The following is a 223,808-nucleotide window of genomic DNA, read 5'->3' on the forward strand; positions in this document are numbered from 1 at the left end:
GAGCGCACGGGCCGACTCGGTCCAGCGTCCCCAGACGAACGGCACGGTGCGCAGCGTCAGTTCGTCGATCCGGTCGGCTGGGACGCCGCCCGCCGCCAGCTCCGCCTCGGCGGCGACGGCAGCCTCGTACCACGGCTCCCCGGCGCGCCCCGCCTTGATCTCGGCGAGCTCCGCCTCGTCCGCTTCGCGCGACACCCGGCCGACCGGGGTCACCAGGACAAGGCGGCGCACCCGGCCGGGAAACGCCGCCGCGTACTCCTGGGCGGTCAGCGCGGCAGCGGAGTGGCCGAGCAGGTCGAGCTCCTCGACCCCCAGGTGTTCGCGCAGCGCCTCCAGGTCGCGGGCCTGTGCGGTGTAGGCGCAGCGGGCGCGGTCCTGCGGTACCGGCGAGCGGCCGGTGGCGCGCTGGTCCGGCAGGATCAGCGCGCGGTGGGCGTCCAGGCCGCCGAGACCGCCCAGGTAGCGGACGTCCGCTCCTGGGCCTCCGGGCAGACAGACGAGCGGCGCGCCCGTTCCGCGGCTCAGGTAGCCGAGCTCGGCTCCGTCCTCGCCGGTGTAGGTCAGCGCAATGGCGGTGGGCTCTTCGGCTTGGGTGGTCGACACGACCCGTATCCTCACACGCCGTCAGCAGGCCACGCAGCCCCCGCATCCCGGGCGATACGCCGCAGCAGCGCCGGGACGCTGGTGCCGATCGGCTCCCTGACGACCTCGCTCGCCGCGTCGTCGTAGGGCGTGGGGTCGGCGTTGACGACGATGACCTGGGCGCCTCGGGCGAGGGCGATGTCGACGAGCCCGGCGGCCGGGTGGACCTGGAGGGTCGTGCCGACCGCCATCAGCACGTCGCAGGCGGCGGCGACCGCGCGCGCCTGGCCGAGGACCTCGGGGTCGAGGTGCTCGCCGAACAGGACGGTCGCGGGCTTGAGCACGCCACCGCAGTCGAGGCATGGCGGGTCCGCCTCGCCCGCCTCGACCCTGGCCAGGGCGTCGGCCATGTCGCCACGGACCTTGCAGCGCACGCACTGGACCATCCGCGCGGTGCCGTGCAGTTCGAGCACCTTGCGCGGACTGACCCCGCCGAGCTGGTGCAGGCCGTCGACGTTCTGGGTGAGCACCCTGATCGGCAGGCCGGTCCGCTCGTAGGCGGCCAGCGCGCGGTGCGCGACGTTGGGGCTCGCCCCGAGGACGCCGTGCTCCAGGCGGAGCCGCCAGGCGCGGCGGCGGACCTCGGGGTCGGCGAGGTAGTCGCCGATGGTGACCATGCGCTGCGCCGTCGGGTCGCTCCGCCACAGGCCCTGCGGGCCGCGGTAGTCGCGCAGGCCGGAGTCGGTGGACATCCCGGCGCCGCTGAGGACGGCGACGAGGGGGCGGGCGGAGGTGGCGTTCATGCCATCGAACCTAGTCACGCCGCGGCTCCCGCGGCGACCCGATTTCTCCGGCGCAGACCCTGTTGCGCGAAGGGTACTCGGCAGTATGTTGACAACATGTCTAATAAGCAGCCGGCCTGGGCGCCGGAGGATCTGAACCGCTTCCGCGCTGTTCAGCAGCTCGCCTACCGCTGCGCCGAGAGCGTCGCGGCGGCGCTCGAGCCGGGTGTGACCGAGAAGCAGGCCGCCCAGCGGATGCGCCGGTGGCTGGAGGCCAACGGGGCGGACGACTGGTTCCACGTGCCCTTCGCCTGGTTCGGGGACCGCACGGTGTTCCACCGCTTCCGGACGCCGCTGCAGTTCTTCCCCACCGACCGCCGACTGGAGGAGGGCATCCCGTTCATCCTCGACTGCGCCCCCGTCGCCGACGGCTACACCGCCGACATCGGCTACGCCGGCAGCCTGGGCGGCAACCGGGTGCAGCAGCAGATCCTCGACGACCTGCAGGAGTACCGGGCGCTGATCCTGGCCGAGGTGCGCGAGCGCAAGCCCCTCGACGAGATCTACCGCTCCGTCGACGGCCTGATCGCCAGGCACGGCTACGAGAACCGGCACCGCGTCTACCCGGGCCGGGTCCTGGCCCACCAGGTGACCCGGCTGAAGGCCCGCGGACCGCGCACCGTGGTGGCCGGCTTCGGCGTGCGCAGCCTCCAGACCCTGGGCCGCGAGCTGATCGGCGAGCGGATCCAGCACCGCTCGCCGCTGTGGGCCGACGGCAGGTCCTCCGCGCACACCCCGACGCCGGGCCTGTGGGCGGTCGAGCCGCACCTCGGACTGCGCCGCGTCGGCGCGAAGTTCGAGGAGCTGCTGGTCGTCACGGACGACGACGCCTACTGGCTCGACGACGACCTGCCGCACGTCAGGAACTGGTCCGCCGCGCCCCGCGCGGTGACCTCCGAAGTCCACGATGCCGAGCCCCAGGAGAGCGCCGCATGAGCACGGAGAGCCGGAAGAGCCGGAAGACCCGCGGCAGTGAGCAGGTGCGGGAGCGGCAGTCGTTCGTGACCGCGCCGGACGGCGTGCGGCTGGCGGTGTTCGAGTGGGGGGATCCCGACGCCGCGTCGACGGTCGTGCTGGTGCACGGCTACCCCGACACCCACGCCGTGTGGCGACCCATCGCCGAACAGCTCGCCGAGCGCCACCACGTCGTCGCCTACGACGTGCGCGGAGCCGGCGCCTCGGACGCGCCGCGCCGGATCAGGTCCTACACGCTGGCGACGCTGGAGGCGGACCTCGGCGCGGTGCTCCAGCACGCCTCCCCCGACCGGCCGGTCCACCTGGTCGGCCACGACTGGGGTTCGATCCAGTCCTGGGAGTCCGTCACCGGCACCGCACTGGCCGGGCGGATCGCCTCCTTCAGCTCGATCTCCGGGCCCTGCCTGGACCACGTCGGGCAGTGGATGCGCGACAAGCTGCGCCACCCGAGTCCGCGGGGGCTCGCCCAGGCCGCCTGGCAGGGCGTGCACTCCTGGTACATCGGTTACTTCCACCTGCCGCTGCTGCCGCCGCTGCTGTGGCGCACCGCCATGGTGAAGGCCTGGCCCGCGCTGCTGCGCGCGATCGAGGGGGTCCCGCACGGCAGCGGCGCGCCCACCTTCCCCACCGACGCCGTGCGAGGCCTCGCGCTCTACCGGGCGAACATGATCCCCCGGCTGGCCCGTCCCCGGCAGCGGCCCACCGACATCCCGGTGCAGCTGGTGCTGCCGCAGAAGGACCTCTTCGTCACTCCGTCGATGGCCGGGCAGGCGCCGCAGCCCTACGTCGACCGGCTCTGGCGCCGGCCGCTGCGGGCAGGGCACTGGGCTCCGCTGACGCACGAGACCGTGCTCGCCCGCTGGATCGACGAGTTCGTCACGCATGTCGAGGGCGGCCCCGCCTCGCCGGGTCTGGAGCGCGCGCAGGTCGGCGACGCGGCGGAGCCGGGGGCGCGCAAGGGCGCGGGAGCGGAGCCGCGCTCCCCGCACGCCGGACAGCTGGTCGTGGTGACCGGCGCGGGCAGCGGCATCGGGCGTGCGACCGCCCTCGCCTTCGCCGAGGCCGGGGCCTCGGTGGTGGCGGCCGACCTCAACCCCGAGTCGGCCGCCCGTACCGCGCAGCTCGCCGGCCTGCTGGGCGCGCCGCGGACCGGCTCCTACGCGGTCGACGTCTCCGACGTGACGGCGATGGAGGCCTTCGCCAAGTCGGTGCAGGCCGAGCACGGCGTCCCCGACGTCGTGGTCAACAACGCCGGCATCGGTCTGGGCGGCGCGTTCCTCGACACCGCGGCCTCCGACTGGGACTCGGTGCTCGGCGTCAACCTGATGGGCGTGGTGCACGGCTGCCGCCTCTTCGGCGCGATGATGAAGGAGCGCGGAGAGGGCGGACACATCGTCAACATCGCCTCGGCCGCGGCGTTCCTGCCCTCGCGCACCCTGGCCGCCTACGCCACCAGCAAGGCGGCGGTGCTGATGCTGAGCGAGTGCCTGCGCGCGGAACTGGCGGACGAGGGGATCGGCGTCAGCGCGGTCTGCCCCGGCTTCGTGAACACCGCGATCGCCAGGTCCACCCGTTACGTCGGCGTCAGCGACGGCGAGCAGGACCGGCTGCGGCGCAACGCCGACCGGCTGTACCGGCTGCGCAACCTGCCGCCGGAGCGGATCGCGGAGGCGGTGCTGCGCGCGGTGCGGGAGAACCGTCCGGTCGTGCCGGTGGCCGCCGAGGCGCGCATCGGCCAGGCGCTGAGCCGGTTCGCCCCGGGCGCGCTGCGCTTCGTCGCCCGCAGGGACCTCACCCCGCGCTGAGCACCCGTCGTCCCTCCCCGCCTCCTCCCTTCCGCACCGCCGTTCTTGTCCGACAAGGAGCCGAGTACCGTGACCGACCTCGCCGTCAGCACCGAGCACGCGCCGCTGCAGGCGCGCCGAGTCACCTTCGACTGGGCCGGGACCCCGATGCACTGGGTCCCCGACGACCCGTTCTCCACGCACATGATCAACGTGCTGCACCTGCTGCTGCCGGCCGGTGAGCGCTGGTTCGTCGACGTCTACAAGCAGACGCTGCCGCTGGTCCGCGACGCCCGGCTGCGGGAGGACATGATCGGGTTCATCGGCCAGGAGGCGGTGCACTCGCAGGCGCACTCCACCGTGCTGGACCACCTGACGGCGCAAGGGCTCGACCCCTCCCCGTACACCGCCCAGATGGACTGGTTCTTCGAGCACCTGCTCGGCGACCACACCGCGCCTCCCGCCGCGACGGCCTGGTGGCTCAAGGAGCGCGTCGCGTTCATCGCCGCGATCGAGCACTTCACGGCCGTGCTCGGCAAGTGGGTGCTGGAGGCGAAGGGCTTCGAGCGCTACGGCGCGGACCCGGTGATGGTGGATCTGCTGCGCTGGCACGGGGCGGAGGAGGTCGAGCACCGCTCGGTCGCCTTCGACGTCTTCCAGCACGTGGACGGCCGCTACGGGCGGCGGCTGCGGGCGATGACGACGGTGTTCCCGACGCTGTTCTGGCTGTGGGTCAGGGGCGTGAAGTTCTTCATCGCCAACGACCCCGAGCTGACGCCCGCGCAGCGCCGGGCGCTGGAGCCGAAGATCAAGGACTGGGTGCGGGCGGCCAAGGCCGACCTGGTGCCCGCGCCGAAGGACATCTTCACGGCGGTGCCGCGTTACATGCGCAGGCGCTACCACCCGACGCAGGAGGGCTCGACGGCCAAGGCGCTGGCCTATCTGGCGAGTTCACCCGCCGCGCGGGCCGCGGCCGAGGAGGCGGAGGCGGCGACGCGTCCGCTGCGGCTGGTCGTCGCGGACCGGAGCACGCCTGCCGAGGGCGTCGCGGAACTGCTGCTCACCTCGGCCGACGGCGGCGAGCTGCCGGCCTGGGAGCCGGGCGCGCACCTGGACCTGCTGCTGCCCTCGGGTCTGGTGCGGCAGTACTCGCTGTGCGGGGACCCGGCCGAGCGGGGCGCCTACCGGATCGGGGTGCGGCTGACCGAGGACAGCCGTGGCGGCTCCAAGGAGGTGCACGCGACCCTGACGGCGGGCGCCCCGGTGCAGGCGCACCGGCCGCGCAACCGCTTCCCGCTGGGCGCGGGGGCCGGGCCGCGGTACTTCGTCGCGGGCGGGATCGGCATCACGCCGATCCTGTCGATGGTGCGCGAGAGCGCTGCTCGCGGAAGTGACTGGCGAATGCTGTACGTCGGGCGCTCACGGACGAGCATGCCGTTCCTCGACGAGATCACCGCTCTCGCGGGCGAGGCCGACCCGTCGCGGGTCACCGTCGTCGAGACCGACACGGAGGGCCTTCCCGATCTCGCCGCCGCCCTGGAGTCGGCCCCGCACGGCGCGACGGTCCACGTCTGCGGCCCGCAGCCGTTGATGGACGCCGTCGTCGCCACGCTCGCCACGCTGCGCCCCGGCGTCGAGGCCCGCCTCGAACGCTTCCACCCGGCCGACGGCAGCGCCCACGGCGACACCGTCGAGGTCGAACTCCGCCGCACCGGCGCCACCGTGACGGTCCCTGCGGACCGCAGCGTCCTCGGCGCCGTCCGCGACCGTCTCCCCGACGTCGCCTACAGCTGCGAACAGGGCTTCTGCGGCACCTGCAAGGTCCGCGTCCTCGGCGGCACCCCGGACCACCGCGACGAGCTGCTGACCCTGGAGGAACGCGCCGACTCCATGCTCATCTGCGTCTCCCGCAGCCAGGACGGCAAGCTCGTCCTGGACCTCTGACCCGCGGCCCGGCCGGGCGCCCGGGTGGCCGACGCAATCGGATTGCCGTCGCCTCGTCGATGCGGCAGGGTCTGCCTCATGCTTGAACTGCGCATCCTGGAGGCCGACGACTGGCCGATCTGGCGGGAACTCCGGCAGGCGGCCCTGGCCGAGGCGCCCTCCGCGTTCGGGTCGACGCTCGCGGAGTGGCAGGGGCCGGGTGACCGCGAGGTCCGTTGGCGGGCCCGGCTGGAGATCCCCGGCGGCTTCAACGTCGTCGCGGTGGTCGACGGCCGTCCGGCGGGCATGGTCAGCGGCGTCCCGGACGAGGAGGCGGAGGACGCAGTCGAGCTGATCTCCATGTGGGTCAGCCCGGCCGCCCGAGGCCAGGGCGTCGGGGACGCCCTGATGCAGGCGGTCGAGCACTGGGCCACCGGGCGGGGCGCCGCGCACATCCGCCTGTCCGTGATGCCGGACAACCCCAGGGCCGCGGCGCTCTACGAACGCCACGGCTTCACCGACACGGGCGTCCCCGGCGACCCCCTGCCCGACGGCCGGGGGCACGAGCGCGTCCTGGCCAAGGACCTGCCGAGCCGTCAGCCCCGGACTCCGCGCGCGTGACCGCCGTGAACTCGCTGGTGCTTGCTGCCGCCGGCGGGGGAGCCTGACCCCCATGCCCCGACGCCTGATGTTCGTGCAGCTGAAATCCGGCTACGACACCGACCGCGGACCCTCCTGGATCGGCTGGGTGGACTTCTCCAGGACCTGGAGCACGGCACGTTTTCGCGGGCGGACGCTGCGCCGCGCAGGCGGCATGCACGGCGCCAACTTCTACGACACGCAGACCGACGAGGAGTTCTGGGTCTCCGGACCGAAACGGGACCGCACCGACACCCGTTACGGCCCCTCGGCCCCTCACGTCGAGCCGGACGCCGCAGGGACGTACCGCGCGTTCCTCGGGGGCGCACCCCTGCCCGGCCGACGGAACGGCTGAGTGCGCGGCTCACCAGAAGCGTGGCTGGCCGGGGACGGCCTCCAGGTCCGTCAGGACCAGTTCGCGGTCCTCGTCCTCGGCGATGTCCTCGGCGGCGGCCAGGGCCTGCTCGGTCCAGGCGCGGGCCTGGTCCTTGTCGCCGGCCACGGCGTGGGCGCGGGCCAGGGACTCGTAGGCGAAGGCCAGGTCGAAGTCCGCGATGCCGTGCGCCTGGCAGATCTCCAGTCCCCGTCGGGCGTGGTGCAGCGCGGGTTCGGCCCGTCCGAGGACGGAGTAGACCCGCGAGCACTGCCACTCGCCGCGGCTGAGGTTCACCGGGGCGCCGACCTCACCCCAGTGGTAGCGGGAGGCGTGCGCCATGTGCAGCATCCGGTCGTCGTCCTCGACGCTGCGGTCCTCCTTCTCCAGCAGTCGCCATACCCCGTTGAAGAGGTCGACGGCCGTTCGCCGCTCGTCGGCCTTCGGACCGCTCGGGTGCTGCTCGTCCTGGTCGGTCATCGCTGTGGTGACTCCGTCCTCGATGAGATGGTCGATGCGGTGCAGGTCGCCGCGGATCCGGTCCAGGCGTGCCTGGAGCCGGCGCCGGTGCTGGATCAGGACCTCCCTGACCGCGGCGTCGTCGCCCGGCCGGGCCAGGCACGCGCGCACCTGGTCGAGCGGCACGTCGACGGAGCGCAGGAGCCGCACCAGCCGCGCGAGCTCGACCTGTTGTGCGCTGTAGAGGCGGTAGCCGGTGTCCGGGTCGACCGCGGCGGGCGCCAGCAGTCCGACTCGGTCGTAGTGCCGCAGCGCCTTCGCGGTCAGGCCGACACGACGTGCCAGCTGACCGACCGTGATCAGCTCAGGTCCGTCCGCCATGCCCCGAACCTAGAACCTTCCCCCGGGGGAACCTCAAACGCAGCGCCGGGCGGGCGCGATTCCCGGAGCGCCCGGCCCGGGCGGACCCGCACCGTCGGCTACTCGAAGCGCAGCTTGCCCGTCCGCTCCCGCTTCAGCTCGAAGAAGTCCGGGTGTGCCGCGAGCGTCCGTACCGCGTCGAAGAGTCGGGCCGCTTCCGCGCCACGCGGAATGCTGTTGAGGACCGGGCCGAAGAAGGCGGTGCCGTCGATGTGCATCGTGGGCGTGCCGACGTAGCCGCCGGCGGTCGGGTCCTTGCCGAGGTCGTGGCTGCGGCTGAGGGCGGCGTCGTAGCGGGTGGAGCGGGCGGCGTCGGCGAGGCTCGCCGGGAGGTCGAGTTCGGCCAGGGCCTCGACGGCGACCGCGTCGAAGTCCTGGTCGCCCTTGGCGTGGATGCGGGTGCCGAGCGCGGTGTAGAGGTCCCGCAGGACGTCCTCGGAGTGGTGTTCGGCGGCGGCGACGGCGATGCGGACCAGGCCGAGGGATCGGTCGACGAGATCGCGGTACCAGTCGGGCAGCTCGTTGCCCTCGTTGTGCCGGTGGAGGCTCATGACGTGGAAGCGGACGTCGAGGTCGCGCAGCGGTTCCACCTCGAGGATCCAGCGTGAGGTGATCCAGGCGAAGGGGCAGGCGGGGTCGAAGTAGAAGTCGACGCGGGTCTGTGTCATGCCTCCAAGCTAGTGGCCAAGTGGCCCTCCCAGGAGGGCCACTCCTTTCCCTTCTGCTTGGGCCACTTCGCGTCGGACCACCTCGGCGACCGGATGAGCATGCCGGAACAACTGTTGCCTTGACAACATACGAACCGACGCCCACACTCGAGGCATGACGGATCAGGTAAGCGGTCTGCACGACCACCTCGGCTACTGGCTTCGCCGGCTGTCCGACGAGGTCCACGGCCGCTTCGAGAAGCAGCTCGCCGAGCACGGCGTGACCGTCGCCCAGTGGGCGGTGCTGATCACCGTGTACCGGGGCGACGCGACCACCACCCGCGAGGTGTCCCGCTACGTCGACATCGACGTCGGCGCGGTGTCGCGGCTGGTGGACCGGCTGATCGCCAAGGAGCTGATGTCCCGCGAGCCCGATCCCCGCTCCCGGCGGGTGCTTCGGCTGACCCTCACCGAGGAGGGGCGCCGGCTGGCGCCCCTGCTGGCCGAGATCGCCGACCGCAACGACGCCCACTTCTTCGCCGCGCTCGCCCCCGACCGCCGTCGCCGACTGGAGGCGTGGATCCGCGATCTGGTCGGCGCCCCGCACCCGCCGCACGAGCAAGAGCCCCAGCACGAACAACAGCACCAGCAGCAGCACGAAGGGAACGAGCCGTGAGCAGCACGCCCGCCACCGCCCGCTCGGTCACCAAGACCGTCACCATCGCCCGCCCCGTCGCCGAGGTCTACGCGTTCCTCGCCGATCCGGCCAACTGGCCCGCCTGGGCCGTCGTCAACGTCAAGGCCGTCGAGCCCACCGAGGACCCCGGCTGGTGGCTGATGACCACCCCGCGCGGGGCCGCGCGGCTGCGCATCCGGGGCGATGCGGCGCTCGGGCTGCTCGACCACGACTACGTCGAGGAGCAGGCCTCCTGGCAGGTGCCCGCGCGCGTCGTCGCCAACGGGGACGGCGCCGAGTTCATGATGACGTTCTTTCAGCCCCCGACGTTCGGCGACGCCTTCTTCGACGAGCAGATCGCGCTCGTGGACACCGAACTGGCCACCCTCAAGGGGATTCTCGAAGCCGGAGCGTGAGCACGACTCCCAGCGCCGCGACGGCTACAACGCCTCCCGCCGCTGCAGCCACAGGAACGCCGCCCAGCCGGGCAGCAACGGGAGCCAGAAGGTGCACAGCCGGTAGACCAGCACCACCGGCAGCCATGTCGCGGTCGGCGTGCCGGTGGTGACCCGGAGCGCGTAGGCGAGAGCCGCGTCGACGGAGCCGATGCCGCCCGGGGTGGGGATCACCGAGCCCACCGTGGAGCCGATCAACTGGGCGACGGTGACCTGGGCGAAGCCGGGGTACTGGCCGAAGGCGCGGGTGCAGCACCAGAGACAGGCGGCGGCCATCAGGGTCACGGCCAGCTGGCCGACGATGCCGACGGTCAGCTTGCCCGGCTGGCGCAGCAGCTGCGCGAAGCGCGGACGGGCCTCGCGCAGTCGCGCGGCCAGCCAGTGGCGCAGGCTCGGCACGCCCAGGGCGACGGCGACCGCGACCGCCATCGCGGCGCCGACGGCGAGCAGGGTCGCGCCGGGCGGCAGCGAGGCGGCGTAGTTCGCGCCGATGTACGTCCCGAAACCGACGAGCAGCAGCAGGTGCAGGACCAGGCCGATGATCTGGCCGAGCGCGACGCTGGCGAGCGCCTGGGTCTGCGGAATGCCGGAGCGGGCCAGGAACCGGGTGTTGACCGCCGCGCTGCCGAGCCCGCCCGGCGTCGCGAGGTTGACGAAGAACCCGGACAGCTGCGCCAGCAGGGCCCGCCCGAGCGGCACCTTCTCCGGGACGAATCCGACGAGCGCGGCCGTCGAGCCGAGCGATCCGCCCGCGGCGGCGAGCACCGCCGGCACCAGCCACCAACCGTTCGCCCGCTCCAGCACCGGCAGCGGGTTCGCGTCGTGGCGGACGATCTGCAGCAGGACGACGTAGGCCACGACGGCGCAGAGCGCGAGCGTGATCAGCCGCCGCATTCGGAGCCTCCGACGCGGCGCGGACTCCTGCTCCGCCGACGGCGCGGGTTCGGACGCGGCTTCGGACACGGGTGCGGGCGAGGACTCCGGCACGGATCCGGGCTCGGCGTCGGCCTCCGCGTCAGGGCGGTTCGAGGACATGACGCTGGATTCTCCGCTTCCGCGGGCCTTCGGCCGCAGCACCGGACGGACCGGGGGCACGGGCCGTGACATGCCCTTTCCGTTCCCGACGCGTCATCAGGCAAACATCAAACTTCTCGGTACGAACACCTGCACGCAACACTGGACGGGGAGACTGTCCCACAGACACACCGCCACGGAACGCCGCAGAACCGACACAGCAGGACCGACCACGCAAAGGGGATCGTACGGATGACGACCAGGCTCAGCCCGTTGGACACGGCCTTCTGGAGCCTGGAAACGCCCGACGCGCCCTTGCATATCGGCGCCCTCGCCACCTTCGAACCCGAGCCTGGCGCCACCGTCGATCCCGCGGCGCTGCTCGCCCTGCTGGCCGCCCGCGCCGGGACGGTCCCGCAGCTGAGGCGGCGCGTCGCCACCTCGTGGAACCCGCTCGAAGGACCTCACTGGCAGGACCGGCCCGACTTCGACGCGTCCGCCCACCTCACCCACCACGTCCTCGACGGGCTCCCCGACGCCTCCCTGGAGGAGACCGTCGCGGCCCTCATGGCCCGGCCGGTCCCGCGCGACGCGCCGCCATGGGAGATCCACCTGCTCGACGCCGGCCGCGGTGGCTTCTCGCTGCTGCTGAAGGTGCACCACGCCGCCGTCGACGGACTGCGCGCGCTGGAGGTCGGCATGCGCCTGTTCGACCAGTTCGCCGACGTTCCGCCACGCAGCGCCGCGGCACCGTCGGGCCCGGGCGGATCGGCCGGATCGGCCGCCACGTGGTCGTCCGGGCCGCTGGGGCTGCTCCGCTCGATACCGGTCGAGGCCCGGCGCACCCTCCGAGCCGCGGAGCTCGCCGGGGACGCGCTGCGCGCCTCGCTCGGCGGCCTGGAACGCACGCTGCTGCGGCCGTCCGAGCTGCGCCGCCCCGCCGCCGGACCGCCCGCGCTCGCCCTGCCGACCCTCGACCTGGACGAGATCCGCCTGATCCGCAAGGCCCACGGCGGGACCGTCAACGACGTCGTGCTGGCCCTGCTGGCCGGTGCGCTGCGCGCCTGGGGCGAGTCGGCCGACGTGCGGGTGCTGGTGCCGGTCAGCGACCGGGGCGGCCGACGTGCGGGCACGCCCGGCGGCGGCAACCGGCTGTCGGGCTACCTGGTGGACCTGCCCGTCGCCGAGCCCGACCCCGTGAGCGCCTGCGGCTGGTCCGCCAGGCCATGGACGCCCACAAGCAGCGCGGTCCCCGACGCGGCGCGGGAGCGGTCGCCCTGCTGGCCGACCTGCTGCCCGCCGCCGGGCACCGGTTCACCGCGCCGCTGCTGCGGCCCTCCGCACCGCTGCTCTTCGACGCGCTGGTGACCAACGTGCCACTGCCGGACTTCGGCTTCTCACTGGGCGGCCACCGGCTGGCCGGGCTGCATCCGCTGCCGCCGCTGGCGCAGGGGCAGGCGCTCGCGGTCGCGGTCAGCAGCTACCGCGGCCGGGTCCGTCTCGGCGTGCGCGGCCGCTTCGTCTCCCCCGCCCGCACGGCGGATCTGCGGGATGCACTGGACGCGTCCATGGCAGAACTGCTGGCGGTCTAAGCTGCCTCCCATGACCGCCGCCACCGGTTCGTCCGGCGCCGCCGCGCCGCGGCCGCGCCGCAGGCTCAGCGTCGAACAGCGGCGCGAGCAGCTGATCGCCGTCGCCCTCGAGTTCTTCGCGCACCACGCGCCGGAGGAGGTGTCCATCGACGACATCGCCGCCGCGGCCGGCGCCTCGCGACCGCTGGTGTACCACTACTTCCCCGGCAAGCAGGGGCTGTACGAGGAGGCGATCCGCAGAGCGGGCCGGCAGATGGCGGCCCTGTTCGAGGAGCCGCAGCAGGGACCGCTCTCGGAGCGGCTGCACCGGGTGATGGGCCGCTATCTGGACTTCGTCGACGCGCACGGCCCCGGCTTCGCCGCGCTGCTGCGCAACGGCTCGGCCGCCTCCACCCCGGGCACGGGCGCCGTGATCGACCAGGTCCGGCAGGCCGCGGAGGTGGCCGTCCTCTCCCACCTCGACCTCGGCGAACCCAGCCCCAGGGTGCGGCTCGCGGTGCGGACCTGGATCGGCAACGCGGAGATCACCGCGCTGGCCTGGCTCCAGGACCAGCAGCGCGACAAGCGTCTGCACCGGGACGCGCTGCAACTGAAGCTGGTGCAGGAGTTCGTCGTGCAGCTGCTGGTGGTGCGGGTCCACGAGCCCGAGCTGGGTCCGGCGATGCTGCGCTACCTCGCACTGGAGCGGCCGGAGGGACCGGCCGGGCAGCTGCTCGGCGGACTGCTGGCCCTGCTGGGGGACGGCGAGCAGGGCGACAGCGCGCTGGCGGGCGAGGCGATGCGGCTGGCCACCGGGCATCAGATATGAAGGATTGTTCATTCCTTCCGGTATAGTTCTTCTCGAGACCAGCCGACCGAGGAGCGACGGTGAGCCACGACACCACACACGGCCACGACACCGCGCATCCCCACGCCGGACCGCACGACCGCGAGCACGACCAGGACGACGCCCACGCTCACGCCCACGACGACGGGCACACCGCCCACGAGGGTCACGACCACCACCACGGCGGATCCGACAGCCACGCGGGCCACGGCGGCCATGCCGGCCACAGCCACGGCGTCTCCGCCGACGCCGACCGTCGCTACCTGCTCGGCGCACTCGGGCTGATCGCTGCGTTCATGGTCGCCGAGGTGATCGTCGGCTTCCTCGCCCACTCCCTCGCGCTGATCTCCGACGCTGGCCACATGCTCACCGACGCCGCGTCGATCGCCCTCGCCCTGATCGCCATGCGCCTGGCCGCACGGCCGGCCAAGGGCTCGCTCACCTTCGGCCTCAAACGCGCCGAGATCCTCTCGGCGCAGGCCAACGGCATCACCCTGCTCGCCCTCGCCGCGATCTTCCTCTACGAGGCGGTGCGGCGGCTGATCTCACCGCCGCCCGTCGAGGGCGGCGTGGTGCTGGTGACGGCACTGGTCGGCATCGTGATCAACGTGCTCGCGGCGTGGCTGATCTCCCGGGCCAACCGCACCAGCCTCAACGTGGAGGGCGCGTACCAGCACATCCTCAACGACGCCTGGGCGTTCATCGCCACGGCGATCTCCGGCCTGGTGGTCATGCTCACCGGCTTCGACCGGGCCGACGCGATCGCGACGCTCGTCGTCGCGGGGCTGATGCTCAGGGCCGGCTACGGCCTGGTGCGCGAGTCCGGGCGGATCTTCCTGGAGGCCGCCCCCGCCGGACTGGACCCGGACGCGGTGGGCGCGAGGCTCGCCGCCCTCCCCGGCGTGGTCGAGCTGCACGACCTGCACATCTGGACCATCACCTCGGGCTACCCCGCCCTCTCCGCGCACGTCCTGGTCCGCGACGAGCTGGACTGCCACGCGGTCCGCCTGACGATGGAGCGCGAGCTGCGCGAGCGCTACGCCATCGACCACACCACGCTCCAGGTCGACCACGCCTCGCCGGAGACCCTGCAGCTCGGCCGGGCCCGGGACGCCGGGCACTGCAGCGACCCGCACGGGAGCTCCCACCGCGCGGAAGGCTGACCACGCGCGAGGCCGACGGAGAGCAGCGCAGCGGCGCCGGTCGGTTTTGACCGGACGTTATCAAGCTGTGATCTGCTTATTTCGTACATATCTGAACATTCCTCGGGTCTGCCCCTCCCCTCCAAGGGTGGTCTTACGGAACGCTTAGCCGACCGCGCACTAACGTGACGGCGCGGGGACGCATCGCGGCCCCCACCAGCCGAGCAGCAACGAGGACCGATGACCCAGAACAAGCCGTCGCAGGCCGATCGCCGACGCATAGCCCAGGAGAAGATCGCCGCCCAGCGCGCGGCCGAGGCGCGGCGTCAGCGCAGGATGACCATCGCGATGACGGTCGGCGGCGTGGTCCTGATCGGCGGACTCGTCACCGCCGGCGTCTTCGTCATCGGCAAGGCGAACGGCGACAAGGTCAAGGCCGACGCCAGCGCGGCCGCGAGCGACCCGTCCATCGACAAGAGCGCCAGCCTGCTCGCCTCCACGGCCCACCAGGCGGACGGCGGCGACGTGGACGGCATCGTCAAGAGCAACTCGATGGAGCAGACGGTCTACCACATCCACTCGCACCTCCAGGTGTTCGTGGACGGCAAGCCGGCCACCATCCCCTACGGCATCGGCATCGTCCCGCCGTACGAGCTGCAGACCCAGCAGGACGGCACGCCGTTCGTCCAGGGCGGCAAGGAGTTCTACTTCCTGCACACCCACGACGAGAGCGGCGTCATCCACGTCGAGTCGCCGACCCAGAACACCTACACCCTCGGCAACCTCTTCGACCTGTGGAACCAGCCGCTGAACAGCGGCCAGGTCGCCGGCCACAAGGGCTCGGTCACGGTCTTCGTCGACGGCAAGCCGTACACCGGCGACGTGCGGAGCATCGTCTTCAAGAACCTGGAGAAGATCCAGATCGACGTGGGCACGGCCACGCCGTACAAGGACTGGACCTGGCCGTCGGGCTACACGAGCTGACGGACCCTGCCGTGACCCCCGAGGAGGAGCGGGCCGAGCTCGCCGAGCTGGAGGCCCTGGAGGCGGAGGCCGAGGCGCTGGAACGCGCCGCGGCCTCACGCGGCGGCCTCTCCCGCGCCCGCCGCGGCCTGCTGCTGCAGGGGCCGCTGGTGGCACTGCTCGCGCTCGCCCTCCTGCTGTGGGGCCGCGGCGGCGGCCCGGCCGCCGCCTCCGGCGCCGCATCCGCCGCGACGGCGCCGAAGCTGGCGATGTTCACCGCCTACCTCGACCGTCCCGCCGGCGCCTCGGGCCCGGTCGACGCCTACGTGACCATCCGCAACGGCGGCGGCTCCGACGACCGCCTGGTCAGCGTCAACACGCCCTGGGCGGCCTCCGTCGTCATCGTCGACGCCTCGGGCCACACCCTCCCCTGGGTGACCGTCCCCGCCGAGGGCTCCATCGCCCTGAAGCCGGGCGGCCTCCACCTCGAACTGCGGAACCTGCGCCGTGCGCCGAAGCCCCACGAGGTGATCCAGCTCGACCTGACCTTCGCCTCCACGGGCACCGTCCAGACCTGGTCCCCGCTCGGCCCGCCGGGAAGCATCACGGTCGAGGACGTCATGCACGCCATGAAGTGGATGGACCGGCTCCCGCCGGAGTAGACCTGCGCCGCTCAGGGGTGGTACGGCACGGGACCCGCCGTGGGTGATCCCGGAAGGCAGGGAGCGCTCACCGTCAGGCTCCCGTTGTCGTCGAGCTCCACCGTGTATAGGCCGTGACGGGAAGGGACCGGCTTCCGCCGGAGTGAGCGCGCGGTCAGGGCCAGTCGTCGGGGCCGCCGTCGCGCCAGATCACGCCTTCGAGGTCGTAGACGTCGTGCTCGGCCAGGAGGGTGACGAGGTCCTCCTTGGTGACGGCGGTGCCGATCTCCTCCGCGTCGACCTCGACCGTCCGGCCGGTCGGGACCCCTGGCCCGGTCTCGATACCCCAGACGATCACGTGATGCTCGTTCATGTCGGTCCCTCGTCCAGTTCTTCGCCGAGCTCCTCGCCCGGTCCGTGGCTCATGAACCAGGCGACGGCGGCCGGGGCCGCCTCGGCCGCGGCCGCCTGCTCGGCCACCGTGGTCCGCGGCAGGTCGAAGCACTCCTGCGAGCAGCGGCCCCACGGCGTCCACGGCGTGACCTGGCCGCAGCCCTCGCACACCATGATCCCGACGCCGGGCGGCCCGCTCACGTCGCCTTCCCCGCCACCGCGGACCTGACCGGCGCGGTGTGGACCGCCGCCCGCAGGCCTTCCGCGGCGTGCCGCGCCTCGGCCTCGGTGCGCAGACCGCCCAGGGTGAGCAGCAGTTCGTCGGTGTCCTCACGCCGCAGTGCCAGCGTCCACTCGTCGGGGCCGGCCTTGGTCACGGTGAACGCCAGCTTCATGGGGTACCTCGGTTCGCTCGCTGCTTACAGCTAACGCCAGACCATGCAGCCGCGCGCGGCGAGGCGGGCGAGCAGATCCGAATCGGGGTCGACCGGGTTCCAGCGCAGATCCAGGCGCTCCAGGGACGGCAGGTCGGCGATCCACCCGGGCAGCTCGGCGATCCGGTTGCTGCGCAGATCGAGGCGGCGCAGCAGGGGAAGCCCGGCGAGTGCGGGCGGCACGTCGGTGAAGACGTTCTCGCGGAGGTCGAGCGCGCGCAGCGCGGTGAGGCCGGTGGCGGGCTCGGGGAGGCGGTCGAGGGCGTTGCCGCGCAGCGAGAGCTCCCTGAGCGCGCCCAGTGCGCCGATCGAGTCGGGCAGCTCCGTGAGTTCCGCCTGCTGGGCGCGCAGCTCCACCAGGGCGCCGAGGGAGCCGAGGGATTCGGGCAGCCGCGCGAGAGGGTTCTCGCCCACGTTCAGGTAGCGCAGGCGGGTCAGCCCCCCGAGCGTCTCCGGCAGCCGGGTGAGGCGGTTGTCGTGGAGGTAGAGGCAGTCGCTCAGCGCCGTCAGCGCGCCGATCTCCTCGGGCAGCTCCGTGAGCTCGTTGTGGCCGAGGTCCAGGGTGCGCAGCGACCGGAGTTCCGCGATGCGCGGGGAGAGGGAGGTGAGGTGGTTGTCGGCCAGGATCAGCACCTCCAGATCGGCCCGGTCCCAGACCGCACCGGGCACCCGGCCCAGTCCCTGCTTCCAGAGATTCAGCGTCTCCACGGTCAGGCCGCCCTTCGCCCCGCGCTCTGCGAACGTTCCCACCGATCCCTGCGCAATATCTTGACGCACCGTCAGACCAGGCTCAGAATCCGTGAATCGGCTGTGAACGTTACCAAGGATTCGGGGAGGCGCCCGTTGTCCGAGCCGCTTCATGACACCGATCCTCCGCCCGTGACCGTGCCGCTGCTCGAGGCCCGCCGCGTGACCAAGCGCTTCGGGCACGTCCAGGCCCTCGACGGAGCGGACTTCACCGCGCACGCGGGCGAGGTGGTCGCACTCGTCGGCGACAACGGCGCGGGGAAGAGCAGTCTGGTCAAGGCGCTCTCCGGAACGCTGCGCCCCGACGGCGGGCAGATCCTCGTCGACGGCGCCCCCGTGCAACTCGCCACCCCGCTCGACGCCAGGCGTCACGGGATCGAGACGGTCTACCAGGACCTCTCCCTCGCCCCCGACCTCGACGCGGCGGCCAATCTGCACCTGGGCCGCGAGCTCTACCGCGGCGGGCTGCTCGGCCTGTTGCACGTGCTGGACCGGGCGGCGATGCGGACCGCGGCGATCACCGCCTTCGCCGAGCTGGGGGTGGACCTGCCGGACGTGGCGGTGCCCGTCGCGGCGCTGTCCGGCGGGCAGCGCCAGTCGGTGGCCGTGGCCCGCGCGGTGGCGTTCGCGAACCGGATCATCTTCATGGACGAGCCCACCGCCGCCCTCGGCGTGGTCCAGCGCGGCCGGGTGCTCGACACCATCCGCCGGGTCCGCGACCGGGGCATCGCCGTGGTCCTGATCAGCCACAACATGCCCGAGGTGCTGTCGGTGGCGGACCGGGTGGAGGTGCTGCGGCTCGGCCGCAGGGTCGCCCGTTTCACCGCCGCGCGCACCTCCGTCGAGGAGTTGGTGGGCGCCATGACCGGTGCGCTGGACGGCGGTGAGGCGCGATGACCGAGCTCCGCGCGAAGGACGTCCCGGTGCGCGGCCCCTCGGCCGCGCCGCTCGCGCTGCGCGTCCTGCGCCGGGTGGGCGCGGCGCAGGAGTCGTGGACCTTCGGGGTTCTGCTGCTGCTCGTCGCGTTCTTCACGATCGCGGCGCCGCACACCTTCCTGACCGCCTTCGACCTGACCCAGATCGCCACCAACGCCGCCATCTACCTCGTCCTCGGCGTCGGCATGACCTTCGTGGTCATCGTCGCCGGCATCGACCTCTCCGTCGGCTCGGTGCTGGTGCTCGCGGCGGTGCTCTCCGGCGAGTACACCCTCCACCACGGCGGCGCGACCTCCGGCTGGGCGACGATCGCCGTCAGCTCCCTGATCGCGTTGGGCACCGGGCTGGTCTGGGGGGCGCTGCAGGGCTGGCTGGTGGCGAAGGCGAAGGTGCCGCCGCTCATCGTGACGCTCGGCGGCTTCGGCGCCGCGCTCGGCATCGCCCAGATCATCACCGGCGGTCAGGACCCGGCGGGCACGGTCTCGGGGAAGCTCCAGCACGACATCGGCTTCGGCAAGCTGTTCGGTCAGATCCCCTGGCTGGTGGTCATCGCCTTCGTCACCACGCTGGTGTTCGGCCTGGTCCTGGCGTTCACCAGGTTCGGCCGCTACACCTACGCGATCGGCTCCAACCCCGAGGGTGCGCGCCGGGCCGGCGTCGCCGTGGACCGGCACCTGATCAAGGTCTACGCGCTGATCGGACTGCTCGCCGGGCTGGGCAGCATCATGTGGCTCGCCTACTTCGGGACCACCTCCATCGCCGGGCACGCAACCGACAACCTCAAGGTCATCACCGCGGTGGTGCTGGGCGGCGCGAGCCTCTTCGGCGGACGCGGCTCGGTGCTCGGCACGGTGATCGGGGTCTTCATCCCCGCCGTGCTCACCACCGGACTGATCATCATCGGCGTCCAGCAGTACTGGCAGGACGTCGCCATCGGGGCCGTCCTGGTCCTCGCCGTCTACCTCGACCAGATCCGCAGGCGCTCGGTCCAGAGAGGAAACCCATGATGCTTCCACGCGCCACGAACAGACGTCCCGTCACCACCGCCACCACCCTTGCCGCCCGCGCGATAGGGGGCTGCGCGGCGCTGGCCCTGCTGGCCGCAGCGGCCGGCTGCTCCAGCTCCGGCGGGAACGGCCCGTCGTCCGGCTCGGGCAAGAAGACCATCGAGCTCGTCACCGGCGTCAAGAGCGACCCCTTCTACATCACCATGTCCTGCGCCGCCCAGCAGGAGGCGACCAAGCTCGGGGTGAACCTGAAGGTCGACGGATCGGCCCAGTGGGACGTCGCCGTCCAGCGGCCCATCGTGGACTCGGTGGCCGCGACCCGCCCCGACGGCCTGCTCATCTCACCCGTCGACACCACCGCGCTCACCCCCTCGCTCCAGCAGATCCAGGGCGCGGGCACCAAGGTCGTGCTCGTCGACACCTCGGTGACCGACCCGAGCATCGGCGTCTCGCGGATCTCCTCCGACAACGAGGCGGGCGGACGCACGGCGGCGAAGGCGCTGGCGCAGTTGATGGGCGACAAGGGCTCGGCGATCGTCATCAGCGTCAAGCCCGGCGTCTCCACCACCGACGCGAGGATCAAGGGCTTCACCGAGGAGATGCAGGCCAACCATCCGCACATCACGCTTCTCCCTGTCCTCTACGACAACGACCTGCCAGCCACCGCCGCGCAGCAGATCCAGTCCACCCTCGCCGCCCACCCCGACCTGGCCGGGGTCTTCGCGGGGAACACCAACACCGCCCAGGGCGTCTCCACCGGCCTGCAGGCGGCCGGCAAGCAGGGCAAGGTCCAGGTCGCCGCGTTCGACGCGGAACCCGACGAGATCACCGCGCTGCGCAACGGCACGCTGGACGTGCTGGTCGCCCAGGACCCGGGCGGGATCGGCACGCAGGGCGTGGACCAGGCGCTGGCCGCGATCCAGGGCAAGCCGGTGACCGCGTCGATCGGCACCACCATGGTCGCCATCACCAAGGCGAACATGGACGACCCGAGCGTCAGCAAGTACTTCTACAAGTCCGCCTGCTGAGGCGCCCGAGCGATGGACGGCACGCGTGACGCGCCCGACTGACAAACGTCCCACCATGAAGGACGTCGCCCGCGCCGCGGGGGTGAGCCCGATGACGGTCTCCCGCGTGGTGTCGGGCGAGCCGGGCGTCTCCGCGGAGCGGGTGGCGCTGGTCGAGCAGGCCGTGCGCCGGCTCGGCTACCGGCGCGACGACAACGCGCGGCGGCTGCGGAAGAAGGACGTGCGCAGCTCCATCATCGGGCTGGTGGTGGACGACCTGGCCAACCCCTTCTACGCGCTGATGGCCCGTTCGGTCGAGGACGCCGCCCGCAGCCGTGGGTACCTGGTCCTGGTCGGCAGCACCAACGACGAGCCGCGGCGGGAGCGGGAGGTGATCGCGGCGTTCTGCGCCCGCCGGGTGGACGGCCTGGTCCTGGTGCCGACCAGCGGCGGACACGGCTTCCTGAAACGGGAGATGGCCGGCGGCACCAAGGTCGTGTGCGTGGACCGCCCCGCCCACGGCCTCGCGGTCGACACGGTCACCGTCGACAACCGGGCGGGCGCGCGGCGGGCCGTCGGCCACCTGCTGGACCTCGGCCACACCCGGATCGGCTACCTCGGCGACCGGCTTGACATCTGGACGCAGCGCGAGCGCCACTCCGGCTATCTCGATGCCCTCGCGGCGCGGGGCGTCACCGCCGCACCGGCCCTGGTCCGCCACGGCCTGCGCGGCCGCGCGGACGCGGCCGCGGCCGTCGCGGAACTGCGCGCCCTGGCCGCCCCGCCGACGGCCCTCTTCACCAGCAACGACCTCATCACCCTCGGCGCCCTGGACGGCCCGGGCCCACCCGAAGGCTGCGCGATCGTCGGCTTCGACGACGTCCCCCTCGCCGAACGCCTCGACCCGCCCCTCTCGGTGGTGAGCCAGGACCCAGCCGCCCTCGGCGGCACGGCCGCCGGCCTCCTCTTCTCCCGCATCGACGGCGACCACGCCGCCCCCCGCTCGGTCGTCCTCCTGACCCGCTTCATCCCTCGCGGCTCCGGCGTCCTGACGGGCTGACGGGCTGTGCCGAAGTCGCTCGGTGATGATCACGGTCGCCACTCTTCGCGGTAGTCGGCGCGATGGGCGTACCCGGATGCGATCAGGAGGACGGCGGTGTGCAGCCCGTCGCGGAGGGCTGCCGAAACGCCGCTGTCCCGCCTCGTCGAAACCTGGTCATCGTGAGCGAAGTTGATGACCACGAGGTCCGTCTCATCGAAGCGCGAGTGACCGGCAACAGCGTCCTTGAGACTCCCCGCAAGATCCTCATGTGTACTCTGCGGCAATGACACGAAGCGAGCGGCTCGCGGAGCAGTTGGACTGGCACTGGCGCAACAGCCTGCGGCCGCGGCTGGACGGTCTTGCCGACGAGGAGTACTTCTGGGAGCCGGTGCGGGGCTGCTGGAGCATCCATCCGCGTGGCACGTCGGCTGCACCGATGTCGGCAGGTTCGGGGGAATGGACGATGGACTACGCGTCCTCTGTCCCGGTGCCGGCGCCGGTGACCACGATTGCCTGGCGGCTGGCGCACATCACCGTGTCGTGCCTGGGCTATCGGGTCGGCTGGTACTTCGGCGGCCAGGACGTCGACTTCGAGACATTCCCCTACGCGGGGACCGCCGACGAGGCGCTCGAGCAGCTCGACGAGACGTATGAGCGATGGAACGCGGGGGTCCGCGAGCTCTCGGACGCCGACCTGGAGAATCCACCCGTGGTGGGTCCCGAGCGGTTTCCCATGGAGAACAGGATTCTGCACGTCAACAGGGAACTCATCCATCACGGCGCCGAGATCGCCCTGCTTCGCGACCTCTACCGCCGGCAGGACGGAGCCGTAGCGCGCCGGGTGTGACTCGTGCAGGACACCCGATCAGCGGGCGAGGGCGTCGGCCAGAGCGCGGAGTCGGAGCGGTGTTCGGCGCCTGGCCGGCTGATCCGAAGGGACGGATTCCGGCCAGTCGTGGATCCATGCGCGGGGACGCACCACTGCTGATCTTGAAATCGCGCGCGGGACCTTCCCGGGCCCTGGGTCCGCTGACGTTGCCTCCTGAGCGACCCGGCCGGTCGCATATTCGGTCTGGCGACCAAACGCCGCTCGGTCGCCATTCAGCGCGACGCCGTCCGCTGAAGGAGCTGCCGGGACGACTCGAAGCCCAGCCGTTCGTACACCGGCACTGCTGTCCGACCGGAGTGGACAGTCACGCGAGCGGCCCCGAGGCACGTCGCGTGCTCCGCAGCAGCCCCCACCAGTGCCGAGCCGATACCCTGGCCTCGCTTCTCAGGCGTGACGAAGACGCTCTGGATGTCTGCGGAGAGCCGGCTCGACGCTCCCGGTCTCGGCACGCGGGGGACGAGCGCGACCCAGGCCATGCCCACGATCTCCGGTCGAAGGAGTCGAGCCACGAACGCCAGGTGCGAGTGCCGATTTGCAGCCCACCACTGCGCGAGCTCCACCGCGAATGCGTCAACGGACCGCTGGTCCGGCTCCTCCTTGTGCGTGTCCAGCCACAGAAGCTGAGCCAAGTCCGCGACGTCGTCCACGTTCGCCTGACTGATGATCACAACGTGAGTCTACCGACGGTGTGGAGCCGACAGCGGTCGGCAGCCCATTGCCCAGGTGGGTGCCTCCGCAGGCTCATCACATCCGTGCAAGATGGGACCGTGATCGGCTATTGGAATCCGCTCCCCTCGGCTCAGCAGGGTCGTGTCCCTTGATGTGGTGTAGCCGATCAACCAGCGGTCGTGTTCGTGGTGTTGGGTAGCGCGGGGGCGCTATCAGGGAGCTCGGGGTAGAGCTGCTCCATGCTGCCCTCTGGCAGGTAGCGGCGGGGGAAGGCGATCCACTCGTCGTGCAGTTCGAAGAGCACGGCGGTGACCAGCCGCAGTAGCGCGTCGTCGTTGGGGAAGACCTGGACGACGTCGGTGCGGCGTTTGACCTCGCGGTTGATCCGTTCCAGCGGGTTGGTCGACTGAATCTTCTTCCAATGTCGTTCCGGGAAGGCAGCGAACGCGGTCAGGTCGTCCTTCGCGTCCAGCAGCATCTCCTTGACCTTCGGGAACTGCTTGCCGAGCATGTCGGCGACCGTGTCGAGCTGGGTGCGAACCGTCTCCGCGGTGGACTGGGCGAAGATGGTGCGGATCGTCGCGGCGACCATCTCGCCGGCTTCCTTGTTGATCACGGCGAAGGTGTTGCGCAGGAAGTGGACCCGGCAGCGCTGGTAGGCGGCGCCGAGCATGACCTTGCGGATGGCCTTGACCAGCCCGAGGTGGTGGTCGCCGATGACGAGCCGGACGCCGGTCAGGCCGCGTTCGCGCAGGTGACGGAGGAACTCGGTCCAGAACAGTTCGGTCTCGCTGTCGCCGACCATCACGCCGAGGACTTCGCGGCCGCCGTCCTCGGTGATGCCCGTGGCGATGACCACGGCCCGGGACACGATCTGGTGTTCGACTCTGGCCTTGCAGTAGGTCGCGTCCAGGTAGACGTAGGGGAAGCGGACGTGGTCCAGGGCCCGGGTGCGGAACGCGGTCAGCTGGCCGTCCAGGTCCTGGCAGATGCGGGAGACCTCGCTCTTGGAGATCCCGGTGTCGGCTCCGAGGGCCTTGACCAGGTCGTCGACCGAGCGGGTGGAGACGCCGTGGACGTAGGCCTCCATGATCACGGCGTAGAGGGCCTGGTCGATGCGGCGTCGCCGTTCCAGCAGCACAGGGAAGAAGCTCCCCGAGCGAAGCTTGGGGATCCCCAGCTCCAGGTCGCCGGCCTGGGTGCTGAGGGTCTTGTCGCGGTGGCCGTTGCGGAACGTGGTCCGGGTGTCGGTGTGCTCGTTCCACTCGGCGCCGATCCTCGCGGTGGCCTCGGCCTCGATCAGTTCCTGGAGCATCCGCTCGGCCACACCACGGACGAGTTCGAGACCGTCCGCCGAACGTAGTGACTCCAGCAGTCGCAGTAAGTCATGCTGGGACAGGGCCACCCTGCACCTCCTGAGTTGAACTGGCCGTTCACTTCGGAGAGTTGCATGGTGGCCCGCCCTGCGGGCAGGGAGCAGAGACCACGCAGGGTCACGCCCCGGCGTACGCCTGAGCCGTGATCGGCTACACCACTTCAAGGGACGCGATCCTCAGCAGATGGTCGAGAGCCTCGGGGAGCACGCGGAGCAACTCTTCACGGGCGCATGGGAACGACGGAACTGGCGCAACGTGCCTGGTCCTTTCTATGCCGGCGACACGGACAGCATGGCCACCGGGCGTCTGGACGCTCCGCATCACATCGCCTACGACGATGATCTCGGTGGCGGTTTCGGCTCGGAGTTCATCTATCGCCAACCCGTGAACGAGCACGAGACCGCGGCCGTGATCCACGGCTGTCGGATGGAGTTGTGCCGAGGCTACAACTGGGACGGTGACGACCACTGGACCGTGGAGGCAGTCCGCGACTGGTGGCGGGACCGAGCCCGTGTCCGGGAATGGGCGGTCGCCATCGCCGCCGACTGGGGTGCGGACGCCCATCCCCACTGGGGCTTCAACGCCGACCCTCGCTACCTCGGCCACTATCACGATGCAGCCCAGGGGCATCGTGACTTCATCGCGTACATGGACGACGGACTGGAGACGTACCTGCGCGGCTACCTCTTCTGGCTCGAACAGCGACGTGACTCGCGCGATGGCGAGGCCCTCCCCGGTCTCTAGGCGGGCACAGGTGGGATCGGAATTCACCCAGGGCCCGTGAGGACCGAGGTCGATCGGCTCCGGCCATGGTGCTGGTGGGACTCTAGGATGCGTCCGTGACCAGGTTCGACGACATCAAGGTGACGCTGTTCTCGGCTGAGCACTCGGATCTGGCTCAGTCGGCACTGACCGATGAGGTCGTCCAGGAGGCCGAGGGCATCCTCGGGGTGAGACTGCCAGCCGCGCTGGTCGAGATCCTGCGGTGGCAGAACGGGGGCCCTGTGTCGTCCCACTGGGACGCCTTCCCGACGGCAGCGCCGAACTCCTGGAGCGAGAGTCACGTACCGTTCGAAGAGGTGATGGGCATCGGGCACCGCACCGACAGGCTGTCGCTGTTCGATACCCCGTACTTGATCGGCGAGTGGGGCCTGCCGTCCCCGATCGTTCTCCTCTGCGGTGACGGGCACTGCTGGATCGCCCTCGACTACCGGGACTGCGGATGGGACGGGGAGCCGACGGTGACCTGGTTCGACACGGAATCGAACTCTGAACTCATCGTGGCGACGGACCTCAGGGCCTTCGTCGAAGGTCTGGCTCCGGCATCGAGATTCGACTCCGAGAGCCGACCGCCGACGGAAGATGCACATCCCCCACACGCGTCACAGGACCTCAGTTGACGTCAGCACAGATCGACATGGGGGCCTCGGCCCCAGCGTGACTCCCGCATCCACTTCCCTCCTCGCCTCCAACATCCTGCCTTCGGGTCATGACCGGAGGTCTGGGTGGATGAGTGGGCCCTACCAGGCCGGGCGTGGGTCCTGGCGCTCGGTGGAGAAGCCAGGCGGAATCGTCGTCTCCGTCCGCCACAGCAGGCCCGGGTCAGGTGGATACGCCTCAGTTGTCGGCGCCGGAGGGTACAGACGGCGATGGCCGGGAAGCGGGACCTCGGTCAGCACGCCGCGCTGGATCATCCACAGCCCGAAGCAGTCGTCCTCCTCGTCATGGATGAATACCTGCACACTCGCCGGTTCCGGCCACTCCAGGGACTCCAGGTGTCGAAACAGGCCGGATCGCGGGCGTACATGGTTGAACTCGATCACCCACCCTTCGACGAAAGGATGTAGCCGCTCGAAACGACCTTTCCAGCCACGCGAGTCATCCGGCCGCGTCAGGGGTTCCATCACCTCGTCCGCGTACCGTGCCAGCACGATGACCTCAGCGATTCTGCTCATGCGGAAGTATCTGCACGCTCCCTGGGCCGGCGGCAATCGGATTCCAAGGTGCACGCGAGGTCACGGCATCCTTCTGCCGATCACGTGCTGAGGGCAAGAGGGGCGCCGACGAGGCAGCAGTGAAGCGCTCCACAGCCTGAAGCCGTAACCGCTCCCGCGTGCCTCTCTCGGCGTCGGTGCAAGCCCCGCGCGACAGCGTGTCCGTGTGCCCAGGCGATCGGAATCCGGGTGATTGCAGGGCGCGAGGATGGCTAGGGTCAGCGGGATGAGTGATCTCCAGCCTGTCGTATGGCTTCTCACGGGCATGCCCGGCTCGGGTAAGACCACCTTCGCGAAGGCGTTGGCACAAGGCGCTGTCGTCCGTCTGTCAGTGGACGACGAGATGACGGCTCGGCATGGACGGATCGGCAAGGATCACGCCGAGCACGAACACCTCGCGCTTCAGGCTCCCGTGATTGAGGACGTTCAGCGACAGCTCGTCGAGCTCTTGAAGGAGGGCCGCTCTGTAGTGCTGGATCACGGCCTGGGCACCCGCGCGGTCAGGGACCACTACAAGCAATTGGTCACGGAGCATGGCGCCAGGTGGCGGCTCGTCCACTTCCAGGCTGATCACGACGAGCTGTTGCGGCGACTGGCCAAGCGAAACAACGAGCAGGAGCACGGCGTAATTTCGCCAGAGGCCCTGGCCTGGATTGCCGAGCACTCTGAAGCCCCTGCGGGTGAGGGTGAAGAGCCCCCGTACTTCCCACCTCAGCCTGACATGGACCCTGGCTGAGGTGGCTGTCCCCGCACACGTCCAGGTCGTGGTCGACAGCCAGGCCAGATCAGGTGTCCCGCTCCAGCGCCAGGCCGGCGCCGGCAAGGCGACCGTCGATGAGGTGCGGCCGGTACTGGATCTTCTTCAGGCCGCGCTTGGGGCGGGCGATGTCAGTCTCCGGAAGCTCCGAAGAATCCGACGTGGGAGGTCGCGTCGTCCGTGTGCAGGAGTACGTAGAAGCCGGTCCAGCGCATCTCGTGTTCCCCGAGCAGGCTGGTGTCCTCGTCGCCCGGTCGCCAGGCCTGCATGAAGGTGTAGGAGCGAGCGAGTGCATCCTCGAACTGCCGAACGGTAGGGCGATCCGTACCGAAGTGGACCACGAGCCGCGCAGGGGCCAGAGGCCGGACGGTGAAGTAGTCATACGGGTTCGACTCCTGTGGCAACGCCGTTGACTCCACGACGCGACGAACGTCCAGAATCGAGTGGGTTCCCTCCTCCGCCATGAACTCCTCATCGGCGTACAGCTCCGCGACCGAGCTGTACTCCTCGCCATCGCCGTACTCCTGCGCGAAGACCTCCTGCTGCAGTGCCTCCAGGCTCGCGACAACGGTCCTGCGGTACGGCGCGACATAACTCCACCCACTGGCGCCCATCGGTTGAACTCCTCGCTCCGTCGCCGAATCGTGCTCAACCTAGCCCGGGGCGCTGACAGAGCAGAGGCAACGTCGGGAGGGCGGCTGCGCACCCCGCGATCCTCGGTCGCCGGCAACGCCCTCCGGCGGCGACCGTCCGGACTCGGGGTTCCGACCTGCGCGCCTACGCTCGGGTCGTCGGGGCACGCCTCATCCGGGCTCGCCGCTCCACGACACCGGCTGGGCGGCGGGGCTGCCGGCCGAGTCGGTCAGGTGCTTGCGGAGGAAGGCGAGTTCCGCGGCGACGGCCTGTTCGTGGGCCTCCAGGAAGGGGGCGTAGTGGCGGCCGGTCAGGTGGACGATCTCGGAGTGCGGGACGGTGGCGGCCGCGTCGAGGGCCGGGCCGGGGAGGGCGCTGCGGTCCTGGTCGCAGACGACCATGAGGAGGGGGCAGCGGACGCGGGCGGCCTCGCGGGCGGGGCGGTAGTTGCCGATCCGGAGGGCGACGCGGGCGGCGACGGTCCGGTCCCAGTCAGCGTAGCGGCCGTCGGGGTCGAGGGCCAGGTCGCCGTCCATGGCGTCGGGCGTGGTCAGCGAGGCGACGTCGCCACGCGCACCGGCCGTGGGGATGAGCAGCGGCGCGCGGCCGAGCAGGCCGCCGAGGGCGTCGGCGACGCCCAGCGCGAGGAGCCTCAGCAGCGCCGAGGGCGTCATCGCGCGCAACGCGTTCGGCGTCACGGCCCGTCCGTCCACCAGCGGTGACTGGGCGATGACCGCGCCCACCCGCGGGTCGTCGGCGGCGGCCCGCAGGACGTGGCCGCCGGAGAGCGAGAAGCCCCACAGGGCGATCCGCCCGGGGTCGACGCCGGGCTGGCGCGCCGCGAAGGCGACGGCGGCGCGCCAGTCGGCGACCTGGTCGTCGAGCCGGACCACCTGGCGCGGCAGGCCGCCGCTCTCGCCGAAGCGCCGGTAGTCGAAGGCCAGCACCCCGAAGCCCGCGTCGGCGAAGCGGGCGCCGAAGCGGTCCGCGGCCGGTTCCTTGGTGACCGCGATGCCGCCCGCCATGATCACGCACGCGCCGTTGACTCCCGGGCGGTACCAGGCCGCGCAGTCGGCGTCACCGCTGGCGAAGCGCACGTTCTGCCGCTGGGTGGAGACGGGCATGGGAACCTCCGTGGTGGGTGTCCTGCGATCGACACCGTCCATCCTGCGAGCCCGGCTGCGGGCCCGGCCCGCGCGGACCGCCGCGGTGGTGGAAACTGGCTGTCATGGCACGCGTAGCGGCGGATTCCGAACTCAGCCTCCCGGACCAGCGGTTGGTCGCCGCGCTGCAGTGGGACGGCCGGATCGGCGCGGAGCGGGCGGCCCGGGTGCTCGGCCTCAGCCCCGCCACGGTGCGCCGTCGGCTGCACGCCCTCACCGGCGACGGCACCGCGCGGGTGGTGCTCTCCCCCACCGCGCGCACCGGGAACGGCGGCCCGGTCGGGGCGCTGTTCCTGCGCATCAGGGTGCTGCGGGGCAAACTCGACACCATCGTGGCGGCGCTGGCCGCCCGCGAGGACGTCCCCTTCATCGACATCACCACGGCGGGCGACGAGATCTTCGCCGTCGCCCGCACCGAGCCCGGTTCGCGCGATCCCCTGGTCTTCCGCCAGCTGCCCTCCACCCAGGCGGTCACCTCGGTCGAGAGCTCGACGCTGCTCAACGTCTTCCGGCTGACCTCGGAGTGGCGGCACCAGGTGCTGACGGCCGAGGAGTGCGCGGAGCTGGGCGGTGGCGCGTCGGGCGCCCCCGAGCCGGCGGCGTCCCCCGGCGACCCCGCTCAGGACCCGCTGGACCGGTCGCTCCTCGCCGCGCTGGCCCCCGACGCCCGCCTCCCGGTGGCCGCCCTGGCGGCCCGTACCGGGCATCCCGAGACCACCGTCCGCCGCCGCCTCGCCCGGCTGGCCGAGCAGGGTCTGCTGACCACCCAGGTCCTGGTGGACCACCGCCGCCTGGGACTGGCCATCGAGGCCAAGCTGCTGCTCCAGGTCACCCCCGACCACCTGGCCGCCGCCGGCCAGGCCCTGGCCGACCACCCTTCCGTGCACGGCGCCTTCGCCACCTCGGGCCCCTCGAACCTGCACGCGGCTGCCTACTTCCGCGACCTGGCCGCCCTCTACGGCTTCCTCTCCCGGGATCTGACCGGTCTGGGCATCACCCATCTGGAGACCGCCGTCGTCAGCCGCGCCGCCAAGCGGGCCGCCGCCCTGATCCCGGGCTGAGCCAGGGAAGGCGAAGGCGCGTCGCGTGTGACAGACCGGCGCGACGACCACTAACGTCTGACTCGCCCTGACGAGGTGGCGGAAACCCCTCGGCCAGGCCCATCGGCAGCGCTCGCTGCCCCAGTTGGGGGGACCCAGGTCATGACCAACCCTGTCCTCGTCGTCGGCGCCGGTCCGGTCGGCCTCGCTGTCGCGGGCGAACTGGCCCGCCGGGACGTTCCGGTGCGCATCGTCGACACGCTCGCAGCGCCCACCACCGAGTCGCGCGCGATCGTCGTCCACGCCCGCAGCCTCGAGATGCTCGAACGGGTCGGCGTGCTCGACGAGATCGTGGCCTCCGGCGTCAAGGCCACGGGCATCGAGATGCACGCCTCGGGGCGCACCATCGCCCGTGTCGAGCTCGACATCGTCGACAGCGCGTACCCCTTCTCGGTGCTCACCGCGCAGACCGAGACCGAGCGCATCCTGGCCGAGAACCTGGCCCGGCACGGGGTCGAGGTGGAGCGCGGCGTCTCGCTGGTCGCCCTGGAGCAGAGCGCCGACGGGGTCCGGGCGACCCTGCGGGACGCGCGCGGCGGCGAGGAGAGCGTCGACGCCTCCTGGCTGGTCGGCGCCGACGGGGCGCACAGCCAGGTGCGACGGGAGGTCGGCTCCGCACTGGAGGGCTCGTTCCACGGGGAGCGCTTCCTCATGGGCGACGTGCACGCCGAGCACGACTTCGATCCGCGCTCGATGTACACCTTCTTCTCCGCGCACGACGGCCCGTTGATGGTCTTTCCGATGAAGGGCGACCGGATGCGGCTGATCGCCCAGATCCCCACCGCCTCCACGGACGAGGCGAGCCAGGAGTGGCTGCAGCGCATCGCCAACGAGCGCGCCGCCGGACGGCTGCGGATCCACGACTCGCTCTGGCTGACCTGCTTCGAGATCCACCACGCGCAGGTGCCGCAGTACCGCTGCGGGCGGGTCTTCCTGGCCGGCGACGCGGCGCACGTGCACAGCCCGGCCGGCGGGCAGGGCATGAACACCGGCCTCCAGGACGCGTTCAACCTCGGCTGGAAGCTCGCCGCGGCGTACCGCGGCGAGGCGTCCGAGACGCTGCTGGACAGCTACCACGCCGAACGGCATCCGGTCGCCGCGCACGTCATCGAGTTCAGCACCAGGCTCACCCACCTGAGCACCCTGGCGAACCCGGTGGCCCAGACGCTGCGCAATGCCGCGCTGCACGTGGCCACCGGTCTCGGCCCGGCGCGCCAGGCCCTGGCCGACGCGACGGAGGAGACGACGCTGTCGTACCACGGCAGCCCGGCGGTTCTGGGGGCGGCGGCGGACGCGAAGGTCCGCAGCGGCGACCACCTGCTCGACGTGCCCGGCACGGAGCTGCGGGCGGCGCTCTCCGCGGAGACGGGCCACGTGCTGGTGACCGTCGGCGCGCTCCCGGCGCTGACCGGCCTGCCCGGCGTCCGCCAGGTCCTGCTCGCGGACACCGACGCCCCGGTCACCGGCTTCGACGCGGTGGTCGCGGACCCCGACGGGCACGCCGCGACCCGCTTCGGACTGCCCTCCGGCCGCCTCCTGGTCCGCCCGGACGGCTACGTCGGCGCGATCGCCGGCGGCACGGACGACGAGCCGATCCTGGCCTACGCGAAACTGACGGGCGCGGCCGGCTAACGAGCGTCGACGCCACGGGTGTTCCGGCACGGAACCTCAGCTTGAAATTTAACCTCGCAGGTCACCCGACCTGCTGGTTTGCGGTTCTTCCCGGGACAACGAGGGCGACCGTTCTCCACGCTTCGAGATGTCGAGTCATGAAGCACGAGAGAACGGCCGCCGCATATGAGTCTGCCCCTCGTTCCGTCCGCTGGTGACGCGTTGGGCCTGTTGTCCCGCTTTCGAGTTGAGTTCTACGACTGCTTGTACGCCCGTGCGGACTCGCTCTTCGAGCTCACCGACGCAGTGCTGTGCGTGGACAGTCCGGTGAAGACCCTGGTCGAGCTCAGCCTGGCGGTCGAGCACCGGCGCGGGCACGGCGCGTTGTACGCCGCGCTGGACCGGGGCTGGCTGGAGCCGACACGGCTGCGCCGCACCCTCGCGAACCTGCCGCTGCCGAGGGCGGCCGACGGGCGGATCGTGCTGGCTGTGGACGTGTCCAACTGGCTGCGGCCCGACGCCCCCACCAGCAGCGATCGGCTGTTCTGCCACTGCTACGGCCGGGGCGGCCGGGCCAGTGACCAGTTCGTGCCGGGCTGGCCCTACTCCTTCGTCGCAGCGGTGGAGCGCGGGCGGACCTCCTGGGTCGCCCTGCTGGACGCAGTGCGCCTGGGGCCTGCCGACGACGCCACCGCCGTCACTGCCACCCAACTACGCGACGTTGTCGAGCGGTTGATTGCCGCTGGCCACTGGAAGGAGACCGAAGGGGACATCTTGATCGTCATGGACGCCGGCTACGACGGCGCACGCCTGGCCCACGTGCTGGCGGATCTGCCGGTGGAGATCGTGGTGCGGCTGCGCTCGGACCGCGTCATGCTTCGCGATCCGGGCCCGCCCCGCTCCACCGCCCGCGGCGGGCGTCCGCGCCGCCACGGCGGCGTGCTCACCTTCGCCCGCCCCGAGACCTGGCACACTCCCGATGCCACCAGCCGGACCGAGACCACCCGCTACGGCAAGGCCGAGGCGCTGGCGTGGGATCACATGCACCCCCGGCTGCAGCGTCGCGGACCATGGTTGGAGTACACCGACGCCGAACTCCCCGTGCTGCACGGCACGTTGATCCGACTGCAGGTCGAGCGCCTGCCCGGTGAACGAGAGGCCAAGCCGCTGTGGCTGTGGTCCTCGGCAGCCGCCCTGACCAGCGCGGAGATGGATGTGCGGTGGCAGGCGTTCTTGCGCAGATTCGATCTTGAACACACCTTCCGCTTCCTGAAACAGACCTTGGGCTGGACCGCACCCAAGATCCGACACCCCGACGGCGCAGACCTGTGGACCTGGCTGGTCATCGTCGCCTACACCCAGCTCCGCCTGGCCCGCCCCCTCGCAGCCGACCTACGACGCCCCTGGGAGCGGCCGGCGCCGCCGAACAGGCTCACGCCAGCCCGGGTCCGACGCGGGTTCCGCCACATCCACGCGAAGACCGTCTCTCCGGCGGGTGTGCCGCAACCGACACGCCCCGGCCCGGGGCGCCCGCCGGGCTCAAAGAACCGCAGGCCAGCACCCCGCTACGACGTCGGGAAGACCGTAAAACGCGAACTCACGCTCGAGGCTCATCTCGCGAAACAAACGGCCGCCGGTTAAAGATCAAGCTCAGCCCGCGCCGGAACTCTCATGTGATCAGTGGCGGTAGGCGGCGGTCGCGATCTCGACGAAGGAGCGGATGAGCGGGTTGGTGTCCCCCTCGTTCCAGACCGCGACCACCCGGCTCGGCGGCATGTCCGTCAGCGGCACCACGGCCAGCTCCCCGGGCAGGTCGTGCCCGAGCGGGGCCAGGCCGACCGTGCCGTTCCACAGCACGGCCTGCAGGCACTCCTGAACGGCGCGGACCACGGGGCCCTCGCGTGGACGACCTCCGTTCCAGTACGACTGCCAGACGGGGTCGGTGCCCTGGGGGAACTGGAACCAGCGGCGGTCACCCAGATCGGCCAGCCGCAGCGCGTCACGGCGGGCCAGCGGATCGTCGGCGCGCAGGACCACGCCGACCGGATCGGTCCGCAGCGCACGCACCGTCAGGGCGGTCTCGTCGAACGGCGCTCGGGTCAGTGCCACGTCGACCAGCCCGGCGCGCAGCCCGCAGGTGGGATCGGTCAGATCGGTGTCACGGACCCGGATGTCGATGCCGGGGTGGCGTCGGCGGTAGGCGGCGGCCAGCCTGGCCGCTCCGGGGTCGGTGCCGTCGCCCAGGATGCCGATGGTGATCGTCGCGGCGCCGGCCGCGGCGCTGACGCGTGTCCGGACCCGGTCGGCGTGGGCGAGCAAGGCCCGCGCCTCAGCGAGCAGCACCGTGCCCACCGCGGTCAGCGCGACGCCCGAAGGCGAACGGGTGAACAGCTGGGCCCCGACCTCCGTCTCCAACTGTCTGATCGCACGGCTGAGCGGCGGTTGACTCATGTGCAGTCGGGCGGCGGCCCGGCCGAAGTGGAGTTCCTCGGCGACGGCCACGAAGTAACGCAAGGTCCGTAGCTCCACGCTGCCACGATACCCATGAGGTATCGGAGTCGCGGGATGGGTCTTGGACACCGGCAGGGCTCCGGCGGTGCACTCGTGGGCATGACCGGAGCCATGAACACCGCCTACTGGATCACCGCGGGTCTGCTCGCGCTCTTCTACCTCTACGCGGGCACGCTGAAGCTGATTCGCAGCCGCGAACAACTCCGCCCGATGATGGCCTGGGTCGACCGCATGCCTCTGCCCGCCGTCAGAGCGCTGGGAGCGGTCGAAGTACTCGGCGCGGCAGGCCTGATCCTGCCGCCGCTGACCGGCATCGCCCCCGCGCTGGCGACGGCCGCGGCCGTCGGCTTCGTCCTGCTGCAGGCGGGCGCGATCGCCGTCCACCTGACCGGCGGGGACCGCCGGGTCGCACTCAACGCCCTGCTCGTCGCCCTCGCTGCCGTGACCGTCCGGCTCAGCGTTTGAGCGCCACTCCGCCGTACATCCCGATCCGGTCGTCACCGGGAAGGACGTGCTCGTCCGGCCGCCACCGCGAGAGCAGCACCAGGCCGGGGTCGACCGGCTCCAGGCCGTGGAAGAACGCGGCGATCTCCTTGCCGCTGCGCACGGCGGTCCTCACCGACGACCGGTCGTAGGCCCTCGCCGTCGCGCGCATTCCCTCCGGGTCCAGGTCGGAGGTCACCTGTGAGAGCACCAGCACGCTGCCCGGAGCGACGGCGTCCATCAGGGTGCGCACGGCGCCGTACGGGTCGTCCTCGTCGGTGACGAAGTGCATCACGGCGACCAGCAGCACGGCGACGGGCCGGTCCAGATCCAGGCGGCCGCGTACCTCCGGATGCGCGAGGATCTCCGCCGGACGGCGGACGTCCCCGGCGACGATCCTCGCGCCCGACGGCGCGGGGTCCTCGCCGTGGGCGCGGGCGAGCGCCAGGACCGTCGGGTCGTTGTCGACGCCGACGATCCGCGCGTCCGGCCGCACCGCGAGCGCGGTCTCCGCCGTGCTGCCCGGCGCGGGGAGGCCGATGCCGACATCCAGGAACTGATCCAGGCCGTTCTCGGCCAGGTACCGGACCGCGCGGGTCAGAAAGGCGCGGTTGACACGGGCGAAGTCCCTGACCGGCATCGTCTCCAGGGCCTTCTCCGCGGCCGCGCGATCGGCCGGGAAGTGGTCCGTGCCGCCGAGCAGATAGGAGTAGATCCGCGCCGGCGTGGCCACGGTCGGGTCGATCATGTCGCCGCCCGACGGCTCCGAGTCCGGCATGTCGCCCTCCACCCCGTCATCCTTCCTCCGACGACCCGAGCGTAGCGCGGGTCGTCGACGACGCCGTCCCGGCCCCCGGGATCCCCGCCTACGTCAACCAACTGTGGAGACAGGGGCGTTGGCAGCGGCATCGACCGCCGGTGCGGGCGGGCCCGCCTTCTTGAGTGGGACCTCGACGACGAGGAGGGCGGCGAGGAAGGCGAGCGCGCAGAGGGCGGCGGCGGCCAGGAAGATGTGGCCCGTGCCGGTCGTGACCGCCTGGAGGTGGGCGGCCTCGGGACCGCCGCTCGGTGCGTGCTGGACGGCGCGGGTGAACAGGGAGCCGAAGACGGCGACGCCGAGGGAACCCCCGAGCGTGCGGAAGAGGTTGACGGAGCTCATCGCGGCGCCCATGTCGCGCAGGGTCACGCTGTTCTGCGCGATGGTCCCGGACATCTGCAGGGTGAAGCCCAGGCCGATGCCGACCAGGACCATGTACAGACCGGTGAGCAACTGCGAGGTGCCGGTGCCCATGGTCGCGAGCAACCCGAGCCCGGCCGTGAGGAACAGCGTGCCGAGGATCGGGAAGATCCTGTACCGGCCGGTGGCCGACATGACCTTGCCCGCGACGGTCGAGACGATCACGACGGGGACCATCATGGGCAGCATCAGCAGCCCCGAGTTCGTGGCGGACGCGCCTTGCACGGTCTGCTGGAACAACGGCAGGTACAGGCCCGCGCCGAACATCACCACCCCGGCGACCAGGATCAGCGCCATCGCGAGCGGGACGTTGCGGTGGTTCGTGAACACGCTCAGCGGCAGCAGCGGCTCGCGGACCCGCCGCTGGACGGCCACGAAGGCCGTCAGGCCGCCCGCGGCCGCCGCGCCGAGCGCGAGGATCTGCCAGGAGCCCCAGGCGTAGGTGGTCCCCGCCCAGGTGGCGGCCAGCACGATCGCGGTGACGGACACGGTCAGCAGGCCGATGCCCGCCCAGTCGATCTTCGCGTGGATGCGTCGGGCGGGCAGGCGCAGCGTCAGCGCCAGCCAGAGCAGTGCCACCAGGCCGAGCGGCAGGTTGACGTAGAAGGCCCAGCGCCAGTCGAGGTGGCCGGTGACGAACCCGCCCAGCAGCGGGCCGCCGATCGTGCCGATCGCCATCACCGACGCGGTCATGCCCTGGTACCGGCCCCGCTCACGCGGCGGCACGAGCGCACCGATCAGCGCGAAGGCGCCGGCGCCGATCCCGCCGGCCCCGACGCCCTGCACGGCACGGAAGGCGATCAGCTCGGTCATCGACTGCGCGGCCCCGCACAGCGCGGATCCGACCACGAAGACGGCGATCGACGCCAGGTACGTCGGCTTGCGCCCGAACAGGTCGCCGAGCTTTCCCCAGACCGGGGTCGTGACGGCGGTGACCAGGGTGTACGCGGTGACGACCCAGGAGATGTGCCCCAGGCCGCCGAGGTCGCCGACGATCGTCGGCATCGCGGTGCTGACGACCATGTTGTCGAGCATGGACAGGAGCATCGCGAGCATCACGCCGAGCAGAACCCAGCGCATGTTGACGTTCTTGGAGGTGGACATGCCGCCAGAAAAACACAACGGTTCAATAAGTGCAACGGTTCAACTTTTATAGCTGAGCAACCGTACGCGGTAGAGTGTGGGCATGAGCGTCACCGACCCCGACCCCGACACCGCGACGCCGGTCGCGCCGCTCGGACGCCGCGAGCGCAAGAAGGCCGCCACCCGCCAGGCCATCGCGGACGCCGCGCTGCGGCTGTTCCTCAAACGCGGCTACGACGACGTGGGCATCCGGGAGATCGCGGAGGCCGCGGACGTCTCCACCACGACGCTGTTCAAGCACTTCCCGGTCAAGGAGGCCCTCGTCTTCGACGAGGACGCCGACCAGGAGGCGCTCCTGCTCGCGGCGGTACGCGAACGCCCCGAGGGCCAGTCCATCCCGGCCGCGCTGCGGGAGCACGCGTTGCGGTACCGCGCGGCCGCCGTGAACGGCGACCCCCGGTTCACGGCCTTCTTCGAGCTGATCAACAGCACCCCGGCCCTGCGGGACTACGTCCAGGCCATGTGGCTACGCCACGCCTCGGCGCTGGCTGCGGTGATCGCGGAGGAGAGCGGCCTGCCGCCGGACGACCCCGCGTGCGCCGCCCTGGCCCACTTCGCCCTCGAAGCCCCACGCGCCGCCCGCGGCGCCGAGGACGCGGCCCGGGCCGTCACCCGCGCCTTCGACCTGCTCGAACAGGGTTGGGTCGCCCTCGGCGGATGAGCAGCCCAAAAGCCAGGGGCCAGTTGCACTCTCCTCCGGGCGCGAGGCTCTGCTTGATTCCCTGCGCGCGCGAGAAGCCACCCATGAGCGGCGGCTCCTCAACGCGCAGGGCCATCCGCACAGGCTGGTTTCTCGCGCACGCAGTTGATCAAGCAGAACCTCGCGCCCCTGAGGTAAGGGCAACGCGCCCCTGTGCCAGGCAGACGCGCTACGCGCTCGGGAGGGCCTGTTCGGCCCAGATGGTCTTGCCGGAGGGGCCGTGGCGGGTGCCCCAGCGGGTGGAGCACTGGGCGACGAGCATCAGGCCGCGGCCGCCCTCCTCGAAGCTGCGGGCGCGGCGCAGGTGGGGGGCGGTGCCGCTGGCGTCGGAGACCTCGCAGGTGAGCGCCGAGTCGCGGATCAGCCGCAGGCGCATCGGGGTGCGGCCGTAGCGGATCGCGTTGGTGACCAGTTCGCTGACCACCAGTTCGGTGACGAAGACCAGCTCGTCCAGTCCCCATACGGTCAGCTGGCGGGAAGCCAGCCTGCGGGCCTCCGAGACGAAGGCCGGATCGGGCGGGACCTCCCAGTCGGCGACCTGGTCCGCACCCAGGGCGCGGGTCCGCGCCAGCAGCAGGGCGACGTCGTCCTCGGGCCGCTGTGTGGTCAGCGCGGCGAGCATCTGGTCGCAGGCGTCGTGGAGGCTGGGCCCGGCTCCGGCGAGCGAGCGGCGCAGGGCCTCCAGACCCTGGTCGATGTCCCGGTAACGCGACTCGACCAGGCCGTCCGTATAGAGCGCGAGCAGGCTGCCGACCGGCAGTTCCACCTCGACGGTCTCGAAGGCCAGGCCGCCGAGCCCCAGCGGTGGGCCGGCCGGCACGTCGAGGAACTCCACCTCGCCGTCGGGCGTCCGCAGCGCGGGGACCGGGTGTCCGGCGCGGGCGAGTGCGCAGATGCGGGAGATCGGGTCGTAGACCGCGTACAGGCAGGTGGCCCCGATGTCGCCCGCGCCGTCGGCCCCGCCGGCCTCCCCCGGCTCCTCCCGCTCCCCCGCCGCCGCGTTCGCCTCGGCGGCCGCGTGCGCCTCCGCGTTCAGGCTGATGACCAGGTCGTCCAGGTGCGAGAGCAGCTCGTCGGGGGGCAGGTCCACGTCGGCGAGGGTCCGCACGGCGGTGCGCAGGCGGCCCATCGTGACGCTCGCGTGCAGTCCGTGGCCGGTGACGTCGCCGACCACGAGCGCGATCCTGGTCCCGGAGAGCGGGATCACGTCGAACCAGTCCCCGCCGATGCCCGCCTGCGCACTCGCGGGCAGGTAGCGGGTGGCGACCTCGGCGGCGGCCTGGCTGGGGGCGCGCTGCTGGAGCAGGCTGTGCTGGAGGGTGAGCGCGGTGGTCCGCTCGCGCGTGTAGCGGCGGGCGTTGTCGAGACAGGAGGCGGCGCGGGCGACGATCTCCTCCGCCGTCTCCAGCTCGTCCGGGCTGAACGGCTCGGCTGCCGCCGAGAGGCGGCTGAAGACGGCGACGCCCAGCGTCGTCTCCCGGGAGACGATCGGGACGGCCAGCAGCGAGACGAGTTCGTGGTCGCGGGCCCAGACCGCCCGCGCCTCGTCCTGCGCGAACCACTCGACCAGCTCCCGGTCCTCGGCCCGGTAGACGGCCGAGCGCCCGTTCGCCAGGCACAGCGCGGGCGGCGAACCGGCCGGGTAGGTGCCGCGCTCGCCCACCTGGACGACACCCATCCGGTCCGCGTCGGCTCGTCCGGCGCGTGACCCCGGCGCGCCGTTGGCCCCGGTCCAGGCCTGGGCCGCCCGCCGCAGCAGGACCGCGCCGGTCAGCGGCCCCGCCGCGGGTTCGTCGCCGTGGAAGACGCCGTCCAACAGGTCCACGCTGGCGAAGTCGGCGAAGCCGGGGACGATCACCTCGGCGAGGTCCTGCGCGGTACGGCCGACGTCCAGGGACGCACCGATCCGCTCGGCGGCGGCGTTGAGCAGCGCGAGGCGCTGGCGCGCCGCGAACTGCTCGGTGAAGTCGACCGCGGTGACCGCGACCGCGTCCAGGCGGCCGTCGGCGTCGAAGACCGGGGAGTAGGAGACGGCCCAGGCCTGTGCCTCGGGCAGGCCCGGGGCCCGGACGTAGGTCTCCAGGGTCTGCGGCACGCCGGTCGCGGCGACCTCCTGGATCAGCCGCGCCGATTCCTCGAACACCGATTCGTCGACGTGGTCGAGCGGTCCGCTGCCCGCGTCGCGCAGCTCGGTCGGCAGTCTGCCGCGCAGCTCCGCCTCCGAGAGACCGCCGAGGCGCACCATCGTCTCGTTGACCTGCAGCAACCTCCCGGTCTTCGCGTCGCAGAGCATCCACGGCACCGGGGACTGCTGGAACGCGCGCTCGGTCAGCGAAGTCAGCGCGTTCGGCCGGTCCGGTTCGGCGTCGCGGGGCTGCTCGGGGCTGGCTGCGGACATGATCCGATCATCACGCGCGGCCGAGCGCCGCGCCACCGAGCGGGCGCCGGGCTCACCCGTGCCGGGTGTTCTGCTCCCTCGTTCAGCGGTGCCGGGATGCAGTGGCGGGCGATCCGCCGCTGGATGGAGGGGAAGGCGCCATCTGATGACCGTTCAGCTGACCGGTCAGCACGAGTGAGAGCGAGGTCCCCGCGTGGTCAGGATTCCGGTGGGCAGGCGGGCGGGTGGGAAGACCCAGGGCGGCAGGACGGCGGGCGGAAAGGGGAGGAACGACGAGGGGACGAACGACAGGGCGGCGGCGCAGGGCGACGCCGGGACGGACGGCAACGCGACGCAGCGGGCGGCGACCGGTGGGCTGGTGGCGGTCGGCGGGCGGCTCACGGCACGGCGGCTGCCGGGCACCGGCGTGGTGACCGACCGGCTGATCGCCCTCGACCTGGGCACCTCCAGGGTCCGCGCCTGGCGTCCGCGCCAGGGCGTGGTCTTCGACGAGCCGTCAGTCGTCGCCTACGACCTCAACCGCGGGATCGCCTTCGCCTTCGGCGAGCCCGCCCAGCAGATGACCGGTCGCACCCCTCCGGGCATGGGCACCGTGGCGCCCCTCGACGGCGGAGCCGTCACGGACTTCGAGGCCGCCAGGGTGCTGGCCCGGCACGTGATCGACACCGCCCGGCCCGGCCGGTTCGCGCTGCGGCCGACGGTGGCGACCGCGGTGCCGGTCGAGAGCCGCGGCATCCACCTGAAGGCGCTGCAGCAGGCACTGCTCCAGGCCGGGGCGAACAAGGCGATCACCGTGCCGACGCCGCTGGCCGCAGCGGTGGGCGCGGGGGTGCCGATCGAGCGGGAGACCGGCACCATGGTCGTCGACCTGGGCGGCGGAACCAGCGACATGGCGGTCTTCGCCTTCGGCCGGATCGTCAGCGCCACCTCACTGACGGTGGCGGGCGTCGCCCTGGACCGGGCGCTCACCACCTGGGCGCGCCGCCGGCACCGCGTCGACCTCGGCCCTGCCGCCGCCGAGCAGGTCAAGATCGCCGCGGGCGAGGGCCGCAGCGTGGAGGTCAAGGCCCGCCGCACCGAGTACGGGACGCCGATCCTGGCCCGCTTCGAGCCGGATGACGTGCACCGGGCGATGGCCCCCGTGGTGGACGTCATCGTGCAGGGCATGGGCAATCTGCTCACCCGCTGCCCCACCGAGCTGAGCGCGGACATCACCGAGCACGGCATCGTCCTGACCGGCGGCGGGGCCAGGGACGCGTGGCTCGGCGCGACCCTGGAGGAACGTCTGGCGCTGCCGGTCCACCACGTCCCCGAACCGGAGACCTGCACCGCGCGCGGACTGGGCGTCCTCGCGGCGTCCGCACGCGGCGCGACCCACGTGGACGCGCACGCCTCGGCCGGGAGCTGACGGTCCGGAGGTTCGCAGGGGTCAGGACGGCGGCGCACCGTGGATCTTGCTGTGCGCCGCCTGTGGGAGACTGATCCGTCTCCCCCTGACCGAGAGCGAGTGACTGAACCGTGGGCGCGAACTGGCGGCCGATACCCGATGACGTGCGCGGAAGCGCACGCCGGCTGACCGAGGAGCTCCGCGCCGTCAAGGACCGCAGCGGACTCTCGCTCACGCAGATCGGCACGGCCACGCACTACAGCAAGGCCTCCTGGGAGCGGTGGTTCAACGGCAAGCGGCTGATCACCGAGCACGCCCTGGAGTCCCTGGCGGTCTCGGTCGACGAGAGCGCCCGCCTGCTCGGACCGCTGCTGGAGCAGGCCCTGCTGGAGGCCGAGCAGACGGCGGACCCGACGACGCCCGGTCAGCGCCCGGCCGTGGTCCGCGCCGTGAGCACATCCCGCATCAGCACGCCCCACGTGACCACGGTCCCCGAGACCACGCCGCCCGAGACCACGGCCCGGGCGGCGGTACCGGCCCCGCCGCGCCCCCCGTCGCCGCACGGCTGCGCGGGGCATGGCGACGGCACGGCCGCGGCGTGCTGATCGCCCTGACCTCCGCGGCCGTCGGCGCAGCGGTCGGCGCCTACCTCGCGGCGCCACAGGGCGAGCCGACGACGCGGGCCCAGGCCTCCCCGCCGATCCGGCACGCGTCGGCGCCCGGCACGTCGACCGCCTCACCGCCGCCGTGCGACGGCGTCGGCTGCGCAGGCAAGGACCCGCAGTCGACCGGCTGCGTGACCGACTCGAAGAGCCTGACCACCCAGAACGTCGGAAAGATCGTCATCTACCTGCACTACAGCGCGCGCTGCCACGCCGCCTGGGGCGGCCTGACCGACGCCGAGCCCGGTGACTACGCCACCATCACCACCAGCACGGGCGACACGCAGACCGCCAAGGTCCACTGGGGCTACGACAACTACTCGATGATGGTCGACGCGAGCGATCCGGCCGTGGGCCTCCAGGTCTGCGGCTACCCGCCGAAGGGTCACGGCTGCACGAACACGCTGACCCCGCCGCCTGCGCCGACCTGGAGTCCGCACGCCTGAGACACACCTGAGAGTTCTGGCGGCCGGGCAGTACCCCCGTGCTGCCCGGACGCCGTCCGCCGACAACTCTGCCCGACGGATCCGACCGGCTTGTCCCGCGGCGGCGTCCCACGGCCGCGAACTTCCTGTCTCACCGCCCTGACCTGCGGTTTGAGACGGAAAAGAGGAAACGCGCCGCAGCCCGGCGGGACGTCCCAGGCGCCCGGACCACGGCTCAACGGCGCGCGAGCTCGCGCAGCGCCCCGGTGAAGGCCGGGGCCCGCTCCGCCAGCACGCCGAAGAACTCCGCGTCGCAGGCCTCGACCGCGACCACGGCCCGGTTCGCCAGCTCCCGCCCCTCGGCGGTGACGGCCAGCGCGCGCGCCCGGCGGTCGTCGGGATGGGCGTGCCGCTCGACCAGCCCCTGCCCCTCCAGGGTGCGCAGCACCTGGGAGGTCATCATCGGATCGGTCGCGGCCTGGTCGGCCAGCGCCTTCTGCGTGACCGGGCCGTCGGCGCCCAGCCAGGTGAGCGCCGCCAGCAGCACGAACTGCACGTGGGTGAGGCCGTACGGCTTGAGCGCCGCGCGCTGGGCGGCCTGCCAGCGGTTGGTGACCTGCCAGAGCAGCAACCCCGGACTGTCCTCGGCCTCGGCGAACTGCGTGTCCAGTCCCCCGCCCCCGGCCGGACCGCCGCCCCCAGGACCGCCGCCCGACGCGCCGCCGCTCACCGGGCCGCCGCCGTGGCCTGCTCCGCGGCGCGGGCCAGCGCGTCGAGGTCCCGCTGGAGGGACTGCGCGATGCACTTGCCCAGGATCACGTTCCACAGCCGCGCGAGCGGACCGCCCAGGGTGACCGTGACCGCGACCTCGCTGCCGCCGTCGGTGCGGGCCTCCACCTCGTGGTGGAAGGTCAGCCGTGCCCCCATGAGCAGCGAGACGTCGGTGAAGACGCGGTCGCTCAGCGCGCTGATGACGAACTTGGTCTTCGGGCCGCCCTTGGGCTTGAGCACGCCGGTCCCGCCGACCGCGAAGGGGCCGTCGAGCCTGACCCACTCGGTGTCGGCGTTCCACTCGGGCCAGGTGGCCATGTCCGCCCAGCGGGCGAAGAAGGCGGCGGGAGCGGCGGACGAGACGGTCGTGGCACTGCCGAGAGTCATCATGCATTTAGTATGCGCGCTTAGTTCTTTCCTGTCCACCCCCCCTTGCGCCGTCGGCCCCGGCGCGTGCGACGGCGAGCAGGCCCGCATGGGGACCGCGTCGTGGCGGGGGCGGCGGCGTCGGACGGCCGGGAGACGCGAACGGCACCGCGGACGGGGGAACCGTCCGCGGCGCCGGAGCGAGCCCGAAGAGCGTCAGCCCTTCGTCACGCAGGCGTTGGCCGCGTTGGACCAGAGGCCCTGGAGATCGAAGGTGCCGGTGCTGAGCGGCACGTAGGCGTCCATGTTCTCGCACTCGTCGCCGATCTCGCCGCCGCGCCCGTTCCAGCCGATGCTGGGCCAGAAGTCGGTGACCGTCTCGGCGTACTCGTGCGTCTCGGTGGACTCGATGCCGGAGAGCATCCGCCCGTCCGTGAGGGTGGTGCAGGCGCCCGCGCCCAGGTCGGGGATGTAGGGCAGGTTGGTGTAGGCGAGGGTGCCCGAGGCCGACGAGGTCTTGTCGTGCCAGGCGCAGAAGCCGGAGTTGGGGAAGCCGTCCGGGTGGGTGCCGGTCGCGGAGACCACCACGTACTGCGCGTTGAGGTTCGGCGTCTGCGTGGTGTTGCCGAAGTGCACCGCGGCGGAGGCGGCCTCGGAGGCGACCTGGGCGGCGGTCGCGTTCGTGGGCGCGGCGGAGGCGTTGTCGAACCAGACGCCCGCGAGCGGGGTGGCGGCGGGGTGGGTCACGTGCGTCCCGCTGCTGCCGCAGGTCGTCGTGCCGTTCGCGACGCCTTCGCAGTACTGGGTCATGATGGTGCCCCAGGTGTCCTGGGCGCCGTAGAGGCCCTTGAACATGTTCTGCAGGTCGGGCGCCACGCCCGCCGGGTCGCTCGCCCACTGCGAGCCCCAGAAGACGAGGTAGACGTGCGGCGTCGGGGAGACGACGCCCTGGGCCGCGCTGGACCGGACGCTCAGGGTGTTCCTGCTCTTCGCCAGCGGCGCCGAGCGGGAGCCGTGGCCGATCGGCTTCACACCGTGGTGCGCCGCGGCGGCGGCCGCGGGGGCCGCGGTCTGCGCCTGGGCCCCGGTCGTGAGGGTGGCTGCCGCGAGGGCGGCGAGGGCGAGCGCGGCGAGGGTCCGCGCCGTTCCGGTTCCGGGCGTGCGTATGTGCACTGTGATCCCCTTGGGGGTCGCGTGGTGTTCGGCCACGGCGTGGCCACCCGGGAACCTAGTGCCGCTTCGCGTGTAATGTCCATGGCGCGGACGCCCAGAAACCGTAAATACTCCCGGCGATGAGCGCGTCTCAGAAACATTCTCCGGTCGAAACCCCGATCGACCGTCAGAATCGCACCGGCTGCACCGTGCCGGAGAGCCGCGCCTCCTCGGCCGCCAGCACGGCGAGATGACTGAGCAGCGACTCGCGCGGCCCCGAGCGCACCAGCGAGGGGTCGTTCGCCGCCACGGCCGCCACGAAGGCGTCCATCAGTCCGGCGTCGCCGCCGCCGTGGCCGCTCTCCGCCGTCATCTCCCCCGCGCCGGCCTGTGGCAGCAGCGTCTCGGTCCGACCGCTCAGGAAGTCGTGGATCTCCAGCTTCCTTCCGTCGCCCCGCAGTTCGCCGCGGGTGCCGAAGACCGTGGTGCGCCGGTCGCCGATCTCGCTGTGCCCGGTCATGGTGAAGGTGGCGGTCGCCCCCGACGCGAACTCCATCGCCACCACCTGATGGTCCACCACGTCGTTGTCGCAGGCGTACACGCAGCGCCCGTAGGGGCCCTCGCGCAGCGCCGCGTCCAGCGCCTCCGGCGTGGGCTCGTCCACCACGACCGACAGCGGCCAGCCGTGGCGTCCCTGCGCCAGTCGTTCTCCGTACAGGCGCGGCGCGCTGTACGCGCACCGCGGTTCCACCGCGCAGTCCAGGCAGCGGTCCGCCGCGCCCTCGGGGCGGTTGGCGGCGGTGAAGTGGGTGAGCCGACCGAAGCTGGCGACCCGGGCCGGCGGCCGGCCGACGACGTACTGGAGCCAGTCCAGGTCGTGGCAGGACTTCGCCATCAGCATCGAGGTCGCCTCGTCCGCGCGCCGCCAGTTGCCCCGGACGAAGGAGTGGGCCTGGTGCCAGTGGCCCACCGGTTCGAGATGCTGCACGCTGACGATCTCACCCAGCCGGCCGCTGTCCACCACCTGCTTCAGCGCCCGGGTGTAGGGGGTGTAGCGCAGCACGTGGCCCACCGCCAGGACGACGCCGGCCGCCTCGACCGCCGCGACGATCGCCCGGCAGCCCTCCTCGTCCAGGGCCATCGGCTTCTCCAGCAGGATGTGGTAGCCCTGCGCGGCGAACTCCAGCACCGGCTCCACATGCATCCGGTCCAGGGTGCAGACCAGCACGGCGTCGGCGGTCCGGCCCCGGTCCCCGCGCCCGCGCGCGGCCAGGTCGCGCCAGTCGGCGAAGACCTCGGCCTCGGCGAGCGCGTGCTCACGCGCGAACGCCCGTCGGCGCACCTCGCGCGGTTCCGCCACCGCCACCACCCTGGCGCGGTCCGGATGCGCCGCGGCCCAGGCGGCGTAGCCGCTGCCGCGACTGCCCGCGCCGACGACGGCGAGTGTGACGGGCGGGGCTGCAGTGACGGATGGGGCGGGCGGGGCCGGAAAGGGAGAGGCGTCCATGTCCCGCGATCCTGCCACGGGCGCCACCACCGCATTGGGCCGTTCGAGTTAACGCGGTGAGCGGCACGGGAGTGTCTGAGCTGCGAAGGAAAGTCCGAGGACTTTAATCGGAGCGCCGTCGTGGGGGGTGAGGCGGCCAGGAGTCGCGCAGGCGGTCCCTGCAGCTGTTCCGTTCAGCCGCCTCAGCGGCGTGTCGTGGAAGGCCCCACATCGTGATCAAGCACCCCCTCAAGCGCGTCGCCACCGCAACCGCCGTCGTTTCGCTGGTTCTCGTGGCGGCGGCCTGCGGCAAGGCAGGGAGTTCGAACTCGTCCTCGACCTCGTCGCCCACCGCCGGCGGTACCGGCGCGGCGGCCAGCGGTTCGATCGGCCTGCTCCTGCCGGAGAACACCACCACCCGCTACGAGCAGTTCGACAAGCCGCTGTTCGAGGCGAAGGTCAAGGAGCTCGCTCCCAACGTCGAGGTCAAGTACGCCAACGCGGGCGGCAGCCCGCAGACCCAGGCGCAGCAGGCCACCACCATGATCAACTCGGGCATCAAGGTCCTCGTCGTCGACGCCCAGGACTCGGCCCAGATCAAGTCCTCGGTGGACGCCGCCCGGGCCAAGGGCATCAAGGTCGTCGCCTACGACCGCCTGGCCCAGGGCCCGATCGACGCCTACGTCTCCTTCGACAACGTCAAGGTCGGCCAGCTCCAGGGCCAGGGCCTGCTGTCCACCATGGGCTCCAAGGCCGTCCCGACCGCCAAGATCGTGGAGATCGACGGCGACTCGGCCGACCCGAACGCCGCCGACTTCAAGAACGGCTTCCAGGGCGCGGTCAAGGGCAAGCTCGACATCGCCTACGACGCCTCCGGGCTGTGGAAGCCCGACGTCGCGGCGCAGAAGGCGACCGCGGCGATCAACCAGCTCGGCGCGGCCAACATCGCCGGCTTCTACTCCGCGAACGACGGCATGGCCGCCGGTGTCGCGACCTCGATGAAGAACGCGGGGCTCAGCTCCCTCCCGCTCACCGGACAGGACGCCCAGCTCGACGCGATCCAGCGGATCGTGGCCGGCACGCAGTCGTTCACCATCTACAAGGCCTACAAGCCCGAGGCGGACGCCGCCGCCGAGCTGGCCGTCGGCCTGCTGAACGGCCAGATCCCCTCCAACATCGTCAACGCCCACAAGACCAGCGGCTCGGGCAACGTCGTGCCGTCCGACCTGCTGACCCCGGTGCTGGTCAACAAGGCCAACATCAAGACCACGGTCATCGCCGACGGCCTGTACACCGTCGCGCAGATCTGCACGCCCGAGTTCGCCGCCGCCTGCAAGTCCGCCGGGCTCTCGTGACGAGCCCGCTCGGACCCGCCGACCCGCCGAAGGGCTTCACGTCCTCCGGCGGGCCGGTGCTGGCGCTGCGCGACGTCTCCAAGCGCTTCGGCGCCGTGCAGGCCCTCACCGACGTCGACCTCGACGTGCACACCGGTGAGGTCGTGGCCCTGGTGGGCGACAACGGCGCCGGCAAGTCGACGCTGGTCAAGACGGTCGCCGGAGTGCACCCGATCGACGAGGGCGTCATCGAGTGGGAGGGCCGCCCGGTCACCATCCACCGGCCCCAGGACGCGCAGCACCTCGGCGTGGCGACGGTGTACCAGGACCTCGCGCTGGCCGACAACCTGGACGTCGTCGCCAACCTCTTCCTCGGCCGCGAGATCACCAGCCGCGGCACCCTGGACGAGGTCGCGATGGAGAAGAAGGCCCAGGAGCTGCTGGACACCCTGTCGATCAGGATCCCGAGCGTGCGGATCCCGGTGGCGGGCCTGTCCGGCGGCCAGCGCCAGGTCGTGGCGATCGCCCGCTCGCTGATCGGCGACCCGAAGGTCGTCATCCTCGACGAGCCGACCGCCGCCCTCGGCGTGGAGCAGACCGCGCAGGTGCTCGACCTGGTGGAGCGGCTGCGGCACCGCGGCCTCGGCGTGATCCTGATCAGCCACAACATGGTCGACGTGCGGGCGGTCGCGGACACGGTGGCCGTGCTGCGGCTGGGGCGCAACAACGGCACCTTCCCGGTCAGGGAGACGACCCAGGAGAGCATCATTTCCGCGATCACCGGCGCTACGGACAACGCGGTGACCCGCCGTCAGGCGCGCTCCATGGAGCAGCGCCCGGAGGGAGACGCATGACCAATCCTCTCGTACCCTCCCCGGGCTCCGACCCGACGCCACCGGCCGCGGTCCCGCCGCCGGTGGACCCGCGCCTGCTGGTCCGGCAGGAGGGCTGGCGCGGCTACGTCCACGAGTTCAAGCGCAAGGTGCGCGGCGGTGAGCTCGGCTCGCTGCCGGTCGTCATCGGCCTCGTGATCATCTGGCTGATCTTCAGCCTCAAGGACAGCGCCTACTTCAAGGCCTCGAACGCCGAGTTCATCGCCTACTACATGGTCGGGCTCGGCCTGCTCTCGGTCGGCCTGGTCTTCGTGCTGCTGCTCGGCGAGATCGACCTGTCGGTCGGCTCGGTCAGCGGCCTGGCCGCGGCCATCTACGCGGTGCTGTCGGTCACCCACCACTGGAACGCCTGGGTCGCGGTGGTGGCCACCCTGGCGGCCGGCGCGGCGATCGGCGCGCTGCAGGGCACGATCTTCGCCAAGATCGGCGTGCCCGCCTTCGTGGTCACCCTGGCCGGCTTCCTGGCCTGGCAGGGCGTCATGCTCTGGCTGCTCGGCTCGACCGGCACGATCAACCTCGAGGACAAGGGCCTCAACCACTACCTGTCCGGCAACTCGTACTTCCTGGACGGGCGCGTCATCGGCGGCTACCTGCTGGCCGGGATCGCGGTGGTGCTGATGTTCGTCGGCCAGTTCACGCAGCAGCGGCGCAGGAAGGCGGCGGGCGTCCCCTACCGGCCGATGGGCGAGGTGCTGTTCCGGACCGGAGCGCTGGCCGTCGGGGCCTTCCTGGTCGCCTGGGTGCTGAACCAGGCGAGCGGCGTGCCGAACAACCTGGTGCTCTTCCTGATCGTGCTGGTCGTCTGCGACTTCGTGCTGCGCCGCACCACCTACGGTCGCAAGATCTTCGCGGTCGGCGGGAACATCGAGGCCAGCCGCAGGGCCGGTATCAGCGTGGCGATGGTGCGGATCACGGTCTACGGGATCTCCGGCTTCTTCGCGGCGCTGGGCGGTCTGGCCATCGCGGCCACCACCAACGCCGCCGGGCAGGCGGGCGCGGACCCGAACAACCTGATGATGGCCATCGCCGCGGCCGTCATCGGCGGCACCAGCCTCTTCGGCGGCCGCGGCCGGGTGTGGTCGGCGCTGCTGGGCATCCTGGTGATCGAGTCGATCAACTCCGGCCTGTTCATGCTGGGCCTGACGCTGGACATCCAGTACATGATCACCGGCGCGGTGCTGCTCGCCGCCGTCATCGTGGACTCCCTCTCCCGCCGCACCCAGAAGTCCTCCGGACGGGCGTAGCGGACCGGCCGGGATCCCGGGGCGGACCTGTGACCGCCACCGTCGTCGCCCGACGACGGTGGCGGTCACATGATTTCCACAAGGAACCCGTCCAGCATCCCGCTGTGGAAATCCTGCAGACCCCCGCGCTCGGCGACCGCTACCTCCTCTGCGAGCTGCTCGGAAGCGGCGGCATGGCCGAGGTCCACCGCGCCCGCGACCTGCGGCTGGACCGCACCGTCGCGGTGAAGATCCTCCGCCCCGAGCTCGCCGCCGACCCGGTCTACCGGGTCCGCTTCGGACGCGAGGCCCGCGCCGCCGCCTCGCTCAACCACCCGTGCGTGGTCGCCGTCTTCGACTCGGGCGAGGGCGCGGGGCGGACCATGGACCTGCCGTACCTGGTCATGGAGTACCTCCCCGGCCGCACGCTCTCCAGGGTGCTGGCGGACGAGGGGCCCCTTCCCGCGGCGCGGTCGCTGCGCATCACCGCGGACCTGCTCGACGCCCTCGACCACGCCCACCGCCACGGGATGGTGCACCGCGACGTGAAGCCGGCGAACGTCATGGTCGCGGACGACGGCGCGGTCAAGCTGATGGACTTCGGCATCGCCCGCAGCGCGGACCCCTCCGCCCAGCAGACGCTCACGGCGGTGGGCATGGTCGTGGGCACCGCCGACTACCTCTCCCCCGAGCAGGCCAGGGGCGAGCCCGTGGACGCCCGCAGCGACCTGTACGCGGTCGGCTGCCTGCTGCACGAACTGCTCACCGGTGAGCCGCCGCTGACGGCGGACACCGCCCTCGACACCATCTGGCGCCGGCTCCGCGAGGACGCGCCGGTGCCGTCCCTGCTGGCTCCCGCGCTCTCCCCCGCCGTGGACGTCCTGGTCTCCCGGGCTCTCGCCCGCGACCCCGGGCAGCGTTTCCCCGACGCGGCGACGATGCGCGACGCGGTGGTGGCCGTGCTGGACGCCGAGCAGTCGGCGGCCTCGGCGCACACGGCGCACACGCAACGGCCTGAGGTGGCCGGGCGCGGCGCGCAGACCCTGGTCACGCCGCTGCCCGAGCCCGCGACCCCCTCGGAGGAGGACGAGGGGCGGGCCGCCCGTCGCGGCGGGCGGCGGACGGGGCGGAAGGCGGTGCTGGCGACCGTCGGCGTCGTGGTGGTGGCCTCGCTCGGCGCGTGGATCGGCTTCGGCGGCGCGCACGCGGGCGCGGGCGGAGCGTCCGGTGCGGCGGGGGCGCACGGTGCCACGACCTCGCTGCGGACGCCCGACCTCACGCAGCTGAGCCTCAGCCGCGCGCGGCATCTGCTGCAGGGCATGGGCCTGCGCGTGGGGCACGTCGGCGCGGGGAGCTGTTCCGGCACCGCCGCCGCGCCGCACACCGTCTGCGCGCAGCAGCCGGCCGCCGGCACGACGGTCTCCCGGGGCACCGCGGTCGACCTGTCCGTCTCCCGCGCGCCCGGGGTTGCCCCCGGGGCGTGAGCGTCCTAGCGTCGAGACGTGATCAACGGCGCACATGTGGTGATCTACAGCAGCGACGCGGAGGCCGACCGTGCCTTCCTGGCGGACGTCCTCGGTCTGCCGAGCGTCGACGCCGGCCACGGCTGGCTGATCTTCCGGGCCCCGCCCGCCGAGATCGCCGTCCATCCGACCGAGACGGTGCACTCGCACGAGCTGATGCTCATGTGCGACGACCTCACCGCGACCGTCGCCGAACTCGAGGCCAAGGGCGTCGAGTTCACCCGTCCGGTCCAACAGCTGGCCTGGGGCCTGCTGACCGGGCTCCGCCTGCCGGGAGGGGGTGACCTGGCCCTCTACGAGCCACGTCACCCCGTTGCCCACGGCTGAACGGCGGCCTGCTGCGGCCGGAGCTACAGCCGGACGACCTCGTGCATCCCGAGGAACGCGTGCGGGATGCCCGACCGGTCGTCAGGGATGAAGCAGAGCAGCGCGTAGCGCCCCGACTTCGGGTGGAAGCTCAGCACCTGCTCGCGGCCGGGTGACATGGCGGCCAGACCCCGGCTGGCCGACTCCGCGAAGGGGTTGAAGCCGGGGTTCTTCCCCGCCGCGACCGCGGCGAAGAACGCGGTCAGCTTGGCGTTGGTGACGCCCGGGTTCACCCGCTGGAACATGGCCTCGTGGATCTCGTCGGCCTTGTTGCGCACCAGGATGGGGGCGTCGAGGTCCAGGTTCGACGGTCCCTCGAACCGCGGGCCCTTCCTGGTCTCCACCTGGTCGATCTCGGCCCGGTGCCAGGGCGTCGTACCGCGGAAGGCGCAGTTCACCTCAAGCCGGTGGAAGGTGGGCGCGGGAGCGTTCGGCACGAAGAACTGGCTGAAGTCGAAGAAGTAGTAGGTGCCCCTGGTCAGCGGGATGGTCGCGTCGACCACCGTGCTCGGCTCGACGGCGGCGCCGCCCACGACCGTCGCGTCCCGCTCCACCGCCCGGATACCGGCCGCGGCCTCGGACGGGTTGTTGCTGACCGCCTTGCGGATGTCGGCGACAATCCGCGCGATCGTCACGCCCTTGTGCAGCTGAAGGCCCTGCAGCTCGTGGCCGTTCGCGTCCTTGGTGCTGACCGAGAAGGTGACGAAACCCGCCCTGACCTCCTCGGGGAGGCGGAATCCCGCGTTGGTCATCTTCACGTGGACGGTCGTCCCCTGAGGGGCGGCCGAGGCGGTCGCCGCTCCGGTGACCGCCGGGCCGACGAGGGCCACCGCCGCGGTGGTGACCGCGGCGGCGAGCCTCTTCGACGCCCGGGTGGAGTTCGCTCTGCGCATGCATGGTCCTCTCCCACGAGGAGCCGGCCGCTGCCCTGAGTGCGCGGCGGCCCCGGATCCATCCATGCTCGGACCCGCGACCGCGAGGGCCGTTCGCCGCGACAGGTGTTCACGACAATTCGCCCGATCGGCAGCGCTCCCCGAGTGGCGGTCCCCGCCCATCCACGTAGGCTGGATGTCGAGCGGGTAGATGGAGCGTGCAAGTCCTCCCAGCTCCACTTCATGGGGCTGTAGCTCAAAGCAGAGCGACCCGCTCGCCTGAGCACCCGTACTGAGCGCGGTTGAGTAGAACCGCTCTCCCCGAGCCCTCGTGCCGTCCGTGATCATCGACGGCATGGGGGCTTTCTTCGGTCTGTTGGCGGTCGCTGCGGTGGTGCTCGGGGTGCTGCTGCATCTCTTCGCGCACACCCCGCTCTCGGAACTGCTGGGTCTGGGCGCGGGGGCGCTCTGCCTGCTGTGGCTGGTCGTGCTGCTCACCGTGCCCTGGAACCTGTACTTCCAGGCGAAGACGGTGCGGCAGGAGATCCTCGACGGGCGCGCCGCGGGCGTGGACGTCCCGGCCGGACGGGAGCAGGACGCCGAGGCGATCGCCCGGCGTCTGCTGCGGCTGGCGATCGGCGCGCACCTGGTCTCCGCCGCCGTGATCGCGGTGATCACCGCGGTGTCCGGCCGCGAACTCGGCTACTGGTTCTCCGCGTTCTACCTGCTGAGCACCGTCTTCCGGCCCGCCGACGCCTATCTGCGGCATCTCCGCGCGCGGCTCGGCCTGATGCGCACCGAGGCGGCCTTCCCCCGCGACGACGTGGTCACCCTCAAGGCGCGCCTCGACGCCGCCGAGACCGCGACGGCCAAGCTCTCCGAGGAGTCCCGCCGCCTGACCCAGGAGCTCGACCGTCTTGCGGTCGTGGTCCGCGAACGCGACGACCAGCTCGAACAGCGGATCCACGCCATGGGCCGCCGCTTCGAGGACGCGCTCGGCAGTCTCACCGACAACCAGGAGGTCATCAGCGGAATCCGCGCCTTCCTGCGCCTGATGCGGGAGGAGCGGGCCTGAGTCCGGCGGTCGGGGTGATCGGCGCGCACCGGCGCCGGACGGGGCGGGCCGGGCGGCGATCGTCACCCTTCTGCGGTCTCGTCAACGGACCTCGCTGCTGCTTGAGTTGGTCGGGACGGGCCGACCACGCCCGTCCCAGCGGCCTGCTCCCGAGAGGTGAGACACCATGCCGATCGACCCCGCCACCACCGCCCTGGTCCTGATCGAGTTCCAGAACGAGTTCACCTCCGAGGGCGGCGTCCTGCACAACGCCGTCCGGCCCGTCATGGAGGCGACCGGGATGCTGGACAACGCCCGACGACTGGTCGCGGAGGCGCGGGCGGCGGGAGTCAGCATCGTGCACGCGCCGATCTCGTTCGCACCCGGCTACCACGAGATCACCCGGCACCCCTACGGCATCCTCAAGGGCGTGGTGGACGGCAACGCCTTCGTGAAGGGAAGCTGGGGCGCGGACATCTCCGACGCGATGGCGCCGCAGGAGGGCGACATCGTCGTCGAGGGCAAGCGCGGCCTGGACACCTTCGCCAGCACCAACCTCGACTTCATCCTGCGCAGCAAGGGCATCACCACGATCGTGCTGGCCGGTTTCCTCACCAACTGCTGCGTGGAGTCCACGATGCGCACCGGCTACGAGCACGGCTACCGGGTGATCACACTGACCGACTGCACCGCCGCGGTGTCGAAGGAACAGCACGAGAACGCCATCGCCTACGACTTCCCCATGTTCTCCACCCCGATGACCTCGAACGAACTCGCCGAACAGCTCCCCTGAACCCTTGACCGCCGACTTCGGCGTCCCTACGGTGCGCCCATGTTTCGTCGCAACTGGAAGCGCGTCACCGGAACGCTCATCGACTCCCGCATCGTCGGTCTGAACAACGCCAACGCAGCGTCGCACCGGCGCGAGGCCGTGGTCGAGTTCACCGGCGGCGACGGCCGGAAGGTCAGAGTCAAGATCAAGGCCGCGTCGGGCGTCTCGCTGCCCGCCAACGGGAGGCCGGTACCGCTGCTCGTCAAGCCGGACGACACCGAGGCGGTCTTCGACAGGCACGACCCCAGCATCGACGTCAACGCCCTCTACAAGGCGGGCAGACGAGCCGAGAGGCAACGGCTCGACGAGGCGTTGCGCAGGCCGGAGAACTGAAGCCACGGTGCGCCGTGCCTCCTGGCAGCTCCGCGGCGGGTGCGCCGACGGGCCGGCCAGGAGGCTGCGACGCCTCCTACGCCCGTGCCGCTGCCGCCCTCGCCGCGTGCGGCGACTGCGGCGGCGGGACCTGCGCCTCGACGTGGGCGGACCCGGTGCGCCGGTCGATCGCGCCGTCGGGCAATCCGGCCTGCTTCGCCGCGTCGACCGCCCCGGGGCTGTGGAGGGTGAGCTCGAAGTCGCGGTGCGCCTTGGCGTCCGGGGCCAGCGGCAGCCGGATCCGCCCGTCCGCGACCATCCGCCGCACCGCGGAGCGGCTGAGGCCGAGGCCGAGCATGAGGAGCCGTTCCACCCGGACCGGGGCGGGCAGCTCGAATCCGACCCGCACCACGAGCGGTGACGGGTCGTCCAGTGCGTAGAGCGGCATCCGGGTCTCCAACTCCCAGGTGCCGGTCCAGTCGAGGCGGTAGCCGTTCCTGGTGGCGAGCGACGCGCTCATCGTCAGCTCGCGCACCACGGCCGGGTCGTTGTTCTCGAAAGCGACCAGCCGGGCCGGATCGAGCGAGGAGACGTGGACGCGCTCGTGGACGGGCACCTTCGAGGTCCGGTCACAGGTCGCGCAGCTCAGCAGCAGCCAGACGTCGAGGAGCTTGCCGCTCGCGTTGACGCGGATCCTGCCCGAGGGACGGTGCCGCGTGCCGGGGCAGTCCGGGCACGGGCGGACGACGGTGGGCAGGGCGGACTGACGCACGGCCCAGCGGGCCTTGCGGTCGGTATGCATGTATGGGTTGCTTTCAGGGCTCGGCAGGAGCGCTCGCAGGCCGGGGCCCGGGCTCCTGGTACATGAACGGGTGCACACGCGGGCGCGGGTCATCGCCTCCGGGCCGAGTGGTCAGGCCAGGGGTCGATCGCGCGACGGTTGTTGCTTGCTACGTGGCAGCCGTTACAGGTACATGCAGGCGAGCATGATCGAGTGTCATGTCGCCCGGCAACTCATTTTCTTTCCGACCCGGCCCTGCGCCCTCGGCGACGACGCGCGCGGGCATCTGCCGCGAGGCCTGGTCGTCGACGTGGTCGTGGCAACGGCGGCGATCCGCGTCGCGGCCGTCGACCGCCTGCCCTCCGACCCGTTCCCCGAGCTCCGCGCCGACGCGGTGCTCTGCCATCCGCCGTTCGACGAGCGGGACTGGGGCTACGACGAGCTCTCCTACGACGCGCGCGGGGAGTACGGCCTGCCGCCGCGGGTCCAGTCCGAGCCGCCGCAGATCGCCGCCGCCGGGGCCCCGTGGCGGCCGGGCGCGCGTGCTGCTGAGCCAACGCGCCGACCGCGCGGCGGTGAACTCGCCGGAGGGACCGGCCCGGGCGACGGGGGTCGGCGGCGCGCGGTCAGCGGCCGGCCGCGGTGGCGAGGACCACGTCGACCAGCCGCTCGGCGGCGTCCGAGCGGCCCTGGGCGCGGGCCCGCTTGGCCATGTCGAGGCGGCGGGCGTCGTCGGCGACGAGCTCGCCGACCGCGTCGCGCAGGTCCTGCGCCGACACCTCGCCCAGCAGTGCGACCGCCGCGCCCGCGTCGGCGAGGTGTCGGGCGTTGTAGGCCTGCTCGTCTCCCGCGGAGGTGCCGAGCGGCACCAGCACCGAGGCCTTGCCCAGCGCGGTCAGCTCGGCGATCGTGCCGGCCCCGCTGCGGGAGACCACCACGTCGGCCAGCGCCAGCACGTCCGGCAGTTCGACGCCGACGTAGCCGGTCGACCGGTAGCGGGCGGCCAGCTCGGCGGGCAGCGTCGCGGTGGCCTCGTCCAGCTCGGCGACGTTGTCGGGGCCGCACTGGTGCACCACGTTGGCGCGTTCCAGGAGCCACGGAAGGATGCCGCAGACCAGCCGGTTGATCTGCTGCGAGCCCTGCGCGCCGCCGGTCACGTAGACGGTCGGCAGCCGCCGGTCGAAGCCGTGCAGCGCCAGTGCCTCGACGGCCTTGTCCGCGCGCCCGACCATGACCTCCGGGCGGACCGGATTGCCCGTCACCACCGCGGCGCGGCGGGCCGATTCCGGCAGCAGCGCGAGCGTCGACTCGGAGGACACGGCGAATCTGGTGGCGAGGCGGGCGAGGGTGCGGTTGGCCAGGCCGAGCCGCACGGTCTGCTCGTGCACGACCAGCGGCCGGTGGCACAGGCGCGCCGCGAAGCCGACCGGGAGGGCGACGTAGCCGCCGGTGGCCAGCACCACGTCGGGCGCGAACTCGGTGAGCAGCGACCGGGCCTGGGCCACGCCCAGCGGTACCTTGACCAGGTCCGTGAGGTTGGCGAGCGAGGCCAGGCCCAGCGGTGTGCCGGAGCGCCGCAGCTTGCCGGTGACGACGGTGCGGAAAGTGATCCCCTCGCCTTCGGCGACGCGCTCCTCCAGGCTGCCTGCGGCCCCGACCCACAGGACCTCGATGGACCTGCCGCTGGCGGCCTCGGCCGCCCTGAGGGTCCGGATCGTGGTGAGCGCCGGGTACGTGTGGCCTCCGGTCCCACCGCCGGTGACGATCAGCCGGAAGGGCCTGCCCCGGCCGAGGGTACGACGCATGGGGTCGAAGCTCACGTGCAATCCTCACTCTGGCCTTCGCGTTCTACGCCACGCTAACCGTGAAGGGCGTCCGCGACGGCGCGCCACGACAGCATGCGGATGCAGAAGTTCCGAAAGTCGTGAGGGTGGAGCAGGTGACGAAGTGCCTGCTCAGGCCCCGCGCTGCCCGAGGAAGAAGAGCAGCATCGCAAAGCCCGCGAAGACATGCAGACCGATGACGTAGATGAAGACCCGGATGTTGACCCGGCGTTCGGTCCGGGAACTGCCGTCCTCGACGGGCAGGAAGGGACGGGCCGGGTGCTGGACGTGGTCAGCCAAGGCACAACTCCGAAGTAGGGCTCTGCAGCAGCGTGTGCAGGAAGAGCAGGTCGACGCCGGTCGCCGATTCGGCGGCCAGGCGGTGCGGGCGCATGGAGTCGAAGTGGGCGGAGTCGCCCGGTTCCAGCAGGTGGCGCTCACGGTCGAGCGTCAGCGTGAGACGGCCGGAGAGGACGTAGAGCCACTCCTCGCCGGGATGGACCCGGACGACCGCGTCCTGGAGGAGCTGCGGCACGTGCACCCGCAGGGCCTGCATGGCGCGTCCGGGCGCACCGGCCGGGCGGTAGGTCCAGCCGCCGGCGGCGCTGGGCTCGGCGGCCGCACCGCGGACCACCGTCGTCGCGGTCGCGGGGGCCTCCCCCAGCAGAACGTCGAGCGGGACGGCGTAAGCTCGGGAGAGACCGAGCAACACCGGGAGCGACGGCTGGCGTTTGGCGGTCTCCAGACGTGACAGGTGAGCGGGCGAGAGCCCGATCCGGGCAGCAGCGGCCTCCAGGGTCAGTCCACTGCGCAGCCTGCGCTCGCGCAGGCGCGCTCCGAGTCCGGGCAGGTCCTCGGCCGTGAGGCCCGGGCCTTCCTGACTGCTCGCACCACCGGGTGCCTTCGCGTCCATGGATCCAGTGCACACCCCCCCCGGCCTGCCAGGCAAGTTTCTTGCCTCTGAGGCAAGAACGCGCTCCCGGGTGCGTTTTCGCCGCGCCCCGGACGGCTACTCGGTCGTAGGATCGGGCGCATGAGTCCGACGCCGAAGGGGCCTGCCTGAATGGTCAGCGAACCGGCAGGGGATCCGGGCGCGCTCGGCGCGGCCTCCGTTCTCGACGCCGCCGGCATCGGCGTGTGGCGCTGGAACCGCGCTGCGGCACTCCTGGAAGCCGATGCCAGGACCTGCCTGCTGCTGGGCCTGCCCGGCGAGGGCCGCCCGCTGGCGGCGGCGGAGGTGCGCGCCCGGCTGCACGGCGAGGACTACGTCCGGCTCAGCGAGATCGCGCAGCTGGTCTCCGCCGAGGGCCGCCCCGACGACGTCAGGGTCCGCGTACTGACGGCCGACGGCCGCCTGCTGCGGTTGCTGCACGTGCAGATATCGCCGGGCCCGGCCGGCAGCCCCTATCCGCTCCAGGGCACCGCGCTGGACGGGCACTGCACCGCCTGCACCATGGACTCGGCGGAGTTCGCCCGCTCGTTCGTCGTCCCCGACCCCTGCCGCGACACCCGCAAGGACGGCACGCCCGTCTCCGGCGTGCTCGCCGCGCCCCTTCCCCTCGACGTCCACCCGCCGGCCCCGGCGATCGCCCGGGCCGTGACGGCGGCCGCCGCGAGCAGGCGGTCCACGGCGGCCGCGGACCCCGACGCCGAGCGCGAGCAGATCCGCAGGCTCAACAGCATGCCGGGGCCCGACCCGGCAGGTCGGCCGCTGACTCCGGCGGATCTGCGCCGCTCCCGCGAGGCCTTCCTTCTCGACGCAGGGCGTGCGCTCGCCGAGGCGGGCACCACGAGCGAGGTGCTGCGCGTCGCGGCGACGCTCGCCATGCCCGGCTTCTCCCCCGACGGCCAGGCCGTCTTCGGGGTGCGCGGCACCCTGCTCACCGTCGTCGGCCAGCACGGCCACACCACGGAGCAGAGCACCCCCTTCCAGATGCCGCTGGACACCGACTACCCCGCCGCGCAGGTGGTGCGCACCGGCCGGCCCATCTACCTGTCCTCCCCCGAGGAGTACCAGCGCCGCTTTCCTGCGACCTGGCCGCTGGCCCAGGGCTTCGACCGCCGGTCCTGGGCGTTCCTGCCGCTGGTGACCGCCGGTCGGACCACCGGCGCCTGGCTGGCCGCCTTCGGGACGCAGGTCGAGTTCACCCCCGACGAGCGGGCCGTGCTGGCGACCGTCGCCCGGATGCTGTCCCAGGCGCTGGAACGCGCGCACACCAACGAGGCCGAACGCGCCCTCTCCCGCGGCCTGCGCCGCAGCATGGGCGACTCCGCCCGGGAGATGGACGGGCTGACCGTCGCCGCGCGCTACGTGCCGACCGGCGGCGGACTGCTGGTCGGCGGCGACTGGTACGACGTGATCGACCTGCCCGGTGGGCGGTTCGCCCTGGTGGTAGGCGACGTGCAGGGGCACGACGTGCACGCGGCCGGCGTCATGTCGCGGCTGCGCACCGCCGTGCACGCCTACGCCGTCGAGGGGCACCGGCCCGACGCCGTGCTGGCGCGCGCCTCGCGCTTCCTGGCGAGCGTGGACGAGGACCGGTTCGCCACCTGCGTCTACATCGAGGCGGACCCCGCCCGCGGTCGGCTCGCGATCGCCCGCGCCGGGCACCCGCACCCGGTGCTGCGGATGCGGGACGGCACCACGGTGATCCGGCACGTCGACGGCGGCCTGCCGCTCGGCCTCATGCCGGACGGCGAGGACTACCCGGTCACCGAGGTCGAGTTGCAGGTCGGCGAGGTCATGCTGGTCTGCACGGACGGGCTGATCGAGACCGGCGGGCACGACATGTTCAGCGGCTGGGTCCGGGTCCGCGACGTCATGCAGCCCGGCCCGGCGGACGATCTGGAGAGCATCGCCGACGCGCTGATCCGGGCCGTGCACGGCCCCGCCTCGCACCGCGGCCCCGGGCACCTGGCCGAGCGACGCGAGGACGACATCGCCCTGCTGCTGCTCCGCCGCGACCAGCGCGCGGGCGCGCCCACACCGGTCGGCCGGCGCCTGGTCCTGACGATCGGCCAGGGACAGCCGGAACGGATCGCCACCGCCCGCCGCGAACTGCGGGCCATCCTCCAGGACTGGGACGGCCCCGAGGGCGCGGACGCCGCCGTGCTCCTGGTCTCCGAACTGCTGGCCAACGTGCTGCTGCACACCGACCAGGAGGCCGCGCTGCTGGTCGAGCTCTCCGGCCAGGCCGGTGAACGCCGACTGCGCATCGAGGTCTCCGACGGCAGTGACGAACTCCCGCACCGGCGCTCGCCCGGCGAGATGGCCTCCTCCGGCCGCGGACTGGTCCTGCTGGACCTGCTGGCGGACCGCTGGGGCGTCCGCCCGCGCGGCGAGGGCAAGTTCGTCTGGTTCGAGATGAGCGAGAAGAACGACGGCGCCGGGCAGGGCAACGCGGCGGACGCCGCTGTGGCCGACTTCGACTTCGCCGCCGCGTTCGGCCTGGAGGAGGCCGAGCTGCCGGACGACGGCGCGGGCGAGCGCGGCGAGGGCGAGGGCGGCGAGGGCGACTGACCGTCAGGCTCCGGAGGCGAGCTCGTAGTCGAACCAGATCCGGTGCGTACCGTCGGCGTCGATCGCCATCCCGCCGGTGCCGGTGATCCCGGCCAGCTCGCCCGTACCGCTGGCCGGGACCAGGGCGAAGAACTGCGCCTCACGGCTCCCGCCGGTGGTGGTGGCCGAGTGCACGAAGTTGAACGCGCCCTTGTGGCCGCCCAGCGTGCCCTCGAAGGACTCCATCGCGAGGTAGGTGCCGACGCCGGCGGCCATGTCGTAGGCGGCCGTGAACACGGTGGTGGACCGCCCGGCCACCTCGCCCTGGTACTGCTTTTCCATCGTGGAGACGCCGACCGGCAGAGCCGTCTCGACCGGGACGGGCGCCGTCTCGGCCGAGGCCGTGGACACGGTGGCGGGAACAAAACTGACGACGGAGAACGTCCCTGATGCGCGCATGCGGTCAGGCTAGCCCCGGGGTCCGACAACGGCCGGGGAAACGCACTGGCCCCGCGCGCCACGCCGATGCGATGCTGGCCGGGTGGACGGACCAGAGATCATCGTCAGATTCGCCCCCGAGCTGCACGTGTTCGTGTCGGCCGCCCGGCGCGCCGCCGAGGGTGCGCGGGTGCGCACCGACGGGTCGTCGACGCTCGGCCACCTCGTGGAGTCGCTGGGCGTCCCGCTCACCGAGGTCGGCCGCCTGGTCGGCGACGACGCGGGCGAGCTCGCCCCCTCGTACGTGCCCGCCGCCGGGGACAGCATCGGGGTGGAGGCCGTGGTCCGGCCCCAGGCGCTGCCGGGTCCGGCCCGCTTCCTGCTCGACGTGCACCTCGGCACGCTGGCCAGGCGCCTGCGGCTGCTCGGCGTCGACGCCGCCTACGAGAGCACCGACATCGGCGACGCCGCGTTGGCGGCGCAGTCCGCGCGCGAGGAGCGGGTGATGCTCTCGCGCGACCGCGGACTGCTGCACCGGCGCGAGCTGTGGGCCGGAGCGTACGTCTACAGCCACCGCCCCGAGGAGCAGCTCGACGACGTGCTCGGACGCTTCGCGCCGCCGCTCGCGCCGTGGACCCGCTGCGTCAACTGCAACGGCGAACTGCGTCCCGCCTCGCTCGACGAGGTGCGCGACCAGCTGCGCGCCGGGACGGAGCGCTCCTACGACACCTTCTCGCTGTGCACCGGCTGCGGCCGGGCGTACTGGCGCGGCGCGCACCAGGACGCCCTCAACGACATCGTCGCGGACGTGCTGCGGCGCTACGACATGACGGGATCCCAGCGGGGCTGAGTTCCGGACGACGCGCACTTGAGCAAAGGGCACGTTGCACTGTCCAGGGGCGCGGGGAACTGCGCGACAATCCCCCAGCCTTCGGCCGGGAGGTACCCCCTCCCGCGTGCGGATGGTCCTCAACGCGCAGGGCCGTCCGCACAGGGTGGTTGCTCGCGCAGTTCCTCGCGCCCCTCGGGGTGGTGCAACTGCCCTCCGCGCGCAGGCTCGGGCCTCGAACGGCGGAAGCGGGCGCGCGAGCGTCCGGGCGCGGGTGTTCGCTGGGGGGCATGACCATCGCCACCGACAAACTCAGCGACCCCGTCGTCCGCCACGCCGTCGCCGCGATCAACGCCCACGACCGGGACGCCTTCGTCGGGCTCCTCGCCGCCGACGCGACGATGTCCGACGACGGCTCCGACCGGGACCTGCACGACTGGATCGACCGCGAGATCTTCGGATCCGGCGGCCGGATGGACGTCCAGAAGGAGTCCGACGGCGGGCGCAAGCTGCTCGCCCAGTTCCGCAACGACACCTGGGGCGAGATGAGCACCGTCTGGCGCTTCGAGGTCGTGGACGGGCGGATCCGGCGGTTCGAGACCGGTCAGGCCTGAGCCTCGGGCTCCCGCACGATCAGCACCGAGCAGTGCGCGTACTGCGCGAGATGCTGGCTCACCGAGCCGAGCATGATGCCCTTGAAGCCGCCGTAGCCGCGGCTGCCGACGACCAGGAGCGCCGCGTCCTCCGCCGCGTCCAGCAGGACCTGGGTCGCGGAGCCCTGGAGGACCCGCTGGCGGACCCGCGGCTGCGGGCCGGGGCCGGTGACCTCCTCGACGGCCTCGGCGAGCCTGCGCACGGCCTGCTGCTCGAAGGTGAGACCCTCCGTGCCCGGCGTGGGCTCGGGCACGGAGAAGATGCTCGGCCACTCCCAGGCCATCACCGCGTGCACGACGCCGTCGGTCAGTTCGGCCTGCCGGATCGCCGCGCGCAGCGCCTCGCGCGCGTGGGTCGAGCCGTCGACCCCGACCACGATGACGTCGGGTGCCTTCTCGGCGCTCTGGCTCATGCGCTTCCTCCCTGGTGATGTCCCGAATGTCGCGAGAGCCACGCTCTCACCGGCGGGCGCGACGGGCGGACGCGCCACGCCAGAGGCGGCTGCTCAGCGCCGCCGGCTCTCGCCGTACTGCCGCCACTGCTCGCCGGTCTCCCGCCCGCGCCGCTCGGCCTCGCGGCCGATGTCCTTGCCGCGCTCGGCCGCGTCGCGGTCCTGCGGAGGCGTCGAGCCGGGCGTCTGCGGCGTGCCCGGGGTCGGCGGCGGGATCGGCGTCGGAATGGCGGGCGCGGTCGTGGCCGGCGGGTCGACGACCTCCGCCTCCGAGCGCTCGGCCGCGCCGCACGCGGCCAGGGGAAGCGCGGCCGCGGCCAGCAGGGCCGGACCGAGGGTACGGCGACGACGCAGGACACGCGGCATGCCGGGATCAGGTGTTCGCATACAAGCAGCATGCGCGACCCGCGGCCGGTCCGATCACGGCGAAGGCCACTCGTTCCCGGGACCAAGGTCAGCGGTTCGGGAAGCACCGGCCGCCCCGGGATGTTTCATCACCGTGATTGTTGGCGATGCAACTTCTTCGTTCGGGCCCGGCGAGGTCGACGCGGTGGTCGTCGGCGCGGGCCAGGCAGGCCTGTCGACCGCCTACCACCTGCGACGGCGCGGCCTGCGCCCGCTCGAGGACTTCGTCGTGCTCGACGCCGACGCCGCACCGGGCGGGGCGTGGCAGCACCGGCCGCCGACGCTCACCATGGCGATGGTCCACGGCTTCCACGCACTGCCCGACGCGCCGCTGCCGCCGTTCGCGGCCGGGCAGCAGGCCAGGGACGTCCTGCCGGGCTACTTCGCCGCCTACGAGCAAGACAACGACCTTCCGGTGCTCCGCCCGGTCCGGGTCGGCTCCGTCCGCAGCGTGGACCCCGCCGATCCCGGGAGCCGGCTGCTGGTCGAGACCGACCGAGGCACCTGGTCGACCCGGACGCTGGTCAACGCGACCGGCACCTGGACCCGCCCGTTCGTCCCCCGTTACCCCGGTGCGGAGCTGTTCCGTGGCCGCATGCTGCACAGTTCCGCCTATCGCGGGCCGGAGGAGTTCCGCGGCGGCCGGGTGCTCGTCGTCGGGGGCGGGGCGTCGGCGATCCAGATCCTCGCGGACACCGCCGCCGTGGCCGAAACGCTCTGGGTGACCCGGCGGCCGCCCGTCTTCCGCGAGGAGTCCTTCGCGCCCGAGCTCGGGCGCGCCGCCGTCGCCCTGGTGGAGCAGCGGGTGCGGGCAGGGCTGCCGCCGATGAGCGTCGTCTCGGTGACCGGCCTGCCGCCGTCCCCCGCCCTGCTCCGCGCCCGTGAGCTCGGCGCGCTGACCCGGCTGCCCATGTTCGAACGGATCACCGAGCACGGCGTGGTCTGGCCCGACGGGCACGAGGAGCAGGTCGACGCGATCGTCTAGGCCACCGGCTTCCGCGCCGCGATCGGGCACCTGGCGCCGCTCGGTCTGCGCGGGACGGGGGGCGGCATCCGCATGGACGGGACGCAGGTCGCGTCGGACCCCCGGATCCACCTGGTCGGCTACGGCCCCTCCGCCAGCACGATCGGCGCGAACCGGGCCGGGCGCGCGGCGGCGGTCGCGGTCGACCGCCGCCTGCACGGGGCCAGGGTCCTCAGCCGCGCGTGAGGCGCCCGGCCCGGTCCCGGGCCGACACGGCGAGGATCAGGGGAGCCTGACCGCACGGAAGCAGTCCGTGACGTAGGGCATCTCGATCCGCTCCCTTCCGGCCAGCGCGGGGTGCGTCGCCAGGAGCTTCCGGACCTCGGCGAAGAGCGCTTCGCGCTCCGCGTCGGGCAGCAGGATCACGTAGCTGCGCGAGGCGACCAGGTCGACGACCTGGTCGCCGGTCATCACGTTCGTCCACGGCACGCTGAACCGCTCCACCGGTCCGAACAGTTCGGGGTGCTCCTCGATCCCGCCGACGCCGACGCCGCTGGTCGCCTCCGCTCCGCTGGGCGCGAGCAGTCGGCCGAGCGCCGCGACCCAGTCCTCCCGCTCGTCGCGCACGTTCCAGATCAGGCCGAGCGTGCCGCCGGGGCGCAGCACCCTCGCGGCCTCCGGAACCGCCGTGACCGGGTCGACCCAGTGCCAGGCCTGTGCGGCGAGCAGCGCGTCCGCGGCGCCGTCGCCGACCGGGATCGCTTCGGCGGACCCCGCGAGCACCCGCGCCCCCGGCACGGCCGCGGCCAGTTCCTCGCGCATACCGTCGGCGGGCTCGACCGCGGTGACCTCCAGGCCGCGCGCGAGCAGCAGCCGCGTCAGCTTGCCGGTGCCGGCGCCTAGATCGAGGACCCGCTGCGGCTCGCGCGAGCCGCCCGCGAGGAGCCAGTCCAGCGCCGCGCCGGGGTAGCCGGGCCGGCCACGCTCGTAGACGGCGGCCGCCGCACCGAAGGAGGAGGCCTGAGCTGCGCGGTCGTGCATGCTGCTCCGTTCCTGCCGGGCCCTGCCGCCCGGCGGTCGCGTCCGACGTACACGTCCGGTCGACGCGTCGGCGACACCCTAGCGCCTGTCTTCAAGCCCCCGCCGGGCCCGGCCCGCCTGAATCGGCCTCCGCCGGCCTCCGGCCGGGAGGTGCCCCTCCCTGCGTTGTCGGGTCGTCCACGGGCGGTCCCGTACGAGGACGCCCCTCCACCGTGCATCCGGCTGCGCCGGCCGACCCGGGCTGATGTGACGCGGACGGGAACGCTCGGCGTCACTCCGACCGGGAGGCGGTCGGAGCCGGCTCAGGGGCGGCCGGGGGCGACACGTCCTCGCCGCCGCCCTCCTGCGGGGCCATCTGCAGCCGGGAGAGTCCGATCGCGCCGAGCGCGACCAGGGCGACGCCGGCGATCTCGGGGACCAGCCACCATCCCGCCCGCACGGTCTCGTTGTAGAGCGTCACCCCGAGCGAGAGGCTGATCAGCGCGTCGCCGAGGGTCAGCGCCGGCTGCGAGGCCACCAGCGGCCCGGCCTGCATCGCGTTCTCCAGCACGAAGAGCGCGCAGACGCCGACGGCGGCGAAGCCGTAGGTCTGCCAGGCGCCGAAGAAGGCCGCCACGCCCTCGTGGTCCAGCGTGTCGGTGGCCGACTTCATCAGCGCGGCCGTCAGCGCGTAACCGATCGCGGCGGCGAGGCCGAGGCAGACGGCCCTGGCGCGGCCGACCGGGCGCCGCAGCGCCGAAGCGCAGAGCAGCACCATCGCGCCGCCGCAACTGGTCAGCGCGAGCAGCCAGAGGCCGACCGCGGGCTGCAGCGACCCGCCGCCGGGCGCGGCCGCCGCCAGCGCGGTGCCGAGCCCGACGACCAGGCAGGCCACCCAGATCCAGGCCAGGGCGGGCATCCGGCGCCGGAAGACCAGGCCCGAGATCATCAGCGCGGCGGGAAGCTCCAGGACGAAGATCGGCTGCACCACCGCCAGCGGGCCGGTCACCAGGGCCAGGGCCTGGAAGACGGCGGCGAAGACGACGCCGAGAATGCCGAAGAGCCAGACCGGGGTGCGCAGCAGGTCCCACATCAGGCCCAGCCGGAAGCCGACCGACTGCGGGACGATCAGGGCGGCCCGTCGCTGCAACACGGTTCCCAGCGCGTTGCTCACCGCCGCGCAGACGGCGAACACCACCGACAGCACCGCGGTCACACCCACGTCGCACCCACGTCCGAGCCCCCTCGTCGGCCATCGGCCCGTGCCACGGGCCCTGTCGGCATGCTACCCAGCCGAGGCCCCGAGGTCCCGGCGGAGCCCGGCGGGCCGGGGGCGTCCGTCTTCGCCGGCCCGGTCGGATCGATTTCACCGGAGCCACCCACGAGTACGCCTCGGTCGGCCGCGACCCGGTGGCCGCCCGCGGCCGACGTGACCGGCTCAGCCACCCGTTCCGCAGCCCCGACGGAGCCGGGTGGGGTGGGGGCGCCCATTTTTGTCTATCCGGTCAGAAAGGTCTGACCGGATAGACAAAAGGGACGAGGAGCACGGGCGGGGTCAGGCGTGCTGCTTGGGGCCGCTCTCCGCGGAGCCCGCAGCGCCGGTCGAGCCGGCCTGACCGTCGGCGGCGGCCTCGGCCGCAGCGTTCTCGCCCTCGACCGCCTCCGCCTCCTCGGCCGGCTCCGCCATGTCGGCGTCGGCGTCGGCGTCCGCCGTGGCGTCCGCGGCGGTCTCGGCGCCCTCCTCGACGTCCGACGCCTCGACCTCGGGCCGGACGATGCGGGAAGCCCCGATCGGGTTCTCCGGTGCGGGCTTGTTCCGGGTGGCGATCAGGTAGCCGACGGCGACCAGGAAGAGCAGCAGCGAGGTCCAGTCGTTGACCCGCAGACCGAGGAAGCGGTTCGCGTGGTCGCTGCGCAGCGCCTCGATCCAGCCGCGGCCGGCCGTGTAGCAGGCGACGTAGAGCGCGAAGAGGCGGCCGTTGTGCATGCTCCAGCGACGGTCGGCGTAGAGCAGGACGCCGACGACGGCCAGGTCCCACAGCGACTCGTACAGGAAGGTCGGCTGGAAGACCCCGTGGACCGCGCCGTCCGGGGTGATCTTGTCGATCTTCAGGCCCCAGGGCAGCGTGGTCGGGTTGCCGTAGAGCTCCTGGTTGAACCAGTTGCCCCAGCGGCCGATCGCCTGGGCCAGGATGAGCCCGGGGGCGAGCGCGTCGGCGAAGCCGGACAGCGGGATGCCCTTGCGGCGGCAGCCGATCCACGCGCCGACCGCGCCGAGCGCGACCGCGCCCCAGATGCCGAGGCCGCCGTCCCAGATGTACAGGGCCCGAATCGGCTGCTCGCCGGCCTTGAAGTAGAGCTCGGGGTCGGTGATCACGTGGTAGAGCCGACCGCCGACGATGCCGAAGGGCACCGCCCACAGGGCGACGTCGAAGACGTCCTCGGGGTTGCCGCCGAGCTTGATCCACCGGCGGCGGGTCAGCCAGATCGCGGCCGCGATACCGGCCAGGATGCAGAGCGCGTACGCGCGGATCGGCACCGGTCCGAGGTGCCAGACGCCCTGTGAAGGACTGGGGATGTACGCGAGTTCCATCAGGCCGTTTCCCTCGGAGACCGGACGGGCGCCCGATCGCCGGGCGCTCAGGTTCCGCGAGGGTTCCGTGAAGCCGCCAAGGGTGGGGCCCGCATACTGCGGGCCCCACCCTACATGCGCCGTCCGCGCCGATCAGCCCTGCGGTGCGACGCGTTCCGCAAGCGGTCGCCCCGCGGCCGCGCGCAGCGCCGACGTGGCCGCTGCTACTCGACGACGATCTCGACCGGGATGTTGCCCCGGGTGGCGTTGGAGTAGGGGCAGACCTGGTGCGCGCGCTCGACGAGCTCGCGGCCGTGCTCGGTCTGGAGGGCGTCGGGCAGCTCGACGCGGAGGATGACCGCGAGCCCGTAGCCGCCCTCGCCGTTGGCGCCGATGGAGACCTCGGCGGTGACGGAGACCTCGCTGGTGTCGGTCTTGGCCGCGCGGCCGACGACGCCGAGGGCGCTGGCGAAGCACGCCGCGTACCCGGCGGCGAAGAGCTGCTCGGGGTTGGTGCCGGCGCCACTGCCGCCCAGTGCGGCCGGCGGGGCCAGGACGACGTCGAGCAGGCCGTCGGAGCTGACGGCGCGCCCCTCGCGGCCGTTGGCGGTGGCGACAGCGGTGTACAGGGCGTTCATGGCGAATCCCTCGTCTCGGGTTCGGATCAGTAGGTCGTTGCGCATCACATAACATCACACAATTCAGTTGCGCGCAACTGAGTAGTAGACTTGTCGGCATGACCATCACGCCCGACGCCGAGGACCTGCTCCGCCTGGAGCACCAGGTCTGCTTCGCGCTCAACAACGCGACCCGCGCCTTCGGCGCGGTCTACCGCGACGCGCTCAAGGACCTCGGCCTCACCTATCCCCAGTACCTGGTGATGATCGCGCTCTGGCAGCACGGCGAGCTGACCGTCAAACGGCTGGGCGAACTGCTGCGGCTCGACTCCGGCACGCTCTCCCCCCTGCTGAAGCGACTGGAGGCGGCCGGGCTGCTGGTGCGGGAGCGCAGCGCGGTCGACGAGCGCTCCGTGCTGGTGCGGACCACCGCCGCCGGTGAGGCGATGCGCGAGCAGGCCGCCGAGGTGCCGCGGACCATCGCCCGGCGCACCGGCTTCGACCCGGACGAGCTGCGGGAGCTGCACCGGCTGCTCGGGCGCCTGACGGAGCGTCTCGACGCGGCGGTCGTGGGGACGGTCGGCGAGCCGGAGACACCGGGCGCGGCCGGGCGCTGATCGCGGCGGAGGGCGGCTCCGTGCAAGACTGTCGGTGCACTTCTTCCCCGATGGAGGCACCAATGGCGGACGACGCCGCGAACACCGAAGGCGCCGAACACAGCGGCCCCGAGGACGACATGAAGCGCAAGTTCCGCGAGGCGCTGGCGCGCCGCCGCGGACCCCAGGCCGACGCCGCGAAGGCGGGCGGCTCGGACCCGTCCAAGATCCACGGAACCCACGGCAAGTCCGGCGGCCAGCGCTCCTTCCGCAGGAAGAGCGGCTGACAGCCCGGACCGGGGCGCCCGGGCCGGGCCCACGTCCTCGGCCGGACATGGCGACCAGCCGGCCCGATGTGGCGGATCACCGGCATCGCGGGTGAGCCGCGAACAACCGCTCGCGGGCGCGTCCGACGTCCGGGCCGCGCGAGCGCCGACGTACGAAGGTCCCCCAGCCGGAGGCTGGGGGACCTTTCGCGTCCGGGCTAGGAGTCGAAGTCGACGACGACCCGCTCGGTGACCGGCTCGGCCTGGCAGGTGAGCGTGTACCCGGCGGCCAACTCGCTGTCCTCCAGGGCGAAGTTGCGGCGCATCCGCACCTCGCCCTCGCAGACCAGCGCGCGGCAGGTGCCGCAGACCCCGCCCTTGCAGGCGAAGGGCAGGTCGGGGCGGGCCCGCTGGGCGGCGTCGAGGATCGTCTGCCCGGCGGTCGGCATCCGCAGGGTGGTGACCCGCCCGTCGAGGGTGAGTTCGACGTCGACGACCGGACCCTCGGGGTCCGCGTCCACGTGGCTGAGCGGCGTCGGCGGCTCCTCGTCCTCGGCGTAGAAGAGCTCGCGGTGCACCTTCTCCCCCGGCACCTCGAGACCGGCCAGCACCGTGCGCGCGTCCTCGGTCATGCCGAGCGGGCCGCAGAGCCACCAGTGGTCCACGCCGGGGACGTCCACCAGCGCGCGCAGCACCGCGTCCAGGTGCTCGGCGTCCAGCCGGCAGCTGAGCAGCTCGCTCTCGCGCGGCTCCCGGGAGAGCACGTGGACCAGGTGGAACCGGTCCGGGTAACGGTCCTTCAGGTCCGCCAGCTCGTCGGCGAACATCACCGAGTCGCTGCGGCGGTTCCCGTACAGCAGCGTGACGCGGGCCTTCGGATCGGCCAGCGCGGAGGCGGCGATGGAGAGCAGCGGCGTGATGCCGGACCCCGCGCCGATCAGGGCGTGGTGGGCGGGCGCGGAGAGGTCGGGGACGAAGCCGCCCAGCGGCGGCAGCGTCTCGACCAGGTCGCCGGGGCGCAGGTCGCGCACCAGCCAGGCCGAGAAGAGCCCGCCGGGCACCTCCCGGACGCCGATCCGCAGCGGCCCGCCCTCGGGCGCGCACAGCGAGTAGGAGCGGCGCTCGTCGCGGCCGTCCACCACCCGACGCAGCGTCAGCGACTGGCCGGCGCGGAACGCGTAGCGCTCGGCGAGCTCGGCGGGGACCTCGAAGGTGACCGCCGCCGCGTCCTCGCAGAGCGGCTCGACGGCCGCGACCCGCAGCGAGTGGAAGCTGGTGCGCACTAGATCTCCTTGACCTGCTCGAAGGGCTCGCGGCAGGCGCGACAGCGGCGCAGCGCCTTGCAGGCGGTGGCGCCGAAACGGCTGGTCTCCTCGGTGTCCGGGGAGCCGCAGCGCGGGCAGTGGACGACGGCCGCCCCCGACCGGCCCGTACGCAGCGGGCCGAGTGTCAGCGGGACCGGACCCTCGGCGCGGCGAGGCGCCGCGCCCGGCGGGGCGATGCCCGCCTCGGCGAGCTTGCGCCGGCCGGCGTCCGTGATGTCGTCGGTGCTCCACGGCGGGCTGAGCTGCGTCTCCACCCGCACCTCGTCGAAGCCGACGGCGCGCAGCGCGCTGTCGACGTCGGCGCGCATCTCGGCGAGGGCGGGACAGCCGGAGTAGGTGGGGGTGAGCACGGCGGTGACGCCCCCGTCGGCGTCGAGGCGCACCTCGCGCAGCACGCCGAGGTCGGCGAGGGTGAGCATGGGCAGCTCGGGGTCCCGTACGGCGGCTGCGGCCGCCACGGCGACCGCCGTGGAGGCGCGCTCGGCGAGGTCGTTCACCACGTCGCCTCCGGATCGGCCCGGGCCACGCTCTGCAGCTCGGCCAGGAGCGCCGTCAGGTGCTCGGTGTGCCGGCCCTCACGGCCCTCGCCGGCCGCCTGCGCGGGGGCGTCGGCCGGGGCGTCGAGCCCGGCCGCGTCGAGCACCCGGGCCAGCACCGACTCGACCTCGTCGCGGGTCCCCGGCGCGGCGGCGTAGAGCTCGGCCCGGTGGGGCCACAGCTCGGCCAGCGCGGCGCGCATCCGGCGTGCGGACTCCTCGGTGCCGTCGCCGAGCCTGACGGCCCACTGCGCGGCGTGGTCGCGGTGGTAGGTCAGCTCGCTGACGCCCTTGCGGGCGACGGCTGACAGGACCGGGTCGGCGTGCCCGGTCAGCTGCTGCAGCTCGGCCAGCCGCCAGCTGGACAGCAGCAGCTGCTTGACCACGCAGTGGGCGAAGTCGCCGTTCGGCAGTTCCGCCAGGGTGACGTTGCGGAAGTCGGCCGGGTCGCGGAAGTAGGCGAGGGCGTCCTCGTCCCGTCCCTCGCCCTCGGCCTGGCCGGCGCGGGCGTAGAGGAGCCTGGCCTGGCCCAGCAGGTCGAGGCCGATGTTGGCGAGGGCGACCTCCTCCTCCAGCTCCGGCGCGCGGGTGCACCACTCGGCCAGCCGCTGGGCGGAGACGAGCGCGTCGTCCGCGAGCGCGAGGCAGAGCGCGGCCAGCTCGGCCGCGTCGAGGCCGGGCGGCAGGGCGGTGTCGACACCGTGGAGGGGGTCCTCGAAGCCGGTGCCGAAGGCCCAGCGGGTGTCGTCCCCGTGCTCCTCCGCCAGAGCCAGGTAGACGTGGTCGTCTTCACTCATGCTGCCGGGCTCCTAGATGTGCGGAACGTCGTCGGGGATGGCGTAGAAGGTGGGGTGCCGGTAGACCTTGTCGCCGCTGGGCTCGAAGAAGGGGTCCTTCTCGTCCGGCGTGGACGCGGTGATCAGCTCCGAGCGGACCACCCAGATGCTGACGCCCTCGTTCCTGCGGGTGTAGAGGTCGCGGGCGTTGGTCAGCGCCATCCGGTCGTCGGCGGCGTGCAGCGAGCCGACGTGCACGTGGTTCAGACCCCGCTTGCCGCGCACGAACACCTCGTACAGGGGCCAGCTCCCACGGGGAGATTCGCTGCTCATGCCCCTCCTGTCGCGCTCCGTCTCGGCTCCGTTCCGGCGGGCCGCGGGCTCCGTTCGTTCCTCACTCCGCCCGCCCCCACCTGCACTGCGCCTCGACTCGCTGCTCATGCGGCCGTTCCTTCCGTTTCCTTGCCTGCCTGCGCCTGGTGCTTCGCCGCGTACTCGGCGGCGGCCTCGCGGACCCAGGCGCCGTCCTCGTGGGCCTCGCGACGACGCGTCATGCGCTCCTCGTTGCAGGGACCGTCGCCCTTGATGACGCGCATCAGCTCGTCGAAGTCGGGGGTGCCGAAGTCGTGCGCCGCGCGCTCCTCGTTCCAGCGCAGCTCGGGATCGGGCAGCGTGACGCCGAGGCGCTCGGCCTGGGGCACCGTCATGTCGACGAAGCGCTGGCGCAGTTCGTCGTTGCTGTGGCGCTTGATCCGCCACGCCATGGACTGCGCGCTGTTGGGCGAGTCGGTGTCCGGCGGGCCGAACATCATCAGCGAGGGCCACCACCAGCGGTCGACCGCGTCCTGCACCTGGGCCCGCTGGCCCTCGCTGCCGCGCATCATCGTCAACAGCAGCTCGTAGCCCTGCCGCTGGTGGAAGGACTCCTCCTTGCAGATCCGGACCATGGCGCGCGCGTAGGGGCCGTAGCTGGAACGGCAGAGCGGGACCTGGTTGCAGATGGCCGCGCCGTCCACGAACCAGCCGATCACGCCGACGTCGGCAAAGCTCAGCGTGGGGTAGTTGAAGATCGAGGAGTACTTCTGCCGACCGGAGAGCAGTCGCGCGGTCAGCTCGTCCCTGCCGGTGCCGAGGGTCTCGGCGGCGGAGTAGAGGTAGAGGCCGTGGCCCGCCTCGTCCTGGACCTTGGCGAACAGGATCGCCTTGCGGCGCAGCGACGGCGCCCTGGTGATCCACTCCCCCTCGGGCTGCATGCCGATGATCTCGGAGTGGGCGTGCTGCGCGATCTGCCGGACGAGCGTCGCGCGGTAGCCGTCGGGCATCCAGTCGCGCGGCTCGATGCGCTGGTCGTGCGCGATCGTCGCGTCGAAATGCGCGGCGAGCGCGGTCTGCGACGCGCCGTCGGACGCGCTGTGCGACGTGTCGGCGTCTGTGCCGGTCATGGCGGCCACCCCTCCGGATTCGGTGCTTTCCCTAGACTACCGAACGGTCGGTCGGCACTCAAGGGTAGCGAACGGCTTGCCACCGGTCGCGGAAACGGCAGGATGGGCGCATGACGGCGATGAGCAAGGGCGCGAACGCCCCCGTTCCCACGGCGGACCTGCGTGCGGAGATCTCCTGGGCGACCGGGGCAGGCGTACCAGATGTCGACGTGTCGGCACTGTTGCTGGCCCCATCGGGGAAGGTCCGTTCGGATGCGGACTTCGTCTTCTACAACCAGCCGGTACACGCCTCGAACGCCGTGCGGCACGAGGGCAAGCGCGCCTCGGGGCCCACGGCGACCGACGCCGTGCGCGTCGTCCTCGGCTCGGTCGAGCCCGCGGTGGACCGCATCGTGGTCGGCGCGTCGGCCGACGGCGGCACCTTCGGCCAGGTGCCCGGCCTGGTCCTGCGGGTGCTCGGGCCGAACGGCGCCGAAGTGCTGAGCTTCGACATCGCCTCGGCGACGACCGAGACGGCCTTCGTCTTCGGCGAGTTCTACCGGCGCGGCACGGACTGGAAGTTCCGGGCCGTCGGCCAGGGCTACGACTCGGGCCTGGCCGGGCTCGCGACGGACTACGGCATCGCGGTGGAGGCGGAGCCCGAGGCGGCCGCGCCGCCCGCCGCCCAGCCGAGCTACCAGCCCGCTCCCCCGCCGGTCGCTCAGCCGATGCCGCCCGCGGCGGGATTCGGGCCGCCGCCCGGCGCGCCCGCGCCGCAGCCGTCCGGACCGCCCGCCTACACCCCGGCCGCCGCCGACCCCGGCTACGGCGCGCCCGGCAACGCACCCGCCGCGCCCCCGATCTTCGGCGGCGGCGGCAACGTCCAGCCCGGCCTCGGCGGCCTCCCGCCGATCGAGCCTCCGCCGCCCGCCCCCGACGTCTTCGGCGCCGGCGGCCAGGCGCCGCTGCCCGGCCAGGGCTACCAGCAGCAGGGTTACCCGCAGCAGCCGAACGCGCCGCAGAACGCTCCGCAGCAGGGGTATCCGCAGCAGCAGGGGTACCCCCAGCAGGGTTACCCGCAGCAGCCGGGTTACCCGCAGCAGCCGGGATATCCGCAGCAGGGCTATCCGCAGCAGGGCTACGGCGGGCAGCCGGACTACGGCCAGCAGGGCGCCTACGGCTACGGCTCGACCCCGACCGCGCCGCCGGCCGGCGCGCCCGCCGTCTTCGGCGGCGCTCCCGTCCCGACCGGATACGGGCCGGCCGACCCGGGACCGCAGGGAGAGCCTCCGCCGGCGGCCTGGTCGACCGAACCCACCAGGATCGACGTTCCGACACCGGCCGCCGCCCCCGCGGCGCCCGGCGGCGTCAGCCTGAAGAAGCAGCGACTCATCTCCATGGAGAAGGACCTCTCCGACCGCGGCGACCACGGCCTGCTCGACCTCACCAAGAAGGCCGCCGTCAGCCTGGAGAAGCGCGGCCTGGGCGAGCACACCGCGCGGGTCGTGCTCTGCCTCGACATCTCCGGCTCGATGCACGGCCTCTACCGGAGCGGCAAGGTGCAGGCGCTGGTCGAGCGGGTGCTCGCACTGGGCCTGCGCTTCGACGACAACGGCGAGGTGGACGTCTTCCTCTTCGGCAACAAGGGCCACTCCGCCGGCTCGGTCGGCGCCCGCTCGTACTCCGGCTGGGTCGGCCAGCTCCTGAGTCAGTACCCGCTGGAGGGCGGCACCGACTACGCCGGGGCGATGAAGCTGATCAGGAAGCAGTACTTCGGCCACGCACGGCAGCGCAGTGCGCCGCTGCAGGCTCCGCAGCCGGTCTACGTCATGTTCGTGACGGACGGCCACACCACCAGTGAGCAGCTGACGAAGGAGCAGGTCACCTCCTCCAGCTACGAGCCGCTGTTCTGGCAGTTCATGGGCATCGGACGTTCCTCCCGCTCGGTCGACGCGCCGAAGCAGGCGACTCCGCCGCAGCAGCAGGGCGGTCGTGGGCTGTTCGGCGGGCTCTCGCGCGCGATGGCGAGCAGCGGGTGGGGCGACGGCACCTTCCGGTTCCTGGAGGAGCTGGACGACCTGCCGGGTCGCTATGTCGACAATGCCGACTTCTTCGCGGTCCAGGACCCGGCCAACCTCAGGGACGAGCAGCTGTTCGAGCTGATGATGGGCGAGTACCCGGCCTGGCTGCAGCAGGCCCGCCTGCGCGGGCTGCTGCCGCCGGCGTAGCAACGACGCCGTGAGGGCCGGGCACGTGCCCGGCCTTCACGCCGCGCGTCCGCCGCACCGCGCCGCCCGCGTAGCCGCAGCGGCGGGGCCGAGAGCCTGTCCGGCCTTCGCTCCGTCGGCCACGCCCTCGGGAGTCAGACGCCCCGGACCGAATCCCCACGGCGGCGCAGCACCGCGGCGACGTCGTCGGCCAGGCGCGGGATCTCGTCCAGGTCCAGCGTGGAGACGGTCAGCCGCAGGCCGGGCGGCGTCTCCAGACGGAAGCGCGCCCCCGGGGAGACCGCCCAGCCGCGTTGCATCAGCCCGGCGAAGGCGGCGGTCTCGTCCGGCACCGGCACCCAGACGCAGAGCCCGCTGCGCCCGTGCGCGAGGACGCCGCGCACGGCGAGCGCGTCGACCAGCGCCTCGCGCCGCTTCCGGTACGACGCGGCGCTCGGGGCCGGGTCGTAGGCCGCCCAGAGCCCTGCGGCGGTGCGCTGCAGCAGATGGCTGACCCAGCCCGCGCCGAGACGCTGCCGCCCTCGCACCCGGTCGATCGTGTCGCGGTCCCCGGCGATGACGGCGATGCGCAGGTCGGGGCCGAGCGACTTGGCCACCGACCGGATCACCGCCCAGTGCCGCACCGTCGAACCCCCACCCCCGCGCTCGCCGCGCTCTCCGCCCCCGCCCGCCGTGTCCCCGCCGCGCGCCCCCTCGCCGTCCTCCGGAGCGGTCCGGCCGCCCGGGGCTTCCTCTTCTCCCCCGCCCGTCCTGCTCCCTCCATCCCCACACAGCGAGTGGTACGGCCCGTCGACGATGCCGTGGCCGTGGTCGTCCTCGACGAGCAGGACGTCGGGGTGTTCGGCGAGCAGCGCGCGGAGCGCCGCGGCGCGGCCCTCGCCGAGGGACGCGCCGGTGGGGTTCTGCGCGCGCGCCGTCAGCACCACGGCGCGGACTCCCGCGTCGAGCGCGTGCCGCAGCCCCGCGACGGTGGGGCCCTCGTCGTCGACGGGCATCGGCTGCAGCCGCAGCCCGAGGGCCGGCAGCAGGTCGAAGAGGCTGCCCCAGCCGGGATCCTCGACCGCGACGGCGTCGCCGGGACGCAGCCAGGCCTGGAAGATCCGCTCCTGGGCGTCCAGGGACCCCGACGCGATGCCGATCGCGTCGACGGGCAGCCCGTCGGCCGCGAAGGAGCGGCGGGCCAGTGCGAGCAACCGCGGGTCGAGATCGGGGCCGCCGTAGCGTCCGGCCTGCGGGTCCGGCCCGCGCCCCGCCGCGGCCAGGGCGGGCGCTGGATCGGGCAGCAGGCGTGCGTCGGGATTGCCGTCGGCGAGGTCGCGGACGCCCGGCGGAATGTCGAGCGGGGAGTAGTCCCTGGGTGTCAGCGCCGGTCGCGGCAGGACGCGGCTGCCGCGGCGGCCCGCGGTCTCGATGACGCCGCGCTCGCGCAGCACCCGGTAGGCGGCGGCGACGGTGTTCGGATTGACGCCGAGGTCGAGCGCCAGGTCGCGCAGCGGGGGCAGTCCGGCACCCGGCGCGAGCTGCCCCGAGGTGACCAGCGCTTCGATCTCGGCGGCGATCTCGTTGGCCCGTCGGCCCATGATCCGATATTCTCCTAGCACAAAGAACATTATGCACTAGTTCAAAGTCGGAAGGTCACTTCCGGCGCGATTCAGGGGGCGTCATGCTCATCCATCCGTGGGACCAGGCCGACGAGGCGACCTGGCGGGCCTGGCTCGCGCCGCGCGACTTCGGCACCCTGGCCGCCAACGGCCCGGCGGGCGGGCCCCCGGTGCTGGTGCCGACCCACTTCGCCTGGGACGGCGGCGCCGAGGTCATTCTGCACCTCGCCCGCCCCAACCCCTTCTGGGCCGCCGTGGAGGCAGACCCGCAGGTCGTGCTCGCGGTCACCGACGACTACGCGTTCATCCCCGGCACCTGGCGCGCGACCCCGGACATGACCCCCGAGGACGGCGTCCCGACCAGCTACTACAGCTCCGTGCAGTTGCTCTGCACCGCGACGGTCGTCGACGACCCGCAGGAGAAGGCGGCCCTGATGGACCGCCAGTACGCCCGCTTCCAGCCCGAGTCCGCGCACCGGCCGATCGTCCCCGGGGAACCTCCGTTCGGACGGATGCTCTCCTCGATCCGCGGACTGCGCCTGCGGATCGACGAGGTCCGGGCGAAGGCCAAGTACGACAGCCACAAGGACGACGAGCTCGCGGCCCGGGTCAGGACCGGTCTCGACGCACGCGGCCTTCCCCTGGACGCTGCGGTCTCGGCCCGCCTCAAGCGCGACTGAGACGACGGCCGCCCCTGCCCGTGACCGTTCCCGGGTCCGCTACGCCCCGCTGAATCAGCGTCACAGCGTCACCGATCGTGCTCCGTTCGGGTGAGCTCTCGTCCTGGACGGTCCGCCGCGCGCCGCGCCTGCGCCGCCCCGGCGAACCCGCTTCCTAGGCTGCCCGGACGGATCATCCGCGCCGCGCACGATCGGGAGCCCCCACTGTCCAGCACGCGATCCTCATCGCCCTCCGCCGCCGAGGGTCACCTCGGGCATGTCGTCTTCATCGCCGCGGCCGCGGCGATGGGCGGCTTCCTCTTCGGCTACGACAGCGCCGTCATCAACGGCGCCGTGACCGGCATCCAGCACCACTTCGGCGTCGGCAACGGCGAGACCTCGCTGGTCGTCTCGGCAGCACTGCTCGGCTCGGCCGTCGGCGCGGTCTGCGCCGGCTGGATGGCGGACCACCTGGGCCGCATCAAGGTGATGCAGATCGCGGCCCTGCTCTTCGCCGCGAGCGGGCTCGGCACGATGTTCCCGCCGAACATCGTGATGCTGGGCGTGTGGCGCGTCATCGGCGGCATCGCGATCGGCATCGCGTCGGTGGTGGCTCCGGCGTACATCGCGGAGGTCGCACCCCCGGCGGTACGCGGCCGACTGGCCTCGTTCCAGCAGGCGGCGATCGTGCTCGGGATCTTCATCTCCCAGCTCATCAACTACGCCCTGAACCAGGCCGCCGGAGGCAATCCCAACGACCACCTGGCCGGCATCCAGGCCTGGCAGTGGATGCTCGGCGCGGAGACCATCCCCGCGCTCATCTACGGCCTGTTCTCGCTGGCGATCCCCGAGTCGCCGCGGTACCTCATCTCCTCCGGCGACCTGACGGCCGCGAAGAAGGTCCTCAGTGACGTGGAAGCCCCGGGCACCGACGTGGACGCGCGCATCGCGGAGATCCAGCACGTGATGTCGACGGAGCACAAGCCCCGCATGAAGGACCTGATGGGCGGGCGCTTCGGCCTGCAGGCGATCGTCTGGATCGGCATCGGGGCCTCGGTCTTCCAGCAGTTCGTCGGCATCAACGTGATCTTCTACTACTCCTCCCTGCTCTGGCAGTCGGTGGGCATCAACGCCAGCAACTCGCTGCTGATCAGCGTCTCCACCTCCCTGGTGAACATCGTCGGCACGGTCATCGCCGTCGTCCTGGTCGACCGCATCGGCCGCCGCCCCCTCGCCCTCGCCGGCTCCGTCGGCATGGCGATCACCCTCTCGTTGGCGGCCTGGGCCTTCTCCTACCGCGTCGGCACTGGCACCAGCGCCACGCTGGCCAACACGCAGGCGACGGTGGCCCTGGTCGCGGCACACATCTACGTGCTCTGCTTCGCCTTCTCCTGGGGCGTGGTGGTCTGGGTCCTGCTCGGCGAGATGTTCCCGAACAAGATCCGCGCCCTGGCCCTCTCGGTGGCCGCCTCGGCGCAGTGGATCGCCAACTGGCTGATCACCGTGAGCTTCCCGACCATGGCGGACTGGAACCTGTCGGCGACCTACGTGATCTACGCCTGCTTCGCACTGCTGTCGATCCCCTTCGTCTACTTCTTCATCAAGGAGACGAAGGGCAAGGCCCTGGAGGAGATGGGCTGACGGAACGGCTGGTCGGCGGGGCGTGCCGGAGCTCGAAGGAGTTCCGGCACGGGCCGTCAGCCCTCGAAAGAGCGCGCGTCCGCTTGTCGCCCTTGGCATCAGGTGAGCTGAGAGCCGCGCTCAGAGCCTTGATGTTCTCGCCGCCGTCCCGCAATCGACGCGGCGGGTCTGCCTACGCTCGGTTGCCCCGCCACAGATGGCGTTCGTGGAGTCGGCCGAAGCGGGCCTGGCCCGTCGTGAGGTCGACGAGGATCGGCCAGCAGTCGAGGAGCTGGTCGCGCACGTTGCGGGAGGCCAGGTACGTGGTGGAGTTGTAGGGGACGATCAGCAAGCCGTCTTGGATGTGCGCCCTGTCGGCGTCGACGGCCAGCTCCGGTTCGTCGTCGCGTCGGCTCTGGTGGAGGAGGGCAACCGCAGTTCGAAGCGCTTCATCCTGATTCACGCCCACACCCCCACCTGTCCCTACGGCATCCGAGCGGCCACGCCGTCCGTAAACCCGCTGGCTGCGATGGGGCAGACGACCCAGTCCGCACCCCGGGTCCCGTCCTTTACCGTGCGGGCGACCCCATCGCTCGGAGAAGCCTACTCCACGGAACCGGCCCGTCCACCTGTGGGCCGGGCTGGCGGTCGAGTCGCGCTGCACCGTGGATGAGCTGGAAAAACGTGACACGAAAGCCGTTGATCTCCCGGTCGGACCACGATAGGAAGACGGTCCCCGAACCACCATGTGATCAGAGGACCGAATGTCACCCTCCAACCGGGACGACACCGTTGGGCCCAGCGCAGTGCCGCGTCGACGCCGAAGGGTGTGGATGAGCGGCGGCGCGGCCGCCCTGCTCGTCCTGGGCGCGGTCGGCTACTACGCCCTCACCGACAACGGACCTCGCCTGTCCGGTCAGGGCAACCGTCTGGGCCTCCCGCCATCGGTGGCTCACGCACCGTTCGTCGTCGCGGACTTCTCCCTCTGCCTGGATCAGCCGGGGACCGTGACCGTCACCGGTGTCCGTCCCGTCCGGAGTGAAGGGGGCCTCGCGATCCGGGGCTTCGCCGTCCGACCCTGGGTCGGCGGTTCGGCCATGGGCGGGAACGGAACGCTGGCGGCGGCCGGCTACCACCCCGAGAGGCAGCAGACGGTCTCGATCATCTGTACCGCCGACAGCAAGGCGCAACTCGCCGTCCAGGTCGAGCACACCGGCAACGAGACCGCCACGCTGGACGGCCTCACCGTCGACTACCTCTCGGACGGCTACCGGCACACCGTCGACATCCCCGGCCAGGCCACGGTGTGCGCGTTTCACGATCAGCAGCACTCGGACTGCGGACGGTCGCCTCAGGTCGACTGGTCCGATCCGGCGAGCGCGATGGCCGGCGAGAAGATACTGGCCAGCACCGGTCGACGTACCGGCGACCTTCAGGTCCCGCTGCCGGGAAAGATCCCGGCCGGGACGACCTGGGTGACGACGGAGTGCCAGGGGACGGGCACTCTCGTGGTGGATGCCGGGCCTCTGGGCAGTTACACCGAACCGTGCTCCGACCGCCCTGACGGCAGTGACAACGCCTTCGAGTCGCCGCTCGGGACAACGGCGAATCTGCTCAAGGTGACCGCCGACCCGGGAGTCACCTGGGCGGTCGCCATTGGTTGGGATTCATCTCAAAGCCACCCACAGTGATCCTTCGCCGATGAGCTGTCGGGGCATCAGACGTAGGATCCGGGTGAGCCTTCCCGAGCTTCGAGCGCGCAGTTGAGCTACGGACGCCGCTTCATGGTCCATTGCACCGCAAAGGCCACGAGGAACGCCGGCCCGGCCGCGACAAGACAGGCGGCGGTGTAGGCGTAGTCCGGTACGGCCTGCTTCGTCCAGTCAAGCGCCATGCTCTGAACCGCGAAGTAGACCACCGCCCAGGCGAAGGCCGCCCCGGCTCGGTCCTTGGTACAGGCAGCGCCTCGGGGTCGGTCTGTCATGCGACGGTTGTATCGGATGCCGCGTTGATCGGCAACGCCCGGCCGGGGGCTGCTGTACAGGTCAAGAGGCATGGTGAGCCGATTCACCGAACGGTCTGCAACCCCGCTCCCACCCGCCGGTCAACTCCTCCGCATGGCGGGAGCGGCACAGGCAAACCCGAGAAGCCCCAGCGCAATCCCGGTCCCCCAGAGAGCTGCAGAATGGTTCGTGACCCCGGCCAGCATGAGATCCGTCCCGAGGATGGGCAGCAACAAGCCGAGAGCAGCCAACCACTGACCTCCACGCGCCTTGGTCACAGAAGCCCCGACTGCCAGCAGGGTGATCGCCCCAACCAAGATCTCAGCCATCCACATGGCAGGAGTATGCCCTGCCACCCGCACGCCAGTGAGAGGGGGGAATCCCGGAGCCAGGCGGGGCCTCCTGGAAGCGGGCATGCGATGGGCTCTGGCGGTTTGTATCGGTACAGGGCCTCGGGCGGCCGCCAAGTGGCAGGTGCAGGGTTTGGACCTTCGTCGCCTCTGACCGCAAACTGGTGATGCGGGCCGTCTACGGGGCTTCGGGGGGCCAGGCTTGACGGACTTGTTCGAGTCGGTGCCGGTGTTCGGGGATCCAGCTCTCCGGCGGTCGGATCCACAGCATCGCGCTGAGCCGGTCGGGATCATTGATGGTCAGGACCAAGGAGCAGTCCTCCTGCATGTGGAAGAGCAGGTTCAACCCACGATCCCCGCCCATGAGCGCACCTTCGCCGGGGGCGATTCGGCTCAGTTCGTCCTCCCAGGCATCGAGGTCCTGCTGGAAGAGGTGAAGCTCCAGACGGGCATCCATGAAGCTGGCGTGCGCCAGCACCTCAGCTCGTAGAACGTCGTGGCTGGCCGGCAGGCCGGGCTGTCGGCCCGTGACGCGCACGGTGCAGTGGTTGCCATCTGCGTCCTCCAGGCGGATCAGGTCGATCGCTCCTGCATCGGTCACTGCTGCCTCGCATCTCCTTGTGCTGGTCCGGCGGGCATCATTCCTCATCAGGATTCGAGCGGGTTCGCGACCCCGCACTCACGGTTCGAAGGCCGGCCCGCTGCCGCGAGCAGCCGATCCGGCCCGGAACCTGTGAGCGTCGGGTCGACCGGACCCGGAAACCGGCCGAAGCCCAAAGCTGTCGGTCAGCTACGGTGGCGCGATGACTGAAAGCCTGCCCGAGGACGTAGCCGACGTGCTTGACCTCATCCTGAACCCGGACAAGCCCGTTCACGTCGCCCTCCGACGGCAGGTACCCCAACTCAGGGTGCAATCCCGTTGCAAGTGCGGGTGCGGCACTGCCTACTTCGCACTCGACAGCGACGCGGTGGAGCCCGCACCAACGGGCCCCGGCACAGTCGTGGCTGCCGACGTGCAGTTGTGCACCGAAACCGGCGAGTGCCCTGGCGAGGTCCTGATCTTCGCGCAAGGCGGCTACCTCTCATGGCTGGAGGTCTGCTCTTGGAGCGATGACGTCGAGGTGAGTCTCGCCGCAGCGCGGCGCTGGCTGCAGCCAGCGCCCTGAACCCAATATCGCTGCCGCTGAGCGTGTGCCCCGGCGTAGTCTCCGGCCATGGTACGGACCACTCCTCCGCGTCCGGTCGACATCGGCCGGCACTTCCCGGAACTCGCGCCGCTGGCGCGAACCGCGGTGCGGCTGCACCCGCGCGCCGGTCGGCCCACTGCGGCGGTCAGTTCTGTCGGCGGCCCGCTCCTGTGGCCGGCCGACGAACCGTGGCCCGTCTGCCCGGACCACGCCGGTCCCTCGCACGTCGGCACCACGCCCGAGAACGCCCGGCGGGTCAGGCGGCTGCTGTCCCGGCGGGCGCGGTCCGGCGAGGACGTGAGCGCCCTGCTGCGGCGGATCCCCCACCAGGAGGAGATCTCCCAGGACGGTCCGCTGCCGTTGCTGCCCGTGGCCCAGTTGTACGCCGCTGACGTCCCCGGCCTCCCCTGCCCGGACGGCGCCGACCTGCTCCAGGTTCTGTGGTGCTCCTTCACCGACCACGACGAGCCCTGGGTACCGCGCACCGTGCTGCGCTGGCGCACCGCGGCCGAGGTCCGCGACCCGCTCGACGACGCGCCGCAGCCCTCGGTGGTCAGCCACCGCAACTACCTGCCCGAGCCCTGCGTGCTGCATCCCGAGCCCGTCACCGAGTACCCCCACGTGATCGGGCTGCCGCGCGAGCTGCGGCAGCGGATCGAGGCGTGGGAGGGACGGCACGGGTCGAGCTACCACGACCACCTCAGCGTCGCCCCTGGCTGCAAGGCCGGCGGACATGTGCGCTGGTCGCTCACCGACGCGGTTCCTCTCGCCTGCGCCGAGTGCGGCTCGAACCTCCGCCCGCTGTTGACCATCGCCGACTGGGAATGGGACGACGAGGATCCCAGCTGGCGGCCGGTCGAGGAGTCCACCACTCCGCTCCACGACGACATCAGCCCCGCCTGGGCGACGAAGCTCTGGATCAACCGCGGCTACAGCCTCCAGCTGTACGTCTGCGAGGCCTCGTGGGACCACCCGCGCGTCCAGCGGATGCAGTGACGACACGGCGGGTCCGCGCGGTGACCGCCGCAACCGCTGCATCCGCGCGCATGACGGCGGCTAGGGTGCCGGACATGTCCCGTGATCTCGACAGCAGCGCTCCAGCCGGTGAACCCGCCGCGGCGGATGGGTGGTTGGCCGATCCGACGTGGCTGGTGCACGGCGATCCCGAGGAGGTCCAGGCCGCGCTCGACGGGGCTGTCGGCCCCGCGGCGGAGTCGGCAGCCGCGGTGTACCGGCTGTCCGGGCACGTGCATCGCGAGGCCGGCGCGGAAGTGCGGCGGCAGGCACTGGCGTTGGACGCGGCCCGTTGCGGTGACCGGGAGTTGGCGAGGTGCCTGACCGAGGTGCTGGTCGGTCAGGAAACGAGCGGGTCCTGGGTCGTGGAGTGGGCGACCGGGAGGGGGGTGGACCCCCGGCTGCGGTACTCCCTGCCGGCTCCGGCCCCCGTGGCTGCGGTGGCAGCCGTGGTCGTGGACGACGGTGGCCTCGCCGTCGCCGGTTGCAAGGACGGCACGCTGCACTGGTGGGATCTGGCCACGGGCCGGAAGCTCGGCGCGGTCGCGACCGATCACGCGGGCGCGGTGGCAGCACTGGTGGCAACCGTCCTGGACGGCCGCCCCATCGCCGCCACCGCCGGGCCTGACGGAGTCGTCCGGGTCCGGGACCTCGCAGCGGGAGAACCGGTCCTCCTGTTTCGCCCCGACGACGGTTCCAAGGTCCTCCGGCTCGCCGTCGGAGTGGTCAAGGGACGCCCGGTCCTCGTCTGCGGGTGCACCGGGGGCGTGGTCCGGGTGTGGGACCCGGCTGCGCGCACCGGGAGCGCCGAGCTCGTGAGCATCCCAACCGGTGCCCACGGCGCGCTGGCAACGGCGGTGGCGGACGGACGTCCCGTCGCCGTCACCGGCCACGCCGAGGGAACCGTACGAGTGTGGGACCTGATCACGGGAGAAGAGGTCGGCGTCCCGGCCACCCGCGCCGGCGCCGGGGACGGAGACGGGCGCCACGAGGCAGCCGCGCCGCCCGACTGCGGCACCATGGATCTCGACGCCCTCACGAGCCTCCTGGCGACGGACCCGACCTTCGAGCACCCGATGGCCCTCGGCGCCGCCACCCACGCCCTGTACCGGTGGAACCTGGGCACGGGCGAACCGGTGGGCGACCCCCTTCCGTCCGTGCTGCCGACGTCGGCAGCCCTGACCGTGCTCGACGGCCGCCCGGCGGCGCTCGTCTCCTTCGCCCTTCGCGGACCGGTCCACGTGGCGGATCTGTCCACCCTCAAGCCTCTGCAGCCGCCGCTGACCGGCCATGTGCGCACCGTGCCGGGAACCGCGGCCGTGCGACTGAGAGGCCGTCATCTCGCGGTGACCGGTGGCGAGGACGGATCGGTCCGCATCTGGGACCTGGACGCGGAACGGGAGTCGGCCGCCGCACCGGCCGACGGTTCCGAGCTCGTGCGACACGTCACCACGGCCGTGGTCGACGGTCGTCCCGTCGTCGTCGCCTCCGGCACGGGCCCGACGGTGCGGATCCTGGATCTGGACGAAGGGACGCAGCTCGGCGAGCCCCTCGTCGACCATCCCCGCGGCCCGAGCCTGCTCACGACCGGGACGGTGGCGGGCCGGCCCACCCTCCTCACCCGCGACCTGAACAAGGACGTACGGCTCCGGGACCTGTCCACCCGCGAGGAACTGCCCGGCCCGACGTCGACGGAGTACGCCGGCTGGTACGTCACGTTCTTCGCGGCTCTGGACGACCGCTTCGTCGCCGTGACCGACGAAGGACGCGTGTGGGACCTCACCGCGAGCCGGTGGATCGGGGTGAAGCCGCGGCAGACGGGGGCCCTGGCCCTGGAGACCCTCGACGGCCGCCACCTCGTCCTGACGGGCCGGTACAAGGAGGCGGCGCAGCTGTGGGACGTGGCCACGGGCGAACAGATCGGCCCGCCCATGACCGGGCACGCCGACCCGGTTCGGGCCGGGGCCGTGGGACTGCTGGACGGCCGCCTCGTGGTCGCGACCGGGAACCGTCGGGGAACCGTTCGGATGTGGGACGTCGACACCGGGCAGCGCACGGGCGAGTACGCCTTTCCCGCCGACATCACCGCCCTGTCCCTCGCCCCGGACGGACGGCTGGCCGTGGGCTTCGGCTCCGACGTCGCGGTCCTCACGCACCGCTGAACGCCGCGCCGCCGCCGGAGTCTCAGGCCACGAGCAGACGGAGGCCGAGCTCGGCCGCGTCCAGGGCGACGAGGTCGCGGTTGCGCTCGGCCCATCGGCCGGAGGCGAGGTCATCGCGGAGCATGCGTACCGCCCGCTGCTCGGCCTCTGGACCGACGCGGGTCCAGACCGACACCGCCCTGCGCACCGGTTCCTCCAGGTACGCCTGGGGGCGACGCCAGTAGGCCTCGAAGAAACCGTCGGCGCAGTCCCACGGGACGAGCACCGGTTCCGCGCGGCCCCCGATGGTCCCGGTCAGGTCGGCCAGTGAGGGCCAGCCGACGAGCAGGTCGGCGAACTCGGGCAGGTAGTCGCGCGTGAGCCAGAACCGCTCGAGCCACCCCGGGGCGCCGGCGTCGTACGTGAAGACCACCACGCGGCGCGCCACGCGCCGCATCTCGCGCAGCCCGGCGGCCGGGTCGCGCCAGTGGTGAACGGTGCTGACCGCCATCGCGACGTCGAAGGACTGGTCCGCGAACGGGAGGTTCTCCGCAGAGGCCGCGACGCAGGGCGCCGCTCCCGCGGGACGTTGCGCCCGCATCACCGCCGACGGCTCGACCGCCGTGACCTCGCGGTCCGGGGGCTCGTAGGAACCGGTGCCGGCTCCGACGTTCAGGACCGTCCGGGCGTCGCCGAGCGCGTCCCAGATTCTGGCGGCGATCCGCGGGTCGGTGCTCCGCGTCGCGGGATAGGCGGCCCCGATGGTGTCGTACAACTGGGCTCCGAACACTTTCAGCTGCTCCTCCGGTGTCGTCCTGATCCCCATGGCCCGCGCCCGCAGTTCGCTGTCGATGGCCCGCGCCATGGCGTCGTCGCGGTCGCGCTGCTCCAGCGTCAGGCCGCGCAGTCGACGCAGGTGTGCGACGGCGTCGGTGGCGGGGTCGTCCACCAGGGCGGCGATCTCGCGCAGTCCGAAGCCCAGCCGCCGGTAGGCGAGCACCTCCCGCAGCCGCTCCACGTCGGCCGCCGAGTAGGCCCGGTACCCGGCCGCGGTCCGCGCGGACGGTTGCACGAGGCCGATCCGGTCGTAGTGATGCAGCGTGCGAACGGTCACGCCGGTCAGCTCGGCCGCACGTCCCACGGTGATGTGCTCTTCCACGTCGTCGACTATGTGGCATGACGCTGCGTCAGGGTCAACTCTGCTCCGTCGGCGGCATCGCGCCCGCGTCAGTGCGGTCGCGGATCGGAGACCGCCGCGGCGAAGCGGGCCGCGACGGCGGCCACCGCGTCGCGGAGTTCCGGGCCGGCCTCGATGTGGAAGGCGTGCGGGATCGCCGCCAGCCACTCCTGCGCGTACATCGCCGGGTTGCGGGTGCTGCCGACGAGGCGGCAGCGTTCGCCGGCCTCGCCCACCGGCTCCAGCCGGCCCATCGGCGGCTCGATCCAGGGGGCGACCTGCTCCGTCGGCGCGTCGAACAGCACGCGGGTGGGGAAGGCCCAGCCGGTGCCCAGGTGCTGTTCCAGCAGGGCGACCGGATCGAGGTCCTCGGGCATCACGAACCCCGTCGCCGTCTCCTCGGCCGCGAGGACGCGATCGATCCGGTAGGTGCGCACCGCGTCCGCGCGGTGGGATCGGCAGAGCAGGTACCAGCGCGCGCGGCGGACGACGACCGCCCACGGGTCCACCTCCGTCTGCCACTCGTTGCCGGCCTCGCTGCGGTAGCTGATCGTCACGCGTCGGCGCGACGCGATCGCGTCGACCAGAGCGCTGGTGACGGCCGGGTCGGCGTAGGCCGGGTGCGGGTCGGGGGCGGCCGCCGCGTGCTCGCGAAGGGCTGCCGCCTGGCGGCCGACGCCCTCGGGCAGCGCGTGGATGACCTTGCCGAGGGCGGAGCCGACCAGGTCGCCGGGGTCGGTGGCGGCAGGTCGGCCGTCCAGCACCGCCATGACCAGGCCGAGTGCCTCGCTCTGGGTGAAGCTCACCGGCGGCAGCCGGGTCCCGCGCCGCAGTTGGTAGCCGCCGTGCGGGCCGCGTACCGAGTCCACCGGGATGCCGGCCTCGCGAAGGATCGCGACGTAGCGGCGCGCGGCGCGGTCGGTCACCCCGAGTCTCTCCGCGAGCTGCTCGGCGGTCGTGCCGGGGCGGGTGCGCAGGATCTCCAGGGTGCGCAGCGCGCGGGCGGTGGGACTGGTTCCGGTCTGCACGGGGACAGCCTAGGCAGAGGCTCGGGCAATCAGGAAGCCGATCGTCCTGAATCGCTCCTAGCATGGGAGAGCCCGGTCGGAACGGCCGCGTCGACCCTGTCGCGCGGCGCCCCGGGCCTCCCCCTCACGCACTCGGATCGGAAGTGGGTCTCACTGTGGACATCCTGCTCATCGGCGGCCTGTGGCTGGACGGTTCCGCCTGGGACGCGGTGACGCCGACCCTTGAGGCGCTCGGTCACCGGCCGCGGCCGGTGACCCTGCCGGGTCAGGGCGACGGGCGCTCTGCCGCCACGCTGGACGATCAGGTGGCGGCCGTCCTGGCCGCCGTCGACGCCACGGCGGAGACGGAGAAGCCGCTGATCGTGGCGCACTCGGCGGCTTGCACCCTCGGCTGGCTGGCCGCCGACGCCCGCCCGGAGCGGGTGGCGAAGCTGGCGCTGATCGGCGGCTTCCCGGCCGGGGACGGTCAGTCGTACGCCGATTTCTTCGAGGTCGGCGACGGCGTCATGCCGTTCCCCGGCTGGGGCCCGTTCGAGGGAGCGGACAGCGCCGACCTCGACGAGGAACTCCGGCAGCGCATCGCCGCCGCGGCCGTCCCCGTTCCGGAGCAGGTGGCCAGGGGCGTGGTCCGGTTGACGGACGAACGCCGCTACGAGGTGCCGGTCCTGGCCATCTGCCCGGAGTTCACCCCGGAGCAGGCCCGCACCTGGATCGCCGCCGGCGAGGTGCCGGAGCTCGCCCGGGCCGAGCACGTCGAGTTCGCCGACATCGACTCCGGGCACTGGCCTATGTTCACCAAGCCGGCCGAGCTGGCCCGCCTCCTCGACGAGGCGGCGGGCGTGCGGGCCTCCTGACGGCCGCTCGGCCGGGCCGCCGGGCCGGTCTCCAAGCGGACGGCCGGGGCCGACTCCGCGTCCGACGCGTCCACGCGGCCGACGCGGCCGGGGTTGCCTCGCCGCCCGGCCCGACATCGGGCGAGGTAGCCGGCCCCGGCCCGCAGGCCTCGGCCCGCCCGAGCGGGCCCGGCCCCCCGACCCGCAGGTGAACCGCGAACACGGGCCGCGATCCCGCTGCCGGGACCCGGTCGGCGTGCTGGAATGGGCGGATGGCGACGACCGACCCGCTGGACTTCCTCCGTGCCGCCCACGTCCGCGCCGCGGAGACGGCGCGGACGGCGATGGAACCGGCCCAGTTCCTCTACCCCGCCCACCCCGTCGAGTTCCTGCTCGCGGGCCAGGAGGTCCATACCTCGGAGACCCGGGCGGCCGAGGCCCACATCCGCCTGCACATGCCCGAGGCCGTCCTGGTGCGGATCGAGGCGGAGCGGGCCCTGCTCGCGCTCCACGAGGCCGTGCCCACCCCGGCGGAGGCGCTGGTCTGCAAGGAGTGCGGCGAGGGCGCTCAGGTCCGCTGGCCCTGCCGGACGCTGACGGGGCTGGCCCGCGCCTGGGGCTGGACGGACGGCTGAGGCCGGGCCGGGCGGCTGAGGCCGGGCCGGGCGGCTGAGGCCGGGCCGGGCGGCTGAGGCCGGGCCGGGCGGCTGAGGCCGGGCCGGGCGGCTGAGGCCGGGCCCCCGGGCGGGCCCAGGAGCCGGACCGCGGGTGGGTCAGCCCTCGTCCAGGCACAGGCAGAAGGGGTGTCCGGCCGGATCGAACAGCACCCGGACGTGCTCCTGCGGCTGGTACTCCGCGACGGCCGCGCCCAGGGCCACGGCCTCGGCGACCGCCGAGTCCAGATCCCCGACCTGGAAGTCGAAGTGCATCATCGGGCGCTGCTCCCCGGCCACCGGAGGCCAGACCGGCGCCCGGTAGCCGTCCGCCTGCTGGAACACGAGGAACGGACCCTGCGCGGACGCGGCGACGATCGCCGTGCCCGGTTCCTCGTGTCCGACGCGCCAGCCGAGGAGTTCGGCGTAGAACCTCGCCAGGGCGCCGGGGTCCGGCGCCTCGATCGTCGTGCCCCACCACATGCCGCCTGTTCGGGATCTCATGCGGGCAGCCTGCCCCATGAGCCCGTGCCCACCCGGCAAAGGCGGGAGGAGGAACCTCGTGTCGGCGACAGCACCTCACTCGCTCGGGTGAACCAGCAGGTGGGCGGCCTCACCCGGATCGCACGGCGCAGGCTCGTTGCCGCCGCGACCGATGGGTCGTTGCTTCCGCCGCCGGGCCCTCGTTGTGTGCTCGACGGACGGATCGGCGTGCTGCGGCCGCCGCTATGGTCCTGAGCCGGGACGCCAGAGCGGCGGCCGGGGCGGGTGGGGTCGGAGATGTCTGAGCCGACGTCAGATACCCGCCTCTGGAGCAAGGAAGGCGAGTGCCTGATGACTCGGATCATGTACGACGCCGTCACGGCGGCCAACGTCCCGGCCGGGGCGACACTGGTCGCCGGGTACGGGGACGGCTACTACGCCAACGTGGCGGCGTTCCGTTCCCGGTTCCCCCACGCCACGATCGTCGAGATCGCGGTCAGTTCCTCGCACGACATCGGCGTCGTCCTCGACGTCGAGACGGGGGACGCCACGCCCGAAGAGGCGCCCGGCTGGGTGCGGGCACGCCGTGCGGCGGGGGTGGACCCGACGGTCTACTGCAACTCCTCGACCTGGCCGGAGGTTCGGGCCGCGTTCCGGGCCCAGGGCGTGGCCGAACCGCACTGGTGGATCGCACAGTACGACGGCGATCCGACGATCTTCCCGGGCGCCGTGGCCAAGCAGTACGCGGATCCCGGCCCCTACGACCTGTCTTCCGTGGCCGACTACTGGCCCGGAGTCGACCCTCAGGAGGATGACATGCCTTACACACCTCAGCAGTTGGTGCAGTTCGCCCAGCAGGGCGCGGCCGCGGCGCTCCAGGCGGAGCGTGCGACCGCCGTCGCGGACAACCTCTGGTGGTGGCAGCACGCGCTCGCTGGCGAGGTCCCCGCGAGCGCCTCCCCGGCCGCCGCCGCGGCGATCCAGGCGATCCACGCCGCGATGGAGACCTTGAAGGCGGAGCCCGCCCCGGCGCAGTCCACGCCGGCGCAGCCGGTGATCCCCGGGCCGACCAAGCCCTGACGCGACGTGCCGGAGGCGAAAGGCAAGATCACCCGCGTGGCGCGTGACCGTGCGGGGCTCGGGTCGGTTGGCTGAACGAAGATCAACCACTGGAGCCCCGCATGCGTCATCTCGGCTACGCCCTCGCGGCCGCCCTCAGCGTCCTCATCCCCGCCGCTGCCGCCACCTCCACTCCCCGCGACCTACTGCCGCAACAGTCCGTGCACCTCCGTGCCACCGCGGGCGACGGCTCCTCCGACGGCGTCTCCGACCTGGTCGTCACCCGCGAGAACCACGGCTTCCGGCTGCGCGGCTACGTCGAGTCGGTGGCCGGCTGCGTCGAGCTCAAGGCCGTGACCACGCATCTGGGCGACTACTGGGGCGGCGACCCGGTCACCGGCACCTGCGAGGCGAACACCTTGGCGTCGGTCGATGCGTGGACGCACCATTCCGACGTGGTGCTCACCGCCGTGGCGCCGCACGGCAACGACTCGGACTCGGCCGTCGTCACCCTGACCGGCCGTCCCTAGCCAGCGCCCGTACAAGCCAAGGAAATCCGCCGCATCGCCGCGCATCCGCCGTTTGACCAGTGGAAATCAAACGGACCCCGACCCTCCCCATGGCGCAATCCGAGCGCTACGGTGCTCTGCCATGAACCCCGTGCTCGCCTCCGCCGTCGCCCCCGTCAGCACCGCGCACCCGTCCGACCCGATCCACTGGCACAACTGGAACCTGCCGCTCACCGAGCCGGTTCCGGTCCCCTGCCGGGCCAGGATCGACGAGGAGATCGTCGCGATCGACAGCTGCCGCGGCGTCGGCCCCTACGTCGTCCACCTCACCGAGCCCCTCAGAGCGCCGCACGCCATGGGCTCCCCCGTGGTCGTGCTGCTCGACGAGGCCGGCTGAGGCGGCCCGCCGGACAGTCCGGCCGAGGTCACGGCAGCACCACTGTCGCGGGTGGCAGGGGTGCGCTCGAGGACGGGTCGGGAGGGGCTAGCCTGAAGGCATGTCAGTGCCTCAGCTGCTCCGGATCGGGGCCCGCTCCTCGCCGATGTCCCTCGCACAGGTGGAACGGGTTCGGGCCGAGCTCGCCGCCCGGCATCCCGGCATCGTGACCGAGGTCGTCCCGGTGACCACCTCCGGCGACCGCTGGACCGGCGCCCTGTCCGACCTGGGCGGGAAAGGCGCGTTCACGAAGGAGCTCGACGACGGGCTGCTGCGCGGCGACTGGGACCTGGCCGTCCACTGCGTCAAGGACGTGCCCGGAGACCGGCCGGTGCCCGCGGGCACGGCCTTCGCCGCCTACCTGCGCCGTGACGACATCCGCGACGCGCTCGTGCAGCCCGCGGGCCTCACGCTCGACGAGCTCCCCGTCGGCGCGCGGGTCGGCACTTCCTCGGTGCGGCGCATCGCCCACCTGGCCCGCTACTGGCCGCACATCGAGCCGGTGCCGTGCCGCGGCAACGCGAACACCCGCCTGGCCAAGCTCGACGCCGGCGAGTACGACGCGCTGCTGCTGGCCGTCTCGGGTCTGGAGCGCATCGGGCGGACGGACCGGATCGCCCAGGTCCTCGACGTGGAACGGATGATGCCCGCCGTCGGGTCGGGCACCCTGGTGCTGCAGTGCCGCGCCGACGAACCCGCCACGATCGACGCGCTGGCCGCGATCGGCGACCCGGAGGCGTTCCGGCAGACCACCGCCGAGCGGATGCTGCTCCACGTCCTCCAGGGCCACTGCAACTCGCCGATCAGCGCCTACGCCGTGACCGAGCCTGACGGCCGGCTCGGGCTGCGGGCACGGGTCTTCTCCCTCGACGGGAAGGTCTGCCTGGACGCGCACGAGTGGGACCACAACCCGCTCGCGCTGGGCACAAGCGTCGCCGCCACGCTGCTGCGGCAGGGCGCGCACGAGGTGATCAGCGGAATTCCGCACTGACGCACGCATGACGGCGGGCTGACGATGCCGCCGCGGTCCGGCGGGACGGTCAGGTGATCGTCTCGCCGAACCGTGCGGAGACGTCCCTGAGGTGGGCGATCTCCAGGTCGTGGCACTCGTGTTCACAGCCGTGCAGTTTGCCGGCGATCACGCGGACCCCCACCGTGCAGGTGTGCGACTCGCCGGGCTCGGCGCCCTTGCAGCCGGGCGCGAGGTACTTCTCGGGGGGAGTCCACAGGCCCCCGTACGGTTTGGCGGGGTCTGGTGTCGTCTGCGCCATGGATCCAGTGTGCGCCAAAGCCCTTGCCCCGCACGGGAGAACGCAGAAGATCAGCTCAGGAATCCGGATTGCCACCGGCCTTGCCGCTGGCACGTGCCAGCCCGGCCGGGCCGCCCCCGGCCAGGCCCCGCGGCTGTCCTCAAACCCGCGCCGGATCGGCTCCGGTCGGCCGACGCGGCCGGCTGTGAGGCGGAGCGGCGTCCTCGTACCGTCCCTGGATGACGCGACAGCACACCGAGGGGGCCGGGAGAGGCCGCGCGTGGCGGGCCGCGCCCGGCGGGGCCGAAGACAGGCCGGAGGCCGCGAGAGGCCCCGGGCCGGGAAAGGCCGCGCGTGGCGGGCCAGGCCCGGGGGCTGAAGACAGGCCTAGGGTGGCGGCCATGACCGAGAACCCGCGAAGTGAGCATGTGGAACACCACGACACCCCGGAGGACGAGGAGCCGCTGCGACGCAGGATCTACCTGACGAACCTGCTCGCCGGGACGAACTGGCTGCTGCTGAACACCGACCGCGCCACCATGTCCGCCAACGGCCCGGCGCTGCAGGCCCTCGCGGCCGCGATCGAGGCTCTGCACGAGATCGGCTGGCACCTCAACCAGCCGGAACCCGGACAGCTCGGCTCCGCCGCACGCCACCTCGACGAGAGCCGCCGGCAGTTGAACGCCGCCATCGTGGGGTCGGAGTAAGGCTCAGCCCTCCGCCCCGCCCTCGGCGGCCCGCGCCGAGACGGCCCGCTCCGGGGCCGCCAGTTCCGCGGCCCGCAGTTCCGCGGCCGCCGCCGCGAGCAGCAGGTCGAGGGCCGACGGGTACGCGCTCTCGTTCATGCGTTCGGCCAACAGCTCCGCAGTGGCCGCGATATGAGGGTGCGTCCGCTCCGGCAGCCGGGCGTAGGTCGCCTGCCAGACCGCCTCGTCGGCGCGGCGGGCCTCGTCCGGAAGGGCCAGCGACGCCGCGTCGAGGGCGGCGAACGCCAGGCTCTGGTCGATGAAGACGTGGTAGATCCTGACCGCCGACCGGTCGGGGAAGCCGGCCCCGCGCAGCAGGCCGAGAACGGCCTCGTCCGCCGCGATCTCGTGCGCCCGGCCGCTGACCCGGCTCGCCGCGAGGACCGCGGCCTGCGGGTGCGCCAGGTAGGAGGCGTGCACCCGCAGCCCCAGCGCGCGCAGGTCCGCGCGCCAGTCGCCGGTCGGGGCCCAGCCGGTCATCGCGCGGTGCATCAGCTCGTCCGCGATCGCGCGCGAGAGCTCGTCCATGCCGCGGAAGTACCGGTAGACCGAACTCGCGTCCGCCCCCAGGGCCAGACCGAGGCGGCGCGCGGTCAGCCCCTGCGCGCCGTGCTCGCGCAGCATCCGCAGCGCGGTCTCCACGATCAGCTCGTGCGAGAGCACCGTGCCCTGCTTGGTCGGCCGCCGCCGGCGCCGCTGCTCGTCCTGGACCACTGGTTTCGCCATATGGTCCACCTTATGCCAACGCCATTGACGTTCGGCACGGCCAGGGCGTTTGATCGGGAACGCGGCCGCTCAACCGCCCTGATCGACCCTGCACATCCGCACAACCGAGGAGTTCCCCATGCGTGTCCTGCTGGTCGGCGCCGGAGGCGTCGGTACCGCGATCACGCGGATCGCCGCCCGCCGTCCGTTCCTGTCCCACATGGTCGTCGCCGACTACGACCTCGGCCGCGCCGAGGCGGCCGTCGCCGCGCTCGGCGAGGAGCGGGCGCAGCGGTTCAGCGCCGCCCGGGTGGACGCGACCGACCAGGCCGCGGTCGAGGCGCTGCTGCGGGCCGAGCGCTGCGAGGTCCTGCTCAACGCCACGGACCCGCGCTTCGTGCTGCCGCTCTTCGAGGCCGCGCTCGCGGCCGGGGCGCACTACCTCGACATGGCGATGTCCCTGTCGCACCCGCACCCCGAGCGCCCGCACGAGCTGTGCGGGGTCAAGCTGGGCGACGACCAGTTCGCCCGCGCCGAGGCCTACGAGAAGGCCGGCCTGCTGGCGCTGGTGGGCATGGGCGTCGAGCCCGGCCTTTCGGACGTCTTCGCCCGCTACGCCGCCGACGAGCTCTTCGACGAGATCGAGGAGGTCGGCATCCGCGACGGCGCCAACCTGACCGTCGAAGGCTACGACTTCGCCCCGTCCTTCAGCATCTGGACCACCATCGAGGAGTGCCTGAACCCGCCGGTCGTCTACGAGGCGGACCGGGGCTGGTTCACCACCCCGCCGTTCAGCGAGCCCGAGGTCTTCGACTTCCCCGACGGCATCGGCCCGGTGGAGTGCGTCAACGTGGAGCACGAGGAGGTCCTCCTGGTGCCCCGCTGGGTGGACGCCAAGCGGGTGACCTTCAAGTACGGCCTGGGTGACGACTTCATCGCCAAGCTGAAGACCCTGCACGCCCTCGGCCTGGACCGCACCGAGCCGCTGACCGTCCCCTCGGCGAACGGTCCGGTGCAGGTGTCCCCGCGCGACGTCGTCGCGGCCGCACTGCCCGACCCGGCGACGCTGGGCGAGCGGATGCACGGCAAGACCTGCGCCGGCACCTGGGTCAAGGGCGTCAGGGACGGGCAGCCGCGCGAGGTCTACCTCTACCACGTGGTCGACAACCAGTGGTCGATGCGCGAGTACGGCTCGCAGGCCGTCGTCTGGCAGACGGCGATCAACCCGGTCGTCGCGCTGGAGCTGCTGGCCACCGGCGCCTGGTCCGGCCAGGGCGTGCTCGGCCCCGAGGCGTTCCCGCCGAAGCCGTTCCTCGATCTGCTGACCGCGTACGACTCTCCGTGGGGTCTGCGCGAGCAGTAGCAGCGACGGGCGGGGCGGCGCGGTCGCCCGCGCCGTCCCGCCCGTCAACCGCGTGGAATATGCGCGCGGCACACCGCAATTCTGTGACAGCCTGCTTCTCGTACGGCAGGCGGGACCGCCGGGCCCGCCTGCCGCTCCTGCCGTTGTGCTCCGCCCTGCTCCCCTGCGCTCAGCCGGTGTACTCCGCCATGGCGTCCAGCAGCCAGCGGGCCAGGTAGTCGGCGAAGGACGGGCGGACGAAGAGCTGGTAGGCCGGTCCGGGCGCGACGATCGTCCGCCGGAGGATCACCTGGACCTTGGAGAGCAGCGTCTGCACGCAGCTGCCAGGCGGGAAGACCCGCGGGTGCAGGTCGATCGAGCAGCCCTTCTCCAGCACGGACCGCGCGGCGGGACCGGCGAGTTCCAGCACGGTGCGGTTGGCGGAGACGTCGACCAGCGAGCCGTACTCGGGGTCGAGCACGGGTTCGAGCAGATCCCGGATCGCCCCCTGCGCGCCGTCAGGGCCGACGACCAGCCACTCGTCGGGACCCAGCCGGAGCGCGTCGAGCCGCTCACCGATCCGGGTGAACCGGCCGGGACCGGGAACAGGACCGGGATCCGAACCCGGGCCCCCCGGACCGGAGCCAGGCGCGGACAGCAGCGGCGCGTCCCGGAAGCGGAACGAGAATTGCGCCGGGAACGGCAGTTCGCGCAGGGACACCGCTCCGCCCGCGGCGGGAAACGCGCCGCTCACTCCGGCCAGCGGGCTGCGGCGCAGGTCGTCAGCCGTCACGGCGGGTTCCCTTCGGGTCGTAGAGGACGGGGTCGGCGACGGTCGCCGCGACGACGCGGCCGTCGGCGAGCGGCGCGTGCACGGTCCGGCCCAGGCGCTCGCGGCCGGAGGCGACCAGCGCCAGGGCGAAGGTGCGGGCCAGCGCCGCGCTGCGGTAGCTGGAGGTGACGTGGCCGATCATCGGCACCGGTGTCCGCTCCAGGTCGACGCCCGGCTCGACCAACTGGGCGCCCTCCGGCAGGAGTTCGCCGGGGTCCTCGGGGAGCAGCGCGACCAGGTGGCGGCGGTCGGGGCGGGCGGTGTCGGCACGCCGCAGTGAGCGCTTCCCGACGAAGTCCTTGTGCCGGGAGACGATCCAGTCCATGCCCAGGTCGAGCGGGGTGACCGTGCCGTCGGTGTCCTGACCGACGATCGGGAAGCCCTTCTCGGCGCGCAGCACGTGCATGGTCTCGGTGCCGTAGGGAGTGATGCCGAGGTGAGCGCCGTACGCGAGGACGGCCTCCCACAGCGCCAGTCCGTGCGTGCCGGCGACGTTGATCTCGTACGCGAGCTCGCCGGAGAAGGAGATCCGGCAGATCCGGGCCGGCAGGCCGTCGGCGAGCGTGGTGTGTCGGACCGTCATGAAGGGGAAGGCCTCGCGGGAGACGTCGAGCTCCGGTGCGAGCACCGCGAGGACGTGGCGGGCGAGCGGACCGACGACGGCGACGGTGGCCCACTGCTCGGTGACCGAGGTGCAGCGCACCCGCAGCCCGGGCCACTCGGTCTGCAGCCACTCCTCCAGCCAGTCCAGCACGGCGGCCGCGTTGCCGGTGGTCGTGGTCAGGTAGTAGTGGTCGGCGGCGAGCCTGGCGGTGACGCCGTCGTCGAAGACCATGCCGTCGGCGCGGCACATCATGCCGTAGCGGGCGGAGCCGACGGGCAGGCGGGCGAAGCCGTTGGTGTAGATCCGGTCCAGGAAGAGGCCCGCGTCCGGACCGACGACGTCGATCTTGCCGAGGGTGGAGGCGTCCATCACCGCCACGCCCTCGCGGGCGGCCAGGCACTCGCGCGTCACCGCGTCGTCCATCGTCTCGCCGGGCCGCGGGTAGTAGCGGGGGCGCAGCCACTGGCCGACGTTCTCGAAGACGGCCCCGCGCCGGACGTGCCAGGGGTGGACGGGCGTGGTCCTGGACGGGTCGAAGAGCGCGCCGCGCTCGCGCCCCGCCAGCAGGGCGAAGGAGACCGGGACGGTGGGCCCGCGGAAGGTCGCGGTGCCGACCTCGCCCGGGGATCGGGCGCCGAGCAGCGCCGCGATCACTCCGACGGCGCTGATCGCCGAGCCTGCTTTGCCCTGGTCGTGGGCGGTGCCGATGGTGGTGTAGCGCTTGATGTGCTCGACGGAGCGCATGCCGGCGCGGATCGCCCGGTCGACGTCGGCGACGGTGGCGTCCCGCTGGGTGTCGACGAAGTGGTCGTGCCAGTCGCCCGGTCCGCCGCTCTCCCCCGGCACGAGCCACAGCGGGCGCGGCGCGGCGGGCGCGGGATCGCCGGCGCTGGGCGGGACGTCTTCCGGCGGGCCGTCGGTCGCGTGGCCCGCGGCGGCCGCCGCCCGCGCCCCGGCGTCCGCGCCTTCGGCCAGGCAGTCGGCCAGGGCGTGGCTGCCGCTCGCGGACCCGACGCTGACCGCCGCCTGCGGGCACACGTCGGGAAGGAACGCCGCCTGTCGCTCGTCCCAGCGCAGGGTGCCGCGTGCCTGGCTCCATAGCTGGACGGCGGGGGCCCAGCCGCCGGAGACGGCGAGCAGGTCGCAGGCGACGCGGTGGACGGGTCCGGCGAGGGCGCCGGTCGCGTCGAGCGGGGCGATCCTGACGGCGGCGAGGCCGCCGTCAGGCTCTGCCACGTCCTCCTCGGCGGCCACGACGGCGGAGCCGGTCAGCACCTCGATCTCGGCCTTCCGTGCGGCGTCGAGCAGTTCGGCGGGCGGTTCGGGCCGGGTGTCGGCCAGGGCGGCGACGGCGACCCCTGCGGCGGCGAGGTCGAGGGCGGTGGCGTAGGCGTGGTCGTTGGTGGTCATGACGACGGCCCGGCTGCCGGGCGCGACGCCGTAGCGGTTGAGGTAGCCGCGCACCGCTGCCGCCGACATCACGCCGGGGCGGTCGTTGCCCGCGAAGACCATCGGGAGTTCGAGTGCGCCGGTGGCGAGGACCACCTGCCGGGCCCGGATGTGCCAGAGCCGTTGCTGCGGTCTTCCCGGCGCGGGGCCGTCGAAGGACTGGGCGGCGGTGAGGTGGTTGTGGTCGTGGTAGCCGATCAGCGTCGTGCGGAGCAACACCCTCACGTCCGGCAGGGAGTCGAGCTCGGCCGCGACGCGTGCGGCCCAGTCCGGCCCTGGAAGGCCGTCGACGGTCTCGTGGCCGCAGAGCAGTCGGCCGCCGGGCTCGGGCTGGTCGTCGACGAGCACGACGCGCGCGCCGGTCCGGCCCGCCGCCAGAGCGGCGGCCAGTCCGGCCGGGCCGGCCCCGACGACGAGCACGTCCGTGTGGGCGTGCATCTTGTCGTAGCCGGCGCCGGCGGTCCGCGGTGTCGGGCCTTCGAGTCTGCCGCGTCCGCGAAGGCTCCAGGCCTCCAGGCCCTCCACCAGCTCGACCGTCGTGGCGAGTTGCATGGGCTCGGAGGTGGCCGCGCCGGGCCGCAGCACCTGCACGAGCGCGTGCGGCTCGGCCACTCCGTCGGCGACGACGCCGCGCGGCCGTCCGCGGTACTGGCTCGGAGCGGCGCCCCACCGGCCGTTGGCGAGCAGCGCCGAGGCGAGGGTGTCGCCGCGCAGACCGGTGAGTGCGACGCCGTCGAAAGTGAAACGCAGCGGCGCGGAGCGGTCCACCCGGCCGCCCGTGTCGAGCCGCCTCACTGCGCGGCCTCGGGCGTCGTCGCGGTCGTCGCCGTCGTCGCCGTCGTCGCGGTCATCCGGTAGCTGACGGTGTCGCGGACCACCGAGAACCAGCGGCGGCAGCCCGCCGTGTGGACCCAGCGTTCGGCGAAGGCGCCCTTGGGGTTGTCCCTGACGAACAGGTACTCCGCCCACTCGGCGTCGGTGAGGGCCTCGGGGTCGGCCGGGTAGGCGACGTTGGCCTGACCGCCGTAGCGGAACTCGACCTCGTCGCGCTCCCCGCACCAGGGGCAGCGGATGAGCAGCACAGTCTCCCCCTCAACGGGTGGCAGCAGTCGGTGGTGGTGGGCGAGGTGGGTGAGGTGGGCGGCGTCAGTGCGCGACGGCCGCCGCGCCGTGTTCGTCGACGAGGGCGCCGGTGGTGAAGCGGTCCAGGCCGAAGGGCGCGGCCAGCGGATGCGGGCTGCCGGTGGCGATCGTGTGGGCGTAGACCCGGCCCGAGGCGGGCGTGGCCTTGAACCCGCCTGTGCCCCACCCGCAGTTGAGGTAGAGGCCCTCGACGGGCGTGGGCCCGATGATCGGCGAGGCGTCGGGCGTGACGTCCACGATGCCGCCCCAGGTTCGCAGCACGTGCGCCTGGGCGAAGATCGGGAACAGCTCCAGCGCCGCCGCCATCTGGTGCTCGATCAGGTGGATGGAGCCGCGCTGCCCGTAACCGTTGTAGGAGTCGACGCCGGCCCCCATCACCAGCTCGCCCTTGTGGGCCTGGCTGACGTAGACGTGGACGTGGTTGGACATCACCACGCACGGGTGCACCGGCTCGAGCAGTTCGGAGACCAGCGCCTGCAGCGGATGGCTCTGCAGCGGCAGCCGCAGGCCGAGCAGGTCGGCGAGCACGCTGGTGTGACCGGCGGCGGCGAGTCCGACCCGGCCCGCGGCGATGCGGCCGCGGGTCGTCTCCACGCCGACGACGGCGCCCGCGCCGTCCCTGACGAAGCCGGTGACCTCGCAGCCCTGGATCAGGTCGACGCCCATCGCGTCGGCCTGCCGGGCCAGCGCCCAGGCCACGTGGTCGTGTTTGGCGATCCCGCCGCGTCGTTGCAGGGTCGCGCCGAGCACCGGGTGGCGGACGTCCGGCGAGACGTCGACGATCGGGCAGAACTCCTTGACCTGGTCCGGCTCCAGCCATTCGGCGTCCACGCCGCCGAGCCGGTTGGCGTTCACGCGGCGGACGCCCTCCCGCACGTCCTGGAGAGTGTGCGCGAGGTTCAGCACGCCGCGCTGGCTGAAGAGGAAGTCGTAGTCGAGCTCCTGCGGCCACTGCTCCCAGAGCCCGAGCGCGTGCTCGTAGATCGCCGCGCTGGCCTCGCAGAGGTAGTTGGATCGGATGATCGTGGTGTTGCGCGCCATGTTGCCGCCCGCCAGCCAGCCGCGTTCGAGCACGGCGACGTTGCGCAGGCCGTGCTCGCGGGCGAGGTAGTAGGCGGTCGAGAGGCCGTGGCCGCCCCCGCCGACGATGACGACGTCGTAGGAGGGCTTCGGATCGGGGTTGCGCCAGAGCCAGTCGGGGTGTTCGGGCAACTGGGCAGCGGCGTCGGGGGGCTGGGAGGACATCACCGGACTCCTGGCGGCAGGCGGTCGGCATGGTGCGCGGCGCAGTGGTGCTGCGAACTCCTCGTGCTGTTTCAGACTACGCAATGGGTTGCGTAACCATCAACACTGCGTCGAACATTGACGTGTCGTCACTCCGTGGAGGAACCCCGATGACCCTGCGTCGGTACGACTTCGTCATCGTCGGCGGCGGATCGGCGGGCTGCGCGCTCGCCGCCCGGCTGAGCGCCGACCCGGCCCACCGCGTCCTGGTCCTGGAGGCGGGGCGTCCCGACTCGCTGTGGGACGTCTTCATCCACATGCCGGCCGCGCTGACCTTTCCGATCGGCAGCCGCTTCTACGACTGGCAGTACCGGTCCGAGCCCGAGCCGCACATGAACGGCCGGCGGATCTACCACGCCCGGGGCAAGGTCCTGGGCGGCTCCAGCAGCATCAACGGCATGATCTTCCAGCGCGGCAACCCGCTGGACTACGAGCGCTGGGCGGCCGATCCGGGCATGGAGAGCTGGGACTACGCCCACTGCCTGCCCTACTTCAAACGGATGGAGAACTGCCTCGCGGACCAGGAGGAGGAGAAGACCGGCTTCCGCGGTCACCGCGGCCCGCTGGTGCTGGAACGCGGCCCGGCCAGCAGTCCCCTGTTCGCGGCCTTCTTCGAGGCCGTTCAGCAGGCCGGCTATCCGCTGACGGACGACGTCAACGGCTTCCGCCAGGAGGGCTTCGCCCCCTTCGACCGCAATCTGCACCGGGGCCGCAGGCTCAGCGCGGCCCGCGCCTACCTGCACCCGGTGCTCGGTCGGCCCAACCTGGAGGTGCGGACCAGGTCCCTGGTGCACCGGGTCCTCTTCGAGGGGAAGCGGGCGGTCGGCGTCGAGTACTCCCCGACCCGCGGCGGCGCGGTCCAGGAGGTCCGCGCGGGCACGGTGATCCTGTGCGGCGGCGCGATCAACTCCCCACAGCTGCTGCAGCTCTCCGGGATCGGCGACCCGAAGCTCACGGCGGGCCTCGGGATCGAGCCGGTGCACGCCCTGCCGGGCGTCGGCGAGAACCTCCAGGACCATCTGGAGGTCTACGTCCAGCACGCCTGCACCCAGCCGGTCTCGGTGCAGCCGCAGCTGAAGATGTGGCGGCGGCCCTTCATCGGGGCCCGCTGGCTGTTCCTGCGGGAGGGCCCGGGCGCGACCAACCACTTCGAGGGCGGCGGCTTCGTGCGCAGCAACGAGGAGGTGGCCTACCCCAACCTGATGTTCCACTTCCTGCCGATCGCGGTCCGCTACGACGGTTCGGCACCGGCCGGCGGCCACGGTTACCAGGTGCACATCGGGCCGATGTACTCCGACGCCCGCGGCTCGGTGCGGATCACCTCCAAGGATCCGAGGGTCAAGCCCCAACTGCGCTTCAACTACCTCTCCACCGAACAGGACCGGCGCGAATGGGTGGAGGCGATCCGGGTCACCCGGCGGATCCTCGGCCAGCCGGCCTTCGCGCCGTTCAGCGGTGGCGAGATCTCCCCCGGCCCGGAGGTCGAGACCGACGAGCAGATCCTCGGCTGGGTCGCCCGCGACGGGGAGACGGCCCTGCACCCCTCGTGCACGGCCCGGATGGGCACGGACGAGATGTCGGTGGTCGACCCCACCACGATGGGCGTGCACGGCGTCGAGGGCCTCCACGTGGTGGACGCCTCGGCGATGCGCTACGTCACGAACGGCAACATCTACGCGCCGGTGATGATGCTGGCCGAGAAGGCGGCCGATCTCATCCTGGGCGACACCCCGCTGGCTCCGGAGGACGTACCGTTCTACCGACATAATGGTGCGTCATGAGCTCGGTGGCACGCTGAGCGAAGCGCGGTGGGACGCTGAGCGGCGGGTCGAGGCGCAGCGCAGGCGGGAGGGCGGCGCGGTGAGGAACGAACGGAGCCGGCATCCCGCCGGAGCGAAGCCGAGACGAAGCGCGGTGGCACGCTCATGAGCAACGGTGAGTCCCCGGTCCAGTCGGTCGACCGGGCCGTGACGATACTCGAACTCCTGGCTCGCACCGGCGAGTCGGGAGTCACCGAGATCGCCGCCGAACTGGGCGTGCACAAGTCGACCGCCTTCCGGCTCGCCGCCGCGCTGGAGCTGCGCGGGCTGCTGGAGCAGTCCGGCGAGCGCGGCAAGTACCGCCTCGGGTTGGGGCTGGTCCGGCTCGCGGGAGCGGCGACGGTCCGGCTGGACCTCTCCCAGCAGAGCCGCCCGGTCTGCGAACGGCTGGCCGCGGAGCTCGGCGAGACCATCAACGTCGCGGTGCTGGACCGCGACGCGGCGGTCAACATCGACCAGGTGCTCGGCCCCTCGGCGCTCACCACCCACAACTGGGTCGGCCAGCGGACCCCGCTGCACGCGACGTCCAGCGGCAAGGTGCTGCTCGCCCACCTCGCCCCCGCCCTGCTCGACGAGGCGCTGGCCGCGCCCCTGGCCCGCTACACCGACCGCACCCTGACCGACCCCGCCGCCCTGCGCGCCCAACTGGAGTCCGTCCGCCAGGACGGCTTCGCCAGCACCGTCGAGGAGCTGGAGCCGGGCCTGAACGCGGTGGCCGCCCCGCTGCTCGCCTACCACGGCCAGGTCGTCGGCGCGCTCAGCGCCTCCGGCCCCTCCTTCCGCCTCACCCGCGCCCGCCTCCGCACCACGGCCACCGCCGTCTGCGCCGCCGCCACGGAGATCTCCGCCCGCCTCGGCCACCCACCCACCCGCCCCACCGGCGGCCGCCGGGCGGGCTAGCCTCGGGGAGACACCACTGGGGGAGGCTGTTGTGAGTCCGAGTCCGCGCGAGGTGTTTCTCCGGCTTGTCCATGGGGTCGCCGAAGGGAACTGGGCGGAACTGCCCGAGCTGTACGGCGAGGTGACCGACGTCCGGCACCCGATGGCGATGCCGGAGTCCGAGCCGCTGACCGGTCGACGTGTGCTCGCCGAGCACTTCACGGCGCCGCCGGGCGCCGCGGAGTCGTCGCCCAGAAGGCGTGTCGTCGACGTCGTGGTTCACGAAACGGCCGATCCCGAGGTGATCGTCGCCGAGTTCGCGTACGAGTTCACCGGGCCGGACCGCGCCCCGGCCAAGGTGCCCTGCGTCTTCGTGATGCGCGTCCGAGAGGGTCGCATCATCGAGTCACGCGACTACATCGACCCGATCCGCACCTACACGGCCCGCGGAGACCTCGACCTCCTCCTCGCGGCGCTGCACGGGCGTGCTTCCTGAGCGGACGAGGTCAGGCGAACCCTTCGGCTCCACGCCCTCGACGGCACCCCGTGGCCGGCTGCTGTGGCACGAACGATCAGCGCACCCTCGCGCACGGGCGCCGGCCGGCGAGGCCGGCTGGGATCGCTCCGGCCTCACGGAGCCCGCTGCTTCGACCGAATCCCCCGACAAGCCGTCGCCTCCGACAGGCGGCGGCCTCCGGCCGACCAGGAGGCCCGCGTGCCCGAGCAGCCGAACCACCGGACCGCCGAGGACTACTGGGACACCTTCTGGCCGAAGGCCGGGGAGGACAGCGGCGGCGTGCCGGCCGCCGACAGGATGCACTGGACGCAGTATCCCTTCCACGGCCCCGGCGCCGAGTTCCTCGCCGAGCCGAAGACGGCGCTGGAGATCGGCTCCGCAAGCTGCGTCGCCGGGGTCGCCCTCGCGCGGACCGGCGTGGACGTGACCTGCGTGGACTTCTCGCCGCACCAGATGGAGCGGGCGCGCAGGTGGTGGAGCGACGAGCCGAACGTGACGCTCGTCGAGGAGGACGTGCTCGACTACCTCGCGCGCACCGCGCTCCGATGGGACTGCGTCTTTTCCGACTGGGGCGCCGCGTGGTTCATCGACCCCGACGTGCTGCTCCCGCTCGTCCTGCCGCGGCTCACCCCTGGCGGCCGGTTCGCCTTCTCCTGCGTCGAGCCGCTGGCACCGTGCTTCGGGCCCCAGATCGTGTACGGCAACGGCTATCGGGGTGAGGCCCTCGCCATCGTCCGATGGATGCTCAGCAACGAGCAGTGGACGGAGGCGCTGGAGCGGCACGGCTTCGCCGACATCGAGGTGATCACCCTGCCGGGGACGCGGCCGGGTTGGGTCGGCACCACCCTGGGCACCGCCTTCGCCCCCCGCTGACGCTCACGGGACCCCCTTGTCCGCTTCGACGGCCTGCTCAGGCATACTGCCGGTCGGCCGCTGCGGGGACCTCTCACGCACCGGTAGTGTCCACGAACGGGGGAGTCATGCGAGACCGCAGTAAGCAGAGAGCCGGCACGATGGTGAGCGCACTGGCCGTGCTCACCGTCCTCGCGGCCTGCACCGGACCGAGCGACGCGCAGAGCGGCACGCCGGGCGACGCACCCGTCTACGCTCCCGCCGGCGCTCCGGCCGGCGCGCAAGGTGGACCTGGCGGCGGATCGGACCCGGTGATCGACAAGGTGTCAGGAGCGCTGGCCGCCAGCCGCCATGTCCCGGTCCGGACGGTACAGGGCAGCAGGCCCCACCTGGTGAGCGAGTGCCATCCCGTTACCAAGCAGGTCAGGCGGACGACCGGCAGCGGCAAGCGCCGGACCACCACCTCCACCACCGTGCGAACCACCGAGTGCATCAGCGTCCAGCACGGGACCGAGACCTACCGCAAGGTCGTCTCCGTCGAGCGCTGGTGCGTCGAACTCGACAACGTGGACGGCCACACCGACCAGGACCACCGCTGGTACCAGGTCACCCCCGCCGACTACCAGCAGGCACTGGGCCGCAGCCCCGGCACCCCGCTCACCCTCCGGCCCACCAGCGACGGTTGCTGAGCCACAGCGCCCGGTCGTCGGCGTCCTGCACCAAGAATGGGCTGGGCCCGTTCTCGCCACGCTGATCTGGCCGCGGACAGCACCCGAAACCTTTCGTCGGGAACCTCTCAGTTGTCCGGCTGGAAGAATGCCAGCATTTTGCGGCTCGCTCCCGGCGACGACTTCAATTCGTGCATTCTTGCGCACTTCCGAGCGGCCTCGGCCGTGCGTGCGAACATCTCGGTCTCGTATTCCTTGACGGCGGCAGGAATGTCGTCCGCGTGCGCGGCCAGCGCCAGGGCGAGGAAGGCGCCGTCGAGAAGCGCCATGTTGGCGCCCTCGCCCGTCGGGGGCATCAGGTGGGCCGCGTCGCCGAGGAGGGTGACGTTCGGGGCCGAGGGCCAGGTCAGGCCGATGGGCAGGGAGGTGATCGAGCGCGGGACGACCATGTCGTCGCAGGCGGCGATGAGCGCGGCGAAGCGGGGGTGCCAGCCGGGGAGGAGTTCGATCAGGCGGGCGCGGGCGGCGGCGGGGTCGTCGAAGGGGATGCCGCTGGTGGCGAACCAGTCCGCGGGGGTGTTGAAGAAGCTGACGCCGATGCGGACGCGGCCGTCGCCGTTGCGCTGGGCCGCCAGGGAGAGGCCGTCGCCGAGTACCCAGTACGTGCCGCGGCCGACCATCGCCGCGAGGTCGGGGTGGGTGCGGTCGATGTCGGGGATGCCGATCTCGACGACGTTGTGGCCGATGGGCGCCGGGCGGGCGTCGGTGAGCAGGGGGCGGACCCGGGACTGCGCGCCGTCCGCGCCGACCAGCAGGTCGTACCGCGCGCTGCCGCCGTCGGCGAAGCGCAGCACGCCGTCGCCGGCGGAGGTGACGGCGTGACCCCAGCGGACCGTGCCCTCGGGGAGCGAGTCCAGCAGCAGGTCGCGCAGGTCGGCGCGGTCGACCTCGGGTCGCGTGAGCGGGGCGTCGTCGGGAGTGTCCTCCTGGAGCAGCAGGGTGCCGTCCGGTTCGAGCAGCCGCAGGTCCTGGCCCTCGCCGCGCGCGATCGCGAAGAACCGGTCGAGCAGACCCGCCTCGCGCAGCGCCCGCTGGCCGGAGTGGATGTCGAGCATGCCGCCCTGGCCGCGCGCGAATCGCGACGCCTCGCGCTCGTACACCACGGCGTCGATGCCGTGCACGTGGAGCACCCGGGCGAGCGTCAGGCCGCCGGGGCCCGCTCCCACGATGGCGATGGTCATGACTGCCCTCGATTCACCGTATTGATCGATACACTGTATCGCCGACCGGCACCGTATCACCCACGCGATAAGGTCGGCGCATGGTGGTGTGGGAGAGGCCGGAGCCGCAGGAACGCCCGACGCCGGCCCCGCTGAGCCGTGACCGGATCGTGCGGGCCGCCATGGGGCTGGCCGACGCGGACGGCCTGGAGGCGGTGTCGCTGCGCAAGGTCGCCGCCGCGCTCGGCGTGGGGCCGATGCGGCTGTACGGCTACATCGACACCAAGGACGAGCTGCTCGACCTGATGGTCGACGCCGTCTACGCCGAGATCCGCCCCGAGGGCGACGACTGGCGCGCGGCGCTGCGCTCGGTCGCCGAGACCACCCGGGCGGCCGCCCACCGGCACGAGTGGTTCGCCGACCTGCTCGGCGGACGGGCGCAACTGGGGCCGAACTCGCTGGCCGCCGGGGAGGCCGTGGCGTCCGCCATGGGCGGCGTCGAGCTGGACACCGTCGTGCCCGCGATCTCCGCGGTCAACGCCTACGTGATCGGCGCGGTGCGCCGGGAGGTCACCGAGCGGCGCACCGAACGGGCCACCGGGGTCGACCAGAAGCAGTACCAGGCCGCCTTCGGCCCCTACCTGCGGCGGGTCTTCGCCACCGGCCGGTTCCCCGCCGTGGCCAGGTTCGTCCACGACGGCCCGCACCTGGACGCCGACCAGACCTTCCGCGCCGGACTCGACTTCCTCCTCGACGGCATCGCGGCCCGCCTCTCCGACTGACGCGCTGTGACGGCGCCCTGCCACACGGGTATCCCCACGGACCGACCGGAACACCCGGGCGCGGAATTCACAGAAATTCATTCGCGGCGCACGCCCGTCCCTATCGGCTCTGCTTTCGTCGGATGCCAGGGAAATATGCCGACGCCGAGCATTGACATGCCTGCCGGAAAAGAGGAGCGTAACCCCTGCGATCGGGGCATGGCCCCTGGACCGTCTTTACCGCTGGGGGGCGGCATGAACATTTACGGGTGGGACACCGTCTGCGTTTTATCGGTCGACACGGCGAATGCTGCACTGAAACGGTCGGCCGCGCAGTTGGTCACCGAATTCAAGTACTCCGGACATTCTCTGTCGACGAATTTCGACCTGCACGGCCGGTTCGGCGCCTGGCAGATCGTGCCCGGCGGCTCGGGGAGTCTGCTGCGGCTCGCGCTCCCGTTCGCCGAGGGGGCCGTGGTGCCCGCCGCGGCGAGCGGCGTCGACCTGACCGGCTGCACCGCCGTCGTCGACATCGCCCTGGAGCTGCTGCCGACGCCCGTCAACGGCGGGAACCGGCTGGTGTTCTCGCTGCACGGCGCGCAGGAGCAGGGCGCGGCCCCCACGCCGGGTGTGGTCACCCCGGTCCACCTCGACGGGCCGTCCGACACCCTCGCCAAACTCGGCGCCATCGGCCAGGGACTGGTGCTGAACGGCGTCGTCGCGGCGCTCGCCGCCAACGCCGCTGAGGTCTCGTTCGTCTTCGCCTCGCTCGACCCGCTCGGCGCGGACGCCGACGCGTGGCTCGCGCCGGTGCGGTCGGCCTTCCTCTACCTGGAGACCGCCGGCGGACACGGCTGGCTGGCCGTGCTCAGCACCACCGACGCCCGCGACATCACCGGGCTGCAACACACCGTCGACCCCGAGGTGCTGGGCGGCGGTCCCCAGGTGGCGCTGGCCGTCTCGCCCGACCTGTTCCTGCGGCACCTGATCGCGCCCGGCCTGCCGCAAGTCTTCGGCGGCGGCGCGGACCCCGGCTGCTTCGGCTTCGACCCGAACGCCCATCAGATCACCGCCGCCCACCCCTTCTCCACCCAGTCGGTGAAGGAGGGCGCGATCTGGTACACGCCCCGGGTCTCCCAGCTGCGCGTCGGCGTCGTCGGGAGCGCGCTCGCCGTCCAGGTCAGCGGTGACTGCGACCTCAAGGCGGGGATCTCCATGAACTGGTGGTCCACGAGCCAGCACCTCGTACGCTTCGACCCGGCCGGGCAGCGGCTGGTGGTCGACGGGGACCCGAACGCCCGCTCCGGACACTCGGCGTCCATCCCCTGGTGGTTCTGGGCCGGCGGCCTGATCGTCGAGGGCATCACCCAGGCCGTGGTCGCGGTCATCGTGGAGAGCCTCTCGTCCGCGCTCAACAGCAGAATGGGCACGGTCGGCCTCGGCGCGCTGCCGGCGCGCAACGTCCGCTGGCTGGACGCGGCCGGCTCCACCGTCACCGGTGCCGGACTCGACGGCTCGCTGATGCTGGGCGGCACGCTCGCCTGAGCCCGCCCCCGCCGTCCCGGCGCCACGACTCGTCCTGGCCCCGCGCGCACCGCCGACCGGCTGAGAACCGCCGACGCGCTGCGAACCACGGATCCACTCGAACCCCCGCCCCGGGTGGCCCGCCGACGCGGCGCTCCGCGCCGGCCCGGCCGCCCCGCGCCCCGCGGTTCTCCTGAGTTCTTCCTTCATCCCGCCCTCCACCGAGGAACGAGGTACGTCCATGCCCGTGCAGCCCAAGCAGCACTTCCTCCCGCACATCGACGAGGACAAGGTCTACCGGATCGAGATCGAGCACCTGAAGGCCAGCGCCGAGCGCACCAGCCCCGCGCACCGGGCCGTGCAGGGCACCAGCATGAAGGCGGTCGCGGCCGCGGGCGCCGTCCCCTACAGCACCAACGGCTGGGACAGCGTCTACGTGATCCCGCTGCCCGACGTGAACCGCGCGATCGCGGACAAGAAGACCTCGCCGACCAGCTGGTCGGCCGAGCTGCCCGCCTCGCTCTTCTCGCCGGCGATCTCCGGCACCGGGACCTTCGGCACCTGGTCGATGGCGACCGGCGGCTCGGGCTCGATCGTCCGCATGCACATCCCCTTCACCGCGCAGATCAGCTCGGGGACCAACCACATCGCGGTGGCCGGCGGGGTGGCCTACGTCGAGGTGAAGCTGGTCTACATCCCGCAGCCGCCGAACCCGGACGGGACCACGCCGAACAACCTCAAGGTCCGTGCGACCGGCGGCAGTCCCGACGACCCGGTGGTCACCGTCTCCTCGGTGACCTACACCTCGCCCACGCCCGCCGACCCGGCGCTGGACAACGTACTGGAGCAGCTGCTGGCGAAGTGGTTCAACGCGAACCTGCAGAAGTTCCAGCAGGTCTTCGCCACCGTCAACCTGGGCGTCGAGGAGGCCTCCGGCGACTTCGCCTGGCTGAGCCCGACCGAGACCGACTACGCCTACATCGACAACGCCAACATCAACCACGCGCTGCTCGGCGTGCTGTGCATGACCGAGGGCCGCAGCTCCGAGGAGGCGATCCAGGAGATCTCCGCCGGCGCCATCCCGGAGGGCGCGCGGGCGAGCTTCAACCTCTCGTTGGAGCGGTTCATGTCGAAGATGGCGCTGCCGGGCCTGCCGATCGAGTTCCCGCACGCGGCCAAGGGCACGTTCGTGCTGGGTAACGACGACACGCAGATCTCCGCCACCTCCAGCTTCAACCTGGACGCGGTGAGCGTGGCGGGCGTGAACTACACGCCGAACGTCACCTCGTTCACGATGACGCTCAGCGGCGCCACCATGGAGACCTACCTCTACATCCACACCCCGATCTCGCCGGGAATCGACGCCTACTGCGAGATCACCTACTACAACACCATGACGCTGGCCACGAAGGCGGACGGCAGCCAGTCGCTGACCTGGGTCCAGAGCAAGCCGACCGACGAGAAGACCTGGTACACGGTGGCCTCCTGGGTCACCATCACCGAGGCCATCGCCGACATCGTCCTCGCCGTGATCGGCGCGGTGGTCGGCGGCGTGGTGACCTCGGTGGAGCGGGTGGTGGCGCGGGTGCTGATCGCGCTGCTGGTCGGCGGCGTGGTCTCGGCGGTGGCGGCGGTGCTGGAGAAGGTGCCCGAGTGGATCGCCGGGACGGTGCCGGACGCCATCCCCTCCATCAACGCGCTGGTGGACGGGGCGACCAAGCCCACGAAGTGGGCGGACTCCACCGACTTCAAGATCACTGAGGTGGTCCTCAACGGCGGTCTCCAGCTGGGCGGGAACCCCTTCGGTTCCTGAGCCGCGGCGACGCGCCGGTGCCCGTCGACGACCTCCACACTCGTCGACGGGCGCCGGCGCGCCGGCCGGTCAGCCCTCGGCCGGCCGCTCCGCGGCGGGCGGGGGAACCGGCACCAGGACCGGCGCCGCCGCGGCGGCACGTCGGTAACGCAGGTAGAGGCCGAGGCCGACGGCGACGATGACCGCGGTGAAGACGATCGCGCCCCACTGGAAGTACCAGTGGTCGTTGCCGTAGACGGCGGCCCGCGGCCAGGCCAGGTTGACGGTCATCGCCGCGCCGTAGACGACGGCGACCAGGTTCACCGGCAGGCCCCAGCGGCCCAGGTTGAACCACGGCCCGTGGCCGTCGGCGGGCCAGTCCCCGCGCAGCCGCCGCAGCAGCATCGGCGCGGTGACCATCAGGTAGGGGATGTAGAAGAGGATGATCGCGACCGAGGTCAGGATGTAGAAGGCGCGCTGGTTGCCGATGTTGACCAGCAGCAGCACGATCGTCAGCACCCCGGTCAGCAGGGCCGGGACGACCGGGGTCCGCGAGCGCTTCGACACCTGCGACATGGCCCGGCCGAAGGGCAGCCGACCGTCCCTGGCCATCGCGAACACCAGCCGGATCGCGGCCGTCTGCACGGCGAGGCAGCAGACGGTGACGGCGATGGCCGAGCAGACCAGGAAGACGTCGCCCAGGCCGTTGCCCAGCGTGGACTTGATCAGGTACGGCATGCCGAGGGTGCCGAGCTCCTGCGCCTTGATGTTGCCCACCGCCATCATGCCGATCAGCATCAGCAGGCCGCCCGCGACGAAGGCGGCGGTCAGCGCGCGCAGGATCGCCCGCGGCGCGTGGCGGCGCGGTTCGAGGGTCTCCTCGGCCAGCGCGCCCGCCGTGTCGAAGCCGTAGAAGACGTAGGCGCTCATGATCGAGGCGATCATGAAGCCGCCGAGGTAGCCCAGCGAGGTGCCCGCCCCGGCGCCCTGGGTGTGCAGCACGATCTGCGGGCCGCGCTTGATGTGCACGGCCAGCATCACGATGAGCAGGGTGACCGCGGTGAGTTCGACGGCGACGCCGAGGTTGTTGATCTTCGCCATCAGCCGCACGCCGACGATGTTGACGACAGTCGTGAAGACGACCAGGCCGAGGCCGAGCAGGATCGCGTTCTTCGCGCCCGCCGGGGTGTTGGTCAGCCCCGCGTCGGCCGCGCCGCCGACGATCTGGAAGGCGAGCGACACCTGCGGCAGGATCACCTGGTAGGCGACGGCCACGGCCGCCGCCGTCACGACCGCGCCGATCGCCATGATCCAGCCGGCCATCCAGGAGGTCACCGGGCGGGCGATCTGCTTGGACCACTGGTAGACGCCGCCGGCCAGCGGGAACTGCCCGGCCATCTCGGCGAAACAGAGCGCGACGCAGAGCTGACCGAGGAAGACCAGCGGCCAGCTCCAGATGAACGCGGGCCCGCCCGCGCCGAAGCCGAACCCGAAGAGCTGGAACACGCCGGTCATGATCGAGATGTAGCTGAATCCGGCCGCGAAACTGGAGAAGGAGCCGAGCGAACGCTCCAGCTCCTGCTTGTATCCGAACCGGGCCAGGTCGTGGGTGTCGTCGCCGGGCCTGACGGCGCTCGTGGTGTCGGGACGCATGGCCGCCTCCTCAGGAGGGTTGCGCCAAGTGAGACAGCCGCCTCGATGCGCAACGTGCCGCCGAGTATGAGGAGCGCCCCGAAGGGGTGTCAAGGGTCCTGGCAGCAGCGCAACTACCCCAATCCAAGCCAGCTTTGACGAGCCGTCGGACGCGCCCTTGACATGCCGCGCGGTGGCCGCCGACTCTGTTTCATATCCCGCACTGCCATGCGTCATCCGCAACACCGACCGTGCAGACCTGGTTCCGACACCGCGCACCGGACCGACAGAGGGGACGAACCACGTGGCAGCCCAACCGAAGGTCGTGGTGATCGGCGCGGGCATCGTCGGCTGCGCGCTCGCCGACGAGCTCACCTCCCGCGGCCTCCAGGACGTCACCGTGCTGGACCGGGGCCCTCTCTTCGCCACCGGCGGCTCCAGCTCGCACGCTCCGGGCCTGGTGTTCCAGACCAACCCGTCCAAGGCGATGACCGAGTTCGCCGCCTACACCGTGGCCAAGTACCGCGAGCTGACACTCGACGGTCGACCGTGCTACCTCCCGGTCGGCGGGCTGGAGGTCGCCACCACCCCGGAGCGGGTCGCGGAGCTGCAGCGCCGGGCCGGCTTCGCCGCCTCCTGGGGCGTGCGCGGGCGGCTGCTCGATCCGGACGAGTGCGTGGCGCTGCACCCGCTCCTCGACCGCGCGCGCGTGCTGGCCGGGTTCCACACCCCGGACGACGGCCTGACCAGGGCCGTCCACGCGGGCGAGGCCCAGGCCCGGCGCGCCACGGGCCGCGGCGCCCGCTTCCTCGGCGGGCACACCGTCACCGGCATCACCTCGGTGCACGGGAAGGTCACCGGCGTCGTCACCGACCAGGGCGACTTCCCCGCCGACCTCGTCGTCAGCTGCGCGGGTTTCTGGGGGCCCGGGCTCGGGCGGATGGCCGGACTGACCGTGCCGCTGCTCCCCCTCGCCCACCAGTACGCCCGCACCACCCCGCTCGCCGCCCTGGCGGGCGTCAACTCCGAGGCGGCGGAGGCCTCCCGCCCGATCCTGCGGCACCAGGACCGGGACCTCTACTTCCGCGAGCACGTCGACCGCCTCGGCATCGGCTCCTACGCGCACCGGCCGCTGCCGGTCGACGTCGAGAAGCTGCCGGACGGCACGGCGATGCCGTCCGTACTGCCCTTCACCGAGGAGGACTTCGCGCCCGCCTGGCAGGAGGCCCGCAGCCTGCTGCCCGCACTCGGCGGCGCGAGGGTGGAGGAGGGCATCAACGGGGTCTTCTCCTTCACCCCGGACGGCTTCCCGCTGCTGGGCGAGGCCCCGGAGCTGCGCGGCTTCTGGGTCGCCGAGGCCGTCTGGGTCACCCACTCGGCAGGCGTGGCCAGGGCGATGGCGCAGTGGCTCGTCGACGGCGAACCCGGCGCCGACGTGCACGAGTGCGAGCTGAACCGCTTCGACGAGGTCCAGCTCGCCCCCGCCTACGTGCGGCGGCGCAGCTGCCAGAACTTCGTCGAGGTCTACGACATCCTGCACCCGCTGCAGCCCATGGAGGAGCCCCGCCCGCTGCGGGTCTCGCCCTTCCACGCACGCCAGCGCGAGCTCGGCGCGGTCTTCCTCGAGGCGGGCGGCTGGGAGCGTCCCCACTGGTACGCGTCGAACGCGGCACTGCCGCAGCTGGCCCGGGTCCCCGGACGCGGGGAGTGGGCCTCGCGCTACTGGTCCCCGATCGCGGGCGCCGAGGCGCTGGCCGTACGCGAGGGCGTCGGGCTCTTCGACATGACACCGCTGAAGCGGCTGGAGGTGAGCGGGCCGGGGGCGTTGGCGTTCCTGCAGTACCTGACCAGCAATCAACTGGAGCGTCCGGTCGGCTCGGTCGTCTACACCCTGCTGCTGGACCGCTCGGGCGGGGTGCGCAGCGACCTGACCGTGGCCCGGCTCGCGGCCGACCTGTTCCAGGTCGGCGCGAACGGACCCGTGGACCTGGACTGGTTCCGCCGCCATCTGCCCGGCGACGGCTCGGTCCAGGTCCGCGACATCACCGCCGGCACCTGCTGCGTCGGCGTGTGGGGCCCGCTGGCCCGCGAACTGGTCCAGCCGCTGACCGAGACGGACTTCTCGCACCGCGGCTTCGGCTACTTCAAGGCCAGGCGGGCCTTCGTCGGCGAGGTGCCGGTCACCGCGATGCCGCTTTCCTACGTCGGCGAGCTCGGCTGGGAGCTCTACACCAGCGCCGACTTGGGCCAGCGGCTGTGGGACACGCTGTGGCGCGCCGGCCGGCCCCTCGGCGTCGTCGCGGCGGGGCGCAGCGCCTTCAACAGCATGCGGCTGGAGAAGGGCTACCGCTCCTGGGGCACCGACCTGACCGCCGAGCACAACCCGTACGAGGCCGGGCTCGGCTTCGCCGTGCGGATGGAGAAGGGCCCCTTCCTCGGCCGGGAGGCGCTGCTCGGACTCGACGAGTCCCGCGTCGCCCGCAGGCTCCGCCCGCTGCTGCTGGACGACCCCGAGGCGGTGGTCATGGGCCGCGAGCCGGTCCGTCTGGACGGCGAACCGGTGGGCTACGTGACCAGTGCGGCGTACGGCTACAGCATCGGGGCCTCGATCGCCTACGCCTGGCTGCCGGCGGCCGCGGCCGTCCCCGGCACACGGGTCGAGGTGGAGTACTTCGGCGACCGGCTGCCGGCCCGGGTCGCGGCGGAGCCGCTCTTCGACCCGGACATGACCCGGATCCGCAGCTAGCGCCGGTCCGGCGGCCCGTTCGGCCCGCCGTCGGGCCGCAGGGTCGTCGGGTCGACTCGCGGGGACCGTCGGATCGGCTCGCGACGACCTTCGGGCCCGACCGGCAACCGCCGTGCCCGCCGACAGCTCCGCCCGGTGCACCCATCGCCCGCCCGCAGAGAGGACGCCCCGCCGTGACCGCGACCGAGCTCCCGCCCAGCCTGCTCAGCACCCTGCCCGGCGACGCCTACACCTCGGCCGAGGTCTTCGCCGCCGAGCAGGAGCGGATCTTCGAGGCGCTCTGGTTCTGCGCCGTCCGCGCCTCCGACGTGGAGACGCCGGGACGTTTCCGCACCGTGCAGGTCGGCCGGGAGAGCGTGATCGTCACCCGGTCGCGCGACGGCGCGGTGCGGGCCTTCCTGAACGTGTGCCGGCATCGCGGGGCGCGGATCTGCACCGAGGAGTCCGGGGAGGTCAGGCGTACGCTGCGCTGCACGTACCACGCCTGGTCCTACGACCTGGACGGCCGCCTGGTCGCCGCGCCCAACCTGGCCACCATGCCGGACATCGACCGGCAGACCTACGGACTGATCCCGGTCCACGTCCGCGAGTGGCTCGGCTATGTGTGGGTCTGCCTCGCGGACGAGCCGCCCGCCTTCGAGCAGGACGTCATCGGCGCGGCCACCGAACGCCTGGGCGACCCCACCGCGATCGACCGCTACCAGTCAGGGGACCTGGCGGTCGGGCGGAGGATCCGCTACGACGTGGCGGCGAACTGGAAGCTGATCGTCGAGAACTTCATGGAGTGCTACCACTGCGCCACCATCCACCCCGAACTCACGGACGTGCTGCCGGAGTTCGCGCGCGGCTACGCGGCCCAGTACTACGTCGGCCACGGCGCGCAGTTCGCGCCCACGGCGGAGGGGTTCACCGTCGACGGCAGCGCGGGCGTGACGCGGATCGAGACCGTCGCCCCCGAGCAGGACCGCCGCTACTACGCCGTCACCGTGAAGCCGCAGACCTTCATCAACCTGGTGCCCGACCAGGTCATCGTGCTGCGGATGTTCCCGCTGGCGGCCGACCGCACGGTCGTGGAGTGCGACTGGCTGTTCCGCGCGGACGTCGTCGAGGCCGGGACCGACCTGTCCCGCTCGGTGGAACTGTTCCACCGGGTCAACCAGCAGGACTTCGACGCCTGCGAACGCTGCCAGCCCGGCATGTCCTCACGCGCCTACGCGCGTGGCGGCGTGCTGGTGCCGAGCGAGCACCACATCCGGGCCTTCCACACCTGGGTGGCCGCGCGGCTGGGCGGGACGGGCGTGGCCGGGACCGCGTGACCCGCCGGGCAGAACCCGGGCCAGGGCGGGGCGAAGGTCTCGAGAGGCTCCGTGGCCGCCGTCCATCGTCGCCGACCGGGCTCCGCGGTCGACGGCTGTCGACAATCACAGTCCCCCGCCGGGCCCAGTCGTCGCGCGACACAGCCGCCGAGCGGCTCAGTCGTCGCCGGGCCACTGGCCGGGGTGGTCGAGCCAGGAGACCAGGTCCGGCGAGTAGGGGTCCTCCCCGGGGTAGTCCTCCTCCATCCGCTCCTCGAACTCACGGCGGGACATGGGCACATGGTGCGCGCCACGGAAGGAGATCAGCCGGTACTGGTGATCGTCCCCGAAAAGGCCGACCTGCACGGGAAGCTCGGATCCGGATACCTCACCCATACCGCTCCCACCTGCTCCTTCGACCCGCCGCACCGCGCTGTTGCACAGAAGCGTCGCCCCGCACCTGCCAGGGCGCAACCCCAGTTCCCACAGCGCGTCCGCCGCCCCGGGAACGCGCCGATTCCGCCGGGATCTGGCCTCGGCGACGCCGGCGGGTGCATGGTGGCGCGGGGGGTGGTCTCGTATGGGGCTGAGCCATGAGATCTCGCTGCGCTGCCGGCACTGTCTGATCGTGTACTCCGGGGAGACGGTGGCCGTCATTCCTCGGCGCTGGCGGTTCCGTACCTACGACCGGCGGTTCCGGGTGGACGGTCAGTGGCCGACCAGTCCCGTGCGGGCGGTCCGGCAACGCTACTGGCGGCGGCTGCGGGTGCTGGTGCTGCCCGTGGACGCGATGCTGCCGATCGTTCTCTCCCCCGGCTCCGGCCGCTTTCCGCGGCGCACGCCGCCGACGCTGACCTTCGCGCACGCCAAGCGGCGCGACCAGCGGATCACCGTGAGAGTCACGGTCGGCCTGCTGGTCAAGGACGGCGACGTGATCGAACGCATCAACCACACGATCGCCGCGCGGACGGGGCGGACCGGCCGGTCGGGGCGGTGAGGACGGGCCTGAGCCGTTCCGCCCGAGTGGCGGCCCCGGCGGTCCCGGCGCAAGGTGGTCGTACCGAACCCGGGAGGAGAGATCTGCCATGAGCGTTCTCGACAAGGTCAAGAGCATGCTCAAAGGCCATGAGAGCCAGGCCGGCCAGGCCGTGGACAAGGCCGGAGACATGATCGACTCGAAGACCGACGGAAAGTACGCCAGCCAGGTCGACATGGTCCAGGACCAGGCCAAGAAGCAACTGGGGGTCGACGAGCAGCCTCCGCCCCCGGCCGACGGCGGGCAGCCCGCTCCCTGACGGACCGGATCACCGTCCCCGTGCGGCACGCAGGACGACATCCGCGGCCGCCTGGCGGTCCGACGACGTCACCCCAGCTGGGTGACGTCGTCGGTCACCAGGCGGCCGTGGATGTGTTCGTCGTGGAGCAGGCCGTCCCCGTAGCGGTAGGAGAGCCGCAGCGTGCCCTCGTGCAGGAAGCCCGACCGTTCCGCCACCCGGCAGGACGCCGGGTTCTCCGCCGCGTGGCACAGCTCGAGCCTGACCACACCGAACGCTTCGAACGCCCAGGTGGAGACGGCCAGGAGCGCCTCCACGGCGAACCCGCGTCCGCGCGCCTCCGGCGCCACCCGGTAACCCACCTCGGCCGACGCGCTGCGCTCGTTGACGCTGTGCACCGCGATGTTGCCCAGCACGGCGCGCTCGCCGGCCACCGCGCCGCTCGCGCTGCCGCCCTCGCCCCCGTTGTCGAGGATCAGAAAGGTGGCGTGCGTTCCGTCGGTCCAGTCCGCCGCGCGCAGGCACCAGTCCCGCGCGCTCGCCTCGTCGGTCACCCCGCGCAGCGGATTCCACAGCGCCACGTCCGGATCGCTGGCCAGCCGCAGCACCGCGTCGGCGTGCTCGGCGCCCGGCGCGGCCAGGAGTAGTCGTGGGGTGCGGAGTTGCGTCTCAGTGGGCGTCACCGCGTCAGGGTACGCCCGGGGCCGGGCCGGTGTGCAGGTCAGGGCGCGGGTCGGGCGCGGGTCAGGCCGAGCCCTACCAGCTCGCCCGCTCCGCGGCCTGCGCGCGGCAGCGCTGGACCACGGCGCCCGGGTCGATCGCCGCGCCGCGCAGGATCTCGGCCGCCCGGGAGTCCGCTATCGCGGCCAGCTCGCCGAGCAGGTCCAGCACGGTGCCGACGCCCCCGTGTCCGGCCCGTTCCAGCGCCCGCGCGGCGGAGGCGCTCCAGGCGAGCCCCGCCGAGCGCTCGGACTCGCGGTCGGCGACGCCCTCCCCCATCCGCCAGAGCCGCCCGAAGCCGATGCTGCGCTGCACGAGGTAGCCCATCAGCCGGGTCGCCTGCACGGGGAGCGGCGCGGCCACGCCGAGCGCGGAATCGTCCGACTCGAGTAACGCGTGCAGCAGATGCCCCGTGTCGACCTCGGGATCCCCCGCCCGCAGAGCCCTGCGCCTGGCCCGCGCCGCGACCGAGGCGAGCACGCCCACGGGCGTCGGCCCGCCTCGGGGGGCGGCGGCGGACAGGCTCCGCCGGGGGTCTACAGGCACAGGCGTCCACCACGTCGTCGAGGGGAGGGTTCTGCGGGGGCGAGTTCCACCGGCTCCGTCGTGGCCGGGCGCGCGAACGGGCGGGGCCGATGCGAGGGTCGGTCCTGCGTTACCCCGGCAGTCTGCTGCGCAGGGTGACCATTCGTCAACCCACAGATACGATCTTCCCATCGTGCAGGGCGACGGATTGTCGGGATTCGCCCCCGAGAAGTGGCACGACCTGCGACGATGCGCGGGGGGCAGCGGTAGCGTGCCACCGGCGTGCGCTCGGGACGCCCGGCGCACGCGCCGTGCGGACGCCCCCGTTCGGCTGCAACCACACCCGTGGTCCGGCCGTCGAACAGACCGTAGGCCCCGCACGCAGCCCACCAGGAGTGCTGTTCTGATTCCCCCTCCCCCTACGACTCCCCCCGCCGCCAAGCCGCTGCTCTACCTGGACGTCGACGGCGTGCTCAACCCCGTCTGCCCGCGGCCGGGCAGCGGTTACACCCGGCATCGGCTGCTCCGCAGCGAGGTGCCGCTGAGCGCGTCGCACGGGGAGTGGTTGCGGGAGCTGGCCCAGGTGTACGAGCTGGCCTGGGCGAGCACCTGGGAGGCCTGGGCGAACCGGTGCATCGCACCGCTGCTCGGGCTTCCCGAACTGCCGTGGGTGGCCTGCGGCGCCGCGGCCGGCTCGGCCGACGGGGACTTCGCGCCGATCGTGCGGCACGCGGCGGGGCGGCCGTTCGCCTGGGTGGACGACCTGATCCCGCCCCGCCTGCTGCGCCGCTACGCGGACCGCAGCGACGTCCTGCTGCTGCCGGTCGAACCCGGCCAGGGCCTGCGCCGCGGCCACGTGGACCGCCTGCTGTCCCGGCCGCCGACGGCCGCACGGGTCAGCTCCGGTCCTCCGGAGCAGCCTCCGTGTCCGCGTCGGCCAGGATGAGGTAGAGCCGCTTGCGCGCGTCGGCCAGCACGGCCAGCGCCTTCGCCCGCTGCTCGGGCGTGCCGGTCATCATGACCTGCCGCACCGCGTCCTTGACCGCGCCGCCGGCCCGGCCGAACTCGCGCACGACCTCCCAGTGCTCGCCCTGCGCGGCCTCCTCCCACGGGGCGTCCGGCCCCTGCTCGGCCTCGGTGCGGCCGGCGTCGGTGAGACTGAACAGCTTCTTGCCGCCGCTCTCCTCACTGGCGATGAGGCCTTCCTCGTCGAGCATCTGCAGCGTCGGGTAGACCGAGCCGGGGCTCGGCCGCCAGCTCCCCCCGGAGCGCTCGGCGATCTCGCGGATCATCTCGTAGCCGTGCATCGGCCGCTCCTTGAGCAGCGCGAGCAGCGACGCGCGCACGTCCCCGCGCCGCGCCCGCCCTCCATGCCGGCCACGCCCTCCCCCGCCGCCGCGCCCCCGCGGCCCGAACGGCCCGAACCCGGGCCCGAACGGCCCCCCGGGCCCACCGGGCCCACCGAATCCGGGCGGCCCGAACTCACCGAAGGCCGGGCGGCCGGGGTTGTTCCTGCGGTCATTCCTCTGATCGAAGTGGTGTCGGGATCGCATGATCGATCTCCTTCTGCGAAGTGAAACGTGATGAATGAATGATCTCGACGACAGTCAAAGACTGTCTCGATGCATCAACGATATATCGGTAACTGTCGTTCGACAAGCCCCCTCCGTGGGGAAGGGCGTCGACCCGCGCCCTCACGCGGGAATCGGATGGCATCGAACCCGGCGGTCCGCCGTTCGCGCCGTGAAGCGGACCACCGCCGGAACCGACGGGAGGCGTCTGGCGGACTCCGCCGCATGGGGATGGTCAGCAGGGCAAGCACGGCGGACGGTGCAGGTCAGGCAGGCGGCGAAGCCGCCCTGAGCGCTCTCCCGCTGCAGGGTGAGGACATGAATCAATCCAGGTGATGGGCCGACCCCAGCATGTAATGCTCGGTCGATGAAGCGGATCGGTGGCAATGGGCCGGGTCTCGAACCGGGGATCGTGGACTACCAGTTCCCTGGTGCGGCCGACCCGCGACAGCGGCGGAGCCGGCTCGTCGCGAAGGGGGCCGCCCACTGCCCGGAGGCGATGCGGTCCTTCCGCCGGCCGGCTTTGACTGCCGACGACGCCGTCGACTTGGCGCGATGGCTCGGCCAGGCGACGGCCTGGAGCTCGGGTGCCGAACTCGACGGCAGCAGTGGCCGACTGGACTTCACCGAACCCAATGTGGCCTTCGCTTTCACAAGGATCGAACCGGGTGCGGCCGAACTGCGCATCAGCCTGGACTTGGAGTTCTCTCCCCCTGGCGACGTCGGACCCGCTCGGGCGATCCGTTCGTGGTCTCCTGCCGACTGACGGCCCAGGCCTTGTCGGCCGCGGCCGCCGAGTGGGCATACGAGATCCTGCCCTGTCCGCCGGGCGGCCACGTCGGATGACGGCCCCGCCAAGCCGCCCCCGCATCAGCCTGCTGATGAGACGGCCTGACCGACGACGCGGCAGCGGCCGACGGATAGGGTTCGCTCATGCCTGGGCCTGCCGCTCCATCGCCGCTGCCGACTCGTCAGCAACTGGCCGAACTGCGGAACTTCGTCCTCGAGCGGGCTCGCACAACCGCTGCCATCGCACTCCAACTCAACGGCGAGCCGCCGCATCCCGATCCCACGGCTCTGGCGGACGCCCGGCACGCGGGGCGAGCCCTCTACATGGTGGTCAACATGCTCAGCCGCCGAGTGCTGGACGCCGTCCACTCCGGACAACCGAGCGAGGCTGCGCGTGATGCCTGGGGCTCACTGCTGGTGGTCGCCGACGAGTGGCGGGACTCGCCGGAGATGCCCGAAGGGCTGGGGGCGCTGGTGGCAACCTGCTTCGGTCGGTGAGAGCCCAGCGAGGGTGAGCGGGAGATCAGTCACGATCGCCGTCTCCCCGTGCGAAGAAGTGTCGGGCCTCTGCGGCGAGAGCGGACATCTGCTCGCCTGCCTCGAGCCAGGTCGTGACGGACGCCTTCCAGCCGCCGGCCGCCCTTCTCCACGGGTGAAGGGTCCAGGTCAGCCCGACGTGGCCGCCTGATCGGAAGACCGCGCCGACAGCAAGATCACCGTCATTCGTCTGCCACTCCCTGCGGCCGTCCCAGCCCCGGAAGTCCGACGCCAAGCCCTCGAGGAACGGCACCAGATCGGCGCCGCGATCCCAGGCGACCACCTGATCGACACGAACGACCAACCCTGGTGCGTGCGCTTCGACGGCGTACTGCACCCGGTCCTCGTCAGGCCGAAACGGGTCGCACAATCGCACCTGGACCTCGTCGTGGTTCCGGCAACGAACCGTTACGGCGCGAGCCGCGTGGCTGGTGTCCTGACTGCCCATCGGGCACACGGTAGCCCAGCACGGCGGTGCCGACCGGGCGGTGGTCACGCCAGGCGGGCGGGGAAGCCGCCGGTGGCGATGGGGCTCCAGTGGGTGGGGGTGATGCGGAGCAGGGCTTTGCCCTGGGTGATCATGGCGGCGCGGTACTCGGCCCAGTCGGGGTGTTCGCCGGAGATGTTGCGGAAGTACTCGACGAAGGCGTCCAGCGCGGACGGGCCGTCGGCGGCTTCGAGCACGGCGGCGTCGCCGTCGACCTGGACCCACGGTCCGTCCCACTCGTCGGACAGCACCAGGACGCTGACCTCGGGGCGGAGGCGCGCGTTGCGGGTCTTGGCGCGCTCGGGGTAGCTGGTGATCACGATCCGGCCCGCGTCGTCGACGCCGCCGGCCACCGGGGACGCCTGAGGCGAGCCGTCGGCGCGGCGGGTGATCAGGATCATCCGGTGGCGTGGGCGGACGAAGTCCAGCAGGCCGTCCCGCTCGACCTTCGTGGTGGTTGCGATGGTTCGTGCCATCAGTGCTGTCTCCTCATGCCTCACGCCCGCTTGCGGTCACCCTATGCACGCTGCCCGGACGCGGCACCGCCGACACGGCCCAGGAGCCGGCCGCAGCTCAGCGGCGCGGCGGCGCGGCGCTCCAGCATGCGAAACGGCGTCTCTTCACTAGACACATGTCTAGTCAATAGCCGGATGGCTGGCTACGCTGACGCCACTCCCGAACTCCGACCACCCGGACCTCACTCGCGTGAGGCACCGGGCGGTCCGCGCTTCTCGCCACCCCGAGGAACCAGAGGAACCATCGATGCACCCCACATACGGCACCGGAGATCCGCCGCCCCCGAGCTTCCGGCGAGAGCCCTCGCCGTCCCGGCCGTCCCCGCAGTCCCGGCCCGCCCGGCAGGGCGAGGCCCTGCGGGTCAAGGCACTGCGGAGGAAGATCGGACGGATCGATCAGCGGCTGGTGGTCGTCAACGCCGCCGGTTTCGTCCTGCTCGTGGGGTTGGCCGCAGCCGCGCCCGGGGTGCTCGCGGCGAGTGTGGTGGGGGAGGTCAATCTCGGGTTCGTGCTCTGCACCGGACTCGGGCTGCTGACGCTGTGCACGTCCGTCCTCTACGACCGACGCCTCGCGCGCGGTTGCGATCCGGAGGCTGAGGCGATCCGGGCGAGCGTGGCGGAGCGGGAGACCGCGGCCGCTTCGGCGAGCGCGTGGACTCCGCAGCAGTCGCCGTCCCAGGCGCAGCAGTGGGGCACCGGCGGCGGACGGAGCGAGTGGTGACGCCCGCCCTGATCGCGGCCGCGGCCGCGACGCCCGCCGCACCGATGCCCGTCCTCGACCACGGCACGCACGCACCGGTGCTGATCGCCTTCCTCGCCTTCGTCGGCGTCGCGCTGCTGCTCTGCGTGCTGGTCGGCCCGGACCGGGACGAGGTCGCCGACTTCTACACCGCCAACCGCACGCTGACGCCGTTCCAGAACGGGCTCGCGCTCTCCGGCGACTACATCTCCGCCGCGACCCTGCTCGGCACCACCGGGATCATCGCGCTCTCCGGCTACGACGGCATCCTGCTCGACATGAGCACCGCGCTCGCACTGAGCACCCTCCTCGTGCTGGCCCGTCCGCTGCGCAATGCCGGCCGCTACACCCTCGGCGACGTCTTCGCGCTGCGCTCCCCCGGCAGCGCACCGCGGATCGCCGCGGCGGTGGTGACGCTCGCCGTCTCGCTGCCGTTCCTGATCGTCCAGCTCACCGGCGCAGGGGCGGCGACCGCCATGCTGCTGGGCATGACCAGCGCGTCCGCCCAGCAGGCGTGCATCGTGCTGATCGGCACGCTGATGGTCGCCTACACGGTGGCGGGCGGCATGCGCGGCACGAGTCTGATGCAGATCGCCAAGGTCGTGCTGGTCACCGGGACGCTCGCGGTCACCACCGTCTGCGTGATGGCGCGCTTCCACTGGAGCCCGGACGAGCTGCTGAGCGCGGCCGCGCACGGCAGCGGCCACCCGGCCAGCTACCTCCGCTCGGCCTCGCAGCTCGGCGTCTCGGCGAGCGGTCCGTGGAACGTCGCCGGAATGCACCTGACCGTGGTGCTGGGCGCGGCCTGCATGCCGCACATGATCATGCGAGTGAGCGCCATGGCGGACGGGGCGACGGCACGCCGCTCCACCCGCTTCGCGTTCGGACTGGTCAGCATCTACAGCCTCTGCCTGGCCGTGCTCGGCATCGGCGCGGCGGCGGTGGTCGGGGCGGGGCTCATCTCCGGCGTGACGCCGAACGGGCAGTCCGCCCTTCTGCTGCTGGCGAGCAACCTGGCCGGCGGCCCGGGGACGACCGCCGGCATGGCGCTGCTGACGGCCGTGGCCTGCACGGTCTTCGTGACGGTGCTGGCGGTGGTCGCCGGCATCACTCTGACGGCGGCGGCCACGCTCGCCCACGACGTGCACGCCTACGCGGTGCGGCGGGGCGCGCTGCCGCAGGCGAAGGAGGTCCGCACGGTGCGCTGGGCGGCGGTGCTCTTCGGGGGCGTCGGCATCGCGCTCTCGGCGCTGGCTCAGGGCTACAACGTGCAGTTCCTCTCCATGCTCGCGGTCACGATCGCCGCTGCGGCGGTGCTGCCCGCGCTGGTGCACAGCCTGTTCTGGAAGGGCTACCACCGGACCGGGCTGCTCTGGTCCGTCTACGGCGGCACGGCGCTGACGATCGGCCTCCAGCTGATCTCGCCGACCGTTTCCGGGCAGCCGGGGACGCTCTTCCCCGGCCTGGACTTCGCCTGGTCGCCGCTGCAGAGCGTCGGCCTCGTCTCGGTGCCGGTCTCGTTCCTGCTCGGCTGGGCCGGCAGCCGTCACGGCCACCGCCGGGACGCCGCGCGCGGGGTGGCGGAGGTCGACCAGGAGGCGGCGGAGCTGCGGATCCTCACGGGGGTGGGCTCGGACTGAGGGAACGTGACGCCGGGTCAGCCTGCGGGCCGGCCCGGCGTCGGCGCGCCCGGCGCGGGCCGCGCTGCCTTTTGTCCGAACTCCCCCGGCCAACCGCGGACGGGCCGCGCTCCACTCACCCGCCCCAGCCGCGACCGTCCGTAGGCGGGACCAGCGGCGCGGACCGCCGCCCGCGACCCGGTCCCCGTCGCCGTGCCCTGAACGGACGCCTGCCGGCCCGGACGGCCCGAACGGCGACGCGCGCGGTCGGTCAGGTCGCCGCGGTGCGGCCGGTGGCGTCAGGTTCCGGGGCGCCGGGCCCGGACGCGTCGGGTTGTCGCGGCGTCAGGTTCCGTCGGCGTCAGGTTCGGCGGCGGACTCGCCGCCGCCCAGGACGGCCCACCAGCCCGCCGTCATCTCGTCGAGCAGGATCTCCCGGTCGGGCCGCCAACCGTCCTGCACGACGGTGTCCATCGCCACCTGGTGGAACTGCCGCAGCAGGAGTTGGAGCCGGATCCGCGCGCGGACCGGGTCACCGGTGCGGGCGAGGTAGTCGGGGACCGCGTCGACCAGCCGCTCGACTGCCGCCGACCGGCCGCGGGCGACGGTGCCCTCGACAGCCATCGCCTCGTTGAGCGCGGCCAGCAGCCGGGCGTGCGACTCGTACCAGGCCAGGGACGCCGCCAGCCAGCGACGCAGGCTTGCGGGCGAGGTCAGGGCCTTCGGGAGCGTCGCGTAGATCCCGCGGTCGGACGGGGTGACCCGGTCCAGCAGCGCGGCGGCGGCCTCCGCCTTGGAGCGGAAGTGGATGTAGAAGGTGGCCCGGCTGGTCCCGGCGCGCCGGACGATCTCGTCGACGGTCGCGGCCGCGTAGTCGGTCTCCTCCAGCACCTCGCGCACCGCGTCGAGCAGGCGCTTGCGGGTCAGCTCCCGGTACTCGCTGCGCAACGAGCCGCCCCGCGGCGAAGCGGGTCCCCCCGCGGAGGAGGCGGAGGCGGCGGAGGATGGAGTCACCCCGTCACCCTATCCCGTGGCCCCGGCCCAGCAGCCCGGACCGCCCCGACCCACGGCACCGGGCGCACTGCTCGGGAGGAACGGCCTCGCGAGCCGTGCGCCGCACCAGCCGGCGTGCCCGCAGTCCGGGGGACCGTCTCCGCTCACGCCGGTGAGACCGCGGCCCGGCTCGCGGGCTCTGCCAGAAACGCCGCGACCTCGGCGGCGAACCGCTCCGGAGCGTCGTGGTGCACGACGTGGCCGGCCGCGAGCTCGACCAGCCGGGCCCGCAGCCCGGGCCGGGACACCATCGCGCGGGCCTGATCGGCCGTCAACTCGTCACTCAGGGTGCCGCGAACGAGCAGGGTGGGGCAGGAGACCGCCGTCCAGTCCCCCCGGTGATCGCCGTTGAGCGCCTTCTGGGACCGCACCGTGTCGTCGAGCCCGAAGGAGAACCCCCACCCCGCGTCGGTCTGCCGGAACGCGCACTCCAGATACGGCGCGGTCCGGCCCAGCGCCGCGACCAGCGCCTCCCGGGACGGGGCGGACGCGGGCAGGCGCGTGGTGAACGACCAGTCGCAGTCGACGACCGCCCCGATCTCCTCCACGACCAGCGCGCTGACACGGTCCGGATGACGGGCGGCGAACTGGTAGGCGTTCACCCCGCCCAGCGAATGCCCCAGCACCGGCACCGCTCCGACCCCCAAGTGCCGGTGGAAGGCGACGAGGTCGGCGACGTAGTCCTCCCGCTCGTAGCTGTCGGCTCGATCGGATTCACCATGGCCGCGCTGATCGAGCGCGACGACCCGCCACCGGGGCGCCAGCGCCCCGGCGAGCGGCGCGAACGCCGCCGCCTCGTTGTAGTGCCCGTGCAGAGCCAGCAGCGGCTCTCCCGGACCGCCGAAGTCCAGAAACGACAGCTTCCGCCCGCCCACCGTGAAGTACTCCCGCATGACGCGGATCCTAGGACCAGGCACCGACACCCCCGGTGCGGCGACGCGCCGCCCCGCGTGTTCCTCCGTCAGGACCTGCCCTGGCCGACGGCGCCCCGTCAGCCAGGTGTGACGCTCCGCCAGCGGGTCCGCGACCGCACCGACGAGGGGCCGGCCCGTGTGGGCGCCCCTGCGCTCACGCCGTCGGGCAGCGGCCCTCATGCCCCGATATAGAAGGATAATCCAGGCATCTCCACCTATCATTCGCAAGACGCTCGTATGACTACGGTGTGACCTCTCACCTTGGCCTTGTGCGGCTTTGACCGTAGTCTCCCCGGGTGATTGACGTCCGAACGATCGAACCTCGTCCCGAACCGGCAGCTCCGGTCCTCGACGGCGCGCCGGCGCCGAAGGCCGCCGCGCGATTGGGGTGGCTCGACGCGCTTCGTGGCATCGCCGCTCTCCTGGTGGTCTTCCAGCACACCGGTTCCACGCTGCTGCCCCCGCTCTACCGTCAGACGCACGCCGTCTTCGACGCGGGGATATGCGGGGTCTTCCTCTTCTTCCTGGTGAGCGGGTACATCGTGCCGGCCTCGCTGGAGCGGAAAGGCGATCTGCGCGGCTTCTGGATCGGGCGGTACTTCCGCATCTATCCGCTGATCACGGCCGTGGTCGTGGTCGGCGCCCTCTGTCTGCCGGTCAAGGTGGGCGCGGTGAGCGGCCAGTGGCACACCCAGCCGTGGCTGCTGGCCGGCGCGAACGGCCCGCTGCTCGCGGAACTGCTCGGGGTGGGCAACACGATGCGGGTGTCGTGGACGCTCGCCTACGAGATGGCTTTCTACTTCCTCGTCTCTGGGCTCTTCGCGCTCGGCTGGCACCGGCGCAGCGCGCCCGTCGCGGTCGGCTTCGGAACGCTCGCGGTGGTCGCGGGGGCCGCGCTGCCGATGGGTCTGCTCAGCCACGGCCCGACGGCGACGGCGCGGACCGTGGTGGCGACCGACGTGATCGTGGTCCTGGCGATGGGCCTGGTCATCCTCGGCGGTCGCGGCCTGCGCCGCACGGGCGTGCTGACCCTGAGCGCCCTCGCGCTCGTGCTGGTCCTGGTGAACAGCGGCATCGTCCCGTTCGAGTCGATGATGATCCTGGCGACGATGTTCGCCGGAACGGCCATCTACCGCGCCGAGCACGGGCAGATCAAGCGGTGGCACGGCGTCCTCTCCTCCGCGCTCGTCCTGACGGCGGGGCTGGTCTCCGGACTCCTGTACGACGGCCGCTACCTCCGCTTCACCTGGACCGAGACGGTCACCAGCTGGTGCACCGCGATCATCGGCGCGTGGCTGCTCTTCGGCCTCGGCCTGCTGGTCCGGCACCGCCGCATCCCGCGCGTCCTGAGCTGGCTCGGCGCGATCAGCTACGCCTGCTACCTGCTCCATGTTCCGGCGTTCGTCTGCCTGGAGTGGATCCGCCGCCGACACGGGTTCACGGTCCACGGTCCGGTCCAGCACCTCACCTACACGGCGCTCTTCCTGGCGATCCTGCTCGCCTCGTCCTACGCGGCCCATCGACTGATCGAGCTCCCTGGCCAGCGCCTGGGACGTCGCGCCGCCAACTGGATCTCCGCCCGTCGTCCGGCCTGACGCCCTCGGGCGACCACGGCCGATGACCGGCCCGGGGCTGGGCAGGAAGGCGTACTTCCCGTCCCCGGCGGGCGCGGCCATGCTGGGGCGAGGTCACGACAGGGGTGGGGGGACACCATGGCGCGGACGGCACGGACGGGGCCCCGGGCGCGGGACAGTTGGGGGTGCTGCGCGGGGATGGTGCTCGGGGTGGTGCTGATGTTCGCGCTGCTGATCGGCGGGGTCATGCTCCTGATCGAGTTCACGCCGTGCGACGCCAAGTGCAAGGCGGCGCCGTCGGAGCCGTACCAGGGTGGCGGTGGCGGCTGAAGCGCCGCCGGCGCGGTCGGCGCGGCGAACTACGCTGCGGGTATGCGAATCCGAGTGATCGACGCGTTCACCGACGTCCCCTTCGCCGGCAACCCCGCCGCGGTCTGCCTGCTGCCCGCCGGGCCGTGGCCGGACGGGGCGTGGATGCGGGGGCTGGCCGCCGAGATGAACCTGTCCGAGACGGCGTTCGCCCGGCCGCTGGAGAACGGGCGGTGGGCGCTGCGCTGGCTCACGCCCGCCGTGGAGGTGGACCTCTGCGGGCACGCCACGCTGGCCACGACGCACGCGCTGCTGAGTGACGGCCTGGTCCCCGACGGCGGGCAGCTCGTGTTCGAGTCGAACAGCGGGATCCTGCGGGCGGAGGTCGCCCCGGACGGGATGATCACGCTCGACTTCCCCGTCAACCTGCCGACCCCTGCGGTCGCGCCCGCCGGACTCGCGGCGGCGCTCGGTACCGGCGACTGGAAGGACGTTCGGGCCACCGGCGCGCTCGGCGACCTGGTGGTCGAGCTCGCGGACGAGGCGGCGGTACGGGAACTCGTCCCCGACCACACCCGGCTGGCCGCTATGGGGGCCGCCGTGGCGCGCGGGGTCGTCGTCACCGCTCCGGCGGCCGCCCCGGAGGAGTCAGGCTACGACTTCGTCTCCCGCTGGTTCGGCGTCGGCGTGGACGTCGGCGAGGATCCGGTGACCGGCAGCGCCCACACCGCTCTCGCGCCGCTCTGGGCGGAACGCCTGGGCAGGAAGGAGCTGACCGGCCGCCAGGTCTCCCCGCGCGGCGGCAGCGTCCGGGTGGGCCTGCGGGGCGACCGGGTGCTCCTCAGCGGCCGCGCGGTCACCGTCTGGGACGGCACGTTGACGGCCGCGGCGGCGCCCCCGTCGCGGTGACGGTCAGGTCGGCAGCCAGCTGACGTGGCCGGCCAGCAGCACGTAGCCGACGAAGGCGACCGTGTCGATCAGCGTGTGCGCGATCGCCAGTGGGGCGACCCGTCGCCAGCGCGAGTAGAGCCAGCAGAAGATCACACCCATGATCACGTTGCCGACGAAGCCGCCGACCCCCTGGTACAGGTGGTAGGACCCGCGCAGCAGCGCGCTCGCCGCGACGGTCGCGGGCCAGGACCAGCCCATCTGACCCAGCCGGCGCAGCATGTAGCCGACGACGATGACCTCCTCGACCACCGCGTTCTGCGCGGCGGAGAGGATGAGCACCGGGATCCGCCACCACACGTCCGGCAGCGCGCTCGGCACGACCGTGAGGTTCGCCCCCGAAGCCCGCGCGCCGAGGTACAGCAGCAGCCCGGAGCCGCCGATCACGGCGGCGACGAGGACGCCCCTGCCGAGGTCGCGCCAGCGCTGGGTCAGGTCGAAGCCGAGCGCCCGGATCGAGGAGCCCTCGCGCACCAGCAGGTAGGCCACGAGCACGACCGGCACCAGGGCCGAGGCGATGTTGAACAGGTGCCAGGTCAGATCCAGCCACGGGCGGCCCGGGGTGATGGAGCCGTTGAGGGTCGCGTGCTGCGCCTTGAGCGAGACGGGGGCGGTGAGGGACCCGACGAAGTCGATGAACGCGGAGACTCCGCTCGCGCCGAGCGAGAGGGCGAGAACCAGGATCAGCTCCTGGCCCAGCAGTCGCCGCGTGAGGCGGATCGGCGCGGGAAGCGTCTCGGTGCTGCTCACGGGGGCGACTCCGGCGGGTTGCTCTGACCGCAGCGCCGACGACGTCGGCGGCTGCTCTGGCGGTTCGCCCGATCATCGCACAGCAGCCTGGGAGTTGATCCGCGCCCGTGACGTGCCCCCGACGCGCCGGTTCCGGGCGGCCGACGGCCGGCCGGGACCGATCGTGGAGATCGGCCGGGCCGCGCCCGCGGGATGCGCGCAGCGCGCCTCGGCCGGGCGCCGGCGGCGGTCGGCGTCCCCGTCCGACCGGTCTGGGACCGGGCCTCAGTGCAGGGGCCAGGTGTGGACCGGTTCTCCGGAGCGCATCAGCTCCATGTAGCGGCGTGTCATCGCCAGCAGCGCCGGGCCGCGGTCCAGACCGTGCCGGTCCACGCAGTCGTGGAAGACCGTGGTCTGCCATGCCGCGCCGTTGATCCCGGTGCGGCACCGGCCCTCGATGACGCCGAGGTAGTGGTCCCGGTCGACCGCCTCCACGCCCCAGGCGTCCAGACCCTTGGCGGCCAGCGGCAGCAGCTCGTCGCGGACCAGGTCGCGCGCGGGTACGCGGGCGAGGCCGCTGCCGCGTCGGCCGCCGCCGCGGGGCCACCACAGCTCGGCGTCGATGCCCAGCCGCGCCGCGGTGTGGAAGTTCTCCGTCGCCAGCTCGAACGGCAGCCGCTGCCAGACCGGGCGCGGCTGGTCGGCGAGCGAGCGGACCAGGCCGTAGTAGAAGGCGGCGTTGGCGAGGGTGTCGACGACCGTGGGCCCGGCCGGCAGCGCCCGGTTCTCGACGCGCAGGTGCGGGACGCCGTCGGCGATGTCGTAGACGGGCCGGTTCCAGCGGTAGATGGTGCCGTTGTGCAGGCGCAGCTCCCGCAGCGCGGGGACGCCCCCGGCCGCGAGGGTCTTCTGCGGGTCCTCCTCGTCGCAGATCGGCAGCAGCGAGGGGAAGTACCGCAGGTTCTCCTCGAAGAGGTCCACGACGGAGTCGACCCAGCGCTCGCCGAACCAGGTGATCGGCCGGACCCCCTGCGCCTTCAGCTCGTCCGGACGGGTGTCGCACGCTTGCTCGAACAGTACGGGCCGCGTCTCCCGCCACAGCTCACGACCGAACAGGAACGGAGCGTTGGCCCCCATCGCAAGCTGTGCGCCGGTCATCGCCTGCGCCGCGTTCCAGACCCCCGCGAAACGGCGCGGCGTCACCTGCAGATGCAGCTGCAGGGAGGTGCAGGCGGCCTCGGCGACGATGGAGACCGAGTCGGCGCGCAGCCGTTCGACCCCCTGGATGTCCAGGCTGATGTCCTCCCCGCGGGCGGCGAGTATCCGGTCGTTGAGCAGGCGGTATCGGTCCCCGCGGGAGATGTTGTCCAGCACCGCGTGGTCCAGCGTGAGCGTCGGCAGGATGCCGACCGTGACGATCCGCGCGCCCGCGCGCTGCGCCCTGCGGTCGGCGTAGCCGAGGCCGACCACCAGCTCCTCGCGCAGTTCCTCGAAGACCCGGCCGCCGAGCCGGTGCGGGGCGATGTTGACCTCGATGTTGAACTGGCCCAGCTCGGTCTGGAAGTCCCCGCTGGCGATCGACTCGAGGACCTCCTCGTTCCGCATGACCGGCAGCCCCGTGTCGTCGGCGAGGTTGAGTTCGATCTCCAGTCCCATCATCGCGCGGGCCCGGTCGAAGCGGTCCCCGGCGAGCAGCTGCTCGAGCGCTTCCACGCACTGTCGCAGCTTGCGGCGGTAGAGTTGACGGTCCGCCAGGTCCGCACTGCCGGCGGCCACCTTCTCCCCCATGGGGTGCCCCTCCCTCGGTCGGCGGTAGAGGGAGCCTTCCCCGAAGGCGTGATCGACAGTCCGGCAGAACGCGCGAAAACGGCATGTGCCAATAGGGGGCCGGGTACACGAACCGCCCGAAATCTCCCTTGCGACCATGCACGGACAGTAGTAGAAGAGTCACGCCGTGCACCCGTTCGTATAGACTCGCGAGATACAGGAACGCATGGCCCGACGCCGCCGATGCCTCCGACCCTGCACGGAGGCCCGGCCCCCTCGGGCCTGCCCTGCACCACGATCTGAACAAACCGCACCCGCGCATGCCCTCCGCCTGCGCTCCCAGTACGCCCGAGCAGCTCCCGCACCACCACCGCCCCGCCTGTCTCTGCTGCCACGAGAGGCGAATCGACATGTCCTTGCAGCTGCCCCAGCCGCCAGCCGCGGCCCTTCGCGCCGTCCTCGGCGCCCTGGACGCCCTGGACGACCTGGACGCCCTCAGCGACGCCCTTCCCGTCCGCGCCTCGGCCGTGCGACGAGCCACCGGGCCGCGCACCCCCGCGCATCCGCTGCCCGTCCATCTGCTCGACCCGATGACGGCGGACGGCGCGGTCGCGCCACTGGCCGCCGCCAGGCGGACCGGCTGGCGCTTCCTGATCAAGGCGGGAGAGGAGGTCGTGGCCGCTGCGGACACGCTGGAACTGACGGCCGACGAGTCCGGCGAGACGCACACCTTCGCCTACTTCGCCGAGGGGCCCTACCCGGCGTCCACGCTGCGCGCGCTGCAGCAGGCCCGCCTGCACGCGGCCGGCACGCCCACGACGTACCTGCCCCGCTTGCTGTCGGTGCCGGGCCACTACATGACAGCCCTTTGGCTGCACCCGGTGTTGTCCCCCACGCCGACGCCCGACCTGCTGATCCCGCTGGTCCCCGCGCCGCTCGGGGTGACGGCGCACATCCCCCACCACGCCGAGGAACTGCTGGCCCTGCTGGCGCTCACGAACGGCGCACTCCTCACCAGTACGGCCTGATCCGTCGGCACCACTGACACCACCCGTTGTGACCATGCCGCATCTGGTCACAACGGGTGGTTTCTGCTGCTCGGAGCGGATCGTTCGTGACGCATGTCACCAAATGGCTGCGCTTCCGCACCATAATCCGGAGACTGAGAACCAGCGCGACCGGCCCATCGTCCTACCCGGCGAGAAGGCACTTCACACCCCGCGCCGCAAACCGGCTTTGGAAAGGTACGAAGCTATGTGCCAGCACCGTCCTGAGTGTCCGTCCGCCGGCTCGCCGGACCGCGAGGCAGCCGCGGTCGTCGCGAGCCACCCGGAGCAGGGCTGGAGCCTGCTGTGCAACGGCATCCTGCTTTTCGAGGACACCGGCGAGATCCTGCCGGACGGCAGCGTCATCGCCCCCCGCCGCGCATACGCCGAAGCCGCGTAGCGGCTGCGCCGCCAGGCGCAGGACGCAAGGGGCGCGAGGAACTGCGCGAGCAACCACCCTGTGCGGATGACCCTGCTCGCCGAGCGACTCACCACCTGGGGTGGCTTGTCGCGCAGTTCCTCGCGCCCCTGGATGTTGCAACCGGCTCGCCGTCGCAAAGCGAGCCTCGCGCCCCTGATGACGCTTACGCGTCGTACTCGTCCAGCGGGGGGCAGGAGCAGACCAGGTTGCGGTCTCCGTAGGCGCCGTCGATGCGGCGGACCGGGGGCCAGTACTTCTCGGTGGGGTTCACTCCCGCCGGGAAGACCGCCTGCTCACGGGTGTAGGCGTGGTCCCAGTCACCGGCCAGCGCCGCCGCGGTGTGCGGGGCGTTGTGCAGCGGGTTGTCCTCCGCCGGCCACTCACCCGATCCAACTCGGTCAATCTCCGCACGAATCGCGATCATCGCCGCGCAGAAGCGATCGATTTCGGTCAAATCCTCGCTCTCAGTGGGCTCGATCATGAGCGTCCCGGCCACCGGGAAGGACATCGTCGGGGCGTGGAAACCGTAGTCGATCAGGCGCTTCGCCACGTCGTCCACGCTCACGCCCGCCGACTTCGCCAGCGGACGCAGGTCGATGATGCACTCGTGCGCGACCAGCCCGCCGGGGCCGGTGAAGAGCACCGGGTAGTACGGCGCGAGGCGCTTCGCGATGTAGTTGGCGCTGAGCACGGCCACCTGCGTGGCGCGCTTGAGGCCCTCGCCGCCCATCAGGCGGACGTACGACCAGGAGATCGGCAGGATCGCCGCCGAGCCCCAGGGCGCGGCCGAGATCGGGCCGACGCCGGTGACCGGACCGGCCGACGGCTGCAGCGGGTGGTTCGGCAGGTACGGCGCCAGGTGCGCGCGGACCGCGACCGGGCCGACGCCGGGGCCGCCTCCGCCGTGCGGGATGCAGAAGGTCTTGTGCAGGTTCAGGTGCGAGACGTCCGCGCCGAACTTGCCCGGCTTGGCCAGACCGACCAGCGCGTTCAGGTTTGCCCCGTCGACGTAGACCTGGCCGCCCGCCTCGTGCACGGCGGCGCAGATGTCGCCGATGTTCTCCTCGAACACGCCGTGCGTGGACGGGTAGGTCACCATCAGCACGGCCAGCTGCTCGCGGTGCTGGTCGATCTTGGCCCGCAGGTCCTCGACGTCGACGTCGCCGTCGACCAGCGTCTTCACGACCACCACGCGCATGCCGGCCATGACGGCCGAGGCCGCGTTGGTGCCGTGGGCGGAGGAGGGGATCAGGCAGACGTCACGGGCGGTGTCGCCGTTGGCGTGGTGGTAGGCGCGGACGGCCAGCAGGCCGGCCAGTTCGCCCTGGGAGCCGGCGTTCGGCTGGATGGAGACCGCGTCGTAGCCGGTGACCTCGGCCAGGCGCTGCTCGAGCTCTCCGATCAGCTGCAGGTAGCCGCCCGCCTGCTGCTCGGGGGCGAAGGGGTGCACGTTCGCGAACTCGGGCCAGGTGATCGCCTCCATCTCGGTGGTGGCGTTCAGCTTCATCGTGCAGGAGCCGAGCGGGATCATGCCGCGGTCCAGCGCGTAGTCCTTGTCGGCGAGCTTGCGCAGGTAGCGCAGCATGCCGGTCTCGGAGCGGTGCGCGTGGAAGGTCGGGTGGGTCAGGTACTCGTCGGAGCGCAGCAGCGCCTCCGGCAGCGAGGCGCCGGCCTCGGCGTCCAGCGCGTCCACGTCCTGCTCGCCCGACACGCCGAAGGCGGCCCAGACGGCGGCCAGGTCGGCCCGGGTGGTGGTCTCGTCGCACGCGGCGGAGACCAGGTCGGCGGAGGCCGCGTACAGGTTGACCCCGGCGGCGCGGGCGGCCTCGACGACCTCGGCGGCGCGGCCGGTCACGCGGGCGGTGACGGTGTCGAAGAACGCGCCGTGCACGACCTCGACGCCGCCGCGGCGCAGGCCCTCGGCCAGCACGGAGGCGTAGCGGTGGGTGCGCGAGGCGATCTGGGCCAGGCCGTCCGGGCCGTGGTAGACCGCGTACATCGAGGCCATGACGGCCAGCAGCACCTGAGCGGTGCAGATGTTGGAGGTGGCCTTCTCGCGGCGGATGTGCTGCTCGCGGGTCTGCAGCGCCAGGCGGTAGGCGCGGTTGCCGTCGGCGTCGACGGAGACGCCGACCAGGCGGCCGGGCAGGCTGCGGGCGAACTCGGCGCGCACGGACATGTAGCCGGCGTGCGGGCCGCCGAAGCCCATCGGGACGCCGAAGCGCTGGGTGGTGCCGACCGCGATGTCCGCGCCGAGCGAGCCAGGGGACTTCAGCAGGGTCAGCGCCAGCAGGTCGGCGGCGACGGTGACGACCGCGCCGAGCTCCTTGGCCTGGGCGATGACCGGGGCCAGGTCGCGGACCACACCGGACGCGCCCGGGTACTGCAGCAGCACGCCGAAGACGCCGCGCTCGGCGATCTCGGCCGGGATGCCCTCGCTCAGGTCGGCGACGACGGTCTCGATGCCGGTCGGCACCGTGCGGGTCTCGATGACCGCGACGGTCTGCGGCAGGGTGTCGGCGTCGATCACGAAGACGCCGCCCTTGACCTTGCCCATGCGGCGGGCCAGCGCGACGGCCTCGGCCGCGGCGGTGCCCTCGTCCAGCAGGGAGGCGCCGGCGGTGGGCAGACCGGTCAGGTCGGTGACCATGGTCTGGAAGTTGAGCAGCGCCTCCAGGCGGCCCTGCGAGATCTCCGGCTGGTACGGCGTGTACGCGGTGTACCAGGAGGGGTTCTCCAGGACGTTGCGCAGGATCACCGGCGGGGTGAAGGTGCCGTAGTAGCCGAGCCCGATCATCGAGCGGAGCACCTGGTTGCGGTCGGCGAGCTCGCGGAGCTCGTCCAGCACCTGGGCCTCGGAGCGGGCGGCCGGCAGGTCCAGCGCGGTCAGGCTGCGGATGGCGTCCGGGACGGCGGCGGCGGTCAGCTCGTCCAGGGAGCCGTAACCCACCTGCGCCAGCATCTTCGCCTGGGCCTCGGCGTCCGGGCCGATGTGGCGGTTCTCAAAGGGGCTGGACTGCTCCAGCGCGGAAAGCGAGGACGTCATGGGGAGTGTGGCCTCCTGGTCGGACCCGATGGGCGCTGTGGACGCCCGGACGACCTCCCCCTCTGTCATGGAACCTGAGAGCTTCACCGGCCGGAGCCGGCTTTCACCGTCGGTGAGTACCGCCCCGAAACTGCCGACGCGGTACTGCTTTCCAGAGTGACCTCGCGTGCGCGGTACTTCGGCCTGAGAGATTCCGGGGAGGATTTGCTCCTTCGGCGCCGCTCGCCCTGATGGACGATCGGACTCTCCCGCGCATGCTCGACGGTCAACGGCCAGCCTACCAGCGCGCTTCCCGCGACGAACGGGGCGCAGATCACACCCGGGCCACCCGGCATGAACCCGGACGGAGCAGCGACACACCCGGTGGAGCTGCGTACGTTCGACAAAGCGATCATTGTGCCTTTTCGTATGAGTTGAGCACGTTCGTCAGTTGAACAGACCGGCGCGGCCGATGGAGGAGTGGAACAGCGTGCAGACCGAGATCGACCCCAGGGATCTGATCGGCCACAAGGCCGTGGACAAGAACGGCGAGAAGATCGGCACGGTGGACGAGGTCTACCTCGACGACGCCACCGGGGAGCCCGAGTGGGCGGCCGTACGGACCGGCCTCTTCGGCCGTGACGCCTTCGTCCCGCTGACGACGAGCGAGTTCGTCTCCGACGAGCTGCGCGTGCCCTACGAGAAGTCGCAGGTGAAGGACTCCCCCGACTTCGGCGTCGGCCAGCACCTCTCCCCGGCGCAGGAGCTCCAGCTCTACCGCTACTACGGGCTCGAGGTGCCCACCGGCAACGGCCAGCACGCCGCGGACTCCGGCGCCCGCCTGGCGGACAAGCCCGCGCAGGCGACGGTGATGACCGCGACTCCGGCGGCGGCCGCCGGTACCGCCGCTGCCGCGACTGCGGCGACCGCGGCGGCGGCTGCGAAGCACAAGAACGAGCGCGAGGAGAAGCCGGTGGAACGGACGCTGACGGGCACCCCGGTGGTGGAGCCGCTGTCCGGTGCGGGCCGCACCGCCGCGTTCGTCACCGGCGGGGCTCCGAAGACCGGCACCTCGGCCCCGGCTCCGGCAGCCGCGGCGGCTGCCGCCGCCCCGGCAGCGGCGGCGGTGTCGACCCCCGCGCCCGCGCCGACGGTGCAGCAGACGCCGCCGGCCGCGCCGTTCCCCGGCGCGGACGCGCAGCGACGCCCGGACCCGCTGACCGACCCGCTGCCGGGACTGGCCGCTCCGCAGAAGTCGGCCGGTGCGAAGGACCCGGTGCCGGACCCGGTCGAGTTCGTCTGCCGCGAGGAGCGGCTGGACATCAGCACCGAGTGGCGCGTGCTGGGCCGCGCGCGGCTGCGCAAGTACGTCACGACCGAGCAGGTCGAACGCCGCGTCCCGGTCGTCCGCGAGCGGATCCGCGTGGAGCGCGTCCCGGTCAGCGCGGAGGAGCGCGCGCAGCTGACCGAGGAGGAGATCGCGGAGAGCGTGGAGGAGGTGACCCTCCACGAGGAGCGCCTGGTCGTGAAGAAGACGATCGTGCCGGTGGAACGGATCCGCCTGGTGACCGAGCGGATCACCGAGGAGGAGGTCGTCCGCGAGGAGCTCCACCGCGAGCACATCCAGGTCCAGGACGGCTCGCGCCCTGCGGGCACCCCGGTCACTCCCCCCGCCGCCGGCGCCCCCGTCGGCGGCCCCCACTGGCCGGCACGCCGGCCTCCCCGGCAGCCCGCCCCATGGCCCCGGTCGGCCCCGCGGCGGACCTCCCCGACCACGCGATGGGCATGTAGCCACCCCCTCAGGGGCGCGAGGAACGGCGCGCTACCGCCAAAGAGAGGGCGCGTTGCAACCACCCAGGGGCGCGAGGAACGGCGCGACAAGCCACCGGCATGCAGATGGTCCTCAGTGAGCAGGGCCATCCGCACAGGGTGGTTGCTCCCGCAGTTCCTCGCGCCCCTGGGGGCTGCTCGCCTGCAGAGCGCCGCGGCTGTCCGGCGTTGCCGGGTGGAGCGGGAGGGCGGGGGCGGGGGTGAGGGCCGGGTCGTCCACCGGGAAGGTGCGGACGCGGCCGACCGGGGAGCCCGGGGATTCGAAGCGGAGCGTCACGCGGCCCACGCCGCTGCCCTGGACCCAGCCGTGGCCGAACTCGGCGTGCTCCGCGTCCTGCCCCGGCATCCAGCGGCGGCCGGTCAGTTCCCCGCCGGGGTGGAACGCCCGCGGGCCGGTCGGGCCGCCGTACGCGGGCTCGGCCGGCTCGGCCCCTTCGCTCGCCTCCGCCGCGTCGGCCAGCTCCGCGAGTTCCTCGTACTCCTCCATCTCCTCCCGCTGCGCCTGCGCGAAGAGATCCTCCTGCGTCCAGTCCGCCAGCCCGGTGACACCGACGCCGAGCAGGCGAATGCCGCCCAGCAGTTCGACGGAGTCGACCAGGCGGCGGGCCATCTGCGCTATCACCAGCGGGTCGTCCGTCGGGGCCGGCAAGGTCTCCGAGCGGGTCAGCGTGCTGAAGTCGAAGCGGCGGATCTTGACGACCACCGTGCGCCCCGAGCGTCCCGCCGCGCGGAGCCTGCGGACGCAGCGGTCGGCCAGCCGGTCCAGCTCCTCCATGATCCGGTCGCGGTCGCCGAGGTCGACCTCGAAGGTGTCCTCCACGGAGACGGACTTGGCGTCCCGGTCGGGGACGACCGGCCGCTCGTCGCGGCCCTGGGCCAGCTCGTGGACGCCCGCGCCGTGCGCGCGGCCCAGCAGATGGACCAGTTCCTCCTGGGAGAGCGCCGCCACGTCGGAGACCAGGGTGAGGCCCGCGCGGCGCAGCGTCTCCGCCGTGGCGGGGCCGACGCCGGGCAGCGCGCGGACCGGGAGCGGTTGCAGGACCTCGCGCTCGCGGCCGGCCTCGATCAGGACGAGTCCGTCCGGCTTCGCCTGCTCGGAGGCGATCTTGGCGAGGAACTTCGTCGTGGACAGGCCGACCGACGCGGTCAGGCCGACCTTGGCGGCGATGTCGGCCCGCAGGTCCTCCCCGAGCGCGCGGGCCAGCTCCGCGCCGCCCGACTCCAGCAGCCCGCCGTAGGGCCCGGCGGCGAGGTCGACGAAGGCCTCGTCCAGGCTCAGTGGCTCCACCAGGGGCGAGAGCTCCCGCAGCAGCGCCATCACCTGGTCGCTGATCTGCCGGTAGAGCTCGAACCTGGGGATCAGGAACGCGGCGTTGGGCGCGAGTCGGCGCGCGTGGGCCATCGCCATCGCCGAGTGCACGCCGAAGCGCCGCGCCTCGTAGGAGGCGGTGGCCACCACCCCGCGTGCGCCGAGCCCGCCGACGACCACCGGCTTTCCGCGCAGGCTCGGCTTGGACGCCTGCTCCACCGAGGCGAAGAAGGCGTCCATGTCGAGGTGCAGGATCGACGGGACGGACCGCATGGCCCGATCATCGCGCACGGGTACGACAACGGCCCGCAGGCGGGTTTGACAGCTCCGTGCGCCGCTGACTACTTTCACTAATCAATTAGTGAAAGGGGTACCACGGTGGAGTTCCGTCTGCGCCGCGGCAGCGGCGTCCCGGCCTACCAGCAGATCGTGCAGCAGATCGAGCAGGCCCTGCGGGTCGGCACGCTGCGCCTCGGGGACAAGCTGCCCACGGCACGCGAGGTGGTCGCGGCCACCGCGGTGAACCCGAACACCGTGCTGCGGGCCTACCAGGAACTGCAGCGCGCCGGTCTGGTCGAGTCCCGCCAGGGGCTGGGCACCTTCGTGGTGCGCACCCTCGGCCGCGCCGACAGCGCCGCCGACTCCGGGCTCCGCGAGGAGCTGGAGGCCTGGGTCGCCAGTGCCCGCGAGCACGGTCTCGAACGCGAGGACGTGCTGGCCCTGGCCGCCTCGGTCGTCGACGCGCAGTTCCCCTCCCCGGTGACCGGGGAGGGGAAGTGATAGCCCGCTCCCCCACTGCGCTGGAGACGATCGGGCTCACCCTCCGCCACGGGCGGCGCACCCTGCTCGACGCCTGCTCGCTGCGCGTCCCGCGCGGTGCGGTCTGCGGCCTGGTCGGCCCCAACGGTGCGGGCAAGAGCCTGCTGCTGTCCGCCGCCGCCGGTCTGGTCGCCCCGCAGGAGGGCGAGGTCACCGTGCTCGGCCTGCCGGCGGGCGACGCGCAGGTGCTGCCCGAGGTCGGCTTCGTCGACCAGCAGCGGAGCCTGTACCGGCGGATGACCGTGGCGGAGCTGCTGGAGACGGGACGGCGCACGAACGTCCGCTGGCAACCGGCGCGCGCACAGGAGCTGCTCGACCTCGGCCGGGTGCCTCTCGGCTGCGGGATCGGCGCGCTCTCCGGCGGGCAGCGCACCCTCGTCGCCGTGGCCCTGGCCCGCGCCAAGGCGCCGAAGCTGCTGCTTCTCGACGAACCGCTGGCCGACCTCGACCCGCTGGTGCGACGCGCCGTCATGGGCCTGCTGCTGACCGACGTCGCCGACGAGGGCGTCACCGTGCTGCTCTCCACCCACATCCTCACCGATCTCGACGAGGTCGTGGACCATCTCGTCCTCCTGGACGGCGGGCGGGTACGCCTGGCCGGCGAACTGCCGGAGCTGCTGGCGGCGCACCGGTACCTCGACCGTGGCGCCGACGACGCCCGACCCTGGCCGGGCCTGCTGGTCGAGCAGACCGGAGCCGGAGCCGGAAGCAGCGCCCTGGTCCGCCTGGAGCAGAGCGCCGCCGAGGCCGTCGGTGCGGACGCCCGTCCGACCCTGGAGGAGCTCGTCCTCTCCTACCTGCGCTCCCCCGGAGCGGACCGCTGGCTCTCCCCCGGGATGCGTCCCGACCCGGCCCGGGGAGTGCTGATCCCGTGAGCGCACCCATGCTCCAGTTGGTGCCGCTGCGGGTGCGCCGGATCCCGGAGCGGCCCGCGCGCATCAGCCTCCTGGTCCTGGCCGGGCTCGCGCTGCGACGTCACCGCCGGACCCTCGGGGTGGTCGCCCTGGCCCTGCTCGTCCTCATGCTCTGGGCCGTGTGGACCGCGCAGTCGGTCGCCACCGCCCACGACGCGTGGTTCGCCACCGACTGCCGCGGCACCGGCCTCACGAGCTGGTGCCAGGCGGCGGGTGACGACCTCGCCCACGCGGTGCAGTCGGCGCAGTACCTGCAGATCGCCCTGGTGGCCGTGCCGGCCCTGATCTGCGGGCTGCTGGGAGCGCCGCTGTTGGCCAGGGAGTACGAGCAGGGCACCCACAGGCTCGCCTGGACCCAGTCCGTCCCGCGCGGCCGCTGGCTCACCGCACAGCTCGCGGTGCTCGGCAGCGCGTCCGCGCTGGTCGGCGCCGCGGCGGCACTGCTGGGCACCAGGCTGCACCAGGCCGCCGACCCGGCCGTCCTCCGGGAGTCCTCCGGCTTCGCGCCGCTCCCGTTCAACTCCTTCGGCCCGGTCCTGACGGCCGGGACGGTGCTGGCCTTCTCGATCGGCGTGCTCTGCGGCGCCCTGTGGCGGCGGACCCTGCCGGCCATCGCCACCACGGCAGTGGGCTACGGCGGCATCGTTCTGCTCGTCACCGCGCTCCGGGGCCGCCTCCAACCCTCGCGGACGATCTTCCCGCCGCACGGGTACGACCTGCGCCCGGACGACTGGCTGACGGCCGACGGCGTCGTCACCGCGGACGGCCACCGGCTCTCCTACGCCCAGTGCCCGCAGAGCGGTTGCCCGGCCGGTTCACGGACCTTCGAGGTCTACCACAGCGCGGCCCAGCTCTGGCCGACGCAGTGGACCGCCGCCGGGATCATGCTGGCCCTCGCCGTGCTCGCGCTGCTGCTGAGCTACCGCGCCGTCGGCCGCAGAACCCTGTAACCCCCGCCCTCGGCTCCGCCGACCCACCCTCGTCCACGCGTCCGCGCCGGAGGAGCACTTCGCCATGCCCTTTTCCACTCTCACCGAACCGCTGCGCACGCCCTCGACGCGACCGCGTCCCGCCGGGGGACCCACCCGCCTGGCGGCCGTCGACGGACTGCGACTGCTCGCCGCGGCGGCCGTGGCCGCGTACCACTACCTGGGCACGCCCACGCCCGACTTCTGGGGCAAGGGGCGCGACCTGCCGCAGGCCGCACCGCTGACGCACGCCGTCAGCGGCTACGGGTGGCTGGGTGTGGAGGCGTTCTTCCTGATCAGCGGCTTCGTCATCTGCATGAGCTGCTGGGGCCGCACCCCGGCCCAGTTCGCCGTCTCCCGTGTCGCACGGCTCTTCCCGCTCTACTGGACGGTCGTGCTGCTGATCGCCCTGGTCGGCGCCGCCGCCGTCCTGGCAGGGCAGCACTCGGGCACCCCGACGGACCTGCGCACCAGCATCGGCAATCTGACGATGATCCCCGGCCCGCTCGGTCTGCAGGCCACCGACGGCGTCGCCTGGACGCTGTGGGTGGAGGCCCGCTTCTACCTGCTGATGGGCGTGCTGCTGCTGGTCGGCCTCACCTACCGGCGCGCCGTCGCCTTCGGCTTCCTGTGGCTCACCCTGGCCGCGATCGGGCGCGAACTCCACTCGGCCGTCCTGGACGAGTTCCTGCTCGGCCGCTACGCCGGGCTCTTCGTCACCGGCATCGCGCTCCACCTGATGCACCGTTTCGGCCCGAACCTGCTGCTGTGGCTGATGGCCGGCTTCGCCTGGTGCTACGCCCTGACGGTGCTGCACGACCGGGTGGCCGAGCACGCCGTCCCCGCGGGACGCGGGGCGAGCCCGAACTGGGCGGTCAGCGCGGCGGTGCTCACCGTCTTCCTGCTGCTGCTCGCACTGGCCGGCCCGGGGCCGCTACGGCGGGTGCGCGGCCGCGCGCTCGTCCACGCGGGCGCGCTGACCTACCCGTTCTACCTGGTCCACCAGAGCCTGGGCATCCCGGTCGCCCGCGGCGTCCTGAAGGCCCTCCCGGGCCTGGGGCTGCTCCCCGCGATCTCCCTCGGCCTCGGCTTCTCGCTGCTGCTGGCGGCGGTGCTGAACCACCTGGTCGATCGCGGCCTGGGCCGCGTCCTCCGCCGGCAGCTCACCGCCGCACTCGACCCGGCACCCGCAGTTCCCGCCTCGCACTAGTTGCACCACTCAGGAGCGCGGGGAACTGCGCGACAAGCCAGCGGCGCGCGGATGGTCCTCACGGCGCAGGGCCATCCGCACCGGGTGGTTGCTCGCGCAGTTCCTCGCGCCCCTGAGGTGAGCGCAACTCAGGGCTTGGGGGCGAGCGTGGCCAGGGTGGTGACCCGCGGTCCGAGCAGGTGGGGGTCCGGGTGGAAGAGTTCGTCGATCAGGACCGCCTTGTCCGCCGAGGCGATCTCGCGGACCGCGCCGTAGTCCCACGTGGCGTCATGCGGTTCGGGCACCCCGACGCCCCACGCGTCGATCCCGGCGGTCCGGCACAGCGCGACCGCACGGCGGATCGCGTACTCCTGGTTGACCAGCAGCGCGCGGGTCACCCCGAAAATGCGGTGCGCACGCGCACAGGAGTCCCAGGTGTTCAGGCCCGCGTAGTCCCGGACCACCCGGTTCGCCGGCACCCCGTGGGCGATCAGGTAGTCGCGCATCGCGTCGGGCTCGTCGTAGGTGACCCGCGAGTTGTCCCCGCTGACCAGTACCGCGTCCGCCTTGCCCGCCCGGTACAGCGCGATCGCCGCGTCCAGCCGGTGGGCCAGGTAGGGAGAGGGTCTGCCGCCGTCGAGGCCGGCGCCGAAGACCACCACGACCGGCTCGCGCGGGGCGTCGGCGACCGTGGTGAGGCGCGCCCCGCCCTGCCACCACACCACCGCCGTCGGCACCAGTACCGCCAGTGCGGCCAGGCAGCTCAGCTGGAACAGGCGGCGCTGTCCGCGCCGCCGGCGCAGTGCCCCGCGCAGCGGTCGCCACAGCGCCGACCACAGCCGGTGGATCCAGCCCCGTACCGCCCGCACTGCCCGCACCACACGCACTGCCGCGCGCCTCCCCCGTCGGACGAATGATCTTCCGAGGAGGCGGACGCGCGGATCAGCCCGCGCGGTTGCGGCGGCGGGCCAGTTCGTCGGCGGGGTCGAAGCCGATCAGGTTCTCGCCCGTGTCGGTCCGCTCTCCGTGGAGGCGGCTCAGCGTGGACTCGACCTCGCGCCAGACCGCGCCGACGGCGATGCCGAAGATCCCCTGGCCGCCCTGGAGCAGTTCGACGACCTGGTGGGCGGAGGTGCACTCGTAGACCGTGGCGCCGTCGCTCATGAGCGTGATGCCGGGGAGGGCGTCCTGCGGGCGCTGGGCCAGATGGTCGACGGCCGTCCGGATGCTCTGCAGCGAGACGCCCGCGTCGAGCAGCCGCTTGACGACCTTGAGGACCAGGATGTCGCGGAAGGCGTAGAGCCGCTGCGTGCCCGAGCCCTGGGCCGGACGGACGCTCGGCTCGACCAACCCGGTACGGGCCCAGTAGTCCAGCTGGCGGTAGGTGATCCCGGCCGCGGCACAGGCGGTGGGCCCGCGGTAGCCGATCAGCTCCGGGCTGGGCATCACGTCGTCCTGCGGATCCGCAGGCGGCGGCACCGTCGGCATGCCCTCCCACCCCGACCGGGCCGCACGCGACAGCGTCCGGACCGGGGAGTGGATGGGGCAGGAGCCGCCCGTGGCTGTTCTGTCACCCGTGCTGCTCAACACGACCCTCCGTCCTTTCGACTCCGGAACCGCCGCAGCGGGGCGCGGGGTGGCGCACCCGTGACGTTCTCAGTCGAAGGTAGGCAGTAGCCAGGAGCGCGTCAACGATCGCCACGCTCGGCGTGGGGGGTGTCGTCAGTCTCGCGGGTGGTTTTGCGTGTCCGGTACGGGGGTAATTCCGCCCGAATGACGGGTGGCAAACCCACTCGTTGGGGCCGCTTGGCCCAATCCCGGGGTTTGCCTCCGGACGCCGCGCGTGGCGCGGACGACACCGGAGGGAAGCTACTGGGATCCGCTGCTGCCGAAGTCCTCGGGGGAGATCTGGTCGAGGAACTCGCGGAACCGCTCGACCTCGTCCTCCTGCTCGTCGGGGATCGCGATGCCCGCCTCGTCCAGGACGCCGTCGGCGCCGTAGATCGGCGTTCCGGTGCGCAGGGCGAGCGCTATCGCGTCCGACGGGCGGGCGCTGACCTCCACCCCGCTGGCGAAGACCAGTTCGGCGTAGAAGACCCCCTCGCGGAGGTCGGTGATCCGCACCGCCGTGAGCTGCTGGCCGACGGCCTCCAGCACGTTGCGGAAGAGGTCGTGCGTGAGCGGCCGCACAGGGGTCATGCCCTGCTGTGCGAAAGCGATGGCCGTGGCCTCGCCGGGCCCGATCCAGATGGGCAGATAGCGATCCCCGCCGACCTCGCGCAACAGCACGATCGGCTGGTTGGAAGGCATCTCCACCCTGACACCCACGACGTCTAGCTCGTTCACACCTGCAACCCTAGGGCGCGCGCGGCGGATACTCCAGTTGTCCAGGTCCCTCGCCCGCGCTTTCGAGCCGCCGGCCCGGCGTGTCGGACATCCCCGCGGCTCGAAAGGGCGCCCGGGCACGGCTCGGATCAGAGGCCGGGGCGGGCCCGCAGCCCTGCCTGGACCAGGGCGGCGTGCAGCCGGACCGAGAGGTTGGCCAGCTCCCTGGCCATCGCGGCGGCGTGCGCACGGGTCTGCGGATTGCGGTGCCGACGCAGCGGCGCGACGATCTGCTCGACCAGCCCGACCTCGCGGTCGGCGGCCGCCCTGACCGCGCGCAGATGCCGCGGCTCCAGCCCGAAGCGGCCCAACTCGGCCACGAGTCGCGCAACTTGCAGCATGTCTCCGTCGAAGCCGCCGTCCGGCTCGGCGGTGACCAGACCGTAGGACTCCCACTCCACCAGCTGCGCGTCGGTGATCCCGGCAGCGGCCAGCAGCTCCGCCCGACCCAGACGCGGACCGGCGGACACCGGTCCCGGGGTGATCTGTCCGGCCTCGGGGGCGTCGAGTCCGTCGTCGGACGCTCCGCCGGGACCGGGCAGCGCGGGCGGGGCCTCGCCGCGGTCGAGGGCGGCGAGATGCTCCCTGATCACCCGTAGCGGGAGATAGTGGTCGCGCTGCATCCGCAGCACGTAGGCCAGCCGTTCCACATCGGCGTCGGTGAACTTGCGGTAGCCCGAGGGCGTGCGCTGCGGCTCGACCAGGCGTTCCGCCTCCAGGAAGCGGATCTTGGAGATGGTGACCTCGGGGAACTCCGCCTGCAGCTCCGTCAGCACCGCGCCGATGCTGAGCAGTTGCGGCCGGCCCATGGGAGCCCTGCCGTGGCGGGAGGCGCCGGACGCCGGACGGCCCGACGGCACGAACGGCGCCACCGCCCCGGGGATACCGCTGTCGGCTTGCACGACGGTTGACTCACTCCTCCCAGGGGCGGGGCACCGCTTCTCAGTACCCCGGGCGGGCGGCGAAGAAGACCAACCGGTACTTGCCGATCTGCACTTCGTCGCCGGTGTTCAGCGGCACCTCGTCGATCCGCTCGCGGTTGACATAGGTGCCGTTCAGGCTGCCGACGTCCGCGACGGTGAAGCCGCCGGGGCCGCGCCGGAACTCGACATGACGCCGCGACACGGTGATGTCGTCGAGGAAGATGTCGCTCTCCGGGTGACGGCCGGCCGTGGTCAGCTCGGTGTCCAGCAGGAACCGGCTCCCCGAGTTCGGACCGCGACGCACCACCAGCAGCGCCGAGCCGGGCGGCAGGGCGTCGACCGCGGCCTGCGCCTCGGGCGAGAGCCCGGGGGTGACCGTCGCGGCGGTCTCCGGCTCGTACGACTCGAGGCCGGAGATCGAGATGGTGGACGTCTGCTCCGAAGGACGCTCACCGCCGACGCGGGCCCGCAGCGGGGCACCGCAGTTCGAACAGAAGCGGGCGGACTCCGGGTTGTTGTATCCGCATCGGGTGCACACCGTCACGCCTGCGGCCTCCTGTCGCGGATCGCCTGACTGGCTTTGGGAGAACGGATCGGCCGCAAACCCTCCACCTGAGCTTGAGGGTACCGGCTGAGGTGCTATGCGTCCCTGACTCGGCGCGCCCGCGTGTCGGGCGTCCTCGTCGCGGAAGAGCGGCCGGTCGGCGGCGGGCTCGTAACTGTCGGCGTTGGGCGCCCCACGCATGCCAGGGACGCCGGCGCCGAACTCCTCGTCCGCCCTGCGGTGCCGGGCGGTGGGGGCCTCGACCGCGCCCTGGCGGGACTTCCGGCCGAACAGCTTCGAGAACAGACTCACGGGCGATTCCCCTTGCGAGACACGGACTCGCCCGTGGGGCGAGGTGGAGCCATCGTGGACAGGACTGGTGCGGACGGGACGTGGTTCATCAATGCGTCGTGTGAGCGTAGTCAGGAGTGCTCAAAGGGATCAAGGCGGTCACAGCGAGTGTTTGCGAGCGCACCACCGTTGCGGCGCCTTGGTCCCGGGTCACCGACTGGACCACACCACCCGGAATGTTCAGCGCGGTGTCAAGATCCTGCGGGTTCCCGAGGACTGTGAAGACGTAGGGCTGCCGGACGGTGGTTCCGCTGATCGTCACCGAACCCTTGGCGGCATCCGAGAACCAGGTGCCGGCCACCACCCTGACGTTGTTGATCTGTACCGCCTCCGCCCCAGCCGCGCGCAGCTCCTCCAGCGTGTTGAGCAGCATAGCCGCCTGGACGTTGCCACCCGGGTCCTTGATGGTCAGGGTGACACCCGGGCCAGTCGCGGCGACCGTCCCGGCGAGCACGCCGAGGTCCTGCTCCTTCTGGCGCGTCTGCGCCTGCGCTTCCTTGGCCTGGTTGGAGCTGGTCTGCAGCTGGGTCAACGACGACTGCAGCTGCTGGCGTTCCTGGTCCAGCCGCTGCTGCCGGGCGCCGACCTCGTCGAGGATGCGCACCAGGTCGTCCTGTCGCGCCCCGCGCAGCTGGTTCTCCGTGGTGTTGGCCCGCACCTGGAAGGCGACGCCGAGACCGAGCGCGAAGAGCAGCAGCGCGACGATCAGCTGGGCGCGGTTGACCCGCGGCGGCCAGAGCGCGGCGGCGAGCCGCTGCCTGCCCGTGCGGGCGGCCGGCTCCGACTGCCCGGCCTGCTCGGCCTTATCGGCCTGCTCGGGTTCGGGCGTGTCGGCGTTCTCGGCCTTCCCGGCCTTCTCCGGCTCGGGGGACTCCTCGGTCATCGCTTCACTCCTCTCGCCCGCTCGGTTCCGCCGGTCCTGATCATCCTGCCATCCGTCCTACCCCTGACGTTCACCACCTGCACTTTTCCTGTATCACAGAACGTCACGGCTGCCACATCAGGCTCGGAAGAGGTGACGGCGGATCGCCGCCGCGTTCGAGAAGATCCGGATCCCGAGCACGACCACGACGCCGGTGGAGAGCTGCGAGCCGACGCCCAGCTGGTCGCCGAGGAAGACGATCAGCGCGGCGACGACGACGTTGGAGAGGAAGGAGACCACGAAGACCTTGTCGTCGAAGATCCCGTCCAGCATCGCCCTGACCCCGCCGAAGACCGCGTCCAGCGCGGCCACGATGGCGATGGGAAGGTACGGCACCCAGGCCGCGGGGATGTCGGGCTGCACGAAGAGCCCGACGACGACTCCGAGCACCAGGCCCAGCACGGCGATCACGGTTGCTTGGTTCCTTCCGAGGAGGGCGAGGGATGTGCGTACTGCAGGGCGCCAACGGAGGCCGCCGGAAGATCCAGGTTTCCCTTGCCCGAGACCTGGTGCCGGATCTGGTAACTCTGGGCGAGCTGGTCCAGGTAGAGGCCGCCGTAGGCGTTCCCCTGGAAGGCCGACTCCATGCCCGGGCCGCCGATCGCCTGGAGTGTGTAGGGGAGGGTGAGCGGTCGGTCGTTCACCAGTATCGCGTCACCGGCCGCGCGGATCGCGGACAGGGTGGTCAGGCGCTGCCCGTTGATGGCGATCGCCTCCGCGCCGGACTGCCAGAGCGCGTTCACCACCAGTTGCAGGTCGCTGTCGCGCACCCGTCCGGTGTTCCCGAAGCCGGAGCCGGCGCGCGGGCTCGCGTTGTTGAGGTCCGTCCCTGCGGAGGCGGCGTCGTCGACCTGCACCTCGATCCCCGGCCCGCTCACCGCGGTCGTCCCGACGACCAGCTGGAGCTGTGCGAGACGCGCGCTCTCCTCGCTGCCGACCGCGGAGGCCCTCAGCTTGTCGAGCTGCGCCTGCAGTGTGAGGACCTGCTGCTGGGTGCCGTCGGCGGCGGAGGTGGACTGGTTGATCCTGTCGATCAACGCCTGGCGCTCCCGCGCGGCGACGGGAGCGCTCTGGTGCACCTGGGCGACCCCGATGCTGAGCACCAGCGCGACCAGCGCGAGCCCCACGCCGAACACCAGCCACCCCTGAATGCCACGGGGCAGCCGACTGCTCCCGTAGACGCCCTTGCGCCGGGCGGCCTCGGCGTAGCCCTCGTCGAGGCTGTGCTCCATGACGTTCGTCAGCAGCGACATGGACGCGTCGGGCCGCGCGAAGCGCGGGTCGCTGCGCTTGGCCTTACCGGCACCGTTCGTCGCCATGCCGCATATCGTCCCATGTGCAAAGCAGAGACGATGCAATCCCCCCACGTGGGCAGCCGAGCAGCCCCATCAGGGGCCCGCAGAACCCTGCGCGGACGAGCAACCACAACAGCGACGCGCGGAACCTTGCGCAGACGAGCAACCACAACAGGGGCGCGGGGAACCTTGCGCAGACGAGCAACCACAACAGGGGCGCGGGGAACCTTGCGCAGACGAGCAACCACAACAGGGGCGCGGGGACTGCGCGAGAAACCACCCTGTGCGGATGGCCCTGTTACTGGAGGACCATCCGCACGGGGTGGCTTGTCGCGCAGTCCCCGCGCCCCTGCGGTAGTGCAACTGCCCCTTCACCGGGAGGTGCCGCGGGCGCAAAGGTCTCCGCCGGAGGCTAGTCGCGGCCGGCGGATTCCACGACGGCGGCCCACTCGTCGAGCAGGGCCTGCGTCGAGGTGTCGTCCGGGCCTTCGGCCCAGAGGTGGGTGACGGCTTCGGCGGGGTCCGGGAGGACCATCGTCCAGCGGCCGTCGGGTTCCACCACGCGGACGCCGTCCGTCGTGTCGACCTCGCGTTCGCCCGCCGCCTCCACGACCTTGCGCATGACCATGCCCTTCGCGGCCCACGGGGTGGCCAGGTCACGGCGGTGCACATGGGCCCGCGGAATGCGCGCGTCGATCTGGCTCAGGGTGAGCTGGGTCCGGGCGACCAGACCCAGCAGGCGCACGAACGCCGCCGTTCCGTCGAAGACCCCGCTGAACTCAGGCACCACGAACCCGCCGCGCCCGTCGCCCGCGAAGACCGTGCCGTCCGCCGACGCCGCGCGCGTCAGATCGTCCGGGGACGTCGTCGTCCACAGCACCTGGGTGCCGTGGTACGCCGCGACCTGCTCGGCGATCCGCGTCGTGGCGACCGGCAGCGCGACCTTGCCGCTCCGGCCCTCCGCCGCGATCAGGTCGAGCATGACCAGCAGGGCCCGGTCGTCCTCGATGATCCGACCGCGCTCGTCCACGAAGGAGACACGCTCCCCCACCGGGTCGAAACGCACGCCGAACGCCGCGCGCGAGGAGGAGACCAGCTCGCCGAGCCTGACCAGGCCGACCCGCCGCTCCTCGATCGTCTCCGTCGGATGCGCCTCGTCCATGCCGGGGTTCACCGTCAGCGCCTCGATGCCGAGGCGGCCGAGGATGCTCGGCAGCAGCAGCGACGCGCTGCCGTGGGCGACGTCGACGACGACCTTGAGCTTCGCCTCCTTCATTCCGCGTGTGTCGACCGCACGGAGCAGGCTTCCGGCGTAGGAGTCGAAGACCGTCGCCGGGAAGTTGAGGTCGCCGATCTCGCCGGGGAAGGCCCGGCGGTACTCCTGGCGGGCGTAGACGCGGTCGAGCTTCCGCTGGCCGGCCTGGGACAGGTCCGCGCCGCGCTCGTCGAAGAACAGCACGTCGAGCGAGTCGGGGACTCCGGGCGTGGTCCGCAGCATGATCCCGCCCGCGCTGCCGCGGCCGGTCTGCTGGCGGGCGACGGGCATCGGAACGTTCTCCAGGTCGCGCACGTCGATCGCGCTCGCCTGCAGGGCCGAGATCATCGCGCGCTTGAGCGCTCGCGCACCACGGGAGTGGTCACGCGCGATGGTGACGGTCGCGCCCTTCTTGAGCGTCGTCGCGTAGGCGCCGGCGAGGCGCACCGCCAGTTCCGGGGTGATCTCGACGTTGATGATCCCGGAGACGCCGCGCGCACCGAAGAGGTGCTCCTGGCCCCGCGACTCCCAGATGACGGAGGTGTTGACGAAGGCGCCGGCCTCGATGGTCTTGAAGGGGTACACGCGGACATTGCCCGCGATGATCGACTCCTCCTCGATCAGGCACTCGTCGCCGATGACCGCGCCGTCCTCGATCCTCGCGGCCCGCATGACATCGGTGTTCTTGCCGATGACGCAGCCGCGCAGATTGGTCTGCGGACCCACGTAGACGTTGTCGTGGATGACGGCCTTGTGCAGGAACGCCCCGCGCTTCACGACGACGTTGCTGCCGAGCACGGTGTGCTCGCGGATCTCGACGCCGCCCTCGACCTTCGCGTAGTCCCCGATGTAGAGGGGTCCGCGCAGGACCGCCTCACGGTCGACCTCCGCGCCTTCGGCGACCCAGACCCCCGGGGAGATCTCGAAGCCGTCGATGTCCACGTCGACCTTGCCCTCGAGCACGTCGGCCTGGGCCTTGACGTAGCTCTCGTGGGTGCCGACATCCTCCCAGTAGCCCTCGGCGACGAAGCCGTAGATCGGCTTGCCCTCCTTGAGGAGCTGCGGGAAGACGTCGCCCGACCAGTCGACGGAGGTGTCCGCGGCGACGTAGTCGAAGACCTCCGGCTCCATCACGTAGATACCGGTGTTCACCGTGTCCGAGAAGACCTGGCCCCAGGTGGGCTTCTCCAGGAACCGCTCGACCTTGCCCTCTTCGTCGACGATGGTGATGCCGAATTCCAGGGGATTCGGCACGCGCGTCAGACAGACGGTGACCATCGCTCCCTTGGAGCGATGGAATTCCATGAGTTCGGTCAGGTCGAAATCGGTGAGCGCGTCGCCGGAGATCACCAGGAAGGAATCGTCCTTCAGTGCGTCCTCGGCGTTCTTCACGCTGCCGGCGGTCCCGAGCGGGGTCTCCTCGTTGGCGTAGGTCAGCTTCATGCCGAGCTCTTCGCCGTCACCGAAGTAGTTGCGCACCAGAGAGGCAAGGAACTGGACCGTCACGACGGTGTCGGTGAGACCGTGTCTCTTCAGCAGCCGAAGCACGTGTTCCATGATCGGCCGGTTCACCACCGGCAGCAGGGGCTTGGGCATGCTCGCGGTCATCGGGCGAAGACGGGTTCCTTCGCCCCCGGCCATCACTACGGCCTTCATGTCGGCTGGCTCCTCCTCAATCGGGCAGGGCACTCGCCTTCACGAGACGGCGAGTTTGCACCGCGTACAGGATCCCTGCCCACCAGTAGAGCGTCGTACCCCACCAGACGAACGCCCAACCGATGACGCTCGCCACAGTCCCGACCCAGTTGTCATAGGTCGTGAGCAGCAGCAAAGGGAACGCGTACATCAGATTGAACGTAGCCGCCTTTCCGATGAAGTTCACCTCGGGTGGGCCGTATCCGTGACGTCTCAGGATCGGCAGCAGGGACGCGATGAACACCTCACGCGCCAGAAGGATCACCGTGAGCCACCAGGGCATGATCCCGCGCCAGGTGAGACCCACGATGGTGGAGAGCACGAAGAGGCGGTCCGCGAGCGGGTCCAGCAGCTGACCCAGCCGGCTGACCTGACCCCAGCGGCGGGCGAGCTTGCCGTCGAGGTAATCGCTCACTCCGCTGAGCATCAGGATCCCGATGGCCCAGCCGTCGTTCGTGGGCCCGCCGAACTCCGGCCAGAGCACCAGCCACAGGAAGACCGGCACGCCCACCAGGCGCGCCATGCTCAGCAGATTGGGGATGGTGAGCACGCGGTCGGTCTGGACACGCGTCTCCTGAACCTCCACCCGGGGGCCTCCTGTAGAACACTTCGAACGATGCAGCCCGACTCTAACGCAGTTCACGCGCAGCACAGTGAAGCCCCCTGACCTATGGTCAGGGGGCTTCACTGGAATGGTTGTTCGGCGGCGTCCTACTCTCCCACAGGGTCCCCCCTGCAGTACCATCGGCGCTGTGAGGCTTAGCTTCCGGGTTCGGGATGTAACCGGGCGTTTCCCTCACGCTATGACCACCGAAACACGGTGAAACAAGCGGTGATCGCTGTCTCAGAACAGCACAGTGGACGCGTAGCAACTATGGACAAGCCCTCGGCCTATTAGTACCGGTCAGCTCCACCCCTCACAGGGCTTCCACATCCGGCCTATCAACCCAGTCGTCTACTGGGAGCCTTACCCCATCAAGTGGGTGGGAGTACTCATCTCGAAGCAGGCTTCCCGCTTAGATGCTTTCAGCGGTTATCCCTCCCGAACGTAGCCAACCAGCCATGCCCTTGGCAGGACAACTGGCACACCAGAGGTTCGTCCGTCCCGGTCCTCTCGTACTAGGGACAGCCCTTCTCAATACTCCTGCGCGCGCAGCGGATAGGGACCGAACTGTCTCACGACGTTCTAAACCCAGCTCGCGTACCGCTTTAATGGGCGAACAGCCCAACCCTTGGGACCTACTCCAGCCCCAGGATGCGACGAGCCGACATCGAGGTGCCAAACCATCCCGTCGATATGGACTCTTGGGGAAGATCAGCCTGTTATCCCCGGGGTACCTTTTATCCGTTGAGCGACGGCGCTTCCACAAGCCACCGCCGGATCACTAGTCCCTGCTTTCGCACCTGCTCGACCCGTCGGTCTCACAGTCAAGCTCCCTTGTGCACTTACACTCAACACCTGATTGCCAACCAGGCTGAGGGAACCTTTGGGCGCCTCCGTTACATTTTAGGAGGCAACCGCCCCAGTTAAACTACCCACCAGACACTGTCCCTGATCCGGATCACGGACCCAGGTTAGACATCCAGCACGACCAGAGTGGTATTTCAACGTCGACTCCACAACAACTGGCGTTGCTGCTTCAAAGTCTCCCACCTATCCTACACAAGCCGAACCGAACACCAATATCAAGCTATAGTAAAGGTCCCGGGGTCTTTCCGTCCTGCTGCGCGAAACGAGCATCTTTACTCGTAATGCAATTTCACCGGGCCTATGGTTGAGACAGTCGAGAAGTCGTTACGCCATTCGTGCAGGTCGGAACTTACCCGACAAGGAATTTCGCTACCTTAGGATGGTTATAGTTACCACCGCCGTTTACTGGCGCTTAAGTTCTCAGCTTCGCCCCACCGAAATGGAGCTAACCGGTCCCCTTAACGTTCCAGCACCGGGCAGGCGTCAGTCCGTATACATCGCCTTACGGCTTCGCACGGACCTGTGTTTTTAGTAAACAGTCGCTTCTCGCTGGTCTCTGCGGCCACCCCCAGCTCTGGCAGCAAGTGCCGTCACCAGGCGTGGCCCCCCTTCTCCCGAAGTTACGGGGGCATTTTGCCGAGTTCCTTAACCATAGTTCACCCGAACGCCTCGGTATTCTCTACCTGACCACCTGAGTCGGTTTGGGGTACGGGCCGCCATGAAACTCGCTAGAGGCTTTTCTCGACAGCATAGGATCATCCACTTCACCACAATCGGCTCGGCATCAGGTCTCAGCCTATTGTGTGGCGGATTTGCCTACCACACGGCCTACACCCTTACCCCGGGACTACCACCGCCCGGGCTGGACTACCTTCCTGCGTCACCCCATCGCTCAGCTACTACAAGCTCGGGTCGCCGGCTCCACCACTCCCTTCGGTCCGAAGACCTCCGGGCGGCTTCACGGGCTTAGCATCACCTGGTTCGCCGTTGGCGCTTCAAAGCGGGTACGGGAATATCAACCCGTTGTCCATCGACTACGCCTGTCGGCCTCGCCTTAGGTCCCGACTTACCCTGGGCAGATCAGCTTGACCCAGGAACCCTTGGTCAATCGGCGCAAGAGTTTCCCACTCTTGTATCGCTACTCATGCCTGCATTCTCACTCGTGAACCGTCCACCACTGGATTCCTCCGCGGCTTCACCCGGCACACGACGCTCCCCTACCCATCCATGCACCCGTTGGGGCTATAGCATGAATGACACGGCTTCGGCGGTGTACTTGAGCCCCGCTACATTGTCGGCGCGGAATCACTTGACCAGTGAGCTATTACGCACTCTTTAAAGGGTGGCTGCTTCTAAGCCAACCTCCTGGTTGTCTCTGCGACTCCACATCCTTTCCCACTTAGCACACGCTTAGGGGCCTTAGCCGGTGTTCTGGGCTGTTTCCCTCTCGACCATGGAGCTTATCCCCCACAGTCTCACTGCCGCGCTCTCACTTACCGGCATTCGGAGTTTGGCTAAGGTCAGTAACCCGGTGGGGCCCATCGCCTATCCAGTGCTCTACCTCCGGCAAGAAACACGCGACGCTGCACCTAAATGCATTTCGGGGAGAACCAGCTATCACGGAGTTTGATTGGCCTTTCACCCCTAACCACAGGTCATCCCCCAGGTTTTCAACCCTGGTGGGTTCGGTCCTCCACACGGTCTTACCCGCGCTTCAACCTGCCCATGGCTAGATCACTCCGCTTCGGGTCTTGGGCGCGCGACTCATTCGCCCTATTCGGACTCGCTTTCGCTACGGCTACCCCACACGGGTTAACCTCGCCACACACCGCAAACTCGCAGGCTCATTCTTCAAAAGGCACGCAGTCACACCGAAGTGCTCCCACGGCTTGTAGGCACACGGTTTCAGGTACTATTTCACTCCGCTCCCGCGGTACTTTTCACCATTCCCTCACGGTACTATCCGCTATCGGTCACCAGGGAATATTTAGGCTTAGCGGGTGGTCCCGCCAGATTCACACGGGATTTCTCGGGCCCCGTGCTACTCGGGAGTTGCATAAGCGAGCCGAGAACGTTTCGTCTACGGGGGTCTTACCCTCTACGCCGGACCTTTCGCATGTCCTTCGACTACACTCTCGGTTTCTGACTCGCCCAGCCGCCGGCAGACGACTGAAACACAATCCCACGACCCCATGATGGCAACCCCTGCCGGGTCTCACACCACCATGGTTTAGCCTCATCCGGTTTCGCTCGCCACTACTCCCGGAATCACGGTTGTTTTCTCTTCCTGCGGGTACTGAGATGTTTCACTTCCCCGCGTTCCCTCCACATACCCTATGTGTTCAGGTATGGGTGACAGCCCATGACGACTGCCGGGTTTCCCCATTCGGACACCCCCGGATCAAAGCTCGGTTGACAGCTCCCCGGGGCCTATCGCGGCCTCCCACGTCCTTCATCGGTTCCTGGTGCCAAGGCATCCACCGTGCGCCCTTAAAAACTTGGCCACAGATGCTCGCGTCCACTGTGCAGTTCTCAAACAACGACCAGAAGGTTCAGACTGTCACCAGCCCGTTCCGTCAGGACCCAACAACGTGCCCGACCCGCGAGAATCAGAAGAAGGAGCGTTCCACGCCGAAGCAGTACTAGCCCTTGCCTTCATCTCGCGTGCCGAATAGTCAACGTTCCACCCATGAGCAACCGTGCGAGACATGCGCTCGCAAGCGGCTATGTGCTCCTTAGAAAGGAGGTGATCCAGCCGCACCTTCCGGTACGGCTACCTTGTTACGACTTCGTCCCAATCGCTGGTCCCACCTTCGACAGCTCCCTCCCACAAGGGGTTAGGCCACCGGCTTCGGGTGTTACCGACTTTCGTGACGTGACGGGCGGTGTGTACAAGGCCCGGGAACGTATTCACCGCAGCAATGCTGATCTGCGATTACTAGCAACTCCGACTTCATGGGGTCGAGTTGCAGACCCCAATCCGAACTGAGACCGGCTTTTTGAGATTCGCTCCGCCTCACGGCATCGCAGCTCTTTGTACCGGCCATTGTAGCACGTGTGCAGCCCAAGACATAAGGGGCATGATGATTTGACGTCATCCCCACCTTCCTCCGAGTTGACCCCGGCAGTCTCCTGTGAGTCCCCGGCATAACCCGCTGGCAACACAGAACGAGGGTTGCGCTCGTTGCGGGACTTAACCCAACATCTCACGACACGAGCTGACGACAACCATGCACCACCTGTACACCGACCACAAGGGGGCGCCCATCTCTGGACGTTTCCGGTGTATGTCAAGCCTTGGTAAGGTTCTTCGCGTTGCGTCGAATTAAGCCACATGCTCCGCTGCTTGTGCGGGCCCCCGTCAATTCCTTTGAGTTTTAGCCTTGCGGCCGTACTCCCCAGGCGGGGCACTTAATGCGTTAGCTGCGGCGCGGACCACGTGGAATGTGACCCACACCTAGTGCCCAACGTTTACGGCGTGGACTACCAGGGTATCTAATCCTGTTCGCTCCCCACGCTTTCGCTCCTCAGCGTCAGTAATGGCCCAGAGATCCGCCTTCGCCACCGGTGTTCCTCCTGATATCTGCGCATTTCACCGCTACACCAGGAATTCCGATCTCCCCTACCACACTCTAGCCTGCCCGTATCGAATGCAGACCCGGGGTTAAGCCCCGGGCTTTCACATCCGACGCGACAAGCCGCCTACGAGCTCTTTACGCCCAATAATTCCGGACAACGCTCGCACCCTACGTATTACCGCGGCTGCTGGCACGTAGTTAGCCGGTGCTTCTTCTGCAGGTACCGTCACTTGCGCTTCTTCCCTGCTGAAAGAGGTTTACAACCCGAAGGCCTTCATCCCTCACGCGGCGTCGCTGCATCAGGCTTGCGCCCATTGTGCAATATTCCCCACTGCTGCCTCCCGTAGGAGTCTGGGCCGTGTCTCAGTCCCAGTGTGGCCGGTCGCCCTCTCAGGCCGGCTACCCGTCGTCGCCTTGGTAGGCCATCACCCCACCAACAAGCTGATAGGCCGCGGGCTCATCCTGCACCGCCGGAGCTTTCCACCCCGGAGCATGCGCTCCAGGGTCGTATCCGGTATTAGACCTCGTTTCCAAGGCTTGTCCCAGAGTGCAGGGCAGATTGCCCACGTGTTACTCACCCGTTCGCCACTGATCCACCCCGAAGGGCTTCACCGTTCGACTTGCATGTGTTAAGCACGCCGCCAGCGTTCGTCCTGAGCCAGGATCAAACTCTCCGTGAATGCTTTACATTCGCGTAGAGCGGTGCAGCACCTGCCGGAATGAGCAGGTCAGCACACAGCGTCCTCGCTGAAAATTTGTTCTCAAAAGTAACTGGCGTTGACTTTTGGCACGCTGTTGAGTTCTCAAGGAACGGGGCGCTTTCCGCGCCGTCTTCCGTGTTTTCGTCCCGGTCGGCGCCGGGCACAAGGAAGAAGTTACATGGCCCGCTGCGGGCGAGCAAATCGGCGCAGGTCACCCGAATGACGTAGAGTCTCATCAAGCGCGCAGTGGTCTAGACCTCTCGCGCGCGACCACCCGCTGCGAGGCACAGACTCGGGACCTTCGTACCCAAGTGTCCGTAGTTGCCATGATTTAGGCTGACTTCGACGTGCCGGCCCCACAGGCCGCGCGCCCTGGGTTCCGCCACTTAGGAGGCTCAAGACCATGACGACCGTGACGTCCCCCCTGGCCGGCGAGGCCATCGGGCTCGCGAACGTGCCCGACCCCGTCTTCTCCGGCGCCATGGTCGGGCCGGGCACCGCGATCAAGCCGGCGGCCGGTCCCGGCGCTGCGGTCTCGCCCGTCGACGGAACCATCGTCTCCATGCACCCGCACGCGTTCGTCGTCCTCGACGACCAGGGGCACGGCGTCCTCACCCACCTGGGCATCGACACCGTTCAGCTCAACGGCGAGGGCTTCGAACTGCTGGTGGAGAAGGGGGACACGGTCAAGCGCGGTCAGCCCGTGATCAGGTGGAACCCGACCGCGGTCGAGGCGGCAGGGAAGTCGTCCATCTGTCCGGTCGTCGCCCTGGAGGGCACGCCCGAGCAACTGTCGGAGGTCAGGGACAACGGGGCGGTCGCCGCCGGCGACGCGCTCTTCACCTGGCAGTAGTTCAGCGATACACCAGACGTTCGACGGCGACTCAAAGCGGAGACCGGTGAGATGACAGAGACCCTGCAGGGCGTGGGCGTCAGCCACGGCGTGGCGATCGGACAGGTGCGGCACATGGGCACCGCGGTGCTGGAGCCGGAGGCCAAGCAGATCCCCACCGGGGACGCCCCGCGCGAGCAGGCTCGGGCCAGGCAGGCGGTCGACGCCGTGGCCGCCGATCTCCAGGCGCGCGGGAACCTCGCCGGCGGCGAGGCGCAGGCCGTGCTCGAGGCCCAGGCGCTAATGGCGCAGGACCCCGAGCTGATGGCGGACGTCGAGCGGCGGATCGCCGTGGGCAGCAGCGCGGCGCGCGCCGTATACGACGCGTTCGCGGCCTACCGCGCGCTGCTCGCCGCGGCGGGCGACTACCTGGCGGGCCGGGTCGCCGACCTGGACGACGTGCGGAACCGGATCGTCGCCCGGCTGATGGGCGTGCCGATGCCGGGCGTCCCCGACAGCGACGAGCCCTACGTGCTCTTCGCCCGGGATCTGGCGCCCGCCGACACGGCGCTGCTCGACCCGACGCTGGTGCTCGGCTTCGTGACCGAGGAGGGCGGGCCGACCAGCCACAGTGCCATCCTCGCCCGCGCGCTCGGCGTCCCTGCGGTCGTCGCGATGCCTGACGCCACCCGGATGGCCGAGGGCGTCGTCGTCGCCGTCGACGGCAGCACCGGCGAGGTCATCATCTCCCCCTCCGTGGAGACGCAGGAGCAGCTGCGCGCCGAGGCGGCGGAGCGGAAGGCGGCGCTGGCGGCCTCGTCCGGTCCGGGGCAGACCTCGGACGGGCACCGGGTGCCGCTGCTGGCCAATGTCGGCGGTCCTGCGGACGTGCCCGCGGCGGTCGAGGCGGGGGCCGAGGGTGTCGGTCTCTTCCGTACCGAGTTCCTGTTCTTCGAAAAGCACAGCCTCGACGACTCGAAGAAGGCGCCGTCCGAGGACGCGCAGGTCGAGGCGTACCGCAAGGTGCTGGAGGCCTTCCCCGAGGGTCGCGTGGTGGTGCGCGTGCTGGACGCGGGGGCCGACAAGCCGCTGGAGTTCCTCACTCCGGCGGACGAGCCGAATCCGGCGCTGGGCGTGCGGGGTCTGCGGTCGCTGCTGGAACATCCCGAGGTGCTGCGGACCCAGTTGCGCGCGCTGGCCCGTGCGTCCGAGGGGCTGCCGGTCTATCTGGAGGTCATGGCCCCGATGGTGGCCGACCGCCAGGACGCGAAGGCGTTCGCGGACGCGTGCCGTGAGGCGGGTCTGCGGGCGAAGTTCGGCGCGATGGTGGAGATCCCCTCCGCCGCGCTGCGGGCCAGGTCGATCCTCCAGGAGGTCGAGTTCCTGTCGCTGGGCACCAACGACCTGGCGCAGTACACCTTCGCGGCGGACCGCCAGGTGGGCGCGGTGGCGCGGCTGCAGGACCCGTGGCAGCCGGCCTTGCTGGACCTGATCGCGATGTCGGCCGAGGCGGCGAGGGCGACGGGCAAGAGCTGCGGTGTCTGCGGCGAGGCGGCGTCCGACCCGGTGCTGGCGTGCGTGCTGACGGGTCTCGGCGTGACCAGCCTGTCCATGGGCGCGGCGTCGATCCCCTATGTGCGGTCGAAGCTGTCGAAGGTGACGCTGGCGCAGTGCGAGCGCGCGGCGGCCGCGGCGCGCGCCACCGACAACGCGGCGGACGCGCGGGCGGCGGCGAATCAGGTCCTGTCCGGCGAGTGATCGGCGCGCGTGGTCAGCGGGCCCTCGTCCTTCGGGACGGGGGCCCGCTTCGTTGCGGACTCGGTGCTCACCACCACGAAGACTCCGGCGACGACGACGGCCCCGCCGACCGCGATGGACCAGGTGACGGGTTCGGAGAGGATCAGCCAGCCGAGGGCGACGGCGACGACGGGGTTGACGTAGGCGTAGGTGGCGACGAGGGAGAGCGGGGCCTTCTGCAGCAGCCAGGCGAAAGCGCTGAAGGCGACCAGGGAGCCGAAGACGACGAGGTAGGCCAGGGCGAGCCAGGAGTGGACGCTGACCGCGCCCGGGTTCAGGTGCTCGCCGCGGAACAGGCCGATGCCGAGGTCGCCGAGGCCGCCCGCGATCATCTCGTAGGCGCTGGCGGTGAAGGGGTTGGCGGGCATCGGCAGCCGTGAGGAGAGGAAGGAGCCGACGGACCAGAGCAGCGCGGCGGCGAGCACGGCGACGACGCCAGCGAACTGGACCGTCCCCGAGCTGCCGGGCAGCGTGAGCACCACGAGCCCGGCGAAGCCGAGCAACACGCCGGCGAAGGTCGCGGTGCGGGGCCGGTCGCCGAAGAGGGCGCGCAGCACGATGACCCAGAGGGGGACGCTGGCGACGAGCAGGGCGGCCAGGCCGGAGGGGATCCGGGTCTCGGCGAGGACGACGAGGCCGTTTCCGCCGACCAGGAGCAGCAGGCCGACCAGGACGGCAGAGGCGAGTCTGCGCCGGTCGACGCGCAGGGCGTCCGGGCCGAAGCGCCAGGCGACGATGCCGACGAGGAGCAGGCCCGCGGTGACGAAGCGGAGGGCGGCGGAGAGGAACGGGGGCATCGTCTCGACCACGATGCGGATGGCGAGGTAGGTCGAGCCCCAGACCACGTACACGATGGTCAGTGCGGTCCACAGGAGCGTCTGCGGGCTTCGGGCGGTCGCGGCGGCGGGGCCGGCCGGGGTCTCCGGGGCGTCCGGGGCGGAGCTGCCGGTCGTGACCGGGACCGCGCGACGTGTCATGGGTGTCCCTCTCTTACGTGCCTGTACAGCCATCCTTCCGCACCCGGCACTCGGGACGCCAGATGGAGAACGCAACCGTCTTGGATGATGGGACGAGGTTTCTCAAGGAACGAGACATGATCTAACGTCAGCGGCAGGGAGGCTGACATGACCGATCATCAGAACCACTACACCCACGGATTCCACGCTTCGGTACTGCGCTCGCACCGGTGGCGGACGGTGGAGAACTCCGCCGCGTACCTGCTGCCGGAGCTGAAGCCGGGCCAGGACGTGCTGGACGTCGGCTGCGGGCCGGGGACGATCACGGCGGGGCTGGCCGAACGCGTGGGGCCGGGCGGGTGACGGCCGTGGACCGTTCGGCCGAGGTGCTGGCCGAGGCGGCGGCCGCGGTGCCGGAGGCGGCCGGCGTGCGCTTCGAGACGGCGGACGTGCACGCGCTGCCGTTCCCGGACGACTCGTTCGACGTCGTGCACGCGCACCAGGTGCTGCAACACGTGGCGGACCCGGTCCAGGCGCTGCGCGAGATGCGCCGCGTCTGCCGGCCGGGCGGTGTGGTGGCCGCGCGCGACTCGGACTACGCGGGCTTCGTCTGGTTCCCGCTACTGCCGGAGCTGGACGAGTGGAACGCGCTGTACCACCGGGTCGCGCGCGCCAACCACGGCGAACCCGACGCGGGCCGGATGCTGCGCGCCTGGGCCCTGGACGCCGGCTTCGCCGACGGTCGGATCGAGGCGGGCTCGTCCACCTGGTGCTTCGCCGACCAGGAGGACCGCGCGTGGTGGGGCGGGATGTGGGCGGAGCGCATCCTCTCCTCCGGCATCGCCGAACAGGCGGTGGCGGAGGGCTTCGCCACCCGCGCGGACCTGGAGCGGATCAGCGCGGGGTGGCGGAGCTGGGCGGCCGACGGCCGTGGCTGGCTGAGCGTCCTGCACGGCGAGGTGCTGTGCCGGGCCTGACCGGCCGCCGACCTCGGGCCGCCGCTACCGGGTGACCTCGAAGGACAGGTGCGCGGACAGGGCGCCGAGGAAGTCGCCGGCGTCGAAGATCTCGCCGGCGGAGGCGACGCCGACCGTCCTGGTCCGTCCGTCGAGGATGCGGGCCACCGCCTCGACCGCGAGCGGCGCGCTGACGGCGTAGATGTCCTGGCCCCTGGCCACCGCCCGCCGCTCGACGCCGCCGGAGCGGACCAGGACGTCGACGAGGTAGGTCTGCGCGGACCGGCCGGCCGCGTCGACCGCCGTCGGCGCGGGCGTGTCGGGGGCGGAGAGATCCCTGGCCGCCTCGACCGTCATGTAGCAGCGCAGCTCGGGGACGGAGAAGTGGTGCGGGATGGTGACGGCGTCGGCCATGGTGAAGTCGCCGACGACGGCCCGCTCCCCCATCGGCGCGGGGAAGGTCCACCGCAGGGCGGGCAGTTCGTCCGTGTGGTACCGCAGCTCCCCGCCGCTGTGGCGGACGCGCCGGCCTGCGCGCCGGTCGTGGGAGACCTTGCCCGCGGCGCGGGTGCCCTCGGTGGGGTGCCAGCTGTTCAGACCGTAGGCGACGTGCACCTCGTCGGCCGCGGTCCAGTCGCCCATCGCCGCGGTGGCCAGCAGGTCGCCGAGTCCGCCGTAGAAGGCCATCGCGGGAACGACGGCCACCCCGGCGACGCGGGCGCGGTCCGCGAACTTCGTGAAGGTGTCGACGTTGGCCTCGATCTCGGCGGCCACGTCGACGTACGGGACGCCGGCCCGCAGCGCCGCCTCGATGACCGGGCCGGCCGTCGCGGCGAACGGGCCGGCGCAGTTGATCACGGCGGCCGCGCCGGCCAGGGCGCGGTCGAGCGAGGCCGGGTCGTCGACCGAGGCGGGGCGGACCGCCGGCTCGGGGTCGGTCGCCGCCAGCGCCTTGAGCTTCTCCGGGTCGCGGCCGGAGAGCACGGGCAGGAACCCGCGCTCCCTCAGCTCCGCGACCACGAAGCGTCCGGTGTGCCCGTACGCGCCGAAGACCGTCACCGTCTGTGCCGTACTCATGAGTTGCTCCCCCGCATCCCGCATGCGTCGTACCCGGATGATCGACTTCGGTCATCCTGGCAGGGCTGACGCCCCGACACCAGGGCGACGCGGGAGAGCGGTCAGCGCCGGTACTGCTCGAAGGCCCGCAGCGCCTCGGGGTCGTCGATCGAGCCGGGGTTCACCGCCTTCGCCAGCGGGGTGCCGGCCAGGATCCGCTTGACCGGCACCTCGATGCGCTTGCCGGTCAGCGTGTGAGGCAGCGCCGGCACGGCGATGACCTCGTCGGGCACGTGGCGCGGCGACAACTGCGTGCGCAGGGCGTCGCGGACGGCCGCCCGCAGCTCGTCGTCGAGCTCGGCGCCCTCGGCCAGCACCACGAACAGCGGCATCCAGTAGCCGCCCTCGGGCTCCTCCAGGCCGATGACCAGGGACTCCTTGATCTGCGGCAGCCGCTCGACGACCTCGTAGATGTCGGCGGAGCCCATCCGGACGCCCTGGCGGTTGAGCGTGGAGTCGGAGCGGCCGTGGATGACGACGGAGCCGCGCTCGGTGACCGTGATCCAGTCCCCGTGACGCCAGACGCCGGGGAACATCTCGAAGTAGCTCTCCCGGTACCTGGCGTCCTCGGGGTCGTTCCAGAAGCGGATCGGCATGGAGGGGATCGGCTTGGTGACGACCAGTTCGCCGACCTCGTCGACGACCGGCTTGCCGCTCGCGTCCCAGGCCTCGACGGCCGCGGCCAGGCTCGGGGCCTGGATCTCGCCGAGGTGCACCGGCAGGGTCGGGACACCGCCGACGAAGCAGCTGCACACGTCGGTGCCGCCGCTGACGGAGGCCAGCCAGACGTCGGGGCTGATCTCGTCGTAGATCCAGCGGAAGCCGTCGGGCGGCAGCGGCGAACCGGTCGTGCCGATGGCGCGCAGCCGGGAGAGGTCGAGGTCGCGGCCCGGGTGCACCTCGGCCTTCTTGCAGGCCATGACGTAGGCCGCGGAGGTGCCGTAGACGGTGACGCCGGCCTCGGCGGCGATGCGCCACTGAGCGTCGGCCGCCGGGTAGCCGGGGCTGCCGTCGTAGGTGACGATGCTCGCGCCCACCAGCAGGCCGGCGAGCAGGAAGTTCCACATCATCCAGCCGGTGGAGGTGTACCAGAAGAACCGGTCGCCGGGGCCGAGGTCGAGGTGGAGTCCGGCCTGCTTGAGGTGCTCGACGGTGATGCCGCCGTGGCTCTGCACGATGGCCTTGGGCAGGCCGGTGGTGCCGGAGGAGTAGAGCACCCACAGGGGGTGGTCGAAGGGCAGCTGCTCGAAGACCGGCACGGCGGGCGCGGCCGTCAGCGCCTCCCACTCCAGCGCCCCCTCGGGGGCCTCGCTGCCGAGCAGCGGGATGTGGACGACATGGCGCAGCGTCGGCAGCTCGCGGCGCAGTTCGGCGACGACCTCGGCCCGGTCGTGCTGCTTGCCGCCGTAGCGGTAGCCGTCGACGGCGAAGAGCAGCACCGGCTCGATCTGCTGGAAGCGGTCCAGCACGCTGCGCGCGCCGAAATCGGGCGCGCAGGAGGTCCAGATCGCGCCGACGGCGGCGGTGGCCAGCAGCGCGACGGCGGCCTGGGGCACGTTGGGCAGGTAGGCGCTGACGCGGTCGCCGGGGCCGACGCCGAGGCGGCGCAGCTCGGCCGCGAGGGAGCCGACCTGGCGGCGCAGCTCGGACCAGGTGGTGACGCGGGGGGTGGGGCTGCTCTCGTCGACGTGCAGGATGGCCGGGGTGTCGGCGTTCTGCGGGTCCTCGCCGTGCCGCAGCACGTGCTGGGCGTAGTTGAGCCGCGCGCCGGGGAACCAGCTCGCGCCGGGCATCGAGGCGTCCGCGAGGACCGCGGTCGGCGGGGTGGAGAAGCGCACGTCGTACCACTGGGTCAGGGCCGACCAGAAGTCGTCCAGGTGCTCGACGGACCAGCGGTGGAAAGGGGCGTACTCGCCCGCGACGGCCTTGGGCGCGCCGTAGTACTCGGCGGCGAAGCGCTGGAAGGCGGCGAGCCGGGAGGCGGCGGCCCGCTCGGGGTCGGGCGTCCACAGGGGTGCGGTCTGTTCGCTGCTCATGCGCGGTGCTGGCCTCCGGTTCAGGCGCACCCGCACGTCGATGGGCGGGTGGGAACGCCTGTGCAGAATCTGCCACGAATCCGGGGGGACGCGCCAGAGAGAGCTCTTTCACTTCGGGAGCGATCCGGCGGTCGCGCACCCCCGGCGGCGGGGCGAGCGGCGGCGCCACGAGGCCTGGCCGGTGCGTGGGCCGTTCGAGGTGAGCAGCACGGGCACGCCGAGGGCGTCGCCGACGGCCTCGGGCCAGCAGCCCGGGCGGTGCAGAGTGGCGGGGCGGGCGCGCAGCAGGTGGGCGGTGAGGCGCTGCTGCCGGTCGAGGTCGCCGGGCAGTCCGACGGAGAGGTCGCGGACCGTGCCGCCCTCCAGCGTGTACGAGTCGCACAGGCTCAGCCGTGCGGAGCGTGCGGGGGCGTCGAGGTGGGTGACGGCCAGCGCATCGGCGCCGCCCGCGGCGGCCAGCGCGTAGCGGTGGGCGACGGCGTCGAAGTGGCCCCGGCGGAAGGCGCCCTGCCAACGGCCGGCCGCGTTGTGCGGCTCGGGCAGCTCCGCGTCGAGCGCGGGGTCCTCGGTGACCAGCGGGCCGGGGCCGTGCCGGGTGGTGCAGGTGCGGACGACGCCGAGGCGGAGGGCGTCGCCCGCGATGTCCGCTCCCGCCTCGGTCAGCAGGGCGTCGGCGTTGGCGAAGGTGGTGGTGGACCAGGTGGTGTAGGGGTGGAAGCCGTACCACTCGTCCAGCAGCACGCCCTGCGCGCCCTCGAGGACGACCCGCTCCCGGCGGAGCAGGTCCGGCAGGTGGGTCTCGTCGGTGAGGCGGACCCGCTCGGCGAAGGCGCTGAACGCGACCGCGCAGTCCGCCAGGGGCGGGCCGAACTCCCCGGCCACGCCCAGCTGTTCGGCCAGCCGTTCGCGCAGCCGCCGGAGCCGGTGGTGCAGCCGCTCCGGCTCGGCGCAGTCCCCGGCGACGGGCGCCTCCTCGGGGTGCGCGAGCGCGTACGCGGCGGTCTCGCCGATGCCCATGCCGCAGGAGCCGTGGCGTCCGGCTCCGCGGGCCTGTTCGCGCAGGCGGTTGGCGAGGGCGTGGTACGGGGTGGTGAGCAGGGCGCGGCGGTCGACGGTGAGGGCGCCGAGCGGATCGGGGACGCCCAGCGAGGCCAGGTGGCGGGCCTCGGCCGCGAGCGCGAGCGGGTCGACCAGCACGAAGCGGGACAGGTGGGTCCGCACGCCCGGTACCAGGCCGCCGGAGCCGAACTGGGCGAAGGTGTGGTGCCTGCCGTCGTCGGTCACCACGTTGTGGGCCGCCTGCGCCCCGCCGTTGAAGCGCACGACGGTGTGTGCGCCCATGGCGCGGCACAGGCGGTCCACGGTGGCGCCCTTGCCGGCGTCGCCGAACCCGAGGTCGACGACGACGGCGTGGCGCTGTTCGATCGTCACAGCCGGGTGTTCCCCTGGCGACCGCCTCCGCCGTCGGTCCGGTCCGTGCCGTCGCTGCGGTCGCCCTGAGCCGCCCGGCTCTGGGAGCCGAGCAGCGAGACGCCGGAGACGGCGGTCTCGCCGCCGCGGCGGGCGACCTCCGCCAGGGCGCGGCCCACGCTGTCCCCGGCGCGGGAGCCGACGTCGGCGAGGTCGGCGAGGCCTTCGTCCAGGTCGATGGCCTCCTCGCCGAGCCCGATCGTGAGCGCGATGGTCTCGCACACCGCGTCCAGGTCGTCGAGTTCGATGACGTTCTGGTGGAGCAGCGACCGCCAGCGGCCGAGGACCTCGGGGTTGCCCGCGTAGGACGCTCCCGCGGGCAGGATGTAGTAGACGTGCCAGCGGCGCTGCAGCTCCGGCAGCAGCGCGGCGAGCGGCAGGTCCTCGGGGATCCGTTCGCCGAGGACCTCGCCGACCTCGCGTGCCTTGACCTTGCCGTAGGGCAGCTCGTCGCCGATGAGGAAGAGGTAGCCGCGGCGGCCGCGCTTCTCGAAGCAGTCGGTGGCGGTGTGCCGGGCGATGGCGTACATGGCCAGCTCGTAGGACTCGTGCATCTGTCCTCCGCCACCGCCCTCGAGGAAGATGTTGCCGAGGTTGTCGTCCATCCGGTTGTCCGACTCGAACTGCCCCAGCTGGAGCGGGACCCGGTCGCAGGTGGCGTCGCCGACCGCGCCGAAGAGGATCTGCGGGTCGCGGGTGTAACCCTTGCGGAGCAACAGCCCGAAGAGTTCCGGCAGCTTGGTCTGCAGGACGCGCGGAACGGTGCCCATCGAACCGGTGACGTCGAACAGCACGGCGACGGCGAGCGAGTCGGGGTGTTCGACGCTGTCCCTGCTCTCACGCACGGTGAGGCCGAGCGGGTCCAGGCTCGGGTGGGCCCGCCAGGTGTGCCGGGCGCCGCGCCGGGCGCGGTCGCTGTAGTCGAACGCGCCGAGGCCGCTGGCGGCGCGGTAGTCGGCGGCTGCCGTGTAGACGTCGGTGTCCCAGCGTCCGCTTCCCATGGTGGTTCCCCCAGATGTCGTCGTTCGGTCGGAGCGGTCGGGCGGTCGGGCCGTCGTGCGCGGACGGCCGGCCGGATGGGAGGCCGCCGGACGGCGGGTCAGGCGACGGGCAGGTGCAGGGCCCGGAAGGTGCGCGGTCCGTACAGGTGCGCCAGCAGCTGGTCGAGTTCGCCCAGCAGCTTCCAGGCGTCGTGCGGGCGGCGCGGTTCGGCGGGCAGCATGCAGCCGGCCAGGAAGGCGCGCATCTCGCGCGGGGCGCGTCCGCCCATCAGTTCGGCGATGCAGTGGCTGGCCAGGTGGATGTCGGTGGCCTCGGTGACCGGCCGCCGGTCGGCGACCTCGGGCGGATAACGGTGCCGGTGCCGCTCGACCAGGGCCGGGGCGGGTGTGCGCGGGCCCGTGGTGGCGTAGCACCAGTCGACCAGGACCAGGCCGTGCTCCTCGAGTTGGACCAGGATGTGCTCGGGCAGCACCGCGCCGTGCCGTACCCCGGTGCGGTGCGCGTGGCCGAGGGCGACCAGCAGCCTGCGCCAGATCCAGGCGGCGTCGCGCGGGTCGAGCCCGGCCGGGAAGGCGGCGCGCAGTTCGGCGAGGGTGGTGAAGCCGTCGAGCCGCAGCAGCGCGTTGACGCGGCGCGGCGCGCCGGCCGGGTCGCTCGCGTCGGCGTGCCGGAAGCTCTCCAGCAGCGTGGGCACGTAGGGGCGGAAGCGCGGGTCCCCGTGCCGGGCGAGCCAGCCGAGTGCGTGGGCCTCGCGTTCCATCAGGTCGTTGTCAGCGGCGATCCGGGAGATCTTGAGGACGGCGTCGAGTTCGTGGCCGCCGTCGCGCGGGCGGGCGCGGGCGGCGCGCAGCACCGCGACGTCCCCGGTGCCGATCAGCTCGCCGATCCGGTAGCGGTGCCGACGGGTCGTCAGCAGGTCGGCGGGCTGGGCCTGCTGGGCGGCCCTGAGCCGGTTGAGCGCGGCGCAGGCGGCGGTCGCCTCGGCGCGGTGCCCGAGCGGTGCCGTGTCCGGGTGCAGCAGCCGGGCCAGGCGCCGGTACCGCCGGGCGGCGGTGGCGGCGTCGGTCGGATAGCCGCCGAAGAGGTCGTCCGGGCCGCGGGCGGTGGCGAGGGCGGCCAGCGCCTCCTCGTAGGTGCGCGGACGCGCGGGCCGGTCCTGGGCGGGGTCGGTCACCGGATTCCCTCCTCGCGGTCGGGGCGCAGCAGCGCCGGGTGGAGCAGCCGCGCGTCGCCCGCGCGGTAGACCTTGGCGCGCGGTCCCCCGCGGGCGTTGCCGCGCTCGGCGGTCTCGCCGGTGCTCTCGACGAAGCCGGGGACGGAGAGCACCTTGCGGTGGAAGTTGCCGGGGTGGAGCTTCTCGCCCCAGATCTCCTCGTAGACGCCGCGCAGTTCCGGGATGGTGAACTCCGACGCGAGGAAAGCGGTGGCCAGCGGCGTGTACTCGACCTTGGCGCGGGCGCGCTCCAGCGCGTCGGCGAGGATCGCGGCGTGGTCGAAGGCCAGCCCACGTCCGGCGAGCGGGGCGCTGCGAGGTTCCCGGTCACCGGTCCCACCCCCGTGAGGACCGGCGACCGGAGTCCAGACGGCGCGGGCGGCGTCGCCGCCGGCGCGCGGGTCGGGAAGGTCGGGTGCGAAGGCCAGGTAGGCCACCGAGACGACGTGCATGCGCGGGTCCCGCCCGGGCGCGCCGTAGGAGCCGAGCTGCTCCAGGTGCACCCGCTCCAGGGCCTCCCCGGTGAGTCCGGTCTCCTCGGCCAGCTCCCGGGCGGCGGCAGTGTCGAGATCCTCCTCGCCCGCCTTGACGAACCCGCCGGGCAGTGCCCAGCAGCCCTGGAAGGGCGGCTCGGCCCGCTCCACCAGCAGCACGTTGAGCCTGCCCTGACGCATGGTCAGCGCGATGATGTCGACGGTGAGCGCGATCGGCGGAAAGGCGCGCGGGTCGTAGTCCCTGAGCCACGCGGCCTCGCCCTCGCGGGAGGTGTCGGATGCGGCCGGCTGCGGACTCATCGGGGCTCCAGTTGTTCTCTCAGTGAGTATTTCTCGATCTGAGAACAACGTAGCGTGCAGGGCACGGCTGCGCCAGCCCCCGTGCGGCGTTTTCCACCCGGGGCCGGTCGCGGCGCGGGAGCCCGGTCAGTCGCGCAGCGCGGCGACGACCACCAGCACCTCTTCCGTCAACTCGGGCCCCACCGGGCCGTGCTGGTACATCAGGCGGTACCACATCGCACCGAAGACCAGATCCACGACGGTGGCCACGGGCACCCGCCAACCGTCCGACCCCTGCCGCTCCAGCACCTCGGCGAGCAGGGCGCGCCGGCCGGCGATGTAGCCGCGCATCGTCACGGCCAGCGCGGGATCGGCGAAGGCGTCCGAGCTGAGCCCGAGCAGCACGTCCGCCACGGGCGCCCTCGCGGCCAGGGCGAACGTCCCGTCGAGGAAGGCGCGCAGATCGGCGACCGGATCCGGGCCGGGCGGCGGCGCGCCGTGCGCCGCGCCGATCTCGCCCATCGCCTCCAGCAGCACCGCACCGCGCGTCGGCCACCAGCGGTAGACGGTCTGCCGGCCCACCCCGGCGGCCTCGGCGATGGCCTTCATGGTCACGGCCGCGTAGCCGTCACTGACACAGAGCGCGAGCGCGGCGTCGAGGACCGCGCGGCGGGCCGCGTCGCTGCGGGGACGCCCCAGGGGCTTCTCGTTCATGGCCGGACTTTACAAGACACGATGTCTCGATACATAATCGAGACACAATGTCTCGTAAAGGGAGTGCGAAGGACATGTCGGAGCGCGTGGTCATTCTTGGCGGCACCTCGGGGATCGGGCTGGCCGCCGCCGAACTGCTGCTGACCAGGGGGAACGAGGTCTGGATCGCCGGAAGGGACGAGGAGCGGCTCGAACGGGCCCTCAAGGCGCTGGACGTGCCCGCGGCGAAGGGCCGCACGGTGGACGCGACGGACGAGGAGCGGCTGGCGGCGTTCTTCGCGGAGGTGGGCCCGTTCGACCACCTCGTGGTCACCCTCACCGCCAACGGCGGCGTCACCTCACTCGCCGACCTGACGGCGTCCGAGCTGCGCCGCCACCACGAGGGCAAGCTGATCCCGCATCTGCTCGCGGTCAAGGCGGCCCTCGGCACGCTGCGCGAGGACGGCTCGGTCACCCTGGTCGGCGCGATCAGCTCGCAGCTCAGCGCCGCCGGGCTGCTCGTGCTCGCCTCGGCGAACGCGGCCGTGGAGACGGCCTCGCGGATCCTGGCGGCCGAGCTCGCGCCGCGCCGGGTGAACGCGGTCTCCCCCGGCGTGATCGACACGCCGTGGTGGGACTGGGTCCCCGAGGCGGCCAGGACCGAGACGGTCGCCGGCGCGGCGGCCGGCACCGCGGTGGGCCGACCCGGCCGGCCGGAGGAGGTCGCGCACGCGATCGCCTTCCTGGTCGAGAACACCTACACCACCGGCGTGGTGCTGCCCGTGGACGGCGGTGCCAGGCTCGGCGTCCAGCGGGGATAGGCTGGTCAGGGCGTTGGTCGGGCGGGTCTCCGGTACGTCGGGGGCCCGCCCTCCCAGTTCCACCCGCCGGCCCACCCGCCGCTCCGCTCCGCCGCTCCACCCGCCGCTCGGAGGATCCGTGATGACCGTTCAGGGCTCGCTCGCCGCCGCTCTCGCCGACGGCGTGGTCGTGCTGGACGGAGGCATGTCCAACGAACTCGCTGCCGACGGGCACGACCTGTCCGACGCGCTCTGGTCCGCGCGGCTGCTGCGCGACGCGCCGGACGCCGTGGCGGCGGTGCACCGCCGCTACTTCGCGGCCGGGGCGCAGGTCGCGATCACCGCGAGCTACCAGGCGAGCTTCGAGGGCTTCGCCCGCGCCGGGATCGACCGCGCCGAGGCGACGGAGCTGCTGCGCCGCAGTGTCGCGCTGGCGCGCGAGGCGGCGGGCGGGACCCCGGGGCGCTGGGTCGCCGCCTCGGTCGGTCCCTACGGCGCGGTGCTGGCGGACGGCTCGGAGTACCGGGGCCGCTACGGACTGAGCCGCGCGGAGCTGCGCGCCTTCCACGCGCCGCGCGCAGAGGTGCTGGCCTCGGCGGAGCCGGACGTGCTCGCCGTCGAGACCGTCCCGGACGTGGACGAGGCGGAGGCGGCGCTGGACGCCGTCGCGGGTCTGGACGTGCCGGTCTGGCTCTCCTTCAGCGCGGCGGGGGGACGCACCCGCGCGGGCCAGCCGCTGGCCGAGGCCTTCGCGCTGGCGCGGGGCAACGACCAGGTGCTGGCGGTGGGGGTCAACTGCCTGGCCCCCGAGGAGGCCGCCGACGCGGTGGCGCTGGCGGCGGAGGTCTCCGGCAAGCCGGTGGTGGTCTACCCCAACAGCGGCGAGGGCTGGGACGCCCGCGCCCGCGCCTGGTCCGGCCCGGCGACCTTCTCGCCCGACCGCGTCACCGCCTGGCTCTCCGCCGGGGGCCGGCTGGTCGGCGGCTGCTGCCGCGTCGGCGCCGACCAGATCGCCGCGCTGGCCGACCAGGTGGACGGTCACCGGAACGCGTCGGCACAGCCGCCTCGTCCGTGAGAGCGGCCGCGCCCGTGCCTCGGCCGGGCGGTGCCCGCTGCCGACGCACGGAACATCCCGGATCGGACGGGGTCGACGACGGCCCCGGACCGCCGCGAGCCTGCGCATTCGCCCGTGGCAGCCGGGCCGGGCTGACTATGATCCGCGCGTGCCCACGATGACGATCGCCACCAGCAACGAGCGCCCCGACCTCCAGGAGCAGGCCAGGACGGCCCTGCGCGGCGGGTGGCCGACCTTCGTCCTGCACGACCCGCTCTCGAACGCCCATCGGGAACGGGTCGGGGCCTACTTCGCCCACTTCGACGTGCTGCTCCTGGAGGGCGACGTGGTGGTGGCCGACGGACGCGCCGTCGCCCTGCGCTGGGACGGCGCGACCGACACGCTGCCGGCGGGCTACGACGGCGCCCTGGTCGGCGCGGTGACAGAGCATGAGGCCGGGGTCGTGCCCGACACCCTCGCCGTCATGGCCGTCACCGTCCGGCCCGGTCGCACCGGCGCGGGGCTGGCGGGCCGGGTGATCACGGCGCTGCGCGAACGCGCCGTCGCGGCCGGCCTGGAGCGGGTGATCGCCCCGGTGCGTCCGGCCCTGAAGGCGCGGTACCCGCTGACCGCCATGGCGGACTTCGCCCGCTGGACCCGCGAGGACGGGCTGCACCTGGACCCCTGGATCCGCACCCACCAGCGGCTCGGCGCGAGCATCGTGGGCCCGGCCCCGCGCTCGATGGTCGTCCCCGGCACCGTGGCTCAGTGGGAGCGGTGGACCGGGATGGCCTTCCCGCAGACCGGCCGCTACATCGTCCCCGACGCCCTCGATCTCGTCGAGATCGACCGCGAGCGGGACCAGGGCCTCTACGCGGAGACCAACCTCTGGATGCGGCACCTGTAAGCGCCGTCCGCCGCACCGAAGCCGCGCCGAAGCCGCAAGGAACGACCCGAACGGGCACGTCAGCGCGGTTCGTGCACGGGGCGGGGTGCGACGACCGCGCGGGATTCCTGGCAGACTCTGTAGCAAGCACAGCGTGGTCGACAATGCCGACCACAGGTCACAACGTGGAGGTAGACCGATGGCCGGGTCGATCCAGTCGCTCGAGCGGGCGGCAGCGATCCTGCGGCTGCTCGCCGGCGGCGAGCGGCGGCTCGGGCTGTCCGACGTGGCCACCTCGCTCGGGCTGGCCAAGGGGACCGCGCACGGCATCCTGCGGACCCTGCAGCAGGAGGGCTTCGTCGAGCAGGACCCCGACAGCGGCAAGTACCAGCTCGGCGCGGAGCTGCTGCGCCTCGGGCAGAGCTACCTCGACGTGCACGAGCTGCGCGCCCGCGCGCTGGTGTGGGCGGACGACCTCGCGCGGGCCGGCGGGGAGAGCGTCTACCTGGGCGTCCTGCACAAGCGCGGGGTGCTGATCGTGCACCACGTCTTCCGGCCCGACGACACCCGGCAGGTGCTGGAGGTCGGCAGCATGCAGCCGCTGCACAGCACCGCGCTGGGCAAGGTGCTGGTCGCCTACGACCCGGTCGCCCGCGCCGAACTGCAGGAGGGCGGGCGCGAGGCGTTCACCGCGCACACCCGCACCGACCTGGACGCCATCGACGCCGAGGCCGCGGTCATCCGCGAGCGCGGCTGGGCCTCGGCCGTCGAGGAGACCTGGACCGGCGTCGCGTCGATCGCCGCACTGATCCAGGACCGGCGCAGGAACCCGGTCGGGGCGGTCGCACTGAACGGCCCGGTCGAGCGCGTCTGCGCCGAGGGCGCGGACGGCACGCCGGGCGCGGTACGCCCGGCCCTGGTGGCCGCGGTGCGCGAGGCGGCCCGCTCCATCTCCAGGGACCTGGGCGCGCCGCGCTTCTGAAGCGTGCCCCGGCAGGTTTTCTGACGGATCATCATCCGCTTTCCGCCCGTCATATCGGGCCATTCGGCGTGTTTGCCCGCAACTCTTATGGGCGATTTGCCTAGGTTGGTCAGACAATGTCCTGTTCGCGGGATCTGCTCCCTGCGGGCCTTGACGTGCCGGGAACTCCACACGTAGCTTTCGCACAGCGGTCGACATTGTCGAACGCCAGCCGCAAACCGCACTCCGGGAGCCGCCGTGTCCAACAGCCACATCTTTCTCGGCGAAGTCATCGGCACCGCCGTCCTCATCCTGATGGGCGGCGGCGTCTGTGCGGCCGTGACGCTCAAGCGGTCCAAGGCCCAGGGCGCCGGCTGGCTGGCCATCACCTTCGGGTGGGGCTTCGCCGTGCTGATCGGCGCGTACACCTCCAGCAGCCTGTCCGGCGCCCACCTCAACCCGGCCGTCACCGTCGCGATAGCCGTGAAGACGGGCGACTGGAGTCACGTCCCGCTCTACATCGCCGGGCAGCTCGTCGGCGCGGTCATCGGCGCGACCCTGGTCTGGGTGACCTACCTGGGCCAGTTCAACGAGAACGACGAGCCCACCCTCGGGATCTTCGCCACCGGCCCGGAGATCAGGAACCCGGTCCAGAACGTGCTCACCGAGATCGTCGGCACCACCGTGCTCTGCCTGCTGATCCTCACCCAGGGCCTCAACAAGGAGCTCGGCCTCTCCGGCCTCGGCATCCTGATCACCTCCTTCACCGTGGTCGGGATCGGCCTCTCGCTCGGCGGCCCGACCGGCTACGCGATCAACCCCGCACGCGACCTCGGCCCGCGCCTGGTCCACGCGCTCCTGCCGATCCCGAAGAAGGGCGACTCGGACTGGAGCTACGCCTGGATCCCGGTGCTCGGCCCGGTTCTCGGCGGTCTGCTCGCCGGTGCGATCTACAACGGGGCCTTCGCATAGTCCAGGCTGATACGCCGGAGATGGTTCACCCGCACGCCCCCCTGTTCTCCCCTTCGTCAACGAGGACGTCATGACCACCACCAGCAACAGCCGGTCCGGCCAGTACATCGCCGCGATCGACCAGGGCACGACCTCCAGCCGCTGCATCGTCTTCGGCGCCGACGGCCGGATCGTCGCGGTCGACCAGCAGGAGCACCGCCAGATCTTCCCCCAGCCCGGCTGGGTCGAGCACGACGCCGAGGAGATCTGGACCCGGGTGCAGTCCGTCGTCGCGGGCGCGCTCGCCAAGGCCGGACTGACCAGGGACGACATCCGCGCCATCGGCATCACCAACCAGCGCGAGACCACCGTGCTGTGGGACCGGCACACCGGCAAGCCGGTCCACCACGCCCTGGTGTGGCAGGACACCCGCACCGAGGAGCTCTGCAAGGAGCTGGGCCGCAACGTCGGCCAGGACCGCTTCCGCCGCGAGACGGGCCTGCCGCTGGCCAGCTACTTCGCCGGACCGAAGATCCGCTGGCTGCTGGACAACGTCGAGGGCCTGCGCGAGCGCGCCGCGGCCGGGGACATCCTCTTCGGCACCATGGACACCTGGGTCATCTGGAACCTGACCGGCGGCGTCGACGGCGGGAGGCACGTCACCGACGTCACCAACGCCTCGCGCACCATGCTGATGAACCTGCACACGCTGCAGTGGGACGAGTCGATCGCGCAGTCCATGGACGTGCCGCTGTCGGTGCTGCCGGAGATCCGCTCCTCCGCCGAGGTCTACGGCGAGGCCGTGGGCGAGCTGGCCGGCGTGCCGGTCGCCTCGGCACTGGGCGACCAGCAGGCCGCGCTCTTCGGCCAGACCTGCTTCGACGAGGGCGAGGCCAAGAGCACCTACGGCACCGGCACCTTCCTGCTGCTCAACACCGGCGAGAAGGTCGTCAACTCCTACCACGGCCTGCTGACCACGGTCGGCTACCGGATCGGCGACCAGGCCCCGGTCTACGCCCTGGAGGGCTCGATCGCGGTCACCGGATCGCTGGTGCAGTGGCTGCGCGACCAGCTCGGCATCATCTCCACCGCCGCCGAGATCGAGACGCTGGCCTCCACCGTCGAGGACAACGGCGGCGCGTACATCGTGCCGGCCTTCTCCGGCCTCTTCGCGCCGTACTGGCGCTCCGACGCCCGCGGCGCGATCACCGGCCTCACCCGCTACGTCACCAAGGGCCACCTGGCCCGCGCCGTGCTGGAGGCCACCGCCTGGCAGACCCGCGAGGTCGTCGACGCGATGGAGAAGGACTCAGGCGTCACGCTCTCGGCGCTCAAGGTCGACGGCGGCATGACCAGCAACAACCTGCTCATGCAGAACATCGCCGACGTGCTCGACGTCCCGGTCGAGCGCCCCTACGTCGCCGAGACCACCGCCCTGGGCGCCGCCTATGCGGCCGGCCTCGCGGTCGGCTTCTGGCCGGACCTCGCCACCCTGCGCGCCAACTGGCACCGCGCCGCCGAGTGGACCCCGCGCATGGAGGACTCCGTCCGCGAGCGCGAGTACAAGAACTGGCTCAAGGCCGTCGAGCGGACCATGGGCTGGATCGACGAGGACTCCGCGCCCGGCCACTGACCGGCGGGTGCGGCGGGCCCGTCCACGGGGAGGGCCCGCCGCGCCCCCGCACCGCACCGTCCCATCGCTCGGTTCCACCGCACGGCTCCGCACCAGCCGCACGTCGCTCCACCCACACACCATCTGAGGGATCATCGATGCACACCATCCCGACCCTGGGGGCCAACCGCACGGCCGACCGCGCCCAGGCGCGCGAGCTGCTGAGCAGCGCCACCTACGACCTCCTGATCATCGGCGGCGGCATCCTCGGCACCGCCGTCGCCTGGACCGCCGCACAGTCGGGCCTCAGGGTCGCGATGGTGGACGCGGGCGACTTCGCCGGGGCCACCTCCAGCGCCTCCTCCAAGCTGGTCCACGGCGGGCTGCGCTACCTGCAGACCGGCGCGGTCAAGCTGGTCGCGGAGAACCACAAGGAGCGCCGCGCGCTCTCCACGGACGTCGCGCCGCACCTGGTCAACCCGCTCACCTTCTACGTGCCGGTCTACAAGGGCGGTCCGCACTCCGCCCCCAAGCTCGGCGCGGGCGTCTTCCTCTACTCGGCGCTGTCCGCCTTCCGCGACGGCATGGGCCACGTCTCCACCGCCGCGCACGCCGCCCAGCAGGTGCCGGCGCTGCGCACCGAGGGGCTGCGGTCGGTCGCGGTCTACGGCGACCACCAGATGAACGACTCGCGCGTCGCGGTGATGACGGTCCGTGCGGCGGTCGACTCGGGCGCGGTGGTGCTCAACCACGCCGAGGTGACCGGCCTGAGATTCACGGGCGGCCGGGTCAGCGGCGCGGAGCTGCGGGACCGCCTGGACGGCGGCGAGTTCGGCGTCGACGCGCGTCTGGTGCTGAACGCGACCGGCCCGTGGGTGGACCACCTGCGGACCATGGAGGACGCCGGCGCTGCCCCCAGCATCCGCCTCTCCAAGGGCGCGCACGTGGTGGTCAAGCGCAAGGCGGCCTGGAACGCGGCGCTCACCATACCGATCGACAAGTACCGGGTCTCCTTCGCCATCCCGTGGGAGGACCACGTCCTGCTCGGCACGACGGACGAGGAGTACACCGGCGACCCGGCGGACGTGCGGGCCACGGAGGCGGACGTCGACCAGATCCTCGGCGAGGCCGCGCACGCGATCCGCGACGAGCACCTGGACCGCGACCTGATCACCTACTCCTTCGCCGGCCTGCGGGTGCTGCCCGGCGGTCCTGGGCAGACGGCCGCGGCCAAGCGCGAGACGGTGGTCACCGAGGGCCGCGGCGGCATGCTGTCGGTCGCGGGCGGCAAGTGGACGACCTACCGTCACATCGGCCGGGTGGTCCTGGACAAGCTCGCGCGCGTGCCGGGAACCGGCCTGGCCGACGACATGTCGGAGATCCCGCGCACCATCCCGCTTCCCGGCGTGGCCAGCCCGAACGCGGTGGCCCACCGCCTGCTCGTGGACCGCGAGCCGGGCGCCAGGATGGACCCGCTGGTCGCCCGCCACCTGGCCACCCACTACGGCACGCTCTCCTTCGACATCGCCCGGCTGATCGACCAGGACCCGGAGCTCGGGCGCCCGATCCACCCGGACGGCCCGGACGTCTGGGCCCAGGTCGCCTACGCGGCGGACCGCGAGTGGGCCGCGACCGCGGACGACGTGCTGCGCCGCCGGACGACGATGACGGTGCGCGGCCTGGACACCCCCGAGGTCCGCGCCGAGATCGACGCCTTCCTGGGCGGACGGCCGACGCGGGCCTGACCGCGGGGCGCGGGACCCGACCCCGCTTTTGAACACGTTCAAGAACAGGCGTAGGCTCCCTCCGAACCACAACGGAGGGGGCCTGGTGCCATGAAGATCGTTCTTGCCGGGGGAACCGGACAGGTCGGCGGAATCCTCGACCGCGCGCTGACGGCGGCCGGCCACGAGGTCCCGGTGCTGACCAGGCGGCCGACCCGGCCGCACGAGCTGTTCTGGGACGGACGGACCCTCGGTCCGTGGGCGGACGCGGCCGTCGACGGCGCCGACGCGGTGGTCAACCTCGCCGGTCGCAGCGTCAGCTGCCGCTACACGGCCGCGAACCTGCGGGCGATGATGGACTCCCGCGTGGACTCGGCCCGTGTGGTGGGCCAGGCGATCGCGGCAGCCTCCCGGCCGCCCGGGGTCTGGCTGCAGATGAGCACGGCGACGATCTACGCCCACCGCTTCGACGCCGCCAACGACGAGGCGAGCGGCCGGATCGGCGGCGCCGAGCCGGACGTGCCCGGCTACTGGGAGTACAGCGTCAGGATCGCCCGCCAGTGGGAGCGCGAGCAGCAGCTCGCCGCCACCCCGCACACCCGCCGGGTCGCGCTGCGCTCGGCGATGGTGATGAGCCCGGACCGCGGCGGCGTCTTCGACGTCCTGCTCGGGATGACCAGGCTCGGCCTGGGCGGGCCCGTCGCCGGCGGGCGGCAGTACGTCTCGTGGATCCACGACGTCGACTTCGTCCGGGCCGTCCAACTGCTGATCGCCCGCGAGGACCTGGAGGGCCCGGTCAACCTGGCCGCGCCGGAGCCGCTCCCCCAGCGCGACTTCATGCGCGCGCTGCGGGAGGCCTGGGGCATGCCGGTCGGCCTGCCGGCGACCGCGTGGATGGCCGAGCTCGGCGCACTCGCCCTGCGCTCGGACACCGAACTGCTGCTGAAGAGCCGCTGGGTGACCCCGGGCCGCCTGTTGGACGCCGGATTCGCCTTCGAGCACGAGAGCTGGCCCGAGGCGGCCGCCGACCTGGTCCACCGCGTGCGGGTGCAGCGGGGAAGGGCGCGGACGCCGCTGCGGACCCTGCGGACCTCTCCCTGACCGGCCGGATCAGGCCCGGCGCAGCCTGAGCACGGCGTAGAGGACCAGCGCCAGGCACGCCCCGGCGACCGCGCCGAAGGCGACGGCGGGGATCACCGAGGTGAGCGGCATGCCCGGCCGGACCCAGGCCGCGTAGCGGTACGCGGCGCCGGCCACGGCCGCGGAGACGGTGAGCAGCAGCGCGAGGCGGCGGTTCCCCTGCGGGTGCGCCGGCTCGGACGACCGCACTGCCGCGCGCCGCAGCTCCCGCCAGGCGTACCACCCGAGCACGGCCAGGCCCAGCGCCGAGCAGCCGTACTGCAGCAGGGCGTACGGGGGTTCGCCGAGGACCCGGCCGGTCTGCAGGGCCGGGAGGAGCCGGGTGCCGAAGCGGTCGGGGTGGGTGAAGCCGTCCCAGCCGACGTGCGTGGCCGCCCCGAGTGCGGCCGACAGAAGGAACCAGGGAGTCCGCGACCAGGGCACCCCTGCTTCCGACGGCGCCGTCAACTCCTCGGCCGCCGACGCCCACCGGCCCGGCAGCAGCCCGACCAGCGGCGCCCGCAGCACCAGGTGCCACGCCCCGAACAGCACGGCCGCGATCCCCACGTCCAGCGTCGGCACCGCCCACCAGCTGTGCGCCAGATCTCCCCAGGCGAAGGCCCCGGCGAAGTAGGGCACATCCGGCGCCATGGACCCGAAGACGAGCGCCGAGGCCACCAACCGCCCCCGTGCGCGGCCCCCGCGCAGGAACGGCAGCACGGCGGCGGGATGGCTGAGGGTGAACGGCATGCGCGCACGCTACCGGGTGGGCTCCCGGCTGTCATGATCGAACCGGTAGCCTCCGGACCGCTCGCGGACGGCACCGGCGCCCCGTCCTGGGGAGGCTTCGGGCCACGGCCTACGGGTACACCGTCGATCTCACGCGCGCCCGAGGACGAGCGGGCCGCCCTCGCGCAGCAGCTGCGCGCCTGGGCGGGCGCGAAGTACAAGGTGCACGAGGGCGGCCTGGACGGCTGACGCCTGCTCAGCAGGAGAAGTCGATCAGCGCGAACGTCGTGTAGTGGTCATCGGTGTAGTAGTCGAGCTGGTCCGGTTGGTCCACGACGATGCGCCGCGCACCGCGCGTCGCACTGCCCGGGGTGACCACGGTGTACTCGTGGTAGTAGCCGTAGGGCTCGCCGGGCAGCACGCCCTCGTTGTTGCTGAAGACGCTGTCGTCCTGCCGGTAGGGGTACGGGCCACCCTGGGCGATGAGGCCGAGGGTGTCGTCGGCCTCCGGCGGCAGCGCGGACTGGCAGACGGAGCCGCTGACGTCCGCGTGCGCAGTGGCGGCGGGCATCAGCACGGAGCCGCTCGCGACCAGGACGCCGACGGCGAGAGCAAGGGAGGTCGTGCGCGGGTTCCACGCGCGTAGAGAGATGGTCATGACAAGGAGTGTCCGGGGCGTCCGTCCTGGCCGGAAGGGTTGCTGACAGCTCTTCATCGGCTGTTCGCCGCACGGGGCCTGACCGAGCGGAAAGTGACCGGGCGGTGGCCGCCGTCAGTCGAAGGTGAGCCGCGGCAGCGCCTCGATGTCGATCCCGTACCGTCGGTAGACGCTGGTCGTGCTCTCGCTGGTCAGCTGCTCCAGGCCGAACCCCAGCGCGAGAGCGGTCGCGTGGACGTGTTCGACGCTGTCCCCCTCGATCTCCAGGTAGGACGGGATCAGCGGCCAGCGGTCGATCTCAATCGCGGCGCCGCCCAGCCGCCAGGACGAGCGGCGGTTCTCCTGGTAGGCCTTCGGCCGGTAGCCCAGCTTCCCGAGCAGCGTGTCGGCGGCGTCGAAGTCGCCCACGGTGGTCTCGGTCTCGACCACCCCGTCGATGCCGTCGGAGTGGACCTCCTTGACGCACAGGGTGATCTCGACGCCGGTGTCCCGCAGGCGGACCCATGCGTCGGATCGGCCGGGAATGTCGTAGACGTAACGCCGCTGGAACCGCTCACCCAGATGCTCCGCCCCGGCCACGGCGAGGAGCTCCGCCATCGCCTCCGGGTCGACGTCGAGCAGCTTGGCCTCGAACTCCGTCGCGGTCACGGTGGGTTGCCCTCCAGGTGGCACGGGTGTCAGTGGGGCAGGGAGAGCAGCGCGGTGTCGCCCACGGCGTGCGCGGTGCGCAGCACGGATTCCAGCCCTCCCGTGTCGTCCGGACGGCAGAGGTCGTCGGTCAGCAGGAGCAGGAGCCCGTCGCGCTGTCGCGCCAGGGCACAACCGGTGCCGTCCCCCGACGAAGCCCATGCTCCGCCGCCCCGCTCGCGGCACTGGGTGTACGTCAGTTCCGGGTCGGCGGCGCGCGCCTCCAGCAGGAGTGCGCACAGGCTCTGCGGCCCGGCGGCACGGACCTGAAGCGCGGCGGGCGAGGCGCTGATCGCGGAGCCGTCGTCGTACGTCACGTTCAACGTGCCCGCGCTGTAGTGGATCCCGTCCGGCTGCAGACCCGGCCAGTCGACCAGGACCATCAGCGGACGCGGCGGATCCCCGAAGGAGCGCAGCACCGCCGCGTCCGCGGCGCCGAGCGTCAGGCGGTTCGAGGGCAGCCACACCAGGGCCAGCGCCAGCACCGCCGCGGTTGCCGTCACACGTGCCCTGCGACCCGGCAGCGCCAGCGCGCTCACGGCGCCCAGCGCGACTCCGGTGACCAGCCACGACAGACACATCATCGCGAAGCCGCCCACCGCCACGGGCGGCACCAGCCGGAGCAGGCAGCCGGTACCGGCCAGCAGAGCGGCCACCACCCGCACCGTGCGCCCGCCCAGGCCGGTGGCCTGCCGCGCCTGCCGGGCCGCGATCCCGTCGCGGAACCACAGCCGGCCGACGCCCATGGCCGTCCCGACGGCGACCGCCGTCGCACCGGTGCGGCCCAGCAGAAGTCCGAGCCCGGCCACCGCGACGGTGAACAACGGGCCCACCGACACCTCGGCCGCGGCCCAGCGGGCCACCCACGTCACCCGAGGCCGGGCGAGGAACCAGCCGACCACCCCCCGCCCCCACACCTGCTCCGGCCCGCCCGCGGCGACCTGTCCCTGCACGCCCACCCCCACGCCCACTGATCCCCCGTCAGCACCAGCAGGATCGTACGGCAGACCCACCCACACGGGACGGGGCCCGGGACAGTCCGGCCCACCTGGCGACGAGGGCCCGCGAGGAGTCCCGGTCAGTCGCCTGCGCAACCGACAGGCAGCTCGGACTCCGTCGCCGGGCCCGAAATCGGGACGACAGCCCTCGCCGGGATCCCTAAGGTGGCGATCATGACTGTCGAATCGCAGAACCTCGTGTGGCGTCCGATGGCCGTGTCCGACGGCGCGGCGATGGCCGACCTCCTGAACGCGATCGACGCGGAGGACCACGTCTGGGGGCAGTACACCGCGGAGGACGCGGCCGAGGAGCTGGACTCTCCGGTCGTCGACCTCGCGATGTCCACGTTGGCGGTGTTCGACGGCGCGACGATGCTCGGCTTCTCTGCGGTCCACTACAGGCCGACAGCCGAGATCGTCCACCGGGTGCAGGCGGCCGGCGCCGTCCGCCCCACCCACCGTCGCCAGGGACTCGGAACGAAGCTCATGCAGCACGGGCTGGCGGCCGCCGAGGCGCTGCACGCAGCGCATCACCCCACGCTCCGACTGGTCGTCGAATCCGTCTACGGCGAGCACGTCGAGGGGGCCGTCGCGCTGTACCGTGCGGCAGGCATGACGGCGACGAAGTGGGGCCGGCACATGAGGCATCCGCTCGGCACCGCCGTTCCGGACGCCCCTGTCCCCGACGGCCTGCGGATCGAGGGCTACACGGCCGGGACCGACGAGGAGTTCCGCGCGGTCCGCAACGAGGCCGCCCAGGACGTGGGCGGGTCGCAGCTCAGCGCCGAGGAGTGGAAGGTCTGGGCCGTGAACGCGAACTTCCGGCCCGAGTTGAGCTTTCTGCTGCGCGACGTCCGGACCGGGACGGCGGCCGGGGTCCTCCTGGTCGTCTCGTGGGAGGCGGACACGGCGGCGACCGGCATCCGTGACGCGTACTTCAGGGTCATCGCCACGCGGCCCGCGTACCAGGAGCGCGGCGTGGCCGAGGCCCTGATCTCGCACACGCTCCGGGCCGCAGGGGACCAGGGCTACGGACGGGCCAGTGTCAGGGTCGACGCCGACAGTTCGAGCAGGGACTTCGGGGTCTACGAGAAGGCCGGGTTCGTCACCCAGGACACCCAGGTCCACTACTGCATCGAACGCTGACGCACTCCACCCACAGCCCGCTGACCCGCACCGGAGTCGACCGAGCCGTCGGAGGCTCGTGCGGCCGGGAGGCCGCTCGGTGAGGTCCGATCGACCTGACGTGGCGGCGCATGTGGGACCCCGGAACGAATCCGGGACTGCCCCACAGCGGTGAGCGGGAACGACCGCCGTCATCGGCGCTGGCCCAAGGACCGACACCAGACGGTTCCTCACACCCGCTCGCAGCCCGCGGCACAGGTGACCCTGCCGGCTCCCGACCACCCTGCGGTGGCACCCCTCCCCGGTGACCGTGCCGCCAACGTGTGAGGTCAGCGAGGGGTCAGAGAGGGAAAGGTCACACACGTGAAGGGTGCAGTTCGTGAACGCGACTGTCCTAGCATCCAGCTATGACGGTCCTGCCCGACGACGGGCTCTCCCTCGCCGCCGATTTCCCGGACACCACCCGTGCTCAATGGCAGAGCCTGGTGGAGAGCGTGCTGCGCAAATCCGGCAGCGACGCGGCCGGCCCCGCCGCTGAGGCGGAGCTGGCGACGCTCCTGGAGGACGGGATAACCGTCTCCCCGCTCTACACCGCGGAGGACGCGTCCGCTGCGCCCGGGTATCCCGGCTTCCCGCCGTTCGTGCGGGGCGGGCGGCCCGCGCCGAGCGGCTGGGATGTGCGCCAGCGCCACGAAGGCGGCGACGCCCGGCAGGTGAACACGGCGGCCTTGGCCGACCTGGAGAACGGCGTCACCTCGCTGTGGCTGGGTGTGGGAGCCTCGGCTCTGCCGGTGGCCGGGCTGTCGAAGGCGCTGGAGGGCGTCTACCTCGATCTGGCGCCGATCGTCCTGGACGCCGGCGCGCAGACCGGCGAGGCCGCACGGGAGTTGCTGCGGCTCTTCGAGCGGCAGGGCGTCGCGCCGGAGTCGGCCAGGGGCAACCTCGGCGGCGACCCGCTCGGGCACCTGGCCCGGACCGGCACCGCCGCGTCGCTGGACGACGTGCTGGACCTGGCCCGCATCTGCGCGCAGCAGTATCCGGGCATCAGGGCCCTCACCGTGGACGCGCTGCCGTACCACGAGGCCGGAGCCTCGGCGGCCGAGGAGCTCGGCTGCTCGCTCGCCACGGGCGTCGCCTATCTGCGGTCGCTGACGGGGGCGGGCCTGTCGGTGGACGCCGCGTGCCGGCAGTTGGAGTTCCGCTACGCCGCGACCGCGGACCAGTTCCTGACGGTGGCGAAGCTGCGCGCGGCCCGCCGCCTCTGGTCGCGGGTGGCGGAGGTGTCCGGCGCCGCCCCGGCCGGTCCGGGCCAGGTCCAGCACGCGGTGACGTCGCCGGTGATGATGACGCGGCGCGACCCGTACGTGAACATGCTGCGCACCACCATCGCCTGCGCGGCTGCCGGGATCGGCGGCGCCGACAGCGTGACCGTGCTTCCGTTCGACCACGATCTCGGCCGGGCGGACGCGTTCGCCCGCCGGATCGCCCGCAACACCTCCTCGATCCTGCTGGAGGAGTCGCACCTGGGCCGCGTCGTGGACCCGGCCGGCGGCTCCTGGTACGTGGAGCGCCTGACCGACGAACTCGCGCACGCCGCTTGGGCGTTCTTCCAGGAGCTGGAGCGCGCCGGCGGCCAGGAGGCGGCGCTCGGCTCGGGCCTGGTGGCGGAGCGGATCGAGGCCACCTGGGCAGCCCGCACGAAGAAGCTCGCCCGGCGCAAGGAACCGATCACCGGGGTGAGCGAGTTCCCGAACGTCACCGAGAAGCCCGTCGTCCGTGACCCGGCCCCGCCGCACCGCCCCCTGGGACGCGCCGCGGCGGCCGGGCCCGGCCTGCCGCGGGTGCGCCGCGACGAGGCGTTCGAGGCGCTGCGGGCCCGCTCGGACGCGGCTCTCGCGACCGGCGGGGCCAGGCCGAAGGTCTTCATCGCCGCGCTCGGACCGGCTGCCGTGCACACCGCGCGGGCGGCCTTCGCCGCGAACCTGTTCCAGGCGGGCGGGATCGAGGCGGTCCACCTCCCGGCCTCCGTGGACGCGGACACGGCCACGGACGCGTTCGCCGCCAGCGGCGCGACGATCGCCTGCCTGTGCTCGAGCGACGCCCTGTACGCCGAGCAGGCCGACGCGGTCGCCGCCGCGCTGCGCGACGCCGGTGCGGCCAGGGTGTACCTGGCCGGCCGACCCGGCGAGTACGCCCATGTGGACGCCTACGTCTTCGCCGGCTGCGACGCGCCGGCCGTCCTCTCTGCCGCCCTCGATGTGACCGGAGCTCCGGCATGACGCAGATTCCCGACTTCTCGCAGGTCGACCTCTCCGGTGGCGAAAGCCCGGCGCCGGTCGGCGACGAGCAGTGGCGTGCGGCGGTCAAGGAGAGCGCCGGCAGCGACGCCGCCGACCTGCTCTGGCAGACCCCGGAGGGCATCGCGGTCAAGCCCCTCTACACCGGCCACGACCTCGAGGGCCTGGACTTCCTGGGCGCCTACCCGGGTGTGGCCCCGTACCTGCGCGGCCCCTACCCGACGATGTACGTCAACCAGCCGTGGACGATTCGCCAGTACGCCGGATTCTCGACCGCCGAGGAGTCGAACGCCTTCTACCGGCGCAATCTGGCGGCCGGGCAGAAGGGCCTGTCGGTCGCGTTCGACCTGCCGACCCACCGCGGCTACGACAGCGACCACCCGCGGGTCACCGGCGACGTCGGCATGGCGGGTGTCGCCATCGACTCCATCTACGACATGCGCCAGCTCTTCGACGGCATCCCGCTGGACAAGATGACCGTGTCGATGACGATGAACGGCGCCGTGCTGCCGGTGCTCGCCCTCTACATCGTGGCGGCGGAGGAACAGGGCGTCGCGCCGGAGAAGCTGGCCGGGACCATCCAGAACGACATCCTCAAGGAGTTCATGGTCCGCAACACCTACATCTATCCGCCGAAGCCCTCGATGCGGATCATCTCCGACATCTTCGCGTACACCTCGCAGAAGATGCCGCGCTACAACTCGATCTCCATCTCGGGCTACCACATCCAGGAGGCGGGCGCGACGGCCGACCTGGAGCTGGCGTACACCCTCGCCGACGGCGTGGAGTACCTGCGGGCCGGACAGGCCGTGGGCCTGGACGTGGACACCTTCGCGCCCCGGCTCTCGTTCTTCTGGGCGATCGGCATGAACTTCTTCATGGAGATCGCCAAGATGCGCGCAGCCCGGCTGCTCTGGGCCAAGCTGGTCAAGCAGTTCGATCCGCAGAACCCCAAGTCGCTGTCGCTGCGCACCCATTCGCAGACCTCCGGCTGGTCGCTCACCGCGCAGGACGTGTTCAACAACGTCACCCGCACCTGTGTGGAGGCGATGGCCGCCACACAGGGCCACACCCAGTCGCTGCACACCAACGCCCTCGACGAGGCCCTGGCCCTGCCGACGGACTTCTCCGCCCGCATCGCCCGCAACACGCAGCTGCTGCTCCAGCAGGAGTCGGGCACCTGCCGCGTGATCGACCCGTGGGGCGGCTCCGCCTACGTCGAGCGGCTCACCTACGACCTGGCCCGCCGCGCCTGGCAACACATCCAGGAGGTCGAGGCGGCGGGCGGCATGGCGAAGGCCATCGACGCCGGCATCCCCAAGCTCCGCATCGAGGAGGCCGCGGCCCGCACCCAGGCCCGGATCGACTCCGGCCGCCAGCCGGTCATCGGCGTCAACAAGTACCGCGTGGAGAACGACGAGCAGATCGACGTGCTCCAGGTCGACAACTCCTCGGTCCGGGCCCAGCAGATCGCCAAGCTGCGCCGCCTGCGCGAGGAGCGCGACGAGCAGGCCACCCAGGACGCCCTGCGCGCCCTGACCCACGCCGCCGAGCGCGGATCGAGCGCGGGCCTGGAAGGGAACCTGCTGGCCCTCGCGGTGAACGCGGCGCGCGCCAAGGCCACGGTCGGCGAGATCTCCGACGCCCTGGAGAAGGTCTACGGGCGGCACGCGAGCCAGATCCGTACCATCGCGGGCGTGTACCGCAACGAAGCAGGCGAGTCCGCCTCCGTCACCCGCACCCGGGCCCTGGTCGACGACTTCGAGGAGGCCGAGGGCCGGCGCCCGCGCATCCTGGTCGCCAAGATGGGCCAGGACGGTCACGACCGCGGCCAGAAGGTGATCGCCACCGCCTTCGCCGACCTGGGCTTCGACGTGGACGTGGGCCCGCTGTTCCAGACGCCCGCCGAGGTCGCCCGCCAGGCGGTCGAGGCGGACGTGCACATCGTCGGGGTCTCCTCGCTGGCCGCCGGGCACCTCACCCTGGTGCCCGCGCTGCGCGAGGAGCTGGCCACGGAGGGCCGCGAGGACATCATGATCGTAGTCGGCGGCGTCATCCCGCCGCAGGACGTGCCCACCCTCCTGGAGGCGGGTGCGGCGGCGGTGTTCCCGCCCGGCACGGTGATCCCTGACGCCGCCCACGACCTGGTGCGCCGGCTCGCCGCCGCGCTGGGCCACGGCGAGCTGTAGCCGACGGTGCGCATCGACCTCGAGGCCTGCGCCAAGGGCGTGCTGGAGGGCAGGCGGGCGTTCGTCGCCCGTGCCATCACGCTGGTGGAGTCCACCCGGGCCGACCACCGCGTCATGGCCCAGCAACTGCTGTCCGAGCTGCTGCCGCACTCGGGCAGCGCCCGGCGGATCGGGATCAGCGGGGTGCCTGGGGTGGGGAAGTCCACCTTCATCGACGCCTTCGGCACCATGCTGACCGGGCTGGGGCACCGGGTCGCCGTCCTCGCGGTCGACCCCTCCTCCACCCGGACCGGCGGCTCCATCCTGGGCGACAAGACCCGGATGGAGCGCCTGGCCGTCGACCCCGCGGCGTTCGTACGCCCATCCCCCAGCGCCGGAACGCTGGGCGGGGTGGCCAAGGCCACCCGCGAGTCGATGGTGGTGATGGAGGCCGCCGGCTACGACGTGGTGCTGGTGGAGACCGTCGGCGTCGGCCAGTCCGAGACCGCGGTCGCCGACATGGTGGACTCCTTCCTTTTGCTGACCCTGGCCAGGACCGGCGACCAGCTCCAGGGCATCAAGAAGGGCGTGCTGGAGCTGGCCGACGTCATCGCGGTCAACAAGGCCGACGGCCCGCACCAGCGCGACGCACAGGCCGCCGCCCGCGAACTGGCCGGGGCGCTGCGGCTGATGCACCCCGCGGACGCCGCCTGGACACCGCCGGTGCTCAGCTGCAGCGCGCGGGAGTCGGCCGGCCTGGACACGGTCTGGGAGCGGCTGGAACAGCACCGCACCCTGCTCGACGGCACCGGCCGGCTCACCGCCAAGCGACGCGACCAGCAGGTCGGCTGGGCCTGGTCGATGGTCCGCGACGAGCTGCTGGGGCGTCTGCACACCCACCCCGCCGTGCGCGCCCTCACCCCCGGACTCGAAGAGCAGGTCCGCGACGGTCGGTTGACCGCCACCCGCGCGGCCGGGCTCATCCTGGACGCCTTCGACGGAGGGTCCTCCTGAGCCTGGCGGGACGAATCACGGCCGATCCGGGCCACCGGCCCGGTCCGGTTTCCACCGCGCACCGGTGCCAGGACCGGCGTCTGCTGGGCCGAAGGGGGCGATACCGAAACGACCGCTCGCCCGCGGCAGCGGTCGCGGGCGGCCGTCGCCGCGTCCGACCTGGCGTCAATGGTCGCCGGAGAAGATCTCCCTGACCTCGCGGGACGCGTAGTAGACGAGGACGTAGCCCGCGACCGGGTCGGCCCACCACCAGCCGAAAGCCAGGTTCAGGACCAGGCCGAGCAGCACGGCCGCGGCCAGCAGGCCGTCGATGAGGGTCACCCGGCCCTCGGTCCGCAGGACCGGGTTGTCGAGCGCGGCACCGGTCCGGGCCTTGCCGTACGCGAGCGTGAACATCACCGCGGCCGTGATCGCGGTCCAGACGATGCCCAGCGTGGAGTGGTGCGGCCGGAAGCCGACGGCCAGGACCCAGGTCGACTGCACGAGAAGATAGAGCGCGAGCAGCGCGAAGCCGACGCCGATCAGTTTCAGCGCGCGGTTCCGGCGGTCCTCTCCGCTGCCGGACAGCTCCCAGATCACCACCGTGGAGGCGCCGATCTCGATGAGCGAGTCCAGGCCGAACCCGGCCAGCGCCACCGAGCGGGCAGCGATCGCGGCGACGGCCAGCACCCAGATGCCGGCCACGTTCCACCCCAGGGTCGCGTACTCCAGGGCGAAGCCCCGCCGCCGCAGAGCGGCACGCGACGCCGGGGCGAGCTCGTCTCTTCTTGTCACAGCCCCGCACCCTACCGATCACGAGATGCCCGCCGACAGCCGCGGTGCGACCCCGCCACGTCGGGAAACACGTCGGGGTCACCGATCGGGGGCGGGCGCGGCCTAGAGCACCAGGCTCAGGGGCAGGATGATGAGGATCGCCGTCACGGAGATCACGGTCTCCATCACCGACCAGGACTTGACCGTCTGACCGACGCTCATCCCGAAGTACTCCTTGACGAGCCAGAAGCCCGCGTCGTTCACATGGCTGAAGAAGAGCGAGCCCGAGCCGACCGCGAGCACCAGCAGCGCGGTGTGGGAACTGGACATGCCCGCCGCCAGCGGCGCGACGATGCCCGCAGCCGTGATCGTCGCGACCGTCGCCGACCCGGTGGCCAGACGGATCAGGACGGCGATGAGCCAGCCGAGGAGCAGGACGGGCAGGTGGAGCTTGTCCGCCCAGGAGCTGACCGCGTTGCCGACGCCCGCGTCGACCAGGGTCTGCTTGAAGCCGCCGCCCGCGCCGACGATGAAGACGATGCCAGCGATCGGGGCCAGTGACCTCTCCACAGTCGCGGAGATCCTCGCCTTGGTGAAGCCCGCACCCCGGCCCAGGGTCACCATGGCGACCAGCACGGCGATCAGCAGGGCTACCGTGGGCGAGCCGACGAAGTCGAAGGCCCGCTGGACGGCGTCCTTCGGGTCGTCGACCACGACGTCGACCAGCGCCTTGAGCAGCATCAGCACGACGGGCAGCAGGATCGTGCCGAGCACCGCGCCGAAGGAGGGGGCCCGCTCGGGGCGCTCCGCCTCGACCGGGAGGGTGCGCTCGGGTATGTCCAGGTGGCCGACCCAGCGCTCGGCGAGACGGGCGAACAGGGGGCCCGCCACGATGAGCGTGGGAACGGCGACCAGCAGGCCGAGAGCGAGGGTGACGCCGAGGTCCGCGTGGAGCGCGTCGACGGCGACCAGCGGGCCGGGGTGGGGCGGGATCAGGCCGTGCAGGACGGAGAGGCCGGCCAGGGCCGGGATTCCGACCCTGAGCACGGGGATGTTGCCCCGCCGGGCCACCAGCAGCACGATCGGGATCAGCAGCACGACGCCGACCTCGAAGAAGAGCGGCAGCCCCAGCACCGCGGCGATCAGCGCCATCGCCCAGGGCAGCTTCCGTCCGCCGGAGCGGGCCAGCACCGTGTCGGCGATGACGTTCGCGCCGCCCGAGTCGGCGAGCAGCTTGCCCAGCATCGCGCCGAGGCCGATCAGCAGGCCGACGCTGGTGACGGTCGCGCCGAATCCGGTCGCGAAGCTGGAGGTCAGCTTGTCGAACGGCGCGCCCGCCACTGCGGCGAGGACCATCGAGCCAAGGGTCAGTGCGAGAAAGGGGTGCAGCTTGAGCCGGGTGATCAGCAGGACGATCACGCCGATGCCCAGCAGGGCGGCCAGCAGCAGCTGTCCCTGGCTGCCAGTGTGCGGAAGCGCCGGTGGAGCGTCCGCCGCGAGCTGGGCGAGCGGGAGGGTGGTCACGCGAGGTCTCCGTTGACAGGCCGGGGCAGCAGCGCCACGGCGGACTCGATGAGGGTTTCGGGGGCGGGGCCGACGTCCAGGCGGGCGCCGTTCTCGTCCGGGCCGAGCGGTTCGAGGATGGCGAGCTGGGAGTCGAGCATCCCGGCTTTCATGAAGTGACCGCTGCGATGGGCGATCCGCTCCTCGATGAGCTGCTCCGTCCCGGTCAGGTGCAGGAAGAAGGCCCCCGGACAGGCGGCGCGGAGCAGGTCGCGGTAGCTGCGCTTGAGCGCGGAGCAGGTGACGACTCCCCCGGTGCCGTCGGCGACCCGCTCGGCGAGCCAGGCGCCGAGCGCGCGCAGCCAGGGCTCGCGGTCCTGGTCGTCCAGGGGGTGGCCGGCGGCCATCTTGGCGATGTTGGCGGCGGGGTGGAAGTCGTCGGCCTCGCCGTAGGGCAGGCCGAGGCGCTCGGCCAGTGCTTCGGCGACGGTCGTCTTGCCCACTCCGGCCACGCCCATCACCACGATCGCGATCGGCGGTCGCCGGTTCTCGACACTGAGACCCATGGCTTGGTGCTCCGTTCTGTCCGTTCGCCCCAGTGTCGAACCAAAGGTATGACTTAATCAAGCTGCCGTAATCTAATAGTCATACTTACGGGAGATGCTTCGAGGACGCTCCGAGCCCGCTTCGGTGCCCCTAACCTGGACGGATGGACATCCAGGGCCTGCCGGGCCGCCTCCTCGCCGACCTCGGACCCGCCATCGCCTCGGGCGAGCTGGGCGAGGGTTCGGTGCTGCGGATCGAGGAGCTGGAGGAGCGCTACGGCGTCTCCCGCACCGTGGTGCGCGACGCGGTGCGGATGCTGGAGTCCATGCGGATGGTCGCTCCCCGGCGACGGGTCGGGATCACCGTGCGGCCCAAGTCCGACTGGGACGTCTTCAACCCCACCGTCATCGCCTGGCGCCTGGCCGGCGCGGACCGCGCCGCGCAGCTGCGCTCGCTCGGCTCGCTGCGGGTCGCGGTGGAGCCCGCCGCGGCCGGACTCGCGGCCACGCACGCCACGGACGACCAGCGCCGGGCACTGAGCACGCTGGCCACGGAGATGACGATGACCGGCCGGGCGGGCGACCTCGAGGCCTTCCTGCGCCACGACGCGGACTTCCACGCGACGATCCTCCAGGCCTCGGGCAACGAGATGTTCGCCCACCTCGGCGACACCGTCGAGGCGGTGCTGCGCGGGCGCACCGAGCACCGGCTGATGCCGCATCACCCCGCCGAGTACGCGGTGCGGTTGCACCGGGAGGTCGCCGAGGCGGTGTGCGCGGGCGACGGCGCGCGCGCCGAGCGCGCGATGCGCTCGATCGTCGCCGGGGCGCTGGACGAGCTCGACGAGGCCCTGGGCTGAAGCGGACGCGATCCCTCACCGAGCCGGGGACAAACCCGGGCGCGCATGGGTGGAGCCTGAAAGGTTCCTGTGAACAGGCACCCCCACTGGAGTGGCGCGGGGTGCGACCGGTACCTTTAGCGCCACCTGATCGCCCATCCGGAATGCGATCTTCACAACTGGGGGGTTGTCAATGCCTCGTGTGCGAACCCAACGCAACAGTCTGCTCGCCCGTGCTGCAGGCACCGTGGGCGTGATGGCCGTTGCCCTGGGCGCCACGATCACGCCCGCCAACGCGGCCGGACACCCGACCGACATCGGCGAGGCGAGCGGCAACGGCTCCACCGACGTCACCCCGGACACTCCGACCGCCACCGGCACCACCGTGAGCGTCGACGGCGACCAGGTCCACATCCACCAGCAGCAGGCACGGGTCCAGGCCGCCATGCAGGCGCACGCCCGCCGCCAGGCGCTGGTCACCGCCGTGATCCCGGCGCCGACCGGCCACTACCAGGTCGGCACGACGAGCCTGCACCTGATCGACCAGAGCCGCTACGACCCGTGGGTGCCCAGCCACCCCCGGCGCGAGCTGATGGTCCAGATCTGGTACCCGGCCACCAACACCGCCGGCCTCACCCAGGCTCCGTGGCTGCCGTCCGAGGCCGCCAACAGCTTCCTGCGCAACCTCGGCGCCTGGCCCGGCACGGTTGCCCTGCCCACCACGGCCGGATTCATGGGCGCGCAGGTGGACCCGGCCGCGGGCAAGCTCCCCGTGCTGCTCTACTCGACCGGTCTGCACTCGGACCGTTCCATGGGCACCACCCTGGCCGAGGACCTCGCCAGCCGCGGCTACCTGGTGGTGGCCATCGACCACACCCACGACGCCAACGAGGTGCAGTTCCCCGACGGCCGTCTGGAAACCAACTCCATACCCGCGAACGCGACCAACATCCTGACGGTCCGCGCCGCCGACGTGCACTTCGTCATCAACGAGCTGGCCGCGATCCAGGGCGGCACCAACCCGGACGTCGACAAGGCGCCGCTGCCCACCGGGCTGACGCACAACATCGACATGAGCCGCATCGGCATGTTCGGCTGGTCCGAGGGCGGAGCCGCGGTGGCCACCTCGATGCAGCTCGACTCCCGGATCGCCGCCGGCGCCAACCTGGACGGCCAGTTCTACGGGTCCGCATACTCCAAGGACCTCAACCGGCCCTTCCTGCTGTTCAGTTCGCAGAGCCACAACCGCGACACCGACGGCAGCTGGCGCACCTTCTGGTCGCACCTGAAGGGCCCGCGCTACGACATCAAGATGGCCGGCGCCGCGCACCTGTCCTTCAGCGACTTCGAGGTGCTGCTGCCCCAGGCGGCCAGCGTTCTCGGGATCTCGCAGTACCAGCTGCAGCAGGAGGTCGGCACCATCAACCCGAGCCGCGCCATCCTGGTCCAGCGCACCTACCTGGCCGCCTACTTCGACACCGTCCTGCGCGGCCAGCACAGCACGCTGATGGACGGCCCCTCCACGAAGTACCCGGAGATCTCCTTCGTCCGCTGACGCGACGCCTGGATGCTTCCCCGCTGCCCCCGCACCCCACCGGTGCGGGGGCAGCGCCGTTTCTGCGCGGGACACCTCAACTCCCTCGAACGGAGCAGTATCAACCGATAGGGTCCGGGTAGCCTGCGGAGGGCAGGAATCCCGGCCCGAGGAGGGCCGCGGCCTGGGGAGGGGCCAAGTGAGTCAGCCGGGTGCACAGTTGGAGCCCGACGAGGCGGACGCCCTGCGCGCGTGGGCGGCGGACGAGCGGGCCAGGGCGGACAGTCTCGCGGCGGCCCTGGAGGAGATCGCGACGAACGGGCTGCCGACGGCCGAGGAGTGCGTCGCCTGGGAGGAGATCCGCGAGTCGGCGCTGGCGAGGCTTGCGGGCCGTGTCCCTTAGGCGCCTGCGGCGGGCGCAGATCCGGTTCACCGACGGGGCGCGCAAGCAGGTCGACGCGTTGACGGACGCCGCCGAGGTCACCCGGCTCGACCGCGTGCTGGCCGAGCTGTCCCTCGACCCGCACCTGGGGGTGCCGACGCGTTTCCCGTTGATTCGGGACTACCGGAACGAGTCGGAGGGCGTTCGCGTCATCTACTCCGTATCGGTGCTCCGTTCGGCCATTCTGGTCGCGTACGTGGAGGCGTAGGAGATGGCACGAGTGTCGGAGGAGTCGCGGCGGGCGCGGGTACGCCTGCTCATGTCCCTGGCCTGCACCCTGGTGGCGTTCGTGTTCACGGTGTTCGCGTCGGTCGGCCACGCCCACTACGTGGGCGTGGCGCTGACGGTGACCGTCGTCGGGGTGTTCCTGACGACCTGGTTCCTGCTGGACGTCTGGATCACCGCGCGGGCCGGCCGGGAGCGTCAGTACGGCTCGGGCGGCGTCACTCCGATGACGGGCGCGAAGCGCCCGCGCTGAGCACCGCCTGCTCCCCGCCGGGCTCCTCCGACCGATCGTCCGTGCGCGGGCGGCGGAAGACGCGGGTGGCGCTGACCGCGCCGTGGATCTCCGCGTCCTCCTCCTCGATCGCGGGCAGGCCGGGACGCAGGTGCTCCTCCACCGAGATGTACTTTAGCCCCGCGCGCAGGTCGGCGTCGTTGCGCAGCCGGATGATCAGCGGGAACTCGGCCAGCGCGGTCGTGTCGAAGAGACCCGTGGTGTAGATCAGCTGCACCCCGAGCGCGTCAGCGACCGCGCGCTGGAGCTCCAGCAGGTAGGTCGCGTTGGCGCGGCCGATCGGGTTGTCGAGGAAGAGCGTGCCGGCGTGCCGCAGCTTGGCCTGGCCACGGTCGTTGGCGCGCAGCGCGGCCATCGTGCAGTAGAGCGCGATGGCGGCGGTGAGCAGCTGGCCGCCGGAGAACACGTCGGACATCTGACTGACCGACACCCGCTCGGCGCGCAGCACCGCGTCGGGCTTCAGGATCTCCACGGCCACCCCGCGCGGTTCCAGCGCCGCGTGGACCCCGCGCAGCAGCAGCGACATGCCGTCGCGGCGGTTCCAGTCGACGGCGGCCGAGGACGAGCCGGGGCCCTGACGCCTGACCGCCGCGCGGGTCGCCTCGTCGATCACCTCGCCCAGACGCTCCGTCAGCACCGCGTGGTCGGGCTCCTCGAAGCGGATCCGCAGGAACTCCTGGCCCGACCACTCCCCCAGCCCGTCGGGCAGCCGGGAGAGGCGCTGCGCGGCGCGGAGGGTGGCGAGCGAGGTCTCCACCAGACCCCGCAGCCGGTCCACGATGCTGTCGCGGTTCCGCTCCAGCTGGGTGAGCTCGTCGGTGAGCACCCGCAGCCGGGGCGCGAACGCGGCGGCCCACTGGGCGGCGTGCTCGGGCAGCACGGAGGCGGGCAGCTCGCGGATCTGCTGGCGGGCCGGGGTGCGCACCGCCTCGAAGCGGGTCGAGTTGGCGTGCCGGATCAGCGCGTCGCAGGCGTCGCGGACGGACAGGTCCGCGGCGGAGAGCTCGGCGCTCGCGCCGCGCAGCTGACGGCGGGCGTCGGCGGCCGCGTGGCGGGCCTCGACCAGCGTGCCGGTGACGGGGGCGGCCTGCTCGTCCTCCTCCGGCGTGGCGTCGGGGGCGGGCTCGCGCAGACCGTCGCGGAGCTGCGCGGCCGTCTCCTCGAACTCGGCGGCGGCGTGCTGGGTGGCCTCCAGGCCGCGCAGCAGCTCGGCGTGGGCCGCGCGGCCCGCCTCCAGCGCGTCGCTGCGGCGGGCGAGTTCGGCGGTGGCGGCGCGGAGCAGGGTCTGCGCGTGCTCCTGGTCGGCAGGGACGAGCTCCTCGGGCAGCTCGGTGTGGGCCTGGCCGGAGGCGGGGGCGCTGCGCTCGGCCTCACCGCGCAGCCGGCCCAGCTGCTCGCTGGCGGCCGACGCCCGCGACTCGATCGTCTGGACCAGGTCCTCGGCGCGGGCGGCGGCCGCCTGACGACCGGGTCCGTCGGCGCCGTCGGGGCTGTTCAGCAGCTCCTCGGCGCGGACCCTGACCTTGTTGGTGAGCCGGTCGAGCTCGGCGCGGGCCCCGGACTCGTCGCTCTCGGCCCGGGCCTGTTCGGCGCGCAGGTCCGCGCCGACGCCGACCTTCTCGTAGAGCTGCGCGGCGACCCGGTGCGCCTCCCGCAGCGCGGGCAGCGACGCGGCGGGGACGTCCGCCGCAGCCCCGGCCAGGTCGGCCCCGGGCAGGTCGGAGCTGGGCAGTTCGGCGCGCTCGGCGCGCAGCGCGCGGACCGTGCGGCGCGCGTCGTCGGCGGCGCGCTGGGCGGCGCGGCGGTCCTCGTCGGCGGCCTGGGCGCGCTCGGTGCAGGCCTGCTGGCGCTGCTCGGCCTGGGCGGTCTCGTCGGCGACCTCGCGCAGCCGCGCCGTCCAGGCGGCGCGCTCGCGCAGCCGGTAGGCGAGCCCGGCCAGGGCGTCGGCCCGGCGGCGGGCCTGCTGGGCGGCCTCCAGCCTGGTCTCGCGCAGGCGGGCGGCGGAGGCGCGCTCCTGCTCGGCCTCGGTGTGCTCGGCGCGGGCGGTGCTGCGCTCGGCTCCGGCCGCCTCCAGCGCGGTGCGCGCGGCCTCGACCTCGGCGGTCAGCTCGGCGAGCCGCCCGGCCGGGCAGCCCGCACGCCAGGAGGTGAGCCGGCCGGCCAGTATCCGGTCGCCGCCGAGGCGGGCGGCGAGTGCGCGGATCTGCTCGTCACGGGCGGCCGCGCGGTCGCGCAGCTGGCGGCGCTCCTCGTCGGCGGCGGACTCGTCGTGCATGGCCGGGTTCGGCGGGACCAGGAAGACGCCTGAGCTCTCCTCCTGGGCGGGGGTGACCGGGCCGAGCAACGCGGCGGCCGTGCCCACGGCCACGGCGGAGCGCGGCAGCAGCGCGGCGGCGGCGAGGACCTCGCGGGCCCGCTCCAGGGTGGCCGGGTCGGTGACGATGACGCCGTCGACCAGCTGCGGGCGGGCGGCCAGGATCCGCTCGTGGTCGACCGGGTCGACGGACTGGGCCAGGTAGCGCCAGCCGGGGAGGGCGGGCACGCCGTGCTCGCCGAGGTACTCGACGGTGGCGAGCACGTCGGGGCCCGGCGGCAGCAGACCGCCGTCGCCGAGCGCGGAGAGGATCCGGGCGTCGTCGGCGGCCTGGGTGCGCAGCTCGAAGAGGGTGCGCTCGGCCGTGGAGACCGCGCCGTCGAGCTGTTCGCGCAGCGCGTCGGCGGCGGCGTCGAGCTGTTCCGGCGTCAGTTCGCCGTCGGCCGCGCCGAGGAGGGCGGCGACGCGGGGTTCGGCGGCGAGCAGGCCCAGGGCGTGGCGCTCCGCGCCGAGCGCGGTCTCGGCGGCGGCCAGCGCGTCGTGGGCGCGGGCGGCGCCGAGCTCCGCGCGGCTCTCGCGGGCCGCGGCCTCGCGGGAGCGGGCGGCCGCCTGCTCGGCGGCGGCGCGGGCCTGCTCCCACGCGCCGGTGACGGCCTTCTCGGCGTCGGAGGCCTCCAGCGCGGCGCGGGCCGGGTCCACCGCCTCGGGGTTGTCGGTGTCGCCGTTGGTGGTGTCGATCCAGCCGGACCGCACGGCCTGCTGGGTCTCCTGCTCCACCTCGGCGAGGCGCTGACGGAGGTGGTCGCCCTCGCTGCGGGCCTTCTGCGCGGCGATGGTGGCGGCGGTGGCGTCGCGGCGGGCGGCCTCGGCCTCGGCCTGCAGCGCCTGGGCGCGCTCCTCCTCGCTGTCCGCGCGCTCCTCCCCCGCCTCGGCGGCGGCCTCCAGGGCGCGCACCAGGGCGACGGCGGCCTTGGTCCGGGCGGCGAGCGCGGGCGCGGCGTCGCGTTCGGCCTCGCGGATCGCGGCGCTGACCCTGGCCGCTCGGTCGGCGGCGGCGCGGTGGCGCAGCACCAGCTCGGTGGTCTGCCAGGCGGAGTGCAGGGTGCGGGCGTCGAGCAGTTCGCGGCGCAGCGCGGCGGCGTCGGCGGTGGCGTCGGCGAGCGCCAGGCTGGCGTGCCGGTGCGTCAGTTCGGCCGTGATCAGCGACTGCCGGGTGCGGGCGGTTTGCGCGTCGTCGGCGGCCTCGGCGGCGACGGCGACCTGCTCCTCCAGCTCGGCGGCGTGGCCGCGCTCGACGCCGGCGCGGGCGGAGAGCGAGCGGGAGAGCCGACGCGCGCGGCGCTCGGCTCCGCGGTGCGTCTCGCGGACGGACTCGCGTGCGGTGGCGGCCTCGGCGATGCGGTGCAGCATGTCGAGCGAGCCGCCGGTGAAGTCGCGTTCGGCGGTGAGCTCGGCCCGGCGGCCCAACTTGTTGGCGAAGCCGTGGACCAGGTCGGCCAGCCCGTCGGTGTCGCGGGTGTCGGTGACGGCGCGGAGCAGCAGGTCGGTGAAGTCCTTGTCGCTCCTGACCGCGAAGAGGCCGGCGGCCTCGCCCTCGTCGGCGTTCATCTCGCGCTGGTAGCGGAAGAGTTCGGGGTCGAGCCCGAGGCCGCCGAGGTGCTCGATCCAGCGCTCGTGGCCCTCCTCCCAGGTGATCTCCAGCTCGGGGGCGAGCTTGCCCGCCTCGGTGAGGGCGTCGCGGAAGCCCTTCATGGTGCGGCGGCGCCCGCGTGCGCTGACAGGGAGGGTGCGCGGCGAAGCCGCTCCCTCAAGGGTGGTGGCGGGCGACCGGCCGGCTTGGCCGGGGGCGGGCAGCAGCACGGCGCGTTCGGCGACGGGCAGCGAGTCGAGGCCGAGCGTCGGGCTGGGACGGAAGGAGTACCAGGCCTCGGCGAACTTGCGCGGGTCGGAGGAGACCTGGCGACCGCGCCACTCACTGACCTTGCCGACGACGACCGTCTCGCCGGTGAGGGTGTGCTGCCACTCCAGGGCGACATGGCCGCAGTCGTCGGCCAGCAGGAACTTGCGCAGCACGCCGGAGCTGGCCCCGCCGAGGGTGTTGCGGTGGCCGGGCAGCATGACCGAGAAGATCAGCTTCAGCAGGACGGACTTCCCGCCGCCGTTCTCCAGGAAGAGCACCCCGGCGGGCGCGGGGCGGCGGACCGGGCCGGACTCCTCCTCGTCGAAGAAGCCGGGCTGGCGCGGCGCCGGATCGGGGACGACGTCACCGACGGCGCTCAGGTCGAGCACGGTGTCGGCGTACCGCGCACCGGCAGGGCCGATGGAGTACAGACGGACCCGGTTGAGCTCGTACACCTTGCGCACTCATTCCTGTTCTCGATCGACAGGCGGGACCGCCTCGTCTCACCAGAGGATATCGAGTGACGCCGACAGTCCCCGCTCCCCGCGCGGAGGCGGGAGCACCGCAGAGACAGGTCACCGCAGGACGGCGAGCCACAGAACGGCCGTGGCCAGGGCCAGGCAGACGCCCGCGAAGGGGACGAGACGGTAGGCGCGGCGCGGGACGTGCGCGCCGACCGCGCCGAGGTAGTACAGGACGAGCCCGACCGTCGCCGCCCCTCCCAGGACGGGGACGCCGAGCAGCCCGAGCACCAGCCCCACCGCCCCGGCGACCTTCAGCGCGCCCAGCCAGGGGTGCCAGGACTGCGGGATCCCGAGCTCGGCCATGTTGGCGACGACGAACTCCGCCCGGGTGAAGTTCGCGGCGGCGCTCGCCGCGTTCACGACGACGAAGACGCCGGCGACGATCACGTATGCGGTGGACACGTACCCTCCCTCGCCCGGCCGCGTGGCCCGCGGCGGTGCTTCCGATCTCGGTCGCCACCAGCCTGACGAGCCCTCAGTCCGCGGTCCAATAGCGGCTTCCATAACCTGGGGGCATGGATGTCGACACCCGGCTGCTGCGCTCCTTCGCCGTCGTGGCCGCGGAGGGAAACCTCACCCGCGCGGCGGAGCGGCTGTTCGTCTCCCAGCCGGCCCTGACCAAACAGATCAGGCAGTTGGAGGCCCGGATCGGGGTGACCCTGTTCACCCGCTCGCGGACCGGTATGACGCTCACGGCGTCGGGGCAGGCGCTCGCCGGACGGAGCACCGCCCTGCTGGACGAACTGGACCGGGTGCTGCGCGAGACGAAGGCGGTCGCGAGCCGCGCCGCCCGCGTGCTGCGCGTCGGCTTCATCGCCAGCGCGGCCAACGAGGCCACGCCGCTCATCGTCGCGGGGTTCACCCGCCGCCGACCTGGCTGGCGGGCGGAGATGCGGCAGGCGGCCTGGTCCGACCCGAGCGCCGGTCTGTCCGGCGCGGAGGTCGACGTCGCCCTGGTCCGGCTCCCCTTCCCCGGTCAGGAGTCCCTGCGCGTGCGGACGCTGTTCGCCGAGCCCCGCTGCGTCGCGCTGGCCGACTCGCACCCGCTGGCGGCCCGCGAGGTGGTCCCCTTCCGGGAATTGTGGGACGAGCCGTTCGTGGCCGCACCGGCCGAGACGGGCGCCTGGCGGGCCTACTGGCTGGCCGTCGACGAGCGCGGGGGCCGGCCCGCGCGGATCGGCGCCGTCACCGAACAGCCCGACGAGTGGCTCAGCGCCATCGCCAACGGCTACGGCGTCGCCCTCGCTCCGGAGTCCACCGCGCGCTTCTACGCTCGGCCCGGCGTCACCTACCGCCCGCTCACCGGCGTCGGCCCGAGCCGCGTCGGGGTCGCCTGGGCCCCGGCCGACGACGCCGACCCCGTGGTCCAGGATTTCGTGCGGTGTTGCCAAGAGGCCTGCGGGGAGACCGCGGCCGTTCCCGACGCCATCGGGTGAGGCCCGGCCGGCTCAGGCCGAAGGACGGGCGGGGTCGGCGCCGCCGGAACGGTCCGCGACCGGCTGCGCCTGGGCGATCAGCAGGGCCACGTCGTCGTGGTCGTCGGGATGGCGCAGGGCGTTCGCCAGCCACAGGCAGGACTCGGCGAGGGGCCGCCACGGGTGGTCGAGTGCCTGCAGCAGGGCGTCGAGGCGGGCGTCGATGGGATCGCGCCGGGTCTCGACGAGGCCGTCGGTGTACAGGACCAGCCGGTCGCCGGGGTGCAGGTCGAAGGCGACGGTCTCGAAGGGGACGCCGCCCACGCCGAGGGGCGCGCCGGTCGGGAGGTCGAGGAGTTCGGGGGCCGGTCGGCGCGGGCGAGGACGGGGGGCAGGTGGCCCGCGTTGGCGATCCGGCACTGGTGGGCGGCCGGGTCGTAGACGGCGTAGAGGCAGGTGGCGATGTACCGTTCCAGCCCGCTGGTGATCTTGTCGAGGTGGGTGAGGACCTCGTGGGGCTCCAGGTCGAGGTCGGCGAAGGCGCAGGTCGCGGTGCGCAGTCGCCCCATCGTCGCGGCGGCGTCGATGCCGTTGCCCATGACGTCCCCGACCACCAGGGCGGTGCGCTCGCCCGGCAGGGGGATGATGTCGTACCAGTCGCCGCCGACCTGGTGGGCGGCCTGGGCCGGCTGGTAGTGGGCGGCGACCTCCAGGCCCACGAGTTCCGGAGGGGCGCCGGGGAGCAGGCTGCGCTGCAGGGTCTCCGCCACGTTGCGGACGCTCTGGTGCCAGCGCGCGTTGTCGATGGCGACGGCCGCGCGGGCGGCGAGCTCACCGGCCAGCAGGACGTCGTCGGCGTCAAAGGGCAGCGGGTTGTTCGCCCGCAGCATGTCGAAGGCGCCCAGGACCTCGTTGCGGGCGATCAACGGGACGGCCAGGTAGGAGTGGGCGCCGGCCGCCTCCAGCTGGGCGGCGGCCGGGCCGTCGCGGGCGATGCGCCGGAGGTCCTCCGGCCCGGCGTGGCTGACCAGCACCGGCCGCCCGGTGCGTACACAGCGGGTGATCAGGCGGTCCGCACCGTAGGTGGCCGGCTCGCCCACCGTGTCGGCCGCCGTGGCGGCCTCGGTCGGGTACGCGGCGGCGACGGCGAGCGCGCGGAACAGTTCCGGGCCGTCGTCGTCCGGTCGCCGGGCCGGCCGGAACTCCAGCACCGAGTCCAGCACGTCGACCGCGGCCAGGTCCGCGAGATCGGGCACGGCGGCTTCGGCGAGCTCCTGCGCGGTCTGCTCCACCTCCAGCGTGGTGCCGACCCTGGCGGACGCCTTCGCGATCAGCGCCAGCCGGCGTCGGGCCCGGTCCGCCTCGATGCCCGCCTGGTGGCGCTCGCTGACGTCGATCACCGATATCGCCACCCCGATCACCCGGCCGCCGGGGCCTTCGAGGCGGTAGGAGGAAACCGACCAGGCGTGGTCGTGGTCCGGGTCCGCGCGGGTTCGACCGACGGTGTACTGGTCCAGCAGCGGGGCTCCGGTGAGCAGGACGTGCCGCAGCCCCGACTCGACGGTGGTGGTGTCCAGGTGAGGCAGGACGTCCCGCAGCCGGCGGCCGAGGTGCTCTGCGGCGGGCACGCCGTTGATGCGCTCCAGGGCGGGATTGACCATCACGTAGCGAAGGTCGGCGTTCATCAGCGCGAGCCCGATGGGCGCCTGGGCGACCAGGCGCTGCGACAGCGCCAGCTCCGTCTCGACCCGCTGCAGGGTGCTGTGGTCGACGGCGATGCCCAGGGCGAACACCTCGCCGTCGGCGTTGGTCAGCCGCATGTTGCGGAACTCCACCAGCGGGGTGCTGCCGTTCTTGTGCCGGACCGGGAAGGCGCCCGCCCAGGACGAGCCGGTGGCCATGACCTCGGCGAACAGGCCGGCGACCAGTCCCAGATGGTCCTCGGGGACCAGGAGGGGACCGGCGAACCGGCCCAGCGCCTCGTTCGCGGTGTAGCCGAAGACCTCCTCCGCCTGGGGGCTCCAGAACACGATCCGCCCGCTCGTGTCGAGGACCACGGCGGCCACGTGGAGGAGGTCCAGCAGGGCGCCCGCGGGTGGCGGCCCTGCGGCTCGCGCGCCGTCGTCGGGGAGACGCCCGTCACCGCCCATCCGTGTTCCCTCCGACCGGGGGTTTCCTCCATGGTCCCCTTCCGCACCTGACCGCGCACGACCAGGCCTCCGGCCGGGTCCGGGTCACCCGGCCACGACCGGGCCCGGACGTCGGCGGCGGCCTGGGTCGGCGCGCCGGCTTCCGCCGACGGCGCGTCAGACGGAGGTGACCGTCCCGCTCCTCCACCGGAGTGGAGCTCGGCCCGCTGCTGCATGGCGGCGTCGCCTCCGGCACACGATGCCTGGGTGGTGGAGGGGATCGCGGAGGAGGGTGAGGGTCACCCTCCCGAACCGGCACCGTTGTGCCGGCCGACAGGTGAGGAGCAGGCATGACACGAGGGCGCGCGTTGATGGCGGCCATGGCGACGACGGCGTTGGTCGGGGCGGCGGGCATGACGTCCGCACCGGCGGCGAGCGCCGCCAAGGCCACCCCCGACTCCGAGGCGAGGGTGTCGGTGGTGGCCGACCACCTGGGCAACCCACGCGGCCTGTCGGTGGCCCCGGACGGCGGCCTCTACCTCGCCGAGGCGGGATCCGGCGGCAGCGTCTGCGTGCCCGGGGGCGAAGCGGGCCAGACCTGCGTCGGGCTCACCGGCTCCTTCGACCGCGTCAGCGCCAAGGGCCAGGTCAAGCGCCTGGTCACCGGCCTGATCTCCGCCTCGGGTCCGGGTGGCGTGGCCGCCGAGGGCCCGGTCTCGGTCTCCCGCGGCAGGGACGACGGCTTCTTCGGGCTCTTCGGCCTGAGCTCCCACGAGGTGCCGCCCAAGGGCGCGATCCCCGACAACCTGCGGAACGCCGCCCTCGCCCAGCTCGGCCACCTCTTCCTGGTGGACCACCGCGGCCGGACCAAGGACGTCTCCGACGTCGGCGACCAGGACTGGACCTGGACGTCCACCCGGGTCAACCTCGCTCCCCACGACTTCCCCGACGCCAACCCCAACGCGGTCCTCGCCTCCGAGGGGCACGTCTACGTGGCCGACGCCGGGGCCAACCTCCTGGCCGAGGTCCAGCGGCACGGAAAGGTGGACGTCCGGGCCTTCTTCCAGGTCCCGCCGAAGTCCGCGACCGACGCCGTGGCCACCTGTGTCAGCCGGGGCCCTGACGACGCGCTCTACGTCGGCGAGCTCCTGGGCGGCTCGCCCGCTCCCGGCCACGCCCGGGTGTGGCGCGTGGCCCCCGGCCACAAGCCCACCGTGTGGGCCACCGGCTTCACCACGATCCAGGGTTGCGGCTTCGGCCCCGACGGCTCCTTCTACGCCACCGAGTTCCAGACCCACGGGCTCAACCCGGGCCCGGGCGGGAACCCGGCGGGCGACGTGGTCCGCATCGACCGGCACGGCCACCGCACCCGTCTCGGCGTGGGCAAGCTGTCCTTCCCGTCCGGCTTCGCCGCCGGCAAGGACGGTGCGATCTACGTCTCCAACTGCAGCATCGCCCCGACCACGGGCATGGGCCCCGGCCTCTGCCCGACGGGCGGCCAGGTCGTCCGCATCGACCAGGAGGACTGCGACAACGCCCAGACCGCCGACGCCGGCGGGCAGGGAGTCGTCGGCCGGCCCTCCGTCGCCACCCGGAGGAACGACGGGAGCTGAGGCCCGAGCCGTGCGGTGACGCACGGCTCCGGCCGGGGCTCAGGCGTTGTGGAAGGGCAGCCCGGCGTCGGTGACGAGCTCCTCCGAGTCGTCCGGCGGCAGCAGCGTGGCGCTGCCGTCGGCGACGGGGACGATCCCGAGCGCGAGCAGCTCGGCCATGGCGGCGCTGCCGGCCATGTCACGGACCTGGAGCTGGTAGCGGGCGGTGGTGCGGTAGGTGCCGCCGGAGTCGTCCGAGGTCTTCTGCAGGAAGCCCGAGTCGACGAGGAAGCTGACCGCCTTGCCGACGATCCCGATGGTCGACCCCGCCAGCCGGCGGGCGTCCTTGGTGGCGCCCGTCGCGCTGCGGCGGGCGTACACCCGCCAGGCGGCCTCCAGCCCCGGCGCGTCGCTCACCGGGTCGCTGTTCGCGCCGTCGACGTCGGCCTGTTCCTCCAGCCTGCGGCAGGCCTGACGGACGAAGGCGTCGACGCCGTTGACGGTGATCCGCCCGAGGTAGCCGTCGTCGGCGAGATCCTCCGGCCGCGGGAACGCGAGCGCGGCGACGGCGAGATGCGCGAGCCCGTGCAGGAACCTGTCGGTCGACTCGGACGCGGCGCGCCGCGAGTAGTCCCCCATCCGCACGGCGAACACACTGTCCTCCGCGGCGGCCACGGCCATCCCCGCCCGCGCGGACACCTCCAGCACGATCAGCCCGAGCCCCGCGGCGACGGCGTCGGCGAGCCGGGCGAAGGCCGGGTCGTCCCGGTACCGCCGGATCAGCTCGGCGTACTCGGTGTCCCGCGCAGGCAGCAGCTTCGGCTGCACCCCGAACGAGACGAGCCGCGCGGCGTCCGCGACATCGGCGGGCGTGACGGCGGGCCTCCCCTCGGCGGGCGGCGCGTCGTGCATGTCGTCGGTCGTCAACTGAACTCCAGCCGGGACGTGGCAATGCCCCTGAGGGACGCGGGGAGCGCGAGAAACCGCCCTGTGCAGATGGCCCTGGGCGCCCGGTGCTCCACCTGGGTGGGTGGCTTGTCGCGCAGTTCCCCGCGCCCCCGGAGGTGCAACCGGCCCCGCGCGGTGATCTGACGCGCCCTTGCGCCGGAGGCGCAGATCGGCAGAGCCTCGCGCAGACGCGTGGTTGCGACGAACCCTCCGCAGTGAGCTGTCGCGCCCACGCGCCGGAGGCGCGCAGTTCCTCGCGCCTCCGGAGGGTGCGCCTGGCGCGTGGGCATCAGGTGGCCTCCGTGCGGTCCGCGGCCATGGCGACGGCGTCGAGGAGGGCGCTGCCGACGATGAGGTCGGCGCCGCCGAACTCCTCGTCGAGGAGACGGGTGCCGTCGTCGACGGCGAAGAGGAGGCGCTCCTCGCCCTGGCGGTACGCCGTGCCCACGGAGGGGCTCGCCGCGTGGACGGCGAGGAGGGCCACCAGGTAGGGCAGCTCGGGATCGGCCCGGCGCGCCTCGGCCAGCAGGCCGGACAGGCGGCGCGGTGCGTCCGCCGGAAGGTCGAGCAGGCTCAGCGCGTGCTCCAGCTGGGCGTCGGTGAAACGGCTGTCGTCCGGGGTGGAGATCAGGTCGGGTTCGGGGAGCTCCGCTCCCAGGTGCTCGCGTTCCACCGGCGGGGTCAGCAGGACGTCGATCAGATCGTTCAGCCGCACCGCGCTCGGGGTGCGCAGACCTATGCCCTTGCGGAAGAAGGCCGTGGTCACCACCGAGGCCTGCTCCAGCGGGAGCGGCAGCACCGGCGCGAGCAGCTGGCCGTAGAGGTCCAGACCGCTGCGCGCCGTCGGCGTGGCGAACGCCTGGCGGTCCTGCTCGGCGCGGAACAGCGGGCCGGCCTCCAGCAGGCGCGTCTGCAGCTGGGTGTGCCGGCGGATGCAGTCCTTGACGATGTCGACCAGCTCGGCGGCACGCCGCTTGTGCTCAGGGTCCTCCGCCTCGTCGCGGGCGCGGCGGATGTTGGTGAGGATCGCGTTCTCGTGCCGGTAACGGTCCGCGATGTGCTCCAGCGCCTCGGCGATGAGGTCCGGGACCGTCTCCATCCAGTCGACCGCGCGGACGTTGCGGCGCGTCGCCTCCAGGGCCCGGCGCAGCACCTCGCTGTACTGGACGGTGCGGTAGCGGGCCTGCTCGGCGGCGAGCTGGGCGTCGGCGAGGCGGCCGCGCCTGATCAGGACCTCCAGCTTCACCTCGGCGGCGATCTGGGCCGAGGTGACGTCGGTGTCGAGCGCGCCGACCAGGACGTTGACGGCCTCGTCCGTGGTGCGCAGGTACACCCCGCCGTCCGGGCCGGGGACCTCCTCGATGAGCTTGAAGTCGTAGTCGCGCCGGACGTAGGAACCGTCGGATGCGAAGGTGCCGTAGACGGCGCGGAAACCGCGGTCGACGCTGCCGACGTTGATCAGCGACTCGAGCACCCACTTGGCGACCCGCTCGTGCTCGCGCCAGGCACGTTCCGGGGCCTGCGCGGCGACGCGGGGCTGGAGCCTGGCGAGCACCTGGTCGCGGTCGGCGCCGGTGTCGAAGTCCATGTGCAGGGTGACCAGGTCGATCGCCGCCAGGGCGACCTCGGCCATGCCGTAGACCGCGTACTCGCCGGCCAGGTTGGCCTTGCGGCTGTCGAGGTCGTGCAGCGGCGCGGTGCACGCAAGGGCCCGCAGCCGACGGGCGAGGCCCTCGTCGGCTGCGGGCCCCGGTGCGGGGCGGGCTGCTTCGGCTGTGGTGGTCACGGGGGCTTAGCGTAGAGGTTCCGGCTGACAACGTCCCAAACGGCACGGATCATCCCGGTCTGTACGCCACCGCTTGCCGACCGGTGGCCTCCGGCTAGTCCACCTCGCTGGTGGCCAGCTCCGGGGACGCCGCCGCCTTCGCGGCCACGCCCGCGGCCTGCATCTGCTTGAGCGCGTTCCAGCCGAGCCCCGCCAGTGCCCCGCCGAGCAACGGGAAGATGATGAAGACCCAGAGCTGGCTCAGCGCCCAGCCGTGCTGGAAGACCGCCGTCGCCAGCGAACGGGCCGGGTTCACGGAGGTGTTGCTGACCGGGATGGTCACCAGGTGCACCAGGGTCAGGCCCACGCCGGCGACCAGGCCGCCCATCGGCACCGGGAAGCCGCGGGCCGTCGTCGCGAGCACCACCAGTGCGAAGAGCGCCGTCGCGACGACCTCAGCGAGGATGACCGCGCCCAGGTTGTAGTGGTCCGGCGAGTGGATGCCGTAACCGTTGGAGGCGAAGCCGGTCTCACTGACGGAGACGACGGTCGGCCGTCCGTCCGTGCCGGTCGCGGTGAAGCCCGGGTGACCCTGCGCGACCGACCAGATCAGCAGCGCGCCGAAGAGGCCGCCGAGGACCTGGCCGCCGACGTAGGCCGGAAGAAGCTTGGCGTCCGTCTTGCGGACGACGACCATCGCGGCGCTGATCGCGGGATTGATGTGACAGCCGGAGATCGGGCCGATCAGGTAGGCCGCCGCGAGCAGGCTCAGGCCGAACGCGAGGGCCACGCCGAGCACTCCGGCCCGCTGGGCGTCGAAGACGGCCGTGCCGACACCGCCGATGATCAGGATTGCCGTGCCCAGGGCCTCGGCGAAGAAGATACGTGTGCTGCTCCCCATCGCTACCTCCTTGCGGGGCGGCCGGGTTCGCCGCCAGGAAGGGGCCCCGCACCGACGCGAGGCACACACTCGGGAGCCTAGGCCGATCGTTCTGGTACGACCTTTCGGGATCGGCCAGTCGGGTGATCTTTCAACGGCCCCGCCGAACATGCCGGAGCCGGCCGGGCGCATCCCCCGACCGGCTCCGGCAGCGGCGCCGCCCGGGCGTCAGCCCAGTTCGGCGGAGAGGAAGCCCGCGCCGTTGTAGCTGCCCCAGCCGGTGACCTTGTCGTAGCCGGTCGCCGCGCTGTACGCGCCGTTGCTGCCGCTGGTCACGTCGTGGAAGGCGGAGCTGTAGCTCGACGACTTGGCCAGGGCGTAGATGGTGGCGTTGGCGTAGCCGAAGGCCGACTTGGACTTCGCCGCGGCCTCGCTGTCGTAGACCGCCGTGAACGCCGCCCAGTTGGGCGCGGCGGCGCTGGTGCCCCCGAACTCGTACCAGGCGCCCTCGGTGTAGATCGCCCAGCCGGTGCTCGGGTTGGCGTCGGCGGCGACGTCGGGGACGTCACGGTGGCTGCCGCTGTTGACCGAGGACTGGTAGCTCGGGGTGGCGAAGGTCGAGGAGATCCCGCCGCCGCTGCCGGACCAGGCGGTCTCCTTGCTCCACGCGCCGGAGGAGTTGAGCGTCAGCGAGGTGCCGCCGGTGCCTGTGGTGTACGGGTCGCTGGCCGGGAAGTCGACCGAGGTGCCGCCGTTGCCGGCGTCGTCGGAGCCGCTGTCGCCGGACGCGGCGTAGACGGACTGGCCCTGGGCGGCCGCCTCCTGGAGGTCGGTGTTGACGGAGGTCAGGTTGCTCGCGGTCTCCCCCGATTCGTAGACACCCCAGCTGATCGAGACGACCGGCACGTCGTCGCTCACCAGCGCGGCGTAGACGGCCAGTTCGCCTGCGTCGCTGTTGGGCGCCTCGTAGACCTCGACGGCCGCCTTGGGCGCGAGCGCCTGGACGACCTCGATGTCCAGCTCGACCTCGTCCTGCCCGGACAGGTCGGTGGTGCCGCCGCCGGCGCTGCGGACCGCGGGCGTGGAGGGGCTCAACGAGAAGTACTTGTCGTAGGCGGTGATGTTGGACTGCTGGAAGGCGGAGAACTCCAGCAGTCCGACGGTCACGCCGCTGCCGGTGTAACCGGCGCCGATCGCCGAGGTGAGGTTGTACCCGGAGCGCGCCTTGGTGGGGGTCAGACCGCTGACGGCGTGCGAGGTGGCCAGGGGTTCCTTGGCGCTGTCGCGGTGGTAGACCGCGAAGTCGTTCAGTCCGGCGATGTCGGTGACGGCCGCGGCGATCCCGGCCGGCAGCACAGGGGCGGCGGTGTTGGCGTAGAAGCCGCGCCCCGTGGCGTTGTCGCGGTAGGTGGCCAGCGTGGCCCCGAACGCGCGCCCGACCTGGGCGGCGGTCCCGCGCGCCTGCAGGGTCAGGTGGTTGGCGCTGACCTGACCCACCGCCAGACCCTGGGCCTTGAGGTAGCCGGCCACCTTCGCGACGGTGGCGTCCGTCGCCCCGAAGCGCCGGGCGAACTGGTGGACCGTCAGATAGTGCTTGTACTGCGCGGAGGCGGAGTCTGCGACCTGCCGCAGGAAGGCGTCCAGCCCGGCCTGGTCGCGCACGGCGAGGTTGAGGGTCACGGATATGGAGCGCTGCGGAGCGACCGCGCCGGTCCGCGTGGCATGGGCGGTGGCGGCGGCCGGCAGCACGTCCGCGCGGAGCGCGATGCGGGCGTCGGAGCCCGCGGTGGCATGCGCGGGCACGGCGGCGAGCGCGAGCACGGGCAGGGGCGCTGCAAGCAGGGCGACGGCGGCGCGGAGCGGGAGCCTCACAGGTCCTCCTGGGACGTGGGTGTGCGCAGCGGCCTTGGCCCTGCGGGGCGTTGGGGGCTGCGGCCGGAATCGGTCGGCACCCACGCTAGGGACGCACGGCAGTCGGGATAAGCGGGATAACCCTTGCTCTTGTCGTGAACACGCGATGTCGCTCCATGTCGCCACCGACCCCGTCAGTTGCAGGACCTCCAGGGGCGCGGGGAACTGCGCGAGCAACCACCCCGTGCGGATGGCCCTGAACCTTTGGGCACTCATGTCGTGGGTGGCTTGTCGCGCAGTTCCCCACGCCCCTGAGGTCGTGCAACGGGCCCTCTGTTCGGAAGCACCGCACCCAGGTGGTTGCAGCGTGCCGCACCGCTACCGGTCGGAACCGGCCGTCTGCTGGAGGGCGCGCGCCAGCGCCGTGCGGGAGCGGACGCCGAGCTTGCGGTAGACGCGGGAGAGCGTGCCCTCGACCGTCTTGACGCTGACGAAGAGCGCCGCCGCCGCCTCGCGGTTCGTCGCACCGTCCGCGACCAGGCGGGCGAGGCGTTGTTCGCCGGCCGTCAGTTCCACCGCGCCGCGGCCCGGCGCGCGCTCACCCGGCGTCAGCCGGTCGAGCTCGGTGCGGGCGCGGGTCAGCAGGGGGAACGCGCCGTGCCGCAGGCACAGCCGCTCGGCCTCGGTCAGCGCGTCCCGGGCCGCGGCGCGATGGCGGGCGCGACGTTCGACCGCGCCCCAGGCGATCAGCGCGCGGGCCAGCTCCAGCGGCAGGGGCAGCGCCCGCAGGCTCTCCACCGTCGCGCGCAGGAGCGTCACCGCCCCCGCCGAGTCGCCCCGCGCCGCCAGGGCGACCGCGCGGGACCTGCCGACCGCGGCCGCCGCACCCGCGCCCCAGGCCGGCTCACGCCAGCCCGCGACGGTCGCCCCGGCCTCCGTCAGTACGGCCTCGGCCTCGTCGTGCTCGCCGAGCAGCGCCGTCGCCTCGGCGAGGTCGGCGAGTCTGCGGACGGCGTCCGGATCGGCGAGTTCCATCCGGGCGGCCAGCGTTCTGGCACGCTGGAGCGCCTCGACGGCGTGCGCCGTCCGCTCCGCCCCACCCGCGTGCAGCAGCGACTCGCCGAGCACGCCGAGCGCCCGCACCTCGAACAGCCGGTCGCCGTCGGCCGCCGAGCCGCGCACCGCGGCGCGGGCGGCCGCGACCGCGCCTTCCGGTGTGCCTCCCGCGCAGGCGGCCAGCGCCGTCGCGTACGCCCCCAGCGGCGAGTCCAGCCCGGTTGCCCCGAGCAGCCGGACGCAGCGCGCCGCGTGCTCCTCGGCCCGGCGGCAGTCCCCGGCGCGCACCTGCACCCGCGTCAGCGCGACCAGGGTGGCGACCTGCTCCTCCACCCCGGCACCGGCCGCCTGCGCCAGCGAGGACAGCAGCCGGGAGGCCTGCCCGACCCGGTCGGCGTCGAGTGCGGCCAGCGCCCGACGACGCAGCAGACTCGCCCCCGCTTCGGCCCCGACCGTCGACGCGGCTCCGCCGACGGCCTCGTGCTCCAGCCGGAGCGCGCGGCGCAGGGCCGGGTCGGCCTGGCGCGGTCGCCCGCGCAGCGCCAGCACCGTCGCGAGCACGCCCAACGCCTGCGCGCCGAGCGCCGGCTCACCGGCCCGGTCCGCGAGACCGGCGGCACGGGCCGCCGCCCGCGCCGCCGGACCGGTCCGCCCGCCGAGCAACTCCCTGACGGCGGACCAGCGGTAGAGGGCCGCCAGCAGTGCGGGGCGGCCCTCGGCCTCAGCGAGCCCGGCGGCGATCAGCGGGCCGGTCTCCTCCAGGGCCTGGCCTGCGGTGTCGAGCAGCAGCAACCGGGCCCTGACCCGCTGACGTGGATCGTCGGAACAGGTCAGCACGGACTGCGCCGCGGTACGCGCCCAGTCGTGCCTGGCCGCCGCGACGGCGTGGGCGGCGGCGTCGAGCCGACGCCGGTCGCGGTGCTCGGGGCGGTCCGGCGGGGTACGCGCGGCGGCGAGGCGGGCGAGCTCGTGGGCGGTGGCGGCGTCGCCGCGACGCCTGGCCGTCGCCGCCGCCGCGTCCAGCGCCGCGGCCACCTGCTCGTCGGCGCAGGGCCTGGCCAGGGCCAGATGCCGGGCGCGGTCCACCGGATCGCCGACGGCCCGCGCCAGCGCGGCGTGGGCGCCGACCCTTTCCGTCAGACCGGCCCCCTGGCGGAGCGCGGCGGCCAGCAGCGGTGACCGCAGTCGCGCCACGCCGTCGGGCCCGAGGGCGACCAGTCGCGCGCGCTCGGCGGCGGCCAGGGCGAGGACCGGATCGTCGACCCCCGAGGCGCCGAGCACGGTCAGGGCGGGCTGGTCCGTCGAGCCCAGCGCCAGCAGCAACAGGGCCTGCGCCGTGTCCTCCGGGAGCGCGCGGACCGACGCGAGCTCCCGGTCGAGCAGCCGCGGCGGCAGCGCGATCTCCGGCTCGTCGAGGGCCGTCGGCTCGGGCTGCGGCGCGAGCGCCGCCGCCTCGGCCAGTTCGAGGGCGGTCGCCGGATTGCCGTCGGCCAGCCGCAGGACGGAGCGGAGAGCGGCCTGCGGGAGGGGCCACCGACGGTGCTGCCGCAGGAGGTCGACGAGTTCGTCGTCGGCGAGCGACGGCACCGCGAAGCGGCGGATCTGCCGGGGCAGCACCCGACCGGGCGGGGCCGAGGGCGTCGCGCCCCCGGTCCGCACGGCGACGAGGAAGGTCACCGCGAGGGTGGGCGCCCGGCGGGCGACATGGGCGAGGGCGCCGGCGCTGGCCCGGTCCAGGTGCTGGGCGTCGTCGAGCACGAGCAGCAGCGGACGGTCCGCGGCGAGGTCGCCCAGCAGCGCCGTCAGGGCCGTGGCGACGGCGAAGTCGCCCGCCGTGCTCCCCGGCGTGGGCGCGCCGCGCAGCAGGGCGGCGGTGAGCGCCTGCCGCTGCGGCGGCGGAAGCGCGGCGAGGAGGCTGTCGGGCAACGGGCGGAGCAGGTCGACCAGCCCCGCGTACGCGGTGCCGAGTTCGGCGGCGGTCGGCCCGCAGCGCAGCACGCGCGCTCCCTGACCGGCGGCGACGGTGGCGAGCGCGTCGAGGAGCGTGGTGCGACCGATGCCCTCGGGCCCCGTCAGCAGCGCGCCCTGCCCCGGATGCAGGGTGCTCGCGACGAGGCGGACCAGAGCCTCGCGCAGCACCGGCTGCCCGGCCGTGGGCGGCGGGGTCGCCGAGGGGTGGTGGGCCACGCGGGCTCCGTTCATCCGCCGTCATGTTTCTGACACATCAGGGATCTTGTCGCGTCCCGATCACTGCCCGGTTCTCGGCGGACCATTCACCCCGGGGCATGTGAGGCCGCTGTGAGCCTGTCTCGTCGGCGCCGCGCGCGGCGCATACGATCGGCCCTGCAGCTGGACTGGAGGTGCAGATGGATCTCAACGCCGACCTCGGCGAGGGCTTCGGCCGCTGGACGCTCACGGACGACGACGCACTGCTCGCCGTGGTGACCAGCGCCAACGTGGCCTGCGGCTTCCACGCGGGCGATCCGACGACGATGCGACGCGTCTGCGCGGGGGCCGCGGACGGCGGTGTGCGGATCGGCGCACAGGTCTCCTACCGCGACCTGGCCGGATTCGGCCGCCGGGCGATGGACGTGCCGCGCGGCGAGCTGGCGGACGAACTCCTCTATCAGATGGGCGCCTTGGAGGTCTTCGCGCGGGCCGCCGGTGCCGGCGTCGCCTATGTGAAGCCGCACGGCGCGCTCTACAACCGGGTGGTCCGGGACGAGCAGCAGGCGGGCGCGGTGGTGGACGCGGTCACCGGGTTCGCCCGCGCCTACGGGCGCGAACTCCCGGTGCTCGGACTGCCGGGGTCCGCGCTGCTGCGCGCCGCTTCGGCCGCCGGGCTGCGCACCGTCGCGGAGGCCTTCGCGGACCGCGCCTACACGCCCGCGGGAACCCTGGTCCCGCGTGGCGAGCCGGGCGCGGTCCTGCACGACCCCGAAGCGGTGCTGGCCCAGGCGCTCGCCATCGCGGTGGACGGCGAAGTCCTGGCGGCGGACGGCACGAAGGTGTCGGTGGCCGCTGATTCACTGTGCCTGCACGGGGACACCCCGGGCGCGGCGGCGCTCGGGGTGCGCGTGCGCGCTGCCCTGGCGGCGGCCGGCGTGACGCTGGAGCCGTTCGCTTGAGCGGCGGCGAGGGGACCGGCGGCGGTCGGCGGGCCGGGGTGAGCGTCCTTCCGATGGGGGCCCGTGCGCTGCTCGCCGAGGTCGGTTCGGACGAGGAGGTCGCCGCGCTGCTGGCGGATCTGGTGCGGCGTCAGCGGGCGGGTGAGCTGGCCGCCGGTCTCGACCTGGTCCCGGCGGCACGGACGGTGCTGGTCGACGGGCTCGTGGACGCGCGGGAGTTGGCGGCCCTGAGCGGCTGGCTGGAGGGCTGGACGCCGCACCGGGCGCCGGTGGACGAGGGTCGGCTGGTGGAGGTGGAGACGGTCTACGACGGGGAGGACCTGGCGGAGGTGGCGGCGCTCTGGGGCATGTCCGCGGCCGAGGCGGCGCGGTGCCACGCGGCGTGCACGTTCCGGGTCGCCTTCTGCGGCTTCGCGCCCGGCTTCGCCTATCTGACCGGCCTGCCGGAGTCGTTGGCCGTGCCCCGGCGGGCGACGCCGCGCACCCGGGTGCCGGCCGGCTCCGTCGCGCTGGGCGGCGCGTACACGGGCGTCTACCCCGGTCCCTCCCCCGGCGGCTGGCAGCTGATCGGCCGGACCTCGCTCCCGTTGTGGCAGCCCGACCGTGAGCCGCCCGCGCTGCTGGCGCCGGGCACCAGGGTCCGCTTCGTGGCGGTGCCGGCATGAGCGGGGACCCGGGGACGAGCGGGGGCGGCATGAGCGCGGGCGCGGACGGGAGGGGCGGCGCGGCCGTGGCGGCGGGCCGGAGCTTCGTGGTCGTGCGGCCTGGGCCGCTGGCCACCCTTCAGGACGGCGGGCGTCGCGGCGTGGCGGCGCTCGGCGTGCCACGGGCCGGTGCCCTGGACGGGCCCGCATACCGGTGGGCGAACGCCCTGGTCGGGAACGGCTCGACGGGAGGTTCCGGAGCCGCTGTGGTGGAGGCGACGCTCGGCGGGCTGGCGCTGCGGGCCGCTGGCGGGGACGCCTGGGTCGCGGTGACCGGCGCGCCCGCGCCGGTGCGGGTCGGCGGCCGTCCCGCGGCGTGGGGCGCGGCGGTGCGGGTGCGGGAGGGGGACCTGGTCGAGGTCGGCGCGGTGACCGCCGGGCTGCGCTGCTACCTGGCCGTCGACGGCGGCTTCGACGTGCCGCCCGTGCTGGGCAGCCGCTCGGCCGACCTGCTCTCCGGACTGGGCCCGGCGCCCCTCGCGGCCGGCACGGCGCTGCCGCTGGGCACGTCCACGCCGGACGCCGGCCCGCTGCACACGGACTGGCTGCCGCTGCCGGCCCCGCCGGGCGAACTGCTGCTCGGGCTCGCGCCCGGCCCGCGCAGGGACTGGTTCACGGCGGACGCGCTGAACGCGCTGGCCCGGGCCCGCTACACGGTCTCCCCGGCCAGCAACCGGGTCGGACTGCGGCTGACGGACGGGCCGGCGCTCGCGCGCCGCGCGGGTCTGGGCGAACTGCCCAGCGAGGGCATGGTGCTCGGCTCGGTGCAGGTGCCGCCGGACGGACTGCCGGTGGTCTTCCTCGCCGACCATCCGACCACGGGCGGCTATCCGGTCGTGGGCGTGGTGCCGGAGCCCGATCTGGCGGCTGCGGCGCAGGCCGCGCCGGGAACGCCGGTCCGGTTCGTGCCGGTCCGGTGACGCCGGGGGCGCGCGACTCGGCGGTGCGCGCTCACTCGTTCGTAGGTTCGAGCGCGTTGGACAGGACAGCGAACGCACGATCGGTCCAGACTGCTGAGTGAAGCCGGAATTCCGCTGGAGGCGCTCCGCGCGTCACTCCCCGAATCCCGCGCTCCCCGAAATCCTGCCTCGAATCCGCACGGAGGTGTCGGACATGACCGAGACGCTGCTCGCCGTCGGCACGGCCAAGGGTCTCTTCCTCGGCCGCAGCAAGGACCGTCGCTCCTGGTCCTGGACGGGGCCGCACTTCCTCATGCAGGGGGTCTACTCCGTGGCGGTCGACCGCCGCGGCACCGCCCCCCGCCTGCTGGTCGGCGCGGATTCGAGTCACTGGGGTCCCTCGGTCTTCACCTCGGACGATCTGGGCGCCACCTGGCAGGAGCCCGCGGCCCCGGCCGTCAAGTTCCCCGAGGGCACGGACGCGTCGCTGACCAGGGTCTGGCAGTTGAAGCCCGCCGGGCCCGACGAGCCGGGTGTCGTCTACGCGGGCACGGAGCCCGCCGCGCTCTTCCGTTCGGAGGACGGCGGGGTCTCCTTCACCCTCAACGAGAGCCTGTGGCGGCATCCGCAGCGCGAGCAGTGGCAGGCCGGTTTCGGCGGCCAGGGGCTGCACACCATCGTGCTGGATCCCCGCGACCCTCGGGCGATCACCATCGCCGTCTCCACCGGCGGCGTCTACCGCTCGCTGGACGGCGGCGCGAGCTGGGAGCCGTCGAACACCGGCATCGAGGCCCGCTTCCTGCCCGAGCCGGACAACTACCCCGAGTTCGGCCAGTGCGTGCACAAGGTGTCCCAGGACGCGGTCGACCCGTCCCGCCTGTACCTGCAGAACCACGGCGGCGTCTACCGCAGCGACGACGCCGGCGCGGTCTGGAAGCGCATCGACTCCGGCCTGCCGGCCGACTTCGGCTTCCCCGTCGCGGCCCATCCGCACCGCGCCGACACGGCCTACGTCTTCCCGCTCACCGCCGACTACGAGCGGATCGCCCCCGAGCACCGCTGCCGGGTCTACCGCACCGAGGACGCGGGCGAGACCTGGCAGCCGCTGGAGAAGGGCCTCCCCGCCGGCGAGCACTTCGGCGTGGTCCTGCGCGACGCCCTGGCCACGGACGACGGCGATCCGGCCGGCATCTACTTCGGCAACAAGAACGGCGAGGTCTACGGCAGCGCCGACGAGGGCGAGTCGTGGACGCTGCTGAGCGAGCACCTGCCGTCCGTGCTCTGCGTCCGGGCGGTCACGCTGGACTGAAGCGCCAAGGGGCCCGGCAGCGCACGCAGGGCTGCGGCGGTCTGCTCGGCGGCCTCGTGGTCGAGCTGGGCCGACCGGTTCTCCCGGCGTTCCGTCGCGGCGAGACGGAGCAGGTCGGGCAGCAGGTCGGTGCAGCGGTCGAAGACCCAGCGGGTGCCCTTGGTCGCCATCCACAGCACCTGCGCGGCGCGGCTGGGAGCGACGCCGTCCGGACGCTGGTCAGGGGCCGGTCCGAGGGCGACGCCGCGGCGCGCGAGTTCGCCGTGGAAGGCACGGGCCAGGGCGCGGTGGCCCCGTTCGCTCGGGTGCAGCCGGTCCACACTCCACATCGCCGGATCGTGGACCCAGTCGTCCGTGGCGGCGTGCACATGGACGGCGTCGTAGCGGTCGGAGAGCGCGTGCACGACGGTGTTGACGCAGGCCATCCGCCGCCCCAGCGGGCGGGCCAGGGCGTCGGGCAGGCCCAGCATCCGGCCCGGGTCGGGCAGGCACGCCGTGAGCAGCACCGAACCGTCCTCGACCAGACTGCCGAAGGTCGTGTCGAGGTGGCGGGCCACGGCGTGGATGTCGTAGCCCGCGCGGAGCGTGTCGTTGACGCCCACCAGGACGGCGGCCAGGTGCGGTCTTCTGGCGCGCGCCAGCGGCAGTTGGCGCAGCAGCACGTCGGCGGTGCGGGCACCGCTGCTGGCGTGGTTGACGAAGGCGACGGCCCCGGGGTCGGCCGCGCAGCCGCCCGCGAGCAGCGCGGCCCAACCGCGCCAGCCGCCGTCGAAGGGATCGCCCAGGCCCTCGGTCAGGGAGTCGCCGAGCGCGGAGATACGGAGCTGGGTCATCGCGGAGCTCCTTGCTGAGGCGGCATGGCGAGCGGATCGGGGACGAGCACGCGCGGACGGCCGGACCGTGGCCGCGGCGCCGCGCCGGGTTCGTCGACGGGCCGCGGGGCCTCGGCACGGTTCTCCTGCCGGGTCGCTCCGACCGTCGCCGGAACGGGGCCCATGTCGTGCGCGGCGAGGAAGGCGGCGACCGCAGCGTCCCAGCCGAACTGTTCGGCGCGGGCCCGGGCCGTCGCGCGGCGCAGCGGCTCGGGCCGGGCCAGGAGGCGCAGGACGGCGTTCCCGAACGCCGCGCCGGAGTCCGCCGCGGCCAGGCCCGCGTCGCCGAGGACGGCGGGCAGCGCGGAGGAGGCGCTGGCCACCACGGGAGTGCCGCAGGCCAGTGCCTCCAGGGCGGCCAGGCCGAAGGTCTCCACCGGCCCGGGAGCCAGGGCGACGTCGGCGGTGGCGAGCAGGGCCGACAGCCGTTCCGGCGAGGAGACGTGCCCGAGCAGCCGGGCCGGCAGGCCTTCCCTGCCGATCCTGGCCTCCAGCCGCGACCTGAGCGGTCCCTCGCCGGCGACGACCAGGCGGGCGGGCACACCCCGCAGGAGCAGCTCGGCGAGCGCGTCGAGGGCCCGCTCAGGTCGCTTCTCCGGCGAGAGCCGGGAGCAGAGCACCAGCAGCAGCTCCCCTGGCCGGGCCAGCTCGCCCCGGAGCGCCTCGTCGTGGCAGTGCGGGTGACGCAGTCTCAGGTCTACCCCGAGCGGCGCGAGGCGCAGGTCACCCCCGGCGACGCCGAGCCTGTGGAACTCGGCCGCCGCCCAGTCGGTCGTGCAGATGATCCGGGAGAAGGCCCGCGCGCTGCGGGTGTTCAGTGCGTCGGCCGCGCGCCGCGCCACCGGCTCGGGCAGGCCCCAGACCCGGAGCACGCCGTCCAGGCTCTCGTGCGAGACCATCGCGGCCGGCACGCCGTGGTCGCGCGCCCAACCGCCGGTCCAGCGCAGGGTCGTCCGGTCGGAGACCTCGAGCCGGTCCGGGCGCAGCCGCTCCAGCGTCGCGGCGACCAGCCGCCGGTCGCGCAGCACCCGGTAGCCGCCGGTGCCGGGAACCACCGGACCGGGCAGGGTGATCACGCGTCCCTGCTCGGTCTCCTCGTCGGCCGCCGCGGGCCCGGGGACGACGAGCACGGGCCGGTGCCCGGCCGCGAGGTAGCCCGCCCCGAGCCGCCGCAGCGCGGTGCGCAGCCCGCCGGAGGTGGGGGTGACGAAGTTCGCGAGTCGCACGATGCGAAGTGCCATGACCGCCCTCCGCCTCTACGCCGCGACGTCGAGGACCCGGGCGGAGCGCCCGACGACCTGCCCGTAGTGCTCGATCAGCTCGTCGCCGACCGACTGCCAGGTGCGCGACTCCACCTCGGCCCGCCCCGCCGCGCCGTAGCGGGCGCGTCGCTCGGGGTCGGCGGCCAGCTCCGCGACGGCACGGGCCAGCGCGTCGCCGTCGCGGGGCCGCACCAGCAGGCCGGTGCGGTGGTGGCCGATCAGGTCCAGCGGTCCGCCGACCGCCGGTCCGACCACCGGGATGCCGCTCGCCATGGCCTCCTGGATGGTCTGGCAGAAGGTCTCCATGGGCCCGGTGTGGGCGAACACGTCCAGCGAGGCGTAGAGCGAGGCGAGCTCGTCCCCGGTCCGCCGCCCGAGGAAGAGCGCTCCGGGCAGGGCCGCCCGCAGCGAGACCTCGCTCGGCCCGTCGCCGATGACGACGACCCGGACCCCGGGCACGGCGAGGGTCTGCGCCAGAACGTCGACGCGCTTCTCCGGCGCCAGCCGGCCCACGTATCCGACGAGCACCTCGCCTCCGGGGGCGAGTTCGCGCCGGAGCGCCTGGTCGCGGTGGCGCGGGTGGAACCGCACCGAGTCGACGCCGCGCCGCCACAGGTGGACGCGCGGGATGCCGTGCGCGGTGAGGTCCTGCGCGGCGGGGGTGGACGGGGCCAGCGTCCGGTCGGCGGCGCAGTGCACGGCGCGCAGCCGCCGCCAGGCCGCCGCCTCGCCCAGCGAACTGCCGGCCCGGTAGGCGCGGGCGTAGCCCGCGATGTCGGTCTGGTAGACGGCGACGGCGGGCAGCCCGAGCCGCTCGGCGGCGACCATGCCGCGTGCTCCGAGCAGGAACGGGCTCGCCAGGTGGACCACGTCGGGGCGGTGCGCGGCGATCAGCTGCTCCAGCTTCCTGCTGGGCAGCGCGATCCGCACCTG

General features: G+C 72.4%; 209 protein-coding genes, 3 rRNA genes, 6 pseudogenes and 1 riboswitch (2 of these 219 running past the window's edge). Of the genes and pseudogenes, 113 read left to right on the forward strand and 105 right to left on the reverse strand.

What is annotated here, in order from left to right:
- Together BS83_RS14390 and BS83_RS14395 are read right to left on the reverse strand one after the other, a co-directional pair.
- On the reverse strand, positions 1-603 hold the 5' portion of the coding sequence (locus BS83_RS14390; protein WP_198035238.1) for an alpha/beta fold hydrolase. It extends 303 nt beyond the left edge of the window; the window shows 603 of its 906 coding nt (coding positions 1-603); its start codon is at positions 601-603; its stop codon lies beyond the left edge, outside the window.
- 11 nt (positions 604-614) lie between these two features.
- Complete coding sequence (locus tag BS83_RS14395; protein WP_037604263.1) at positions 615-1,385, reverse strand: SIR2 family NAD-dependent protein deacylase; 771 nt, start codon at positions 1,383-1,385, stop codon at positions 615-617.
- 96 nt (positions 1,386-1,481) lie between these two features.
- On the opposite strand from BS83_RS14395, the gene BS83_RS14400 reads away from it, so the two are divergent.
- The 6 genes and pseudogenes from BS83_RS14400 to BS83_RS14420 all read left to right on the forward strand — a co-directional run bounded on the left by BS83_RS14400 (position 1,482) and on the right by BS83_RS14420 (position 7,100).
- A complete protein-coding gene (locus BS83_RS14400; protein WP_051943046.1) occupies positions 1,482-2,360 on the forward strand; it encodes a M24 family metallopeptidase in 879 nt (292 codons plus the stop codon).
- Complete coding sequence (locus BS83_RS14405; protein ID WP_084713484.1) at positions 2,357-4,204, forward strand: SDR family oxidoreductase; 1,848 nt, start codon at positions 2,357-2,359, stop codon at positions 4,202-4,204. The genes BS83_RS14400 and BS83_RS14405 overlap by 4 nt, the downstream gene beginning before the upstream one ends.
- Before the next feature lie 147 nt (positions 4,205-4,351).
- A pseudogene (locus BS83_RS47515) lies at positions 4,352-5,146 on the forward strand (metal-dependent hydrolase); the annotation flags it as partial.
- A gap of 399 nt (positions 5,147-5,545) precedes the next feature.
- On the forward strand, positions 5,546-6,127 hold the full coding sequence (locus tag BS83_RS48900; protein ID WP_408641091.1) for a flavin reductase family protein: 582 nt from the start codon (positions 5,546-5,548) through the stop codon (positions 6,125-6,127).
- A 78-nt stretch (positions 6,128-6,205) separates the two neighbouring features.
- Positions 6,206-6,727, forward strand: a complete 522-nt coding sequence (locus BS83_RS14415; RefSeq protein ID WP_037604264.1) for a GNAT family N-acetyltransferase — start codon at positions 6,206-6,208, stop codon at positions 6,725-6,727.
- 52 nt (positions 6,728-6,779) lie between these two features.
- Complete coding sequence (locus BS83_RS14420; protein WP_037604265.1) at positions 6,780-7,100, forward strand: hypothetical protein; 321 nt, start codon at positions 6,780-6,782, stop codon at positions 7,098-7,100.
- A gap of 9 nt (positions 7,101-7,109) precedes the next feature.
- On the opposite strand, the gene BS83_RS46470 is transcribed toward BS83_RS14420, so the two are convergent.
- Together BS83_RS46470 and BS83_RS14430 are read right to left on the reverse strand one after the other, a co-directional pair.
- The gene (locus BS83_RS46470; RefSeq protein WP_084713486.1) at positions 7,110-7,958 is read right to left on the reverse strand and encodes a MerR family transcriptional regulator; all 849 of its coding nucleotides are present in this window, start codon (positions 7,956-7,958) and stop codon (positions 7,110-7,112) included.
- Positions 7,959-8,056: 98 nt separating this feature from the next.
- Positions 8,057-8,665, reverse strand: a complete 609-nt coding sequence (locus BS83_RS14430; RefSeq protein ID WP_037604266.1) for a mycothiol-dependent nitroreductase Rv2466c family protein — start codon at positions 8,663-8,665, stop codon at positions 8,057-8,059.
- 154 nt (positions 8,666-8,819) lie between these two features.
- Here BS83_RS14430 and BS83_RS14435 point away from each other — a divergent pair, with 154 nt between their 5' ends.
- Both BS83_RS14435 and BS83_RS14440 read left to right on the forward strand, forming a co-directional pair.
- A complete protein-coding gene (locus BS83_RS14435) occupies positions 8,820-9,320 on the forward strand; it encodes a MarR family winged helix-turn-helix transcriptional regulator (RefSeq protein WP_051943047.1) in 501 nt (166 codons plus the stop codon).
- Positions 9,317-9,736, forward strand: coding sequence for an SRPBCC family protein (locus BS83_RS14440; RefSeq protein ID WP_051943048.1), 420 nt, complete (start codon positions 9,317-9,319; stop codon positions 9,734-9,736). The genes BS83_RS14435 and BS83_RS14440 overlap by 4 nt, the downstream gene beginning before the upstream one ends.
- A 24-nt stretch (positions 9,737-9,760) precedes the next feature.
- Here BS83_RS14440 and BS83_RS14445 read toward each other — a convergent pair whose 3' ends face one another.
- Positions 9,761-10,810: a lysylphosphatidylglycerol synthase transmembrane domain-containing protein gene (locus BS83_RS14445; protein ID WP_051943049.1), complete on the reverse strand. Its 1,050-nt coding sequence runs from the start codon at positions 10,808-10,810 to the stop codon at positions 9,761-9,763.
- A gap of 231 nt (positions 10,811-11,041) precedes the next feature.
- Between BS83_RS14445 and BS83_RS47520 the strand changes: the two are divergent.
- The 6 genes and pseudogenes from BS83_RS47520 to BS83_RS14470 form a co-directional block, all read left to right on the forward strand.
- Positions 11,042-11,764, forward strand: a pseudogene (locus tag BS83_RS47520) (wax ester/triacylglycerol synthase domain-containing protein); the annotation flags it as partial.
- A gap of 251 nt (positions 11,765-12,015) precedes the next feature.
- Entirely contained in the window at positions 12,016-12,381 is a 366-nt protein-coding gene (locus BS83_RS47525; protein WP_232248311.1) for a WS/DGAT domain-containing protein, read from the forward strand.
- Between the two features lie 10 nt (positions 12,382-12,391).
- The gene (locus BS83_RS14455) at positions 12,392-13,189 is read left to right on the forward strand and encodes a TetR/AcrR family transcriptional regulator (protein WP_051943051.1); all 798 of its coding nucleotides are present in this window, start codon (positions 12,392-12,394) and stop codon (positions 13,187-13,189) included.
- Positions 13,190-13,248: 59 nt separating this feature from the next.
- Positions 13,249-14,370 carry a cation diffusion facilitator family transporter gene (locus tag BS83_RS14460; RefSeq protein WP_084713490.1) on the forward strand — a complete coding sequence of 374 codons (1,122 nt, stop codon included), beginning with the start codon at positions 13,249-13,251 and terminating at the stop codon, positions 14,368-14,370.
- 219 nt (positions 14,371-14,589) lie between these two features.
- On the forward strand, positions 14,590-15,333 hold the full coding sequence (locus tag BS83_RS41825; RefSeq protein ID WP_051943052.1) for a hypothetical protein: 744 nt from the start codon (positions 14,590-14,592) through the stop codon (positions 15,331-15,333).
- Positions 15,334-15,344: 11 nt separating this feature from the next.
- The gene (locus BS83_RS14470; RefSeq protein WP_037604267.1) at positions 15,345-15,974 is read left to right on the forward strand and encodes a copper chaperone PCu(A)C; all 630 of its coding nucleotides are present in this window, start codon (positions 15,345-15,347) and stop codon (positions 15,972-15,974) included.
- Between the two features lie 154 nt (positions 15,975-16,128).
- Here the strand turns inward: BS83_RS14470 and BS83_RS14475 are convergent, their stop codons facing one another.
- From BS83_RS14475 to BS83_RS14490, 4 genes are read right to left on the reverse strand one after another with little or no spacing between them, the layout of a single operon-like run.
- The gene (locus BS83_RS14475) at positions 16,129-16,326 is read right to left on the reverse strand and encodes a hypothetical protein (protein ID WP_037604268.1); all 198 of its coding nucleotides are present in this window, start codon (positions 16,324-16,326) and stop codon (positions 16,129-16,131) included.
- Positions 16,323-16,547, reverse strand: a complete 225-nt coding sequence (locus tag BS83_RS14480; RefSeq protein ID WP_037604270.1) for a hypothetical protein — start codon at positions 16,545-16,547, stop codon at positions 16,323-16,325. The genes BS83_RS14475 and BS83_RS14480 overlap by 4 nt, the downstream gene beginning before the upstream one ends.
- Positions 16,544-16,741, reverse strand: a complete 198-nt coding sequence (locus BS83_RS14485) for a hypothetical protein (RefSeq protein WP_037604271.1) — start codon at positions 16,739-16,741, stop codon at positions 16,544-16,546. The genes BS83_RS14480 and BS83_RS14485 overlap by 4 nt, the downstream gene beginning before the upstream one ends.
- Positions 16,742-16,771: 30 nt before the next feature.
- Entirely contained in the window at positions 16,772-17,530 is a 759-nt protein-coding gene (locus tag BS83_RS14490) for a leucine-rich repeat domain-containing protein (protein ID WP_232248321.1), read from the reverse strand.
- Between the two features lie 129 nt (positions 17,531-17,659).
- On the opposite strand from BS83_RS14490, the gene BS83_RS14495 reads away from it, so the two are divergent.
- The 5 genes from BS83_RS14495 (at position 17,660) to BS83_RS14515 (ending at position 22,366) form a co-directional block, all read left to right on the forward strand.
- A complete protein-coding gene (locus BS83_RS14495) occupies positions 17,660-18,424 on the forward strand; it encodes an ATP-binding cassette domain-containing protein (protein ID WP_037608976.1) in 765 nt (254 codons plus the stop codon).
- Entirely contained in the window at positions 18,421-19,470 is a 1,050-nt protein-coding gene (locus tag BS83_RS14500) for an ABC transporter permease (protein WP_051943053.1), read from the forward strand. The genes BS83_RS14495 and BS83_RS14500 overlap by 4 nt, the downstream gene beginning before the upstream one ends.
- Positions 19,467-20,498 carry an ABC transporter substrate-binding protein gene (locus tag BS83_RS14505; protein ID WP_232248324.1) on the forward strand — a complete coding sequence of 344 codons (1,032 nt, stop codon included), beginning with the start codon at positions 19,467-19,469 and terminating at the stop codon, positions 20,496-20,498. Before BS83_RS14500 ends, BS83_RS14505 begins: the two co-directional genes overlap by 4 nt.
- Positions 20,499-20,553: 55 nt before the next feature.
- A complete protein-coding gene (locus BS83_RS14510; protein WP_037604272.1) occupies positions 20,554-21,537 on the forward strand; it encodes a LacI family DNA-binding transcriptional regulator in 984 nt (327 codons plus the stop codon).
- Positions 21,538-21,802: 265 nt separating this feature from the next.
- Positions 21,803-22,366, forward strand: coding sequence for a DinB family protein (locus tag BS83_RS14515; RefSeq protein WP_037604273.1), 564 nt, complete (start codon positions 21,803-21,805; stop codon positions 22,364-22,366).
- Positions 22,367-22,620: 254 nt separating this feature from the next.
- On the opposite strand, the gene BS83_RS14520 is transcribed toward BS83_RS14515, so the two are convergent.
- Both BS83_RS14520 and BS83_RS14525 read right to left on the reverse strand, forming a co-directional pair.
- On the reverse strand, positions 22,621-23,076 hold the full coding sequence (locus tag BS83_RS14520; protein WP_051943054.1) for a GNAT family N-acetyltransferase: 456 nt from the start codon (positions 23,074-23,076) through the stop codon (positions 22,621-22,623).
- 167 nt (positions 23,077-23,243) lie between these two features.
- Entirely contained in the window at positions 23,244-24,482 is a 1,239-nt protein-coding gene (locus tag BS83_RS14525; protein ID WP_037604274.1) for an IS256 family transposase, read from the reverse strand.
- A gap of 154 nt (positions 24,483-24,636) precedes the next feature.
- Between BS83_RS14525 and BS83_RS47530 the strand changes: the two genes are divergently transcribed.
- Complete coding sequence (locus BS83_RS47530) at positions 24,637-25,197, forward strand: hypothetical protein (protein ID WP_051943055.1); 561 nt, start codon at positions 24,637-24,639, stop codon at positions 25,195-25,197.
- Between the two features lie 95 nt (positions 25,198-25,292).
- The gene (locus tag BS83_RS14535; protein WP_063774166.1) at positions 25,293-25,853 is read left to right on the forward strand and encodes an SMI1/KNR4 family protein; all 561 of its coding nucleotides are present in this window, start codon (positions 25,293-25,295) and stop codon (positions 25,851-25,853) included.
- A 120-nt stretch (positions 25,854-25,973) separates the two neighbouring features.
- Here BS83_RS14535 and BS83_RS14540 read toward each other — a convergent pair whose 3' ends face one another.
- A complete protein-coding gene (locus BS83_RS14540; protein ID WP_037604275.1) occupies positions 25,974-26,408 on the reverse strand; it encodes a hypothetical protein in 435 nt (144 codons plus the stop codon).
- A gap of 304 nt (positions 26,409-26,712) precedes the next feature.
- On the opposite strand from BS83_RS14540, the gene BS83_RS14545 reads away from it, so the two are divergent.
- Positions 26,713-27,183: an AAA family ATPase gene (locus BS83_RS14545; RefSeq protein ID WP_232248699.1), complete on the forward strand. Its 471-nt coding sequence runs from the start codon at positions 26,713-26,715 to the stop codon at positions 27,181-27,183.
- A gap of 152 nt (positions 27,184-27,335) precedes the next feature.
- Here BS83_RS14545 and BS83_RS14550 read toward each other — a convergent pair whose 3' ends face one another.
- Complete coding sequence (locus tag BS83_RS14550; protein WP_037604276.1) at positions 27,336-27,818, reverse strand: hypothetical protein; 483 nt, start codon at positions 27,816-27,818, stop codon at positions 27,336-27,338.
- A 189-nt stretch (positions 27,819-28,007) separates the two neighbouring features.
- On the reverse strand, positions 28,008-28,961 hold the full coding sequence (locus BS83_RS14555) for an alpha/beta hydrolase (RefSeq protein WP_051943057.1): 954 nt from the start codon (positions 28,959-28,961) through the stop codon (positions 28,008-28,010).
- Positions 28,962-29,065: 104 nt separating this feature from the next.
- Between BS83_RS14555 and BS83_RS14560 the strand changes: the two genes are divergently transcribed.
- From BS83_RS14560 to BS83_RS14570, 3 genes are all read left to right on the forward strand, one after another.
- Entirely contained in the window at positions 29,066-30,061 is a 996-nt protein-coding gene (locus BS83_RS14560; RefSeq protein WP_037604277.1) for an Lrp/AsnC family transcriptional regulator, read from the forward strand.
- 141 nt (positions 30,062-30,202) lie between these two features.
- Positions 30,203-31,732: an FAD-dependent monooxygenase gene (locus BS83_RS14565; RefSeq protein WP_037604278.1), complete on the forward strand. Its 1,530-nt coding sequence runs from the start codon at positions 30,203-30,205 to the stop codon at positions 31,730-31,732.
- Positions 31,733-31,897: 165 nt separating this feature from the next.
- Complete coding sequence (locus tag BS83_RS14570) at positions 31,898-33,352, forward strand: NF041680 family putative transposase (RefSeq protein WP_037600757.1); 1,455 nt, start codon at positions 31,898-31,900, stop codon at positions 33,350-33,352.
- Between the two features lie 36 nt (positions 33,353-33,388).
- On the opposite strand, the gene BS83_RS14575 is transcribed toward BS83_RS14570, so the two are convergent.
- Complete coding sequence (locus BS83_RS14575; protein WP_232248326.1) at positions 33,389-34,240, reverse strand: LysR family transcriptional regulator; 852 nt, start codon at positions 34,238-34,240, stop codon at positions 33,389-33,391.
- Positions 34,241-34,333: 93 nt separating this feature from the next.
- On the opposite strand from BS83_RS14575, the gene BS83_RS14580 reads away from it, so the two are divergent.
- Positions 34,334-34,687, forward strand: coding sequence for a DoxX family protein (locus tag BS83_RS14580; protein WP_037604281.1), 354 nt, complete (start codon positions 34,334-34,336; stop codon positions 34,685-34,687).
- On the opposite strand, the gene BS83_RS14585 is transcribed toward BS83_RS14580, so the two are convergent.
- The gene (locus BS83_RS14585) at positions 34,677-35,483 is read right to left on the reverse strand and encodes an SAM-dependent methyltransferase (RefSeq protein WP_037608989.1); all 807 of its coding nucleotides are present in this window, start codon (positions 35,481-35,483) and stop codon (positions 34,677-34,679) included. The genes BS83_RS14580 and BS83_RS14585 overlap by 11 nt on opposite strands.
- Before the next feature lie 93 nt (positions 35,484-35,576).
- Entirely contained in the window at positions 35,577-37,046 is a 1,470-nt protein-coding gene (locus BS83_RS14590; RefSeq protein WP_037604282.1) for an MDR family MFS transporter, read from the reverse strand.
- A gap of 82 nt (positions 37,047-37,128) precedes the next feature.
- Between BS83_RS14590 and BS83_RS14595 the strand changes: the two genes are divergently transcribed.
- Positions 37,129-37,746, forward strand: a complete 618-nt coding sequence (locus BS83_RS14595; protein WP_037604283.1) for a TetR/AcrR family transcriptional regulator — start codon at positions 37,129-37,131, stop codon at positions 37,744-37,746.
- Positions 37,747-37,954: 208 nt separating this feature from the next.
- On the opposite strand, the gene BS83_RS14600 is transcribed toward BS83_RS14595, so the two are convergent.
- The gene (locus BS83_RS14600) at positions 37,955-40,183 is read right to left on the reverse strand and encodes an ATP-binding SpoIIE family protein phosphatase (protein ID WP_051943058.1); all 2,229 of its coding nucleotides are present in this window, start codon (positions 40,181-40,183) and stop codon (positions 37,955-37,957) included.
- A 193-nt stretch (positions 40,184-40,376) separates the two neighbouring features.
- Between BS83_RS14600 and BS83_RS14605 the strand changes: the two genes are divergently transcribed.
- The 3 genes from BS83_RS14605 to BS83_RS46480 all read left to right on the forward strand — a co-directional run bounded on the left by BS83_RS14605 (position 40,377) and on the right by BS83_RS46480 (position 42,678).
- A complete protein-coding gene (locus BS83_RS14605) occupies positions 40,377-41,591 on the forward strand; it encodes a rod shape-determining protein (RefSeq protein ID WP_084713496.1) in 1,215 nt (404 codons plus the stop codon).
- 143 nt (positions 41,592-41,734) lie between these two features.
- On the forward strand, positions 41,735-42,175 hold the full coding sequence (locus tag BS83_RS41830) for a helix-turn-helix domain-containing protein (RefSeq protein ID WP_198035239.1): 441 nt from the start codon (positions 41,735-41,737) through the stop codon (positions 42,173-42,175).
- On the forward strand, positions 42,169-42,678 hold the full coding sequence (locus BS83_RS46480) for a DUF2690 domain-containing protein (RefSeq protein ID WP_037604285.1): 510 nt from the start codon (positions 42,169-42,171) through the stop codon (positions 42,676-42,678). Before BS83_RS41830 ends, BS83_RS46480 begins: the two co-directional genes overlap by 7 nt.
- 214 nt (positions 42,679-42,892) lie before the next feature.
- Here BS83_RS46480 and BS83_RS46485 read toward each other — a convergent pair whose 3' ends face one another.
- The 4 genes from BS83_RS46485 to BS83_RS14635 form a co-directional block, all read right to left on the reverse strand.
- Positions 42,893-43,387, reverse strand: coding sequence for a MarR family winged helix-turn-helix transcriptional regulator (locus BS83_RS46485; RefSeq protein WP_232248330.1), 495 nt, complete (start codon positions 43,385-43,387; stop codon positions 42,893-42,895).
- On the reverse strand, positions 43,384-43,818 hold the full coding sequence (locus tag BS83_RS46490; RefSeq protein ID WP_037604286.1) for an SRPBCC family protein: 435 nt from the start codon (positions 43,816-43,818) through the stop codon (positions 43,384-43,386). Before BS83_RS46490 ends, BS83_RS46485 begins: the two co-directional genes overlap by 4 nt.
- 192 nt (positions 43,819-44,010) lie before the next feature.
- Positions 44,011-44,967, reverse strand: coding sequence for a hypothetical protein (locus BS83_RS14630; RefSeq protein WP_157597182.1), 957 nt, complete (start codon positions 44,965-44,967; stop codon positions 44,011-44,013).
- Positions 44,968-45,133: 166 nt separating this feature from the next.
- Complete coding sequence (locus BS83_RS14635; protein ID WP_051943061.1) at positions 45,134-46,453, reverse strand: Gfo/Idh/MocA family protein; 1,320 nt, start codon at positions 46,451-46,453, stop codon at positions 45,134-45,136.
- Between the two features lie 215 nt (positions 46,454-46,668).
- On the opposite strand from BS83_RS14635, the gene BS83_RS14640 reads away from it, so the two are divergent.
- The 5 genes from BS83_RS14640 to BS83_RS14660 all read left to right on the forward strand — a co-directional run bounded on the left by BS83_RS14640 (position 46,669) and on the right by BS83_RS14660 (position 51,732).
- Positions 46,669-47,787, forward strand: a complete 1,119-nt coding sequence (locus BS83_RS14640; RefSeq protein WP_037608998.1) for a sugar ABC transporter substrate-binding protein — start codon at positions 46,669-46,671, stop codon at positions 47,785-47,787.
- A complete protein-coding gene (locus BS83_RS14645) occupies positions 47,784-48,620 on the forward strand; it encodes an ATP-binding cassette domain-containing protein (protein ID WP_051943062.1) in 837 nt (278 codons plus the stop codon). The genes BS83_RS14640 and BS83_RS14645 overlap by 4 nt, the downstream gene beginning before the upstream one ends.
- Entirely contained in the window at positions 48,617-49,903 is a 1,287-nt protein-coding gene (locus tag BS83_RS14650) for a sugar ABC transporter permease (RefSeq protein WP_037604287.1), read from the forward strand. Before BS83_RS14645 ends, BS83_RS14650 begins: the two co-directional genes overlap by 4 nt.
- Positions 49,904-50,007: 104 nt before the next feature.
- Complete coding sequence (locus tag BS83_RS14655) at positions 50,008-51,366, forward strand: protein kinase domain-containing protein (protein ID WP_051943063.1); 1,359 nt, start codon at positions 50,008-50,010, stop codon at positions 51,364-51,366.
- An 18-nt stretch (positions 51,367-51,384) separates the two neighbouring features.
- The gene (locus BS83_RS14660; protein WP_037604288.1) at positions 51,385-51,732 is read left to right on the forward strand and encodes a VOC family protein; all 348 of its coding nucleotides are present in this window, start codon (positions 51,385-51,387) and stop codon (positions 51,730-51,732) included.
- A gap of 23 nt (positions 51,733-51,755) precedes the next feature.
- On the opposite strand, the gene BS83_RS14665 is transcribed toward BS83_RS14660, so the two are convergent.
- Positions 51,756-52,664, reverse strand: coding sequence for a hypothetical protein (locus BS83_RS14665; protein WP_037604289.1), 909 nt, complete (start codon positions 52,662-52,664; stop codon positions 51,756-51,758).
- A gap of 334 nt (positions 52,665-52,998) precedes the next feature.
- Here BS83_RS14665 and BS83_RS14670 point away from each other — a divergent pair, with 334 nt between their 5' ends.
- From BS83_RS14670 to BS83_RS14680, 3 genes are all read left to right on the forward strand, one after another.
- Positions 52,999-53,718, forward strand: coding sequence for a hypothetical protein (locus tag BS83_RS14670; RefSeq protein ID WP_037609002.1), 720 nt, complete (start codon positions 52,999-53,001; stop codon positions 53,716-53,718).
- A 166-nt stretch (positions 53,719-53,884) separates the two neighbouring features.
- The gene (locus tag BS83_RS14675; RefSeq protein WP_037604290.1) at positions 53,885-54,490 is read left to right on the forward strand and encodes a cysteine hydrolase; all 606 of its coding nucleotides are present in this window, start codon (positions 53,885-53,887) and stop codon (positions 54,488-54,490) included.
- A gap of 39 nt (positions 54,491-54,529) precedes the next feature.
- A complete protein-coding gene (locus tag BS83_RS14680) occupies positions 54,530-54,862 on the forward strand; it encodes a DUF3592 domain-containing protein (RefSeq protein WP_037604291.1) in 333 nt (110 codons plus the stop codon).
- A 76-nt stretch (positions 54,863-54,938) separates the two neighbouring features.
- Here the strand turns inward: BS83_RS14680 and BS83_RS14685 are convergent, their stop codons facing one another.
- From BS83_RS14685 to BS83_RS14695, 4 genes are all read right to left on the reverse strand, one after another.
- The gene (locus BS83_RS14685; RefSeq protein ID WP_084713500.1) at positions 54,939-55,643 is read right to left on the reverse strand and encodes a DUF1062 domain-containing protein; all 705 of its coding nucleotides are present in this window, start codon (positions 55,641-55,643) and stop codon (positions 54,939-54,941) included.
- Between the two features lie 605 nt (positions 55,644-56,248).
- Positions 56,249-57,427 (reverse strand): UDP-N-acetylglucosamine--N-acetylmuramyl-(pentapeptide) pyrophosphoryl-undecaprenol N-acetylglucosamine transferase, encoded by a 1,179-nt coding sequence (locus BS83_RS14690; protein ID WP_037609005.1) that lies wholly within the window; start codon positions 57,425-57,427, stop codon positions 56,249-56,251.
- Positions 57,428-57,577: 150 nt separating this feature from the next.
- Complete coding sequence (locus tag BS83_RS45420; protein ID WP_157597183.1) at positions 57,578-57,745, reverse strand: DUF6126 family protein; 168 nt, start codon at positions 57,743-57,745, stop codon at positions 57,578-57,580.
- Entirely contained in the window at positions 57,738-58,358 is a 621-nt protein-coding gene (locus tag BS83_RS14695) for a helix-turn-helix domain-containing protein (protein WP_037604292.1), read from the reverse strand. The genes BS83_RS45420 and BS83_RS14695 overlap by 8 nt, the downstream gene beginning before the upstream one ends.
- Positions 58,359-58,508: 150 nt before the next feature.
- Between BS83_RS14695 and BS83_RS14700 the strand changes: the two genes are divergently transcribed.
- On the forward strand, positions 58,509-60,965 hold the full coding sequence (locus BS83_RS14700) for an ATP-binding SpoIIE family protein phosphatase (RefSeq protein ID WP_063774167.1): 2,457 nt from the start codon (positions 58,509-58,511) through the stop codon (positions 60,963-60,965).
- Positions 60,966-60,968: 3 nt separating this feature from the next.
- On the opposite strand, the gene BS83_RS14705 is transcribed toward BS83_RS14700, so the two are convergent.
- Positions 60,969-61,403 carry a DUF3224 domain-containing protein gene (locus tag BS83_RS14705; protein WP_037604293.1) on the reverse strand — a complete coding sequence of 145 codons (435 nt, stop codon included), beginning with the start codon at positions 61,401-61,403 and terminating at the stop codon, positions 60,969-60,971.
- A gap of 82 nt (positions 61,404-61,485) precedes the next feature.
- On the opposite strand from BS83_RS14705, the gene BS83_RS14710 reads away from it, so the two are divergent.
- Both BS83_RS14710 and BS83_RS14715 read left to right on the forward strand, forming a co-directional pair.
- Positions 61,486-62,232: a Mut7-C RNAse domain-containing protein gene (locus tag BS83_RS14710; RefSeq protein ID WP_037604294.1), complete on the forward strand. Its 747-nt coding sequence runs from the start codon at positions 61,486-61,488 to the stop codon at positions 62,230-62,232.
- 269 nt (positions 62,233-62,501) lie between these two features.
- Positions 62,502-62,825 (forward strand): nuclear transport factor 2-like protein, encoded by a 324-nt coding sequence (locus BS83_RS14715; protein WP_037604295.1) that lies wholly within the window; start codon positions 62,502-62,504, stop codon positions 62,823-62,825.
- Here BS83_RS14715 and BS83_RS14720 read toward each other — a convergent pair.
- Complete coding sequence (locus BS83_RS14720) at positions 62,816-63,277, reverse strand: universal stress protein (RefSeq protein WP_037604296.1); 462 nt, start codon at positions 63,275-63,277, stop codon at positions 62,816-62,818. The genes BS83_RS14715 and BS83_RS14720 overlap by 10 nt on opposite strands.
- 93 nt (positions 63,278-63,370) lie before the next feature.
- The gene (locus tag BS83_RS14725) at positions 63,371-63,703 is read right to left on the reverse strand and encodes a hypothetical protein (protein WP_198035490.1); all 333 of its coding nucleotides are present in this window, start codon (positions 63,701-63,703) and stop codon (positions 63,371-63,373) included.
- Here BS83_RS14725 and BS83_RS14730 point away from each other — a divergent pair.
- A pseudogene (locus tag BS83_RS14730) lies at positions 63,681-64,931 on the forward strand (FAD-dependent oxidoreductase). The gene BS83_RS14725 and the pseudogene BS83_RS14730 overlap by 23 nt on opposite strands.
- 36 nt (positions 64,932-64,967) lie before the next feature.
- On the opposite strand, the gene BS83_RS14735 reads toward BS83_RS14730, so the two are convergent.
- The 4 genes from BS83_RS14735 to BS83_RS14750 all read right to left on the reverse strand — a co-directional run bounded on the left by BS83_RS14735 (position 64,968) and on the right by BS83_RS14750 (position 68,915).
- Positions 64,968-65,726 (reverse strand): class I SAM-dependent methyltransferase, encoded by a 759-nt coding sequence (locus BS83_RS14735; protein WP_037604298.1) that lies wholly within the window; start codon positions 65,724-65,726, stop codon positions 64,968-64,970.
- 271 nt (positions 65,727-65,997) lie between these two features.
- Positions 65,998-66,921 carry a DMT family transporter gene (locus BS83_RS14740; RefSeq protein WP_063774168.1) on the reverse strand — a complete coding sequence of 308 codons (924 nt, stop codon included), beginning with the start codon at positions 66,919-66,921 and terminating at the stop codon, positions 65,998-66,000.
- A gap of 339 nt (positions 66,922-67,260) precedes the next feature.
- On the reverse strand, positions 67,261-68,298 hold the full coding sequence (gene lgt, locus BS83_RS14745) for a prolipoprotein diacylglyceryl transferase (protein ID WP_051943066.1): 1,038 nt from the start codon (positions 68,296-68,298) through the stop codon (positions 67,261-67,263).
- Positions 68,299-68,501: 203 nt separating this feature from the next.
- A complete protein-coding gene (locus BS83_RS14750) occupies positions 68,502-68,915 on the reverse strand; it encodes an organic hydroperoxide resistance protein (RefSeq protein WP_037604299.1) in 414 nt (137 codons plus the stop codon).
- Positions 68,916-69,013: 98 nt separating this feature from the next.
- Between BS83_RS14750 and BS83_RS14755 the strand changes: the two genes are divergently transcribed.
- Both BS83_RS14755 and BS83_RS14760 read left to right on the forward strand, forming a co-directional pair.
- Entirely contained in the window at positions 69,014-69,511 is a 498-nt protein-coding gene (locus BS83_RS14755) for a MarR family winged helix-turn-helix transcriptional regulator (RefSeq protein ID WP_037604300.1), read from the forward strand.
- A gap of 62 nt (positions 69,512-69,573) precedes the next feature.
- Positions 69,574-69,777, forward strand: a complete 204-nt coding sequence (locus BS83_RS14760) for a DUF5302 domain-containing protein (protein WP_037604301.1) — start codon at positions 69,574-69,576, stop codon at positions 69,775-69,777.
- A gap of 197 nt (positions 69,778-69,974) precedes the next feature.
- Here BS83_RS14760 and paaE read toward each other — a convergent pair whose 3' ends face one another.
- The 5 genes from paaE to paaA form a co-directional block, all read right to left on the reverse strand.
- Positions 69,975-71,039 carry a 1,2-phenylacetyl-CoA epoxidase subunit PaaE gene (gene paaE / locus BS83_RS14765; protein WP_408641000.1) on the reverse strand — a complete coding sequence of 355 codons (1,065 nt, stop codon included), beginning with the start codon at positions 71,037-71,039 and terminating at the stop codon, positions 69,975-69,977.
- Entirely contained in the window at positions 71,039-71,581 is a 543-nt protein-coding gene (gene paaD / locus BS83_RS14770; protein WP_037604302.1) for a 1,2-phenylacetyl-CoA epoxidase subunit PaaD, read from the reverse strand. The genes paaE and paaD overlap by 1 nt, the downstream gene beginning before the upstream one ends.
- Entirely contained in the window at positions 71,575-72,414 is an 840-nt protein-coding gene (gene paaC / locus BS83_RS14775; protein ID WP_037604303.1) for a 1,2-phenylacetyl-CoA epoxidase subunit PaaC, read from the reverse strand. Before paaC ends, paaD begins: the two co-directional genes overlap by 7 nt.
- A gap of 12 nt (positions 72,415-72,426) precedes the next feature.
- Positions 72,427-72,726 (reverse strand): 1,2-phenylacetyl-CoA epoxidase subunit PaaB, encoded by a 300-nt coding sequence (paaB, locus tag BS83_RS14780; protein WP_037604304.1) that lies wholly within the window; start codon positions 72,724-72,726, stop codon positions 72,427-72,429.
- Positions 72,727-72,830: 104 nt separating this feature from the next.
- The gene (gene paaA, locus BS83_RS14785) at positions 72,831-73,835 is read right to left on the reverse strand and encodes a 1,2-phenylacetyl-CoA epoxidase subunit PaaA (RefSeq protein WP_037609014.1); all 1,005 of its coding nucleotides are present in this window, start codon (positions 73,833-73,835) and stop codon (positions 72,831-72,833) included.
- A 110-nt stretch (positions 73,836-73,945) separates the two neighbouring features.
- Here paaA and BS83_RS48580 point away from each other — a divergent pair, with 110 nt between their 5' ends.
- A complete protein-coding gene (locus BS83_RS48580) occupies positions 73,946-76,042 on the forward strand; it encodes a VWA domain-containing protein (protein ID WP_051943067.1) in 2,097 nt (698 codons plus the stop codon).
- Between the two features lie 134 nt (positions 76,043-76,176).
- Here the strand turns inward: BS83_RS48580 and BS83_RS14800 are convergent, their stop codons facing one another.
- Complete coding sequence (locus BS83_RS14800) at positions 76,177-77,622, reverse strand: aminotransferase class I/II-fold pyridoxal phosphate-dependent enzyme (protein WP_408641001.1); 1,446 nt, start codon at positions 77,620-77,622, stop codon at positions 76,177-76,179.
- A gap of 83 nt (positions 77,623-77,705) precedes the next feature.
- Between BS83_RS14800 and BS83_RS14805 the strand changes: the two genes are divergently transcribed.
- Entirely contained in the window at positions 77,706-78,323 is a 618-nt protein-coding gene (locus tag BS83_RS14805; RefSeq protein ID WP_037604306.1) for an FMN-binding negative transcriptional regulator, read from the forward strand.
- A 204-nt stretch (positions 78,324-78,527) separates the two neighbouring features.
- A complete protein-coding gene (locus BS83_RS14810) occupies positions 78,528-79,943 on the forward strand; it encodes a sugar porter family MFS transporter (protein WP_037609022.1) in 1,416 nt (471 codons plus the stop codon).
- 172 nt (positions 79,944-80,115) lie between these two features.
- Here BS83_RS14810 and BS83_RS14815 read toward each other — a convergent pair whose 3' ends face one another.
- Positions 80,116-80,385 (reverse strand): hypothetical protein, encoded by a 270-nt coding sequence (locus BS83_RS14815; protein WP_037609023.1) that lies wholly within the window; start codon positions 80,383-80,385, stop codon positions 80,116-80,118.
- A gap of 370 nt (positions 80,386-80,755) precedes the next feature.
- Between BS83_RS14815 and BS83_RS14820 the strand changes: the two genes are divergently transcribed.
- On the forward strand, positions 80,756-81,613 hold the full coding sequence (locus BS83_RS14820; RefSeq protein WP_037604307.1) for a hypothetical protein: 858 nt from the start codon (positions 80,756-80,758) through the stop codon (positions 81,611-81,613).
- Between the two features lie 77 nt (positions 81,614-81,690).
- On the opposite strand, the gene BS83_RS45430 is transcribed toward BS83_RS14820, so the two are convergent.
- Both BS83_RS45430 and BS83_RS14830 read right to left on the reverse strand, forming a co-directional pair.
- On the reverse strand, positions 81,691-81,906 hold the full coding sequence (locus BS83_RS45430; protein ID WP_157597184.1) for a hypothetical protein: 216 nt from the start codon (positions 81,904-81,906) through the stop codon (positions 81,691-81,693).
- A 547-nt stretch (positions 81,907-82,453) separates the two neighbouring features.
- Positions 82,454-82,876 carry a DUF5959 family protein gene (locus BS83_RS14830; protein ID WP_037604309.1) on the reverse strand — a complete coding sequence of 141 codons (423 nt, stop codon included), beginning with the start codon at positions 82,874-82,876 and terminating at the stop codon, positions 82,454-82,456.
- Between the two features lie 202 nt (positions 82,877-83,078).
- On the opposite strand from BS83_RS14830, the gene BS83_RS14835 reads away from it, so the two are divergent.
- The 3 genes from BS83_RS14835 (at position 83,079) to BS83_RS14845 (ending at position 86,638) form a co-directional block, all read left to right on the forward strand.
- Positions 83,079-83,441, forward strand: coding sequence for a hypothetical protein (locus BS83_RS14835; protein ID WP_037604310.1), 363 nt, complete (start codon positions 83,079-83,081; stop codon positions 83,439-83,441).
- Between the two features lie 48 nt (positions 83,442-83,489).
- Positions 83,490-84,458 carry a hypothetical protein gene (locus BS83_RS14840; protein ID WP_037604311.1) on the forward strand — a complete coding sequence of 323 codons (969 nt, stop codon included), beginning with the start codon at positions 83,490-83,492 and terminating at the stop codon, positions 84,456-84,458.
- A 134-nt stretch (positions 84,459-84,592) separates the two neighbouring features.
- On the forward strand, positions 84,593-86,638 hold the full coding sequence (locus BS83_RS14845) for a WD40 repeat domain-containing protein (protein WP_037604312.1): 2,046 nt from the start codon (positions 84,593-84,595) through the stop codon (positions 86,636-86,638).
- Between the two features lie 22 nt (positions 86,639-86,660).
- Here BS83_RS14845 and BS83_RS14850 read toward each other — a convergent pair whose 3' ends face one another.
- Together BS83_RS14850 and BS83_RS14855 are read right to left on the reverse strand one after the other, a co-directional pair.
- The gene (locus tag BS83_RS14850; RefSeq protein ID WP_037604313.1) at positions 86,661-87,776 is read right to left on the reverse strand and encodes a MerR family transcriptional regulator; all 1,116 of its coding nucleotides are present in this window, start codon (positions 87,774-87,776) and stop codon (positions 86,661-86,663) included.
- Between the two features lie 68 nt (positions 87,777-87,844).
- The gene (locus tag BS83_RS14855; protein ID WP_037604314.1) at positions 87,845-88,822 is read right to left on the reverse strand and encodes a helix-turn-helix transcriptional regulator; all 978 of its coding nucleotides are present in this window, start codon (positions 88,820-88,822) and stop codon (positions 87,845-87,847) included.
- 155 nt (positions 88,823-88,977) lie between these two features.
- Between BS83_RS14855 and BS83_RS14860 the strand changes: the two genes are divergently transcribed.
- Both BS83_RS14860 and BS83_RS14865 read left to right on the forward strand, forming a co-directional pair.
- Positions 88,978-89,676, forward strand: a complete 699-nt coding sequence (locus BS83_RS14860; RefSeq protein ID WP_037604315.1) for an alpha/beta fold hydrolase — start codon at positions 88,978-88,980, stop codon at positions 89,674-89,676.
- A gap of 251 nt (positions 89,677-89,927) precedes the next feature.
- Positions 89,928-90,290, forward strand: a complete 363-nt coding sequence (locus BS83_RS14865; RefSeq protein ID WP_037604316.1) for a DUF6221 family protein — start codon at positions 89,928-89,930, stop codon at positions 90,288-90,290.
- A 138-nt stretch (positions 90,291-90,428) separates the two neighbouring features.
- On the opposite strand, the gene BS83_RS14870 is transcribed toward BS83_RS14865, so the two are convergent.
- Entirely contained in the window at positions 90,429-90,812 is a 384-nt protein-coding gene (locus BS83_RS14870; protein ID WP_037604318.1) for a VOC family protein, read from the reverse strand.
- Positions 90,813-91,142: 330 nt separating this feature from the next.
- Between BS83_RS14870 and BS83_RS41840 the strand changes: the two genes are divergently transcribed.
- From BS83_RS41840 to hemC, 4 genes are all read left to right on the forward strand, one after another.
- Positions 91,143-91,871: a glycoside hydrolase family 25 domain-containing protein gene (locus tag BS83_RS41840; RefSeq protein WP_051943069.1), complete on the forward strand. Its 729-nt coding sequence runs from the start codon at positions 91,143-91,145 to the stop codon at positions 91,869-91,871.
- A 101-nt stretch (positions 91,872-91,972) separates the two neighbouring features.
- Entirely contained in the window at positions 91,973-92,380 is a 408-nt protein-coding gene (locus tag BS83_RS14880) for a hypothetical protein (protein ID WP_037604319.1), read from the forward strand.
- A gap of 121 nt (positions 92,381-92,501) precedes the next feature.
- A complete protein-coding gene (locus BS83_RS14885) occupies positions 92,502-92,756 on the forward strand; it encodes a hypothetical protein (protein WP_037604321.1) in 255 nt (84 codons plus the stop codon).
- A gap of 100 nt (positions 92,757-92,856) precedes the next feature.
- Positions 92,857-93,786, forward strand: coding sequence for a hydroxymethylbilane synthase (gene hemC / locus BS83_RS14890; protein ID WP_037604322.1), 930 nt, complete (start codon positions 92,857-92,859; stop codon positions 93,784-93,786).
- Positions 93,787-93,835: 49 nt separating this feature from the next.
- Here hemC and BS83_RS14895 read toward each other — a convergent pair whose 3' ends face one another.
- On the reverse strand, positions 93,836-94,066 hold the full coding sequence (locus BS83_RS14895; RefSeq protein ID WP_037604323.1) for a hypothetical protein: 231 nt from the start codon (positions 94,064-94,066) through the stop codon (positions 93,836-93,838).
- A gap of 380 nt (positions 94,067-94,446) precedes the next feature.
- On the opposite strand from BS83_RS14895, the gene BS83_RS14900 reads away from it, so the two are divergent.
- The gene (locus BS83_RS14900) at positions 94,447-94,752 is read left to right on the forward strand and encodes a hypothetical protein (protein ID WP_157597186.1); all 306 of its coding nucleotides are present in this window, start codon (positions 94,447-94,449) and stop codon (positions 94,750-94,752) included.
- A 3-nt stretch (positions 94,753-94,755) separates the two neighbouring features.
- Here the strand turns inward: BS83_RS14900 and BS83_RS14905 are convergent, their stop codons facing one another.
- Positions 94,756-95,517, reverse strand: a complete 762-nt coding sequence (locus tag BS83_RS14905) for a TetR/AcrR family transcriptional regulator (protein ID WP_084713502.1) — start codon at positions 95,515-95,517, stop codon at positions 94,756-94,758.
- Positions 95,518-95,635: 118 nt separating this feature from the next.
- On the opposite strand from BS83_RS14905, the gene BS83_RS14910 reads away from it, so the two are divergent.
- Complete coding sequence (locus BS83_RS14910; RefSeq protein ID WP_037604325.1) at positions 95,636-96,859, forward strand: saccharopine dehydrogenase family protein; 1,224 nt, start codon at positions 95,636-95,638, stop codon at positions 96,857-96,859.
- A gap of 169 nt (positions 96,860-97,028) precedes the next feature.
- Here BS83_RS14910 and BS83_RS14915 read toward each other — a convergent pair whose 3' ends face one another.
- From BS83_RS14915 to BS83_RS14930, 4 genes are all read right to left on the reverse strand, one after another.
- Entirely contained in the window at positions 97,029-97,631 is a 603-nt protein-coding gene (locus tag BS83_RS14915; RefSeq protein ID WP_037604326.1) for a sarcosine oxidase subunit gamma, read from the reverse strand.
- The gene (locus BS83_RS14920) at positions 97,621-100,518 is read right to left on the reverse strand and encodes a 2Fe-2S iron-sulfur cluster-binding protein (RefSeq protein WP_037604327.1); all 2,898 of its coding nucleotides are present in this window, start codon (positions 100,516-100,518) and stop codon (positions 97,621-97,623) included. Before BS83_RS14920 ends, BS83_RS14915 begins: the two co-directional genes overlap by 11 nt.
- On the reverse strand, positions 100,515-100,805 hold the full coding sequence (locus tag BS83_RS14925; protein WP_037604328.1) for a sarcosine oxidase subunit delta: 291 nt from the start codon (positions 100,803-100,805) through the stop codon (positions 100,515-100,517). The genes BS83_RS14920 and BS83_RS14925 overlap by 4 nt, the downstream gene beginning before the upstream one ends.
- Positions 100,806-100,869: 64 nt before the next feature.
- A complete protein-coding gene (locus BS83_RS14930) occupies positions 100,870-102,111 on the reverse strand; it encodes a sarcosine oxidase subunit beta family protein (protein ID WP_037604329.1) in 1,242 nt (413 codons plus the stop codon).
- Between the two features lie 149 nt (positions 102,112-102,260).
- Here BS83_RS14930 and betA point away from each other — a divergent pair, with 149 nt between their 5' ends.
- The 5 genes from betA to BS83_RS41845 all read left to right on the forward strand — a co-directional run bounded on the left by betA (position 102,261) and on the right by BS83_RS41845 (position 106,907).
- On the forward strand, positions 102,261-103,931 hold the full coding sequence (gene betA, locus BS83_RS14935) for a choline dehydrogenase (RefSeq protein WP_037604330.1): 1,671 nt from the start codon (positions 102,261-102,263) through the stop codon (positions 103,929-103,931).
- A gap of 144 nt (positions 103,932-104,075) precedes the next feature.
- Positions 104,076-104,870: an IclR family transcriptional regulator gene (locus BS83_RS14940; protein ID WP_051943070.1), complete on the forward strand. Its 795-nt coding sequence runs from the start codon at positions 104,076-104,078 to the stop codon at positions 104,868-104,870.
- 31 nt (positions 104,871-104,901) lie between these two features.
- The gene (locus tag BS83_RS14945) at positions 104,902-105,345 is read left to right on the forward strand and encodes a nuclear transport factor 2 family protein (protein WP_037604331.1); all 444 of its coding nucleotides are present in this window, start codon (positions 104,902-104,904) and stop codon (positions 105,343-105,345) included.
- A 219-nt stretch (positions 105,346-105,564) separates the two neighbouring features.
- On the forward strand, positions 105,565-106,239 hold the full coding sequence (locus BS83_RS14950) for a class I SAM-dependent methyltransferase (RefSeq protein WP_037604332.1): 675 nt from the start codon (positions 105,565-105,567) through the stop codon (positions 106,237-106,239).
- Positions 106,240-106,346: 107 nt separating this feature from the next.
- On the forward strand, positions 106,347-106,907 hold the full coding sequence (locus tag BS83_RS41845; protein WP_157597187.1) for a hypothetical protein: 561 nt from the start codon (positions 106,347-106,349) through the stop codon (positions 106,905-106,907).
- A 107-nt stretch (positions 106,908-107,014) separates the two neighbouring features.
- Here the strand turns inward: BS83_RS41845 and BS83_RS14960 are convergent, their stop codons facing one another.
- On the reverse strand, positions 107,015-108,127 hold the full coding sequence (locus tag BS83_RS14960) for an FAD-dependent oxidoreductase (protein WP_037604333.1): 1,113 nt from the start codon (positions 108,125-108,127) through the stop codon (positions 107,015-107,017).
- A gap of 80 nt (positions 108,128-108,207) precedes the next feature.
- On the opposite strand from BS83_RS14960, the gene BS83_RS14965 reads away from it, so the two are divergent.
- From BS83_RS14965 to BS83_RS14975, 3 genes are all read left to right on the forward strand, one after another.
- The gene (locus BS83_RS14965; RefSeq protein WP_037604334.1) at positions 108,208-108,888 is read left to right on the forward strand and encodes a TetR/AcrR family transcriptional regulator; all 681 of its coding nucleotides are present in this window, start codon (positions 108,208-108,210) and stop codon (positions 108,886-108,888) included.
- Between the two features lie 234 nt (positions 108,889-109,122).
- Positions 109,123-110,412, forward strand: a complete 1,290-nt coding sequence (locus tag BS83_RS14970; protein WP_198035240.1) for a TULIP family P47-like protein — start codon at positions 109,123-109,125, stop codon at positions 110,410-110,412.
- Between the two features lie 220 nt (positions 110,413-110,632).
- The gene (locus tag BS83_RS14975; RefSeq protein WP_037604336.1) at positions 110,633-112,204 is read left to right on the forward strand and encodes a TULIP family P47-like protein; all 1,572 of its coding nucleotides are present in this window, start codon (positions 110,633-110,635) and stop codon (positions 112,202-112,204) included.
- 69 nt (positions 112,205-112,273) lie between these two features.
- Here BS83_RS14975 and BS83_RS14980 read toward each other — a convergent pair whose 3' ends face one another.
- Positions 112,274-113,836 (reverse strand): APC family permease, encoded by a 1,563-nt coding sequence (locus BS83_RS14980; RefSeq protein ID WP_051943073.1) that lies wholly within the window; start codon positions 113,834-113,836, stop codon positions 112,274-112,276.
- A gap of 283 nt (positions 113,837-114,119) precedes the next feature.
- On the opposite strand from BS83_RS14980, the gene BS83_RS14985 reads away from it, so the two are divergent.
- Positions 114,120-116,561: a GcvT family protein gene (locus tag BS83_RS14985; RefSeq protein WP_037604337.1), complete on the forward strand. Its 2,442-nt coding sequence runs from the start codon at positions 114,120-114,122 to the stop codon at positions 116,559-116,561.
- Between the two features lie 173 nt (positions 116,562-116,734).
- Complete coding sequence (locus BS83_RS14990) at positions 116,735-117,877, forward strand: aromatic ring-hydroxylating oxygenase subunit alpha (protein ID WP_037604338.1); 1,143 nt, start codon at positions 116,735-116,737, stop codon at positions 117,875-117,877.
- Positions 117,878-118,033: 156 nt separating this feature from the next.
- Here the strand turns inward: BS83_RS14990 and BS83_RS14995 are convergent, their stop codons facing one another.
- Positions 118,034-118,252 (reverse strand): hypothetical protein, encoded by a 219-nt coding sequence (locus BS83_RS14995; RefSeq protein WP_051943074.1) that lies wholly within the window; start codon positions 118,250-118,252, stop codon positions 118,034-118,036.
- Positions 118,253-118,436: 184 nt separating this feature from the next.
- Between BS83_RS14995 and BS83_RS15000 the strand changes: the two genes are divergently transcribed.
- Positions 118,437-118,853: a hypothetical protein gene (locus BS83_RS15000; protein WP_037604339.1), complete on the forward strand. Its 417-nt coding sequence runs from the start codon at positions 118,437-118,439 to the stop codon at positions 118,851-118,853.
- Between the two features lie 88 nt (positions 118,854-118,941).
- Complete coding sequence (locus BS83_RS15005) at positions 118,942-119,151, forward strand: antitoxin (RefSeq protein ID WP_037604340.1); 210 nt, start codon at positions 118,942-118,944, stop codon at positions 119,149-119,151.
- 68 nt (positions 119,152-119,219) lie between these two features.
- On the opposite strand, the gene BS83_RS15010 is transcribed toward BS83_RS15005, so the two are convergent.
- Both BS83_RS15010 and BS83_RS47545 read right to left on the reverse strand, forming a co-directional pair.
- Entirely contained in the window at positions 119,220-119,813 is a 594-nt protein-coding gene (locus BS83_RS15010; protein ID WP_198035241.1) for a GNAT family N-acetyltransferase, read from the reverse strand.
- Between the two features lie 73 nt (positions 119,814-119,886).
- Complete coding sequence (locus BS83_RS47545) at positions 119,887-120,396, reverse strand: Clp protease N-terminal domain-containing protein (RefSeq protein ID WP_063774170.1); 510 nt, start codon at positions 120,394-120,396, stop codon at positions 119,887-119,889.
- A gap of 448 nt (positions 120,397-120,844) precedes the next feature.
- Between BS83_RS47545 and BS83_RS15020 the strand changes: the two genes are divergently transcribed.
- A complete protein-coding gene (locus BS83_RS15020) occupies positions 120,845-121,321 on the forward strand; it encodes a hypothetical protein (protein ID WP_232248332.1) in 477 nt (158 codons plus the stop codon).
- Here the strand turns inward: BS83_RS15020 and BS83_RS15025 are convergent.
- Entirely contained in the window at positions 121,272-121,928 is a 657-nt protein-coding gene (locus BS83_RS15025; RefSeq protein WP_084713510.1) for a PadR family transcriptional regulator, read from the reverse strand. The two genes, BS83_RS15020 and BS83_RS15025, sit on opposite strands and share 50 nt — an antisense overlap.
- A gap of 385 nt (positions 121,929-122,313) precedes the next feature.
- On the opposite strand from BS83_RS15025, the gene BS83_RS15030 reads away from it, so the two are divergent.
- Both BS83_RS15030 and BS83_RS45435 read left to right on the forward strand, forming a co-directional pair.
- A complete protein-coding gene (locus BS83_RS15030; protein WP_037604342.1) occupies positions 122,314-122,712 on the forward strand; it encodes a WapI family immunity protein in 399 nt (132 codons plus the stop codon).
- A 167-nt stretch (positions 122,713-122,879) separates the two neighbouring features.
- The gene (locus BS83_RS45435) at positions 122,880-123,233 is read left to right on the forward strand and encodes a hypothetical protein (RefSeq protein ID WP_157597188.1); all 354 of its coding nucleotides are present in this window, start codon (positions 122,880-122,882) and stop codon (positions 123,231-123,233) included.
- A 25-nt stretch (positions 123,234-123,258) separates the two neighbouring features.
- Here the strand turns inward: BS83_RS45435 and BS83_RS15035 are convergent, their stop codons facing one another.
- Together BS83_RS15035 and BS83_RS15040 are read right to left on the reverse strand one after the other, a co-directional pair.
- Positions 123,259-123,720 (reverse strand): DUF6228 family protein, encoded by a 462-nt coding sequence (locus BS83_RS15035; protein ID WP_037604343.1) that lies wholly within the window; start codon positions 123,718-123,720, stop codon positions 123,259-123,261.
- A gap of 44 nt (positions 123,721-123,764) precedes the next feature.
- Complete coding sequence (locus tag BS83_RS15040) at positions 123,765-124,235, reverse strand: PPOX class F420-dependent oxidoreductase (RefSeq protein ID WP_037604345.1); 471 nt, start codon at positions 124,233-124,235, stop codon at positions 123,765-123,767.
- 286 nt (positions 124,236-124,521) lie between these two features.
- On the opposite strand from BS83_RS15040, the gene BS83_RS15045 reads away from it, so the two are divergent.
- Positions 124,522-124,995, forward strand: a complete 474-nt coding sequence (locus BS83_RS15045) for a DUF485 domain-containing protein (protein WP_037604346.1) — start codon at positions 124,522-124,524, stop codon at positions 124,993-124,995.
- The gene (locus BS83_RS15050; RefSeq protein ID WP_051943077.1) at positions 124,992-126,653 is read left to right on the forward strand and encodes a sodium/solute symporter; all 1,662 of its coding nucleotides are present in this window, start codon (positions 124,992-124,994) and stop codon (positions 126,651-126,653) included. The genes BS83_RS15045 and BS83_RS15050 overlap by 4 nt, the downstream gene beginning before the upstream one ends.
- Positions 126,654-126,977: 324 nt before the next feature.
- Here BS83_RS15050 and BS83_RS15055 read toward each other — a convergent pair whose 3' ends face one another.
- A complete protein-coding gene (locus tag BS83_RS15055; protein WP_084713512.1) occupies positions 126,978-127,646 on the reverse strand; it encodes a TetR/AcrR family transcriptional regulator in 669 nt (222 codons plus the stop codon).
- 143 nt (positions 127,647-127,789) lie between these two features.
- Positions 127,790-128,578: an alpha/beta fold hydrolase gene (locus BS83_RS15060; protein ID WP_037604348.1), complete on the reverse strand. Its 789-nt coding sequence runs from the start codon at positions 128,576-128,578 to the stop codon at positions 127,790-127,792.
- Positions 128,579-128,895: 317 nt separating this feature from the next.
- Here BS83_RS15060 and BS83_RS15065 point away from each other — a divergent pair, with 317 nt between their 5' ends.
- From BS83_RS15065 to BS83_RS15070, 3 genes are all read left to right on the forward strand, one after another.
- The gene (locus BS83_RS15065; protein WP_084713514.1) at positions 128,896-130,194 is read left to right on the forward strand and encodes an acyltransferase family protein; all 1,299 of its coding nucleotides are present in this window, start codon (positions 128,896-128,898) and stop codon (positions 130,192-130,194) included.
- A gap of 177 nt (positions 130,195-130,371) precedes the next feature.
- Entirely contained in the window at positions 130,372-130,503 is a 132-nt protein-coding gene (locus tag BS83_RS48325) for a hypothetical protein (RefSeq protein ID WP_269664855.1), read from the forward strand.
- A gap of 42 nt (positions 130,504-130,545) precedes the next feature.
- Positions 130,546-131,391 (forward strand): PhzF family phenazine biosynthesis protein, encoded by an 846-nt coding sequence (locus tag BS83_RS15070; protein ID WP_037604350.1) that lies wholly within the window; start codon positions 130,546-130,548, stop codon positions 131,389-131,391.
- Positions 131,392-131,394: 3 nt separating this feature from the next.
- Here the strand turns inward: BS83_RS15070 and BS83_RS15075 are convergent, their stop codons facing one another.
- Positions 131,395-132,180: a CPBP family intramembrane glutamic endopeptidase gene (locus BS83_RS15075; RefSeq protein WP_037604352.1), complete on the reverse strand. Its 786-nt coding sequence runs from the start codon at positions 132,178-132,180 to the stop codon at positions 131,395-131,397.
- A gap of 264 nt (positions 132,181-132,444) precedes the next feature.
- Positions 132,445-133,947 (reverse strand): glutamate--cysteine ligase family protein, encoded by a 1,503-nt coding sequence (locus BS83_RS15080; protein ID WP_037604353.1) that lies wholly within the window; start codon positions 133,945-133,947, stop codon positions 132,445-132,447.
- A 389-nt stretch (positions 133,948-134,336) separates the two neighbouring features.
- Here BS83_RS15080 and BS83_RS15085 point away from each other — a divergent pair, with 389 nt between their 5' ends.
- Together BS83_RS15085 and BS83_RS15090 are read left to right on the forward strand one after the other, a co-directional pair.
- Positions 134,337-134,954, forward strand: coding sequence for a hypothetical protein (locus BS83_RS15085; protein WP_037604354.1), 618 nt, complete (start codon positions 134,337-134,339; stop codon positions 134,952-134,954).
- Positions 134,955-135,180: 226 nt separating this feature from the next.
- A complete protein-coding gene (locus BS83_RS15090; RefSeq protein ID WP_037604355.1) occupies positions 135,181-135,372 on the forward strand; it encodes a DUF5999 family protein in 192 nt (63 codons plus the stop codon).
- A gap of 184 nt (positions 135,373-135,556) precedes the next feature.
- Here the strand turns inward: BS83_RS15090 and gcvP are convergent, their stop codons facing one another.
- The gene (gene gcvP, locus BS83_RS15095; RefSeq protein WP_037604356.1) at positions 135,557-138,439 is read right to left on the reverse strand and encodes an aminomethyl-transferring glycine dehydrogenase; all 2,883 of its coding nucleotides are present in this window, start codon (positions 138,437-138,439) and stop codon (positions 135,557-135,559) included.
- A gap of 161 nt (positions 138,440-138,600) precedes the next feature.
- Positions 138,601-138,700: riboswitch (glycine riboswitch) on the reverse strand.
- A 190-nt stretch (positions 138,701-138,890) separates the two neighbouring features.
- Between gcvP and BS83_RS48905 the strand changes: the two are divergent.
- Positions 138,891-139,988: pseudogene (locus tag BS83_RS48905) on the forward strand (PRC and DUF2382 domain-containing protein); the annotation flags it as partial.
- A gap of 333 nt (positions 139,989-140,321) precedes the next feature.
- On the opposite strand, the gene BS83_RS15105 reads toward BS83_RS48905, so the two are convergent.
- A complete protein-coding gene (locus tag BS83_RS15105; RefSeq protein ID WP_051943078.1) occupies positions 140,322-141,830 on the reverse strand; it encodes a DNA polymerase IV in 1,509 nt (502 codons plus the stop codon).
- A 105-nt stretch (positions 141,831-141,935) separates the two neighbouring features.
- Here BS83_RS15105 and BS83_RS15110 point away from each other — a divergent pair, with 105 nt between their 5' ends.
- The 4 genes from BS83_RS15110 (at position 141,936) to BS83_RS15125 (ending at position 145,468) form a co-directional block, all read left to right on the forward strand.
- Positions 141,936-142,337 (forward strand): GntR family transcriptional regulator, encoded by a 402-nt coding sequence (locus tag BS83_RS15110; RefSeq protein WP_037604358.1) that lies wholly within the window; start codon positions 141,936-141,938, stop codon positions 142,335-142,337.
- Positions 142,334-143,251, forward strand: a complete 918-nt coding sequence (locus BS83_RS15115; protein WP_051943079.1) for an ABC transporter ATP-binding protein — start codon at positions 142,334-142,336, stop codon at positions 143,249-143,251. The genes BS83_RS15110 and BS83_RS15115 overlap by 4 nt, the downstream gene beginning before the upstream one ends.
- Positions 143,248-144,240: a transporter gene (locus BS83_RS15120; protein ID WP_157597189.1), complete on the forward strand. Its 993-nt coding sequence runs from the start codon at positions 143,248-143,250 to the stop codon at positions 144,238-144,240. The genes BS83_RS15115 and BS83_RS15120 overlap by 4 nt, the downstream gene beginning before the upstream one ends.
- Before the next feature lie 64 nt (positions 144,241-144,304).
- Positions 144,305-145,468, forward strand: a complete 1,164-nt coding sequence (locus BS83_RS15125) for an acyltransferase family protein (RefSeq protein WP_051943080.1) — start codon at positions 144,305-144,307, stop codon at positions 145,466-145,468.
- 128 nt (positions 145,469-145,596) lie between these two features.
- Here the strand turns inward: BS83_RS15125 and BS83_RS15130 are convergent, their stop codons facing one another.
- The 13 genes from BS83_RS15130 to BS83_RS15190 all read right to left on the reverse strand — a co-directional run bounded on the left by BS83_RS15130 (position 145,597) and on the right by BS83_RS15190 (position 160,546).
- Positions 145,597-146,316 (reverse strand): SanA/YdcF family protein, encoded by a 720-nt coding sequence (locus BS83_RS15130; protein WP_408641004.1) that lies wholly within the window; start codon positions 146,314-146,316, stop codon positions 145,597-145,599.
- A gap of 73 nt (positions 146,317-146,389) precedes the next feature.
- On the reverse strand, positions 146,390-146,935 hold the full coding sequence (locus tag BS83_RS15135; protein ID WP_051943081.1) for a MerR family transcriptional regulator: 546 nt from the start codon (positions 146,933-146,935) through the stop codon (positions 146,390-146,392).
- A 381-nt stretch (positions 146,936-147,316) separates the two neighbouring features.
- Positions 147,317-147,793, reverse strand: a complete 477-nt coding sequence (locus tag BS83_RS15140; protein ID WP_037604360.1) for a bifunctional nuclease family protein — start codon at positions 147,791-147,793, stop codon at positions 147,317-147,319.
- Between the two features lie 128 nt (positions 147,794-147,921).
- Complete coding sequence (ftsR, locus tag BS83_RS15145) at positions 147,922-148,641, reverse strand: transcriptional regulator FtsR (RefSeq protein ID WP_051945366.1); 720 nt, start codon at positions 148,639-148,641, stop codon at positions 147,922-147,924.
- Between the two features lie 133 nt (positions 148,642-148,774).
- Entirely contained in the window at positions 148,775-149,299 is a 525-nt protein-coding gene (locus BS83_RS48910) for an FHA domain-containing protein (RefSeq protein ID WP_037604361.1), read from the reverse strand.
- A 400-nt stretch (positions 149,300-149,699) separates the two neighbouring features.
- Positions 149,700-150,533 (reverse strand): DUF881 domain-containing protein, encoded by an 834-nt coding sequence (locus tag BS83_RS15155; protein ID WP_037604362.1) that lies wholly within the window; start codon positions 150,531-150,533, stop codon positions 149,700-149,702.
- Positions 150,534-150,650: 117 nt separating this feature from the next.
- The gene (locus BS83_RS15160) at positions 150,651-150,983 is read right to left on the reverse strand and encodes a small basic family protein (RefSeq protein ID WP_037604363.1); all 333 of its coding nucleotides are present in this window, start codon (positions 150,981-150,983) and stop codon (positions 150,651-150,653) included.
- Complete coding sequence (locus BS83_RS15165; protein WP_051943082.1) at positions 150,980-151,891, reverse strand: DUF881 domain-containing protein; 912 nt, start codon at positions 151,889-151,891, stop codon at positions 150,980-150,982. Before BS83_RS15165 ends, BS83_RS15160 begins: the two co-directional genes overlap by 4 nt.
- A gap of 388 nt (positions 151,892-152,279) precedes the next feature.
- The gene (locus BS83_RS15170; protein ID WP_037604364.1) at positions 152,280-154,778 is read right to left on the reverse strand and encodes a mannose-1-phosphate guanyltransferase; all 2,499 of its coding nucleotides are present in this window, start codon (positions 154,776-154,778) and stop codon (positions 152,280-152,282) included.
- A gap of 16 nt (positions 154,779-154,794) precedes the next feature.
- Positions 154,795-155,403 carry a CDP-diacylglycerol--glycerol-3-phosphate 3-phosphatidyltransferase gene (gene pgsA, locus BS83_RS15175; protein WP_037604365.1) on the reverse strand — a complete coding sequence of 203 codons (609 nt, stop codon included), beginning with the start codon at positions 155,401-155,403 and terminating at the stop codon, positions 154,795-154,797.
- A 112-nt stretch (positions 155,404-155,515) separates the two neighbouring features.
- Positions 155,516-155,632, reverse strand: a 5S ribosomal RNA gene (rrf, locus tag BS83_RS15180).
- Between the two features lie 59 nt (positions 155,633-155,691).
- Positions 155,692-158,792: ribosomal RNA gene (locus BS83_RS15185) — 23S ribosomal RNA — on the reverse strand.
- 235 nt (positions 158,793-159,027) lie between these two features.
- A 16S ribosomal RNA gene (locus BS83_RS15190) occupies positions 159,028-160,546 on the reverse strand.
- The 16S, 23S and 5S rRNA genes sit together here, the layout of an rRNA operon.
- A 424-nt stretch (positions 160,547-160,970) precedes the next feature.
- Between BS83_RS15190 and BS83_RS15195 the strand changes: the two genes are divergently transcribed.
- The gene (locus BS83_RS15195; protein WP_037604366.1) at positions 160,971-161,420 is read left to right on the forward strand and encodes a PTS sugar transporter subunit IIA; all 450 of its coding nucleotides are present in this window, start codon (positions 160,971-160,973) and stop codon (positions 161,418-161,420) included.
- A 51-nt stretch (positions 161,421-161,471) separates the two neighbouring features.
- Positions 161,472-163,157, forward strand: a complete 1,686-nt coding sequence (ptsP, locus tag BS83_RS15200; protein ID WP_037604367.1) for a phosphoenolpyruvate--protein phosphotransferase — start codon at positions 161,472-161,474, stop codon at positions 163,155-163,157.
- On the opposite strand, the gene BS83_RS15205 is transcribed toward ptsP, so the two are convergent.
- Positions 163,136-164,173, reverse strand: a complete 1,038-nt coding sequence (locus tag BS83_RS15205) for an EamA family transporter (RefSeq protein WP_084713522.1) — start codon at positions 164,171-164,173, stop codon at positions 163,136-163,138. The genes ptsP and BS83_RS15205 overlap by 22 nt on opposite strands.
- 147 nt (positions 164,174-164,320) lie before the next feature.
- Between BS83_RS15205 and BS83_RS15210 the strand changes: the two are divergent.
- Positions 164,321-165,129: pseudogene (locus BS83_RS15210) on the forward strand (methyltransferase domain-containing protein).
- Between the two features lie 24 nt (positions 165,130-165,153).
- Here BS83_RS15210 and BS83_RS15215 read toward each other — a convergent pair.
- From BS83_RS15215 to BS83_RS15245, 7 genes are all read right to left on the reverse strand, one after another.
- Positions 165,154-166,185, reverse strand: a complete 1,032-nt coding sequence (locus BS83_RS15215) for a saccharopine dehydrogenase family protein (protein ID WP_037604368.1) — start codon at positions 166,183-166,185, stop codon at positions 165,154-165,156.
- Positions 166,186-166,286: 101 nt separating this feature from the next.
- The gene (locus BS83_RS15220; protein WP_037604369.1) at positions 166,287-168,260 is read right to left on the reverse strand and encodes an acetoacetate--CoA ligase; all 1,974 of its coding nucleotides are present in this window, start codon (positions 168,258-168,260) and stop codon (positions 166,287-166,289) included.
- A gap of 108 nt (positions 168,261-168,368) precedes the next feature.
- Positions 168,369-169,691 (reverse strand): adenylosuccinate synthetase, encoded by a 1,323-nt coding sequence (locus BS83_RS15225; protein ID WP_232248343.1) that lies wholly within the window; start codon positions 169,689-169,691, stop codon positions 168,369-168,371.
- A complete protein-coding gene (locus BS83_RS15230) occupies positions 169,688-170,731 on the reverse strand; it encodes a hypothetical protein (RefSeq protein WP_037604370.1) in 1,044 nt (347 codons plus the stop codon). Before BS83_RS15230 ends, BS83_RS15225 begins: the two co-directional genes overlap by 4 nt.
- A gap of 98 nt (positions 170,732-170,829) precedes the next feature.
- Entirely contained in the window at positions 170,830-171,906 is a 1,077-nt protein-coding gene (locus BS83_RS15235) for a protein kinase family protein (protein WP_051943083.1), read from the reverse strand.
- The gene (locus tag BS83_RS15240; protein WP_037604371.1) at positions 171,903-172,739 is read right to left on the reverse strand and encodes an NUDIX hydrolase; all 837 of its coding nucleotides are present in this window, start codon (positions 172,737-172,739) and stop codon (positions 171,903-171,905) included. Before BS83_RS15240 ends, BS83_RS15235 begins: the two co-directional genes overlap by 4 nt.
- A gap of 126 nt (positions 172,740-172,865) precedes the next feature.
- A complete protein-coding gene (locus BS83_RS15245) occupies positions 172,866-173,432 on the reverse strand; it encodes a TetR/AcrR family transcriptional regulator (protein WP_037604372.1) in 567 nt (188 codons plus the stop codon).
- A 74-nt stretch (positions 173,433-173,506) separates the two neighbouring features.
- Between BS83_RS15245 and BS83_RS15250 the strand changes: the two genes are divergently transcribed.
- From BS83_RS15250 to BS83_RS15285, 8 genes are all read left to right on the forward strand, one after another.
- Positions 173,507-174,232, forward strand: a complete 726-nt coding sequence (locus BS83_RS15250) for an SDR family oxidoreductase (protein ID WP_037604373.1) — start codon at positions 173,507-173,509, stop codon at positions 174,230-174,232.
- Between the two features lie 121 nt (positions 174,233-174,353).
- Positions 174,354-175,286, forward strand: a complete 933-nt coding sequence (gene mmuM, locus BS83_RS15255; RefSeq protein ID WP_051943084.1) for a homocysteine S-methyltransferase — start codon at positions 174,354-174,356, stop codon at positions 175,284-175,286.
- A 148-nt stretch (positions 175,287-175,434) separates the two neighbouring features.
- On the forward strand, positions 175,435-176,172 hold the full coding sequence (locus tag BS83_RS15260) for a GNAT family N-acetyltransferase (RefSeq protein ID WP_198035242.1): 738 nt from the start codon (positions 175,435-175,437) through the stop codon (positions 176,170-176,172).
- 178 nt (positions 176,173-176,350) lie between these two features.
- Positions 176,351-177,133 carry an IclR family transcriptional regulator gene (locus BS83_RS15265; protein ID WP_037604374.1) on the forward strand — a complete coding sequence of 261 codons (783 nt, stop codon included), beginning with the start codon at positions 176,351-176,353 and terminating at the stop codon, positions 177,131-177,133.
- 237 nt (positions 177,134-177,370) lie between these two features.
- A complete protein-coding gene (locus tag BS83_RS15270; protein ID WP_037604375.1) occupies positions 177,371-178,084 on the forward strand; it encodes an MIP/aquaporin family protein in 714 nt (237 codons plus the stop codon).
- A 70-nt stretch (positions 178,085-178,154) separates the two neighbouring features.
- Positions 178,155-179,696 (forward strand): glycerol kinase GlpK, encoded by a 1,542-nt coding sequence (gene glpK / locus BS83_RS15275; RefSeq protein WP_037604376.1) that lies wholly within the window; start codon positions 178,155-178,157, stop codon positions 179,694-179,696.
- A 137-nt stretch (positions 179,697-179,833) separates the two neighbouring features.
- Positions 179,834-181,420 (forward strand): glycerol-3-phosphate dehydrogenase/oxidase, encoded by a 1,587-nt coding sequence (locus BS83_RS15280; RefSeq protein ID WP_037604377.1) that lies wholly within the window; start codon positions 179,834-179,836, stop codon positions 181,418-181,420.
- A gap of 90 nt (positions 181,421-181,510) precedes the next feature.
- The gene (locus tag BS83_RS15285; RefSeq protein ID WP_037604378.1) at positions 181,511-182,500 is read left to right on the forward strand and encodes a TIGR01777 family oxidoreductase; all 990 of its coding nucleotides are present in this window, start codon (positions 181,511-181,513) and stop codon (positions 182,498-182,500) included.
- Positions 182,501-182,509: 9 nt separating this feature from the next.
- Here the strand turns inward: BS83_RS15285 and BS83_RS15290 are convergent, their stop codons facing one another.
- On the reverse strand, positions 182,510-183,268 hold the full coding sequence (locus BS83_RS15290; RefSeq protein WP_037604379.1) for a DUF4184 family protein: 759 nt from the start codon (positions 183,266-183,268) through the stop codon (positions 182,510-182,512).
- A gap of 33 nt (positions 183,269-183,301) precedes the next feature.
- On the opposite strand from BS83_RS15290, the gene BS83_RS15295 reads away from it, so the two are divergent.
- Entirely contained in the window at positions 183,302-183,496 is a 195-nt protein-coding gene (locus BS83_RS15295) for a hypothetical protein (RefSeq protein WP_037604380.1), read from the forward strand.
- A gap of 7 nt (positions 183,497-183,503) precedes the next feature.
- On the opposite strand, the gene BS83_RS15300 is transcribed toward BS83_RS15295, so the two are convergent.
- From BS83_RS15300 to BS83_RS46500, 3 genes are all read right to left on the reverse strand, one after another.
- Complete coding sequence (locus tag BS83_RS15300; protein WP_037604381.1) at positions 183,504-183,905, reverse strand: ribonuclease domain-containing protein; 402 nt, start codon at positions 183,903-183,905, stop codon at positions 183,504-183,506.
- 114 nt (positions 183,906-184,019) lie between these two features.
- Positions 184,020-184,553, reverse strand: coding sequence for a class IV adenylate cyclase (locus BS83_RS15305; protein WP_037604382.1), 534 nt, complete (start codon positions 184,551-184,553; stop codon positions 184,020-184,022).
- A 29-nt stretch (positions 184,554-184,582) separates the two neighbouring features.
- Positions 184,583-185,557 carry a hypothetical protein gene (locus BS83_RS46500; protein ID WP_198035243.1) on the reverse strand — a complete coding sequence of 325 codons (975 nt, stop codon included), beginning with the start codon at positions 185,555-185,557 and terminating at the stop codon, positions 184,583-184,585.
- A 207-nt stretch (positions 185,558-185,764) separates the two neighbouring features.
- Between BS83_RS46500 and BS83_RS15315 the strand changes: the two genes are divergently transcribed.
- The 4 genes from BS83_RS15315 to meaB all read left to right on the forward strand — a co-directional run bounded on the left by BS83_RS15315 (position 185,765) and on the right by meaB (position 192,194).
- A complete protein-coding gene (locus BS83_RS15315; RefSeq protein WP_037609061.1) occupies positions 185,765-186,736 on the forward strand; it encodes a GNAT family N-acetyltransferase in 972 nt (323 codons plus the stop codon).
- Between the two features lie 386 nt (positions 186,737-187,122).
- Positions 187,123-188,994, forward strand: a complete 1,872-nt coding sequence (locus tag BS83_RS15320; protein WP_037604384.1) for a methylmalonyl-CoA mutase family protein — start codon at positions 187,123-187,125, stop codon at positions 188,992-188,994.
- Positions 188,991-191,201 carry a methylmalonyl-CoA mutase gene (scpA, locus tag BS83_RS15325; RefSeq protein ID WP_037604385.1) on the forward strand — a complete coding sequence of 737 codons (2,211 nt, stop codon included), beginning with the start codon at positions 188,991-188,993 and terminating at the stop codon, positions 191,199-191,201. The genes BS83_RS15320 and scpA overlap by 4 nt, the downstream gene beginning before the upstream one ends.
- A 6-nt stretch (positions 191,202-191,207) precedes the next feature.
- On the forward strand, positions 191,208-192,194 hold the full coding sequence (gene meaB, locus BS83_RS15330; protein WP_037604386.1) for a methylmalonyl Co-A mutase-associated GTPase MeaB: 987 nt from the start codon (positions 191,208-191,210) through the stop codon (positions 192,192-192,194).
- A gap of 165 nt (positions 192,195-192,359) precedes the next feature.
- Here the strand turns inward: meaB and BS83_RS15335 are convergent, their stop codons facing one another.
- The 3 genes from BS83_RS15335 to BS83_RS15345 all read right to left on the reverse strand — a co-directional run bounded on the left by BS83_RS15335 (position 192,360) and on the right by BS83_RS15345 (position 195,016).
- The gene (locus BS83_RS15335; protein WP_037604387.1) at positions 192,360-192,968 is read right to left on the reverse strand and encodes a cation diffusion facilitator family transporter; all 609 of its coding nucleotides are present in this window, start codon (positions 192,966-192,968) and stop codon (positions 192,360-192,362) included.
- 102 nt (positions 192,969-193,070) lie between these two features.
- A complete protein-coding gene (locus BS83_RS15340) occupies positions 193,071-194,471 on the reverse strand; it encodes a GntP family permease (RefSeq protein WP_037604388.1) in 1,401 nt (466 codons plus the stop codon).
- Positions 194,468-195,016: a gluconokinase gene (locus BS83_RS15345; protein ID WP_037604389.1), complete on the reverse strand. Its 549-nt coding sequence runs from the start codon at positions 195,014-195,016 to the stop codon at positions 194,468-194,470. The genes BS83_RS15340 and BS83_RS15345 overlap by 4 nt, the downstream gene beginning before the upstream one ends.
- 143 nt (positions 195,017-195,159) lie before the next feature.
- On the opposite strand from BS83_RS15345, the gene BS83_RS15350 reads away from it, so the two are divergent.
- From BS83_RS15350 to BS83_RS15370, 5 genes are all read left to right on the forward strand, one after another.
- On the forward strand, positions 195,160-195,855 hold the full coding sequence (locus tag BS83_RS15350) for a FadR/GntR family transcriptional regulator (RefSeq protein WP_037604390.1): 696 nt from the start codon (positions 195,160-195,162) through the stop codon (positions 195,853-195,855).
- A 235-nt stretch (positions 195,856-196,090) separates the two neighbouring features.
- Positions 196,091-197,389: an alpha/beta hydrolase family protein gene (locus BS83_RS15355; protein ID WP_037604391.1), complete on the forward strand. Its 1,299-nt coding sequence runs from the start codon at positions 196,091-196,093 to the stop codon at positions 197,387-197,389.
- Between the two features lie 178 nt (positions 197,390-197,567).
- Positions 197,568-197,771 (forward strand): hypothetical protein, encoded by a 204-nt coding sequence (locus BS83_RS15360; RefSeq protein ID WP_232248346.1) that lies wholly within the window; start codon positions 197,568-197,570, stop codon positions 197,769-197,771.
- Positions 197,761-198,018: a hypothetical protein gene (locus BS83_RS15365; RefSeq protein WP_037604393.1), complete on the forward strand. Its 258-nt coding sequence runs from the start codon at positions 197,761-197,763 to the stop codon at positions 198,016-198,018. The genes BS83_RS15360 and BS83_RS15365 overlap by 11 nt, the downstream gene beginning before the upstream one ends.
- 3 nt (positions 198,019-198,021) lie before the next feature.
- Entirely contained in the window at positions 198,022-198,288 is a 267-nt protein-coding gene (locus tag BS83_RS15370) for a hypothetical protein (protein WP_157597190.1), read from the forward strand.
- Here BS83_RS15370 and BS83_RS15375 read toward each other — a convergent pair.
- On the reverse strand, positions 198,254-202,996 hold the full coding sequence (locus BS83_RS15375; RefSeq protein ID WP_051945371.1) for a coiled-coil domain-containing protein: 4,743 nt from the start codon (positions 202,994-202,996) through the stop codon (positions 198,254-198,256). The genes BS83_RS15370 and BS83_RS15375 overlap by 35 nt on opposite strands.
- A 120-nt stretch (positions 202,997-203,116) precedes the next feature.
- The gene (locus BS83_RS15380; RefSeq protein WP_037604395.1) at positions 203,117-203,467 is read right to left on the reverse strand and encodes a DoxX family protein; all 351 of its coding nucleotides are present in this window, start codon (positions 203,465-203,467) and stop codon (positions 203,117-203,119) included.
- A gap of 113 nt (positions 203,468-203,580) precedes the next feature.
- Here BS83_RS15380 and BS83_RS15385 point away from each other — a divergent pair, with 113 nt between their 5' ends.
- Positions 203,581-204,501, forward strand: a complete 921-nt coding sequence (locus BS83_RS15385; protein WP_037604396.1) for a LysR family transcriptional regulator — start codon at positions 203,581-203,583, stop codon at positions 204,499-204,501.
- Positions 204,502-204,513: 12 nt separating this feature from the next.
- Here the strand turns inward: BS83_RS15385 and BS83_RS15390 are convergent.
- A pseudogene (locus BS83_RS15390) lies at positions 204,514-206,630 on the reverse strand (SpoIIE family protein phosphatase).
- Positions 206,631-206,959: 329 nt separating this feature from the next.
- On the opposite strand from BS83_RS15390, the gene BS83_RS15395 reads away from it, so the two are divergent.
- Entirely contained in the window at positions 206,960-208,222 is a 1,263-nt protein-coding gene (locus BS83_RS15395; RefSeq protein WP_157597191.1) for a ScyD/ScyE family protein, read from the forward strand.
- A gap of 39 nt (positions 208,223-208,261) precedes the next feature.
- Here the strand turns inward: BS83_RS15395 and BS83_RS15400 are convergent, their stop codons facing one another.
- The 5 genes from BS83_RS15400 to BS83_RS15425 all read right to left on the reverse strand — a co-directional run bounded on the left by BS83_RS15400 (position 208,262) and on the right by BS83_RS15425 (position 216,903).
- Positions 208,262-209,113 (reverse strand): hypothetical protein, encoded by an 852-nt coding sequence (locus tag BS83_RS15400; RefSeq protein WP_037609064.1) that lies wholly within the window; start codon positions 209,111-209,113, stop codon positions 208,262-208,264.
- A gap of 325 nt (positions 209,114-209,438) precedes the next feature.
- On the reverse strand, positions 209,439-210,935 hold the full coding sequence (locus BS83_RS15410; RefSeq protein WP_037604399.1) for a hypothetical protein: 1,497 nt from the start codon (positions 210,933-210,935) through the stop codon (positions 209,439-209,441).
- Between the two features lie 94 nt (positions 210,936-211,029).
- Positions 211,030-211,815 (reverse strand): aquaporin, encoded by a 786-nt coding sequence (locus BS83_RS15415; RefSeq protein WP_051943087.1) that lies wholly within the window; start codon positions 211,813-211,815, stop codon positions 211,030-211,032.
- Positions 211,816-212,022: 207 nt separating this feature from the next.
- Entirely contained in the window at positions 212,023-213,666 is a 1,644-nt protein-coding gene (locus BS83_RS15420) for a S53 family peptidase (RefSeq protein WP_037604400.1), read from the reverse strand.
- A gap of 357 nt (positions 213,667-214,023) precedes the next feature.
- On the reverse strand, positions 214,024-216,903 hold the full coding sequence (locus BS83_RS15425) for an AAA family ATPase (RefSeq protein WP_051943088.1): 2,880 nt from the start codon (positions 216,901-216,903) through the stop codon (positions 214,024-214,026).
- 164 nt (positions 216,904-217,067) lie between these two features.
- Between BS83_RS15425 and BS83_RS15430 the strand changes: the two genes are divergently transcribed.
- The 4 genes from BS83_RS15430 to BS83_RS15445 all read left to right on the forward strand — a co-directional run bounded on the left by BS83_RS15430 (position 217,068) and on the right by BS83_RS15445 (position 220,741).
- Positions 217,068-217,829: a LamB/YcsF family protein gene (locus tag BS83_RS15430; RefSeq protein WP_037604401.1), complete on the forward strand. Its 762-nt coding sequence runs from the start codon at positions 217,068-217,070 to the stop codon at positions 217,827-217,829.
- Between the two features lie 53 nt (positions 217,830-217,882).
- Entirely contained in the window at positions 217,883-218,494 is a 612-nt protein-coding gene (gene pxpB / locus BS83_RS15435) for a 5-oxoprolinase subunit PxpB (RefSeq protein ID WP_037609069.1), read from the forward strand.
- A 29-nt stretch (positions 218,495-218,523) separates the two neighbouring features.
- Positions 218,524-219,453: a 5-oxoprolinase subunit C family protein gene (locus tag BS83_RS15440; protein ID WP_051943089.1), complete on the forward strand. Its 930-nt coding sequence runs from the start codon at positions 218,524-218,526 to the stop codon at positions 219,451-219,453.
- Between the two features lie 193 nt (positions 219,454-219,646).
- Positions 219,647-220,741 (forward strand): WD40/YVTN/BNR-like repeat-containing protein, encoded by a 1,095-nt coding sequence (locus tag BS83_RS15445; protein ID WP_037604402.1) that lies wholly within the window; start codon positions 219,647-219,649, stop codon positions 220,739-220,741.
- Here BS83_RS15445 and BS83_RS43970 read toward each other — a convergent pair.
- The 3 genes in view from BS83_RS43970 to BS83_RS15460 are tightly spaced (at most 15 nt apart) and all read right to left on the reverse strand, a layout consistent with a single transcriptional unit that may run on beyond the window.
- Positions 220,651-221,574 (reverse strand): SGNH/GDSL hydrolase family protein, encoded by a 924-nt coding sequence (locus BS83_RS43970; RefSeq protein WP_084713536.1) that lies wholly within the window; start codon positions 221,572-221,574, stop codon positions 220,651-220,653. The two genes, BS83_RS15445 and BS83_RS43970, sit on opposite strands and share 91 nt — an antisense overlap.
- Positions 221,571-222,854, reverse strand: a complete 1,284-nt coding sequence (locus BS83_RS15455) for a glycosyltransferase (protein WP_084713538.1) — start codon at positions 222,852-222,854, stop codon at positions 221,571-221,573. Before BS83_RS15455 ends, BS83_RS43970 begins: the two co-directional genes overlap by 4 nt.
- A 15-nt stretch (positions 222,855-222,869) precedes the next feature.
- Positions 222,870-223,808: the 3' portion of a glycosyltransferase family 4 protein gene (locus tag BS83_RS15460; RefSeq protein WP_037604404.1), read on the reverse strand. 198 nt of this gene lie beyond the right edge of the window; 939 of the gene's 1,137 nt are visible here — the last part of the coding sequence; its start codon lies beyond the right edge, outside the window — the gene reads right to left on this strand; it ends in the stop codon at positions 222,870-222,872.

This window comes from Streptacidiphilus rugosus AM-16, from assembly GCF_000744655.1.
In the GTDB taxonomy this organism is placed as follows: domain Bacteria; phylum Actinomycetota; class Actinomycetes; order Streptomycetales; family Streptomycetaceae; genus Streptacidiphilus; species Streptacidiphilus rugosus.

What these genes read in the sequence shown, in the direction of transcription:
- scpA (WP_037604385.1), top strand. Translation starts at nt 188,991, where the DNA reads ATGACGCAGATTCCCGACTTCTCGCAGGTCGACCTCTCCGGTGGCGAA.
- ftsR (WP_051945366.1), bottom strand. Translation starts at nt 148,641, where the DNA reads ATGGGCCGGCCGCAACTGCTCAGCATCGGCGCGGTGCTGACGGAGCTG.
- paaB (WP_037604304.1), bottom strand. Translation starts at nt 72,726, where the DNA reads ATGAGCAGCGAATCTCCCCGTGGGAGCTGGCCCCTGTACGAGGTGTTC.
- BS83_RS14560 (WP_037604277.1), top strand. Translation starts at nt 29,066, where the DNA reads ATGGCACGCGTAGCGGCGGATTCCGAACTCAGCCTCCCGGACCAGCGG.
- BS83_RS14835 (WP_037604310.1), top strand. Translation starts at nt 83,079, where the DNA reads ATGACTGAAAGCCTGCCCGAGGACGTAGCCGACGTGCTTGACCTCATC.
- BS83_RS15035 (WP_037604343.1), bottom strand. Translation starts at nt 123,720, where the DNA reads ATGGGCAGTCAGGACACCAGCCACGCGGCTCGCGCCGTAACGGTTCGT.
- BS83_RS15025 (WP_084713510.1), bottom strand. Translation starts at nt 121,928, where the DNA reads ATGCGATCCCGACACCACTTCGATCAGAGGAATGACCGCAGGAACAAC.
- BS83_RS47530 (WP_051943055.1), top strand. Translation starts at nt 24,637, where the DNA reads ATGGTCGAGAGCCTCGGGGAGCACGCGGAGCAACTCTTCACGGGCGCA.
- BS83_RS15155 (WP_037604362.1), bottom strand. Translation starts at nt 150,533, where the DNA reads ATGACCGAGGAGTCCCCCGAGCCGGAGAAGGCCGGGAAGGCCGAGAAC.
- BS83_RS14595 (WP_037604283.1), top strand. Translation starts at nt 37,129, where the DNA reads ATGAGCGTCACCGACCCCGACCCCGACACCGCGACGCCGGTCGCGCCG.
- BS83_RS15345 (WP_037604389.1), bottom strand. Translation starts at nt 195,016, where the DNA reads ATGGGTCTCAGTGTCGAGAACCGGCGACCGCCGATCGCGATCGTGGTG.
- BS83_RS14930 (WP_037604329.1), bottom strand. Translation starts at nt 102,111, where the DNA reads ATGTCCTCCCAGCCCCCCGACGCCGCTGCCCAGTTGCCCGAACACCCC.
- BS83_RS15170 (WP_037604364.1), bottom strand. Translation starts at nt 154,778, where the DNA reads ATGAAGGCCGTAGTGATGGCCGGGGGCGAAGGAACCCGTCTTCGCCCG.
- BS83_RS14500 (WP_051943053.1), top strand. Translation starts at nt 18,421, where the DNA reads ATGACCGAGCTCCGCGCGAAGGACGTCCCGGTGCGCGGCCCCTCGGCC.
- BS83_RS14680 (WP_037604291.1), top strand. Translation starts at nt 54,530, where the DNA reads ATGTTTCGTCGCAACTGGAAGCGCGTCACCGGAACGCTCATCGACTCC.
- BS83_RS15280 (WP_037604377.1), top strand. Translation starts at nt 179,834, where the DNA reads ATGCACACCATCCCGACCCTGGGGGCCAACCGCACGGCCGACCGCGCC.
- BS83_RS15060 (WP_037604348.1), bottom strand. Translation starts at nt 128,578, where the DNA reads ATGCGGGAGTACTTCACGGTGGGCGGGCGGAAGCTGTCGTTTCTGGAC.
- BS83_RS14880 (WP_037604319.1), top strand. Translation starts at nt 91,973, where the DNA reads ATGCGTCATCTCGGCTACGCCCTCGCGGCCGCCCTCAGCGTCCTCATC.
- BS83_RS45430 (WP_157597184.1), bottom strand. Translation starts at nt 81,906, where the DNA reads ATGACAGACCGACCCCGAGGCGCTGCCTGTACCAAGGACCGAGCCGGG.
- BS83_RS15195 (WP_037604366.1), top strand. Translation starts at nt 160,971, where the DNA reads ATGACGACCGTGACGTCCCCCCTGGCCGGCGAGGCCATCGGGCTCGCG.
- BS83_RS15265 (WP_037604374.1), top strand. Translation starts at nt 176,351, where the DNA reads ATGGCCGGGTCGATCCAGTCGCTCGAGCGGGCGGCAGCGATCCTGCGG.
- BS83_RS14505 (WP_232248324.1), top strand. Translation starts at nt 19,467, where the DNA reads ATGATGCTTCCACGCGCCACGAACAGACGTCCCGTCACCACCGCCACC.
- BS83_RS15135 (WP_051943081.1), bottom strand. Translation starts at nt 146,935, where the DNA reads ATGCCGACGGTGCCGCCGCCTGCGGATCCGCAGGACGACGTGATGCCC.
- BS83_RS15445 (WP_037604402.1), top strand. Translation starts at nt 219,647, where the DNA reads ATGACCGAGACGCTGCTCGCCGTCGGCACGGCCAAGGGTCTCTTCCTC.
- BS83_RS15045 (WP_037604346.1), top strand. Translation starts at nt 124,522, where the DNA reads ATGCACCCCACATACGGCACCGGAGATCCGCCGCCCCCGAGCTTCCGG.
- BS83_RS15000 (WP_037604339.1), top strand. Translation starts at nt 118,437, where the DNA reads ATGGGGCTGAGCCATGAGATCTCGCTGCGCTGCCGGCACTGTCTGATC.
- mmuM (WP_051943084.1), top strand. Translation starts at nt 174,354, where the DNA reads ATGACCGTTCAGGGCTCGCTCGCCGCCGCTCTCGCCGACGGCGTGGTC.
- BS83_RS15245 (WP_037604372.1), bottom strand. Translation starts at nt 173,432, where the DNA reads ATGAACGAGAAGCCCCTGGGGCGTCCCCGCAGCGACGCGGCCCGCCGC.
- BS83_RS14715 (WP_037604295.1), top strand. Translation starts at nt 62,502, where the DNA reads ATGACCATCGCCACCGACAAACTCAGCGACCCCGTCGTCCGCCACGCC.
- BS83_RS14485 (WP_037604271.1), bottom strand. Translation starts at nt 16,741, where the DNA reads ATGAAGCTGGCGTTCACCGTGACCAAGGCCGGCCCCGACGAGTGGACG.
- BS83_RS47525 (WP_232248311.1), top strand. Translation starts at nt 12,016, where the DNA reads ATGGACGCCCACAAGCAGCGCGGTCCCCGACGCGGCGCGGGAGCGGTC.
- BS83_RS15355 (WP_037604391.1), top strand. Translation starts at nt 196,091, where the DNA reads ATGGCCGTTGCCCTGGGCGCCACGATCACGCCCGCCAACGCGGCCGGA.
- BS83_RS14690 (WP_037609005.1), bottom strand. Translation starts at nt 57,427, where the DNA reads ATGCGTCGTACCCTCGGCCGGGGCAGGCCCTTCCGGCTGATCGTCACC.
- BS83_RS14435 (WP_051943047.1), top strand. Translation starts at nt 8,820, where the DNA reads ATGACGGATCAGGTAAGCGGTCTGCACGACCACCTCGGCTACTGGCTT.
- BS83_RS14720 (WP_037604296.1), bottom strand. Translation starts at nt 63,277, where the DNA reads ATGAGCCAGAGCGCCGAGAAGGCACCCGACGTCATCGTGGTCGGGGTC.
- BS83_RS14970 (WP_198035240.1), top strand. Translation starts at nt 109,123, where the DNA reads ATGAACATTTACGGGTGGGACACCGTCTGCGTTTTATCGGTCGACACG.
- BS83_RS46490 (WP_037604286.1), bottom strand. Translation starts at nt 43,818, where the DNA reads ATGATGACTCTCGGCAGTGCCACGACCGTCTCGTCCGCCGCTCCCGCC.
- BS83_RS14415 (WP_037604264.1), top strand. Translation starts at nt 6,206, where the DNA reads ATGCTTGAACTGCGCATCCTGGAGGCCGACGACTGGCCGATCTGGCGG.
- BS83_RS15295 (WP_037604380.1), top strand. Translation starts at nt 183,302, where the DNA reads ATGATCGAACCGGTAGCCTCCGGACCGCTCGCGGACGGCACCGGCGCC.
- BS83_RS14475 (WP_037604268.1), bottom strand. Translation starts at nt 16,326, where the DNA reads ATGAACGAGCATCACGTGATCGTCTGGGGTATCGAGACCGGGCCAGGG.
- BS83_RS41845 (WP_157597187.1), top strand. Translation starts at nt 106,347, where the DNA reads ATGCGAGACCGCAGTAAGCAGAGAGCCGGCACGATGGTGAGCGCACTG.
- BS83_RS14895 (WP_037604323.1), bottom strand. Translation starts at nt 94,066, where the DNA reads ATGGCGCAGACGACACCAGACCCCGCCAAACCGTACGGGGGCCTGTGG.
- BS83_RS14910 (WP_037604325.1), top strand. Translation starts at nt 95,636, where the DNA reads ATGCGTGTCCTGCTGGTCGGCGCCGGAGGCGTCGGTACCGCGATCACG.
- ptsP (WP_037604367.1), top strand. Translation starts at nt 161,472, where the DNA reads ATGACAGAGACCCTGCAGGGCGTGGGCGTCAGCCACGGCGTGGCGATC.
- BS83_RS14515 (WP_037604273.1), top strand. Translation starts at nt 21,803, where the DNA reads ATGACACGAAGCGAGCGGCTCGCGGAGCAGTTGGACTGGCACTGGCGC.
- BS83_RS14700 (WP_063774167.1), top strand. Translation starts at nt 58,509, where the DNA reads ATGGTCAGCGAACCGGCAGGGGATCCGGGCGCGCTCGGCGCGGCCTCC.
- BS83_RS14760 (WP_037604301.1), top strand. Translation starts at nt 69,574, where the DNA reads ATGGCGGACGACGCCGCGAACACCGAAGGCGCCGAACACAGCGGCCCC.
- BS83_RS14445 (WP_051943049.1), bottom strand. Translation starts at nt 10,810, where the DNA reads ATGTCCTCGAACCGCCCTGACGCGGAGGCCGACGCCGAGCCCGGATCC.
- BS83_RS14675 (WP_037604290.1), top strand. Translation starts at nt 53,885, where the DNA reads ATGCCGATCGACCCCGCCACCACCGCCCTGGTCCTGATCGAGTTCCAG.
- BS83_RS41840 (WP_051943069.1), top strand. Translation starts at nt 91,143, where the DNA reads ATGACTCGGATCATGTACGACGCCGTCACGGCGGCCAACGTCCCGGCC.
- BS83_RS15085 (WP_037604354.1), top strand. Translation starts at nt 134,337, where the DNA reads ATGTCCTTGCAGCTGCCCCAGCCGCCAGCCGCGGCCCTTCGCGCCGTC.
- betA (WP_037604330.1), top strand. Translation starts at nt 102,261, where the DNA reads ATGACCCTGCGTCGGTACGACTTCGTCATCGTCGGCGGCGGATCGGCG.
- BS83_RS14545 (WP_232248699.1), top strand. Translation starts at nt 26,713, where the DNA reads ATGCCCGGCTCGGGTAAGACCACCTTCGCGAAGGCGTTGGCACAAGGC.
- gcvP (WP_037604356.1), bottom strand. Translation starts at nt 138,439, where the DNA reads ATGACGTCCTCGCTTTCCGCGCTGGAGCAGTCCAGCCCCTTTGAGAAC.
- pxpB (WP_037609069.1), top strand. Translation starts at nt 217,883, where the DNA reads ATGGGGGCCCGTGCGCTGCTCGCCGAGGTCGGTTCGGACGAGGAGGTC.
- BS83_RS15090 (WP_037604355.1), top strand. Translation starts at nt 135,181, where the DNA reads ATGTGCCAGCACCGTCCTGAGTGTCCGTCCGCCGGCTCGCCGGACCGC.
- paaA (WP_037609014.1), bottom strand. Translation starts at nt 73,835, where the DNA reads ATGACCGGCACAGACGCCGACACGTCGCACAGCGCGTCCGACGGCGCG.
- BS83_RS14705 (WP_037604293.1), bottom strand. Translation starts at nt 61,403, where the DNA reads ATGCGCGCATCAGGGACGTTCTCCGTCGTCAGTTTTGTTCCCGCCACC.
- BS83_RS14430 (WP_037604266.1), bottom strand. Translation starts at nt 8,665, where the DNA reads ATGACACAGACCCGCGTCGACTTCTACTTCGACCCCGCCTGCCCCTTC.
- BS83_RS14750 (WP_037604299.1), bottom strand. Translation starts at nt 68,915, where the DNA reads ATGAACGCCCTGTACACCGCTGTCGCCACCGCCAACGGCCGCGAGGGG.
- BS83_RS14805 (WP_037604306.1), top strand. Translation starts at nt 77,706, where the DNA reads ATGCTCATCCATCCGTGGGACCAGGCCGACGAGGCGACCTGGCGGGCC.
- BS83_RS14900 (WP_157597186.1), top strand. Translation starts at nt 94,447, where the DNA reads ATGACCGAGAACCCGCGAAGTGAGCATGTGGAACACCACGACACCCCG.
- BS83_RS41825 (WP_051943052.1), top strand. Translation starts at nt 14,590, where the DNA reads ATGACCCAGAACAAGCCGTCGCAGGCCGATCGCCGACGCATAGCCCAG.
- BS83_RS14650 (WP_037604287.1), top strand. Translation starts at nt 48,617, where the DNA reads ATGACCAATCCTCTCGTACCCTCCCCGGGCTCCGACCCGACGCCACCG.
- BS83_RS14395 (WP_037604263.1), bottom strand. Translation starts at nt 1,385, where the DNA reads ATGAACGCCACCTCCGCCCGCCCCCTCGTCGCCGTCCTCAGCGGCGCC.
- BS83_RS14555 (WP_051943057.1), bottom strand. Translation starts at nt 28,961, where the DNA reads ATGCCCGTCTCCACCCAGCGGCAGAACGTGCGCTTCGCCAGCGGTGAC.
- BS83_RS14400 (WP_051943046.1), top strand. Translation starts at nt 1,482, where the DNA reads ATGTCTAATAAGCAGCCGGCCTGGGCGCCGGAGGATCTGAACCGCTTC.
- BS83_RS15220 (WP_037604369.1), bottom strand. Translation starts at nt 168,260, where the DNA reads ATGAGCAGCGAACAGACCGCACCCCTGTGGACGCCCGACCCCGAGCGG.
- BS83_RS14405 (WP_084713484.1), top strand. Translation starts at nt 2,357, where the DNA reads ATGAGCACGGAGAGCCGGAAGAGCCGGAAGACCCGCGGCAGTGAGCAG.
- BS83_RS14510 (WP_037604272.1), top strand. Translation starts at nt 20,554, where the DNA reads ATGAAGGACGTCGCCCGCGCCGCGGGGGTGAGCCCGATGACGGTCTCC.
- BS83_RS14665 (WP_037604289.1), bottom strand. Translation starts at nt 52,664, where the DNA reads ATGCGCAGAGCGAACTCCACCCGGGCGTCGAAGAGGCTCGCCGCCGCG.
- BS83_RS15165 (WP_051943082.1), bottom strand. Translation starts at nt 151,891, where the DNA reads ATGGCGACGAACGGTGCCGGTAAGGCCAAGCGCAGCGACCCGCGCTTC.
- BS83_RS45435 (WP_157597188.1), top strand. Translation starts at nt 122,880, where the DNA reads ATGCCTGGGCCTGCCGCTCCATCGCCGCTGCCGACTCGTCAGCAACTG.
- BS83_RS15070 (WP_037604350.1), top strand. Translation starts at nt 130,546, where the DNA reads ATGCGAATCCGAGTGATCGACGCGTTCACCGACGTCCCCTTCGCCGGC.
- BS83_RS14725 (WP_198035490.1), bottom strand. Translation starts at nt 63,703, where the DNA reads ATGCGAACACCTGATCCCGGCATGCCGCGTGTCCTGCGTCGTCGCCGT.
- BS83_RS14585 (WP_037608989.1), bottom strand. Translation starts at nt 35,483, where the DNA reads ATGCCGGACTCGGAGCCGTCGGGCGGCGACATGATCGACCCGACCGTG.
- BS83_RS14755 (WP_037604300.1), top strand. Translation starts at nt 69,014, where the DNA reads ATGACCATCACGCCCGACGCCGAGGACCTGCTCCGCCTGGAGCACCAG.
- BS83_RS14590 (WP_037604282.1), bottom strand. Translation starts at nt 37,046, where the DNA reads ATGTCCACCTCCAAGAACGTCAACATGCGCTGGGTTCTGCTCGGCGTG.
- BS83_RS15030 (WP_037604342.1), top strand. Translation starts at nt 122,314, where the DNA reads ATGAAGCGGATCGGTGGCAATGGGCCGGGTCTCGAACCGGGGATCGTG.
- BS83_RS15440 (WP_051943089.1), top strand. Translation starts at nt 218,524, where the DNA reads ATGAGCGCGGGCGCGGACGGGAGGGGCGGCGCGGCCGTGGCGGCGGGC.
- lgt (WP_051943066.1), bottom strand. Translation starts at nt 68,298, where the DNA reads ATGGAACTCGCGTACATCCCCAGTCCTTCACAGGGCGTCTGGCACCTC.
- BS83_RS15080 (WP_037604353.1), bottom strand. Translation starts at nt 133,947, where the DNA reads ATGGGGGAGAAGGTGGCCGCCGGCAGTGCGGACCTGGCGGACCGTCAA.
- BS83_RS14840 (WP_037604311.1), top strand. Translation starts at nt 83,490, where the DNA reads ATGGTACGGACCACTCCTCCGCGTCCGGTCGACATCGGCCGGCACTTC.
- BS83_RS14870 (WP_037604318.1), bottom strand. Translation starts at nt 90,812, where the DNA reads ATGAGATCCCGAACAGGCGGCATGTGGTGGGGCACGACGATCGAGGCG.
- BS83_RS15215 (WP_037604368.1), bottom strand. Translation starts at nt 166,185, where the DNA reads ATGAGTACGGCACAGACGGTGACGGTCTTCGGCGCGTACGGGCACACC.
- BS83_RS14735 (WP_037604298.1), bottom strand. Translation starts at nt 65,726, where the DNA reads ATGCACGACCGCGCAGCTCAGGCCTCCTCCTTCGGTGCGGCGGCCGCC.
- BS83_RS15370 (WP_157597190.1), top strand. Translation starts at nt 198,022, where the DNA reads ATGGCACGAGTGTCGGAGGAGTCGCGGCGGGCGCGGGTACGCCTGCTC.
- BS83_RS14540 (WP_037604275.1), bottom strand. Translation starts at nt 26,408, where the DNA reads ATGAGCAGAATCGCTGAGGTCATCGTGCTGGCACGGTACGCGGACGAG.
- BS83_RS14420 (WP_037604265.1), top strand. Translation starts at nt 6,780, where the DNA reads ATGCCCCGACGCCTGATGTTCGTGCAGCTGAAATCCGGCTACGACACC.
- BS83_RS46470 (WP_084713486.1), bottom strand. Translation starts at nt 7,958, where the DNA reads ATGGCGGACGGACCTGAGCTGATCACGGTCGGTCAGCTGGCACGTCGT.
- BS83_RS15240 (WP_037604371.1), bottom strand. Translation starts at nt 172,739, where the DNA reads ATGAGTCCGCAGCCGGCCGCATCCGACACCTCCCGCGAGGGCGAGGCC.
- BS83_RS14455 (WP_051943051.1), top strand. Translation starts at nt 12,392, where the DNA reads ATGACCGCCGCCACCGGTTCGTCCGGCGCCGCCGCGCCGCGGCCGCGC.
- BS83_RS15400 (WP_037609064.1), bottom strand. Translation starts at nt 209,113, where the DNA reads ATGCACGACGCGCCGCCCGCCGAGGGGAGGCCCGCCGTCACGCCCGCC.
- glpK (WP_037604376.1), top strand. Translation starts at nt 178,155, where the DNA reads ATGACCACCACCAGCAACAGCCGGTCCGGCCAGTACATCGCCGCGATC.
- BS83_RS15205 (WP_084713522.1), bottom strand. Translation starts at nt 164,173, where the DNA reads ATGACACGTCGCGCGGTCCCGGTCACGACCGGCAGCTCCGCCCCGGAC.
- BS83_RS14600 (WP_051943058.1), bottom strand. Translation starts at nt 40,183, where the DNA reads ATGTCCGCAGCCAGCCCCGAGCAGCCCCGCGACGCCGAACCGGACCGG.
- BS83_RS14885 (WP_037604321.1), top strand. Translation starts at nt 92,502, where the DNA reads ATGAACCCCGTGCTCGCCTCCGCCGTCGCCCCCGTCAGCACCGCGCAC.
- BS83_RS14820 (WP_037604307.1), top strand. Translation starts at nt 80,756, where the DNA reads ATGAGCGGCGGCGCGGCCGCCCTGCTCGTCCTGGGCGCGGTCGGCTAC.
- BS83_RS14685 (WP_084713500.1), bottom strand. Translation starts at nt 55,643, where the DNA reads ATGCATACCGACCGCAAGGCCCGCTGGGCCGTGCGTCAGTCCGCCCTG.
- BS83_RS15385 (WP_037604396.1), top strand. Translation starts at nt 203,581, where the DNA reads ATGGATGTCGACACCCGGCTGCTGCGCTCCTTCGCCGTCGTGGCCGCG.
- BS83_RS15290 (WP_037604379.1), bottom strand. Translation starts at nt 183,268, where the DNA reads ATGCCGTTCACCCTCAGCCATCCCGCCGCCGTGCTGCCGTTCCTGCGC.
- BS83_RS14965 (WP_037604334.1), top strand. Translation starts at nt 108,208, where the DNA reads ATGGTGGTGTGGGAGAGGCCGGAGCCGCAGGAACGCCCGACGCCGGCC.
- BS83_RS15285 (WP_037604378.1), top strand. Translation starts at nt 181,511, where the DNA reads ATGAAGATCGTTCTTGCCGGGGGAACCGGACAGGTCGGCGGAATCCTC.
- BS83_RS48580 (WP_051943067.1), top strand. Translation starts at nt 73,946, where the DNA reads ATGACGGCGATGAGCAAGGGCGCGAACGCCCCCGTTCCCACGGCGGAC.
- BS83_RS14800 (WP_408641001.1), bottom strand. Translation starts at nt 77,622, where the DNA reads ATGGGCCGACGGGCCAACGAGATCGCCGCCGAGATCGAAGCGCTGGTC.
- BS83_RS15395 (WP_157597191.1), top strand. Translation starts at nt 206,960, where the DNA reads ATGACACGAGGGCGCGCGTTGATGGCGGCCATGGCGACGACGGCGTTG.
- BS83_RS15125 (WP_051943080.1), top strand. Translation starts at nt 144,305, where the DNA reads ATGCCCTTTTCCACTCTCACCGAACCGCTGCGCACGCCCTCGACGCGA.
- BS83_RS14580 (WP_037604281.1), top strand. Translation starts at nt 34,334, where the DNA reads ATGAACACCGCCTACTGGATCACCGCGGGTCTGCTCGCGCTCTTCTAC.
- BS83_RS14865 (WP_037604316.1), top strand. Translation starts at nt 89,928, where the DNA reads ATGGCGACGACCGACCCGCTGGACTTCCTCCGTGCCGCCCACGTCCGC.
- BS83_RS15250 (WP_037604373.1), top strand. Translation starts at nt 173,507, where the DNA reads ATGTCGGAGCGCGTGGTCATTCTTGGCGGCACCTCGGGGATCGGGCTG.
- BS83_RS15425 (WP_051943088.1), bottom strand. Translation starts at nt 216,903, where the DNA reads ATGAACGGAGCCCGCGTGGCCCACCACCCCTCGGCGACCCCGCCGCCC.
- BS83_RS14695 (WP_037604292.1), bottom strand. Translation starts at nt 58,358, where the DNA reads ATGGACGCGAAGGCACCCGGTGGTGCGAGCAGTCAGGAAGGCCCGGGC.
- BS83_RS14940 (WP_051943070.1), top strand. Translation starts at nt 104,076, where the DNA reads ATGAGCAACGGTGAGTCCCCGGTCCAGTCGGTCGACCGGGCCGTGACG.
- paaC (WP_037604303.1), bottom strand. Translation starts at nt 72,414, where the DNA reads ATGAGTGAAGACGACCACGTCTACCTGGCTCTGGCGGAGGAGCACGGG.
- BS83_RS15320 (WP_037604384.1), top strand. Translation starts at nt 187,123, where the DNA reads ATGACGGTCCTGCCCGACGACGGGCTCTCCCTCGCCGCCGATTTCCCG.
- BS83_RS14975 (WP_037604336.1), top strand. Translation starts at nt 110,633, where the DNA reads ATGCCCGTGCAGCCCAAGCAGCACTTCCTCCCGCACATCGACGAGGAC.
- BS83_RS15415 (WP_051943087.1), bottom strand. Translation starts at nt 211,815, where the DNA reads ATGGGGAGCAGCACACGTATCTTCTTCGCCGAGGCCCTGGGCACGGCA.
- BS83_RS14905 (WP_084713502.1), bottom strand. Translation starts at nt 95,517, where the DNA reads ATGGCGAAACCAGTGGTCCAGGACGAGCAGCGGCGCCGGCGGCGGCCG.
- BS83_RS15230 (WP_037604370.1), bottom strand. Translation starts at nt 170,731, where the DNA reads ATGGGAAGCGGACGCTGGGACACCGACGTCTACACGGCAGCCGCCGAC.
- BS83_RS15430 (WP_037604401.1), top strand. Translation starts at nt 217,068, where the DNA reads ATGGATCTCAACGCCGACCTCGGCGAGGGCTTCGGCCGCTGGACGCTC.
- BS83_RS43970 (WP_084713536.1), bottom strand. Translation starts at nt 221,574, where the DNA reads ATGACCCAGCTCCGTATCTCCGCGCTCGGCGACTCCCTGACCGAGGGC.
- BS83_RS15315 (WP_037609061.1), top strand. Translation starts at nt 185,765, where the DNA reads ATGACTGTCGAATCGCAGAACCTCGTGTGGCGTCCGATGGCCGTGTCC.
- BS83_RS14635 (WP_051943061.1), bottom strand. Translation starts at nt 46,453, where the DNA reads ATGGACGCCTCTCCCTTTCCGGCCCCGCCCGCCCCATCCGTCACTGCA.
- BS83_RS15040 (WP_037604345.1), bottom strand. Translation starts at nt 124,235, where the DNA reads ATGGCACGAACCATCGCAACCACCACGAAGGTCGAGCGGGACGGCCTG.
- BS83_RS14550 (WP_037604276.1), bottom strand. Translation starts at nt 27,818, where the DNA reads ATGGGCGCCAGTGGGTGGAGTTATGTCGCGCCGTACCGCAGGACCGTT.
- BS83_RS15350 (WP_037604390.1), top strand. Translation starts at nt 195,160, where the DNA reads ATGGACATCCAGGGCCTGCCGGGCCGCCTCCTCGCCGACCTCGGACCC.
- BS83_RS48325 (WP_269664855.1), top strand. Translation starts at nt 130,372, where the DNA reads ATGGTGCTCGGGGTGGTGCTGATGTTCGCGCTGCTGATCGGCGGGGTC.
- BS83_RS14980 (WP_051943073.1), bottom strand. Translation starts at nt 113,836, where the DNA reads ATGCGTCCCGACACCACGAGCGCCGTCAGGCCCGGCGACGACACCCAC.
- BS83_RS14670 (WP_037609002.1), top strand. Translation starts at nt 52,999, where the DNA reads ATGGGGGCTTTCTTCGGTCTGTTGGCGGTCGCTGCGGTGGTGCTCGGG.
- BS83_RS14995 (WP_051943074.1), bottom strand. Translation starts at nt 118,252, where the DNA reads ATGGGTGAGGTATCCGGATCCGAGCTTCCCGTGCAGGTCGGCCTTTTC.
- BS83_RS15105 (WP_051943078.1), bottom strand. Translation starts at nt 141,830, where the DNA reads ATGCGGTCCGTCCCGTCGATCCTGCACCTCGACATGGACGCCTTCTTC.
- BS83_RS15300 (WP_037604381.1), bottom strand. Translation starts at nt 183,905, where the DNA reads ATGACCATCTCTCTACGCGCGTGGAACCCGCGCACGACCTCCCTTGCT.
- BS83_RS15005 (WP_037604340.1), top strand. Translation starts at nt 118,942, where the DNA reads ATGAGCGTTCTCGACAAGGTCAAGAGCATGCTCAAAGGCCATGAGAGC.
- hemC (WP_037604322.1), top strand. Translation starts at nt 92,857, where the DNA reads ATGTCAGTGCCTCAGCTGCTCCGGATCGGGGCCCGCTCCTCGCCGATG.
- BS83_RS15455 (WP_084713538.1), bottom strand. Translation starts at nt 222,854, where the DNA reads ATGGCACTTCGCATCGTGCGACTCGCGAACTTCGTCACCCCCACCTCC.
- BS83_RS48900 (WP_408641091.1), top strand. Translation starts at nt 5,546, where the DNA reads ATGGTGCGCGAGAGCGCTGCTCGCGGAAGTGACTGGCGAATGCTGTAC.
- BS83_RS14570 (WP_037600757.1), top strand. Translation starts at nt 31,898, where the DNA reads ATGAGTCTGCCCCTCGTTCCGTCCGCTGGTGACGCGTTGGGCCTGTTG.
- BS83_RS14960 (WP_037604333.1), bottom strand. Translation starts at nt 108,127, where the DNA reads ATGACCATCGCCATCGTGGGAGCGGGCCCCGGCGGCCTGACGCTCGCC.
- BS83_RS14565 (WP_037604278.1), top strand. Translation starts at nt 30,203, where the DNA reads ATGACCAACCCTGTCCTCGTCGTCGGCGCCGGTCCGGTCGGCCTCGCT.